The organism is Dickeya oryzae, from assembly GCF_020406815.2.
Lineage (GTDB): Bacteria > Pseudomonadota > Gammaproteobacteria > Enterobacterales > Enterobacteriaceae > Dickeya > Dickeya oryzae.
The window spans coordinates 346,029-576,714 of sequence record NZ_CP162670.1; the positions used below are offsets into that span (position 1 = coordinate 346,029).

Here is a 230,686-nt window from a genome sequence, read left to right on the forward strand (position 1 = left end):
CTGCCAGTGGGGGGGATAAATAAGGTCGATATTGCCAAGCGAGACATTGCTGATCTGGCTTTGTGTGGTGTCGCTGAATAAGCCCATGCATTGTGGTGTGCCGTGCAGACAATGCACTTCGCGCAGCTCTTTTTGCGACGGAGGTCGAAACAACTGCCAGCATCCCCAGGCAGCCATCAGGCAGGCGGCACCGGCCAGCCAGGGCAACATCGTCAGCGGGCTGGTCAGGCTAAACACCAGCAGCAGAAACGCCAGACTCAGTACTCCGGTTTCACGCAGGCCGCGTGAACGGTGTACGGCATGTTCTTCCGGCGTTTCCTTGCGGATAGCGACCAGTTCGGTGTGTTCATGGCTTTCCGGGCGAATGTATGCCTGTTCGCCAGGGATGTCTGAACCGGCGAACGAATCCATTTCGGTAACCACTTCCGTCAATGAATGGCCATTCAACGAAATCACCAGAGGGATCGAACGGGTTTTGATCAGTTCGATTTCATTGTTCTGAGTAATGTACTGCTCCCAGCGTGCGGGCAGGTGGATTTCCTGAGTATCGATGTAATAGCGCCATTTATTGGGCGCGTCAGTACTCAGCCCATAGCGGGTAATGCTATGGGTTATGGGATACACCCGATTGCCCGGTAGCAGACGGGTCAAGGTGGCCGGAACAGACGCAGAAACCGGACTGTCTATATGGGCCATAGCCAGATAGCGTTCGATAGCATTGCGTTCCGACGCTGTCAGCTGGCGATGTCCCGATGGTGTAACCGGCAAACGTTTGGCGAATAGAAGACGACGATACATGAGATAGCCAATGATCCCCCCCACGACAATTAGACAGGCAAACAATACAGCCAATATGATGAGTATTGTGCGCATATTATCTCCAGCCAACAGCGTAAGGTTCCCCCTGTTATTCCCGGATAGTAACAAAACTACACGAACAATGTTAACCCACGTCGTACAGTTAATAACTGAATTAACCGACTATTACTTGTTTAACGGTGCATGGTAGCAAGCGATCACAAGCGCGAAAATGAGGAAAATCTGAATTTTTTCTGGTGGGATTAGGGTGGAGAGACATCTTCATACGGTCGTTTTTTGTATAAAAAAAACTAATGTGTGAATGTTGTTGCGAATATGTAAATTCACCATGATAGAGTTGCAGCGACTGTTAATGTTAACGCACAATATGACTTACTGAATATTCTGCAGGAAATCGCGGCTCTACCAGTTTGTGTTCCGTGCCGACACTGGCCTGAACGGGGAAAGCCGGTTGCGGTTTCCTCATCGAGGCCACGATGGATAATAACCTGCAAAAACCTAAAATCCTCAAGGTTGAGACCGTAGCACGTTCACATTTGTTCAATGTGGAGGCCGTTGATCTGGAGTTTAGCAACGGTGAGCGCCGCATCTATGAACGTATGCGTCCGTCAGGCCGTGAAGCAGTGATGATAGTACCGGTCATCGGCGATGAACTGTTGCTGATTCGTGAATATGCGGTGGGGATTGAGCAGTATGAATTGGGGTTCCCCAAAGGGCTGATTGATCCGGGTGAGACCGTGTTTGAAGCGGCTAACCGTGAACTGATGGAAGAGGTCGGGTTTGGCGCGGAGCGGTTTGAGTTGTTATCTACCCTGACGATGGCACCGTCGTATTTTTCCAGCAGCATGAATATCGTGGTGGCTAGCGGTCTCTATCCGAAACGCTTACAAGGCGACGAGCCAGAACCATTGCAGTTGGTGCGCTGGCCGCTGGCAAACATGATGTCGCTACTGAAAGAGCCGGATTTTCGCGAGGCGCGTAACGTGAGTGCGTTGTTCTTAGCGCAACAGTTTTTAGCGCAGCAGGGCTAATTATCAAAACACGACTTGTCAAAACAATCGCTTTATCACAGCCCAGATAAAGCAGTCGATCCAGATAAAGAAAAAGGCGCGAATATCGCGCCTTTTTGCTGCGTTGTTATCGCAGTCGCGGTGCAACCCCAATCAGCGCTGCACCGCGTATTCGCATCAGAATAACTCTTCTGCCTGACCGCTACTGGTGTTGTACAGCGTGGTACCGGCGTCATGTACTGCCCGCTCGGTGGGTTGCGTACCGTCGATGAAATACTCCTGACGACTATTCCCGCCGCCATCCGACAGTTTGCCGGTGCTGCGATCGATAGTAACCGTCACGACGCCCTGCGGCGGCGTCTTCGGTTGTTCTGGTACGCCTGCCAGCGCCACCTTCATATAGTCATCCCAGGCAGGTTCAGCACTTTTCGCTCCGCCTTCATAACCGGAAATCTGGTCGCGAATGACACCGGATGCCGACGTACGGCCAAGATCACGGCGGTGATCGTCAAAACCAATCCACACCGAAGCAACAATATTCGCGCCATAACCGGAGAACCAGGCATCTTTCGAGTTGTTGGTAGTACCGGTTTTGCCACCAATATCATGGCGTTGCAGTACTTTACCCGCACGCCAGCCGGTACCCATCCAGCCCGGTTCGCCAAACACGTTACTGTTGAGCGCGTCTTTGATCAGGAAGGCCAATGGTGTGCTGATAACATGCGGGGCGTACGGTTGAGCGGCGGCCTGTTTAGCGACTTCCGACGGTGTAATCGGATCAACCTGCGGGGCAGCCTGCACCGGATTTTCCTGCGACGTCGCCACGTTTTCCATGCTGTCATCCGACAAGACGGCGGAACGTTGAGTATCGCCGTAAATGACCGGCAGATTGCAGGTATCGCACACGATTTTCGGTGTAGCACTGAAAACGGTGTGACCGGCGGCATTGTCGATTTTGGTGATGAAGTAAGGATCGACCAGATAGCCGCCGTTAGCCATTACCGAGTAACCACGCACCACCTGCAACGGCGTAAACGATGCTGCACCCAATGCCAGCGATTCGGTATGTACGATGTTCTGTTCCGGGAAGCCGAAGCGTTCCAGATAATTAGCGGCGTAATCCACACCCATCGCACGCATTGCCCGCACCATCACCACGTTTTTCGACTGCCCCAGACCCTGACGTAAACGGATTGGGCCGTCGTACACCGGCGGTGAGTTTTTCGGGCTCCAGTCGGAACCCGCACCGGGATCCCAGCGTGTAATCGGGGCGTCGTTGAGGATAGTCGCTAGCGTCAGACCTTTATCCATCGCGGCGGTGTACAGGAATGGCTTGATATTTGACCCTACCTGCCGCAGCGCCTGCGTAGCACGGTTGAACTTGCTCTGATTGAAATCGAACCCGCCAACCAGCGCCAGTATCGCGCCGTCTTGCGGATTGAGGGATACCAGCGCCGAGTTGACGTCAGGGACCTGAGCCAGCCACCAGTCGTTGTCGACTTTGCGTACCCAAATTTGTTGACCGGCAGCCAGTACATCGGTGACGCGTTTTGGCGTGGGGCCTTGCTGGTCATCTGAACGATAGGCGCGCGCCCAGCGTACACCCAGCATTGGCAGTTCTATCTTATCGCCGTTAGCCATCACGGCATGGGCTTTATCGGCGCTGGCATCGGTAACAACCGCCGGGAACAACGGCCCGTAAACCGGTAGTTTTTTCAGTGCCTCGACAATCTTGTCCTGCGTCAACGCTGGGGTGCCGACTTTCCACAACACCTGGTCCGGGCCGCGGTAGCCGTGGCGCATATCATAGGCGATGACGTTGTTGTGTACCGCGTCTTCCGCTGCCAACTGCAGTTTGCGGGTGATAGTGGTGTAGACCTGATAACCATCGCTATACGCATCTTCACCATAGCGTTTCACCATTTCCTGGCGAACCATTTCAGCCATATAAGGGGCGGAGAAGGCGATTTCCGGTGCGTGATAGTCCGCCACCAGCTTTTCGTTACGGGCCTGATCGTACTGCGCCTGCGTGATGTAGTTCTCGTCCAGCATGCGCGACAGCACCACGTTACGACGTGCCACGGCGCGATCGTAAGAGTAAAGCGGGTTAAAGGTGGACGGCGCTTTCGGCAGGCCAGCAATCATTGCCATTTGCGCCAGCGTCAACTGGTCGACCGGTTGTCCGAAATAGACCTGAGCGGCGGCACCCACGCCGTAAGCACGGTACCCCAGGTAGATCTTGTTCAGATACAGTTCCAGGATTTCGTCTTTGGTCAGCGTTTGTTCGATGCGGATAGCCAGAAACACTTCCTTAATCTTACGCAACAGCGTGCGCTCAGGACTCAGGAAGAAATTACGCGCCAGCTGCTGGGTGATGGTACTGGCCCCTTGCGATGCATGACCCGATGTCAGGGCAATGACCGCCGCGCGGACGATCCCCTGCGGGTCAACACCGTGGTGTTCAAAGAAGCGGCTGTCTTCCGTGGCGATAAACGCGTTAACCAGCATCGGCGGGATCTGGTCCAGCTTCAGCGGGATACGACGCTTCTCGCCAAACTGGGCGATCAATTCGCCGTCAGCACTGTAAACCTGCATCGGAGTTTGCAGGCGGACGTCTTTCAGCGTAGCGACATCGGGTAACTGTGGCTCGATATAGCGATAGAGGCCATAGAGCGAAGCGACTCCCAGCAGAATGCAACTCACTGCAAGGATGAATAGATACTTTACGAACTTCACCGGAGATTTTCCATTCAGTAGCAATTGAATAGTTTATAAACAGACGGGCGCTAGTATAAAGGGAAGCCAGCAAGGTGGATATACCCGTCGTCTTTCAGGTTACAGGCGCATGGCGACCCGCTGTACCCGGCTTTTTTATGGTCCTCTTCCCTTGCGGGGCGCTGTAAACCGGGTATGACTCTATGACCGCCTTACCTGCACCGCGATGTCCATCGGGTATCTGTTCTGTATGAAACGATAAGGAGATCGAACATTCATGGCTTATCCCATCTGGCAGGTTGGGTTGGACATTCAGAACGGCGTGATGCGCGCTCTGGCCGTACAACGTCGCCGACATAGCTGGCAATTACGCCATTGGTGGCAATTGCCGTTACCAGACGACATATTACGCGGCGGTAGTCTACATCATCCCGCTGCACTTTGTACGGTTCTTCGTCAATGGCGGCATGAATTGCCACGATTTGTTTCGCTACGGTTGGGGTTCCCCGCCCCGCGCGTACTGCAACAACGGCTGTCGATGCCAGACTATCGTCTGCGTGAACCGCAACGTGGCGAATATATTCGTAAAATGGCGGCCAAAGTGCTGCCAGTGAGTGGCGACGATTTGGCGCTGGATTATCGTCCTGATCCGCAGACCCCCAATAAGTTGCTGGTTACCGCGGCGCGTCAGACGGAACTGGATGTCTGGCTGCATTGCCTGCGTGATGCTGGCCTGCAACCCGATGTGGTGGATATTACCCCTTGCGCATTGCGGTGTATGGCGGCACGGGCCGGGTTGGCTGGCGATCGTCTGCTGTTGCATCGGTTTGATGATCACTGGCTGTGGGTGTCACCGCTGGACGCGCCTTTGGCATTCGGTACGTTTCATCCGGATGAGATAGCAGACGACCTGACGGGTACAGGAGCCGAGCACGAACTATTAAAGTACGTGAGCACTTGCTATCAAAAAGAGATCCCTCCTGCTGCCTATCTCAGTGCATCTGTTCCTGTGACGTTGCAGCAAACGTCTGCCGGGCTGATTTCCTGGTCGCCTCTGACAGCATTTGCTCAACAACAACCGCCATTACCGGGGTTTCCGGCCGCTTTTGCTATTGCGGGTGGGCTGGCGATCCGTCCGGAGGATTCACCATGCTGACGGTGAATCTTCTGGCATGGCGACCTCGTCTGTTGCACCGGCGTATACGGTTAAGCCTGTTGCTGACCAGTATCGTCATGGTGGTTGTCGGTTATGCGGCAGTCATCACCTGCGTGAACTACCGTCAACAACGGGTGTGGTGGCAGTTGCAGGTTGGACTGGCACAGTCGCAACAGGCGAGCTATGCGCAGCGCTACCATCAGACGTTCGCTGCCTGGCAGCGACGTGAAACCCAATTGGCACAACTGGCGGCACAAGAGCAGAGCCAGCGACAGAACCAGCGTTATCAGACCTTACTGGCACAACTACCGACCCTGATGCCCGACGCACTCTGGCTGACAGAAATTGGCGACAACGGTGTGCGTTTATCACTGTCCGGAGTGAGTAATCACTATTCGGCTATCGTCACGTTGGCGAAGGCGATGTCGGCGTTACCACAAATAGCCCACGCCAGCGTGCAACAGGCCGATCGCGATCCTAAGAATAGCGCCCGGCTGAGTTTTTCGTTACGTCTGCACTGGCAGGCTGTAGACGGCGTGGGAGCGAAAGGATGATGCACTGGTTTTATCCCCGGGTCGCACATTGGCTGACCGCGCCGCTATGGTTGTGGCTGCTGGCACCGCCAATGCTGGTCATGTTGGTGGCGGTTGTCATCGGCGGAATATGGATGCAGGCGCAGCAACGGCAATTAGCGCAGCTCGAACAGCAAGTCCGTGACAGTGAACAGGTCATCAGACAATGGCGAGAGAAAATTACCGCGCTACCGGCGTTACACGTCTTACAACGCTGGCTTGCTGAGCAGCCTTCTCTGGCAGAAGACAGGTCGGTAAATCGCATCGCGTCGTTACTGGATGAGCCATTACGTGACAGTGGTGTTCAACTTGAAAGCTGGCATCCATTGCCGGCGGAGGACGCGAATGGTGAGCCGTCTGCCTGGTTACTGGTTTTTAATGCGCAGTACGGTGCGACCCTGAATTTCCTGTCGCGTTTTCAATCGCTGCCAGTGGTGCTGCGCATCGACCATATTACTATCCGAAAGGCGTCTGCCGGGCTGCGTACCGAACTGCGACTCTCGCTGCCGCAAGCACCATCAGTGAAGGTGGGGCAATGAATTACTGGCAAGGCTGTGCACTGTGTGTCGGGGGGCTTCTTGGCCTGGTGAGTACAGCGGCACGATGTGATTCAGTAATACGCGATCCAGTAATACGTGACTCAGTCATACGCGAGTCCGTTATGCGCGACCCGTTCCAGCCCCTGTCGGAGATGTCGTGTAATAGCGGGCAGGATCAGCAGAAATGGCAACTCAAGGGAATGGTGGGGTCATCGTCGCGGTGGATTGCCTGGCTGGTGCAGCCGCAAATCGGCTGGCTACGTGTTCGTGATGGCGATGTTATTCCACCCGGTGACTGGCAGATTACCCAGCTTGACCGTGGCGGCGCAACGTTGCGTCAAACGGGTGGGAAAGTGAGCTGTGGAGTGGCGGAAATACGTCTTGGGCCGCCTTTTCATCACAACAAGGAATGAAGGATGAAGACAGGATGTTTTCCCGGTAGACGGTTTTACCGGTACGGCTGGTTGATGATGTTATGTGGCAGCATGCTGGCCAAAGCAGGTAGCGGCGAGCCGGTTTCACTGGTCTTTGACGATGTGCCCGTGCAGCGAGTTTTGCAGGCGCTGGCAGACCACCAGCAACTTAATCTGGTGGTGGCACCGGGGGTAGCCGGTAACATTAGCCTGAATTTACAGCAGGTTCCCTGGCAGCAGGCGCTGGATATTATTCTGCGAATGGGGCAATTGACGGTTGAACAGCAAAATAGCGTCATGATGGTTTACCCCGATACCTATGTGAAAGACCGCCAGCAGAAACAGGAAGAACAAGCGGCTAAGCAGCGTTTGCAACTGCCGTTGCAAAATCTGTCCGTCACCTTGCAGTACGCGGAAGCGACTGAGGTGGTGGCGAATCTGCAAAGCCAGCGCGGTACGTTGCTGACAGAACGCGGTAACGTCACCGTCGATAAACGCACCAACACGCTGCTGATTCGGGATGTCGCTTCCGCGCTGGAACAAATTCGGCCTTGGATTGACGCGTTGGATAAGCCATTGTCTCAGGTGCAACTGGCAGCGCACATCGTCACCATCAGCAGCGAGCATTTGAAAGCGTTGGGCGTCAACTGGGGGCTGGGGGACGCTTCTATTGCAGGGCAGGCGATGCAGATGAATAACTTCACGGTTAGCCTCCCGGTTGAATCGCCCGCTGTTAACGCTGGGTTTCATCTGGCAAAGCTCAATGGACGATTGCTTGACCTGGAACTGATGGCGCTGGAGCAGGAAAACGAGGTGGAGATTATCGCCAGTCCGCGCCTGTTTACTGCGCATCAACAAACAGCCAGCATCAAGCAAGGCACGGAAATCCCGTATCAGGTCTCCAGCGGTGCCAGTGGTTCGACATCGATCGAGTTCAAGGAAGCGGTGTTGGGCATGGAAGTCACCCCCAGGATTCTGCATGGCGGACAGATTACGCTCAACCTGCTGATTAGCCAGAATATGCCGGGGCGGGCTATCAAGCAGGGGGAAGGGGGCGAAATCCTGGCGATCGATAAACAGGAGATCCAGACTCAGGTCACCGTGCAGGATGGCGAAACCATTGTGCTGGGTGGGATTTTCCAACAACAAAAAAATCAAGGGGAGCGTCAGGTGCCGGGCTTGGGGTCGTTACCGGGCATTGGTCAGTGGTTTCGCGCCACAAGTCAGCAGCATACGCGCCGCGAGCTGGTCATCTTTATCACGCCTACGCTGATTCAGGCGGCCAAACGCGCACCAGCAGCCTGATTATCTTAAAACAGTGGGCAGTGCGATGCGTCTGCCCGCTTTATACACTCGCTTTGTGAAATAGTGCCCTTCATTGTTTGACGATACCGTCGTTTTAGCATACAAGGATAGCGGCTTGAGCACGGAAGTGGTGTTACATCAGCAGTGTAGATAAAACGCACGGTTTATGACGACCTGGTTTGTGTGGCGTTTTATTCGGTTGCCAAACCACCCTGAGTATTGAGATAATTTTTTGTCTGATTCTCGCACTATCGCTCATGAGGTTTCAGTTTAGGTTCCGCCGCAGGTTACATGGCGGGGCGGGTTATCATTAACGAATTTCTTAGTAATACCAAAAAAATGGCAGAGAAACGCAATATCTTTCTGGTTGGGCCTATGGGTGCCGGCAAAAGCACTATTGGCCGTCAGTTAGCTCAGCAGCTCAATATGGAATTCTTCGACTCCGATCAAGAAATTGAGCGTCGTACCGGGGCTGATGTGGGCTGGGTATTTGATGTGGAAGGCGAGGAAGGCTTCCGCGAGCGCGAAGAGAAAGTCATTAATGAATTGACGGAAAAGCAGGGCATTGTGCTGGCAACCGGTGGTGGTTCGGTAAAATCACGCGAAACTCGCAATCGCCTGTCAGCACGTGGCGTGGTGGTGTATCTGGAAACCACGATTGAAAAACAGTTGGCCCGTACTCAACGAGATAAAAAACGTCCGTTGCTTCAGGTTGAAGCCCCACCACGCGAAGTGCTGGAGGCATTGGCGAGAGAACGTAATCCGCTGTATGAAGAGATCGCCGATGTTACGATTCGCACCGATGAACAAAGCGCCAAAGTCGTTGCTAACCAGATTATCAGCATGCTGGAAAACAACTGATTTTGTGTAATCTCCTGTATACCGCAGGTCTCTGACAGATCAATGGAACGAGCATGGAAAGAGTCACCGTAACTCTCGGGGAACGCAGTTACCCCATTACGATCGCCGCCGGTCTTTTCAACGACGCGGCTTCTTTTATGCCGCTGAAGGCTGGCGATCAGGCCATGCTGGTGACCAATGAAACGTTGGCTCCGCTGTATCTGGACAGGGTACGTAGCCTGCTGGAGAACAGCGGTGTACGGGTGGATCAGGTTATTTTGCCTGATGGCGAGCAGTTCAAGTCGTTAGCGGTGCTGGAGCAGGTCTTTTCCGCATTACTGGCTAAACCGCATGGTCGTGATACCACGCTGGTAGCGTTGGGCGGCGGCGTCATCGGTGATTTGACCGGCTTTGCTGCCGCCTGTTATCAACGCGGTGTTCGCTTCATTCAGGTTCCCACCACGCTGTTGTCACAGGTTGACTCCTCTGTCGGTGGTAAAACGGCAGTCAATCATCCGCTTGGCAAAAACATGATTGGCGCGTTTTATCAGCCCGCCTCGGTGGTTGTCGATTTGGATTGCCTACAAACATTGCCTGCACGCGAGCTCTCCTCCGGGCTTGCCGAAGTGATCAAGTATGGCATTATCCTCGATCGCGTCTTTTTTGAATGGCTGGAAGCGCATATCGACGAGATTCGTCGACTGGAGGGTGCGCCGCTGGCCTACTGTATCCGTCGTTGTTGTGAGCTTAAGGCAGAGGTAGTGGCCGCGGATGAACGTGAGTCCGGGCTGCGCGCCTTGCTGAATTTAGGCCACACTTATGGACATGCCATTGAGGCGGAAATGGGATACGGCAACTGGCTGCATGGCGAAGCCGTAGCGGCTGGAATGGTGATGGCGGCTCATGCGGCTCGTCGTCTCGGGCAGTTGAGCGCTGACGATGTTGAGCGTATCAAGGCGCTGTTGCTGCGGGCTGGTTTGCCTGTTACCGGACCGCGCGAAATGGTCCCGCAAGCGTATTTACCGCACATGATGAGGGATAAGAAGGTTCTGGCCGGAGAGTTGCGTCTGGTTCTGCCTACGGCAATTGGTCAGTCTGAAGTCCGGTCGGGTGTATCGCACGAACTGGTGCTGGCATCCATCGCCGACTGCCTTCCCTAAACCCTTCACTGAGCTGGCTGAATAGCCAGCAGGTGGAATCGCGGTGGTTTACGTTTAAAATACAATGCCTTATGATTTAGACTTTCGCAGCGTCGGATGTGTGCGAAAGCTAGCCTTTCAGTGGGAGGGTAAAATGGATGAGTTCAACCCGGAAGAAGAGTTGAAACCGGATACCAGTGATCGACGCCCCGTGCGTCAGCAGAGAAGAGGCAAAAGTTTATCTGCTCCGAGTGTTTCGCTATCCAGACAACACACCATGATTGGTATCGGTATTGTGGTATTGGTGCTGCTGATCATTGGTATCGGCTCTGCCTTGCAGTCACCCAGCCAGAATACGCCTTCAGCGTCGTCACCCGCAGCAGGTTCTGGTAAGAATATCGATCTGTCATCGTCGATGTCTTCCAGCCAGACCCAGAGTGCATCACCGGCGGTATCTCAGCCTTCTTCCCCTGTACCGGTAAGCAATAACCCGAATGCAGGCAGTAGTGCTCCGCAGGCGTTAAGCGGCCAGCCGGTTTCCGGTACCCCTACGCAGGCAGCCTTGCCCGCACAGAATAACAACCAGCAGCGCATTGAGCTGCCGGGCAATATCACCGATGCCTTGTCTCAGCCTCAGCAGCAAGACAGGGTAAATGCCTTGTCGGCGGGATTGCCGACCGAACCGGCTACTGTATTCTCGCCGGCGGCCAAAGGTGGGCGCACGCAGCCTGTGGAGAAGGCGCCTTCGCGTGTGCAGGCTGAAAAGCAGCCTTCTACTGTGCCATTCCATGAAACTACGCCATCCCATAAAACGGTCGCAGAAGCTAAAGAAGCGGCGAAACCTGCTACGAATACACATCGTGCCCCTACGACCGCTGTGATGCCCGCACCATCGAGCAGACCAGTTGCAGTAGGTAAACCTGCGGCGTCAGCCGCAAGCCAGAGCAGTACAGCTATCCAGAGTGCGCCTGCCAGCCACTTTACCTTGCAGCTCAGCAGTGCGTCCCGCGAAGATTCTCTCAAGGCTTATGCTCGGGAACAGCGACTGGCGAACTACTGGGTGTATGAAACGAAACGTGACGGGCGGCCCTGGTATGTGCTGGTGAATGGTGTTTACGCCACACCGGAAGATGCCAAGCGTGCTATTGCGTCCCTGCCTGCTGATGTTCAGGCGAAAAAACCATGGGTCAGGCCGATCCGTCAGGTGAAGCAGGACTTGACCAAGTAAGACCAAATTGGCCCTGATGTGCTGTCTTAACAGAGTACAATCCGTGGCTCTGAACTGTGTGAGTAACTAACGACGGCATGAAGAAAAACCGCGCGTTCTTAAAATGGGCCGGTGGGAAATATCCGCTGGTGGAGGAGATTCGCCGATATCTGCCAGCGGGAGAGCGATTAATCGAGCCTTTCGTGGGTGCGGGTTCCGTGTTTCTCAATACCGACTACGACAGCTATATTCTGGCGGATATTAACAGCGATCTCATTAATCTTTATAAAATTGTCAAAACTGAAACCGATACGTTCATTAGCGATGCCCGCGAGTTGTTTGTTGATGAGGTGAATACCTCGGATGTTTTTTATCAGTTGAGAACGGAATTTAACCTCTGCACCGATGACTATCGCCGTGCGTTGCTGTTTCTGTATCTGAACCGGCATTGTTATAACGGTTTGTGCCGCTATAACATGCGAGGTGAATTCAATGTGCCGTTCGGGCGTTATAAAAAGCCCTATTTTCCGGAAGAAGAACTTTACTGGTTTGCGGAAAAGGCGCGAAACGCCACGTTCGTTTGCGAGCATTATCAGCAGACGTTGACCAATGCGACCTCAGGCTCGGTGGTGTATTGCGATCCGCCTTATGCGCCGCTGTCGGCTACGGCCAATTTCACGGCGTACCACACCAACAACTTTAACCATCAGGATCAGCAAAATCTGGCGCAGTTGGCGCAGCAGTTGTCATCGCAAAACCAGATCCCGGTGCTGATTTCCAACCATGATACGGTACTGACTCGCGAGTGGTATCGTGATGCGTCATCGTTGTATGTGGTCAAGGCGCGTCGCACCATCAGCCGCAATATTTCGGGCCGCAGTAAGGTCAATGAACTGCTGGCGTTGTACTGCCGGGCGTCTTGAGTGTGACGAGAGGCGATGGGCAGGGGGAATAACGGTGAGAAAAGCCTCACCCTTGTTCCCCTAACAGAGTGGCTGCGAAGGTGTGTCATCAGTGGGCGTACCCGGCAGCGGAATGCAGACTTGATGGTTTGGAGAAACGCATGAAACCGTTTTTAATCGCCCCGTCTATTTTGTCGGCTGATTTTGCCCGTCTTGGCGAGGATACCGCGCGCGCTCTGGCTGCCGGAGCCGATGTCGTCCACTTTGACGTGATGGATAACCACTATGTCCCCAATTTGACGATTGGCCCGCTGGTGTTGAAATCCTTGCGCAACTACGGCATTACCGCACCGGTCGATGTGCATCTGATGGTAAAACCGGTGGACAGACTGATACCTGATTTTGCCGAGGCGGGTGCCAGCTTCATTACGTTTCATCCCGAGGCATCCGAACATGTCGACCGGACGCTGCAACTGATCAAGAGTCATGGTTGTAAGGCGGGTCTGGTGTTTAACCCTGCCACCTCACTGAGTTATCTTGATTATGTGATGGATAAGCTGGATATCATTTTGCTGATGTCCGTGAATCCAGGTTTCGGCGGTCAGTCATTCATTCCTTCTACGCTGGATAAATTACGCCAGGTGCGTCAGCGGATTGATGAAAGCGGCTATGATATCCGTCTTGAGGTCGATGGTGGCGTCAAAGTCGATAACATCGCGCAGATTGCGGCAGCCGGTGCGGATATGTTTGTCGCCGGTTCGGCGATTTTTGGCCAGCCGGATTACCGTGCGGTGATTGATAAGATGCGCCAGGAGTTGGAGACAGTACGTCATGACTGATTTTGCTGCGATTCGCGGGCTGGCGTTTGATCTGGATGGTACGCTGGTTAACAGCGCGCCAGGGTTGGCCGAAGCGGTGGATATGGCATTAGGTGCATTGTCGCTGCCGCGTGCGGGTGAAGAGCGAGTATCCACCTGGATTGGTAACGGTGCCGATGTATTGATGGAGCGGGCGTTACGCTGGGCGGGGGTAGAGCCAACGAGCCGGCAGATTCAGGATACCCGTTCGCTGTTTGATAAGTACTATGCCCGCACGGTAGATAGCGGCAGCCTGCTGTTTCCCGAGGTGAAAGAGACGCTGGCTGCGCTTGCCGCACGTGGCTTTCGTATGGCTGTTGTCACCAATAAACCGACACCTTTCGTCGCGCCGCTGCTGGATGTGCTGGGGATAGGACACTATTTCTCGCTGATTTTAGGCGGCGATGACGTTACCGAGAAAAAGCCACATCCGGCACCGTTGTACATGGTGTTGGGTAAACTGGGGTTACGGGTAAACGAATTGCTGTTTGTCGGCGATTCTCGTAATGATATTCAGGCTGCCCGAGCCGCCGGATGTCCGTGCGTCGGCATGACGTATGGTTATAACTATGGCGAGGCGATCGCGTTAAGTCACCCTGACGTGGTGCTGGATCGCTTTGCGGATTTAGTGACCCTTGCCGGGTTACCCCTTTTACACGATCAGGAAGCATGACATGAGTAAGCCCATTGTATTTAGCGGCGCACAGCCGTCAGGCGAGTTGACCATTGGTAACTACATGGGTGCGTTACGTCAGTGGGTCAACATGCAGGATGATTTTGACTGCATTTATTGCATCGTGGATCAACATGCGATCACCGTGCGTCAGGATCCGCAGCAACTGCGCAAGGCGACGCTGGATACGCTGGCGCTCTATCTGGCCTGCGGTATCGACCCGCAAAAAAGCACGATTTTTGTCCAGTCACACGTGCCGGAACACGCACAACTGGGTTGGTTGCTGAACTGCTATACCTATTTCGGCGAACTGAGCCGCATGACCCAGTTCAAAGACAAATCTGCCCGCTATGAAGAAAACATCAATGCCGGATTGTTTGACTACCCGGTGTTAATGGCGGCTGACATTCTGCTCTACCAGACCAACCAGGTACCGGTAGGCGAAGACCAGAAACAGCATTTGGAACTGAGCCGGGATATCGCCCAGCGCTTCAACGCGATTTACGGTGAGGTGTTCCGTGTTCCTGAGCCGTTTATTCCGAAATCCGGCGCGCGGGTGATGTCTTTGCTGGAGCCGACCAAGAAGATGTCTAAGTCGGATGACAACCGCAATAACGTCATTGGCCTGTTGGAAGACCCGAAATCGGTGGTGAAGAAGATCAAACGCGCAGTCACTGACTCCGACGAGCCACCAGTGGTGCGTTACGATCTGCAAAACAAGGCCGGGGTGTCCAATTTGCTGGATATCCTCTCCGGGGTGACGGGGAAAACCATCCCTGATCTGGAGAAAGAGTTTGAAGGGCAGATGTATGGTCACCTGAAAGGCGCAGTGGCCGATGCCGTTTCCGGCATGTTGAGCGAACTGCAGGCGCGTTATCACCGTTTCCGTGATGACGAAGCCTTCTTGCAGCAGGTGATGCGTGATGGGGCACAAAAAGCCAGCGCCCGTGCGCAGGAAACACTGCGCAAAGCCTATGACGTGGTGGGGTTTGTCGCTCGCCCGTAATCTGATCTTTCGTTATCTGGTCGTGGTTATTTTTATTCAGACAGCGCTGCTTCTTATCGGAAGCGGCGTTTTTTATTGATGTTAGTCTGAGCGATGGATAAGGAAAATAAAGATAATAAAAATGGAGATTGTAAATAGGGCAATTGCATAATCATCGGGCGGATAATTTTCACAAATGTTATAAATTGCCTAATGACCTCGCGGTAAACTTCCTCAATAATCGATATAAATAAAACGCAATTTTATTAAATCAGCACTGTGTTTTTATTTTCACCAATTCATAAAAACCGATGCTGGCGGGCGCTTCACCTTCAGGCAGGTAATCAACGTGAAAATTGAATCCATTGACGTCACCGTCTTCACTTATCCCACTCGCCGCGTTTCTGACAGCGCAGGACATTCCCACCCAGGCGATGAGCATCAGGCTAGCATGGCGCTGCTGACCATCAGTACAGAGGATGGGCACAAAGGGTATGCGTTTGCACCGCCGGAAGTCATTCGGCCCTATGTGGTGAACAGTTTTTTCCGCAAGGTACTGATTGGGCAGGATCCGTTTGATCGTGAGCGTTTATGGCAGGATCTGGTGCACTGGCAGCGCGGTAGTGCTAACCAGTTAACTGACCGGGCGCTGGCTATCGTCGAGCAAGCCTTGTGGGACTTGGCTGGGCGGGCACTGAACACGCCGGTCTATAAACTGCTGGGCGGTTACCGTGACAAAGTACTGGCATACGGTAGCACCATGTGTGGCGATGAACTCAAAGGTGGCCTGTCGACGCCGGATGAGTACGGTCAGTTCGCCGAAAAGCTGGTCGCGCGCGGTTACAAGGCCATTAAACTGCATACCTGGATGCCGCCGGTATCATTCGCACCCAGCCCGCAAATGGATGTGAAAGCCTGTGCGGCGGTGCGTGAAGCGGTCGGGCCGGATATCAACCTGATGCTGGATGGCTACCATTGGTACAGCCGTAGCGAGGCACTGTATATCGGTCGTGAGCTGCAAAAACTGAACTTCACCTGGTTCGAAGAGCCGATGGAGGAGCAGAGCATGGCATCCTACAGTTGGCTGAACAAAAATCTGGATATCGATGTCATCGGGCCGGAAAGTCTGGGCGGGAAATATTTCAGCCGTGCCGACTGGGTGAAGGAGGGGGCCTGTGACATCCTGCGTGCCGGGGTGCAGGGTGTAGGTGGTATTTCACCGTGCCTCAAAGTGGCACATCTGGCGGAAGCCTTCGGCATGGATTGCGAAATTCATGGCAACGGCGCACCCAATCTGGCTGTCGTGGGAGCGATTAAAAACTGTCGCTGGTATGAACGTGGTCTGCTGCATCCATTCATGAACTACGACGAACCCGCCGCTTACCTCAATTCGCTGGTGGACCCGATGGACGAAGACGGTTTCGTTCACCTGCCGCAACGTCCTGGCCTGGGTGAAGATATCAACTTTGACTGGATCGAGGCGCACACGCTGAGCCAGCATTAATCGCCAGGTAGCACATCATTCTTTTGACCCTTTCTCTCCCCCGGTTATGATGTTTCGACTCCGGGGGAGCGGTGGCGGCTGTCATGATGTTGAGTCGGCGGGTGGGAGAGCAAATAGTGCTCTTTTTTTCGCCAATGGGTGGCCGTGATCGCGTAAAAAAAGGTAAATGGGTGGCGCAGAAAGGTACGGCTATTTAAAATCGGTACGCTTTCTGTCGTTGATCCTCAAAAGGAATGCTTCATGTCAAAACGTATACTGGCAGCGGTAGTGACTGTATTTGCTCTGACCGCCTTTTCACCGGCTTTTGCCGCTACCACGTCCACTCACGTGTTGCTGACAACCACCGCAGGTAACATTGAACTGGCGCTGGATGATCAAAAAGCGCCGATTTCCGTGAAAAACTTTGTCGATTATGTCAACAGCGGTTTTTACAATGGCACTATTTTTCACCGGGTTATCCCAGGGTTCATGGTTCAGGCTGGCGGTTTTAGCAGTGATATGAAACAGAAAGCCACCAATCCGCCTATCAAGAATGAAGCGGATAATGGTCTGCGTAATCTGCGCGGCACTATCGCTATGGCGCGCACCAGTGAGAAAGATAGCGCCACCAGTCAGTTCTTTATCAATGTGGCGGACAACGCTTTTCTGGATCACGGCCAGCGTGATTTTGGTTATGCGGTGTTTGGTAAAGTGGTCAAGGGCATGGAGGTCGCGGACAAGATTTCTCAAGTCCAGACAGATAATGTCGGGCCATACCAGAATGTACCGACGAAGCCTATTATCATTCAGTCAGCAAAAGTGATTAAGAAGTAATCGCCTGTTGGTTTGACATGTCTTCTGCATTATTTCCCCATTCCCGCAGCAGGATGCTGTGGTGTGGGGAAACAGCCTCATTTATTTTTTAGACAGCGCCAGCTGTTTGTCATCAATCAGCATGTGCTGGGTGATCACTTCGTACACCACATAGTGAAACAGTTCCGACATGCCTATCTGTTGCTGCTCAAACCGCTGTAGTAGCTCGCTTGCCCGATAGAGCAGGTGGCTGTGTAGGCGGGCATGATAACCGGCATCCGGGTGCTGCTTTTCGCGCAGCATTTGCTCTTCATGCTGCATGTGTTCGTGCAGTAAATCGATAAGCTGGCTGACCTGCTGTGAGAACTCTTCCCGTGTTCCGCTACGCAGTATTATCTGTAACAGCGCATTAGCCTGACGAAACAGGTGCTGGTGCTCTCGGTCGACATCCGGATGACCGGTGGCGTAGCTGTAGTGCCAGGTCAGATGAACCAGATTGGTATCCGGTAACACCATCAGCGAATTATCGACAATCAGTGCTTCTGTCTCGATACGGTTACGGCCCGCCGCTTTAGCGCGATAGAGCGCGGAGTCGGCCCGGCTTAGCCAGCTTTCCCAATGATCGCTGGACTGACAAACAGCGATGCCAATGCTGGTTGTCACCTGCAGGCCGTTGGAAAAACGTTGTGATTCGAGTGCCTGCCTGATGCGTTCTGCGGTCAGTATCGCACCGCCGATGCCGGTAGACGGCAGGATCGCGACAAACTCTTCGCCTCCCCACCGCCCGAGTACGTCGGTGGAGCGCAACGTGGTGCGGGCAATGTGGGCGAATGCTTTGAGCACTTCATCTCCCGTTGCGTGGCCGTAATCGTCGTTTACTTTCTTAAAATGATCCAGGTCGAACATCAGCAACGACACGGGATAGCCATATCGCTCCAGCCGGTCCATTTCCTGACGAGCTATTTCTTGTACCCGGATGCGGTTCCAGCAACCTGTCAGGTTGTCCTGACGCAACATCAGGTTGTTGAGATGGTCTGAACGATCTTTCGCCATCATGATCAGTCCGTTAGCAATGAAAAGCAGTGTGGCGAGACTTGCCACATTGATAATCGTCAGTGCCGGGGAGCTGGAGAGTAATGAAGTAGGATAATTGCCGCTGGATAGTAACAAGAAGAGTCGATGGATAAGGCTGAGGATATTCACGCTTAACCCTAACACCATCAGATTACGCCCCCGAACGGGCTGATCGGTTGCCTGTGTCAACAAATACCCAATCACCACACTGGCTTGCAGCATACACAGAATGCTGCTGACCAGCGTACGGGCTTTCTGGTTATCCAGCATGATGCTAAAGAACACGGCGGCAAATACCGCTGGCATCCACAGCAACCAGTGCGGGACACGCCGTTGCTGGAACGTGGTGACGGAAAGAAGCAGTAATGAGTAGGCCAGAGCAATCAGGATGTTCGAAGGGACGATGGAGAGTGTGTCAGGAATTTTGCCGCGTAATGCATACAATGTGTAGGCGATTCCGTGAAAGAGTAATGCCCAGGTACAAATAATCAGTTCTCGATCCCGGTGGCTATGCGCCGCCCAGCGCACACACAGGGCCAGGGCAAAACTTGAGACGATGATCATCATAAACATTGTGGGGACATCGACTCGCATGTATCACCTCAAAATAAAAAAAGCAAAAAGTGTGACTGTCACTGGCATTCGTTGTTATTCGTGCGTGCTCAGCGGAATAGCAGTTGGGTTTTATTCTCTTTCCTTGCGTCACTGCCATCGATTTTATTGATGCTGACACAGTAGCCAATACAAATATATTGAATTTGCCGTACAAGAGCATGACAAGGCAGGCACACGATATAAAAAGCGTGTCTGAAAGTCTGTACTCGTTGCAGGCTTGTTTATTGCCGTCCGATGGCAGGATACCGCGTAGCGTGGCGGAATAATGCCTGACCAGGGTGAGAATCAGGAGGGCCGAATAGGTGTCGTTCGGCAACACAATGGCATTGTCATCCTGATGATGACCTGTCCGGCCTATTTTGCTGTGTGTCTGTTTTCGCGATGTCGGTCTTTTTCGCTGTTTTGATAGTATTGATATACGGTTTAGCGATGGTTGTTGTCAATATACTCGTCATACTGCCAGAAAAAAGGGAACCTATAATCGGTTCCCTGCTATTTTTTAACGCGTTGGTGATGAATCTTGGGGGGATTATTCCAGGTCTTTCGCCATCTGTTGCAGCCAGCTGTCAACACCGCTGGATGGCACCGTCAATGTACGTTTGGTCGCGCTCGCGGTGGGATAACCGCCCACTTCACTCTGGCTGTTGACGAAGGTACCGCTACGTTTCTGGAAATCGCTAACGATGCGTTTATCCACCGCGTCGCGGTCTTTCGGACGGGCACCGGCGTGCTGCGTCACCTGATTGGCTACCGATGAGGAACTGAGCGCTGTCAACCCGGTGGGCCAGACGGGGGCGGATTTTAGCAAGTTAATGCCGGTACCGGAGGTCTGCGCGACGGCTTTGCCGGTTTTATCGAAGGCCAGGTTATCGCTCATCCAGACATCGCCGCCAGTGGTATTGCTGCCGACCAGTGCGAGATCGGACTTGGTGTTGGCACCGTAATACATCACGTTACCGGCGATCGCGACTTTAGCGTTAACCGGCAAAGTGCGGCCTTCCCACTCACTTTGTATCGCCCCGATACGGATACCCCAAATCCCCGGGTTGTAGATCAGGTTATTGACCACAACGCCGGTGGTTGCACCTTTAAACCATGGGTTGCGTTCATTGTTATGGGCATACAGGTTGCCGATGATCGCCGCGTTGGTCACGTTATCGTGCACCAGCGTTCCCATCGAGTGGATGCCTTTGGAGTGGCTGGAGTCGTACAGACCTTCCGCAATAATGTTATTTGAGAAGGTAACGTTATGGGCGGTGCCGGACTGGCCGTCGTAACGTGGGCCTGAAACCGACAGGTTTTCATCGGTGCCCCAGGCAAAGCTACAGTGATCCACGACGACGTTGTAGGCGTTCGGTCCATACAACGATACGTCTTTCTCAAAACCACTCTTCTTGGCGTGGCCGTTATCGCCAATGCGAAAGCGGATATGCTGCATCAGGACATCATGAGTGGTGATCATCATGCCGCCCTTGACGAGGGTAATACCTGGTGATGGCGCGGTTTGCCCGGCAATGGTCACGTAAGGCTCAGCGAGCCGAATGTCCTGCTCGTTGAGGTCAATAATACCGCCCACTTCGAACACGATAACTCGCGGGCCTTTGGTAGCAAGTGCTTCGCGTAGCGAACCGGCGCCGCTGGAAGCCAGCGTGGTGACGCGGATAACTTTGCCGCCGCTGCCGGCTACCGTCTCGGTGCCGAAGCCTTTCAGGTCCGGGGCGGCCGTGCTGGCGGCCTGAGCGGTCAGGACGCAGGTACTGAATAGCAATGTAAATAACAGGGTGTGTCTCATGATGGCTTGATCCCTATGCCGGGGCGTGTTCTGCCTGATAGTGAGGCGTTTCAAACGAAAGGCGGGTGAGTAATGATGCCCTCCCGCCCAGAATCAATCCGGCATCCTCCGCCCGGTTTTGTCGGACGGAGGATGCTCCTGACATCAGTCAGGCTGTCGGGAACGTATTACTTACAGGCTGCACTGGTCAGTGTTGCCAGGTTTTTGCCTACCCCGGCGTAGTTAGCCAGTTTGTCTTTCACGCACTGGGCGCTAACCGGGCTGTAGCTGTAAGGCACCGTCGGGTAGGTACCGGTGGATGTCCAACTGTCGGCGTTAACGTAAGCCTTGGTGTCGGCTGTCCAGGTAATGTTGTAAGTCGCAAAATCGGCCGGTTTGGTGATGTTGTTATTCTTCAGTACCCAGGTACCGAAATTGCTGCCGTCATAGCGTGACGTTACCGGGCTTACCGCATTTTCGAACCAGTTGTTTTCGATCAGCGCCTTACCATTCTGACGGACGTTCAGGCCAGAGCTGGTGATATTGGTGTACAGGTTGTTGTATGCATGAACATTCCCCCCGCGTTGCAACGGCAGACGGGCGTTGACATCGTTGTAAATGTTGTGGTGGTAAGTGATGTTGCGTTCAGCGCTGTCAGAAGAACTGAAGCCCGCCAGACCGACCTTCTTCACTCCGTGGATGTAGTTGTAGGAGATGGTGACGTAAGTAGCGCCTTTTTTGATATCGAAGGCGGATTCAAAGGTGGTGTCGCCGTCTTTGGTACCGTCACATTCGTGGTTCGCAGCGAACAGTTCGTTATGATCCAGCCAGACATTTGGTGAGTTGTCGATACGGAACATGTCGCCATCCTGAGCACCGCCCGGCAGGTAGCCGATACGCATGTTGCGTACCACGACGTCGGAGGAATTGACTATCCAGATACCGAAGTTCGCGGAAGAACCATTGGCACCAATGATAGTGATACCTTTGGTGAAATCTTTAATTTCCACGCCACGGGCATCTTTGCTCCACTGACCGCAAATGTTGGCGGCTGCCGCGTTGATCAGACTGTCTTCGTTACCGGTATAGGTGATGATCAGCGGGTAGGCACCGCCTTTCACTTTCTTACCGTTGGAGTCGAGTTTGGCGGCATCGATGATATTCACAATGTCCTGCATGGACGTCGCCGTTTTGCTGACCGCACCCGTGACGTTACCACCGTCCGTTTTGGTATAACCGCCGGTATCTGCGGCCAGGCTGGATTGACTGAATGCCAGCAGCAGACCGGCGGCAATGGGAGTAATGAATGATTTCATGAGTCGTGTTCCTGTTTTTAAAAAATGTGAAATGGGCATTTATCGTTCCACATGCCCTTATTGGTGGTTGATGCAGCCGCGATATTCCCGTCATGCTTCATGTTGCAAGGGCATTAACTGCCGTTCAGTCACACAACTCATGCAGGGTACACATAAGTAAAACCGAATCGCATGAATCAACCTGTGCTCAGTTTTAGCTCAAAAAGACGACATTTCAATAGGTGAAACGGCAGTTCATTATTAGTAACGGTTATGTTTTTTCAAATTTTGACAGGCATCACTCTTTGTGGACGGAGTTCTGACCTGCTGGTTATAACCTTTAATAATTAAAAACCTGCCGATTATTAAATTCATTCGCCAGATGAGTGGCAGGCTGATCCATACCGGTAATCGAGCAGGCGATTGCCTGCTCGATTACCGCGTTATTGATTGCCGGGTTACTGACAGGCTGCGCTGGTCAGCGTGGCCAGGTTTTTACCTACACCGGCGTAATTAGCCAGTTTGTCCTTCACACACTGCGCGCTAACCGGGCTGTAGCTATAGCTCACCGCCGGGAAGGTACCGGTGGAGGTCCAGCTATCCGCATTCACGTAAGGTTTGGTGTCTGCCGTCCAGGTGATGCCGTAGGTCGAGAAGTCTGCCGGTTTGGCGATATTGTTGTTTTTCAGCACCCAGGTGCCGAAATTCTTGCCGTCATAACGGGATGTCACCGGATTCACCGCGTTTTCGAACCAGTTGTTTTCGATCAAGGCCTGGCCGTTCTGACGCACGTTGAGACCGGAACTGGTGACATTGGTGTACAGGTTGTTGTAAGCATGCACCAGACCACCGCGTTGTAACGGCAGGCGGGCGTTCACGTCGTTATAGCGGTTATGGTGATAGGTGATGTTGCGACCGGTGTCGCTGCTGCTGGAACCGTCCAGCCCCACTTTTTTCACACCGTGGATGTAGTTGTAGGAAACGGTGACGTAATCTGACGCCCCTTTGATATCTACCGCGGATTCAAAGGTGGTGTCGCCGTCTGGCGTACCGTCGCACTCATGGTTGGCGGCGAACAATTCGTTATGGTCAACCCAGACGTTCGGCGAATCATCTACGCGGATCATGTCGCCATCTTTAGCCCCGCCCGGCAAATAACCGATACGCATGTTTTGTACCACCACGTCAGAGGATTTCTTAATCCAGATACCGAAGTTAGCGGAAGAGCCGTTAGCACCGATGATGGTGATCCCTTTGGTGAACTCCTTGATTTCCACGCCGCGGGGGTCTTTGCTCCACTGGCCACAGATATTGGCGGCAGCGGCGTTGATCAGCGAGTCTTCATTACCGGTATAGGTGATGACCAGTGGGTACGCGCCACCCTTCACCTTTTTGCCGTTAGCATCCAGACGGGCCGCCGCGATGATATCGACGATATCTTGCATCGATGCAGCCGTCTTGCTGACTGCACCTGTCACGTTGCCCCCGGCAGTTGCGGCGTAACCGCCGGTATTGGTGGCAGCCAGCACGGGTTGGCTGAGTGCCAGTAACAGTCCAGCGGTAATCGGGGTAATGAGTGATTTCATAGCCTGTATTCCTTTTCTCTAAACCATCAATAAGTTTGTGGGCATGAGTTTTTCCCTGCGCCCGTAGTGGACGTTGGCCGGTATGCCGGTAGATGAAAGCTGTCCATGCATGCCGGTCACCAGACTCAGTTTTAGTGTAAAAATCGAACACTTCAACAATCGAAATGCCATTTCACTATCTGGATCGAATAGATTTTTTAATAGTTTTGAGCAGGGTCACGCTAACGGGTTTCGGTTACAGGGTTGGCAACAACTATTCAGTAAATCTTCATAGTTTTGGTTTGGAATGAATTGTGAAGTCGTTCACAGGCACGGTGGCCGATCCGTTCGCTGACCCGGTTGTGCCACCCGATGGCTTCTCTCCCGCGTTTCGCCGTATTTCCACGTTGAACAGCCGCGCTCGTGAAGCGGGCGATTTCTTACTCTGCTCTTATCGCTGACATGAGCAAAGGGTGGGGGATATGCAACCAATTGATGAACTGACGATTTTGGCCGATGGGCTACATGATGTGGTACGAAGGCGAATTTTGCGCACTGGTGCTTTTGTGCCGGTTACGGAGGTGTGATTATGCGAACGCTATGGGTATGCATTGCAGCGGGGTGTCTGTTTTGGGGGGGGACGGTGTGGGCGGCGGAGGTAGATAATGCGCCGGATACCCAACCAGTCGATGTGAGCGTGAGTATTTTTATCAATAAAATTTACGGCGTAAACACCCTCGACCAAACCTACAAGGTGGATGGTGATCTGGTCGCGCAATGGACCGACAAACCACGCAAAACACCCGGTGACAAGCCATTGATTGTTGAGAATAGCCAGGTCGAGTGGTGGATTAAGAATGGCTTGTGGGTACCGGCGCTGGAATTTATCAACGTGGTGGGCAGCCCGGATACCGGTAATAAATGCCTGATACTATTTCCCGATGGGCGGGTTATCTATAACGCCCGCTTTTTGGGGGCGTTCAGTAATGACATGGATTTCCGCCAGTTCCCGTTTGATCACCAACAGTTCGTGCTGGAACTGGAACCTTTTTCCTATAACAATCAGCAATTACGCTTCAGCAGCATCAAGGTTTATACCGAACACATCGATGACGAAGAGATAGATGAGTGGGAGATTAGGGGAAAAGTCGCCACCTATATCAGCGATATTCGTTATAACCATTTGAGCAGTGTACAGCCCAATCAGAACGATTTTTCCCGTATTACAGTACAGATAGATGCGGTTCGCAACCCGTCCCACTATCTGTGGAGTTTTATCCTGCCGCTGGGGTTGATTATCGCCGCTTCCTGGAGCGTGTTCTGGCTCGAATCGTTTTCCGAGCGTTTGCAGACCTCGTTCACGCTGATGCTGACCGTGGTGGCCTATGCGTTTTACACCAGCAATATTCTGCCGCATCTGCCTTACACCACAATCATCGATCAGATGATCATCGCCGGGTATGGCAGCATTTTCGCGGCGATTCTGCTGATCATCTTCGCCCATCATCGTCAGGTGAACGGCGTGGAAGATGAGCGATTGATACGCCGCTGTCGTCTGGTTTTTCCGCTCAGCTTTCTGGCGATAGGCGGGATGCTGGTTATTCGGGGGATCACGCTATGAACGTTTCACCTGCACGGGCTGCTCTGGTTGAAGCGTTGTTCGCCAGCCTGATTTTTATCGGCTTGTTGTTGAACGTGCGATCGGCTGCATCCACCCTGTCTGGCGATGAACACCAGTGCATCACCGCGCGTACCGAGCGTGATGAGCCGCTTTACCAGCAACTTGCGATGCAACTGGAGCGTATTCGTCAGGCGGTCGCAGGATGTGCGTTACATCTATACCATGATCCTGGATTAGGACAAGGTGCGCTTTGTCTGCCGTCATGCCCGCGCTATTCTGGTTTCCGCGCTGGTGGTCGGCTGCGCGTTCCTCTGTTATCTGGTGTGGGAATTGGTTGAGCACCAAACGCCGTTTCAATAAATACCGCTTCTTGATGCCTGGTCTCGTCGCAGGCACAGGAATACTGCCGTTTTGCTTCGTTGCCCCGGTTGATGACCGGGGCGCAGGCTCATGATGTCCTGATTTCCTCCGATTTTGCTGCATGTTCCCCTGCTTTTTACCGAGATTTCCCCAAGAGAGGGAGGCGTCTTCCTCTGCAAACTGACTGCGTCAAGCCATTGAGGAGGAAACCGAATGACTCTTGAAATTAGTCAGGAAAAGTTAAAAAAGGTAATGACGGCCGCGGGTGCTGACGATCTCGCGCAATTCCAGCCGGCGTTACAGCAGGAATGCAACGCGGCGCAGATCGACACCCCTTTGCGTTTTGCGCATTTTATTGCCCAGATTGCGCATGAGAGCAATGAATTGCGCGCCCGGGTGGAGAACCTGAATTACAGCGCGAAAGGGCTGCGCTCGGTGTTCGGGCGTTATTTCACCACGGATGAGATGGCCGCACAGTGTGAACGCAACCCCGAAGCTATCGCCAATATTGTTTATGCCAACCGACTGGGTAATGGCGCGACGCAAACCGGTGATGGCTGGAAGTATCGCGGCCGTGGGCTGATTCAATTGACGGGACGGGATAACTATCGTGCCTGTGGCAGTGCCATTGGACAGGATTTGGTGACCAATCCTGACTTGATTAGCCAGAATCCGGATGTTTCGGTGGCGGCGGCAATTTGGTTTTGGAAAAAGAACGGTCTCAACGAGTTGGCCGATCAGGATGATATCAACGGGATCACCCGTAGGATTAATGGCGGCTTGAATGGCCTGGTTGATCGTAAAAACTATCTGGCGAAGGCTAAACGCGTTTTTAACTGATAAACGTGTTTTTAACTGATAAACGTATTTTTAACTGATAAATAGCATGGCATGCGGATAATACCGGTGCCAGAGGCCAGGTCGGCAATGAAATGTGGCGCCGGTTTATCTGGAACCGATATTCTCCGTAACGATGTTAACGCCGCGTCTTTTTAAAACGGGGTGTGTTGTTCAATAAGATTTCAGTATTTTATTGGACGATTATGGGTAACCTATTGAGTTACCTTAAGCTGATAAAACTGATACTAAAGTGATACCAAAATATTCTTTAAGTAAGGCTAGTATGAATTTATTCGTTCAGGATAAATAAATGACACATCGCAGGTTGTTTAAATCATCAGTGACGATGATATTTATTGCGATAGTCTAGTGCGATAGTCGTGTTTGCTGTGTGAAAGTACTGCGCCAGTTTCAGAGTGAAAGAAAATATAACCGGACAGCATGGTTATCATTCATGTGATAGTCGTGGTTGTTATTCTCTTACGACTAAACATGGTCTGAAAACACCGGGGATTTTACATCCACATTCAGGAAAGAGAATGATGATGCACTCGTCTAACACTCGTGATGTATTCGTTGATAATCCGTTGTCGGGATTGCAGCAATTAGGGATAAATGGAGAGGGAGTGAAAATCGGTATTATTGATGGTGCCATTGATAGCCATCACCCGATATTAAACCATTTAACCATTGAACACCTGGCTGCACAGCAAAATAAAACGACCTCACACGGAACGGCAGTCAGCAGTATTATTGGCGGAAAAGGTGTAGGTATTGCTCCGGCCGTCACTATTTTGAGTATCCCTGTATTTCATGAGGATGAACGGGGGAATATTCATGGCTGTTCTGAACGCACCCTGGCAAAAGCGATTCGTGATGCCCGTTTACATGGCTGTCATATTATTAACGTGAGTGGTGCATCATTATCGATAAATGGCCAGGGAACGGATGAATTACGTAAAGCCATTGACGATTGTGAAAAAGAAGGCGTGTTGATTGTTGCCGCTGTCGGTAATGAAGGCCGTAATAGTGAATCCTTGCCGGCATCAATGGATTTTGTTCTGGCTGTTGGTGCCTGTGATAAAGAAGGGTTGCCCGCTCCATTTAATAACTATGGGTTGAAACTGAGAAAGAAAATGTTGCTGGCATCTGGTGTATCCATTCCTGTTGCTACGCCGAATTATGATCTGTCTGTTGTATCTGGCAGCAGTTTTTCTGCCCCGGTGGTGTCGGCAATATCGGCGTTAATCATGAGGGCAATAAATGTGGCGGGGCATTGCCGTGCGCCACAAATTATTCGGGAGCTGTTGTTTACTACAGCGACCCCACTGGTGTTGTCAACGGCAGCTAATCGGGAGTCAGTGATATACCGATTAAATATTCAGAAAGTATTCCGGCAAATAGCACAGGAATTCTCTCACCAACCACCCAAAAGGATCATGACCATGTCAACTGAAGAAAAAAATATTGAGCCTGCCGCTGTGGAGCTGCTGGTTCCCTCGATTATCGACACCCATCAGGAGAGTCAGGATGTGGCGTTGGGCGATGATGCTGTACTGGCGCCTTCCAGCCTGAGTGCCGACGTGAGTGCGCCATCGCGTGACGCTGGCCTGGCGTTACCCAAAATCAGCGACCCGGCGGCCAACCATTATGTGCATGCGCCCGCCCGGCGGATTATGCCGCAGTCTTCTGCGCTGGATGCGCGCACAGTGCGTGATCAGGAAAAGATTTTTGTTATCGGCCAGGTTGGCTATGACTTCGGTACCGAAGCACGGTTGGATTACTTCACCCAGGTTATGGGCAATAAAAGCGGCTATCCGTTTGATCCGGTGCAAATGGCCGAACATTTGAATACCGGCGATAACGCGGAGCAATCCAACGCGTTGATCTGGACATTAAAAATCGACGGTATTCCGGTGTACGCCATTAAACCGGATGCACAGTTCGCGGTGCTGGAATACGCCCGTCTGGTGGAGTTCCTGTACGAGCAGGAAACCAAAGGCGTAGAACGTGTTTCCATCGCCGGGATTATCAGCGGTGAAACGCGGCTGTTCAACGGCCAGGTGATTCCGACCATCAGCCCGGTATTACGCGGCATGTTCAACTGGGAATCCCAGGATATTTCGAAAATGCTGATGGGCGAAAGCGCCGTCGGTACGCCGAAATCCAAAGAGCTGATTAACTTCATCAACCGTATTTACTACGAGCTGCGTAACCGTGGTTACGAGTCGAATGAGCGCGCGATTAACTATGCGGCCACCAACGCGTATCAGATGAAAGAAATCTTCGATGACGCCTTCGCTGAAGGGTTATTCCTGAACAAAATCAGCGCAGAGCGCAGCCCGGTCAGCCGCCCGGAATCCGATTGCTGGGACGTGGTACTGGAGTTCTTCAACCCGAAAGAACGCCTTACTGCCGCCCGCAAACTGTATCGCTACACCATTGACGTCAGCGATGTCATGCCGGTCACCATCGGCACGCTGCGTAGCTGGCATGCCTATTAATACCGGCTTGCCGTTTGTTCTCGGTTTTAAGATTTGCCGCCAGTTGGGGGCATTAACCTGGGGATATCCCCAAAATACGATGTAAATACACTCAAGGAGAAATACCATGAAACTTCCAACCCAAGCACAGAATGTGAACCGCGCTAACCGTGTTGCTGAAGCCAAAGCCTCTGGCGTTAACCCGGCTTTCTGGGGTGAAGCACTGAATCTGCTGAAAAAAGCAGGCCAGGGCGCGCTGAGCGGCGTACTGAGCTAATCGACAATGGTGCATGGCCATATGGCCATGCACCATTTCTTCATAATAAGAAAAAATACAGTGATGTAATACGGTAATAATTATATTGTCAAAATCAGGGGATATGACGTTCGGTGAATGTACATCATAACGAATTAATAGGTTCGATTGTGGCTCTGCATGATTCATGTGCATGAATATCAACCCACAGTAAATGAGGGTTGATGTTTAAAGTGTGTGATGAAAATAGTGCCATAAAAAGAGCGTATTAATTTTTATTGCAGAGGGGAATGTATGTCTAACAATGGATTTTTCTTGAACACCGCAGTGATCAAAGACCTGAGGCTAAAAAAAAATTAAGTCAGGAGGAATTGTCGGAGCAGAGTCTTGAGTCGAAGTGTTATATCTCTATCTCTACAGTAAAAAGAGCCGAGTTGGGCAAGCCTATTTCCAGGCAAACGTTGTGTAAATTTGCGAAATTCTTTGATGTCACGGTAGACAATCTCATTTTACCCCCACATGAGCGGGTTTCTCGTGACGTGACTCACGATGAGTGTAAATGTATCGCGTTTATTTTTGCCGGGATATATAACATGTTGGTTATGAATGAGGCGAATAAGACCTGATTGTAGACATAGAAAATAATATTTTAATGAAGGCCATATTAACCCTCGAATGATTGTTGTGAGGGTGGGTGATTATCGATAAGCTCAGGCATGAACTGTAGCGGTCACATCACCAATGTTGGCGTTGTGAATTGAATTTGAGTGCCAGCAGGGAAAGCATTTTATTTCTATCCCATGTTTGCGGTGATAATGAATAAAAACAGTAAAGGGATTTACTTTATTTTGCCAGGGTGTAGTCAGGACGGTTTTTTTACAGGGTATATCGCTATCACATTTCAGGTTGCCGGTGTGTGTATTGATGGGTTTTCCCCAGCCATTCACCTGCGTCAGCACCTGGGTTATTGCTGCATTGCTGTTTTTGGGTAATCCGAATTATTGGGATAGGGATAGGTGTTTTTATGGTTGGAGTAGCGGTTGAAATAAGACGGTAGAGTTGTATAAGCCATACCCGTTCTTATGAAGGAGTACATTGTTGTGAAATGTACGCTGGCAGGAGTTGAATAAAGGATTTTCCCGTGAAAACAGAAAATATACTACCTGGTAAATTAAGAAATATTCCTGCTGAAAAGATCCCTCTGGCGGGTTATTCGGTAGGAAGGCATATTCCTGAATTCATCTTTTTACCCTCTGCGCTGCGTGGGCAAATCGATCGGTTATTGCTGTCCGGCAGGCCGATTCTGCTGTATGGCGAACCGGGTGCCGATCTGTCTGATATCACCAGCTATATTCGTGCCAGACTGCTGGCATCACAAGGGCGTTATGTCGAGCTCAGCGGCGAGGGTGACCCAACGAAACAGGTGAGGGATATGTTGGCCTCACTGCCTGACGGTCATCGGTTGACGCTGTGCATACCGGGCTTTGACGCCCTGACCGAGCAACAACAACAGACGTTGCTGACACAATTGCAGGATGAGCATACCGGTCGCAATGCGCTGCGGCTGGTATTCGGATTGATAGCCACGCCGACAGAGCGCGGTGCGTTGCCGACACAACCCGGCGCACAACTGATGTCGACATTTGGGTGCCAGCTATTGTCTGTGTCGGCCCTGAAAGGCAAAACGCCGGAGATAGTCGAATTGGTGCACGCGGCCTGGCAGGCGTACCGTCAATCGGTCCGGCAGACGCTGCATCCTGACGTACTGTTTTATCTGCACCATTACGAATGGCCCGGCAATGTCAGGCAGTTGTGGCACAGCGTCGCCCGGCTATTAATGCTCAGTGAGGATGCTGAGATTAGCCTGGCTCAGGCCAGCCGTATTCTGCCGCATATTATCCCCCCAACGGAGCTGGCGCAGAGAGGGGAAGGACGGCGGATTAACCGCTCATTGTGTGACGCGGTACTCAGCCGTGATCAGGACGCGTTGCAGCAGTTTCACCCCTCGGTGATCAAAGCGCTGTTGTATCTGGGTGAGCATTTTCAACGTGAAGTGACGCTGATTGAACTGGCGGAGAATTCGCATATCAGTCCGTCGCATCTTTCTTATCTGCTCAAGCACAGTCTTGGCTTATCGTTTAAACAGATTCTGAACCAGACCCGCATTTTCTATGCCTGCCAGCGGCTGGAGTGCCACCCCATGAGTCGCATTACCAACCTCTATCTGGATTGCGGCTATGGCGACCTGAGCCATTTTGAAAAGATGTTTAAGCGCTACACCGGTGCCACTCCTATCGAGTTTCGCAAACAGTTCAATCCGATGCTGCTGCGTAATGAAACCGGGTGAGAGCCAGGTTGTCACGAAACGCCCCGGTCGTGACTGGCCGGGGTTTTCCCGTGAGGTCGTCAGGTTTTTATCCCCGCTTTCTGCACCACATTTACGTTCTGTACCGATTGTTTCCACCTCGTATCTGGACATCCGCCTCTCAACTCTTCAGACTCGGCACATTCATTCGACATCATGCGCGGTCAGCATGATATCGACGACGCATCTGGCGTCATTTATCTGCTGATCAATAAAGATATGCTGCTACTTATCGATAACTACGACTCCTTTACCTACAACCTGTACCAGTATTTTTGCGAACTGGGCTCAGCGGTGCTGGTCAGGCGTAATGATGCGCTGACGCTGGCAGACATCGAGCGGTTATCGCCGCAACGACTGGTGATTTCTCCCGGCCCCTGTACACCGGATGACGCAGGGATCTCGCTGGCAGCGATTCGCCATTTTGCCGGTCAACTGCCGATTCTGGGGGTATGTCTGGGGCATCAGGCGTTGGGACAGGTCTTCGGCGCGCAGGTGGTGCGCGCCCGTCAGGTGATGCATGGCAAAACCTCGCCAGTGCGGCATACCGGGCGTGGTGTGTTCGCCGGGCTGGCAAATCCGCTCACTGTCACGCGTTACCATTCGCTGGTGCTGGAAAAAAATACGCTGCCTGACTGTTTTGAGGTCACAGCCTGGACTGAGCTTGACGGTGATATCGACGAGATCATGGGAATACGTCATCGTTCGTTGCCGCTGGAAGGTGTGCAGTTTCATCCAGAAAGCATCCTCAGCCAGCAAGGGCACCAGTTATTGAAAAATTTCCTTGATTTATAGTCGGATAGCGCAGGTCAGGCCGGGCGTATCGGATTAGTGATTGCCTATTTTTGATTTTTTATGCATATTTATTGATTATATTTTCACTTAAGATCTTCACTCCACACTACGGGATATGACAACGGGGCAGCAAATGGCGACAGAGAAAGCAGCAGTAACACGGGATACTTACGATAAGGTAATTCTTCCGGTTTATGCACCCGCGCAGTTTGTGCCGGTAAAAGGCAAAGGGAGCCGTGTCTGGGATCAGCAGGGCAAAGAATATATCGATTTTTCTGGTGGCATCGCGGTAACCGCACTGGGACATTGCCATCCTGCGTTGGTGGCGGCGTTGAAAGAGCAGGGTGAAACCCTGTGGCACACCAGCAACGTATTCACCAACGAACCAGCACTGCGTCTGGCGACCAAACTGATCAACGCCACGTTTGCCGATCGTGTGTTTTTCGCCAACTCCGGTGCAGAAGCCAATGAAGCGGCGTTTAAACTGGCACGGCATTACGCCATTACCCGTCATAGCCCGTACAAAACCAAGATAATCTCGTTTTACCAGTCGTTTCATGGCCGTACCTTGTTTACCGTGTCGGTCGGTGGTCAGCCGAAATATGCCGATGGCTTTGGCCCGAAACCGGCGGATATCGTGCATGTGCCGTTCAACGATTTGGACGCGGTCAAAGCCGTGATGGATGACCACACCTGTGCCGTGGTGCTGGAGCCGATTCAGGGCGAAGGCGGCATTACCCCAGCAACACCGGCGTTCCTCAAGGGGGTGCGTGAGCTGTGCGATCAGTATCAGGCGCTGCTGGTGTTTGATGAAGTGCAGTGTGGTATGGGCCGCAGCGGTAAACTGTTCTCTTATATGCACTACGGTATCACGCCGGATATTCTGACCACCGCGAAAGCGCTGGGCGGTGGTTTCCCGATCAGCGCCATGCTGACCACGGAAGAGATTGCGTCGGTGATGGCGGTCGGGACGCACGGCACCACCTATGGCGGCAACCCGCTGGCGTGCGCGGTGGCGGAAGCGGCGCTGGATGTGATCAATACACCGGAAGTGCTGTCCGGCGTGGTCGATCGCCATGCACGTTTTGTGTCTGCGCTCGAGCGCATCAACGCCCAGTACGGCATTTTTGATGAAATTCGTGGCATGGGTTTACTGCTGGGCGCACAACTGAAACCGGCCTGGCATGGTCGCGCCCGTGATTTTCTGGCGGCATCGGCAGATCTGGGGTTGATGATTTTGGTGGCGGGGCCGGATGTGATCCGTTTTGTGCCGTCGCTGGTGATCACCCCGGAAGAGATAGACCAGGGGATGGCGCTGTTTGAAAAAGCCGTGGCACAGGTGGTGAAGGGCGCGTAAGCCGCGCTTTTACGCATCACGGCAACACGTTTCTGCGAAGAGCGTAAAGTACATGAAAAGCAAGAGGGTGACCAATGGTCACCCTCTTTGTTGTCTATAGAAAACCCCCAGCTAGGCTGGGGGTTCCGTAAAGCTTCCAGCTTTGGGGCGGATATAAAAACCCCTTTTGATTTGTTAAAACACCTTGCGGTCTGGCAACTGCAATGGTCAAACAAGAAATCAAAAGGGGGTCCCAATGGGGGACGAAAAGAGCTTAGCGCACACTCGCTGGAACTGTAAATATCACATAGTTTTCGCACCCAAATACCGAAGACAGGTCTTCTACGGTGAGAAACGGCGTGTAGTAGGGAGTATCTTAAGAAAGCTGTGTGAATGGAAAAATGTGCAGATTCTGGAAGCAGAGTGCTGTGCTGATCACATACATATGCTTGTGGAGATCCCGCCGAAGATGAGTGTATCGAGCTTCATGGGGTATCTGAAAGGCAAAAGTAGCCTGATGCTCTATGAACAATTTGGTGATCTGAAATTCAAATATAGGAACAGGGAGTTTTGGTGCCGAGGGTATTATGTAGATACGGTGGGTAAAAATACATCGAAGATCCGGGACTACATAAAGCACCAACTGGAGCAGGATAAACTGGGCGAGCAGTTATCAATCCCGTATCCAGGTAGCCCGTTTACGGGCCGTAAGTAACGGATTTGGATGCAAATGTCAGATTGCGATGCGCCTGTTAGGGCGCGGCTGGTAACAGAGCCTTATAGGCGCATATGAAAAACCTCCGGCTATGCCGGAGGATATTTATTTTCGTGCTATCCCATGTCCCAGACTACCCGCACGGGAGTGATGTATCAGTAAATCCTTGCATGGTGTGAAGGGCCGGTCACACCAACATGACGCTGACCCCTTTGTCTTGCAGTTGGGCGATCACCTGTTGGTCGGCGTCTTTGCCTGTGATCAGAATATCGATCCGATCCGCTGCGCAGAACAACATACCGGCACGCTGTCCCACTTTGCTGCTGTCGGCCAGCACCACCAGTTTGCCGATGTGGTTAAGCATTTTTTGCTCGGCCATGGCCGTTAGCATATCCATTTTGTAGAGGCCGTCTGCGGTAATCCCCTTACCACTGGTGAACATCCAGTGCCCGGCATAAAGCGAGGAGATTTCGTCCTGTGGGGCCAACGTAATGGATTGCGATTTATTGTACTGCCCGCCAATGATCACCACGCCGTCATGGTCATGTTCAATCAGGTAATTCGCCAGCGGGAAATAATTGGTGATGACCTGAACATCCTGCCCACAGATTTCCTGACCCAGCACAAAGGCGGTTGAGCCGCAGTTGATCACGGCGCTTTCACCCGGTTTTATCAAGGCTGCCGCCGCTTGCGCGATACGCATTTTCTCACTGTGATGAGAGAATTCGCCACGACTGACAGGTTCATGACTGTTGAGCGGCGACCAGTGGGTTTTGGTTTGCGTGAGTGCTTCTGCACCGTTGCGCACCTTACGCAGCTTACCGGAGTCGTTGAGTTTGTTGATGTCGCGTCGGGCGGTGGCGGGAGAAATATCAAAGGCCTGCATGATACCCGTAACCGACAGATGGCGTTTTTGATTGAGCAATTCCAGGATGGCGCTGTGGCGCTGGGCTTCCGTCATATCGTGCCTGATAGTGATTGAATCTGATTTTTTTATGATTATATCCCGCATGCGCGTGAATGACAGCCGTTCCTCGGATTCTTTTGACGACATCGGTTTAGGCCAGTGCCAAACCGGCCTGACGGCCTATTTCGGCCAGACGTGCGCGGGCCAGTTTCAGGTTAGCCGCCCATTGTTCGTCTTTGGCCCACATCTCCAGTACCAGCGGGCCGTTGTAACCCATTTCGGCCAGGGTGCGGAAGATGGCGGCAAAATCCACCTCACCTTCACCAATCACCAGATCGCGGAATTGCCCCTGACTGTGCGCGGAAACCTTGCGTGTGTCTTTGAGGTGGATTTGTACGATGTGATCGCAACTGAGCTTTAGCTCGGTGCAGGTATCGTAGTTCCAGCCGGTGATGTTGCCCACATCCGGGTACGCCATAAAGTAAGGGGAAGGGATGGCTTTTTTCAGCACCTCAAATTTGCTCAGCGAATTGAGGTACGGCGTATCCATGATTTCGACCCCCAGCATGACACCGGCCCGTTCAGCCATCCGGGTAGCGGCTTTCATGCCCTCAATAAACCGCTGGTGAGTTTCGGCCGAGGGTGACTCGTAGTAGACGTCGTAGCCCGCCAACTGAATACAACGAATGCCCAGCTTGTAAGCCAGGTTAATCGCTTTTTCCATGATCTCATGGGCTTTTTCCCGGATAGCCGGGTCATGTGAGCCGAAGGGAAAGCGGCGGTGTGCGCTCAGGCACATGGACTGTAACGGGAAGTTGTTTTTCTCGCACAGATGCCGCAACTGGTAGGTTTCGCTGTCGCTCCACTCAAGTCGTTGCAATTTTTCGTCCGATTCATCGACGGATATCTCAATGAAATCAAACCCCAGCTCTTTAGCGACCAGAATCTTCTCTTCCCACGTGAACGCAGCGGGTAGCGCCTTTTCGTAAAGCCCAAGGCGAAAGGGCTTGTCAAAGTTGTGCATGTTGCTCCCTCTGTTGCGGTTCTGCCTTGCTGTGCGTGGTCAAGGCCATGAATGCCCGCAGGACGGTTCATGGCCCGCGCCTGTGCGTTACAGGAAGGATTTGTAAGGCAACTCCGGTTCGTCAATGAAGATGTCGTCAAAGCCGCGTGGATGCTGGTAATGCAGCGTGTTTTTATCGGTTGGGAAGGTGTATTTCCCGCCCACCTGCCAGAAGAACGGGCGGAAGCGGTAACCAAGCCGGTCTTTCTTCATGTTCCACAGCACTTCAATTTCACGTGGGTCACTCTGGAAGTTGGCCCAGATATCGTGATGGAACGGGATAACCACCTGAGCGTTGAGCGACTCGCCAGCGCGCAGAATGTCTGACGAGGTCATTTTGTCGGTGACACCGCGCGGGTTCTCGCCATAGGAGAGCAGGGCGACGTCAATCTGGTAGTCGTTGCCGTGTTTGGCGTAGTAGTTGGAGTAGTGCGAGTCACCCGAGTGGTAGAGGTTGCCGCCCGATGTCTTGACCAGATAGTTGACGGCCCGGTCGTCCATGCTATCCAGAATGCTCTTGTCTTTTGACGATACCCCGGCAGGCAGCGTCACCAGCGCGGTGCGGTCAAACGCATCCAGCACCTGGATAACGATGTCGCCGACCGGAATTTCATCGCCGACACGGGCGATGATGCAACGATCTTCCGGCACTCCCCAGCGCAGCCAAAGATCCACACAGGCTTTGGGGCCGATGAATTTCACGTGGTCACCGACGTTTTTCAGTACTGCCGCCGCTACATTCACATCGATGTGATCGGCATGGTCGTGAGTCGCCAGTACCGCGTCGATCTGTTTGATGCCGAAGGGATCAAGCACGAACGGCGAGGTTCTCAGGTTGGGTTGTAGCTTGCGAACCCCGCCCATACGCATCATCTGGTGCTGCTTGTTCATATAAGGGTTGGCGTGGGTTTTCTTGCCGGTACCGCACCAGAAATCGATAGAGATATTGGTATTGCCCGCTGATTTCAACCAGATGCCGGTGCACCCCAACCACCACATGGCAAAGGTATCCGGTTTCACGTTTTCCTGCTCAATCTCTTCGTTTAACCACGTGCCCCATTCAGGGAAGGTGCTCAGTATCCAGGATTCACGGGTGATCTCATCAATCTTGCTCATCGGACGTACCTTTCTGGTTTGGATGCCGCACTGCAATAGCGAACCCGGCAGCGGGTCATCGGACAATGACATGACGCACATGGCTGCGCGTCTATGATTGGTTGTGATTTTTCGTGACTATAACAATGGTTTTTTTGATTATCAATGATTGTGATGATTATTTTGTGATATGGACGAATCTTTTATGATCGGCCCCATGCGCGCATGAGCTTATTTATCTGTTTTTTATTTTATTTTTATGTTTTCCCACTGCGTAACCCATGACGGAGTCGCTGGATGACAGGAAAAATCATTCGCAAATGCTACCTGATATCGCTGACATTTCGGATTTAATGAGATTTTATCGGCAAGACATTCATCACAAAAAATCATTTCATGATGAAATATGATTGTTTGTGAGTTTACCAGGGCGACGGCCTATGCTGTCCTCCGCCCACAGAATGTAAGCAACCCATACCTGGACGGGTGGTGATCGAGTCCACTACTCCAATAGCAATCCAATAGCAGTGTCAGTGTCCTTATGTCGGACGGAGCAACGTTATGGAAACCCTCTACAGCATTTTTTATATTTTTTATAGCCAGGTGATGACCAAGGCCCCGTTGTTGTTGGGGCTGGTAACCTGTATCGGTTATCTGCTGCTTAGACGTGACGGCACCACCGTGGTGAAAGGCACGGTGAAAACCATTGTTGGTTTCATGCTGGTGCAGGTCGGATCAACGACTCTGGTGTCTGGCTTTAAGCCGGTGATAGACAAAATCTCTGAGTACCACCACCTGACCGGTTCGGTCATCGACCCTTACACCACCATGATGGCGACCATGGAAACCATGGGGAGCCGTTACTCCTGGGTAGGGTATGCGGTGTTGCTGGCGCTCGGTCTGAATATCCTGCTGGTGGTGTTCCGCCGTGTGACCGGCATTCGCACTATCATGCTCACCGGCCACATCATGTTTCAGCAGGTCGGGCTGGTGGCGGTGTTCTATGTGGTGATGGGGGCTTCCATGTGGGAAACCATCCTGTATACCGCGGTGATCATGGCGCTCTATTGGGGGATTTCCTCCAACATTATGTTTAAGCCGACCCAGGCCGTAACCGGTGGGGCGGGGTTTTCTATCGGCCATCAGCAGCAGGTCGCTTCCTGGATAGCCACCCGGCTGGCGCCTAAACTGGGCGACAAGGAAGACAGCGTTGATCAGCTCAAGCTGCCGAAATGGCTGCATATTTTCCACGACAGTATTACCGCTACCGCCATCGTAATGACGGTCTTCTTCGGCATTATCCTGCTGTCGTTCGGCCTGGATAACCTGCAAAAAATGGCCGGGTCGACCCACTGGACCATTTATATTCTGGAAACTGGCCTTCGCTTCGCGGTGGCGATTCAGGTGATTGTGGCTGGTGTGCGTATGTTCGTGGCTGAACTGTCCGAAGCGTTTAAAGGGATTTCCGAGCGCGTTATCCCCAATGCCGTGCTGGCGATTGATTGCGCCGCTATCTATGCCTATTCCCCTAATGCGATGGTGTTTGGTTTTATCTGGGGAACGCTGGGGCAGTTCCTGGCGGTGCTCGGTCTGCTGTTGCTCAACTCCTCTATCATGATCATCCCCGGTTTTATCCCGATGTTCTTCTCTAACGCCACTATCGGGGTGTTTGCCAACCACTTTGGCGGTTGGCGCGCGGTGATGAAAATCTGCTTCGTCATGGGGATCATCGAGGTACTGGGGTCGGCCTGGGCGATTCACCTGTTTGCCCATAACGGTACCAGCTTCAACGGCTGGATGGGGATGGCGGACTGGGCGCTGGTGTTCCCGCCTATTATGCAAGCGCTGTCGTTCTCATCCCTGTTCTTCTTTGTGCTGCTGGCGGGGGCTGGTGTCTACATGTATTTCGCGTCACGTACCCTGCGTCAGGAAGAAGACAGTGCGCAGTCGGTCACCGACCAGACCGACATCGACCCTGTCGAGCCGCAAGCAGCGATGCCGACTGAGGGACGTGCAGTGCGTATTCTGGCGGTGTGCGGCAACGGGCAGGGTTCTTCCATGATGATGAAGATGAAGATCGGCAAGTTTCTTGAACAACGGGGAGTGCCGCACATCATGGACTCCTGCGCCGTGGCAGATTACAAGTCCAAACTCCCGACAACCGACATTATTGTCTCGTCCAAGCATCTGGCTGGGGAAATGAGTCCCGGTGACGGCAAATTTGTGTTGGGAGTGCAAAACATGCTTAACCCACACTCTTTCGGTGACGAGTTGCTGGGGCTTATCAGGAAAAACTTTGCCGGTTAATCAATCACGCCTTCCCCTCTGCGAGGGGACGGGCAAGGAGACGCAGATGAAATTCAAACAATCGTTAATCGACAATGACTCCGTGCTGCTTCACGCCAGTGCGGCGGACTGGCGCGAGGCTATCAAACTCGGTACCGATATGTTGATTGCCTCCGGTGCTGTCGAGCCTCGCTACCATGAGGCGATTATCAGCAGTATTGAAAAGATGGGGCCTTACATCGTGATTGCGCCGCAGTTTGCTATGCCCCATGCCCGCCCGGAGAACGGTGTGAATCGCACCGCGTTTGCGCTGGTGACGCTCACCACACCGGTCAAATTTGAGGGAGAAGACGAACCGGTGGATGTGCTAATCACCCTGGCAGGGAGTACCTCCGACGAGCATATGGAAGGGTTGATGGAGGTGACCCAGATACTGGAAGACGAGCACAGCGACACCGGAATCAACCTCGACAAACTGCGGGTTTGCACCAGCTGTGAAGATGTGTTCCGTGTGATTGATAAGGCACTGGCGCAAACCGCCTGAGCGGCAACAAGGCGCTCCGGCAGGAGCGCAGGAGAAACAACGATGTATCAGCAATTGAAGGCTATCGTACTGGAAGCCAACCTGTTGCTCCCCCGTCATGGTTTAGTGACGCTGACTTGGGGTAATGTCTCCCAGATTGATCGCGAGCAGGGTGTTATCGCGATTAAACCCTCCGGGGTCTCTTATGAGCAGATGACTATCGACGATATCGTCGTCGTCGACATGGAAGGGCGGGTGGTCGAAGGGCGACTTAATCCTTCCAGTGATACCGAGACCCACGTGGTGCTGTACCGTGCCTTCGAGCACATCGGCGGTATTGTGCATACCCATTCACGCCACGGCACGGTCTGGGCGCAGGCCGGTCAGGATATTCCCGCGCTCGGCACCACCCATGCCGACTATTTCTATGGTGACATTCCCTGTACCCGCTCGTTGCGCGAAGACGAAATCACTCAGGATTATGAAAAAAATACCGGTCTGGTGATTGTGGAGGAGTTTCATCGCCGCCATCTCGACCCACTCGCGGTGCCGGGGGCGGTGATTACCGGTCATGCTCCCTTCTGCTGGGGAAAAAATGCACTGGATGCGGTGCATAATGCGCTGGTGCTTGAAGAGGTGGCCGCCATGGCGTTCTCGACCCGATTGCTTAATCCAGACATTCATATCGCGCAGGCGCTGTCTGATAAACACTATTTCAGAAAACACGGTGCGAATGCCTATTACGGCCAGCGTTGAACGGCCGCACACGTAACACGATGACAAGGTCATAATGGCTTGAAATAAACAGTGGCAATAGGCCACGGGCTGCGCTCGCCCTCAAGTCAGAGATCCCGATATTTTAACGATTGGAAAGGAAATCGCATGATGACTAAACCTATACTGCAAATTGCCCTTGATTCGACTGATCTGGCCACGGCTGTGGAGGTGGCTGACCGGGTCAGCGGCTTTGTTGACGTGATTGAGGTGGGAACCATTCTGGCCTTTGCCGAAGGGATGGCGGCGGTACGCACACTACGTGAACGCCACCCGAACCATATTATCGTTTGTGATATGAAAACCACGGATGGCGGTGCGATTCTGGCGCGAATGGCGTTTTCCGCTGGTGCTAACTGGATTACGGTGTCTGCCGCCGCGCATGTGGCGACGATCGAGGCTTGTAAGAAAGTGGCTGATGAGTTTGGCGGCGAAATCCAGATTGAGCTGTACGGTAACTGGAACCTGGATGATGCCAGAGCGTGGCGTGATAGGGGGATTACTCAGGCTATCTATCACCGTTCCCGCGATGCGGAACTGGCTGGGGTTAACTGGACTGCTGCTGATCTCGGCAAAATGCGGGCGCTGTCTGAACTGGGGCTTGAGCTGTCTATCACCGGCGGTATCGTGCCGGAGGATATCCACCTGTTCGACGGCATTCGCGCGAAAGTGTTTATCGCCGGTCGTGCCCTGGCGTCAGAGAGCGGTCGCGCGACAGCAGAAGCCCTGCGCACTGAGATCGACAAGTACTGGTAATACAGATTGCCGTCAGGCACCAGTGTTTGAGCCGGGTGACGGTGTGAGACCATGTGAGATTATGTGAGACAAAAAGGGCGGCCAGATGGCCGCCCTGTCCGATAGCGGGGTCGCTGATGGGGATCAGCGAGTACCGTATACCACGATGGTTTTACCGTGGGCGGAGATCAGGTTCTGATCTTCCAGCATCTTCAGAATACGACCGACAGTTTCGCGGGAACAGCCGACGATCTGGCCGATTTCCTGACGGGTGATCTTAATCTGCATCCCATCCGGGTGGGTCATGGCGTCCGGCTGTTTCGCCAGGTTAAGCAAGGTCTGCGCGATGCGGCCCGTCACGTCGAGGAACGCCAGGTTGCCGACCTTTTGCGAGGTAACCTGCAGGCGTCGCGCCATCTGTGAGGACAAGCGCATCAGAATATCCGGGTTGACCTGGATGAGCTGGCGGAATTTTTTATAGGAGATTTCAGCAACTTCACAAGCTGTTTTCGCCCGCACCCACGCACTGCGTTCTTGCCCGTCTTCAAACAAGCCAAGTTCGCCAATAAAATCGCCCTGATTCAGGTAAGACAGAATCATTTCCTTGCCTTCTTCATCCTTGATCAGCACGGCAACCGAGCCTTTCACGATGTAGTAAAGCGTTTCTGCTTTTTCACCCTGGTGGATTAGGGTGCTCTTCGATGGGTACTTGTGAATGTGGCAATGAGAAAGGAACCATTCGAGAGTCGGGTCTGTTTGCGGTTTGCCGAGAACCATTCGCTGTTATCCTCTGTTGTTAATTCACTGCGCAAATCACAGGGCTCAGAGTTCCCTGTACGGCGTGATAACATAGTTATAATTCAATTCCGTCCTGGCGGAATGACGTCAGGGAATATACTGAGGCTGTCTATCAGATGACGCCAGTAAGCCGGAGGTGGGTCAGGCATCGACGCAACAACACATGCCGGTTTACGCTTTTGTTTGTAACACAGGTTGAGTGTAGTGTCTTGTGTTGTCTCGCTTCAGCATGATTAAGCTCTGATTATCAGGCTTTTTTGTACATAAGCGATGTAAAATTTCAAAAATAATTGATTGAGGACAAAATTATGCAGGCGCGGGTGAAATGGGTTGAAGGGTTAACATTTCTTGGTGAATCCGCTTCCGGACATCAACTGTTGATGGACGGCAACGCAGGCGATAAAGCGCCCAGCCCGATGGAAATGGTACTGATGGCCGCAGGCGGATGCAGCGCCATCGATGTGGTGTCTATCCTGCAAAAAGGCCGTCATGACGTGGTGGATTGTGAAGTCCGCCTGACGTCTGAACGCCGCGAGGAAGCACCGCGTCTGTTCACCGCCATCAACCTGCATTTTATCGTCACCGGCAAGGGCTTGGGCGATAAAGCCGTGGAGCGTGCGGTGTCGCTGTCAGCCGAAAAATACTGCTCTGTGGCGTTGATGCTCGGAAAAGCCGTGAACATCACCCATAGCCATGAAGTGATAGCACTGGATTAAGCGCCTGCTCGCGGCGGCGTGCTGTCGTGGCCGCCGCGTCGTTAAGCGCCGGTTCACCGGCGCTTATCATTGGTGCTTATCATCGGTTTTATCGCCGATGTCAGTCGATTTTATTGCCTTCCATCAACCGCTGTACCAGCGGCATCATGATCAACTCCATCGCCAGCCCCATTTTGCCACCCGGCACCACCAGCGTATTGATGTGGGAAATGAATGACCCCTGCAACATGGCCAGCAGATAGGGGTAATCGATGCGGTCCAGCCCCTGAAAGTGGATCACCACGAAACTTTCGTCCATTGAGGGAATGGCTTTGGCGGCGAACGGGTTAGAGGTATCGACCGTCGGTACGCGCTGAAAGTTGATGTGGGTGCGGGAAAACTGCGGCGTGATATGGGTGATGTAGTCTTCCATCGAGCGCACGACAGAATCCATCACCGCTTCGCGGGAGTGGCCGCGTTCGTTGACATCACGCACCAGCTTCTGAATCCATTCCAGGTTGACTATCGGCACCACGCCGACCAACAGGTCGACATGCCGGGCAACATCATGCTGCTCGGTGACCACGCCGCCGTGTAATCCCTCATAGAACAGCAGGTCGGTCGGCTCTGGCATCGGCTCCCAGGGCGTGAAAGTCCCCGGCACCTGATTGTAGGGGATGGCCTCATCATAGGTGTGCAGGTATTTGCGGGTCTGCCCGGTACCGCTACGGCCGTATTCGATAAAGGTGTTTTCCAGTTGGCAGAAGTCATTGGCTTCCGGTCCGAAATAGCTGATGTGACGCCCCAGGTCCCGAGCCTTGCGGATCGCCATATCCATTTCCGGTCGGGTATAGCGGTGATAACTGTCGCCATCCACCAGTGCGGCGCGCAGATTCAGTTGCTGGAAGATCTTGCGAAACGCCAGGCTAGTGGTCGTGGTCCCCGCGCCGCTGGAGCCGGTGACCGCGATAATCGGGTGCTGGTGCGACATGGTGTGTAACCTCCGATGTGTAGGGCAATCTTCGGTGAAGTCATCATTCGATGCGTAAGGGCAATGCCATGCAGAGCCATCAGGCCATGGTGTATCTGAGCCATGTAATATCTGATCATTGTTAGCATGTTTATCGCACACTGACACGGCAATTTACGTTTTTAAGCGATTGATTCAGGGCTAATACCGTTCATTATTGCTGAGCTGGCGGCGGGGCATGATATTGACGGTTTCGTGTAATTCCGACCACACCAGGACGACCTCGCCATTTGCCAGTTGCTGACGTATCTCCGCCACTTTTTCTTCCAGTGTGCGCTCCTGCTCGCCGTAGTCGGTGCCTTCACGCAGGACGAATGATTCAATCAGATTTTGCAGTGTTTCCGGTGCCAATTCTTGCCAGGGAATGATCATGCGTGCTGCTCCAGATAAGGGGTAAACCACTCGGGAATACGGTGCTCCAGCCACAATTCAGGCCGTCGCCAGGATCCGCCAACAAAACCGACATGACCGCCATGCTCCGTCAACTGATAGTCGATATTGGCAGGGAGTTGCGAGACATCAGCGATAACCTCCGGCGTCATAAACGGGTCGTCTTTGGCGTGGATGACCAGCAATGGCTGGCGGATACGCGGCAGTAACGGCAGAGCGCTGCTGCGCCGGTAATAATCGGTTGCGTCGGTGAAACCGTGCAGAGGCGATGTGACCAGCTCGTCAAACTCCCGCAGGTGATGCACCCGACGTAACCGACTGGCGGACACCGGCAGGCAATCGGGGTACATCGCCAACTTGTGCAAGGCGTTGCGACGCAGTGAATTCAGCAGATAGAACTGGTAAATGCGTGAAAAACCCTGCTCCAGACGAGTGCTACACGGCTCGAGCATCAACGGTGCGGAAACCACCGCCGCGGCATCCAACGGGCAGGCGGCACCTTGTTGCGCCAGCAGGCAAGCCAGCATATTCCCGCCCAGAGAAAACCCCGCCGCGACGGTAGGGGCCTCACCCAGCGTCTGACGCAGCCAGTGCAGGAAGTAGCGCGCATCTTCGGTTTCGCTGGCGTGATACGCCCGTGGCAGGCGGTTCGGTTGTCCGCTGCAACCACGAAAGTGCATCACCACCGCCAGCCAGCCGCGCTGTTGGCAGGCCGCCATCAGTCCGTGAGCGTAAGGGCTGTGAAAACTGCCTTCCAGCCCATGAAACAGTACCACACGGGGTTTATGTGCCGCCTGATGTGGCGCTTCGCTCCAGGCCAGGTCGATAAAATCACCGTCTGGCAAGGTCAGACGTTGCCAGATGGGTTTCAGGGTTGCACGACGGCGAAGCAGGCGCGGCAACAGTGTCTGAATATGCGGGTTGCGCCCACCCGGCAGGGGCTGAAAGCACGCACTACGGTAAGAAGAATTATTCATAAAAAGAGAGCCATGATGAAAAGAGGCATGGGAGCCCGTCGCGGCATGGCGAAGCACTTGTCTGCATCCTGCTGCGCTGCTAGGTTTAACGTCCCTTATGTTAAAGGATCGTCGTTTCATGGAGCACGTCAGCCTGTTTCTTTCAATGCTCGGTTTCTTGTGGGTCGCTGCCATTACACCAGGGCCCAATAATATGCTACTTACTGCCTCCGCAGCCAACTTTGGCGTATTACGTTCCATGTCGTTGATGCTGGGTATCATGATCGGTATGCAAAGCATACTGCTGTTGGTGGCACTGGGGTTGGGTAGTCTTATCCTGATTTATCCCTCGCTGCATCTGGCGCTGAAGGTGCTGGGCAGTGCCTATCTGCTGTGGTTATCGTGGAAGATTGCCACAGCGGCTTACGAAAAGCTGGATACCGAAACGGCACCACCGCGGCCGATTCCGTTGTATCAGGGTGGATTGTTGCAGTTCCTCAACCCCAAAGCCTGGCTGATGTCGCTGGGCGCGGTCGCAGGGTTTAGCCTGTCTGGTGACGGCTATGTCGGGTCGGTGGTGGCCATCAGCGTGGCGATGGTGTGCGTTAATTTCGTGGCCGGGGTTATCTGGCTGGGATTTGGTGCGATGATCGGCCGCCTGCTGCAAAGTCCGCGTGCCTGGAAGGTGTTCAACCTTGCGATGGGGTTACTGACGGCGACCTGCGTGCTGATGATTTGGCATTAATCATCGTCAAGAGAGTCTGAACGGCGGGCCACCGTATTGCGCCCACCGTTCACTCAGGATGGTGCTTAACTGTATTAGCTTAACCCTGCGTCTCTGCGTCGCGCAGCAACTGTTCGAGTTGTTCCTGCGCATCCAGCCAGGCCATTTCGGTGTTCTCCAGTTCGGCCTTCGTCGCGCTTTGTTTTTGCAAGCAGTCGGTCAATTCGCTTTTGCGGCTGACGTCATATAACCCGCTGTCGGCAAGGCGCTCTTCTACCGCACTCAGCGTTGCCTGCAACTTCTCCATCTGTTGTTCCAGTTGGGTTATCTGCTTACGCAGCGGTTGAGTCAGTGTGCGCAGTTCGGCGTCACGCCGTTTTTGATCCTTCCTCGACTGCGCGCTGTTGGCGGCGTTGTCTTTGGGGGCGGATTCCGTCGCGTTATCCTGCTTCTGGGCATCCAATAGCCACTGCTGGTAATCTTCCAGATCGCCGTCAAACGGCTCGACCTTACCGTCGTGCACCAGATAGAGATCGTCGGTGGTGGATCGGATCAGGTGACGATCGTGCGATACCACCACCAGCGCGCCGTCGAAGTCGATCAACGCTTCGGTTAGCGCCTGACGCATGTCGAGATCCAAATGGTTGGTCGGTTCATCGAGCAGCAACAGGTTCGGGCGCTGCCAGACAATCAGCGCCAGCACCAGTCGTGCCTTTTCGCCGCCGGAAAAACGCTCGGTGCATTCGGTGACCTTGTCGCCCCGAAAGCCGAAACCGCCGAGATAATCACGCAGTTGCTGCTCTGTCTCGCGCTCTGCCAGTCGGGTCAGGTGCTGTAACGGTGACTCGTCGGGGCGCAGAAACTCCAACTGGTGCTGAGCGAAATACCCCAGCCGTATGCCTTTGGCCAGGCCGATATCGCCACTAAACGGCTGCAGTTCGCCTGCCAGCAGTTTGATGAGCGTCGATTTACCGGCACCATTGTGGCCCAGTAACCCGATGCGTGAGCCGGGCACCAGATTGAGTTTGATAGAATCAAGGATCAACCGGTCGCCGTAGCCCGCGCTGACTTTTTCCATCCGCAACAGCGGGTTGGGCAGCGCTTGCGGTTCACGAAAGCTGAAGCGGAACGGGTTGTCGACATGCGCCGGGGCGATAAGCTCCATGCGTTCGAGCATCTTGATACGGCTTTGGGCCTGTTTGGCTTTACTGGCTTTGGCGCGAAAACGGTCGATATAGTGCTGCAGATGCGCGACCCGCTCCTGCTGGTGCTGGTACATCGCCTGTTGCTGGGCCAGACGGGTGGCGCGTTGTTGCTCGAACGAGGTGTAGTTGCCGGTGTACTCGAACAGGGTTTCCTGCTCGATGTGCAGGATGCGGTTGGCGATCGGGTCAAGAAAGTCCCGGTCGTGGGAGATGAGCACCAGCGTACCCGGGTAATTTTTCAGCCATTTCTCCAGCCAGATCACCGCATCCAGATCCAGGTGGTTGGTCGGTTCATCAAGCAGCAGTAAATCGGAGCGGCAAATCAGCGCTTGCGCCAGATTCAGACGCATACGCCAGCCACCGGAGAAATCACTGACAGAGTGTTGCAACTGGTCTTGTTGAAAACCCAGCCCGTTGAGCAGGCTGGCGGCGCGGGCTTGGATCGACCAGGCCTGAATCGCGTCCAGTTTGCCGTGCAGAGTGGCGATAGCGTTGCCGTCGTTACGGGCGTTGGCTGCGTCGAGGTCGGCTTCCAACTGGCGATACTCACGGTCGCCGTCTATCACATAATCAAGCGCCGAGCGTGCCAGCGCCGGGGTTTCCTGATTCACCCATGCCAGTGCCCAGTTTTGCGGAAAGGTGACGCTGCCGCCGTCGGCGCTGATTTCCCCTTTCAGTAATGACAACAGGGTTGATTTGCCACAGCCGTTTTTACCCACCAGACCGACTTTCTGACCTGGGTTGATGGTGGCGGTGGCGTTGTCCAGCAGTACCCGTGTACCGCGTCGAATTTGCAAAGAGGAGAAAACAATCATAACGCGCCAAATGTTCAAATATGTTAAATTACCGATCGGGTATCAGGACTGCCGTGTCCTGTTGTATTGCACTACGCATGGTAGCCGAAAATACCTGCAATGACGACGCCCTGGAGGGGAATGATGTCGCAGCCACCAAAGATTTTGCTGCTGTTTGCCCATCCGGAATCTCAGGATTCGGTCGCGAATAAGCTGCTACTGCACTATACCCAGCAACTTGGGCATGTCACGGTGCACGACCTGTATGCACACTATCCTGATTTTTTTATCGACATTCATCATGAGCAGCAGTTGCTGCGTGATCACCAACTGATTGTGTTCCAGCACCCGCTTTATACCTACAGTTGTCCGGCATTGCTGAAAGAGTGGCTGGACAGGGTACTGACGCGTGGCTTTGCCAACGGGGTCGGCGGTAATGCGCTGGCCGGAAAATATTGGCGCTCGGTGGTCACGACCGGTGAGCCGCAAGACGCCTACCGTGCGTCGGGCGTGAACCGCTACTCGATGGATGACGTCTTGCGGCCGTTTGAGATGACGGCGGCCATGTGCCACATGAATTGGCTATCGCCGCTGGTGATTTACTGGGCCCGGCGTTTGCCGCCTGATGTATTACGGGAACACGCTAAAGCCTACAGCGATTGGCTGGCGTCACCGTTTCCCCATGGGGATTACTAAACATGGAAACGTCTTCGTTATTGAACGCCGGGGTGTTGTTCCTGTTTGTCGCCGTGTTGATGGTGCCGATTGCCGCACGGCTGGGGATTGGCGCGGTGCTGGGCTACTTGCTGGCCGGTATCGCCATTGGCCCGTGGGGGCTGGGATTCATCCGTGATGTGGAAGCCATCCTGCATTTTTCCGAGCTGGGTGTGGTCTTCCTGATGTTTATCATTGGTCTGGAACTGGATCCGGCCAAATTGTGGCGGCTGCGGCGATCTATCTTCGGCACCGGTGCGGCGCAGGTCTTGCTGAGCGCGACGCTATTGGGTGGCGCGTTGTATCTGAGTCAGTTTTCCTGGCAGTCGGCGATGATCGGCGGCATTGGGTTGGCGATGTCTTCTACGGCTATCGCGTTACAACTGATGCGGGAAAAAAGCATGCACCGTAACGAGGCCGGTCAGCTCGGCTTTTCCGTGCTGCTGTTTCAGGATCTGGCGGTTATCCCGGCGTTAGCGCTGATCCCGGTACTGGCGGGGGTACAAGGCGAACTGGATGACTGGCGACAGGTGGTGCTGAAGGTAGTGGCATTTGGTGGCATGCTGATTGGCGGCCGCTATCTGGTGCGTCCGCTATTTCGGTTTATCGCTGCCTCCGGCGTGCGGGAGGTGTTCACCGCTGCTGCGCTGTTGCTGGTGCTGGGTTCGGCGCTGTTTATGGATGCGCTCGGCCTGTCGATGGCGCTCGGCACGTTTATCGCTGGTGTGCTGCTGGCGGAGAGCGAATACCGCCATGAACTGGAAATCGCCATCGAGCCGTTCAAAGGGTTGCTGTTGGGGCTGTTTTTCATCTCGGTCGGCATGTCGCTCAACCTCGGGATACTGTACGCCAATATCCTGATGGTGTTGACGGGTGTGGCGATTCTGGTGGTGGTGAAAGGGATTATTTTGTACCTGCTGGCATGGATGTACGGGCTGCGTTCCTCTGAACGACTGCAGTTTGCTGGTGTGCTCAGTCAGGGCGGTGAATTTGCTTTCGTGCTGTTTTCTTCTGCGGCGACCTACCGGGTACTGAAAGGGTCGCAACTGCCGTTGTTACTGGTGACGGTCACCCTGTCGATGATGCTGACGCCGCTGCTGATGACGTTGATCGACAAACTGTTATCGCGCCGCTTCAACCATCAGGAAGAGGTAGATGAAAAGCATTATGTGGAGAATGACCGGCCTCAGGTGATCGTGGTGGGGTTCGGGCGTTTTGGGCAGGTTGTCGCGCGTTTATTAATGGCCAACAAAATGCGCATCACGGTATTGGATCGTGATATCAGCGCGGTGCGACTGATGCGCTCCTATGGCTATAAAGTGTATTACGGTGACGCGACTCAGCTCGAATTACTGCGTGCCGCCGGGGCGGATCAGGCGCAATCTATCGTGATTACCTGTGTGAACCCTGAGCACGCCATGACAATTGTGCACTTGTGTCAGCAGCATTTCCCCCATCTGGAGATTCTGGCGCGTGCCCGCGGGCGTGTGGAAGCGCATGAGCTGCTGCAGGCCGGTGTCACTCTGTTCACCCGTGAAACGTTTTCGAGTGCGCTGGAATTGGGGCGCAAAACGCTGATTACACTCGGCATGCATCCCCATCAGGCGTACCGGGCACAACAGCATTTTCGTCGGCTGGATATGCGTATGCTGCGTGAACTGATGCCGCAGCATAAAAGCGATGTGGCGCAGATTTCCCGCGTCAAAGAGGCCCGCCGCGAGCTTGAGGAGATCTTTGAGCGAGAAATGCAGCGTGAACGGCGTCGGCCGGATGACTGGGATGAGCACGACGACCATTAAGCAGGGACACGGTGTACAAGTTGTCTGTCGTAAGTGAATGCAGACCTGATTAACCAGGAGCTGGAGAACAACTATGCGTAAACGCTTTATTGCCGGAGCGGTGTGTCCAAAGTGTCATTCACAGGATACGCTGGCGGTAGGACGTGAAGGCGATGACGAGGTCGTGGTGTGTGTGCACTGCGGGTATCAGCAAAGCCAGTCGGAAGTGCCACCCAAGGCGGCCACGCCGCCCGCCGGTGAAATCATCGGCCTGTTTCGACCGGAATAGCCAGGCTGAAAGCCGCTGTAATGGCGGTGGGCGATGCACGGTACGCCGGTGGAACAGGTCTTCCAGACAGTTTTTTATCCCAGGCAATACATGGGGATGTTTTTCCGCTACAATTTGCGCAAATTGATTTCCAACGCTAGGAGATATCATGAAAGTAGCAAAAGACCTGGTGGTCAGCCTGGCTTATCAGGTTCGTACAGAAGATGGTGTATTAGTTGATGAGTCTCCGGTGAGCGCACCGCTGGACTATCTGCATGGTCACGGTTCGCTGATTTCCGGTTTGGAAAAAGCGCTGGAAGGCCGCGATGTGGGCGAGCGTTTTGACGTTAGCGTCGGTGCTAACGATGCCTACGGCGAATACGACGACAATCTGGTTCAGCGCGTACCGAAAGACGTATTTGTCGGTGTGGATGAGCTGCAGGTTGGTATGCGCTTTCTGGCTGATACCGATCAGGGTCCGGTACCGGTAGAAATCACCGAGGTGCAGGATGACCACGTTGTGGTTGACGGTAACCACATGCTGGCAGGCCAGAACCTGAAATTCAATGTGGAAGTGGTTGCTATCCGTGAAGCTACGGAAGAAGAACTGGCCCACGGCCATGTGCACGGCGCGCACGACCATGATCACGAAGGCTGCTGCGGTGGTCACGACCATGATCACGACGGTTGCTGCGGTGGCCACGGCCATGATCACGATCATGACCATGAAAAGGGTAAAGGCGGTTGCGGCGGCCATGGCGGTTGCGGTTGCCAGCACTGATATTTCGCTGTTTCAGAGAAAGCCGCGTGTGAACGCGGCTTTTTTTTGCTATTTCCCCTCCTCCCACGAGGGGGATTTTTCCCTGCCGCCGTCTGGCGGTTGTGGTGGCGCTGTCGAATGCGTTAGCGTTTGGTGCCCGTCTTTGTTGCCGGGTAGTCCGGAACAATCGGTGTTTTGCTTTTTTGTAATGACTGCATGAAGGCGTTGTTCAGGTGCAGATGCTGTTCCACCAGAGCCGGTGGTGTCAGTGCCAGCCATTGATTGAGCGAGATATCCGCATAGTGGTCGCTCTTAAACAACTCCAGAAAACGCAGTGGCGTCGTGCCGGTATTTTCCACGTAATGCCCCATCGCGAAGGGGACGTAGCCGACATCACCTGCACGAAAATCGAAGGTGCGCGCCTGCCCGGATGAGGCAAACACTCCCATCCGCCCTTCTCCTTCAAGATAGTATTGCCACTCGTCATTATTCGGATGCCAGTGCAGTTCCCGCATGGCACCGGGCTCCAGTTCTACCAGTGCTGCCGCGATAGTTTTGGATACCTTGAACACCGATGAGTCGGTAATACGCACGGTACCGCCCTTGGTCTTGATGGGGGTCTGCGCCAGCATACGGTGGCTGAATGGGTTGACTACCTGACCTGCGCCGCCAAACGCGCCCTTGTCGATGTTACCCGGTACCGGCGCGGCAAAAATGTACTCGTCAGATGGGCTGGGCAGGTGGCTGAAGGTCTCCACCGGTACGCCGAAATTCTTCGCCAGTACCTCCGGCGGTATATGTTTAAACCAGTCACTCAGCAAAAAGGTACTGTCTTCATCGAAGTTACCGCTGTCAAAGGCTAACAGGAACTCACAGCCATCAGGCCCCAGGCCCTGAATCGAGTGTGGTACACCAGGTGGAAAATACCACAGATCGCCGACACCCAGATCATCAACAAACCAACGGCCTTCAGCGTCGATGGCGGTAATTCGGGCGTTACCGTACAGCATGTAGGCCCATTCACCTTCTTTATGCCAGTGCAGCTCACGGATACTACCTGCGTTGAGGCGCATATCCACGCCAGCGATGGTGGTGGAGATACCCAGCTCGCGTTGCGTCACCTGACGTGTCCAGCCGCCACTGCCTTTGCGTATATGGGCGTCGCTAAAAGAAAAGCGCAGATTGGGTAAGGTCCCGTTATCGGTTAATGGTGGGTTGACCAGATCGGGGTTCTGCATTTGCCGCTGTCGGTTTTGCGGGCCGGGGTCGTTCCCTCCCAGGCCGTTCCCAGTCCATGGAATGGCGTTATCTTGTGCGTGCAGTTTCCCGGCGGCCAGTGCCACGGTTCCGCCAACAGTAAACGCCATAAAGTTTCGACGTGTTAATGCATTCATGAGCGACTCCTTGCTAAGTTAAATGTGATGTCATCATGACGGCGAATACCATTCGCAATGGCCTGCTCGTGATGCAGGCTGATGCTGTGCTATCTCGTCGCAGTCAGACATCCTGTATTTTTATAACAGCAGCTCACTTTCTCTGCGGGTGACTTGTAAGGAGTTATTGGTAATAAATATAAATATTATTTATGTATTACCGGTGGGAAAGGGTGAGGAAATGGCCATGTTTGCTATTTGTTTCGACAATGTTTCGTTTTTGTTTCGCTTAATGCGTGTTTTGGCAAAAAAATAGCGAGGGTAGGGAAGCGGTATGGCTGTGCCGGACGGCGGATATGCTGTAATGCTTGTTTACAGGTTGAGTTGTTGTCACCTCACCGTTCAACGCCTCCCGAGGGAGGCGTTGAATAATATAGTGTTGAATAATATGGTGTTGAATCATTCCGGTGAGAAAGACAGATTACTCCTTCCCTACCAGCATGGCGTCTTGAGGGGCATTGTCTCGCTGGGCGCGGGTCATCAGGAAATAGCTGTAACCCATCAGCATCAGCACAATAAACAGGCCGCCAATGACCGGGTTGAACCACAGCATCGCTAGCAGGCACACCACCGACAGTACTAGTGCGATAGCTGGGATTATCGGATAACCCGGTGCCAGGAACGTACGATGCAGCTCCGGTTCGCTACGGCGTAAACGAAACAGGCTCAGCATACTCATCATGTACATCACGTTGGCCCCGAACACCGCCATCGTGATCATCGCGGCGGTCAACGTCATTCCCTGCAGGTTGATCCAGCTATCGCTAAAGATGGTGGCGATGCCAATTACGCCGCCAGTCAGAATAGCGCGGTGCGGTGTCTGGAACCGGGATAGCTTCGCCAGTCCGGCGGGTAAATAACCGGCCCGGGCCAGCGCGAAGAATTGACGTGAATAACCGAGGATAATGCCGTGGAAGCTGGCGATTAACCCGAACAGACCGATCCACACCAGCATGTGCATCCAGCCTGAGTTTGAGCCCACCACGGCTTTCATCGCCTGCGGCAGCGGGTCGTTGATGTTAGACAGCGTACGCCAGTCACCCACACCGCCCGCCATCACCATGACGCCGAGCGCCAGCACCACCAGCGTGATAATGCCGCTGATGTAGGCTTTAGGAATGGTGCGTTGTGGGTCTTTGGCTTCTTCGGCAGCCATCGCGGCACCTTCAATCGCCAGAAAGAACCAGATAGCAAAGGGAATGGCGGCGAAGATGCCCGAAATGGCCGTGCTACCGAAATCAGTACTACCGGCCCAGCCGTTGGCGACGAAGTGGCTGATGCTAAAACCGGGCGCGACCACCCCCATGAACACCAGCAATTCGATGACCGCCAACACGGTGACGAACAGTTCAAACATCGCCGCCAGTTTCACGCCCAAAATATTCAGTGTCATAAAGACAAGGTAAGCGCCGGTGGCGGCGTAGCGCGGATCCAACGACGGGTACTGCACATTGAGATAAGCGCCGATAGCCATCGCGATCGACGGTGGCGCGAACACAAATTCGATCAGGGTCGCCATACCGGCAATCAGGCCGCCGGTTTCGCCAAAGGCGCGGCGGCTATAGGCGAAGGGGCCACCAGCATGAGGAATGGCGGTGGTCAGTTCGGTGAAGCTAAAAATAAAGCAGGTGTACATGGCGGCGATAATCAGGGTGGTGACGAGAAAGCCTAGCGTTCCCGCCACACCCCAGCCGTAACTCCAGCCAAAGTACTCGCCGGAAATCACCAGGCCGACGGCAATCCCCCACAGATGAAGCGTACCCAGGGTGGGTTTTAACTGCGTGGGTTTTAGCTGCATTGTCATGACGGTCTCCCCTACAAGTCGTGGGATGAAAATAGCGGCTTTTCATCACCTCTGTGTATAAAAATCATGTGTTTATAAAAATGACCGCGTCAGAAAACGGTACGGTTGCGTGCTGTGCCAGGTCTGTCCGACAGGGTGGTACGCTTTCGATAATGCCGCCTGGGGTTCGTCGGCGACTTGACATCTGCCCGTAGATTTTTGCGCTCTACGGTCAAACCGGGAGGATTCGCTGGGGCGGTGTCGTGCAAGGTCAATTTGCGGCACTGTGACGTCAAGCATCATCGCGGGAGTGATCTCATTCTGATAGTCAGGCGGTGCCCTGTCCGCTGGACACCACCCGGTTTGGCCCTCTTTGGATGAGATAACACCTATGGCAGAGCAGGATATGGCAGAACAGTACGATACCCTTGATAACACCACGCTGGACCAGTTGGCCGCACTGGCTATGCAACGTTACCCATCGGCGCAGCAGGGGCAACTCAGCCTGTTGTGTCGTTCGGAAAATGCCACCTATCGGTTGATCGCCGGTGGTAAACGCTACGCGATGCGTATTCACCGTCCCGGCTATCATCAGCGTGAGGATATCGCCGGTGAACTGGCCTGGCTGGACGCGTTGCGCGAAGAAGGTATTACCGTGCCGCAGGCCCTGAACGGGTTGGATGGCGAAGCCGTGCAAACCGTGACGATGCGTGATGGCACGGTACGCAATGTGGTGCTGTTCCACTGGATTGACGGTGAGATGCCGACCACCGAGGTCGACGCCGCTGCTTTTGAACAACTGGGGATGATTACTGCCCGTTTGCATCAACACAGCCGTCGTTGGGAGCGCCCCAACGGTTTTCGTCGGCTGGTCTGGGATCATGACACCATGGTCGGGCCGCAAGGGCATTGGGGGCGTTGGCAGGATGCACCCAACCTGAAGGCAACGGATCACAGCGTCATCGAAGAAACGCTGACACAGGTGCATCAGGCGCTGACCCATTACGGCAAGGATCGCCAGCGTTATGGGTTGATCCACGCGGATTTACGGCTGACCAACCTGTTGCTGCAAAACGGCGAAACCCGGGTGATCGACTTTGATGATTGCGGCTTTAGCTGGTATTTGCACGATCTGGCGGCAGCCATCAGCTTTGTGGAGCATCACCCCAGCGCGCCGTCATGGGTGGAGGGCTGGTTAGACGGTTACCAGAAAATTTGCCCACTGGACGAGGAGGACCGGGCGGTGATCCCCTCATTGCTGATCCAGCGGCGCATTCAGTTAATGGCCTGGGCGGGATCCCATAGCCAGACTGAGCAGGCCATCAGCCTGGGAACCGACTGGAGCGATCACACCGTGCGGTTATGTCGACGTTATCTGGAGAACGCCGCACTGCCGGTGGGTGCCTGACTCTGCCGTAGCGAACCGTGCACCATGATAGCGCACCACGGGATCGTCGTGGTGCCACTTTGCCTTTCGACGCGATAGAAATCAGTGACTTGTGAATGGTATGGAATTTGCAGGTTTACGATATTGAATCGGTTGTGTGAGGCAGGAATCATGGAAACCACGTCTTTTCGGTTACCGCCGGTGGCCGAGCTATCCGGGCATCGGGGGGTTCTGGCGGCGGCGGCATCAGGTCTGACCGATTTTATCGGTGAAAAAGGCGGCGATGCGGATCGCATTCTCGGTATCAGTGGTATCAACCCGGAAATGCTGGCCTGCCCGACGCTTAGCGTCGGACTGGTCAATTATTGCCGGGTACTGGAGGAGGCGGCCCGCTATTCGGACTGTGATAATTTCGGGCTGCATTACGGCCGACAGTTCAAACCGCAGGCGTTGGGGTTGATAGGCTATGTTGGGTTATGCAGTGCCACTCTGGAGCAGGCATTGCATAACGTAGTCAATGCCTTCCCGTTCCATCAACACGACACCTTGATTCGTCTGGTCGATAAAGGCGACTGCTGGCGCTTTGACTATCAGGTGCGTCACGGCGCTATCCTGCATTGTCGGCAGGATGCCGAGCTGACATTGGGGATGATATTAAACCTGATTCGTCATGCGGCAGGCAAAAACTGGGCACCGCGGGAGGTCCATTTTGAACATCCTCGTCCCGAGCAGTGGCATGAGCATTGTAAAGTGTTTGACGCGCCAGTGTATTTCGACCAGCCGTTCAACTCGTTGTTGATCCCCAAACGTGACGTGACGCGGTCTATGCCGGACAATGACCCGCTGTTGCTGCTGGTGGTACAGGACGCGTTGCGTCGGCTTAACAACGATGCTCCCCAGCAGAGCGTAGTGGAGCTGGCGCGCGCCCGGCTACGTCAGGTGTTGTCGCAGGGGGAACCATCGCTGGACGAGGTAGCGGAGAGCATCGGGTTATCGAGCTGGTCGCTACAACGTCGGCTGAAAGACGAAGGTATCACCTTCACCCAACTGGTGGAAAAGGTGCGCTGCGAGATGGCCACCCACTATTTACAGCAACGCCAGCTGTCGATTTCCGAGATGGCATTCCTGCTGGGGTACTCCGAGGTGAGCGCGTTTTCCCGCGCCTTCCGCCGCTGGTTTGGCATCAGCCCACGGCAGTGGCGCAAGGCATAACACGCTGGTGGTTATCGGGCTTGCCGGTATTTAATAATGCGGCGGCGGTGTTTCTTCTGACTGCGAGGCAATCATGGAAGGGGACGTCGCCCGCAGTTTGTCGGTCAGCAGCCGTAATTGTTCGCGCAACCGGGCCATTTCCAGTTCATGGTGCACGACGGTCTGGTTCAATTCCTCAATCGTTACCTCCTGAAAAGCCAGTCGGCTTTCCAGCAATTCGAGCCGTTGTTCCAGTGGTGACAGTGACATCATTTTTCCTCCCGTGCAGTGAGTGCAAAGTGTGTCAGAAAGCGGAAAGTTCTGGTAGTAAAACCCTACGCCATCGGGCGTAAATCCTGGTATTCAGAATTTTTCGCTATCTGGTGCGGCGTGTCGTTGTATTGTCTTTGCACGCAACGTTATAGTAGCTGGCGAAATGTTAATGTTGCCGGGGCATGGTGCTCCGAATGTTGGAGAGATGGATGAAATCACTGTTTAAAGTCACACTGCTGACGGCGGCCATGGGACTGGCGCTGAGTACGGGTGTTATGGCAGCGGATGCGGCCAAGACCACTGATGCAGCAGCTACCGCTCCTGCGGCAGCGGACGCAGCGAAAGCAGCGGCAGGTCAATTTAAGAGCGATGAAGAAGCCGCCGCGTATGCGCTGGGCGCCTCTTTGGGTCGCTACATGGACAACTCCCTGAAAGAGCAGGAAAAACTGGGTATCAAACTGGATAAACAACAGTTGATCCAGGGGGTTCAGGATGCGTTTGCTGACAAGAGCAAATTGTCTGACGAAGAAATCGAGAAAACCCTGCAGTCGTTTGAAGGCCGCGTGAAAGAAGCGGCTCAGGCAAAAATGCAGCAGGACGCTAAAGACAATGCGGATAAAGGCACCAAATTCCGTGATGCCTTCGCCAAAGAAAAAGGCGTGAAGAAAACTGAATCCGGCCTGCTTTATCAGGTAGAGAAGGAAGGGACCGGTGCGGCACCTAAAGACAGCGATACCGTAGTGGTGAACTACAAGGGTACGCTGGTTGATGGCACCGAGTTCGATAACTCCTACAAACGCGGTGAGCCGCTGTCTTTCCGTCTGGATGGCGTTATCCCGGGCTGGACTGAAGGCCTCAAGCACGTGAAGAAAGGCGGTAAGATCAAGCTGGTTATCCCACCGGCATTGGCTTACGGCGAAGCGGGTGTTCCGGGGATCCCGGCTAACTCTACGCTGGTGTTCGACGTCGAACTGCTGGATATCAAGTCGGATGCTGACGCGAAAGGCGCTGCTGCACCGAAAGCAGAAAAACCGGCTGACGACAAAGCGAAGAAAGCCGCTCAGTAATGCCTTGGCCTTGTACGCCGCCAGTTCGGGGCGTGTAAACCGGTCTCGATACCGCCCGTGCGTTTGCACAGGCGGTATTTTTTTGCGCCAGACCACACCTGTGGTATCACCGCCTCCGCGTTATCGAGTATCCGTTATCGAGAATCTGCGGCCCCCTGCACGGCTGCAATCAGTACACCGCGATACTGGAGTCGGCACGCGGCTCTGTCCCGCCGCACAGCACGCCGCTGGTGGGATGACGCACGATAATCTGCCCACGGCCGTAGTCGACAGAATCACAGTCGATTTGTACCTGATGACCGGCTTGCAGCAGACCCAACGCCAGAGCGTGCGGGGCGCTTTGCTCAATGCCGACTTTCATGCCACCCAGCCATTGCCAGCGTGGCGCATCCAGCGCTGCCTGTGGATTCAGATTGAAATCAATCAGGTTCATCGCCATTTGTACATGCCCTTGTGGTTGCATGTAACCCCCCATCACGCCGAATGGCCCCACCGCCTGACCATCCTTACTGATAAAGCCGGGAATGATGGTATGGAAGGTCTTCTTACCGGGCTGGAGGCAGTTGACATGATGAGGGTCGAGGCTGAATTCGGAGCCGCGATTTTGCAGTCCAATGCCGCTATCGGGCAGCACCACGCCAGAGCCGAAACCGTGGTAGGCGCTCTGGATGAACGACACCATGTTGCCGTCGGCATCGGCGGTCGCAAGGTAGACGGTGCCGCTGGCGTGTGGGTCACCGTGGCGTGGTGGTTGCGCCTGCTCGGTGATTTCCACCCGACGCTGTGCCGCGTAACGTGGCGACAATAACGCGGCGGTGCTGGTTCGCATCTGTTCCGGGTCGGTGATGTAGTGCAGGCCATCGGCGTACGCCATTTTTAATGCTTCTAACTGACGGTGCCAGGTCTGGTGGCTGTCGCGCTGATCGAAGCTGAAGCCTTGTAGAATATTGAGCGTCATCAGCGCAATCAGCCCCTGGCCGCTGGGCGGAATTTCCCAAATATCATAGCCACGGTAGTTGAGGCGAATCGGGTCTACCCAGCCTGGTTGATAGCGGTTCAAATCCGCCAGCGTCAGGTAACCGCCGGTGGACTGGGCGAAGTCTGTCAGCCGTTGCGCCAGAGCGCCCCGGTAGAAACTCTCGCACTGGGTTTCGGCCAGTTCCTGTAACGTCTTCGCCTGTGCGGGATTACGAAACAGTTCGCCGGCAACCGGGGCCTGACCGTAATTAAGGTAGGTGTCGAACCAGGCATCAAAAATCGGCAGGCGGTGGCGTTGATAAAGCCGGTGTGCTTCCTGCCATTGATAGGCCACCATCGGCGATACCGGAAAGCCATCCCGGGCGAGCTGAATGGCCGGTTGCAGCAAATCGGCAAACGGCAGTGTGCCAAACCGGCGTGACAGTTCCGCCCAGGCTGCCGGGCAACCGGGAACCGTCACCGGCTCCCAGCCGTACAACGGCATGGCGGTGTGGCCGCGTGAGGTGACCGCGTCAATACTGAGTGCGGCAGGGGCGTAGCCGCTGGCGTCCAGCCCGTGTAGGGTGCCTTTCACCCACACCAGCGCGAAAGCATCGCCGCCGATGGCGCAGCCGGTGGGTTCCACCACGGTCAGCGCCGCGGCGGTGGCGATGGCGGCATCGATGGCATTGCCGCCCCGACGAATCATCTCGATACCGGCCTCGGCCGCCAGTGGCTGCGAGGTGGCGACCATTCCCCGTTTCGCAAAGACGCACTGGCGCTGTGACGCGTAAGGGTAGTGGTGGGTGGAAAAGTTCAGCATAGGATTTCCTTAACGAGATTTCCTTAATGAGATTTTCTTAATGAGATTGTCTTAACAACAGCGTCAGCGTACCCGGCTGAGAAATTCACCGGTACGCGGATGTAAGGGATGACTGAACACCTGCTCTGGTGAGCCCTGTTCGATAAGCTCACCCTGATGGAGCACGACCACCTGGTCCGCCACTTCACGGGCAAATCCCATTTCATGCGTGACGATAACCATGGTCATGCCGTCCTGAGCCAGCTCTTTCATGACGGCCAGCACTTCGCCCACCATTTCCGGGTCGAGTGCGCTGGTGGGTTCGTCAAACAACATCGCCTGTGGTTTCATCGCCAGCGAGCGCGCGATAGCGACCCGTTGCTGTTGCCCGCCCGATAACTGGGAGGGGTAGAAATCCACTTTTTCCTGCAAACCGACGCGTGCCAGCAGGTTGTAGGCGTCGGCTACCGCCGTTTCGCGCGACACGCCCAGTACTTGCGTCGGTGCTTCAATGATGTTTTCCAGCACGGTCATGTGTGGGAAGAGGTTGAAGCGCTGAAACACCATGCCGACATCGCGACGGCGGCGGGCAATATTGGTTTCCGTATCGCGTGTCAGGCTACCGTCCGGGCGCTGTCGAAAGCCTATCAGCTCACCATTGATGCGAATGGTGCCTGACTGAATATCTTCAAGGCAGTTGATGCAGCGAATGAAGGTGGTTTTGCCAGAGCCTGAAGAGCCAATCAGCACGACCACTTCCCCCCGGTGGACATCCAGCGACACGCCTTTGAGGATCGGTTGGTCGCCAAAAGACTTGTGGATGTCCCGGGCGGAAATAACGATATCTTTTTCGTGATAGGACATATCAGCGCCCCCTCAACGTTTTCATCGCCTGACGACCAAACAGGCTCATCGTTTGACGGCCAAACAGTCGGCTTGATGCGCTGACACGCACGTGAGGCTGATTGAAGCGTTTTTCCAGCCAGTACTGAAACAGTCCCCACAGTGACGTAAGCACCAGAAAATAGATGGCTACTACGGTGTACAGCTCAAATACCCGAAACGTAGCAGAGGTAATCATCTGGGTGCTTAACAGCAATTCCTGTACACCGATAACGCTCACCAGCGTGGTGTTTTTCAGCATCACATTAAATTCATTGCCAATGGACGGGATGATGACCCGGAACGCCTGCGGCAGAATAATGCGGCGCATCAGCCTGGGAAATGTCATACCGAGGGATTTGGCCGCCTCATACTGGCCTTTATCCACCGCCCCCAACCCTGAGCGGATGATTTCGGCCATATAAGCGCCTTCGTTCAGCCCGAGCGCTACAACAGCCGCCTGAATATTACCCGGGATCACCAGCGAACCGAGGGTGATATCCTGAAAGTGGAACAGGCCACCCGCCGCCAGTGCGGTATACAAAAACACGATCTGCACCAGTAATGGCGTGCCGCGCATCAGCCAGATATAGAACCCCACCGGGTAGCGCAACAGTGGGCTGGCGGACAGCCGCAGTAACGCGGCCATCAGCCCCAACATGCTGCCAAGCAGCATGGCGGAAACGGCAATAATGCAGGTCAGCCATAGCCCATAGAGATAGACATCGCTAGGCTTGAGCAGATACTGCCAGAACACCTCCCAACTGAAATTCATGATGATTGGCCGGCATCCAGCCGGTCACCCGCGATGTGCCATTTTTCCAGCAGCTTAAGGTAACTGCCATCCGCCTGCATATCCTTGATAATCTGTTCCACCGCGCCGCTGAAGGCGTTGTCGCCTTTACGAAAACCGAACCCGGTGAGGATGCGGGCAAACGCGAGTACGCCGGTTTCAAACAGATTGGGGGCGAGAGATTGGTAATAACCGGCAGTTTCCACCGTGGTACCGTAGGCATCGCTTTGCTGGATGCGCAACGACTGAAACGCATCGGTATCGGTGTTGAATACCACAATAGTCATCGGTGCTTTTCCCGCAGCCACCAGGTTTTTATTCTGGTCTTCCAGCAGGGAGCGGATGGTTGAGCCGTTTAACACCGCGACTTTCTTACCTGACAGGTCATCCAGCGTATGAATCCCTTTCGGGTTACCCTTCGCTACTACCACCGACTGGCTGGAATACATGTAGTCGACCATGTCGATCACTTCCCGACGAGCCGGTTTATCAAAGAGCTGGTCGGCCAGCATATCGCACTGACTGGCTACCAGTGCCGGAATCAGCCCGGAAAACGGGATGACTTTCCACTCCACTTTCTTGCCGCCCAAACGTTTGGCGATTTCATTACCAAAATCCACGACTACGCCTTGTAGCTTTTGGTTACTGTCATAAAAGCCGATGGGGGGGAATCCATGCCGCCGCACAGGGTGATTTTATCCACGGACTTCAGGCGAGCGGGGATCTCCGTAGCGGCATGAGCCAGGCCGACGGAGAGAGCCAGCGCCGAAGCACAGAGAAGAGCACCAGGTTTTAACATTGTTCACCTCGTTAAGTGGGGGAGCGATTGTCAGTGGAGCGATGTGCCGGGATGGCACTATTGGTTTTCTGTTCTATTGGTTATCTGTTCTATCGGTTAATTGGCACTATCGGGTATTACGGCAACATGTTGGTCAGCAACGGAATGGTGCCTTCCACATGGTGGCGAATCATCTGTTCCGCCAGTGTGGGATCACCGGTGCGTAGTGCATCGATTATCTGCCGGTGATCTTCCCGGTCGTTTTGCGGTTGATTGACCCGCTGACGCCACAGGTGCATGTACGGGGAGATCGACGAATTCAACAGGCTTATCTGGCGCAGCAGGCGTGGCCGTTCGCTCAGGCTGCACAGGTACTCATGAAAGACACGGTGATGGAGCACCCATTCGTAGGGTTCATTGTGGGTGTCATCCATGCTATCCAGCAGTCTCGTCAGATGGATGAGGTGTTTCTCTGTCAGTTTCGATACCGCGATGCGGATAGCAAGCCCTTCCAGTACGCTTCGCATTTCAAACACTTCGCACATCTGCTCGCGATTCAAGCCACTGACTACCGCACCACGGTTCGGCCGCAACGTCAGCAGGCTTTCTGCTGCGAGTCGTTTGAACGCGCCGCGTACTGGCATCCGGCTCATTTGCAGTTCGGCCGCAACCTCTTCTGCCACCAGATGGGTGCCCTGTGGGTGGCGTCCACGGCAAATACTGTCCAGCAGGTACTGGTAAGCCTGATCTTCCGCTGTACCGTTATGGTCGTTGCCGTCACCGCTGGCGGCGTACACCACGTTTTCGCCGTTGGTAAAAAGTCGCATGTCGTAAACCCTTCACTTTGGATCCAAAGATACAAAGTGACTAAAGCAATAAGTGGGCCAGTGTGTGAAGGGCTGATGCAACCTAGGCCAGGCGTGAGTGAATGAAAAGAAGGGGGAAAATAAAGCGAAAAACCGCACCAGTTCAGTGCGGTTTGGTCATTTTTGTCGCAGAAGAACAAATTATGACATCATCGGGTCAGTGCGATGTGGCGAGCAGCCTGAATACGATTAGTGGATATCGCTTTCATAGCAGATGATACCGTTGCTGTTTCGCTTGAACACCACACGAGCCTGGGTACCCGTGCGATCGCGCCGGTTTTCCAGAAAGAATTCACCGTGATGTAACTGCACGATGCGGGTGACGATACTCAGGCCAAGGCCGATGCCGCCATAGCGGGTATCCATTCGCACAAACGCTTTGGTGAGTTCTCCTACCTGAGATTCATTAATCCCCGGCCCCTCGTCAGACACGCTCAGTTCGTAACCACCGTCGGGATGATCGGCCAGTCTGATACGAATCATGCTGTGTTCAGGGCTATAACGGTAGGCGTTTTCCACCAGATTACGCAGCAATAACTGCAACAGTGTCGCGTTTCCCGGCACGATGGCATTTTGCGTTTCTAACTGCCAGTCGAGCTGTTGATGCCGTGCTGTCACCATTTCTTCAAGTTCTTGCTGGTTCGGCGTGATGACATCATCCGCTAACGACACCGATTTATAGTGGCCGGTCGCCAGCTCATTACTGGTACGTGCGAGTAACAGCAACTGTTCGATGGTTTTGGTCAGGTGGTCGACGCGCTTAATTAATGGCTGGCAATCGATATGGTGGAGTTGTTCATGCAATTCCAGGCTTAACCGGATACCGGCCAGTGGGGTGCGTAACTCATGCGCGACATTCGAGGCGAAAAGCCTGTCGCGGTATAACGACTCACTAAAACGCGCCAGCAATTGATTCATGCTGGTGATGACGGCCGCAATTTCGGTGACATCACTGCGTTGTTGTAGTGGGTCGAGATTTTCCGCCGTACGGTTGTGCAATTCTTCTTGCAGTGTTAGTAGTGGGCGAGTGATACGGTTGATAGCATGAGAGCACATTACCAGAGAGGCAATGATCATCACCAGACTGGGCAGGCTCAATGAGGCTATGGCCTCATTAATCTCGAATTGGATGTCACTGCTGAGCGATTTGGCTGTCAGCGTTTGTTCTACCAATAGTTCTATATGCTCTCTGCTCTCATGCCACAGCCAGACAACGCTTATCAATTGGCATGCCAGCAAAATACACCCCAGTGTCAGAATCAACCGGGTTCTGATGCTGGCAGTCTTCTCCAGCGGCGAGGGGTGAGGGAGCAGTTTCATGGCTGATCATCCTTGGTCAGTAGATAGCCGAAACCACGTAGCGTCTTGATGCGATTTTTGCCGATCTTTTGCCGCAGATTATGAATGTGGACTTCCAGCGAATTCGACGAGGGGTCGTCGTCCCAACTGTACAAGTCCTGATGCAGTACTTCGCGGTGTACCTGCGAACCAGCCTTGAGGATCAGTCGGGAGAGAATGGCGAATTCCTTCGGCGTCAGCACGATAGGTTTTTCATCCAGCATAACCTGTTGATTGTTGAGATCGAGCGTGATGTTGTCTACCCGAATCCAGCTGTCGCTGGATCCCTGATGGCGACGAATTAGCGCGCGAACCCGTGCCTGAAACTCACTCAATGCAAAGGGCTTTATCATGTAATCGTCTGCACCGACATCCAGCCCGGTGACGCGGTCATCCACGGTATCCCGGGCGGTGAGAATAAGCACCGGTTGCTGGTAATTTTTCCGGCGCCAGCGGCCTAGCAGGGTGAGGCCGTCTTCGTCTGGTAAGCCCAGATCCAGCACCACCAGACTGTAGTGGGCGCTATCGATGAGGGCATCCGCTTCTTTGGCCGTGGAAGCACAATCGCAGACATACCCTTCATTGCGCATCGCCTGCAATAACCCTTCCTGTAACAACGTATCATCTTCAACAATCAAGAGTTTCATGAAGTGCCCCGACACGGTTGAAGAATATCAAGCGGTGCCTGATATTCTTTTGTCGCAATGTTAAACATGCCCAGAACGGTGTGGAAAAGATTGTCCTGAGAAAAACGCTGTTGGTCGGCTTGCTTGCGCATACAACTGTCGTTGATGGCAAACTGCTGCTGGTAGCCGCCGGAAAACCACATCAACATCGGGATATGGGTTTGCTGTGTGGGCGCAACGGCATACGGCATGCTGTGCAGGTACATTCCGTCTTCGCCCAATGACTCGCCGTGGTCGGAAAGATAAACCAAAGCGGTATTAAATTTATCCTGATGCCCTTTCAAGACATTAATTGCCTTATCAACAATATAGTCTACGTAGAGAATCGTATTATCGTAAGTATTGATTAATGATTCTCGCGAGCACGTCTGAATTTGATTGGTATCACAGGTTGGCGTGAATTGTCTAAATGATTCAGGGTAACGCTGATAATAGGCTGGCCCGTGGCTACCCATGGTATGTAGCACGATAATACCGTCATTATTCAACTGATTAATGTAGTCGTCCACGCCATGGAACAGGGCTTCATCGTGACATTCGCCGTCAATACATTGTCCGGGAAGATTCAACTCGGTGATGTCACGCGTCGGCACGCGATCACAGGCACCTTTGCAACCACCGTCGTTTTCTTGCCAGAGAACACTGACCCCCGCGTGCTGCAGAATATCGAGTAACCCTTCCTGATGGGAGGCTAACTGCTCGTCGTAGCCAGTACGCGGCATGCCGGAAAACATGCAGGGAACGGACACCCCGGTAGAGGTTCCGCAGGAAGCGGTCTGTCCAAAATAAACCACATTATCGTTGGCCAGCCGGGGATTGGTGAGTTTTCCGTAGCCGCCAAGTGAAAAGTTCTCGGCACGTGAGGTTTCTCCCACCACCAGAATCACCAGATTCTTTTTGACATCCCCCGCAGGCGGCGGGTTTTTGTGTGCATCCAGTCCGATTTGCACCAACGGTAAATTGGCTTGTGCGTGATGACGGTAATAGGAAATATTCGCGAGAATAATATTGCTGGGGGTTAATGATTTCACCAGCTCTTTATTATTACGCATCAGCGAGGCGTAATCTTTATAGAAAAACGTGGCCACCAACAGAATGGCGACAATCGACACCATGATGCTGAAAATACGCGAACCAATGGCTATCCAGCTTAATGGTGTGGGCCGAATCTTCACCCACAATGCACCGAGCGCCGGAACAATACCGGACAAGGTCAACCACAGTACATATTGAGGCGTCACCAGCGCCATCGATTCCGCCATGTTGGTTTCGAACACGTTCTGCATCATGGTCCGGTCAATGATGATGCCGTAATTAATCATGAAATACTGTACCGCCGCGCCGCCGATCAAGAGCAACGCGACGATACCCTGACGCAACCAGGGGATAACCAGTAACGTGAACAGGATATTGAGTACCGCAAAGATAACGATAGGCATGGTGGCGATAAACACGCCATCCAGCCAGGAGTTGACCGTGACCAGGTGTGAGACCTGACGGTAGTAGGCGATATTCTGTATCAGGGTGATAAATGCCGCGAAGACAGAATTATAAGTAAAACTGCTCCATACCGGGCGAGAAATGCGTGAAATTCTGAACATTGCAGATAGGCCATCCATGCAGGAAAATATGATGTGTCGCACTCTAAAGCGCATAAATTAACTCAACCTTAAGAAGGAAAACGCACGACCGCTCTCGAAATACAAAGGACGACGCAAGGGTTATTTGGTAAACTCACTATTCTGTCAATACGATGATAAATGACGTTGAGGGTGGTGCCTGTCATGTCTACTTCGCTTGTTACTGGCGAATCCAGCGACCTTGATTTGCTTGACCAGCGTCCGTTCACGCAGACGGATTATGAAATCCTGAAATCGTATGAGGCTGTGGTTGACGGCCTGGCGATGCTGATCGGCGATCATTGCGAGATAGTCTTGCACTCGCTGGACGACCTGAAGTGCTCGGCGGTTCGTATCGCGAATGGCGAGCACACCGGACGTAAAATCGGCTCGCCCATTACTGATCTGGCGCTGCGTATGTTACATGACATGGCGGGCGAAGACAGCAGTGTTTCAAGAGCGTATTTTACCCGCGCCAAAAGTGGCGTATTGATGAAGTCGGTCACCATCGCCATCCGTAATCGCGAACAGCGTGTCATCGGGCTGTTGTGCATCAACATGAACCTCGACGTTCCTTTCTCGCAGATCATGCAAACCTTCCTGCCACCGGAGATCAAGGAAGTGGCGTCTTCCGTCAACTTTGCCTCTTCGGTGGATGAACTGGTGGCGCAGACGTTGGAGTTCACGATTGAAGAAGTGAATGCCGATCGTAACGTTTCCAACAATGCCAAGAACCGCCAGATTGTGTTGAACCTTTATGAGAAAGGTATTTTCGATATCAAGGATGCTATCAATCAGGTCGCTGATCGGCTGAACATTTCCAAGCACACCGTCTATCTGTACATCCGCCAATTCAAAAGCGGCGATTTCAGCGGGCACGATCGGTAATGTTGAGCTATTGCCTGCTGGTGACCGGGCCTGCTTATGGCACGCAGCAAGCCAGTAGCGCGTTTCAGTTCGCACAGGCTTTACTGGCGCAAGGGCACCGGTTACAAAGCGTTTTCTTCTACCGCGAAGGGGTGCTGAACGCCAACCAGTTCACGGCACCCGCGAATGATGAGTTTGATTTAGTTCGTGCCTGGCAGCAACTGGCGTCGTCTCATGAGGTGGAACTGAACGTTTGTGTCGCGGCGGCGCTGCGGCGCGGTGTGACCGATGCAACGCAGTCGGCGCAGTTGCAACTGTCAGGCGCTAATCTTCAGCCAGGGTTTACCCTGAGCGGTTTAGGCGAACTGTCGCAGTCGGTTCTGCGTTGCGATCGTGTCGTCCAGTTTTAGTCCGTGGGAAAAGAAGATGAAGCGCGTTGCCTTTGTATTTACCCAGCCGCCTCATGGTTCGGCCTCTGGCCGGGAAGGGTTGGATGCATTGCTGGCAATGTCGGCATTGACCGAAGATATCGGGGTTTTCTTTATCGCTGACGGCGTATTCCAGCTTCTCCCCAACCAACAACCAGAGCGGATTCTGATGCGCAATTATATTGCGACTTTCGGTGTGCTGCCGTTGTATGACATAGAGCGTTGTTACGTCTGCGAGGCATCGATTCTTCAGCGAGGCTTGTCTGTGGACACCCGCTGGGTGTTAGAAGTCGAGCCGCTGGCGGCAGATGTGCTACGTAACATGCTCAATACTTACGATACTGTACTGACCTTTTGAGCGGTGAACCCATGCTGCATACTCTGGCGCATTCTCCCTACCATACCGATCTGGATGCGTTGCTGCGTAACGTTGGCGCGGATGATGCTATTTTGCTGCTGCAAGATGGTGTGATTGCGGCGTTAAGCGGCGTGCCCTTTAGCAAACGTCTGCAGTCCTCTGGCGCTACGGTGTATGCCTTGCAAGACGATGTGGCAGCGCGTGGGCTTTCTGCGCAAATTTCCACCACAATTGTACTGATTGACTATACTCAATTCGTGCAATTAACAGTCCTGCACTCCCGGCAACTGGCTTGGTAGTTTCGCCTTTTTGTATATTTCTTGACTCCTTACCCAGCCAGCCCTAAAATTCTGCGTCCTCATACTTTGCCTCTGCTCTGTATGGGGTGATTTATTACGTGTTTACGAAGCAAAAACCAGGAGCTTTTTGAATGGCAACAATTAACCAGCTGGTACGCAAACCGCGCTCCCTGAAGGTTGCTAAGAGCAACGTTCCGGCGCTGGAAGCCTGCCCGCAGAAACGTGGCGTATGTACCCGTGTATATACCACCACCCCGAAAAAACCGAACTCAGCACTGCGTAAAGTTTGCCGTGTTCGCTTAACCAACGGTTTTGAAGTTACCTCCTATATCGGCGGTGAAGGTCATAACCTGCAGGAACACTCCGTGATCCTGATCCGTGGCGGTCGTGTTAAAGACCTGCCAGGTGTGCGTTACCACACCGTTCGTGGCGCGCTGGACTGCTCTGGTGTTAAAGACCGTAAGCAATCCCGCTCCAAATACGGCGTGAAGAAGCCCAAGGCTTAATGGTTCTCCGTTAAGTAAGGCCAAACGTTTTAACTTTAATGTCAAACTAAACTCGTAGAGTTTTGGACAATCCTGAATTAACAACGGAGTATTTCCATGCCACGTCGTCGCGTCATTGGTCAGCGTAAAATTCTGCCGGATCCGAAGTTCGGATCAGAACTGCTGGCTAAATTTGTCAATATCCTGATGGTAGATGGTAAAAAATCTACTGCAGAAGCAATCGTCTATACCGCGCTGGAGACCCTGGCTCAGCGTTCTGGTAAAAGCGAACTGGAAGCTTTCGAAGTCGCTCTGGACAACGTTCGTCCGACTGTCGAAGTTAAGTCCCGCCGCGTAGGTGGTTCAACTTATCAGGTTCCGGTTGAAGTCCGTCCGGTTCGTCGCAATGCTCTGGCTATGCGTTGGATCGTTGAAGCTGCTCGTAAACGCGGTGATAAATCCATGGCTTTGCGCCTGGCGAACGAACTTTCTGATGCAGCAGACAACAAAGGTACTGCTGTTAAGAAACGTGAAGACGTTCACCGTATGGCTGAAGCCAACAAGGCGTTCGCTCACTACCGCTGGTAATCCCTGCGTAGACGTTAATACCCTGGCGGGCGCTCAACGGCTGACCCGCCCGGGTTTACTACTTTGAACGCCCTAGGAATAGAGGAAACAAATGGCTCGTACAACACCCATTGCGCGCTATCGTAATATCGGTATCAGCGCACACATCGACGCCGGTAAGACCACCACTACTGAACGTATTCTGTTCTACACCGGTGTGAACCACAAAATCGGTGAAGTTCATGATGGCGCCGCCACTATGGACTGGATGGAGCAGGAACAAGAGCGTGGTATCACCATTACCTCCGCTGCGACCACTGCCTTCTGGTCTGGTATGGCTAAGCAGTATGAACCGCACCGTATCAACATCATCGACACCCCGGGGCACGTTGACTTCACTATCGAAGTAGAACGTTCTATGCGTGTTCTGGATGGCGCAGTCATGGTTTACTGTGCGGTAGGTGGTGTTCAGCCGCAGTCTGAAACCGTATGGCGCCAGGCGAACAAATATAAAGTTCCGCGTATCGCGTTCGTTAACAAAATGGACCGTATGGGCGCGAACTTCCTGAAAGTTGTTGACCAGATTAAAGTGCGTCTGGGTGCGAACCCGGTTCCGTTGCAGCTGGCCATCGGCGCAGAAGAACACTTCACCGGTGTTGTTGACCTGGTGAAAATGAAAGCCATCAACTGGAATGAAGCAGACCAGGGCGTTACCTTCACTTATGAAGATATCCCGGCTGACATGCAGGATCTGGCCGATGAATGGCACCAGAATCTGATCGAGTCTGCGGCAGAAGCCTCTGAAGAGCTGATGGAAAAATACCTGGGCGGCGAAGAGCTGACCGAGGAAGAAATCAAAAAAGCACTGCGTCAGCGCGTACTGAACAACGAAATCATTCTGGTTACCTGTGGTTCTGCGTTCAAGAACAAGGGTGTGCAGGCAATGCTGGACGCCGTTGTCGACTATCTGCCGGCACCGACTGACGTTCCTGCGATCAACGGTATTCTGGATGACGGTAAAGATACGCCGGCTGAGCGTCACGCTAGCGATGATGAGCCGTTCTCTGCACTGGCGTTCAAAATCGCAACCGACCCGTTCGTGGGTAACCTGACGTTCTTCCGCGTGTACTCCGGTGTGGTTAACTCCGGTGACACCGTACTGAACTCAGTGAAATCCGAACGTGAACGTTTTGGCCGTATCGTTCAGATGCACGCCAACAAACGTGAAGAGATTAAAGAAGTTCGTGCAGGCGACATCGCCGCTGCGATCGGTCTGAAAGACGTTATCACCGGTGATACTCTGTGTGACCCGGAAAACCCGATCATTCTGGAGCGTATGGAATTCCCGGAACCGGTTATCTCCATCGCTGTAGAACCGAAAACCAAAGCTGACCAGGAAAAAATGGGTCTGGCTCTGGGCCGTCTGGCGAAAGAAGACCCGTCTTTCCGTGTATGGACTGACGAAGAATCTAACCAGACTATCATCGCTGGTATGGGTGAGTTGCACCTGGATATCATCGTTGACCGTATGAAGCGTGAATTCAACGTGGAAGCAAACGTGGGTAAACCGCAGGTTGCTTACCGTGAAGCGATTCGCGCTAAAGTTACTGATGTTGAAGGTAAACACGCTAAGCAGTCTGGTGGTCGTGGTCAGTATGGTCATGTTGTTATCGACATGTACCCGCTGGAGCCGGGCTCAAATCCGAAAGGTTACGAGTTCATCAACGACATTAAAGGTGGTGTGATTCCTGGCGAATACATCCCGGCCGTTGATAAAGGCATCCAGGAACAGCTGAAAGCGGGTCCGCTGGCAGGCTTCCCGGTAGTTGATCTCGGCGTGCGTTTGCACTTCGGTTCTTACCATGACGTTGACTCCTCCGAGCTGGCGTTTAAACTGGCCGCTTCTATCGCCTTTAAAGCTGCGTTCAGTAAAGCGAAACCTGTTCTGCTTGAGCCGATCATGAAGGTTGAAGTAGAAACGCCGGAAGAGAACACTGGTGATGTCATCGGTGACCTGAGCCGCCGTCGTGGTATGCTGCGTGGTCAAGAATCCAACGTGACTGGCGTTGTGATTCACGCTGAAGTTCCGTTGTCTGAAATGTTCGGATATGCAACTCAGCTGCGTTCTCTGACCAAAGGTCGTGCTTCTTACTCCATGGAGTTCCTGAAGTACGATGATGCGCCGAACAACGTTGCCCAGGCCGTTATCGAAGCCCGTGGTAAGTAATTCGGGTTTAACAACACATTGATCCCGTGCTCTCTCCATAAGGGGAGAGCATTTGAGTAAGGAATATAGCCGTGTCTAAAGAAAAATTTGAACGTACAAAACCGCACGTTAACGTCGGTACTATCGGCCACGTTGACCATGGTAAAACAACGCTGACCGCTGCCATCACTACCGTTCTGGCAAAAACCTACGGTGGCCAGGCTCGTGCATTCGACCAGATCGACAACGCGCCGGAAGAAAAAGCGCGTGGTATCACCATCAACACCTCTCACGTTGAATACGATACCCCGACTCGTCACTACGCGCACGTTGACTGCCCGGGACACGCCGACTACGTGAAAAACATGATCACCGGTGCTGCCCAGATGGACGGCGCGATCCTGGTAGTTGCTGCGACTGACGGCCCGATGCCGCAGACTCGTGAGCACATCCTGCTGGGTCGTCAGGTAGGCGTTCCGTACATCATCGTGTTCCTGAACAAATGTGACATGGTTGATGACGAAGAGCTGCTGGAACTGGTTGAGATGGAAGTGCGTGAGCTGCTGTCTCAGTACGACTTCCCGGGCGACGACACGCCGGTAATCCGCGGTTCTGCGCTGAAAGCGCTGGAAGGCGATGCCGAGTGGGAAGCGAAAATCATCGAACTGGCTGAAGCGCTGGACAGCTACATTCCGGAACCTGAGCGTGCGATTGACAAGCCGTTCCTGCTGCCGATCGAAGACGTATTCTCTATCTCCGGCCGTGGTACTGTAGTGACCGGTCGTGTAGAGCGCGGCATCATCAAAGTGGGTGAAGAAGTGGAAATCGTGGGTATCAAAGACACCACGAAAACCACCTGTACCGGCGTTGAAATGTTCCGTAAACTGCTGGACGAAGGCCGTGCGGGCGAGAACGTAGGTGTTCTGCTGCGTGGTACCAAACGTGATGAAGTTGAGCGTGGTCAGGTACTGGCTAAACCGGGCTCAATCAAGCCGCACACTCAGTTCGAATCTGAAGTGTACATCCTGAGCAAAGACGAAGGTGGCCGTCACACGCCGTTCTTCAAAGGCTACCGTCCGCAGTTCTACTTCCGTACCACTGACGTGACTGGCACCATCGAACTGCCGGAAGGCGTGGAAATGGTTATGCCTGGCGACAACATCAAGATGGTCGTAAACCTGATTGCTCCGATCGCGATGGACGACGGTCTGCGTTTCGCTATCCGTGAAGGTGGCCGTACTGTAGGCGCCGGCGTGGTTGCCAAAGTTATCGCTTAATATCGATAACTGACATGAAAAGTGAAAAGGGTACTTCGGTACCCTTTTTTTATTCTCCCAATCATGAATTGAAATAAAAACCATTCTTATTTACAATGCGGTTAGTTGATTAAAAAATGAGTTACCCGCGTATGTATGTCTGCCTATGCAATGCTGTCTCCGATAAAGTCATCCGGCAAGTTGTTCGCCAGCACCAACCGCAGTCGCTGAAACAGCTGAAGCAATTTGTGCCGATCGGAACGTCATGCGGCAAATGTATCCGCCAGGCCAGGCTGATTCTGGAAGAAGAAACAGCAAAAGATGCGCAATTGCATAAAGTCGCCTGAGTCGTAAGGGCATTTTTTTGACTCTGCGTAGACCGCTTCTACACTTTTTAATACTGAAGCGGAGGAGCTAAGTCATGAAAGGCGATAAAAATGTCATTACACATCTGAATAAACTGTTGGGCAATGAGCTGGTGGCTATCAACCAGTACTTCCTACACGCCCGCATGTTTAAGAACTGGGGACTTAAGCGTCTTAACGACCATGAGTATCATGAGTCGATTGACGAAATGAAACATGCAGATCGGTATATTGAACGCATACTGTTTCTGGAAGGGGTCCCTAATCTACAGGATCTCGGCAAACTGAATATCGGTGAAGATGTTGAAGAGATGCTACGCTCTGATCTCGCGCTAGAGCTTGAGGGCGCGAAGAACTTACGTGAGGCCATCGCCTATGCTGATTCCGTGAGAGATTATGTCAGCCGTGATTTGATGATTGAGGTGCTCACTGATGAAGAAGAGCACATCGATTGGCTGGAAACCGAACTGGAACTGATCGCGCGTCTGGGTATGCAGAACTACCTGCAAACGCAGTTGAAAGAAGAGTGATTTTCTCCCCTCTGCTATATGCGTCAGTATGACCACGACGTAACCCTAATCAGGTTAATAAAGCATCATTTCTAACTTTCGATTGCTTCCTGAGCGAATTTACGTATAATGCGCGGGCTTACCTGAAATGGTAGGCCCGATTCGTATGAATCTGAAGGCAGGTACCCGATACCCGCCGAACAATACTCCCGATATGGGGGTTATGTACCGAACGATTACACTCTCCCATCAATCGTAATGGGTGCGAGTAGTAATTATTTTCGTTTATAAAATAATTGGAGCTCTGGTCTCATGCAGAACCAAAGAATCCGTATCCGCCTGAAAGCGTTTGATCATCGTCTGATCGATCAATCAACCGCGGAAATCGTCGAGACTGCCAAGCGCACTGGTGCGCAGGTCCGTGGTCCGATCCCGCTGCCGACCCGCAAAGAGCGCTTTACCGTTCTGATCTCCCCGCACGTCAACAAAGATGCGCGTGATCAGTACGAGATTCGCACTCACAAGCGTCTGGTTGACATCGTTGAGCCAACCGAGAAAACCGTTGATGCTCTGATGCGTCTGGATCTGGCTGCCGGTGTAGACGTGCAGATCAGCCTGGGTTAATCAGGTCATTGAGCGATTGAGAGGTTGAAACAATGATTGGTTTAGTCGGTAAAAAAGTGGGTATGACCCGCATCTTCACTGAAGAAGGCGTTTCTATCCCCGTAACCGTAATCGAAATTGAAGCAAACCGCGTGACTCAGGTTAAAACCCTGGAGAACGACGGATACCGTGCTGTCCAGGTCACTACCGGCGCTAAAAAAGCTAACCGTGTAACCAAGCCTGAAGCAGGTCATTTTGCCAAGGCTGGCGTTGAGGCTGGTCGTACTCTGCGTGAATTCCGTCTGGCTGACAGCGAAGAATTCGCTGTAGGACAGGACATTAGCGTTGAAGTTTTCGCTGACGTTAAGAAAGTAGACGTTACCGGTACTTCTAAAGGTAAAGGCTTTGCCGGTACCGTTAAGCGCTGGAACTTCCGCACTCAGGACGCTACCCACGGTAACTCCTTGTCTCACCGTGTTCCGGGTTCTATCGGTCAGAACCAGACTCCGGGCAAAGTGTTCAAAGGCAAGAAAATGGCAGGCCAGCTGGGTAACGAACGTGTAACCGTTCAGAGCCTGGACGTAGTACGTGTTGACGCTGAGCGCAACCTGCTGCTGGTTAAAGGTGCAGTCCCGGGCGCAACCGGTAGCGACCTGATCGTTAAACCGGCTGTGAAGGCGTGAGGAGATAGCAATGGAATTAGTATTGAAAGACGCGCAAAGCGCGCTGACTGTTTCCGAAACTACCTTCGGTCGTGATTTCAACGAAGCGCTGGTTCACCAGGTTGTTGTTGCTTATGCAGCAGGTGCCCGTCAAGGTACTCGCGCTCAGAAGACCCGTGCTGAAGTAACTGGTTCCGGTAAAAAACCGTGGCGTCAGAAAGGCACCGGCCGTGCGCGTTCTGGTTCTATCAAGAGCCCGATCTGGCGTTCTGGTGGCGTGACTTTCGCAGCCAAGCCGCAGGATCACAGCCAGAAAGTAAACAAAAAGATGTACCGCGGCGCGCTGAAAAGCATCCTGTCCGAACTGGTACGTCAGGACCGTCTGATCGTTGTCGAGAAGTTCTCTGTTGAAGCACCGAAAACCAAGCTGCTGGCTCAGAAACTGAAAGAACTGGCGCTGGATGACGTGCTGATCATCACTGGTGAACTGGATGAGAACCTGTTCCTGGCCGCTCGCAACCTGTACAAGGTTGACGTACGCGACGTAGCAGGCATCGATCCGGTAAGCCTGATCGCCTTCGACAAAGTGGTTATGACTGCTGATGCTGTTAAGCAAGTTGAGGAGATGCTGGCATGATTCGTGAAGAACGTCTGCTGAAAGTATTGCGCGCGCCGCACGTTTCTGAAAAAGCGTCTACTGCGATGGAAAAAAACAACACCATCGTACTCAAAGTTGCTAAAGACGCGACTAAAGCAGAAATCAAAGCTGCTGTACAGAAACTGTTTGAAGTCGAAGTCAATGACGTCCGCACCCTGGTTGTTAAAGGGAAAGTAAAACGTCACGGACAGCGTATCGGTCGTCGTAGCGACTGGAAAAAAGCTTACGTCACCCTGAAAGAAGGCCAGAATCTGGACTTCATCGGCGGCGCAGAGTAAGTCGGAGGAGTAAGAACAATGGCAGTTGTTAAGTGTAAACCGACATCTCCGGGTCGTCGCCACGTTGTTAAAGTGGTTAACCCTGAGCTGCACAAGGGCAAACCGTATGCCCCGTTGCTGGAAAAAAACAGCAAAAGCGGTGGCCGTAACAACAATGGTCGCATCACCACTCGTCACATCGGTGGTGGTCACAAACAGCAGTACCGTATTGTTGACTTCAAACGCAACAAAGATGGTATCCCGGCTGTAGTTGAGCGTCTGGAGTACGATCCGAACCGTTCCGCGAACATCGCGCTGGTTCTGTACAAAGACGGCGAACGCCGTTACATCCTGGCGCCGAAAGGCCTGAAAGCAGGTGACCAGATTCAGTCTGGTGTTGATGCTGCAATCAAAGCTGGTAACACCCTGCCGATGCGTAACATCCCGGTCGGTTCAACGGTTCACAACGTAGAAATGAAACCAGGTAAAGGCGGCCAGCTGGCTCGCTCTGCTGGTGCTTACGTTCAGATCGTTGCTCGTGAAGGTGCTTACGTTACCCTGCGTCTGCGTTCTGGCGAAATGCGTAAAGTCGAATCCGACTGCCGCGCAACGCTGGGCGAAGTTGGCAATGCTGAGCATATGCTGCGCGTTCTGGGTAAAGCAGGTGCTGCACGCTGGCGTGGTGTTCGTCCGACCGTTCGCGGTACGGCAATGAACCCGGTTGACCACCCGCACGGTGGTGGTGAAGGTCGTAACTTTGGTAAGCACCCGGTTACTCCGTGGGGCGTTCAGACCAAAGGTAAGAAGACCCGCAGCAACAAGCGTACTGATAAATTCATCGTACGTCGCCGTACTAAATAATTTTAGAGGATAAACCATGCCACGTTCTCTCAAGAAAGGTCCATTTATTGACCTGCACTTGCTGAAGAAGGTAGAGAAAGCGGTGGAAAGCGGTGACAAGAAGCCCCTGCGCACCTGGTCCCGTCGCTCAACGATCTTTCCAAACATGATCGGTTTGACCATCGCTGTCCATAATGGTCGTCAGCACGTTCCGGTATTCATCTCTGATGAGATGGTCGGACACAAGCTGGGTGAATTCGCGCCGACTCGTACTTATCGCGGCCACGCGGCTGATAAAAAAGCCAAGAAGAAATAAGGTAGGAGGAAGAGATGGAAACTATCGCTAAACATCGCCATGCTCGTTCTTCTGCCCAGAAGGTTCGCCTGGTGGCTGACCTGATTCGCGGTAAGAAAGTGTCGCAAGCTCTGGATATTTTGACCTATACCAACAAGAAAGCTGCTGGTCTGGTTAAGAAAGTACTGGAGTCTGCCATTGCTAACGCAGAACACAACGATGGCGCTGACATTGACGATCTGAAAGTTGCGAAAATCTTCGTAGACGAAGGCCCGAGCATGAAACGCATTATGCCGCGTGCTAAAGGTCGTGCGGATCGCATCCTGAAGCGTACCAGCCACATCACTGTGGTTGTGTCCGATCGCTGAGACTCTGGAGACTAGCAATGGGTCAGAAAGTACATCCTAATGGTATTCGCCTGGGTATTGTCAAAACTTGGAACTCTACCTGGTATGCGAATACCAAAGAATTCGCTGACAACCTGGACAGCGATTTTAAAGTTCGTCAGTACCTGAACAAGGAACTGGAGAAAGCCTCCGTTTCTCGCATCGTTATCGAGCGTCCGGCTAAAAGCATTCGTGTGACCATTCACACTGCTCGCCCGGGTATCGTTATCGGCAAGAAAGGTGAAGACGTTGAAAAACTGCGTAAGGGCGTAGCGGATATCGCTGGCGTACCGGCGCAGATCAACATCGCTGAAGTTCGTAAGCCTGAACTGGACGCAAAACTGGTTGCTGACAGCATCACTTCTCAGCTGGAACGTCGTGTTATGTTCCGTCGCGCGATGAAACGTGCTGTTCAGAACGCCATGCGTCTGGGCGCTAAAGGTATCAAAGTTGAAGTTAGCGGTCGTCTGGGCGGCGCCGAAATCGCACGTACCGAATGGTACCGCGAAGGTCGTGTTCCGTTGCACACACTGCGTGCTGACATCGACTACAACACCTCCGAAGCGCACACCACTTACGGTGTCATCGGTGTGAAAGTGTGGATCTTCAAAGGTGAGATCCTGGGTGGTATGGCTGCCGTTGAACAACCGGAAAAACCGGCTGCTCAACCGAAAAAGCAGCAGCGTAAAGGCCGCAAGTAAGGAGAGTCGCTGAATGTTACAACCAAAGCGTACAAAATTCCGTAAAGTGCACAAAGGCCGCAACCGTGGTCTGGCTGCAGGTACGGATGTTAGCTTCGGCACTTTCGGTCTGAAAGCTGTTGGCCGCGGTCGCCTGACTGCTCGTCAAATCGAAGCTGCTCGTCGTGCTATGACCCGTGCTGTTAAGCGTCAGGGTAAGATCTGGATCCGTGTATTCCCGGACAAACCGATCACTGAGAAACCGCTTGAAGTGCGTATGGGTAAAGGTAAAGGTAACGTGGAGTATTGGGTTGCCTTGATTCAGCCAGGTAAAGTCCTGTACGAAATGGACGGGGTGCCGGAAGAGTTAGCCCGTGAGGCATTCGAACTGGCAGCAGCGAAACTGCCGATCAAAACCACCTTTGTAACTAAGACGGTGATGTAATGAAAGCAAAAGAGCTGCGTGAAAAGAGCGTTGAAGAGCTGAATACCGAACTGCTCGGACTGCTGCGTGAACAGTTCAATCTGCGCATGCAGGCTGCCAGCGGTCAGCTGCAACAAACTCACCTGTTGAAGCAAGTGCGTCGTAATGTCGCACGCGTTAAGACTTTACTGACTGAGAAGGCGGGTGCGTAATGACCGATAAAATCCGTACTCTGCAAGGTCGTGTCGTTAGTGACAAAATGCAGAAATCTGCTGTTGTTGCTATTGAGCGTTTCGTGAAACACCCGATCTACGGTAAATTCATCAAACGCACGACCAAGCTGCACGTGCATGACGAGAACAACGAATGTGGAATTGGCGACGTGGTTGAAATCCGCGAATGCCGTCCGCTGTCCAAGACCAAATCCTGGACCTTGGTTCGCGTTGTAGAGAAAGCGATTCTGTAATACAGTATTGCACTTCTCTTGATAATAAACGGCTCTGTAAAGGGCCGTTTATTTTTTCTACCCACAGTCGATAAGTGGTGTTATAATGCTGCGCCCTCGATTCTGGGGTATTAATGACCCGCAAGGGTTCGAAAAGTAGTAGTTGACATTAGCGGAGCACTAAACATGATCCAAGAACAGACTATGCTGAATGTGGCCGATAACTCCGGTGCACGTCGCGTAATGTGTATCAAGGTTCTGGGTGGCTCGCACCGTCGCTACGCAGGCGTCGGCGACATCATCAAAATTACCATTAAGGAAGCAATTCCCCGCGGTAAGGTGAAAAAAGGCGATGTACTGAAGGCGGTAGTGGTGCGCACCAAGAAGGGTGTTCGTCGCCCTGACGGTTCTGTCGTTCGCTTCGATGGTAATGCATGCGTTATTCTGAACAATAACAGCGAGCAACCTATCGGTACGCGTATTTTTGGGCCGGTAACTCGTGAACTGCGTACTGAAAAGTTCATGAAAATTATCTCTCTGGCACCAGAAGTACTCTAAGGAGCGAATCATGGCAGCGAAAATCCGTCGTGATGACGAAGTTATCGTGCTGACCGGCAAAGATAAAGGTAAGCGCGGTAAAGTTAAGAACGTCCTGACTTCTGGTAAGGTCGTTGTTGAAGGTATCAACCTGGTTAAAAAACATCAGAAGCCGGTTCCGGCGCTGAATCAACCAGGCGGCATCGTTGAAAAAGAAGCTGCTATCCAGGTTTCTAACGTTGCAATCTTCAATGCGGCCACCGGCAAGGCGGATCGTGTAGGCTTTAGATTCGAAGACGGCAAAAAAGTCCGTTTCTTCAAGTCTAACAGCGAAACTATCAAGTAATTTGGAGTAGTACGATGGCGAAACTGCATGATTACTACAAAGACGAAGTGGTTAGCAAACTGATGACTCAGTTCAGCTACAATTCTGTCATGCAAGTCCCTCGGGTCGAGAAGATCACCCTGAACATGGGTGTTGGTGAAGCGATCGCTGACAAAAAGCTGCTGGATAACGCCGCAGCTGATCTGGCAGCTATCTCCGGTCAAAAACCGTTGATCACCAAAGCACGCAAATCTGTTGCAGGCTTCAAAATCCGCCAGGGCTATCCGATCGGCTGTAAAGTAACTCTGCGTGGCGAACGCATGTGGGAGTTCTTTGAGCGTCTGATTACCATTGCTGTACCGCGTATCCGCGACTTCCGCGGTCTGTCTTCGAAATCATTCGATGGACGTGGTAACTACAGCATGGGCGTGCGTGAGCAGATCATCTTCCCGGAAATCGACTATGACAAGGTCGATCGCGTTCGTGGTTTGGACATTACCATTACCACCACTGCGAAATCCGATGATGAAGGCCGTGCGCTGTTGGCCGCCTTTAACTTCCCGTTCCGCAAGTAAGGTAGGGTTACTAATGGCTAAGCAATCCATGAAAGCACGCGAAGTTAAACGCGTGAAATTAGCTGATAAATTCTTCGCCAAGCGCGTTGAGCTGAAAGCTATCATCTCCAATGTGAACTCATCCGACGAAGATCGTTGGGATGCTGTTCTCAAGCTGCAGACTCTGCCGCGTGATTCCAGCCCGTCCCGTCAGCGTAACCGCTGCCGCCAGACAGGTCGTCCGCACGCTTTCCTGCGGAAGTTCGGGTTGAGCCGTATCAAGGTCCGTGAAGCCGCCATGCGCGGTGAAATTCCGGGTCTGAAAAAGGCTAGCTGGTAATTGTCACCAATTGAATCACGGGAGTAAAGACAGATGAGCATGCAAGATCCGATCGCGGATATGCTGACCCGTATCCGTAACGGTCAGGCCGCGAACAAAGTTGCGGTCACCATGCCTTCCTCCAAGCTGAAAGTGGCAATTGCCAACGTGCTGAAGGAAGAAGGTTTTATTGAAGATTTTAAAGTTGAAGGCGACACCAAGCCTGAACTGGAACTGACTCTTAAGTATTTCCAGGGCAAGGCTGTTGTAGAAAGCATTCAGCGTATCAGCCGTCCTGGTCTGCGCATCTATAAACGCAAAGATGAGCTGCCGAAAGTTATGGCCGGTTTAGGTATCGCAGTTGTTTCTACCTCTAAAGGTGTGATGACTGATCGTGCAGCTCGCCAGGCTGGTCTTGGTGGCGAGATTATCTGCTACGTAGCGTAATCGGGAGGGAAGAATGTCTCGTGTTGCAAAAGCACCCGTCGTCATTCCTGCCGGCGTAGAGGTAAAACTCAACGGTCAGGATGTTTCGATCAAGGGTAAAAACGGCGAGTTGGTTCGTGAGATCAATGCCGCTGTCGAAGTTAAACAAGCTGATAACGTGCTGACTTTCGCCCCGCGCGAAGGTTTTGCCGATGGCTGGGCTCAGGCCGGTACTACCCGCGCTCTGTTGAACAGCATGGTTATCGGTGTTACCGAAGGCTTCACCAAAAAGCTGCAATTGGTAGGTGTAGGTTATCGTGCAGCCGTGAAAGGTAATGTGGTGAATTTGGCCCTGGGCTTCTCTCACCCGATCGATCACGAACTGCCTGCAGGCATTACTGCTGAATGTCCGTCTCAGACTGAAATCGTACTGAAAGGTGCGGATAAACAGCTGATCGGCCAGGTAGCTGCTGACCTGCGTGCTTACCGTCGTCCTGAGCCTTACAAAGGCAAAGGTGTCCGTTACGCCGATGAAGTCGTGCGTACCAAAGAGGCTAAGAAGAAGTAAGGTAACACTATGGATAAGAAATCAGCTCGTATCCGTCGTGCAACCCGCGCACGTCGCAAAATCCGTGAATTGGGTGCGACTCGTCTGGTGGTACATCGTACCCCCCGCCATATTTATGCGCAGGTTATCGCACCGAACGGTTCTGAAGTCCTGGTAGCCGCTTCTACTGTAGAAAAAGCTATCGCTGAGCAACTGAAGTATACCGGTAACAAAGACGCTGCTGCAGCTGTCGGTAAAGCAGTTGCTGAACGCGCTCTGGAAAAAGGCATCAAGGGTGTGGCCTTTGACCGTTCCGGGTTCCAATATCATGGTCGAGTCCAGGCACTGGCAGATGCTGCCCGTGAAGCTGGCCTTCAGTTCTAAGGTAGAGGTGTAAGATGGCTCACATCGAAAAACAAGCTGGCGAACTGCAGGAAAAGCTGATCGCGGTAAATCGCGTATCTAAAACCGTTAAGGGTGGTCGTATTTTCTCCTTCACAGCACTGACTGTGGTAGGTGATGGTAACGGTCGCGTCGGTTTTGGTTACGGTAAAGCTCGCGAAGTTCCGGCAGCGATCCAGAAAGCGATGGAAAAAGCCCGTCGCAATATGATGAATGTCGCGCTGAACAACGGCACTCTGCAGCACCCGGTTAAAGGTGCACACACAGGTTCTCGTGTGTTCATGCAGCCAGCTTCCGAAGGTACCGGTATCATCGCCGGTGGTGCAATGCGCGCCGTTCTGGAAGTTGCAGGGGTTCACAACGTATTGGCTAAAGCCTATGGTTCCACAAACCCGATTAACGTGGTTCGTGCAACTATCGATGGCTTGGCTAACATGAAGTCCCCGGAAATGGTCGCTGCCAAGCGTGGTAAATCCGTTGAAGACATTCTGGGGTAATTGACCATGGCAAAGACTATTAAAATTACTCAAACCCGTAGTGCAATCGGTCGTCTGCCTAAACACAAGGCAACGCTGCTTGGCCTGGGTCTGCGTCGTATTGGTCACACCGTTGAGCGCGAGGATACTCCTGCTGTTCGCGGTATGGTCAACGCGGTTTCCTACATGGTTAAAGTGGAGGAGTAACAGATGCGTTTGAATACTCTGTCTCCGGCCGAAGGCTCTAAACACGCGCCGAAGCGCTTAGGTCGCGGTATTGGTTCCGGCCTCGGTAAGACTGGTGGTCGCGGCGTCAAAGGTCAGAACTCTCGTTCTGGCGGTGGTGTACGCCGTGGTTTCGAAGGCGGTCAGATGCCTTTGTATCGTCGTCTGCCGAAGTTCGGCTTCACTTCTCGCAAGGCTATGATTACAGCGGAAATCCGTCTGTCTGATCTGGCTCGTGTAGAAGGCGATGTTGTTGATCTGAATACGCTGAAAGCTGCTAACGTCATCGGCGTTCAGATTGAATTCGCGAAAGTGATTCTGTCTGGCGAAGTTGCACGTCCGGTAACGATTCGTGGTCTGCGCGTCACCAAAGGCGCTCGTGCTGCTATCGAAGCTGCTGGCGGCAAAATTGAGGAATAAGTAGCAGATGGCTAAACAACCAGGATTAGATTTTCAAAGTGCTAAAGGCGGAGTTGGCGAACTGAAACGCAGACTTTTGTTTGTTATCGGTGCGTTGATTGTTTTCCGTATTGGCTCTTTTATTCCCATTCCTGGTATTGATGCCACTGTGCTTGCCAAATTGCTCGAACAACAGCGTGGCACCATCATTGAAATGTTTAACATGTTCTCTGGTGGTGCTTTAAGCCGCGCTTCAATTTTCGCACTGGGAATTATGCCGTATATCTCGGCATCCATCATCATTCAGTTGTTGACGGTGGTTCATCCCGCACTGGCGGAAATTAAGAAGGAAGGGGAAGCTGGCCGACGTAAAATCAGCCAGTATACTCGCTACGGCACTCTGGTGTTGGCAATATTTCAGTCAATCGGTATTGCTACCGGTTTGCCGAATATGCCTGGAATGCAAGGTCTGGTAATTAATCCAGGCTTTGCGTTTTATTTCACCGCTGTTGTCAGTCTGGTCACTGGGACTATGTTCCTGATGTGGCTGGGCGAGCAGATTACTGAACGCGGTATCGGTAACGGTATCTCAATCATAATCTTTGCAGGTATTGTTGCGGGTCTACCGCCGGCTATTGGCCATACCATCGAGCAAGCGCGGCAAGGCGATCTGCACTTCCTCCTGTTGCTGTTGGTTGCAGTGCTGGTATTCGCAGTAACGTTCTTTGTAGTGTTTATTGAGCGCGGTCAACGTCGTATCGTTGTTAACTACGCCAAACGCCAGCAAGGACGTCGCGTATATGCAGCACAGAGTACGCATTTACCACTGAAGGTGAATATGGCCGGTGTTATTCCAGCTATCTTTGCTTCCAGTATTATTCTGTTCCCGGCGACGATAGCATCGTGGTTTGGGGGCGGTACCGGTTGGAACTGGCTGACGACTATTTCGCTGTATCTGCAGCCTGGGCAACCGCTTTATGTGTTACTCTATGCATCTGCAATCATCTTCTTCTGTTTCTTCTATACCGCGTTGGTGTTTAACCCGCGGGAAACAGCAGATAACCTGAAGAAGTCCGGTGCATTCGTGCCAGGAATTCGTCCGGGAGAGCAAACGGCGAAGTATATTGATAAAGTAATGACCCGCCTGACATTAGTTGGTGCGATGTATATTACCTTTATCTGCCTCATCCCGGAGTTCATGCGTGACGCAATGAAAGTGCCGTTCTATTTCGGTGGGACGTCATTATTGATCGTTGTTGTCGTGATCATGGATTTTATGGCTCAAGTGCAAACGCTGCTGATGTCAAGTCAGTATGAGTCTGCATTGAAGAAGGCAAACCTGAAAGGCTATAGCCGCTGATTAGGTTGGCTTGAGAAGTTACGGAGAGTAAAAATGAAAGTTCGTGCTTCCGTCAAGAAATTATGTCGTAACTGTAAGATTGTTAAGCGTAACGGCATCGTTCGCGTTATCTGCAGTGCCGAGCCGAAGCATAAACAGCGCCAAGGCTGATTATCTCGCATATTTTTCTTGCAAAGTTGGATTGAGCTGGCTAGATTAGCCAGCCAATCTTTTGTATGTAACTGCAATGTCATTTGAGTATCCTGAAAACGGGCTTTTCAGAATGGTATTGCTTTATAAAATTGTAGGAGTGCATAGTGGCCCGTATAGCAGGCATTAACATTCCTGATCATAAACATACCGTAATTGCATTAACTGCTATTTACGGCATTGGTAAAACCCGTTCCAAATCTATCTGTGCTGCAACGGGTATTGCTGAAGATGTTAAGATCAGTGAGCTGTCTGAAGAGCAAATCGATAAGCTGCGTGACGAAGTTGCCAAGTTTGTTGTAGAAGGCGATCTGCGTCGTGAAATCACCCTGAGCATCAAGCGCCTTATGGACCTTGGTACTTATCGTGGTTTGCGTCACCGTCGTGGTCTGCCGGTTCGCGGTCAGCGTACCAAGACTAACGCCCGTACCCGTAAGGGTCCGCGCAAACCGATCAAGAAATAATCGGGGTGATTGAATAATGGCAAAGGCACCTATTCGTGCACGTAAGCGTGTAAGAAAGCAAGTCTCTGACGGTGTGGCTCATATCCATGCTTCTTTCAACAACACCATCGTTACCATTACCGATCGTCAGGGTAATGCGTTGGGTTGGGCAACTGCCGGTGGTTCCGGTTTCCGTGGTTCTCGTAAATCCACTCCGTTCGCCGCTCAGGTAGCAGCAGAGCGCTGCGCTGAAGCTGTGAAAGAGTACGGTATCAAGAATCTGGAAGTTATGGTTAAAGGACCTGGTCCGGGCCGTGAGTCTACTATCCGCGCTCTGAACGCGGCTGGTTTCCGCATCACTAATATTACTGATGTGACTCCGATCCCTCATAACGGTTGTCGTCCGCCGAAAAAGCGTCGCGTGTAACGCCGCTTTTAGGATTGCTGGAGAAAGAAAATGGCAAGATATTTGGGTCCTAAGCTCAAGCTGAGCCGTCGTGAAGGCACCGACCTGTTTCTAAAGTCTGGTGTTCGTGCGATCGATTCCAAGTGTAAAATTGAACAAGCTCCTGGCCAGCACGGCGCACGTAAACCGCGTCTGTCTGACTATGGTGTACAGTTGCGTGAGAAGCAGAAAGTTCGCCGTATCTACGGTGTTCTGGAGCGTCAATTCCGTAACTACTACAAAGAAGCCGCTCGCCTGAAAGGCAATACAGGTGCCAACCTGTTGCAGTTGCTGGAAGGTCGTCTGGACAACGTTGTTTACCGTATGGGATTCGGCGCTACCCGCGCAGAAGCTCGTCAGCTGGTAAGTCACAAAGCTGTTATGGTAAATGGTCGCGTTGTTAACATCGCTTCTTATCAGGTATCTCCGAATGACGTAGTCAGCATCCGCGAGAAGGCGAAAAAGCAGTCTCGTGTTAAGGCCGCTCTGGAGCTGGCTGAACAGCGTGAAAAGCCAACTTGGCTGGAAGTTGATGCTGCCAAGATGGAAGGTGTGTTCAAACGTATTCCTGAACGTACCGATCTGTCTGCGGACATTAATGAACACCTGATCGTCGAGCTTTACTCCAAGTAAAGCTTAGTACCAAAGAGAGGACACAATGCAGGGTTCTGTGACAGAGTTTCTAAAACCGCGCCTGGTAGATATCGAGCAAGTTAGTTCGACGCACGCCAAGGTGACCCTTGAGCCGTTAGAGCGGGGCTTCGGCCATACTCTTGGTAACGCACTGCGCCGTATTCTGCTTTCATCCATGCCTGGTTGCGCGGTGACCGAGGTTGAGATTGATGGTGTACTGCACGAGTACAGCACCAAAGAAGGCGTACAGGAAGATATCCTGGAAATCCTGCTCAACCTGAAAGGGCTGGCGGTGAGAGTTCAAGGCAAAGATGAAGTTATTCTTACCCTGAATAAATCTGGCATTGGCCCTGTGACTGCAGCCGACATCACCCATGATGGTGATGTCGAAATCGTCAAGCCACAGCATGTGATCTGCCATCTGACCGATGAGAATGCATCTATCAATATGCGTATCAAAGTTCAGCGTGGTCGTGGTTATGTGCCGGCGTCTGCCCGTATTCATACGGAAGAAGATGAGCGCCCGATCGGTCGTCTGTTAGTCGACGCTTGCTACAGCCCTGTTGAGCGTATCGCTTACAATGTTGAAGCAGCGCGTGTTGAACAGCGTACTGACCTGGACAAGCTGGTTATCGAAATGGAAACCAATGGTACGATCGATCCTGAAGAGGCGATCCGCCGTGCGGCAACCATTCTGGCTGAACAATTGGAAGCTTTCGTTGACTTACGTGATGTACGTCAGCCGGAAGTGAAAGAAGAGAAACCAGAATTCGATCCGATCCTGCTGCGCCCTGTTGACGATCTTGAATTGACTGTCCGCTCTGCTAACTGCCTTAAGGCAGAAGCTATCCACTACATCGGTGATCTGGTACAGCGTACCGAGGTTGAATTGCTTAAAACGCCTAACCTGGGTAAAAAATCTCTTACTGAGATCAAAGACGTGCTGGCTTCTCGTGGTCTGTCACTGGGCATGCGCCTGGAAAACTGGCCACCGGCAAGCATTGCTGATGAGTAACCGGATCACAGGTTAAGGTTTTACTGAGAAGGATAAGGTCATGCGCCATCGTAAGAGTGGTCGTCAACTGAACCGTAACAGCAGCCATCGCCAGGCTATGTTCCGTAACATGGCTGGTTCTTTGGTTCGTCATGAGATTATCAAGACGACCCTGCCGAAAGCGAAAGAGCTGCGTCGTGTTGTTGAACCGCTGATTACTCTTGCCAAGACCGACAGCGTTGCTAATCGTCGTCTGGCATTTGCCCGTACTCGTGATAACGAGATCGTGGCTAAACTGTTTAACGAACTGGGCCCGCGTTTCGCGAGCCGTGCTGGTGGTTACACTCGTATTCTGAAGTGTGGCTTCCGTGCTGGTGACAATGCGCCGATGGCATACATCGAGCTCGTTGATCGCGCAGTTTCTCAGACAGAAGAAGTTGCTGCTGCAGAGTAATTTGCACTAGCGTGAAAAAGCCGGGGAAACCCGGTTTTTTTACGTCCTTATTTTAGTCCTCCCCGCCGCTGTTCGAGTGCTTTTCAATCCACTATCATATGAACAAAATCTCGCGTGTGGGGTTATGTTATGTTTCCTATTGATGAATGGGCTGAGCGTCATATACTCGAAGCACAAAAGCGCGGAGAATTGGAGAACTTATCGGGAAGCGGTAAGCCGCTGCAATTGGATGATAATAGTGCTGTCCCTGCTGAGCTGCGCAGCGCATACCACTTGATGAAGAATTCGGGTTTTTTACCACCTGAGTTATCAGCTCGTAAGGACGCGTTGACGCTGGCAGATTTACTGCTCGTTACTGACCCTGCATCAAAGGAGTATGTTGAGTTATCCCGGCAGCTCAGAGCGCTTGAATTGCGTTTACAGCTTTCAGGCGTCAATACGGATTTTTTAAAAATGCCTTATCGGCATCAGTTGATGAGCCGGTTTGAGAAGAGGTTGCACTCTGATAAAGACGACTGACCTGTCGTTATATACGGTGTTCTTGCCAATGTTATGTCATATCAAATGAGGTAATTTATGTCTAACTATCGTCATACTAAAGGTCGAATAACTGATAATGCACTTGAAGCATTGCTGCATGATCCCTTGTTTCGCCAGCGTGTCGAGCAAAATGCCAAAGGTAAAGGAAGCTATCGACGCAAAGAGAAACACCAGAAAGCACAGAGTAAAAATTGGGAGGCCAGTGGTAAGAGAAATAACACTTTTACCACTGGCCTTCTGATTTGCTGTTTCAGTTATTAAGGTCAGTTATGAATTTTTAGACTGGCTATCGATCTGCTGTTTGAGTAGATCTCTTATTTCTGTCAGGAGTTTTTCTTCTGCGGTAACTTTCGGCGGGGTATTCGGTTGTTCCTGCTGAGTACGGCGTAATTTGTTCATCAGTTTAATGGCCATAAAAATGGCGAAGGCCACGATAACAAAATCAAAAATATTCTGAATGAATGTGCCGTAGTTGATGCTGACGGCAGCAAGGTTGCCCTGCGCTTCTCGTAACACCCAATGGAACTGCTTGAAATCAACACCACCTATCAGTAACCCCAATGGCGGCATAATAATGTCCGACACCAGCGACGATACGATTTTCCCGAATGCAGCACCAATAATGACCCCTACAGCCAGGTCAACAACATTGCCGCGCATGGCGAATTCACGAAACTCTTTTATCAGGCTCATTGCATTATCTCCTGTTAAACCTTTTTTAATTCTAACAAGCGATAAAGAAATTACCAAAATGGTATATGAGATAGGGCGTGGGTTAACACGCCCTGAGGAACAGTTATCAGAGGAAGAATGGGCTAGGTTGGAATAAACGCTCAACGTCAGAGATATATTTCTTATCAGTCAGAAACATGATGACGTGGTCACCCTGCTCAATCTGCAAATTATTATTAGCAATGATCACATCGTCGCCACGGACAATGGCGCCAATAATTGTTCCTGGTGGCAATTTGATATCAGCAATCATGCGACCGACGACTTTCGATGTGCCCTCATCGCCATGTGCAATGGCCTCAATGGCTTCTGCCACTCCACGTCGTAGAGATGAAACACTGACGATATCCGCTTTACGGACATGTCCCAACAGAGCTGAAATCGTTGCCTGCTGCGGTGAGATCGCCACATCAATGACACTTCCCTGAACCAGGTCGACATAGGCCCGGCGTTGGATCAAGACCATTGCTTTCTTCGCACCCATTCGCTTAGCTAACATCGCTGACATGATATTGGCTTCATCATCGTTGGTGATGGCGATAAATACATCGATTTGCTCGATATGTTCCTGGGCCAGTAATTCCTGGTCAGAGGCGTCACCATGGAAAACAATGGTATTTTGTAAACGTTCAGCCAATTCCGAAGCTCTAAGCGCATCGCGTTCTATCAGTTTAACGCTGTAGTCTTTCTCGAGTTTACGGGCAAGGCCGGCCCCTACATTTCCTCCACCAACAATCATGATGCGTTTATAGGGCTTCTCAAGACGCTGCATTTCACTCATTACTGCCCGGATATGTTGTGAAGCAGCAATAAAGAATACTTCATCTCCCGCTTCAATAACGGTTGAGCCTTGTGGACGAATAGGGCGGTCATGGCGAAAAATTGCAGCAACTCGGGTTTCAATATGCGGCATATGATCACGCATTGTGGCGATGGCATTCCCTACCAGAGGTCCACCATAGTATGCGTTTACCGCAGCAATACTGACTTTACCCTCGGCGAAATTGACGACCTGTAATGCTCCCGGATATTCGATCAATTTGTAGATATTATCGATGACCAGCTGTTCCGGTGAAATGAGATGGTCGATGGGTACCGCTTCAGACTGGAATAACTGCTCTGACTCGCGGATATACTCTGATGCACGGATTCGGGCAATGCGGTTAGGGGTATTAAACAGCGAATAAGCGACCTGACAAGCGATCATGTTGGTTTCATCGGAATTGGTTACGGCTATCAACATATCCGCGTCTTCCGCTCCAGCTTCGCGCAACACGCGTGGATGAGAGGCATAGCCTGTAACCACGCGCAGATCGAATTTGTCCTGAAGCTGGCGTAGCCGAGTGGTGTTGGTGTCTACAACCGTAATATCGTTGTTTTCACCTGACAAATTTTCTGCCAGCGTTCCGCCAACCTGACCTGCACCAAGAATAATTATCTTCATCGTCATTTCTGCCGTGTCTGTTCCCGTTGGGGGACCTGTGGACTATTGCCCGCTTTTTATCAGCTTCGCATAAAAGAAACCATCGCCATCTTCCGCCGCAGGCAACATTTGTATCCCTGGCGAGGTCGGTGTTCCGGTATCGACCAACATAGCGTCAGCGTGTCGTTGCAGAAAATCCGCTATTTGTTGGCAATTCTCTTCCGGTAATACCGAACAAGTGGCATAAACCAGCGTGCCACCGTTTTTCAGTCGTGGCCAGACGGCATCCAGAATCGTTTTTTGTAGCGATGCCAGTTCGGCGATATCGCTATCCCGACGTAGCCATTTGATATCTGGGTGGCGACGAATGACACCGGTAGCAGAGCAGGGTGCGTCGAGTAAAATGCGGTCAAAACACTTATCACCGCACCACTGTGCAGGTGTTCTGCCATCACCACATTTGACTTCGGCATGCAGATTAAGCCGCTGCAAATTTTCTCTGACTCGTTTCAAACGTTGTTCATCAACATCAACGGCCAGTACGTTGGCATGAGGTGCAGCTTCAAGTATATGTGTTGTTTTGCCGCCGGGTGCGGCACAGAGGTCAAGAATATCCTCGTGGTCTTGTGGTGATAGCCAGTGGATACAGCCCTGTGCTGAAGCATCTTGTACGGTCACAAACCCTTGTTCAAAGCCCGGCAATAAACTGACAGCACAAGGCGTGCTCAGCCTGATGGCATCTGGATAGTGTGCGTGAGGATGAGCCTCAATCCCTTTTTCCTGTAATAACGCCAGATAAGCTTCACGGGTATGATGACGGCGATTGACCCTTAACCACATCGGAGGATGTTGATTGTTGGCGTCGATAATCCGTTCCCACTGACTGGGGTAGGCTTTTTTCAGTCGTTGTAGCAGCCAGTCGGGGTGTGAATAACGTGCTGGGTTGTTCTGTAACCGCTGCTGCAGCGCCTCCTGCTCGCGCTGGAATTGGCGTAATACGCCATTAATCAGTCCTTTTAATTGCGGGCGTTTCAGGGCTACTGCGCCATTCACCGTTTCTGCCAGAGCGGCATGAGGGGGAATGCGGGTATGGATGAGCTGGTAAAGGCCAACCATTAGCAGATAATGCAGAACTTTCTGTTTGCCGGTAAGCGGCTTTGCCATCAGTTGACGAAGATACCAGTCCAACTGCGGTAATACGCGCAATACACCAAAGCAGATCTCTTGCAGCAGGCCGCGATCTCTTTCACTGATGTCACGTTGGAGCGCAGGCAGTAATTGACTAAGTGATTGCCCTTGTTCTACAACCTGTACAAGGGTGGTGGCGGCAATACTGCGAAGATTGTATGTGCTTTTCATCGGCTCAGAAGAATAGGGGAATAATGATGGTACCGACAAGTCTGTCGGCACCGTAGTACCAGGCTAATAGCATCAGCTTAAGGCATCAGGCTAATGTGTTGCCTGGGATGAACCATTCACGACGCGAGTTCAGCAAGTCCTGTGCCGACATGGCTTTTTTGCCTGATGGCTGAAGAATTTGAATATTTAATATGCCGTTAGCGGTGGCGACTCTGATGCCTTCTTTATCGGCTGCAAGCACAGTTCCTGGCTGTTGTTGGTGCTGAGTATCTAGCGCCTGTGCTTTCCAGACTTTCACTGGTTGTTCCTCAACCAGAAAATAGCTGACGGGCCAGGGGTTGAAAGCACGAATACAACGTTCCAGTTGCTCTGCAGACAATTGCCAGTCTAATCGCGCCTCTTCTTTGCTTAGCTTTTCTGCGTAGGTTGCCAGACTGTCATCCTGCACTTGTGCTGTAGCCTGAGATGAAGACAACTGTGCCAGAGTTTCCATCAGCCCTTGTGGGCCAAGCTTCGCCAGTTTGTCGTAGAGTGTGGCGCTGGTGTCATCCGGCAAAATAGGACATTCGATTTTATGAAGCATGGCTCCAGTATCTAATCCGGCATCCATTTGCATAATCGTGACGCCAGTCAGGTCGTCACCAGCCCAAAGCGCACGTTGTATCGGTGCGGCTCCGCGCCAGCGTGGCAATAGTGACCCATGAACGTTGATGCATCCCAAACGAGGCATATCCAGAACGGCTTGTGGCAGGATAAGACCATAGGCAACCACGATCATCACGTCAGCGTTGAGTCCTGCCACGATTTGCTGGTTTTCGCCAGGGCGTAATGACTTGGGTTGAAATACCGGGATACCATGCTGCTCGGCCAACAACTTGACCGGACTGGGGGTCAGTTTATTACCGCGCCCTGCCGGGCGGTCAGGCTGGGTAAAGACGCCGACAATCTCATGCTCCGAGGATAACAACACCGCAAGGTGCTGCGCGGCGAAATCGGGCGTTCCTGCGAAAATAATGCGTAATGACACGTAGTTTCCTGTCTGGATATAGGGTTACGATACTGTTTTATGCCTTGCTGTTTTGCCGGGCTAATTTCTCCAGCTTTTGGCGAATGCGCTGGCGCTTCAGCGGCGACAAATAGTCGACAAACAGCTTACCAACCAAATGATCCATTTCATGTTGGATACAAATTGCCAGCAATCCATCAGCATCAAGTTCAAAAGGTTTTCCTTCACGGTCTAGCGCCCGCACTTTGACGTGCTCAGCCCGAGGAACCAGTGCACGGGTTTCTGGAATCGACAAACAACCCTCTTCTATTCCGGTGTCACCGGATTTTTCCAGCAGTTCCGGGTTGATCAGCACAAGTCGTTGATCCCGTTCTTCGGAGACATCGATAACAATGATGCGCTGATGGATATCAACTTGTGTTGCGGCAAGACCAATACCTTCTTCCTCGTACATGGTGTCGAACATATCGTCCACGATACGCTGAATTTCTGCATTAACTTCTTTTACCGGCTTTGCCTGAGTGCGAAGCCGCTCATCGGGAAAATGTAATACTTGCAAGACTGACATATAGGTTTAGATCTGTATTCAGGTGGTTAGAATGCTCCAGTCTTTATTGTAGACATTTCCGAGGGTGATTGACAGCATCACGGCCACAGTAGAGCAGGGTGTGGAGTGGGGTATGACGGATATGGAAATCTGGTTGCGTCTGGCGTCGGTTAAGGGGCTTGGCGCCAAACGCTGCGCGCTAGTGTTCAGCCAATTGCAGGCCGAGAATTCGTATTCGGCCGAACATCTGAAAGCGTTAGGTTTGACGCAAAATCAGACTGAGCAATTTTTCGGCCTGAGTGATTTGGATATACAGAATTCCATAAGCTGGTTGGAAACATCGGCCCATCATCTGGTGACATTCGGCAGCGACGATTATCCTGCACTGCTCAGTAACATTGCGTCTCCCCCGGCATGTCTGTATGTCATTGGAGAGCCAACCCTCCTGTCATCTCCGCAAATCGCGGTGGTGGGTAGCCGTAACAATAGTGCTTATGGCGAACAGTGGGGACATTTCTTTAGCGAACAACTCAGCCAGAATCGTTTGACAGTAACCAGTGGGCTGGCCGTCGGTATTGATGGAATTGCCCATCGTGCCGCGTTACAGGCAGAAGGGAAAACCCTTGCCGTCTTAGGAAGTGGATTACGTCGACTTTACCCCCGCCGACATTTGGCGTTAGCGGATGCCATCGTGGCGCAGGGCGGTGCTCTGGTGTCGGAATTCCCTCTAAATACACCGCCGCTGCCGGTAAATTTTCCTCGCCGTAATCGCATCATTAGTGGATTAAGTTTGGGGGTTCTGGTCGTAGAGGCGTCACTGCGTAGTGGATCGCTGGTGACGGCGCGTTATGCATTGGAACAGAATCGTGAGGTTTTTGCCTTGCCCGGTCCGATTGGCAATCCGATGACGGAGGGTAACCACTGGCTGATACAACAAGGCGCAAGCCTGGTTACTCAGCCTCAGGACATTTTTGAACAACTCCATAATGGGCTGCGTTGGTTTGCCGATATTCCCAATGAGGGCGTTCCGGAAATTATTTGTGCGACGGAAGGTGAACTGGAATTGCCATTTGCTGATGTGTTGGCTACCGTAGGAGATGAGGTTACACCTGTTGACGTTGTCGCTGAACGTGCCGGCCAACCTGTGCCAGAGGTGGTGACTAAGTTACTGGATCTGGAGTTAGCAGGGTGGATCGCAGCTGTACCCGGCGGCTATGTCCGTATAAGGAGGGCAGGCCATGTTCGACGTACTCATGTACTTGTTTGAAACTTACATCCACAATGAAACTGAAATGCGTGTCGATCAGGATACGTTGACTGATGACCTCACCCGCGCGGGATTTGATCGTGATGATATCTACAGCGCGTTGGACTGGCTGGAAAAACTGGCTGATCTGCAGGAAGGGCAAACTCCGCCTTTAGCATTGGCCAGTGATCCCCTGGCGTTACGCATCTACACGGCTGAAGAAGAGCAGCGTCTGGATGCAGATTGCCGTGGTTTTCTGCTGTTTCTTGAGCAGATTAAAGTCCTTAATCTGGAAACCCGAGAAATGGTTATTGATCGGGTCATGGCACTTGAGACACAGGATTTTGACCTTGAGGATTTGAAATGGGTCATTTTGATGGTGCTGTTCAATGTGCCTGGCTGTGAAAATGCTTATCAGCAAATGGAAGATTTACTCTTTGAGGCTAATGAAGGGTATTTGCAGTAGTCGGGAATCAGAGTAAATCATGAACAAAGCCGTTATTGCTGACAAGCATCAACAGGTATGTCCTGAATGCGGGGCTGTGCTGATTATCCGTTCCGGGCAGCACGGCCCGTTTCTTGGCTGTTCAAATTATCCTGAGTGTCGTTATATCCGGCCGCTTAAAGCCAATGCCGATGGGCATGTGGTGAAAGTGCTGGATGGTCAATCTTGCCCTCGCTGCCAGTCGACACTGGTGTTACGTCAAGGGCGCTATGGTATGTTCATTGGCTGTAGCAACTATCCTGAATGCGATCATACAGAAGCGATTGATCGCCCGGATGAAACTGCCTTGATATGCCCCCAATGCCATGAAGGTCGATTGCTTCAGCGGAAATCTCGCTACGGCAAGACGTTTTACGCGTGTGAGCGTTACCCCTCTTGTCAATTTTCGCTGAATCATAAGCCGCTCGCAGGGGAGTGTGAGTATTGTCATTATCCATTATTACTCGAGAAGAAAACCGCGCACGGAGTAAGACGCTTTTGCGCCAGTAAATTATGTGGAAAGCCGGTAGAAGAATGTCATAGTGATGAGTAACGTAAATTCTGAAGATTTAGCACTGTTGTTACAGCAATTGCGGGAAGAGCGAGTGATCGCCTACCCAACGGAGGCTGTATTTGGACTCGGATGTGATCCTGACAGTAAGGTGGCGGTAGAGCGCTTGTTGGCACTAAAACAACGCCCGCGTGAAAAGGGTCTGATTCTGATTGCAGCGAATTTTCAGCAACTGGAATCTTATATTGAGTTCTCTGTCTTGTCTGATGCGCAACGTCAGACGATTTTCGCTACCTGGCCTGGTCCGGTGACCTGGGTGATTCCAGCCAGAGCGGAAACACCGGACTGGTTGACTGGACGTTTTAGTTCGCTGGCGGTGCGAGTGAGTGATCACCCGTTGGTGAAGCAATTGTGTCTGGCATTTGGCAAGCCGCTGGTTTCAACCAGCGCTAACTTGAGCGGTCAGCCGCCTTGTCGTACCGCCAGAGAAGTTACTGCGCAGTTTGGCGAGCGTTTTCCTGTCCTCAATGGGGAAGTTGGCGGTCGTCTGAATCCGTCTGAAATTCGTGATGCTTTGACGGGTGAAATGCTGCGTCAAGGGTAGTAACTACTGGAGAATAAGGTGTCCGCGAGTCAATCTTTTGCTGTTTTTGGCCATCCTATTGCGCATAGCAAATCGCCGCGTATTCATGCGTTGTTTGCAGAGCAAACCGGGATTTCGCTGACATATGAGCGTATTCTCGCCCCATTGGATGGTTTTGAAGATAGCCTGAAGGCATTTTTTCAGAATGGTGCATGCGGCGCGAATGTGACTGCCCCATTCAAGGAACGTGCATGTGCTGCGGTGGATGAGTTGAGTGAGCGAGCCCGTTCTGCTGGTGCCGTTAACACGGTTCAAAAGAAAGGTGATGGTTCGCTGTATGGTGATAATACGGATGGTATAGGCCTGTTGAGTGATTTGCAGCAGCATGAGTTTATCCAGCCGCGTAATCGTGTGTTGCTCGTGGGAGCAGGGGGCGCAGCGCGTGGCGTTATTCAGCCTTTGCTTGCATACGGATGCGAGGTAATCATCGTTAACCGTACATTTGCCAGAGCGGCAGCACTGGCTGAGCATTTCAACTGCTATGGTCAGGTAAGTGCACTACCGCTAGAAACACTAGATAGTCAGCGTGTTGATGTAATTATTAATGCCACCTCATCAGGTATAGCGGGTGAGGTGCCTGATTTACCTGCGGCTCTGATATCTCCCGATGTGTGCTGTTATGACATGTTTTATCAGTCGGAACCGACGCCTTTTTTGAAATGGTGCATCCAGCAAGGGGCGCAACGGTATGTTGACGGTATAGGTATGCTGGTCTGGCAGGCGGCACATGCGTTCAATTTGTGGCACGGTGTCATGCCTGACGTTGTGCCGGTGATCCGTAAAATGAAGCAGGAACTGGGGGCATGAATCAGGCGATCCAATTCCCCGACCGGGAGCGGTGGAGTGATCTTGATGAGGCGATCATTTTTCCGGTACTGGTCGGTGGGTTCCAGCGTGAGTGCATCATTGGACGAGATGTTTTGCTTGCCCGCTACGGTGAAGCACAGCCGGAACAGTGGCTGTCACTGTTTCGTGAACATCGTTGGGATTGGGAAGATGAGTTTGAGCGTTTGATCCGTAATGATGAGTATGATGAAAAGGGCGCTTTCTGTTTGGGGAATGAATCCATTAATTAATGAAAAGCGCCCATGCTTTATTTACTGGGATGGCTGGTTTAGGTATTCGTCTTTCCAACGCACATAATTGTTGGCTGAATAGTGTAAACCTTCCCGTTCTTGCTCAGTGAGTGGGCGGATCTTTTTAGCTGGACTACCCAGATAAAGGTAGCCTGTCTCCAGTGTCTTCCCAGGTGAAACCAGACTACCTGCTCCGATGATGACGTCATTCTCAACTGTGACGCCATCAAGAATGATTGATCCCATTCCTACCAGCACACGATTGCCGATGGTGCAGCCATGCAGCATGACCTTGTGCCCGACAGTGACATCTTCACCGATGATGAGTGGATTTCCATGTTCGTTCTTTTCTGAACGATGGGTGACATGTAAAACACAACCATCCTGAATGTTGGTTCGAGCGCCAATCTGGATAAAGTTAACATCCCCCCGGATGACGACGAGTGGCCAGATGCTCACATCATCTGCCAGTGTGACTTCCCCGATAACAACACTGGAAGGATCCACCATGACATTTTTACCGATAACAGGGCGCGTTCCTTTAAACGGGCGTAATGTCTCGGACATATGCCGTATTCTCCTAACGTTAGTGTAATGGATCCCAGATCTGCGATTGATCCGGCGTTATTGCTCAGAAAATAGCGTTGCCTGCACAATAACTCAACGTAAGGGTGGAAAAATGCGCGAACGGAAAAAAAGATTGAAAAAGTGGTTGTGTAACCCGTTCGGATCCCTATAATGCGCTTCCACTGACACGGCAACGGCGAAACGCCAGCGCAGTTTCAGTAAGAAATCAGGCGCATATCGCTTGACTTCTTGTCGGGAAAGCATAATATATGCGACCCGCGGCCACGGTAAGTGGCGCTGCTCTTTAACAATCAATCAGACAATCTGTGTGGGCACTCGCAGGACACTTCACTAAAAAATTAGTGAAAGTCTTGAAGAGTGACAACAGTTAATTCATTACGAATAAACAGTAAATTCTTTGAGCACCGTTTTCTTCGGAAAACACATCAAACTTTAAATTGAAGAGTTTGATCATGGCTCAGATTGAACGCTGGCGGCAGGCCTAACACATGCAAGTCGGGCGGTAGCACAAAGGAGCTTGCTCCTTGGGTGACGAGCGGCGGACGGGTGAGTAATGTCTGGGAAACTGCCTGATGGAGGGGGATAACTACTGGAAACGGTAGCTAATACCGCATAACGTCGCAAGACCAAAGAGGGGGACCTTAGGGCCTCTTGCCATCGGATGTGCCCAGATGGGATTAGCTAGTAGGTGAGGTAAAGGCTCACCTAGGCGACGATCCCTAGCTGGTCTGAGAGGATGACCAGCCACACTGGAACTGAGACACGGTCCAGACTCCTACGGGAGGCAGCAGTGGGGAATATTGCACAATGGGCGCAAGCCTGATGCAGCCATGCCGCGTGTGTGAAGAAGGCCTTCGGGTTGTAAAGCACTTTCAGCGGGGAGGAAGGGAGCAGACTTAATACGTCTGTTCATTGACGTTACCCGCAGAAGAAGCACCGGCTAACTCCGTGCCAGCAGCCGCGGTAATACGGAGGGTGCAAGCGTTAATCGGAATGACTGGGCGTAAAGCGCACGCAGGCGGTCTGTTAAGTTGGATGTGAAATCCCCGGGCTTAACCTGGGAACTGCATTCAAAACTGACAGGCTAGAGTCTCGTAGAGGGGGGTAGAATTCCAGGTGTAGCGGTGAAATGCGTAGAGATCTGGAGGAATACCGGTGGCGAAGGCGGCCCCCTGGACGAAGACTGACGCTCAGGTGCGAAAGCGTGGGGAGCAAACAGGATTAGATACCCTGGTAGTCCACGCTGTAAACGATGTCGATTTGGAGGTTGTGGTCTTGAACCGTGGCTTCCGGAGCTAACGCGTTAAATCGACCGCCTGGGGAGTACGGCCGCAAGGTTAAAACTCAAATGAATTGACGGGGGCCCGCACAAGCGGTGGAGCATGTGGTTTAATTCGATGCAACGCGAAGAACCTTACCTACTCTTGACATCCAGCGAACCTTGTAGAGATACGAGGGTGCCTTCGGGAGCGCTGAGACAGGTGCTGCATGGCTGTCGTCAGCTCGTGTTGTGAAATGTTGGGTTAAGTCCCGCAACGAGCGCAACCCTTATCCTTTGTTGCCAGCACTTCGGGTGGGAACTCAAGGGAGACTGCCGGTGATAAACCGGAGGAAGGTGGGGATGACGTCAAGTCATCATGGCCCTTACGAGTAGGGCTACACACGTGCTACAATGGCGTATACAAAGAGAAGCGACCTCGCGAGAGCAAGCGGACCTCATAAAGTACGTCGTAGTCCGGATTGGAGTCTGCAACTCGACTCCATGAAGTCGGAATCGCTAGTAATCGTAGATCAGAATGCTACGGTGAATACGTTCCCGGGCCTTGTACACACCGCCCGTCACACCATGGGAGTGGGTTGCAAAAGAAGTAGGTAGCTTAACCTTCGGGAGGGCGCTTACCACTTTGTGATTCATGACTGGGGTGAAGTCGTAACAAGGTAACCGTAGGGGAACCTGCGGTTGGATCACCTCCTTACCGAGTAGAAGTGCCTGCGTGGTGTCCACACAGATTGTCTGATGATAAGAAAGAGTCAAAAGCGTCTTGCGAAGCTGACAAGTGATGTCCCCTTCGTCTAGAGGCCCAGGACACCGCCCTTTCACGGCGGTAACAGGGGTTCGAATCCCCTAGGGGACGCCAGTATGACTGACAGTGGGTGAAAGGCACGGTCAACGCTAACCTAAAACTGATTAGAGATAGTCAGGTTTATGTTATCTGCTCTTTAACAATCCGGAACAAGCTGAAAAATTGAAACGACAGCATGTGAGTGAGAATTCATGTGTTGTTCGAGTCTCTCAAAATACTCATATCCCGAGACACTTTCGGGTTGTGAGGTTAAGCGACTAAGCGTACACGGTGGATGCCTAGGCAGTCAGAGGCGATGAAGGGCGTGCTAATCTGCGAAAAGCGTCGGCAAGGTGATATGAACCGTTATACCCGACGATACCCGAATGGGGAAACCCAGTGTGACTCGTCACACTATCATTAACTGAATCCATAGGTTAATGAGGCGAACCGGGGGAACTGAAACATCTCAGTACCCCGAGGAAAAGAAATCAACCGAGATTCCCCCAGTAGCGGCGAGCGAACGGGGAGGAGCCCAGAACCTGAATCGGCTTGTGTGTCAGTGGAAGCGTCTGGAAAGGCGCACGATACAGGGTGACAGTCCCGTACACGAAGATGCACAGGTTGTGAGTTCGATGAGTAGGGCGGGACACGTGGTATCCTGTCTGAACATGGGGGGACCATCCTCCAAGGCTAAATACTCCTGACTGACCGATAGTGAACCAGTACCGTGAGGGAAAGGCGAAAAGAACCCCGGCGAGGGGAGTGAAATAGAACCTGAAACCGTGTACGTACAAGCAGTGGGAGCACCTTTAGGGTGTGACTGCGTACCTTTTGTATAATGGGTCAGCGACTTATATTCTGTAGCAAGGTTAACCGAATAGGGGAGCCGCAGGGAAACCGAGTCTTAACTGGGCGTCTAGTTGCAGGGTATAGACCCGAAACCCGGTGATCTAGCCATGGGCAGGTTGAAGGTTGGGTAACACTAACTGGAGGACCGAACCGACTAATGTTGAAAAATTAGCGGATGACTTGTGGCTGGGGGTGAAAGGCCAATCAAACCGGGAGATAGCTGGTTCTCCCCGAAAGCTATTTAGGTAGCGCCTCGTGAATTCATCTTCGGGGGTAGAGCACTGTTTCGGCTAGGGGGCCATCCCGGCTTACCAACCCGATGCAAACTGCGAATACCGAAGAATGTTATCACGGGAGACACACGGCGGGTGCTAACGTCCGTCGTGAAGAGGGAAACAACCCAGACCGCCAGCTAAGGTCCCAAAGTCATGGTTAAGTGGGAAACGATGTGGGAAGGCCCAGACAGCCAGGATGTTGGCTTAGAAGCAGCCATCATTTAAAGAAAGCGTAATAGCTCACTGGTCGAGTCGGCCTGCGCGGAAGATGTAACGGGGCTAAAACCATGCACCGAAGCTGCGGCAGCGACACTTAGGTGTTGTTGGGTAGGGGAGCGTTCTGTAAGCCTGTGAAGGTGGCCTGTGAGGGCTGCTGGAGGTATCAGAAGTGCGAATGCTGACATAAGTAACGATAATGCGGGTGAAAAACCCGCACGCCGGAAGACCAAGGGTTCCTGTCCAACGTTAATCGGGGCAGGGTGAGTCGACCCCTAAGGCGAGGCTGAAAAGCGTAGTCGATGGGAAACAGGTTAATATTCCTGTACTTGGTGTTACTGCGAAGGGGGGACGGAGAAGGCTATGTCATCCGGGCGACGGTTGTCCCGGTTTAAGCGTGCAGGTGGGTGGACCAGGTAAATCCGGTCTGCTGTTAACACTGAGGCGTGATGACGAGGCACTACGGTGCTGAAGTGACAGATGCCCGGCTTCCAGGAAAAGCCTCTAAGCATCAGGTAACATTGAATCGTACCCCAAACCGACACAGGTGGTCAGGTAGAGAATACTCAGGCGCTTGAGAGAACTCGGGTGAAGGAACTAGGCAAAATGGTGCCGTAACTTCGGGAGAAGGCACGCTCCTGTTGGTGAAGTCCCTTGCGGATGGAGCTGAGGGGAGTCGCAGATACCAGCTGGCTGCAACTGTTTAATAAAAACACAGCACTGTGCAAACACGAAAGTGGACGTATACGGTGTGACGCCTGCCCGGTGCCGGAAGGTTAATTGATGGGGTTATCCGTAAGGAGAAGCTCTTGATCGAAGCCCCGGTAAACGGCGGCCGTAACTATAACGGTCCTAAGGTAGCGAAATTCCTTGTCGGGTAAGTTCCGACCTGCACGAATGGCGTAATGATGGCCAGGCTGTCTCCACCCGAGACTCAGTGAAATTGAACTCGCTGTGAAGATGCAGTGTACCCGCGGCAAGACGGAAAGACCCCGTGAACCTTTACTATAGCTTGACACTGAACCTTGAGCCTTGATGTGTAGGATAGGTGGGAGGCTTTGAAGTGTGGACGCCAGTCTGCATGGAGCCAACCTTGAAATACCACCCTTTAATGTTTGATGTTCTAACCTGGGCCCGTAATCCGGGCTGGGGACAGTGTCTGGTGGGTAGTTTGACTGGGGCGGTCTCCTCCCAAAGAGTAACGGAGGAGCACGAAGGTTAGCTAATCCTGGTCGGACATCAGGAGGTTAGTGCAAAGGCATAAGCTAGCTTGACTGCGAGAGTGACGGCTCGAGCAGGTGCGAAAGCAGGTCTTAGTGATCCGGTGGTTCTGAATGGAAGGGCCATCGCTCAACGGATAAAAGGTACTCCGGGGATAACAGGCTGATACCGCCCAAGAGTTCATATCGACGGCGGTGTTTGGCACCTCGATGTCGGCTCATCACATCCTGGGGCTGAAGTAGGTCCCAAGGGTATGGCTGTTCGCCATTTAAAGTGGTACGCGAGCTGGGTTTAGAACGTCGTGAGACAGTTCGGTCCCTATCTGCCGTGGGCGTTGGAAGATTGAGGGGGGTTGCTCCTAGTACGAGAGGACCGGAGTGAACGCACCGCTGGTGTTCGGGTTGTCATGCCAATGGCACTGCCCGGTAGCTACGTGCGGAAGAGATAACCGCTGAAAGCATCTAAGCGGGAAACTTGCCCCGAGATGAGTCTTCCCTGGGAACTAGATTCCCCTGAAGGGACGTTCGAGACGAGGACGTTGATAGGCTGGGTGTGTAAGCGTAGCGATACGTTGAGCTAACCAGTACTAATGACCCGAGAGGCTTAACCTTACAACACCGAAGGTGTTTTGGTGAGAGAGACAGAGACGAGATTTTAGCTTGTTCGAGGATTGGATGGCGTGGTGTAGCGATACACGGCGACATGAAGAATCAGGACGTTGAACAGACGTCGAAAGAATTTGCCTGGCGGCGAGAGCGCGGTGGTCCCACCTGACCCCATGCCGAACTCAGAAGTGAAACGCCGTAGCGCCGATGGTAGTGTGGGGTCTCCCCATGCGAGAGTAGGGAACTGCCAGGCATCAAACAAAGCGAAGGGCCCGGTCGAAAGACCGGGCCTTTTGTTTTTTTGGTTTGCGGGTGAATGACCGGGCGGGTAATGACCGGTTGAGCCGGGTCAATGCGCCCAGCGCGCACTGGTTAGCACCGGGGTTTTACTGGATATCGTCCGGGCGGCAGCCTGAGACAGCGGGTCAGTCACTTCTGATAGGGTGCCTTGATTGCGCTGATTTATATGTATTAGCTCAGACCTGATCTGACAGTTACCGGTTATTTATACAGGTGTCTGTCAGATTACATCTGGCTTAAATTTTTATCAGCCCAGATGCGTTTTCCATCAAGTAATGTTTCCATTGGCGTCCGCCCACAGCACATTTTTCCCTGATGGGTTCGCTCATTATTATAGTGAGTCAGCCATTCATCAAGGTCCGCTTGTAATGTGTCGAGATCGCCATATAACTTTTTACGGAACGTCACCTGATAAAACTCGTTTAGTATCGTTTTATGGAACCGCTCACAGATACCGTTGGTTTGTGGCGACATCGCTTTGGTTTTCGTGTGGTCGATGTCATTTATCGCCAGATACAGCTGGTAATCATGTTGCTCCACTTTGCCACAGTACTCTGTGCCTCTGTCGGTCAGTATCCTCAGCATCGGCAGGCCATGAGACTCATAAAACGGCAGTACACGATCATTCAGTAAATCAGCTGCTGTAATCGGCGTTTTAGTCACGTAGAGCTTGCAGTGAGCTACTTTCGAATACGTATCGACGAACGTCTGCTGGTAAATCCGCCCGACGCCTTTCAGATTGCCCACATAGAACGTGTCCTGCGAGCCCAGATAGCCCGGATGAGCGGTTTCGATTTCGCCACAGGCTTCGTTATCACTGGCTTTACGTTCCAGCGCGGCAATTTGGGTATCAGTAAGTTCGATACCTTCACGAGACACTTTTTCTTCCAGCGCTTTCAGACGTTTTTTGAAGTTCTCAAGGTCGTGACGCAGCCAGACTGAACGAACGCCGCTTCCGGAGATAAAAACACCTTGTTTACGCAGCTCGTTGCTGGTCCGGTGCTGGCCGTGAGCCGGGAATGCGACAGCATAATCAACAACAGCCTGCTCAGTGGCATCATCGGTACGATTTTTAAGGTTAGGAGCGCGACGACTACGGTTTATCAGTGCATCCACGCCGCCTTCATCAGCCAGTTCGCGATAACGATAAAACGTATCCCGTGAAACGCCCATGATTTTGCAGGCTTTGGATACGTTGCTGAGCTCTTCAGCGAGGTTGAGCAAACCAGCTTTGTGTTTGATAACGGGATTGGTAGTATGAAACATGAGAGTTACCTTGTGTTTTGTATAAGGCTTCGACACCCCTATCAAAACCGGTAACTCTCAACCTTTCAAGGCCATGTGTCAGATCAAGTCGCGACTAATACAATTTATACGCTGAAGCCGCTTTGATACCGCTTCATTAGGGCATCGGCTCCACCATCGGACTCATCTCTCATCTCTCATCTCTCATCCGTTCTCCTCTATATCCTTGTTGTTTTTCCCCATTCCCGAGGCTTCACTCAACTCCACTCTGCCTTGCTCTTCGCTCTTATGCTAAATATGGATATACAAATCGAATTTCTTATGAAAGATTTTCAACCAGAGGGTTATGCGCTCGACATTGCCGCTGAAAATCGCTATCTTTAGCTGCCTAGAAGTCTAAACGTATAAACGTATAAACGTGTGCAGTGAGGTGTAGGCTATGCCAATCCGGGTTCCTGATGAGTTGCCAGCAGTCAGCTTTTTGCGTAATGAAAACGTCTTTGTGATGGCGTCTTCCCGAGCAAAGACACAGGAAATTCGTCCTTTGAAGGTGTTGGTGCTTAACCTGATGCCAAAAAAGATCGAAACGGAAAATCAGTTTCTGAGGTTGCTGTCGAACTCACCACTGCAGATAGACATTCAATTGTTGCGTATCGATAGCCGAGAGTCGAAGAATACGCCGGTAGAGCACCTCAACAATTTCTACTGCGATTTTGAAGATATCGAGCACGAGAACTTTGACGGCCTGATTGTGACCGGCGCACCGTTGGGATTGGTCGATTTTTGTGATGTGGTGTATTGGCCGCAGATCGAGCGGATTGTTAAGTGGGCTAAGGAACATGTTACTTCCACCCTGTTTGTGTGCTGGGCGGTTCAGGCAGCACTGAATGTCCTGTACGGGATTCCCAAACTGACCCGCGAGGTGAAGTTATCTGGTGTATATTCGCATCTTACGCTGCAGCCTCATGCCTTACTGACGCGTGGCTTTGATGAAACTTTTCTGGCTCCGCACTCCCGTTATGCCGATTTTCCTTCCAGTGTTATCCGCGAGCATACCGATTTGGATATTCTGGTGGAGTCTGATGAAGCAGGAGCCTATTTGTTTGCCAGCAAGGACAAGCGGCTGGCGTTTGTTACCGGCCATCCTGAGTATGATGCGTTGACCCTGTCGGGTGAGTATTTCCGTGACTGTGAAGCCGGTCTGGAGCCGGTGATCCCGGTAAATTACTTTCCAGACGATAATCCTGAGAAAACCCCAAGGGCGACCTGGCGTAGCCACGGGCATCTGCTGTTTTCCAATTGGCTGAATTACTACGTTTACCAGATCACGCCGTTCGACTTGCGTCATATGAACCCTACACTGGACTGATTCTCCTTACCTCCATTTTTCCTGTCAGGCGCCTAACGGCGCCTTTTCTTTTTCCTGTTGGTATACGACAGGCTTCTCCTTGTACCTGTTTTTATGATGTATGAAATAGGTTTCTCTATTGCATAAAAATTTAACTTTTTATTAATCAAATAGTTGTTTGTCATTTATTTATAAAATGGAAATAGTTTTTGATTTTTAATTTTATTGGATTAGGCTTAGTTCTGTTGGCTGAAAAACGTTCGAGTTAAGTTCGCAGATTGAGCAGCCAATAAGGCGAAGATGGCGGAGCAAAAAGGAACGACGACATGACACAACAGACGATAAGCAGGGAACTGGTATTCACCGCAGCGTTAGGTGACGCGGAACGGCAGATTCTGACGACGGAGGCGGTTGATTTTCTCACTGCGCTGGTAAGCCGGTTTACATCGCAGCGCAATCACCTGCTGGCCGAACGTCAGGTAATACAGGCGCGGATTGATAGTGGTGAATTACCGGGTTTTATTTCGGAAATGGATTCCATAAAAAATTCTGACTGGAAAATTCGTGGTATTCCGAATGACTTGTTGGATCGCCGGGTAGAGATTACTGGTCCGGTGGAACGCAAAATGGTGATTAACGCCCTGAACGCCAATGTGAAAGTTTTCATGGCAGACTTTGAAGACTCACTGGCACCCAGTTGGTCAAAAGTGATCGAGGGGCAAATCAACCTGCGTGACGCTGTGCGTGGCTCCATCGCCTACACCAACGAGGCGGGAAAGATTTATCAGCTCAAGCCCAATCCCGCGGTGTTGATTTGTCGGGTTCGTGGGTTACACCTGCCGGAAAAACATGTGTTGTGGAATGATGAGCCTATCCCCGGCAGCCTGTTTGATTTCGCGCTCTATTTTTTCCACAACTACCGCCAACTGTTGGCAAAAGGCAGCGGCCCGTATTTCTATTTGCCGAAAACTCAATCCTGGCAGGAAGCAGCCTGGTGGAGTGAGGTGTTCAGTTATACCGAAGACCAGTTCGGTTTAGCGCGCGGCACTATTAAAGCGACGGTATTGATTGAAACCTTGCCTGCTGTGTTCCAGATGGACGAGATCCTGTATCACCTGCGTGACCATATCGTCGGGCTGAACTGCGGTCGTTGGGACTATATCTTCAGTTACATCAAAACGTTGAAGAATCACCCGGACCGCGTATTACCAGACCGTCAGTCGGTGACGATGGACAAACCGTTCCTGAGCGCTTACTCGCGTTTGCTGATCAAAACCTGTCACCGGCGCGGTGCATTTGCTATGGGGGGGATGGCTGCGTTCATACCCAGCAAAGAGGCGGAGCGTAACGCGTGGGTGCAAGAGAAGGTCAGGCAGGACAAAGAGCTGGAAGCGCGCAATGGTCATGACGGCACCTGGATTGCCCACCCCGGTTTGGCTGACACCGTGATGCCGGTGTTTGACCGCTTGCTGGGGGATCGCCCCAATCAGTTGGATGTGCTGCGTGAAGATGATACCCCGGTAACCGCTGATGAACTGCTGGCCCCTTGCCCAGGCGAGCGTACCGAAGCGGGTATGCGTGCCAATATCCGCGTAGCCGTGCAATACATCGAAGCCTGGATTTCCGGCAACGGTTGCGTACCGATTTACGGTCTGATGGAGGACGCGGCTACCGCAGAGATCTCCCGCACCTCCATCTGGCAGTGGATTCATCATGGCAAAACCCTCAGTGATGGCCGCGTGGTGACTAAAGCCTTGTTCCGCCAGATGCTGGCTGAAGAGATGCAGGTTATCCGTAGTGAGCTGGGTGACACCCGCTTCGATAGCGGCCGTTTCGAGGAAGCAGGCCGACTGATGGAGCGTATCACCACGCAAGACGCGCTAATCGATTTTCTTACCTTACCCGGTTACGACTTACTTGATTAATCCTGTTTAAAAAAGGAATCGCTATGAGCACCTCTCGTACCCAACAAATCGAGCAACTGGAAAAAGAGTGGAATACCCCGCGCTGGGAAGGCATCACCCGCCCGTATCGCGCTGAGGACGTGGTGAATTTGCGTGGTTCAGTGAACCCTGCCTGCACACTGGCGCAACTGGGGGCGGAAAAACTGTGGAAGTTATTGAACGGTAAGTCACGTAAAGGCTACGTCAACTGCCTTGGCGCGCTCACCGGCGGGCAGGCATTGCAGCAGGCGAAAGCCGGGCTGGAAGCGGTGTATCTGTCCGGCTGGCAGGTGGCGGCAGATGCCAACCTGGCCGCCAGTATGTACCCGGATCAGTCGTTGTATCCGTCTAACTCGGTGCCTGCAGTAGTGCAGCGCATTAACAATACCTTCCGCCGTGCGGATCAAATCCAGTGGGCTAACGGTATCGGGCAGGATGACCCGCGTTACACCGATTACTTCTTACCGATCGTAGCTGATGCGGAGGCCGGTTTTGGTGGGGTGTTGAATGCGTTTGAGTTAATGAAATCGATGATTGAAGCCGGTGCGGCCGCCGTGCATTTTGAAGACCAACTGGCGTCGGTGAAGAAATGCGGTCATATGGGTGGCAAAGTGCTGGTACCGACGCAGGAAGCGGTACAGAAGCTGGTTGCGGCTCGTCTGGCGGCCGATGTGTTGGGCGTGCCGACATTGCTGGTAGCGCGAACTGATGCGGATGCGGCTGATCTGCTGACTTCGGATTGTGATGACTACGACCGGGACTTTATCACCGGTGAACGTACGGTGGAGGGTTTTTACCGCACCCGCGCCGGTGTAGAGCAGGCCATCAGTCGCGGACTGGCTTATGCCCCTTACGCCGATTTGGTGTGGTGTGAAACCTCTAAGCCGGATCTGGAACAGGCGCGGCGTTTTGCCGAGGCGATTCATGCCCGTTTCCCCGGTAAGCTGCTGGCGTATAACTGCTCGCCGTCATTCAACTGGAAGAAGAATCTGGACGATCGCACCATCGCTCATTTTCAGGATGAGTTGTCGGCGATGGGCTACAAATACCAGTTCATTACGCTGGCGGGTATTCACAGCATGTGGTTCAACATGTTCGATCTGGCGCATGCCTATGCGCAAGGCGAAGGGATGAAACACTATGTGGAGAAAGTACAGCAGCCGGAATTTGCGGCCATTCAACAAGGTTACACCTTCTCTTCTCACCAGCAGGAGGTGGGGACCGGTTACTTTGACAAAGTGACCACGCTGATTCAGGGAGGTGTGTCGTCGGTGACGGCGCTGACCGGATCGACAGAAGAACAACAGTTCTGACGCGGGTTATCCGCCCTATCGCGGCCAGCCTGATGCTGGCCGCGTGTCGTTATGTCGATGGCCAAAGAGGAGAGTTGGATGAGTCGGGGACGGGAAAAACTGGTGGCACAGACCATTCTGCAAGGATTCGATGCGCAGTATGGTCGGTTTCTGGAAATCACCGCCGGGGCGCAGCAGCGCTTCGAACAAGCAGACTGGCATGCGGTACAGCAGGCGATGAAGCAGCGTATCCAGCTCTACGATCACCATGTTGGGCTGGTCGTCGAACAACTGGGTTGTATCACTGACCGGCAATGTTATGACGCCACCTTCGTCGCCCGGGTTAAACAGATTTACACCGCCTTGCTGCCGGATTATCCCCGCTTCGAAATTGCCGAGAGCTTCTTCAACTCCGTGTATTGTCGGTTGTTTCATCACCGGGAGCTGACGCCGGACAAGCTGTTTGTGTTCAGCTCGCAGCCCGCGAGACGCTTTCAGGAGATTCCACGACCACTGGCCCGAACTTATACGCCTGACAATGGGTGGGCGGCCATGCTGGAAGCGGTGTTGACGGCACTGCCATTGCGGTTGCCGTGGGAAGACCTGGCACGGGATATCGGCTATGTGGAGCGATCGCTGCGGGAGGCATTTCCGACGGCATCGCTGGCTAAAGCCTCGCTGCAGGTAGCCAACGAGCTTTTCTATCGTAATAAAGCAGCCTGGCTGGTGGGGAAACTGCGTTTACCGGGGGGCGTATTTCCCTTTTTACTGCCGATTCACCATAACGAACGCGGTGCGTTGTTTCTGGATACCTGCCTGACTCGTCACTCGGACGCCAGTATTGTATTTGGTTTCGCCCGTTCCTACTTCATGATCTACGCGCCGTTGCCGTCGGCACTGGTGGCCTGGCTGCGGGACATTTTACCGGGTAAAACAACGGCCGAATTGTATCTGGCTATTGGGTGTCAGAAGCACAGCAAGACCGAGTACTACCGGGAGTACCTCGATTTTATCGCCAGCACTCAGGAGCCGTTTATTATCGCGCCGGGCGTGAAAGGGATGGTGATGCTGGTGTTTACACTGCCGACGTTCGATCGGGTGTTCAAGGTGATTAAAGACAAGTTTGCGCCGCAAAAAGAGGTCAGCGAGACACGGGTACGCGAGTGCTATCGGCTGGTGAAGGAGCATGACCGCGTCGGACGCATGGCCGATACGCAGGAGTATGAAAACTTCGTGCTGGAGAAAGCGCGCATCAGCCCTGAACTGCTGGCGGAGCTGTGGAGGGAAGTGCCAGACAAGCTGGAAGACCTGGGCGACCGGCTGGTCATCCGCCATCTGTATATGGAGCGGCGAATGACACCGCTGAATCTTTATCTGGAGCAGGCTAGCGGGCAGGCGCTGCGCGATGTGATTGAGGAGTACGGCAATGCCATCCGGCAACTGGCGGCCGCCAATATTTTTCCCGGCGATATGCTGTTCAAGAACTTCGGCGTGACCCGTCACGGCAGGGTAGTGTTTTATGACTACGATGAAATCTGTTACATGACCGAAGTGAATTTCCGCGATATACCTCCACCGCGCGATCCGGCGGACGAACTGGCAGCAGAGCCCTGGTATAGCGTTGGGCCGAATGATGTCTTTCCCGAGGAGTTCCGCCAGTTTTTGTGTAGCGACCGCCGTTTGCTGCCGCTGTTCGAAGAACTGCACGCCGACCTGTTTCGGGCTGAGTACTGGCGGGCGTTACAGCAGCGGATCCGCAGCGGTCATATCGAGGATGTCTACGCCTATCGGCGCAGAAAGCGCTTTAGCTTGCGCTATGCCGACCCGGTGACGTCAGACAGCGCGCTGACGTCATGATGTGCTGATGTCGTGATGCAGTTTAACGCGCGCCGCCGTATTGGTAGCTAATCTCTTTTGCCGCCTTAATCACCAGCGCACCCAGTTCGGTAATGCGGTTGTCGGTGATGCGGGACACTGGCCCGGAGATAGAGATAGCGGCAAAGGCTTCGTGGTGTTCATCGAGAATGCAGGCGGCAACACACCGTAAGCCTAACGCATGTTCTTCATCGTCCAGCGAGTAACCCTGGCGGCGAATCGCCGTCAGATTCTCTTTCAACGTCTGGGCGCTTAGGGTGTGTGGGGTATAGCTGTGTAACCCTTTGCGGTGCAGTAACTGGGTGACTTTGTCATCCGGCAACATAGCGAGAAACGCTTTTCCGGCACCGGAGGCGTGCATCGGCAGCTTGCCACCGATCGGTGCTGACATACGCATCAGCGCGGTACACTGCACCTGATCGATGATGATTGCCTGATAATCGGTTTGGTCCAGCACAGCCAGATTCACCGTTTCACCGGAGCTTTCCATCAACTGACGCAGCATCGGGTGCACCAGGCTGAGCAGATTTCTGCTTTGCAGAAAGCTACTGCCGACGATAAACGCATGGGTACCGATGGTCCATAATCCTAAATCACCGACCTGGCGAACAAAGCCTTGCTGTTGCATGGTGGTCAGCAATCGGTGTGTGGTGGAGTTGGGCAGGCCTGCTTGTTGGGCCAGATCGGTCAGCGCGATGCTGCCGTTGGCCTTGGCGATATATTCCAGCAGTGTCAGGCCACGGGTCAGCGATTGTACCTGACCGGCGGGCTGCGCTGTGCTGGCCGTGGTAGCGCGGGGTTTTTTACCGCGTTTGGCGGGTTCGGGTGGCGTCATCATCGGTTTCCTTTTTCATATCATGGAATCGATTTTCGTTTTTTTAGCGCAGAATGCAACCGTCTTATCAGATGGGGTTATCAACGGTGCGCAGCGCTGGCACGACGCACTCTTGTGCTAGGATAAGTATTCGCACAGACGAGGGTAATAACGAGAATAAGATGATGGCAAATCGGTTACAGGCATTACAGCAGCAACTGGCGCAGCGCATTATGATTCTGGATGGCGGCATGGGCACCATGATCCAGAGTTACCGCCTGCAGGAGGAAGATTATCGCGGTGAACGTTTTGCCGACTGGCACTGCGACCTGAAAGGGAATAACGACCTGCTGGTGCTGAGTAAGCCGGAAGTCATCACCGCCATTCATCATGATTATCTGGCCGCGGGCGCGGATATTCTGGAAACCAACACCTTCAACGCCACCCGTATCGCCATGGCCGACTACCAGATGGAAGCGCTATCGGCGGAAATCAACACGGTCGCCGCCCGGCTGGCGCGAGCCTGCGCCGATGAGTGGACGGCTCGTACGCCAGAGCGTCCACGCTATGTGGCCGGGGTATTGGGGCCGACTAACCGCACCGCGTCAATCTCACCGGATGTAAACGACCCGGCGTATCGTAATGTCAGTTTTGACCAACTGGTGGCTGCCTACCGGGAATCGACCCGCGCGCTGATTGACGGTGGCGTTGATATCATCCTGATTGAAACGATTTTTGACACGCTGAACGCGAAGGCCGCTATTTTTGCGGTAGAAACCGAATTCGAGGCGCTGGGTGTCACGCTGCCAGTGATGATTTCCGGCACCATTACCGACGCTTCCGGCCGTACCCTGTCCGGGCAGACCACCGAAGCGTTTTATAACTCGCTGCGCCATGCCCGGCCGCTGTCGTTTGGTTTGAACTGCGCACTGGGGCCGGATGAGCTGCGCCAGTATGTGGCGGAGTTATCGCGCATTGCTGAATGTTATGTCACCGCGCACCCCAACGCTGGGCTGCCGAACGCCTTTGGTGAATACGATCTGGATGCGGATGAAATGGCGCGCCAGATTGGCGAATGGGCGCAGTCTGGTTTCCTGAATATCATCGGCGGGTGCTGCGGTACTACGCCAGAACACATTGCTGCAATGGTGAAAGCCGTTGAGGGTGTCGCGCCGCGCGCGCTGCCGACGCTGCCAGTTGCCTGCCGCCTGTCCGGGCTGGAGCCACTGAATATTGGTGATGACACGCTGTTCGTTAACGTTGGCGAGCGTACCAACGTTACCGGCTCTGCCAAATTCAAGCGGCTGATCAAAGAAGAGAAGTACAACGAGGCGCTGGATGTGGCGCGCCAACAGGTGGAAAGCGGCGCGCAAATCATCGACATCAACATGGACGAAGGGATGCTTAACGCCGAAGCGGCGATGGTGCGTTTCCTGAATCTTATCGCTGGTGAACCGGATATCGCCCGTGTGCCTATCATGATCGACTCCTCCAAGTGGGACGTGGTAGAGGCGGGGCTGAAGTGCATTCAGGGTAAAGGCATCGTCAACTCGATTTCGATGAAAGAAGGCGTGGAAGCCTTTGTTCATCACGCCCGGCTGGTGCGCCGTTACGGTGCTGCCGTGGTGGTGATGGCGTTTGATGAAGTGGGGCAGGCGGATACCCGCGCGCGCAAAATTGAAATTTGTCGCCGTGCTTACCAGATCCTGACTGAAGAGGTCGGTTTCCCGCCAGAAGACATCATTTTCGACCCGAACATTTTTGCTGTTGCCACCGGTATTGAAGAGCACAACAACTATGCGGTGGATTTCATTGAGGCTTGCGCCGATATCAAAGCCCAGTTGCCGCACGCGCTGATTTCCGGCGGTGTGTCTAACGTGTCGTTCTCGTTTCGTGGTAACGAGCCGGTACGTGAGGCGATTCACGCTGTGTTCCTGTATTACGCCATCCGTAATGGCATGGACATGGGGATCGTCAACGCCGGTCAGTTGGCTATTTACGACGATCTGCCCGCCGAACTGCGTGACGCTGTCGAAGACGTCATTCTCAACCGGCGCGACGACGGCACCGAGCGGCTGCTGGAGATTGCTGAGAAATACCGGGGCAGCAAATCCGATGACGATAGCAACAAAGGCGAAGCGGAATGGCGCGGCTGGCCGGTGAAAAAACGGCTGGAATACGCGCTGGTTAAAGGTATCACCGAGTTTATCGAGCAGGATACCGAAGAGGCGCGAGCGGAGTCGGCACGTCCCATCGAAGTGATCGAAGGGCCGTTGATGGACGGCATGAATGTGGTCGGCGACCTGTTCGGTGCCGGTAAGATGTTCCTGCCGCAGGTGGTGAAGTCGGCGCGGGTCATGAAACAGGCGGTGGCGTACCTGGAGCCGTTTATCCAGGCGAGCAAAGAGCAAGGGTCCAGCGCGGGTAAAATTCTGTTGGCGACGGTGAAAGGCGACGTACACGACATCGGCAAAAACATCGTTGGCGTGGTATTGCAGTGCAACAACTACGAAATCATCGATTTGGGCGTGATGGTGCCGACCGATAAAATTCTCAAGACGGCGCGTGAAGAGAATGTCGATATCATCGGCCTGTCAGGGTTGATTACCCCCTCGCTGGATGAAATGGTCAACGTCGCCAAAGAGATGGAACGCCAGGGCTTTACGTTGCCGTTGTTGATTGGCGGCGCGACCACCTCCAAAGCGCATACTGCGGTGAAGATCGAGCAGAATTACAGCGGCCCGACGGTATACGTGCAGAATGCGTCGCGCTCGGTGGGCGTGGTGTCGGCGCTGCTCTCAGATACGCAGCGCGATGACTTTGTGGCGCGTATCCGCAAAGAATACGAAACGGTGCGCATCCAGCACGGCCGTAAAAAACCGCGCACACCGCCGGTGTCGCTGGCGGTGGCGCGCGATAACGCGATGCCGATCGACTGGGAAAGTTATACACCACCAGTAGCACATCGCCTTGGGGTACAACCGGTTACCGCCAGTATCGAGACCTTGCGCAACTATATCGACTGGACGCCGTTCTTTATGACCTGGTCGCTGGCGGGCAAATACCCCAACATTCTGGAAGACGAGGTGGTGGGGGAGGAAGCCAAGCGGCTGTTTGCGGACGCGAATGCCATGCTGGATACCCTGTCCGCCAACGGTACGCTGAATCCGCGTGGCGTAGTGGGGCTGTTTCCGGCTAACCGGGTAGGTGATGACGTTGAAATCTATACCGATGAGCGCCGCACTGAGGTGCTGACCGTCAGCCATCACCTGCGTCAGCAAACCGAAAAGACGGATTTCCCGAACTACTGCCTGGCGGATGTGGTGGCACCGAAAACCAGTGGAAAGCCGGATTACCTTGGTGCGTTCGCGGTGACCGGCGGTCTGGAAGAAGACGCGCTGGCGGCACAATGGGAAGCACAGCATGACGACTATAACAAGATCATGCTCAAGGCGCTGGCAGACCGGCTGGCGGAAGCATTCGCCGAGTACCTGCACGAGCGGGTGCGCAAGGTCTACTGGGGCTATGCGCCGAACGAGAACCTCGGTAACGACGAGTTGATCCGCGAAAATTATCAGGGCATTCGCCCGGCACCGGGGTACCCGGCTTGCCCGGATCACACCGAGAAAGCCGTCATCTGGCAATTGCTGGACGTGGACAACACCGTTGGCATGAAACTTACCGAGTCTTACGCCATGTGGCCGGGCGCGTCGGTGTCTGGCTGGTACTTCAGTCATCCGGACAGCAAGTATTTCGCCGTGGCGCAAATCCAGCGTGACCAGGTGGAAGACTATGCGGTTCGCAAGCAGATGCCGATAGAGGACATTGAGCGTTGGCTGGCACCGAATCTGGGGTATGACGCAGACTGATTAACCAACAGCGTCGATAAGAAAAAACAGGCCGGGGTAACCCGGCCTGTGCTTTTTGTCTATAGAAAACCCCCAGCTAGGCTGGGGGTTCCGTAAAGCTTCCAGCTTTGGGGCGGATATAAAAACCCCTTTTGATTTGTTAAAACACCTTGCGGTCTGGCAACTGCAATGGTCAAACAAGAAATCAAAAGGGGGTCCCAATGGGGGACGAAAAGAGCTTAGCGCACACTCGCTGGAACTGTAAATATCACATAGTTTTCGCACCCAAATACCGAAGACAGGTCTTCTACGGTGAGAAACGGCGTGTAGTAGGGAGTATCTTAAGAAAGCTGTGTGAATGGAAAAATGTGCAGATTCTGGAAGCAGAGTGCTGTGCTGATCACATACATATGCTTGTGGAGATCCCGCCGAAGATGAGTGTATCGAGCTTCATGGGGTATCTGAAAGGCAAAAGTAGCCTGATGCTCTATGAACAATTTGGTGATCTGAAATTCAAATATAGGAACAGGGAGTTTTGGTGCCGAGGGTATTATGTAGATACGGTGGGTAAAAATACATCGAAGATCCGGGACTACATAAAGCACCAACTGGAGCAGGATAAACTGGGCGAGCAGTTATCAATCCCGTATCCAGGTAGCCCGTTTACGGGCCGTAAGTAACGGATTTGGATGCAAATGTCAGATTGCGATGCGCCTGTTAGGGCGCGGCTGGTAACAGAGCCTTATAGGCGCATATGAAAAACCTCCGGCTATGCCGGAGGATATTTATTTTGATGTCTGACAGGCTTAGTAAAGGCCGATGGTTTTCCACCATAACAGGCCAACAGTCATGAATATCGCCTGATTAATCAGGCTGATGATAAAGCCGGTACGCCACCAGACGGCGGTGGGAACGTAACCTGCGCCGAACAGAATCGGGCCACGGGCGTGGGTGTATTGGGTCAGCGAACAGTACAGGCTGCTGGTGAACGCCAGCATCAGGGCCATCGGTGCCGCCGGGATGTGCAGATTAATGCCGACGCCGAGAAACACCGCGTACAGTGCCGCAATTTGCGCGTTGCCGCTGGCGAAAAAGTAGTGGGTGTAGAAATAGGCGGCATTGAGCAACAACAGCACTAGCACCCAACTGGTGCCCTGCATCAGGTGACCAATATTATTGCCGATCAGGTCGCCAAACCAGGTGGTGAAGCCCAGCTTCTTCAACTGGTTGGCCATCATCAGCAACGCGGCGAACCAAATCAGCGTATCCCACGCGCCTTTTTCGCTCTTGATGTCTTCCCAATTGAGTACGCCGGTCAGCAGTAAGAAAGACAGGCCGACAAAGGAGGCAGTGGTGGCGTCCACTCCCAGCATGTCACCGAAAATCCACAAGACCAGCAGGATCACCACGGTAACGGCCATCAGCCATTCACCGCGCGACATGCGCCCCATTTTTTCCAGTTCGGTAATTGCCAGTTTCGGTGCATCCGGTGTGTGGCGGATTTCCGGCTTCGCCAGCACATACACACACAGTGGCACCAGCAACAGCGAAATCACACAAGGTACTACCGCAGCGACAAACCAACTGCCCCAGGTGATGGTGACACCGGCGTTGGCTGCCAGTTTCACCGCCAGCAGGTTGCCGGTGTACCCGGTCATAAACAAGGCGGCGGTGACATCATTCACGTTGCCGATACAGGTAATCAGGAAGGTGCCGATCTTACTGCGGGAGGCGTCTTCCGGTTTGGAGTCGAAGCTGCGAGCTAACGAGTCGGCGATAGGGTAAATGACCCCGCCACAGCGTGCGGTGTTACTGGGCATCGCGGGGGACAGCACCAGGTCGGCGAAGGCTAATCCATAAGCCAGCCCGAGCGTGCGTTTTCCCAACAGGCGGATCATTTGCAAAGCGATACGGCGACCCAGGCCGGTTTTGATAAAACCGCGGGCGATCATGAATGCCACCACGATCAACCAGATAAGCGAACTGTTGAGATCGCTCAATGCGGTTTGAATCGAGGCGCTGGCATTGGTGTCGCCAGCGGCATAGGTCAGGGCGAACAAGGTAATGCTGATGAGGCCAATAGCGCCAATAGGCAAGACATTCGCCACAATGCTGATGATAGTAGCGACAAACAATACGGCGGAGTGCCAGGCGGCGGGTTTCAGTCCGGTAGGTGGCGTCAGTTGCCAGAAGAAGGCGCTCACAATCACAATAATGAGCAATGCCAGCCAGTTCAGGCCATATGCGGTTTTAGTCTTCATCCATATTTCCTTTGCTCAAGGCTGAAACGTTACCGTCGCCGGTATTGACTGCAACGGCTGATGAAAAAAGCATAACGCCAGAAATAGGCGGCGTGGGGGAAAAACACCTTGTTTTTGATTTAGACCGTGTTTTTAAAAAATTACGTGTATTTACCCCCGTTGGCTCACGTAAGAATAGATAAGATATCAGTAAGATGGCAGTCTCAAGAACGGATACAGGCAGGAGGCGCCTGGTTTAGGGAGGGATACCTGTGTTAATCACCACGGTTTTAACTGAAGGAGGCCGGGCTCTGTGCTGACGTTGTTGAACTTGTTGTCTGCCATCGCGTTGTTGGTATGGGGGACGCATATTGTTCGTACCGGAATTATGCGGGTATACGGCGCACGTTTGCGTCGCACCATCAGCGATAGCGTGAGCCGTAAGCCGCTGGCGTTTCTCGCAGGGATAGGCGTGACGGCATTGGTACAGAGCAGTAACGCGACCGCGCTGCTGACCATTTCTTTTGTCTCGCAGGGGTTGATCGCGCTGGCTCCGGCGCTGGTCATCATTCTGGGGGCCGATGTCGGTACCGCCTTGATGGTTCGTGTGCTGACGTTTGATCTCTCCTGGCTGTCACCCTTGTTGATATTCCTTGGCGTGGTGTTCTTTCTCGGCCGGAAACAGACCCGGGCCGGTCAACTGGGGCGTGTTGCTATCGGGCTGGGGTTGATTCTGCTGGCGCTGGAATTGATTGTGCAGTCGGCGACACCGATTACCCAAACCACGGGTGTTCAGGTGCTGTTTTCGTCCCTGACCGGGGATGTGATGCTGGATGCGCTGGTCGGCGCGGTGTTTGCTGTGGTGAGTTATTCCAGTCTGGCGGCGGTATTGCTGACGGCGACATTGACCGCCAGCCATGTGATTTCCCTTGATGCGGCGCTGTGTCTGGTCATCGGTGCTAATCTGGGCAGCGGCATTGTGGCGCTGGCGAATGCCAGTGCACAGGGGGCGTTGGCACGGCAGGTGGCATTGGGCAGTATGTTCTTCAAACTGATCGGTTGCCTGCCAGCGTTGCCTGCTATCGGCTATCTGGCTGGCCTGATGGAGGCGTTGCCATTACCGGATGCGGAGCGGGTGATTTACTTCCATCTGTTGTACAACCTGGTGCGCTGCCTGCTGTTGTTGCCGTTTGCCGGACGTATGGCGGAGTTGTGCAGTAATCTGGTGCGGATTGAGCCCGATCTCGACCCACGACTGCGCCCCCGTCATCTCGATGTCAGCGCGCTGGATACCCCGACGCTGGCGCTGGCTAACGCCGCGCGGGAAACGCTGCGTATTGGCGATGTGATTGAACAGATGTTGAAGATGTTTCAGGACGCACTGCAGGGCAATCGCCCGCCGGTGCGCGAGATCCGTAAGCTGGATGATGATGTGGACGTGCTCTATAACGCCATCAAGCTCTATCTGGCGCAGATTGAAAAAGCCGGCCTGCATAAGCGTGATTCCCAACGCTGGGCGGAAGTGATTGAAATGGCGCTCAGTCTGGAACAGGCTGGCGATATCATCGAACGGGTGGTTTGCGATTTAGACGCCCACACGCCTGACGGGTTGCGCGGGTTCTCAACGGCAGGTCAGGATGAGCTGAACACGCTGTATGAGCAGTTGATGAACAACCTGCGTCTGGGGATGTCGGTATTCCTGTCGTCGGATATGACCAGCGCCAGACGCCTGCGCCGGGCCAAACACCGTTTCCGTATTCTGAACCGGCGTTATTCCCATGCGCATGTTGACAGGCTGCATCAGCAAAATGTGCAAAGTCTGGAAACCAGTTCGCTGCATCTTGGGTTACTGGGCGATATGAACCGGCTGAATTCACTGTTCTGCGCGGTGGCCTATAACGTGTTGATGATGACGGAAGACGAGGATGACGGGCGGGAAGAGTCCTCTGCGTCGGCGTAACCCCAGTAATATCAGTGACAGTAAAAAAAACCGAAACCCTATGGATTTCGGTTTTTTTGTTGCGGCAGTACGGAAGGCTTATTCGAACAGGTTGTGGTGCAGAGTCTGTACCACCTGCTCGGCATCGCTGGAGGGCACCAGGAAGCACAGGTTATGGCTGCTGGCACCATAGCAGATAAGGCGAATATTGAACGGCTCCAGTACACCGAACACTTCTTTGCCGACACCGCAGGCTTGCGACAGCTTGTTACCGATCAGCGCTACCAGCGACATGTTCTCTTCCACTTCCACCCGACACAGCGAGGAGAGTTCAGTCAAAAGCGCACTGGACAGCAGGCTGTCGCCGGTGGAGGTTGAGCCAGTTGTATCCAGCGTCAGCGCGACATTGACCTCAGACGTGGTGATCAAATCTACCGAGATGTTGTGGCGAGCCAGAATGCTGAACACCTCGGCCAGAAAGCCGCGCGCGTGCAGCATGTTGAGGCTATGCAGGGTCAGTAGCGTCTGTTTACGGCGCAATGCCAGCGCACGGAACAACGGTGGGTTTTCGGTGTTGTTGCACACCAGCGTGCCGCCCGCCGCCGGGTCTTTGCTGGAGCCGACAAATACTGGAATATCGCTGCGCACGGCGGGTAACAGCGTCGCCGGGTGCAGCACTTTGGCACCGAAGGTCGCCATTTCGGCGGCTTCTTCAAAGGTAATCTGGTCGATGCGGTGAGCTGATGGCACTACGCGCGGGTCGGTCGTATAGATACCGGGTACGTCAGTCCAGATATCGATGCGGCTAACGTTTAACGCTTCACCCAGCAAGGCGGCGGTGTAATCGCTGCCGCCGCGGCCCAGTGTGGTGGTGCGGCCTTTGGCTTCGCTGCCGATAAAGCCCTGGGTAATGATCAGACCTTGTGCCAGACGCGGTGCCAACTGGCTACGGGTTAACTCGCCGAGCGTGTCGCAGTCTGGTTCGGCGCGGCCGAAGCGGTCATTGGTGCGCATGATTTTACGCACGTCGAACCATTCTGCGGCGACATTACGCTCACGCAGGATTTCCACAAACAGCAGGGTGGACATCAGTTCGCCGTGGCTGACCAGCTCGTCGGTCAGGGCATTGGAGGTAGCCAGCGACGCCGCTTCCGACAGGCGGGCTACGTTTTCCAGCATGCGTTCAATTTCTTCGCGGATAACGGCAGGCTGGTTGAGACGGTTGATAATGGCGTATTGAATCTGGCGTAGTTTTTCCAGCTGCGCCGCCCGTTCCTCCGGCGGCAAACCTTCAGCCAGCGCAACCAGCAGGTTGGTGACGCCAGCAGAGGCAGACAGCACCACCACGCGTACCTGAGCGTCAGACAGCACGATATCGGCGCTGCGGTTCATGGCGTCGAAATCGGCGACGCTGGTGCCGCCGAATTTGGCAATAATCAGTGAGTTATTCGTATTAACAGACATTCAAAAAACCTCGTGTCAGGGGCGTCATCGTCGTTATCGACAACAGCATTCCATCGTTAAACCTTGGCACAAGGGAAGAGCGGTAAGCAGGGGGCAGGCGTAGGAACTGGCTACGGCACACCCAGAAGCGCTCCACCTTGCTGATCGTTTCGCGTTGCGAAGCGATGCGGGTGACAACCCAGGGGATTCAGCCCCTGCAGTCGACAGCGTAAACACCGTAGGTTACGTCCGTCTCGGCGCTGCTCCCCCTCTGGTATCGTCATCGGATACGGTTCCTCCGATACCTTGCCTGGGCGGCGCTCCTCTTCTGGCTTGCGCAACACGTGCGCAAGTAGTCTTTTACAAATAGCGGGTAACGCGTCGGCTGTCAATCAACATTGGATGGGGGCGGGGCATTTCGCAAGAAAAGGGCTTCCCAGCACGGCGTTAAGGGATACAATCGGGGTAAATGCGGGTGGGGTTTCCCGCCTGTCGACCGATTTATTATTAAACCGACTTGTTCTCAAACCGAAGAGTAGTGTGATGAAAAATATCAACCCGACGCAGACTGCCGCCTGGCAGGCATTGCAGCAGCATTTTGCCGCGATGGAAGAGGTTCAGATTAGCGATCTTTTTGCCCAGGATCCTGATCGTTTCTCGCATTTTTCCGCCACATTCGGCGATTTGATGCTGGTGGATTATTCCAAAAACCGCATCACCGCTGAAACGCTGGAAAAACTGCAGGCGCTGGCGCGAGAAACCGAACTGTCCACGGCCATTAAATCCATGTTCTCCGGCGAGAAGATCAACCGTACTGAAGATCGCGCCGTGCTGCATGTCGCGTTGCGCAACCGCAGCAATACGCCGATCGTGGTTGATGGTAAGGATGTGATGCCGGAAGTGAACGCCGTGCTGCAAAAGATGAAGCAGTTCAGCGAGCGCGTCATTGGCGGGGAATGGAAAGGGTATACCGGTAAGGCGATTACCGATGTGGTGAACATCGGTATCGGTGGGTCCGACCTGGGGCCGTTCATGGTGACAGAGGCGCTGCGCCCTTACAAAAATCACCTGACCATGCATTTTGTTTCCAACGTTGACGGCACCCACATTGCTGAAGTGCTCAAAGGCGTCAACCCGGAAACCACCCTGTTCCTGGTAGCCTCCAAGACCTTTACCACCCAGGAAACAATGACCAACGCCCACAGTGCGCGTGACTGGTTCCTCAAGGCTGCCGGTGATGAAAAACATGTCGCTAAGCACTTTGCCGCGCTGTCTACCAACGCGAAAGCGGTTGGCGAATTCGGCATTGATACCGACAACATGTTTGAGTTCTGGGACTGGGTCGGTGGTCGCTACTCACTGTGGTCCGCTATTGGTCTGTCGATTGTTCTTTCCGTCGGCTTCGATAACTTCGAGCAATTGCTGAGTGGCGCACATGCCATGGACCAGCATTTCGCCACCACCCCGGCTGAGAAAAACCTGCCGGTACTGCTGGCGTTGATCGGCATCTGGTACAACAACTTTTTTGGCGCGGAAACTGAAGCGATTCTGCCGTACGATCAGTACATGCATCGTTTCGCGGCTTACTTCCAACAGGGCAACATGGAATCCAACGGTAAGTACGTTGACCGCAACGGCAATGCCGTAGATTACCAGACTGGTCCTATCATTTGGGGTGAGCCGGGTACCAATGGTCAGCATGCGTTCTACCAGTTGATTCATCAGGGGACCAAGTTGGTGCCGTGTGATTTCATTGCGCCTGCGACGACCCACAACCCGTTGAGCGACCATCACAGCAAGTTGCTGTCGAACTTCTTCGCGCAGACTGAGGCGCTGGCGTTCGGTAAATCCCGCGAGGTGGTGGAGGCTGAGTTTGCTGCAGCGGGCAAATCCGCTGCTGATGTGGCGCACGTGGCACCGTTCAAGGTGTTTGAAGGCAACCGCCCGACCAACTCCATCCTGTTGCGGGAAATCACGCCGTACAGCCTGGGGGCGTTGATCGCGCTTTACGAGCACAAGATCTTCACGCAGGGCGCTATCCTGAACATCTTCACCTTCGATCAGTGGGGTGTTGAGTTGGGCAAACAGCTGGCTAACCGTATCCTGCCTGAACTGCAGGATGACGCGGTGGTCAGCAGTCATGACAGCTCCACCAACGGGCTTATCAACCGCTTCAAACAGTGGCGTGCGTAATGACCGCGGCGCAGCGGCGTCTTGAGCGCTGCGCCATCGCTGTCACGTCATGACGATAAGTCATAAAACAGGCCCCGATTTCGGGGCCTGTGAGTTTGTAGGGGACGTGATCGCCGTCATGGTGACAGAAATAGTTGCTCCATGAACAATGACTGCCATGCTGATGGTGGTAACATGGGATTGTTTCGGCATAAGTTTTCGGTTGTCGGGTCGGGTTAGCCCGGCTTCGGCCAGTGTATCGATCATCACGGAGAGAAGCATGCGGACTCGAATACTGATGGGATTGGCTGCCATCACGCTGTTGGCAGGGTGCAGTACGAATAACGATCTCAGTGCTGCCGGTCAGGCGGTGCGTTTTACTGACACCAAACCGGCAGCGCAATGCCAGTTATTGGGTAGCGTTACTGGCACACAGTCTAACTGGTTGTCGGGCAGTGGTAATGAAGGCAGCTCCATGCGTGGTGCGGCGAACGATCTGCGCAATAAGGCGGCGGCCATGGGCGGTAACGTGATTTATGGCGTGAGCACGCCGAGTCAGACGTTCCTGTCCAGCTTCGCGCCGCTGGACAGCAAAATGCAAGGCCAGGTTTATAAGTGCCCTTGATATTCAAGACCGTCAGCGCCATGGGCAAATACCCGTGGCGCTGACAGCGTTTCAGCCCTGATTTTCCTGGCGCATACCAATATCCAGCAGTGTTTTGCTGGCCTCACCGCCGATTTCCCGCGTCAGGTTCGGCACCAAATAGCCCGAAACCTGCGTCATCAGCCCCCGAACCAACGTACGAGCTTCATCATCCGGTACCAGAAAGTGCGCGGCACCTTGAACCTTATCCAGCACATGCAGGTAGTAGGGCAGAATACCGGCGTCAAATAAGGCATTGCTGAGTGCCACCAACGCGTCAACACGATCGTTAATGCCACGTAGCAAGACACTCTGGTTGAGCAATGTCACCCCGGCACGACGCAGACGCGCCATGCTGTCGGTGAGCTCTGCGTCGATTTCATTGGCGTGGTTGATGTGGGTGACCAGCACCACCTGCAGCGGGGATTGCGCCAACCGCTGGCAAAGCTCCGCCGTGATACGTGCGGGGATCACCACCGGCAGGCGGGTATGGATGCGTAAGCGCTTGAGATGCGGAATCTGTTCCAGTTCGGTTAGCAGCCAGTCAAGTTCGTGATCCTTGGCCATCAACGGGTCGCCGCCGGAGAAGATGATTTCGTCCAACTGCGGGTGTTGGCGGATATAATCCAGCGCCTGACGCCAGTTAGCTTTGTTGCCCTGATTATCCTGATAAGGGAAATGGCGGCGGAAACAGTATCGACAGTTGACCGCGCATCCACCTTTCACCAGCAGCAGGGCACGGTTGTGGTATTTATGCAGTAACCCTGGAACGACACTCTGCTGTTCGTCCAGTGGGTCCTGGCTAAAGCCCGGTGCGACAATAAACTCGTCCTGGGCGGTCAGTACCTGTAGCAACAGCGGGTCGTGGGCGTCGCCGGGTCGCATGCGAGCAGCAAAGGCACGCGGTACCCGCAACGGAAATAGCGTGCGAGCTTCGCGTCCGGCGGCCAGTTGCGGATGCTTATCCAGTGCCAGAAGTCTCAGCAATTCATCGGGATCGGTAATAACGTCGGCGAGTTGCTGCAACCAATCTTCTCGGGAGGGTATATTTAGGGTTACAATGTGTGCCATTTTTTTGGCTAAGTACCAGTATCAATGTAGAGGGCCATTATGGCGACTTATTTTAGCAACGATTTCCGTTCCGGTCTTAAAATCATGTTCGAGGGCGAGCCGTATGCTATCGAATCCAGTGAGTTTGTGAAGCCGGGTAAAGGCCAGGCTTTTGCTCGTGTCAAAATGCGTCGTCTGTTGACGGGCTCCCGCGTTGAGAAAACCTTCAAGTCTACTGACTCGGCAGAAGGCGCTGACGTAATGGATACCAATATGAACTACCTGTATAACGACGGGGAGTTCTTCCATTTCATGCACCCTGAAACCTTTGAACAGCATCAGGTTGAAGCGAAAACCGTGGGTGATTCTGCCAAGTGGTTGCAGGACAACGCTGAATGTATCGTTACCCTGTGGGATGGTCGTCCGATCGCCGTTCAGCCGCCGAACTTTATCGAAGCTGAAATCACCGATACCGATCCGGGCCTGAAAGGGGATACCGCAGGTACAGGTGGCAAACCGGCAACGCTGTCTACCGGCGCTGTGGTGAAAGTACCGTTGTTCGTACAGATCGGCGAAGTTATCAAGGTTGACACCCGTTCTGGCGAATACGTTTCCCGCGTGAAGTAAGCCTTCCTGGCGCGTAAACTGTCCATCGGGCGGTTTACGCGTTGTCATTCCTCTGATTCCCGTCTGAAAAACTCTTTCACACAACCAGAATGTTCCCTGATGGTATTTTATTCCGGCTAACGTAATAATGCCGCGTCTTGGTTAAGGAGAGAGCAGAGCTATGTCCCCACTTATTATCACAGTATTCATGCTGACCCTCAGCAATGTGTTTATGACTTTTGCCTGGTACGGGCACCTTCGCTATTTCAGTGGACGTACCTGGATGGTGGCCGCGCTGGTCAGTTGGGGGATTGCACTGTTTGAATATTTGTTGCAGGTGCCTGCGAACCGTATTGGCTATCAGGTCGCCTCCGCTGGGCAACTGAAAATCTTGCAGGAAGTGATCAGTCTGTCGGTGTTTATTCCTTTCTCGATAGTGATTCTCAAAGAACCCTTCCGTACCGACTATATTTGGGCCGGGCTGTGCCTGTTAGGTGCGGTATTCTTTATGTTCCGCGACAAAATTATGGGCTGATCGGCCGTCACGTTATTCGATAAAACAGCCGGTATAACAACCGGCTGAAAATACGGCGATGAGCGGCGTTATCATGGTGTGAAATAATAATATCAAAACGATGTTTTATTTATTTTCTCTTTCTGTTGGTTCCCGCTGTTTATTTCCCCGTACTGGCTTTTGTGTTTACCCAAATTAATTTATCCGTCTGAAAGCCATTACGCTGCGCGCTTGCCAGCAGTGCTTGCTTTACAAGTGGGGAAATCTCAGGGGTACGGGAGAGAATCCACAGATACTCGCGGTTTGGCCCGCAAACCAGTGCATAACGGTAGTCGCTGTCCAGTGCTATCACATTGTAGCCGCCATAGAATGGCCCGAAGAAAGACACTTTCAGCGCAGCGCGTTGTGGTGAGCCGGTGAAGTACCCCTTGCCGATGCTTTCGCGCCAGACGCGTTTCACCGGGTCGAAACCACGGTTAACCACGGTGATACCGCCATCGTCCCGTGGGCTGTAGGTCGCGGTAACCTGCTCCAGACCACGCTCGAAACGGTTATCCAACCGGGCGATTTCATACCAGGTTCCCATATAACGGGCAGGTTCGAAATTATCCACGACCTGAACACCTTGGGGTGGTGTGGTGCTGCAGGCTGTCGTGAATAAGGTGATCAATGAGGTCAGCAATACGCGCCAACTTTTCATTTGCGGCTTCCTGTGTTGGTTTATCTCGGGGTTAAAGGTAGGAAGTGGAATGCAAAGATGCAATAAAAAAGGCCCGCGTAGTGCGGGCCATGACGTATAACCATGAGGCGCTGTTACAGCGTTGCGACACCAATGATGGTGACGACGGAGAGGATGGCTGCCAGGCCGTAGAACACCCATTTACCGGCCGGAACATGAATCTTCAGGTCATGCATGGCGTGATGGATACGGTGCAGACCACACCACAGCGGCAGTACAATCATCAGCAGCAGAAATGCACGGCCAATCAGGCTGTGGCTGAACGCGGCGATACGATCGTAGGTCAGCGCCTGTGGGAACAGGCCAAGCGGCAACAAAATCCCGATAAGCAGGATGATAACCGGCGCGAACATTGCGCTCCACATGCCGCCTGCGCCGAACAGGCCCCAGAACGGTGGTTCGTCGGAACGTTTGGGTTGTTGATTACTCACGAGATTCCTCCTGTTCAGAACAGCAAGGCGATGGCCAGCACCGCCAGCGTGATGACCACAGTGGCCGCCCACAGTCCTTTAACGACCGGCTCCGGCCCCATTTTTTCATCTTTCACGATGATGATGGAGGCCTTCGGTGCCAGATCAAACCAGGTCTTGGTGTGCAATACCGCCGCCAGCAGGGCGACAATGTTGAGTAGCAGCACCAGCGGGTTTTGCAGGAAGCCGATAAACTGGTTCCAGCCTTCCGGACCGGCTTTGAGCGAAAACACGCCATGTAGCAGGACGATGCTGAACCAGACCGCAGGCACCGCAGTACCTTCGCGCAGCATATAGAAACGGTAGAAACCGAGCTTCTGCCACCAGGTGGGCGTCATGCCACGGACATACGCTTTACGTTTGGTGATCATTTGTTGCCTCCCTTATTGTGGTCTCAGCATGGCGATCATGAAGTCTTTGGCGCTTTCCACTTTGCTTTGCTGGATAGCTGCCGCCGGATCGACGTGCTTCGGACACACTTCAGAGCAGTAACCGACGAAGGTACAAGACCAGACGCCGTTGTCGCTGTTCAGTTGCGGCATACGCTCTTTCTTACCGTGGTCGCGATTGTCCAGATTGTAACGGTGTGCCAGCGTAATCGCGGCAGGACCGATGAACTCCGGATTCAGGCCGAACTGCGGGCAGGCGGCGTAGCACAGCCCACAGTTGATGCAACCGGAGAACTGATGGTATTTCGCCATCTGTGCCGGTGTCTGTGTGTTCGGGCCCTGATCCGGCGTGCGGTTGTTGCCGATGATATAAGGCTTGATAGCTTCCAGACTTTCGATGAAGTGGGTCATATCCACCACCAGATCGCGTTCAATCGGGAAGTTGCCCAGCGCTTCAACCTTCATGCCGCTGCTGGCATAGTCACGCAGGAAGGTTTTACAGGCCAGCTTCGGCACGTTATTGACCATCATGCCGCAAGAGCCGCAAATCGCCATACGGCAGGACCAGCGGTAAGACAGGTCCGGTGCCAGGTTGTCCTTGATGTAGCCGAGCGCATCCAGCAGCGAGGTTTCGCGGGTATATGGCACGTCGTAGGTATCGAAGTGCGGGGCGTTATCCTGCTCTGGGTTATAGCGCATGACTTCCATTTTCAGGGTTTTCATATCAGCCATTCGCTTGCTCCTTCTTGTTTTTCTCCTGAGCTTCTGCTTCGGCACCGTAAACGCGTTTTGCCGGCGGCAGCTTGGTGATTTTCACATCGCTGTATTCCAGACGTGGTGCGCCTTCCGGGTTGTAGAACGCCAGCGTATGCTTCAGGAAATTGACGTCATCACGCTCGGTGCAGCCTTCATCCAGACGCTGGTGTGCACCACGTGATTCTTTACGGTTGATGGCGGAATGCGCCATACACTCGGCGACGTCCAGGCTGTGGCCCAGTTCGATGGTGTAGAGCAGATCGGTATTGAACACGCTGGAACGGTCGGTGATTTTCACGCGTTTGAAGCGTTCTTTCAGCTCGGCCATCTTGTCGACGGTTTTCTGCATCAGCTCGGTGGTACGGTAAATACCGCAGCCTTCTTCCATCGACATACCCATTTCGTCGCGGATTTTAGACCAGCTTTCGGTACCTTCCTGCTTGAGCAACGCGTGCAGGCGCTGTTCCACGTCTTTCGCCTGAGCATCCAGTGCACTGGCGTTAGCCGGTGCTGCTGACTGCGAACGTTCTACGGCTTTTTCACCGGCTACGCGGCCGAACACCACCAGTTCTGCCAGTGAGTTGGAGCCAAGGCGGTTGGCACCGTGCAGACCAACGGATGAACACTCGCCAACGGCGAACAAGCCCTGAATGCGGGTTTCACACTGCTGGTCGGTTTCGATACCGCCCATGGTGTAGTGCGCAGTCGGACGAATTGGAATCGGCTCTTTGACCGGATCGACACCGACGTAGGCTTTTGCCAGTTCGCAAATAAACGGCAGACGCTCTTTCAGTTTTTTCTCGCCCAGATGACGCAGGTCGAGGTAGACCACATCGCCCAGCGGGGTCGATACGGTGCGTCCGGCGCGCCATTCGTGCCAGAAGGCTTGCGATACTTTATCGCGCGGCCCCAGTTCCATGTATTTGTTTTTCGGCTCGCCCAGCGGCGTTTCCGGCCCGAGGCCGTAGTCTTGCAGATAGCGGTAGCCGTCTTTGTTGACCATGATACCGCCTTCGCCACGGCAGCCTTCGGTCATCAGAATACCGGAACCCGGCAGGCCAGTAGGGTGGTACTGAACGAACTCCATGTCACGCAACGGTACGCCGTGACGGAACGCCATACCCATACCGTCACCGGTGACGATGCCACCGTTGGTATTGTAGCGATAGACGCGACCCGCACCGCCTGTTGCCATCACGATGGCGTTGGCTCGAATCTGAATCAGCGACCCTTCCATCATGTTGATGGCAACGACCCCACGGGCATGTCCGTCATCCACCAGGATGTCCAGCACGAAATGCTCGTCGAAACGCTGAATCTGTGGGTATTTCAGAGAGGTCTGGAACAAGGTGTGCAGCATGTGGAAACCGGTTTTATCCGCAGCAAACCAGGTCCGTTCGATCTTCATCCCGCCGAAACGACGTACGTTAACCGAACCATCCGGTTTACGGCTCCACGGGCAACCCCACTGCTCAAGCTGGGTCATTTCATGCGGGCAATTCTGCACGAAGTGGTCCACCACGTCCTGTTCACATAACCAGTCTCCCCCTGCCACAGTGTCGTGGAAATGGAAGTCGAAGCTATCATGATCCTGTGTGACCGCCGCCGAACCACCTTCTGCCGCCACAGTGTGGCTACGCATTGGGTAGACTTTGGAAATCAGCGCAATCTTGAGTTGGGGATTTGCTTGCGCCGCAGCAATCGCGGCCCGTAAACCTGCTCCCCCGGCCCCGATAATGGCCAAATCGGCATTAAAGGTTTGCACTGCATGCCTCCAGTTACTTAAGTTAAATAAATTAAATTAAGAAAATAATATGCAATCCAACGTCGTCACTTATTTTCCGTTTTAATTTCAAGACCGTAAATCGAGTGAAAAAATATCTGATCTACCTATAAAGAGAGATTCAATCACTCTTTTTTTGTATGGAAGTGATTATAGCGATTTGAAGATGTCTGAAATTTGATGTGATCCAGTATTTTGCTGTTTTTTAATATCCGCACGGACATATTCTGGAAAACGTGACGGGAAATGTGATTTATTCATAAATATCACTTTTATTTCTTTAATAATCTCGACAAATCAAATTGAAGAAAGCCTTCCGCTGGATAAATTTGTCTGGTTGGGGGGATACGGGTAGACTGCATCTCCAGTTTGAGTGTGGAGTGGAAATCATGAGCGAAACGGCCAGTTGGCAACCTAGTGCCCCTGTCGCCAATCTGTTGAAGCGGGCGTCGATAATGAAAGAAATCCGGCGTTTCTTCTCAGACCGGGGAGTGCTGGAAGTGGAGACGCCGGCCATGAGTCAGGCGACGGTGACGGATGTGCATCTGTTCCCGTTTCAGACCCACTTTGTCGGCCCCGGTGCGGCTGATGGTATGGCGTTATATCTGATGACCAGTCCGGAATACCACATGAAGCGCTTGCTGGCGGCGGGGAGTGGACCGATTTACCAATTGTGTCGCAGCTTTCGCAACGAAGAGTCCGGCCGCTACCACAATCCTGAATTCACCATGCTGGAGTGGTATCGCCCCCACTACGATATGTATCGCCTGATGAATGAAATGGATGACCTGCTGCAACAGGTGCTGGAATGCGACAGCGCCGAAATGCTGTCTTACCAGCAGGCGTTCCAGCGTCATCTTGAAGTAGACCCGTTGTCGGCCGATAAAGCACAGCTGCGTGAAGTGGCGGAGAAAATCGGTGTCGGTGATGTGGCGAACCGGGAAGAAGATCGCGATACCCTGTTGCAGTTGCTGTTCGCATTTGGCGTCGAGCCGCAGATTGGCCGTGATAAACCGGCGTTCGTCTACCATTTCCCGGCCACGCAGGCTGCGCTGGCGGAAATCAGCACCGAGGATCACCGCGTGGCGGAGCGGTTTGAGGTGTATTACAAAGGTATCGAGCTGGCCAACGGTTTTTGCGAGCTAACGGACAGTAAAGAGCAGCGTCAACGCTTCGAGCAGGACAACCGCAAGCGCGCCGCGCGTGGTTTGCCGGTACAACCGATTGACGAAAACCTGCTGGCGGCCTTGGCCGCGGGTATCCCGCCGTGTTCCGGCGTGGCGCTGGGCGTCGATCGCCTGGTGATGCTGGCGCTGAACGCCGAGTCTATCGGCGAGGTGATGGCATTTACGGTGGATCGCGCCTGATACCGTTTTCTCTTCTTAAGAATCGAGTTTGACAGAAACCACGGAAGCTATTGCTTACCGTGGTTTTCTTTATTCAGCGAAATAACAGCATTCAGTGAAATGACCACGTAAGCGCCATTACAACCCCCCCGTAGTACGGGTGGCGGTCGTGGCGTTGCGCCCGGCGATTTGTACTGAGTTCATCTGCACCTGGAACGGTGGGAACGGCATCACCAGATTGTGCTCGCGGTAGCTTTCCAGAATCAGCTGGTGCAGTTCGTGGCGCAACGGCATACGGTGACCCATCTCGGCGGCGAAAATACGCAGTTCAAAAATTTGGATGCCCTGACGCAGGTCGACCAAAAACACTTCCGGTGGGGGATTATCCAGCACCAGCGAACAGCGTTTCACCGCATCCAGCAGTAGTGTGGTCACTTCCTGCGTGCTGGCATCGGCGGGGGCGGGAATAGTCAGTACCACACGGGTGACCGAGTCAGACAGCGACCAGTTGATGAACTGTTCGGTGATAAAGGCTTTGTTGGGCACGATGATCTCTTTGCGATCCCAGTCGGAGATCGTGGTGGCGCGGGTATTAATGCGCATCACACTGCCAGTCAGATCGCGAATGGTCACGGTATCGCCAATACGGATCGGCTTTTCGAACAAAATGATCAACCCGGAAATAAAGTTGGCGAAGATCTCCTGTAAACCAAAACCCAGCCCTACACCGAGTGCGGCTACCAGCCACTGCAATTTCGACCACTCGATACCGATCAGTGAGAATCCCGTCAGCCCGCCAACCAGCATCATCAGGTACTTGCTGATGGTAATAATGGCGTAGCCGGTACCGGGCGACAGTTCAATATGCTGCAATACCGCCAGTTCCAGCAACGCAGGCAGATTTCGTACCAATTGCGCCGTGATAATAAATACCAGCAGTGCTATCAGTACCGAGCCCAGCGTAATCGGTTGTACGCTCTCTACACCTTTCACCGTGCTGGTGACGTCCCACAGGCTGATATTTTCCATAAACGCAAAAGCGGAATGGATTTCCGACCACAGCGCGATGACCGATACCAGGGCGACCAATGTCAGGATAGACCGCACCAGTTTCAGTGAGCGGGCGCTGATGGCATCCAGATCCACCACCGGTTCTTCCACCACATCCCCGCTGGCCTCGTGCGACGACAGCGTCGTATTGTCGTCTTCACCCCGGGCGCGTTGCGCCAGCATGTCCGCCCGGCGTTGTCTGGCGCGGTCAAACGCGATGCGGCGGCGTTGAATCAGCATCCAACGGCGGATGATGTGATAAATCACCAGCAGGAAGAACCAGATGGCGACGGAGGTTTCCAGTCGTGCCAGCAGCGCCTGCGACGTGGTGAGATAGCCCAGACAGGATGCCAGTGCGGCAATCAGCGGAATGCAGATCATCAGATTCCACATCGCACGGTTTACCGGGTTTTCGCCGGATCCTTCTTTATCCAGATACAACGGGATCCCAGCGCGTTTCAGGCTGGTAGTTACCAGACTGAGCGCCATGCACAGCAGGATAAAGCACAACCGTCCCAGCGTACTGGAAAACTCCCGATCGTTGAGGTTATCGAAGGTGATCAATGCCATCACTAGTGGAACGATAAAGGCGATAGAAAGACGGTAGTAACGCATGGCGCGCGCCACCTGCTTCGGCGACCAGCCGAAATGCACGATGAACAACCCCTGACGGTGAGAAAACGCGGCACCAATCATCACCACCCACATCAGCGGCACGGTAGCGGTCACACTGTCGCCGATGGCAACGGCGACCGGGTAAGGCCAGGCGTTTTGCAACCCGTAGCCGAGCGCCGCCCACAGCACCGGCAACGGCATCGCTACCATCACCGACCAGAATACCGTGCGTAGCGTCAGCATGAAGTAATCGAGCGTCACCTTGCCAACCCGGCTACTGGCACGGTCCAGAAAGGCGTGGTAATGGCGGCGTGAGCTGATGCTAAGGCCGACCAGCAGTAATGCGCCCAGCAGCGGCAACAGGGTTCCCTGACTGGTGACCATCATCAGCATGGCGCCACTGAGTTGGGTGAGGGTATCGAGCGATAACAGGCGAGATAGATCGCGTAACAGGTTCAGCGGGTAGGCAAAACCAATCGGGTCGACATCCGCCACCCAGAACAGGTAGCGGTGTGCCGCGTCGCGGATCTCGATCAGGGCATCTTCCAGTTGGTTACTGGCGACCTTTAACTTGGTCAGCTCCAGAATCTGCGTGTCGCAACCGGAAATCAACGACGTGAGCAGATCGCGCTGGGTGCGTTGCTGATCGTTGACGATCTTTTGCTGAGCGGCAGTCAGAGGGGTACCGTTATCCTGCCGGGTCGGTTCGCCGCTTGCCGACAGCTTGTTGAGTTGGTCTTCATAATGCAGGCGCTGGGCGCGCAGTTGCGCCATGTCGCCATCCAGTTGCTGGGGTTTGGGCATTTCCGGCAGCCTGGCGACCTGAGCACGCAACGTTTCTCCCAGCGCGGGTGAGGAACCGAGCCATTGCGCCTGTTCGCGCAGTGTACTCAGTGCCTGACGCACCTGTAGCGTTTGGGCGGCGGTCTGGCGCTGGCGTGCTGCTATTTGATCCATGCGCTGCGCCTGCTGGTTCAACGCCATGGAAAGCTCACGGTTGGCTTGCAGCAGACTGGCGACGGCGGTAGGTAACTGGCCTTCCTGCTCTGCCAGTTGCTCCGTTCTTTCCAATGCCTGCTCCGCCTCACGCTGGCGCAAAGTATTCAGCGTGCTGCGCAATAATTGGAGCTGATTATCCAGCCGGTCACGCCGCTTTTTGTAGACCTCAGCTTGCAGACGCGAGAGCTCCTGACGGTTACTGGCGGAAAGCTGCGCCAGTTCCAGCTCTTCCAGACGACTTTTACGCAACGCGGCTTCAGCCTGTAACGCGGCCAGTTGCGCCTGACCGAGAGGTGTCGTGGGAGTACCCAGCGCCTGTACGCGCCGTTCGACGTCGCTCAGTGCGCGGTTGGCTTCGGTTTGCTGTTGTGGCAACTGGGCCAGCGAGTCGCTGATTTCACGCTGGTGGTCCTGCTCTTGTTGTAACTGGCGGGTTTGCTCCAGCAACTGGCTGCTGATCTGGACAATTTGTTGTTCCAGGTCGTTAACCGATGTGGTTTTGGGTGGTGCTGCTGGTTTAGCGTCTTCCGCGTCAGACTGCTGGCGCAGTTCACGGGTCAGTTTGGGGAAGTCATCAATTGCACGCTGGTACTGGTCGGCCCGTTGGCGGGTCTCCCGGCGCTCATCCAGCAGCCGCAACGCCGATTGCAGCTCTTTGACGATGTCGGCTTGCGCCGGGGCGTTCTTGTTGGTTTCGGCTTGCTGGAGATCCTGTTTCAGTTGCGTTTCGTCAGGCAACTGGGCGGCCAGCGACGTGGTTGATAACAGGCATCCCATCAGGAAAATCAGAATCAGACGCACGGCTGGCCTCCTCAGGTTATTGATGGGGTCAGGGGGTGGTGTCGGTCGTGTCGCTGTCGTTGGCCGCACTCATGCGTGCCCGTACACTCTCATCCAACGCTTCGGCCATGGCTTCACCCATACGGGTGACACTCTGGCTGGCCAGTCCAGGCATTAACTCTATACGACCTTTCGCAAACAGGTTAATGACCGTAGAGCCGAGTTTGAAACGACCCATTTCGTCGCCTTTTTCCAGAATGACTGCGTCTTCGCCTTCCAGCGGATAAGCCCAGCGTTTGATGATGCCTTCACGCGGCGGCGTAACCACACCCGCCCACACCGTTTCGATACTGCCGACGATGGTCGCGCCTACCAGTATCTGCACCATGGGGCCGAATGGCGTATCGAACAGGCAGATCACTCGCTCGTTGCGGGCAAACAGGTTCGGCACGTTGGCAGCGGTCAGTGGGTTAACGGAAAACAGGTCGCCCGGCACGTAGATCATGTCGCGCAAAATACCGTCACACGGCATATGCACGCGGTGGTAATCGCGCGGCGAGAGATAAGTCGTGACGAATACACCGTCGCGAAACAGGTCAGCGAGAATGACGTTACCGGCCAACAGCGCTTCCAGTGAATAGTTGTGCTGTTTGGCTTGTAAGACCTGAAGATCGTCAATGGTGCCCAACTGAGAGATAGCGCCATCGGCAGGGAACACTAACCGGTTCGCCAGTGGATCAACCGGACGGATCCCCGGTTTTAGCGGGCGCACAAAAAAGTCGTTGAACGTACGGTAGGATGCGGCGTTGGGTTGCTGCGCTTCCTGCATATTGACCTTGTAGATGCGCGCAAACAGTTCAATCACCAGTCTGGTAAGCAGGCCAGCCTGGCGGTTGGCTCCCCAACCGGCCAGCTGCGTCAGCCAGACCTTCGGGAGCAGATGTTGTAGAGCAATCTTGATTCTGTCCAGCACAGTGAGCCTCGTCGTTTTCTAAGGGTACGCCGTAAAAAGGGGCGCATTGTAGCGGTGGATACGATAAATGTCAGTTATCCGAAGCAGAAAAGGATTTACGCGTTTTTACCTGCGCCATGCTCTCCAGTATGCGGTGGTAGTTATCAAAACGCTCAGCGGCTATCTCACCTCGCTCCAGCGCGGCGCGGATGGCGCAGCCTGGGTCGGTATCGTGTTTGCAGTCACGGAATTTACAACTGCCCAGATAGTCGCGAAACTCGATAAAACCCCGTGTGACCTGCTCAGGCTCCAGATGCCACAGGCCGAATTCGCGTACGCCCGGTGAATCGATAACGTCGCCGCCGTGGGGGAAGTGGTACAACCGTGCGGCGGTGGTGGTGTGCTGGCCAAGCCCAGAAGCATCGGACACGTCGTTGACCAGAATTTTGGCGTCATCAGGGTAGAGCAACGCATTGAGCAGGCTCGACTTGCCGACGCCGGACTGCCCGGCAAAGATACTGACACGGCCGGTCAATGCGGCTTCCAGTTCGGCGATGCCTTGTTGGGTGTGGCTGGACAGCATCAGTACCCGGTAGTGCAGGTTGCGATAGATATCCATCACGTCTTCTACGAACTCACGGCCTTCGTCATCCAGCAAGTCGGTTTTGTTGAGCACGATCAACGGCTCGATTTCCAGCGTTTCACAGGCCACCAGATAACGGTCGATAATATTGAGCGACAGCTCCGGCAATATGGCGGAGACAATCACAATCTGGTCGATGTTAGCGGCGATCGGTTTGATACCGTCATAGTAATCCGGCCGGGTCAACACCGACTGACGTGGGTGTACCGCTTCGACGATACCGCTGATGCCGGCCTGCGTTTCATTACCGGCACGCCAGACGACCCGGTCACCGGTGACCAGCGAGGGGATAGTACGGCGAAGATTACAGCGGTGCAGTTCGCCATCCGGCGCTTCCACATCGGCATGCATGCCGAAGCGGCTGATAATGATGCCTTCCTGCGGTTCGCCCAATTGGTTGTCATCCCACTCGACTTTGCTGTCGGCATGCTTCAGGCGGCGCTGATGGTTGGCGCTAACCCGCCGTTGCTGACCTTTTGACAGTTTCTTTTTACTCACGCAGTCTCTCTTGGTTCGGCGCTTATCGCCGGTGGCGATGGAAGCGACTATAATACACGCTATTTTATTTTAATTAACCGCCGCCGGGCCTGTCAGCCTGCTGGCGGCGAAACTTTCAATAGCAAGGGCGACACGGGAACGCGACGATGGTAAATGAAAACAACCTGATCTGGATCGATTTGGAAATGACGGGGCTGGATCCTGAACGGGATCGGATCATCGAGATCGCAACACTGGTGACCGACGCTAACCTGAATGTGCTGGCAGAAGGCCCGACGCTGGCGGTGCATCAGCCTGACAGCCAGCTGGCGCTGATGGATGACTGGAACGTGCGTACCCATACCGCCAGCGGGTTGGTAGAGAGAGTGAAAGCCAGTCGCGTTGACGAAGACGCGGCGCAGCGGGAAACTATTACCTTCCTGCAACAGTGGGTACCAGCGGGCAAATCGCCGATTTGCGGCAACAGCATCGGGCAGGATCGTCGTTTCCTGTTCCGCTACATGCCGGAACTGGAAGCCTACTTCCATTACCGCTATCTGGACGTCAGTACGCTCAAGGAACTGGCGCGCCGCTGGAAACCCGAGATTCTGGCGGGCTTTAAAAAGCACAATACTCACCAGGCGCTGGACGATATCCGCGAATCGGTCGCAGAGCTGGCGTACTACCGCGAGCACTTTATTCAGTTGTAACGGTTGGCTATTGCGGGAATTTTCGGCGTATTGTTGATTTTGTCGGCACTTGAACACAATTTTTTGTCAAGGGGGTTGCGGGGGAGAAAGTTTCTCGTATAATGCGCTCCCCGTAACGACAGTAAATTACGTTACGTCACACCCCTGCGGGAATAGCTCAGTTGGTAGAGCACGACCTTGCCAAGGTCGGGGTCGCGAGTTCGAGTCTCGTTTCCCGCTCCAAATTATACTCTACAGAGTTCTATCGAAGTCTGTAGATACTTGAAAATAGGACCTTAGGGTCCTTTTTTCGTTCCAGCGAAGTCCACAGAAATCCAGCTACATCCGGGGCTTTTTAGTCCATTTTTTAGTCCATAAAGACGGGTGTATGAGATTTCGCATTGTTGCTGGGTCGGGGCGAGCCACGAGACGAGGATCTAGTCCTAACTTTTCATGTTAGGGGTTGGAACTATGGCACTATCAGAGATGGCCGTTCGCCAAGGCAAAGCCTATACACTTGGCGACATTGATGGCCTCTCTCTCGCAGTCGCTGGTCAGGGCGGTCGCTCCTGGCACTTTCGCTACTATCCTGTCCAGTACCCGAACGACGCGTTGTGCCGGGATATTCAGGTCGATTTCTATCGCCAGTACTTCACGATTAAAATCATCCACCACGTTGAACGTACGAAAACGCCTGCCGCAGACCAGCGCGTCATGCATAAAATCCACTGACCAGCTCTGATTCAGGTGTTCTGGCGTCACCAGCGGTGTGGGATTACGCACCGGCAGGCGCTGTTTTCCCTTACGGCGAAAATTCAATTTTAACAGGCGATAAATTCGATGAACGCGTTTATGGTTCCATGTATGTCCCTGCCTGCGTAGCATCTGAAACAGCTTCTTAAAACCATATCGTGGGTAGCGCTCCGCCATCCCGGTCAACGCCTGAATCACCGGCTCATCACGTTGGATGTCGGGTTGGTAAAAATAGACCGTCCTGCTCAGCGATGACATCTTTGAGTGCCCGGCACTCCAGACTGAGGTCGGCAAACATCTGTTTCAGACGCCGGTTTTCGTCCTCCAGATCTTTCATCTTTTTGATATCAGAGGCTTCCATACCGCCAAACTTCGCTTTCCAGTTGTAATAGCGGGCTTCAGAACGGCAATGATCTGGTGTTCGGTGAATCGGGCTTTACGCATGGCGATCTCCGCAAGGGACATAATCAGTATGTCGGAAGATCTCTAAAAGTGAATGGTTCGGTTTACCGGGATACTTACATCTCCTCCTTGTGTCGACGTGTTTTTTCCCATATAAGAGTATGAGCTGATGCTAACAGCAGGCCGATTGTTTAAAGGAACTTGCGGGGAGCTGTTAATGGCATCCATGCATCGATTCACGGATTTGAATTATCAGACTCCAGTTTGCGAAAGGTTGATTTCGATATACCTGATAACCTGGAATGCTCATTAAGCGCAATATTTCTTGTTATACCTGTCATACCTTCAGGTTACAGGTGTGTTGGTTGTACTTGCTCACTCAGTCACTTATTTTATTTCTTCTGAATTTAATAAATGTTATTTATTATTTTAATAAGTATTCTTATTTTTTATCGTGACCTTGGGAAGCGTTCATCAGCAAACTGAATTAGTTACCATAACAAGGTGACCTGTTTGGCTGAACCAGACTGATCCAGATGGAAAGGCGGCGGTTTTGTTTTAGGGAGCAGACTATACCCAAAATAATTCGAGTTGCAGGACAACACGCTCGCGTGTTGAACAACGCAACGCGTTGGCCCGTTAGGGCAAGGCTCATTGAGCCTTGTAACGCGGCAATCGAGCGAATCCCCAGGAGCTTACACAAGTAAGTGACTGGGGTGAGTGAGGGCAGCCAACACACCTGCAGCTTGAAGCATGACGGGTATATATTGGATTGCTGATCTCGGAACAACACCAGACCACAGGTTATTAGTTTAGTAAAGGGAATACCAAAATGATTCATGGAAGTGAATATATAAAGATTACATTATACATCGCGTTATTTCTGATCATACCAGGGCCAACCAATACATTGCTTCTTTGCTCTGGTTATACCCAAGGTTTTGTTAAAAGTATAAAACTGACTTTATCAGAATGGCTCGGGTATCTCTTGGCTGTCACTGCATGGGGGCTACTATTTAACTATTTAGCACAACATGGAAACCCGGTGCTGAGCGTTATTAAATTTTTGTCGGCATTTTACGTCGTCTATTTGGCAATAAAAGTGTGGAAGTTTTCGCTGCATCAAACTAGCGGTAAGATCACTTTCAGTACTGTCTTTATCACGACCTTACTCAACCCAAAGGCCTTTGTGTTCGCTGATTCCATCATTCCTCCGTCAGCTTTCATATATCAACACAGCTATATCCAGGCGATGCTCTGTTTGTTGTTGGTATTGCTGCCAATGTCTTTTATATGGATTTACTTCGGTACGTTGATGAATATCAGCGGCGCCTCAAGCCAGCACAGACTAAAACCGAAGTTGTTTTATCGCGGCGCTTCGCTCGTCATCTCGCTTTTTGCTGCTTCAATGTTCTATAAATCGGTGTCAATTATGTTTTAGTGAAAAGATTGCTTGTGGCCGTAAGCTTGAGATTGCGGTTTCCAGAAAACTGTCGACCTATGGCGCCTAATTTAAGCATGCTCAGGCCGTTTCTGGTTGTTTTAAGCCCCTTCTGGGTGAGGGGGCGCTGTATTCACTTAGTTGCCGAATAGGTTGGAGATATTTTGTCTGACTTCCTGCTGAAAAAAGGTCTTCTCATGCATGATGACTTCCTGTGCTGTGTACTCGGGTAATCTGGCCCGAAGATGTTGAGTCAGGTGATCTTTTAACGTGATAAGTGACGTTCGTGGCTTTTTGACCAGATCCCTGGCTCTGGACAAGGCTGCTTGTGCAACGTGTTCCCTTGGGTAAACCGGGAAGGGGATTCCTCGTTGTTTCAGCTCCTCACCCCGATAGTTATTACCCAGCATCAACATCTCTTGTCCCAGAGCCAGCCCCAGTTTTTCGGGTACAATAAGTGTTCCCCCCATACCGGGAGTGAAGCCGTATTTCATGAAATTGGCTGTATAAATGCTTTCCTGACTCATAATGACAAAGTCGGCAAATAGCCCCATTACCAGACCACCTCCGATGGCGTGTCCCTGCATGGCCGAAATGACCGGAATTGGGCACTCCAGAGGTAAGCTGTAAATGTTGGTATCGGTGAATTTTCCTTTTCCTTCCTGTAAGGCAAAGAGATCTTCCTGAGTGCCTCCTGTAGCAAAATAGCTGTCGTAACCTGTTAGAATGACTGCCTTATATTGCTCTGATGTTTCGATGTGTTTGAATACCTGGATCAACTCGTAGATCAATGCACGGGAGAACGTGTTTTTGTGGGCTCTGTCCTGCATTTTTATGTGAACAATTCCCGGCTCTATTTCCTGAAAATCAACGACATTTGTGGACATTCTCTTTACGCCTCCCAAGGGTATTTTCCCGTTTGGATGTAACGGGATATTTTGCTGAGGTTTTCCTGATCGGAAAAAATTTCTACGTTCAGAGCCAGGGCGGCAGATTTCTGGTCACGGGGGAGAGTATCCAGCTCACTCATGTATGATTTGTAGCGAGCAATGGCGCGTTTTGATAAGCAGTTGAGCCGTTGTATGTGCTTTTTGAGGATCAAGTCACTGTTGCCGCCGTAGTCGTCGACTAAACCCCAGTGGTGAGCCTGTTCTGCTGACACGGGTTTTGTCATTAACGTCATATAGTGCGCTTTTTGTTTTCCTATCTTGTGTACCAGAAAGGGAAGTACGCAGGCAGGCAACAAACCGAACAACATTTCAGACAGGCTGAACATGGCTCCAGTGTCTGCAATGACGATATCACTGGCAGCAACGAAACCGATTCCTCCCGCGTTGGCTTTGCCTCTTACATGAGCGATGCTAATGTAAGGTCCGCTCATCATATCTTGCCAGACTTCATAAAGGATCTCTGGATCCTGCGGACGACCACCACTGCCGTTGCCGGCAATGTTGCCTTGCTCTATCGCCTGCAGATCGGCACCAAAGCAAAAGACCTCCGGTAATCCTTCAACAACTAATATACTGATTTTATCCCGGTATTGTCGGATAACCTCCCGGCACTCTATCGCAAAGTTTTCATTGATGGTGTTATTGGCTTCAGGTCGGTATATCTGCAAGTACAACACCGCGCCTTCCTGCCGTAACCGGATGGTTTGATAAGATGGCATTGTCAGACCCACTCATATTCACGGTGAAATTCGTTGATTCGGCTCAGTACGAGATGATGAGCTTCCCGGGTAGTGGAATGGATCTGGGGGAAATGACTCAGGTCCAGAGTGGCATTTTTGGTACCGAAGCGGACCCCATGGTTATCGTAAAGCAGAGCATCATATTCACGCATTGTGAGTTCGCGGCGCCTGTCAAGATGAGCTCCGATTTCCATCTGCCTGACACGTTGGCAACCTTCAGGGGTAACGACACCACTGAAAAACTCGGAACAGCATCCAGAACCGTAAGAAAAGCACCCAATCCGCTGCGGTGACTGAATATCCGCATTTGACAAGGTGCTGAGCAGGGAAAGTGCTAATGTTGCCCCCATGATATTACCGACACGCTGACAATAATTCAGCCCAGGAGCCACGCGACGATTAAAGTCGGCTTCTGTATCTTGGGGGGTGGCGCGAACCAGTTTACGCATCATGTTACGGTGGGCACCTTTGACCATGCCACCAAAAGGCGTATGGAATGCCAGATAACCAAAAGTGTTGACATAATCAATGCCAGCAACACGTTTTTCGTACTCCAGGTAGGCCTTTTCACAACATTCCAGATAAGCCAGCAATGACAGATCCGAATCACCGGTTTCTCTATCCGGGACAGGCCTGCATGTATCCATGACTTCATAGCCGTAATAGCCGTTTGCCCCCACATCGATCTGAAAAACGTGTGGGGTGTCGCTGACCAGCATGGCAACAGCGCCAGAGCCACCGCTTGGCTCGGCAAAAGACCAGTCCTGGCTAGTATGATCGCCGTTGTCTTCTTCCAGAATAAAGCGAGTCATGTCTGTGGCAATAACTAACGCTTTGCTGCCGGGAGATGTCTGGGAAAGGATTGTATTGACAGCCATTTGCAAACCGGCAACACCGGAATAACAGGCAGTTTTCAGTTCGAACAAGCGACAGTTTCGCTTTAACCCCAGATAGTGGTGAACATAGGTACTGACTGATTTGCCAAAGTCGATTCCCGATTCTGTACAGGTGATCAACAGTTCAATGCTGTTTTTTTCTTGCTCACTTAACGCATCCAGAATCGGCTTGGCTGCGTTGACGGCAAAGCTGACAGGATCTTCACAAGGCAGACTCACCGTTTTCTGTTTCATTAAGAGATTGTCAAAACGAGATATATCTAGCTGACGGTGCTGCGCCAACTCTCTGACATTAATGTAGCTGGTGCCACAAAAGGCGTTTATCGCTTCAATTCCAACAGAAATCATAAGGTCCCTCTTATGCTAAATTAGGTGAATGCTAGTGGCTGACATGCTCCAACACCACACAGGTATTAATGCCGCCGAAGCCGAAGGCGTTATTCAAAGCGACGTTGATTTCCTGATGTTGAGCGTATTGTCCGACAAAACGGCATTCATTGTTGATAGGCGTTTTCAGGTTCAAGTTTGGATGAAGAAAGCGTTCTTTCATTTGTATCAATGTGGCTACCGTTTCTACGGCAGCGGCGGCATACAGGCAGTGCCCCGTGAGGCTTTTGGTTGAATTGAGCCAAATCTGTTGATGGTAAGGGCCAAAAACACGCTTGATGGCAGCGATTTCAGTTTCATCCCCCATTAGTGAACTGGTGCCATGCGTATTGATGTAGTTGACCGAGTCATAGGGACAACGGGCAGTCAACAGCGCCTGTTGCATCACCTGAGACTCGCCTTCACAACTTGGATTACTGCCTCGATTGGCATCCAGACAGATACTACCACCAAGAATTCGTCCCCAAATCGGTGCACGGCGTTCACGGGCGCTTTGCTCGTTTTCCAGCAACAGACAGGCACACCCTTGGCCATAAACAAACCCTTTTCGATCTTGATCAAAGGGGCGACAAAGCTGCGTGGGATCACTCGTGTCGCTTTGGGTCAGCAGGGCACCGCTGTTTTTGAACGCCTGTATCTCTGGCGGTGATAAATCTGCCATTGCTCCGACGACCAAACAAGATTGGGTGATTCCTGATGCGACTTGCCGGTATGCCTGGATAATGCCGGCGTTTCCGCTGGCTGAAGCGCCGCCAACAGAACAGCCTTCTCCACGGATAGTTAAAAGCTCGCTGAGCAGACCTAACTGATTTGTGTCCATAAAGTACAACGCATAACTGGCGGGAACAAATTCGGGTTGGTCGATGAAGGATTGTCGGATCTGATATTGATATTGTTGCTCGACGTTATGTCCGGCAATGATGATTCCTCTTTTTTCTGGAGGGTAAGGACATCCGTCGGCAAAGGCATCATGCCAGGCTTCAAGTGCTGTGGCGAGTGATACCCTGCTACTCAACGGCACTCTGGCCCCCAATCGCAAAGCATTTTTTAGCTCTTCCTGCGCGAGAGATAAAGACTCTAGTGCGGCTTTATAGTTGTAATCAGCCAGGCTGGCTTTGATTTCTGGAAATTCGTTGATATGCCTGTTGATTCCACTGACACCTGTTTTCAGTGATTGGGTAAACGCGGGTATTCCGATTCCATTTGCAGCGGTTACGCCTAAGCCGGTCACAACGACATTGTTCTTCATACGCATCCTGCTTTGGTTCACTGAAAGGCCAGATTCGCCAGAAAATCAGCATAGTGTGGATGGCTACTGTGCTTTAGCGTACAGAAAATCCACTAATTCTCCGATATTTTTGAGGTCTCCGGCTTCATGGAGAGGGAATATGATATCGAGGGTTTCCATGCTGGCGAGCAGAACATCAGCCCGGTCAATTGAATTGGCCCCTACGTCTTTCATGCTCTGTTCCGGCGTAATGGTACTGGTATCCAGATAGGGGAGGATTTCCAGTAAGTTATGCACGATAATATTGAAAATATCTTCCTTGCTCTTGCTGCTCATACAATGCTCCTTACTTGTGCATGACTGACTTAAAAAATGTTTACAGGCAGAGAAAATTATCTAGATATAAAATAAAACTACAAAACTCATTATCGACTGAAAATGAAACACAAGAATCTAACCAGTCATCTAACCAGTTTTAGGATTCGCTGCATTGCTGTATTTCTTCAATTTGAATTTTTTTTGATGTAAATGTTTCTCTTGGGATAAATGAAGGTGATTTTATCTCTTTAACGTATGGTTAACTTATAGACGACTCTATATCAGCGAAGAAAGACGTGTCAATCAATGTTCTTATCAATAAAAGCTGAACACCCGCCTTTTATAATTTTTATCCTTAACCGGTCCTACTCCTATGCTCTTTCCGGGAAACGTGCTGAGGGTTGTCATAAAGTGCTGAACCTTATTCAGCCATCCAGGTTTATCGTTACAAGTCACTGTGGATCCGCCCGGCAACACCGCTGACGCAGTTGTTCCGAGCAGTATTAACACCGCTATGAGCCAGCATACGCGGTTCCTGTCGCGTGTTTTATCGTGATGGGCTAAATAGCTCAACGTAGTCTGTTCTCCCTCAATGGATGCCACTATGTAGAGCAGTCATTTAACTGTTTTTATTGTAGAAAAATGATCATCCATAATAATTGAAATAATTTGCAATAATTTTTTCATTGAGGGAAATACATATCTATAACAGGCTGGTAATACGTGTAGGTTCTCAATGAATTAGGTATGCGGCTCGTTGCATACCTGGATTTTTCTTTCTATACCCGGAGTTTACTTTTGGTTTCCAATATTTACCTCAAGCGATATGTTGGGGTTTGAGATTTTGTTTAAATTTTTATTATTTTTTTGATGTTATCAATACCGACACCTTCAAGGACGAAGGTTTCGGTATTTAAACAAAATTTTTTAAACATATTGGTGACAAGGAGGTCGTGATGTCAGAATATATACTAAATGATAGCAGTGTTATTATTTCCGGGCACATAGTATCGAATGAACCAATCTTGCCGGCAATGGGATATATTCATTTTGTCGCGGCCTCCCTCCTGGATAAAAAGCAGCGTGACCATCAGACTTCCCTCTACCCTTTTGAGGTAAAAGATGCCGTGTGGTTTGCGCCACTTGCTATTACGGAGGGCGCTTGCCGGGTCAATATTCATCTGGATACTGATGGGGATGACACTACCTATTGGATTACATCCAAGGTGCCGGGAAAAGCGATAAAACGTCATGCGACGGGGGTTGTTTTCTCGGGTTTAAACAATCCGTCTGGTTTGAATAAAAAATCGTCTACGAACAAGGCTGAAGCACCTGCCTTTCCGCTTCCTGATACTGCATCCCACACGTTTACTCACCGACTGAACCGCGATGAAATTTACCGCTTGTTTCTGGCTGGCGGAATCGACTACCGGGAACAGTTTCAGTGTCTGGACGAGCTTCACTGCAGTCAGGATCTTTTTTGGGGGCGGATCGTGGCTGATGAAGCGAGTCTGACCAGCCTTCCTTCCCCTTACATACTCGATGCCGCAATTCAAACGGTTTTACTTGGTGCCAGAGAAACACGGGGGCGTGATTATCAACATCAGGTTTATGTCCCCTTCTCGTTGGAAAACATCGTGATTCACACACCGTTGACGCCAACGTGTGATGTGTTTGTCGTACCCAGACAGGCCGTTGCAGACACGCCCGAAAAGGGCATTTTTGATGTGTTTTTAGCTAATAAGTCGGGAGAGATACTGGTGGAAATGAAAGGATTGCATATTCGCTCATATCAAAGAGCCGAACAACGTGAGCAGGCGACGGAAAGAGAACCCCTGACAGACACCTCATTAGGGCTTGGTCAGCAAAATCAAGCAGGGAGTGTTGCTGGTCAATCATGGGCGATTGCGGCGACTTTCACCGCAGAGCCGATCGCTGAACCGTTGCAAGTATGGTTCTCCCGCCTGAACTGGAACGATCAAATTACATTTGCGCCATACAACCAGGTCTATCAGGAACTTCTGGATCAACAACGTTTACTGGCTACGAATACCGAAGGGGTAAACACGATTATCTGTCGGTTAGAAGATCTGGTTGCCAATGGCCCAGGCATGACGTCCTCAATGAGCATGTCCCCGATAACGACGACCTCAGGAAAAAGTGGGGTACCTCAGGTTTCTTCGGCGCAAATTGATCATCATTTGACGGATTGTGAACGCGTTGTGCTGCCGAACGGTATGGAAGTGGCACATCTGAAATCCTATGAAACCAGCTATCTCTATGAAGAGATTTTCGTAGAGAAAACATACGTGAAACACGGCATTTCTTTTCAGCCTGGCGACGTGATAGTTGATATTGGCGGCAACATCGGCATGTTCTCTCTGTTTGCTACAACCCAATGTCCTGATTTACGTATTTTTTCTTGCGAACCTTCACCGATTTCTTACGCCATTCTTCGAAAAAACCTCGCATTGTATGCGCCTCAGGCGAAAGCGTTGCAAGTGGGTATTGCCGACAAGGACGGGGAAGCCGAATTTGTTTTTTACCCGAATTCATCGGTCTGGTCAGGGTTTCATACCGATGAAACGGAAGATGCCGAAGCGCTGAAAAAATCAATGGAAAATGAAATGACCAAGCGTTTCGCTGAAACGGATAGTGAAGCTATTCGGGAACACTTGGATACCATGATCAGTGAACGTCTGCAAAAACAAACCTATCAGGTTCAGATGCGTTCGTTAGCCAGTATTATGCAAGAGCATCATATTGAGGCTATCGATCTGCTGAAAGTGGATGCTGAAAAATGTGAATGGGACATTTTAAGTAGTATTGCTGATGAAATATGGCCGAATATTCGTCAAGTTGTCGTTGAGGTTCATGATAAAGAAGGTACAACCGCGGACAACATAGCCCAGTTACTGCGAGATAAAGGCTTTGAACTGGCGATAGTTGAAGAAGAGATGTTGAAGTCTTCAGGTTTATCCAATTTTTATGCCAGACGTCCTGTTGCTCAGGCTGACAATCAACATCGCCTCACTCCATTTGAGCAGGGGATCCACGATAACTTTAAGGAACTGCTGACTCTGGTCAGGGAGACACAAGGTAGCCGTCGGGGGCCGACGCTCTTTGTGCTTTGTCCACCATCGCCAGAAATGCGGGAACGATTTTCTACCGATCTGCTTGAGAACATGCCCCAGATGATGCAACAGATTCTGGGGGATAAGACGGAGATTATCAGCCTTGATCTGAACCGTGAGTTGGCGGCTTATGGTATCACCGACTATCACGATGCCGTTCGTGATGAGATGGGACATATTCCTTATACACCCGAGTTTTTTGAGGCCATCGCATCGGTTCTTGTGCGTCATATCCATGCCTTCCGGCGTCCCCCTTATAAAGTGATCGCCCTTGATTGCGATAACACACTATGGTCTGGCGTGGTGGGTGAACAAGGCGCTGAAGGCATCAAAATCGATTCGAATTATCGTGCGTTGCAACAGTTCATGTTACGCCAAAAAGAGCAAGGCATGCTGTTATGTCTGGTGAGCAAGAATAGTCATGAGGATGTTAAGCGGGTATTCGACACTCGTGACGACATGATTTTGCAATGGCATGATTTTGTTGACACAAAAATCAACTGGAATGCCAAGTCCGATAATCTCCAACGTCTGGCCAAAACCCTAAATCTGGGCCTGGATAGCTTTATTTTTCTGGATGATAGTCCGATTGAATGCGCCGAAGTTTCGGCTAGCTGCCCACAGGTATTAAGTTTGCGTTTGCCCGAGCAGAGTGACGATATTCCAGGATTTCTTACTCATGTATGGGCCTTTGATCAGGTGCGTCACCAAACGAATGAAGACGCAAAACGTACCCATCTGTATCAGGAGCAGGTTCAGCGTGAAGCGTTCCGCCAGAGTGCATTTAGCATGGAAGCGTTCATTCGAGGACTGGATCTTGACATTACCATTCAGCCTGCGACGCAAGACCAGGCTGAGAGGTTGTCTCAACTGACACATCGCACCAATCAGTTTAATTTTGTCAAAGCGCCATACTCCGTTGCCGATATTCTTGCCAGAATTCAAAGCCCAGAGCAGGGTTGTCTGAGCATCAGCGTCGCTGATCGATTCGGTGATTATGGTATTTGCGGTGTGTGCTTTTTCTCCGAGCGGGAAAATGTGTTATCCGTCGATGGGGGATTGCTCAGTTGTCGCGTGCTGGGGCGTGGTGTTGAATATCAGATGCTGAATGCTCTAGGTCGGAAAGCGCTGGAACGGAAGAAAGAGGGCGTTGAAATCCGATTTGTGACCAGTGATAAAAACAAACCGGCGGAAAATTTCCTGCGTAGTATCGACGCCATCCAGTCTGTACCAGAATCTTCCGGCGTGTGGACTTACACGATACCCGCCACGGTGTTGGCCGAACTGGTTTTCACTCCCTCATCACAGACGATCGCGTCGAGTAATGAAAGCGCACAATCTGAGTCTGTAACCGCTTCGCAGCAAAGGTTGCCGTCGACAGATACACTCCTGATGCAACAGATCGGTGATCAGCGTAGTCGATTACCCACTCTCCGGTCGGAATCGACATACGAACAGGCTGAGTGTCAACAGACAGAACAAGAGACAGTGCCGCAATCCGGCGACTTCGATGAAGACGCCATCCTGAACTATATCAACGCAACGATCGTGAAGAACGTGCTTGCGTGTCTGAAGAAAACGGTTGATATCGACGAGGCGAAAGCCTTTTCCGAGTATGGCGTTGATTCCTTTGCGGCAATTAATCTGGTGGTAAAACTAAACGGTGCCTTTGCGATAAAACTCCCCAGTACGGTGCTCTTCGATTATGGCTGTGTGAATGATTTACGCCGCTATCTGATGGAAAACTATCAGAATGCTATTGTCGCGCGTATGCAGTTGGAGCAGCAGCACAGCGATACTCAGGATGAGGTGACACCACGCAGCGAGGCCTGCCAGACAACACAAAGCCTGCAAAAAGCGGATGATACCCGCAAGGCGTCCCGGCCTGTCCATGATGATGATATCGCCGTGATTGGTATGTCCGCACGCTTCCCCGGCGTGGCGAATGTGGATGCATTCTGGTCCTTGCTACTGGAAGGTGGCAACTGTATTTCTGACGTTCCGGCAGAACGCTGGGATATTGCTGCCTATTTTGATGAAGACCGTACCAAGCCAAATAAAACGTATGGCCGATGGGGCGGGTTTATTGAAGATATTGATAAGTTTGATGCTTCTTTTTTTGGTATTTCCGGCAAAGAAGCCAAACAAATGGACCCTCAGCAGCGCTTGTTTTTACAGGAAAGTTGGCACGCGCTGGAAGATGCTGGATATGCCAACCGTGAAATAAAAGACAAAAAATGGGCGGTTTATGCCGGTGCCGATGCCGGAGACTATCAGGTTAACTTGCGCCAGCATGATATTCCACTCGATGCCTCTTCATTTATGGGGAACGATGCATCGATTCTGGCTGCCCGGATTGCCTATTTTATGGATATGAAAGGCCCGGCGATGGCGATCGATACCGCTTCTTCATCGTCGCTGGCTGCGGTTCACCTGGCGTGTGAAAGTCTGAAAAACGGCGCTGTCGATATGGCAATCGCCGGTGGTGTTTCCATCCATACCACTGCCAACTTCCACATTTTGTGTGCCAAAGCAGGGATGTTGTCGGCTGATGGGCGTTGTAAGCCTTTTGATCACCGGGCTGATGGTTTTGTGCCGGGCGAAGCGGTGGGGGTCGTGATCCTTAAGCGCTTGCAGGATGCGATCGACGATAAAGACCACATTTATAGTGTGATCAAAGGCTCGGCCATGAACCAGGATGGCAAGACGAACGGGATTACCGCACCAAGTAGCCGCTCGCAGACCGAGTTGATTTGCCAGGTATACGATGCGCTGAACCTCAGTGCCGACGATGTGACCTATATTGAAGCCCACGGCACCGGAACGAAGCTAGGTGATCCTATCGAGATCACCGCCCTGACGGATGCCTTCCACAGGCAGACCCAGCGTACCGGTTTTTGTGCAATTGGATCGGTAAAAAGTAACATCGGCCATTGTGTCCATGCTTCTGGGGTCAGTGCGCTGATCAAACTGCTGCTGTCTTTCAAGCATCGTAAGTTGGTTCCCAGCGTGAACTATGAAAAGCCGAATCCACTGATTCCCTTTGAGGACACGCCTTTTGTCGTCAATACCCAGGTTCAGGATTGGCAACCGAATTCTCAGGGGAAACGGATCGCCGCCGTGAGTTCTTTCGGTTTTAGCGGGACGAATGTTCATATGGTGCTTGAGGAATTCCGACCGTCGGACGTATCGGCAGTAAGCCGGTTCCCAGAATCGGATCCTGAGCCTGCGCTATTACTGCTTTCTGCCAGAAGTGAAGCGCAATTGCATGTCCTGGCACGGCAACTAAAAGCGTATATTCAGCAGCATCCGCATCTGACAGCCAATCGGTTGAAAGATATTGCTTATACGTTACAACTGGGACGTGAATCTTTAGGCCATCGTCTGGCTATTGCTGGGAAAAGTAATGCTGAGATCCTCACCGGGCTGGAAGATTATCTAAACCGGAATACATTTTCTCAAAGCTATCTTACCGGCATGGTTGCGCAGGGAGAGAAAAACAAGGGTAACAGCAGGCAGCAACAGGCAGACATCGATACATCTATTCAGCGGCGTGATTTACGTGGGTTGGCCGGACAATGGCTCGAAGGCCGACAAATCGACTGGGCTGCATGGTATCAGACCCCGTGCCAACGTGTGGCAGGCTTGCCGCTTTATCCTTTTGAGCAACAACGGTATTGGTTGCCAGAGGACGATCACGACTCGACACCGAATACCCTGAATAGCCAGGCAGCACGATCCTCCGCGGTCATGTCGGCAGACACTGAGCTGTCTGTATTGGCTGTGGCTGACCATCAAAACGCCGGTGAACGCGCGCAAGGCAAGCGGGTGCTGACTTCTTTGCAAACATTTCAGGTGGCCGCGCCATTTCAGGTTTCGAACCTAAACGCTGAAAACTCTCTGTTTCGTTTGACGGATGAAGGCCAGGGGATATTTTGCCTTCGGCTTCATGACGCGGATGGTCGCTCGCCAGGTGCGGGTTCTCCAGGAATGTCCCTGCTCAGAGATCTCCAGCGTCTATTCAATGAAATAAAAAATCGGACGGACATCAGCGTTCTGCTGATAAGCGGCGATGAACACCGCTTTCTCCCTGCTCTCGAAGAGGATGCCGACCTGTTTTTGCAAGAGGCGTTGTATCGGAGCGTTCTGGCGTTGCCGTTCCCCGTCATTGCTTCTGTTCCGGGCGATTGCCAGGGGTATGCGTGGCTGCTTGTCTGCCTGTGCGATTTTGCTGTTTTGAGTACCACAGGCCGTTATCAGTATCTCAGCCGGAAACAGCAGGTATCGCAGCAGTTGTATCATCTTCTTAGCGAGCGTTTTACACCCTCTGCGGCTCAGGTATTGCTGACCGATGGGCGGGGAATTGACGGGCTTTATCTGAAAGAACTGGGCTTGCTGATGCCGGTTTTCCCTTCGGCGGAGGTTGCCGCAGAAAGTCTGAAGCTGGCGCAGGAACTGGCGAGCGCGCCCAGAGAGGCACTCATTCAACTGAAGCAGCATTTGGCCGCCAATCTTATCCGTCAGTCTGTTGCATTGACAGAGAAGCCGGTCGCTTTTGACGCCGAGCGCGCGATCTCTGAATCTCATGAATCCGCTTTACTGACGAAAAACGAGTTACAGGCATTTGAGGCGGGTCAACTGGGATTACCTCCGGGTAAGCCGCGCAAGGTGGTGCTCAATTCGCCGGTTATCGAAGCAGAAGTCTATGACAATGGTGTTCTGCTGGTCCGGTTGTGTGAGCGGGAAAGCCGCAATAAATTCTCGAAAGCCTTTGTTGCCGGCTTTGAAGAAATCTTTGCGCATATTCACCAGAATCAGGCCTATAAAGTGGTGGTGCTTACCGGGTATGACCACTATTTTGCCAGCGGCGGTACGATGGAAACGTTGCAGGCGATCCAGAAGGGAAACGCGAAGTTTACCGATGAGAAGATCTTTGCCTTACCGCTGGAGTGCGATATCCCGGTCATTGCAGCCATGCAAGGGCATGGTATTGGTCCTGGCTGGGCGGTGGGCATGTTCTGTGACGAGGCGATTTTCAGTCAGGAAAGCGTCTATTATAGTCCTTATATGCGCTACGGATTCACGCCGGGAGCCGGGTCAACCCTCATCCTGCCCTGCCGTCTGGGTCTGGATCTTGCCAGAGAAATTCTGTTCACCGCCAGAGAGTATAAAGGTTTTGAACTTCGGACCCGTGGGCTCAAAAATCCGGTACTTGAACGTGCTCACGTGCTGCCATTTGCGCTGGCGGCTGCCAATGCTCTGGCACGAATGTCCCGAGATGAGCTGGTTGCCTGGAAGACACAGCGTTCGCGGCGCATCAGAAACCAAGTCGAAGCAAATTATGCGCTGGAACTTCGGATGCATGAGCAGACTTTTGTCGGCAATCAGGAAGTGCTGACTCGCATCCAACAGCATTTTAACCAAGGGCTGTTCAGCCAGCAGACGCCCCCCCGTGACCAGGCGCAGGCCAGTCATCAACGCGTTTTGGACGTTGAGGGGGTGAAAACGCCGGATTCAACGCGTGTCGTGCAGAAAGTACAAGACAGTAACGCTGTGTTTGAACAGGTTTATACCCTGTTACGCCGGATGCTGGCGGAAGAGTTGCAAATCAGAACCGAACATATTGAAAGTGAACAACCCTTTGTTGATCTCGGTCTGGACTCGATTACCGGCGTCACCTGGATTAGAAAAATCAACGCGGAATATGGGCTGACTCTCAATGCTGCCGAGGTGTACAGCTATCCCAATCTGAAGGTATTCACCGGGCTGGTGATCAAAGAAGCGGGGCTAAATACAGCAACGGGTGAACACCGGGAAACACACTGGGAAAGAGAGGCAAAGACGACTCCCGGCTCGGTACCGGCAGGGTTATCCGACGTCACCGTTGGCAGCGGCAAGGGTCGGGAAAACGCGGTTGATTCCCAAACACGCGCGAATACGCCCCCGGCAAGCATGCTGGCGTTTTTAAGCCAAACGCTGTCTCAAGAGCTACAAATCAACCCTCAGGCGATCGACCCCCATGTTGCGTTTATCGATTTGGGTCTGGATTCGATTACCGGTGTTACCTGGATCAGAAAGATCAACCAGCACTACGGGCTGAACCTGAATGCGGCTGACGTATACAGCTATCCAACATTACAAGAGTTCGCCGTGCTGGTTCAGCGTTGTTCCGGGTCTGGTCAATCTTCGTTGTCTGATGCTGACGTTTTTAGTGAAACAACCGTGCCCCTGCCGACAGCTTGCGATACCGCGGCTGAGTTTACGGCAGGTCGGTATCAGTCCTCGATACCGAGTGTCACAACGATGCGGCTGGCGACAGAACGTGCTGAGCCGCAGGGGGGAGCGACTCCCTGCGCTGAATACACTGAATCGGCTACAAGCCCAGCTCCTGCAGGGCACCCGGTGATCGCTATCATAGGTATGTCTGGTCAGTTCCCGAAAGCGAAGAATGTGCAACAGTTCTGGGAGAATTTGAGCAAAGGGGAAGATTGTATTTCAGAAATTCCGGCGGATCGCTGGGCGATTGACGACTTTTTCGATCGTAATCGCCAGACACCCGGCAAAACCTATTCCAAATGGATGGGCGTGCTGGAAGATGCAGATAAGTTTGATCCGCTGTTTTTTAATATTTCTCCCCGGGAAGCCGAGATGATGGATCCGCAGCAGCGGGTATTTCTTGAGGCATGCTGGGGGTGTATTGAAGATGCCGGGTACAATCCTGCTGATTTATCTGGTCGTCGGTGCGGTGTCTTCGTCGGTTGCGGGGAGGGGGACTACGACGCGCGCTTTGGAATGGAACTCAATGCACAAACCTTTATGGGCAATGCGATTTCCATTTTAGCGGCAAGAATTGCCTACCATCTGGATTTACAGGGGCCGAGTCTGGCTATTGATACGGCATGTTCGTCATCGCTGGTGGCGATTGCCTCTGCCTGTGACAGCCTGGTGCTGGGAAATAGCGATCTGGCCTTGGCCGGAGGGGTCTCGGTGTTGGCTGGCCCAAGTATGCACATTATGACCAGCAAGGCCGGAATGCTGTCGGAAGATGGCCGCTGCTTTACTTTTGATCAGCGAGCCAATGGTTTCGTCCCCGGAGAAGGTGTTGGTGTCGTGCTGTTAAAACGCCTGGAAGACGCGATTGCAGATCAGGATGTTATTCATGGCGTGATCAAGGGCTGGGGGGTGAATCAGGATGGTAAGAGTAATGGCATTACGGCCCCGAACGGCAATGCTCAGTCCCGTCTGGAACAGGCGGTATACACCGGCTTTGGTATCGATCCTGAGCAAATCCAGTATGTAGAGACGCACGGAACAGGAACCAAACTGGGGGATCCTGTGGAAGTCGTCGGTCTGAAACAGACTTTCGCTCAATTTACCCGCAAAGAGCACTACTGCGCACTGGGGTCGGTGAAGAGCAACATCGGCCACACGCTGAGAGCCGCCGGGGTCGCTTCGGTACTCAAGGTGTTGCTGGCAATGAAGAACCAACAGATTCCTCCAACGCTGCATCATCAGGAACTCAATGAGCACATTACGTTGGATGGCACACCGTTCTATGTCAACCGGGAACTCAGAGACTGGACAGTGGAGTCCGGTCAGCGGCGTCAGGCTGCTGTGAGTTCTTTCGGATTTAGCGGAACCAATGCCCATTTAGTCATTGAGCAATTCCCGACTGAGGGACTATCTGCGATAGAACCGTCTGCCAGAGAAATTTCAGCAGGAGAATATGTATCCCGCGATCCAGCGCTGATTCTGTTGTCGGCGAAAAATGATACGCAACTCAAACAGATGGCCGCCAATCTGCTGGCTCATGTGAGCGAATATGCTGATCGGATAGCGGAGAAAGGGGATAGCGCAGGGCATACAAACAGTGCAGAGCAGGCGCAAGCCTATCGCCACTCACTGGCTTATACCCTGCAAACCGGACGTGAAGCGATGAATGAGCGTTTGGGATTGGTTGCCCACACCCTTGATGAGTTGCAACGTAAGCTTGCAGCCGTTCTTGCCGGTGAGCAGCAGACGGTCGATTTACTCTATCAGGGAAAAAGTAAATCGCATCGTGATGCCTTGTCCGTCTTCGATGTTGATGAAGATATGCATGATCTGATTCAGGCATGGGCCAGTAAGGGGAAATTTGCCAAACTGCTGGAGATATGGGTGAAAGGCATGAATATCGACTGGGAGATCCTCTATTCCCGTGTGACGCCATCACACAGACCCAGACGGGTTTCTCTGCCAACGTATCCTTTTGCTCGTGAACGTTATTGGGTCGACATGCCGACCATGACGACAGAACGCTCTCGGAAAGCCTCAGAGGAGGCGGCTTTGTCTTCGGATGCAACGCTCGCGCCTGGCTCAACGGTTTCCGCTTCCGTTGTCAGTCATCCCGCATTTTCGCACAGCTCGGCCATAGTGGCCGAAGAGACGGCCAGCGTGTTTCAACAGGCTGGGCCGGTTCCGGCGTTACTTAACATTCCGGGGGATTTTTCTGCCTATGGGGACATGATGGCCGCCGGCGTGATTGCCGCTCAGACCCAGCTTCCCGGGCTACTTTTACTGGAGTTGGTGCGAAGTGCCTGGGAGCTTTCAACCCAGGGAAATACTGCAAGTCAGGAAAATACTGCAAGTCAGGAAAATATTGCCGAACTGAATTACATCCTGTGGGGGCCGCCAGCCCGTATGCAGGATGCCCTCAATGGTCATATTCAGACTTATATTTCCCGGGAGGATGATGGTTTCTATTTCCAGTGTGTGACTGAGCGTACGGGTGAATCCGTAACGCATAGTTTTGGGCAAATTGCCCTGAATGCTGCAGTTGGCGGCAGGGGCGACGCGTTGGATATCCGGGCGCTGGAAACGCAGTTGGACGCGCCCCATAACCATCAGATAACCCATCAAATCAGACAGATATTCGATGAAGACGGTCTGAAGAATCAGGCTTTGATTGAGAAAGTCGGTTTTGATGGCAAGCAGTTGCTGGTGACATTCAATTCCCTTGCGGAACTGCCTCGGCAGTTGAATGTGCCGACGTTCCGGCCAGTCTTGTTGACGACCTGCTGGCAGTTACTCTGCGCATTAAACCACTATTGTCATCCCCAGACGACATGGCGTACCCCATGGTATCCGTTCTCTCTGGATTCGATCGTCGCCTTTAAGCCGATAACAGAACGAGTGACGGTTTATCTCTCTCCTACGCCTGTAGGGCAAGAGTCTTTAATTATTACCGGCGATCTTCCCGGGTACGACCTGAGGTTATACGACGAGTCAGGTGTGCTGTGTCTGTGGCTCAGGAATTTAAAAATGGTGAAAGAAGAGGCATTGCTCACGCTCGAGCCGTCTGAGGTGTGATCGAAAAGGTGTTACTGACGAACAAACAGTACGGATAGCCAGCACGTTAAAAGGATCTCATGAATGAATAGACAAGGAAAACGAGTATGTATTATCGGTGGTGGCCCTTACGGTGTCAGTCTCGGTAAGGAGCTGAACCAGGCCGGTATCGATTACGATCTGTATGAAGCTGAGTCGGACTTTGGCGGAGTATGGAATGCTGGCAGCCGCTGTGGCCGTACCTATCCGTCACTGCATCTGATCTCGCCGAAGGTTAATACCCAGTATCCCGATTTTCCCATGCCGGAGGACTATCCTCATTATCCCAGCCATAAACTGATGCATCAGTATGTCTGTGATTATGCGAAAACGTTTGGGGTGTATGAGAAGGCGCATTTCAATGTTGCGGTGACCCGTATCGAGCCGCAGGAGGATGGCTGGCAGGTTGAATTATCGACGGGAGAGCGAAAGTTCTATTCTTTTGTGCTGGTCAGTAACGGTATGCAGCGGGAAGCCCGTTACCCTGAACCGGCCTATCCCGGTCACTTCTCCGGTGACATCATGCATTCTATCGATTACCGGACACCGGAGCGCATCAAGGGCAAGCGGGTCTTGATTATCGGTGCCGGTAATTCCGGCTGCGATATTGCCGTTGATGCGGTTCATCATTGCTCGGCGGTTTATCACAGTACACGCCGTGGTTATTACTATCAGCCGAAATTCATCAATGGCATGCCGACGCCGAGATGGATGGAAGGGCTGGGCAATAAATTTAACACCCGCGAAGAAACGCTGGCTTATATACAGCAGGTTTTTAAACTTGCCGGTTATGACGGTACCGATTACGGCTTGAAAAAGCCGGATTATCCGTTGGATGCTTCCCATCCCATTATGAACTCGCAACTTTTGTATTTTATTGGTCACGGCGATATCCAACCCAAAGGGGATGTGAGCGCTTTTCAGGGCCGTACGGTGACCTTTGACGACGGTTCACAAATTGAAGTCGATACCCTGATTTATGCGACAGGATATAACCGCCATTTTCCGTTTCTGGATAATAAATATCTGGAAATGAAGCAGGGTATTCCCGATTGCTTCTTACATATTGTCCCCAAAAACTTCGACAACCTGTTATTTATCGGCTACATCAACTCCGCCACCGGACTCGGTGTTTCCGCCCGCTCTCATGGTCTGTTTGTTGTGGACTATCTCAAGGCTTATTTCTCACAAGCCAAAGGGCTGCACGATTTCAGCCGGATGAAAAAAGAACAGGATCCTGACTTGGGGCAGAACTATTACATCGGATCTTTCCGACATCAGTGGGAAGTTGATCTGTGGAAGTTCCTTAAGTTATTGGCGCAGTACCGTGAAGTACTCAATGGAAGGTAGATAACGATGACAGGCAAAGAGAACAGAACCCGAGACTTACACGAGTCAGCCTGGAAAATTCTGGAGGCTGAGCTGATGCAGTCTGCCATGGAACATTCACGGGTGGTTTCCGATGCTGCCGGAGCCGTCCTGGATAGTCCGCTTTCTGAGGTTAAAGGTAGAGATTACCGCGAGAGATTGCTGCAAGACATACTGGGTATTTTTTCTGTGATATTAAAGTTGCCGACGGCAAAAATTGACAGAGAAGAAAAAATGTCAACCTATGGTGTTGATTCGATTGTCATCACAGAAATCATGGGACGTATTGCAGACTCGCTGGGTGTGTCTCTTTCTGCCGCTATTTTCTTTGAGGCCAGAAACATTGGCGAACTGACAGATATCATCATCAAGCGCTTCGGTCTGGAGGTCGCGCAACGTTATGATGGCCAGCCCATCAACGATGATCATCAGCCTGCCAGGTATGTACCCCGCAAAGACGTTCGGCAGACGGCAGTTGTCGGAGCGTCCGCGTCGTCTTTACCGTCGGGTGCAACATCAGCCAGACAGATTCGGGAGCTTATGGCCAGAAGCTACCGGCTCAATCAAAAACGCGAACAGTTCCATTCGACGAACGATAAATGCCAGCAGCCCAATAAAACCGAGGCAAATCAGTTCGGCGGCAATTATGAACCTATTGCGATTATCGGGATGGATGGCATGTTTGCCCAGTCATCCACGGTTGAAGAGTTGCAACGCCATCTTTATCAGGGACAGGACTGTATCAGTGAAATTCCCCGGGAACGCTGGGACTGGAGGGCAATCCACGGTAATCCTAAAGACGGTGAGTTTACCAACGTTAAGTATGCCGGTTTTATTCAGGATGTGGATAAGTTCGATCCTGCCTTTTTTGGCATTTCTCCCCGTGAAGCTCAGACCATGGATCCCCAGCACCGACTGTTTCTGGAGTCGAGCTGGCGGCTCATCGAGTCATCCGGCTACGCTCCCTCATCATTAGCCGGTAAAAAGGTTGGGGTATTTGCCGGTATCAATTTACAGGATTATGCGGAGACCGTACTGAACGTCCAACCCCGCGATATTGTGGAGCTAACGGCAATTCCTCATATGTTTTGTCCGAACCGCCTCTCTTATCTGCTAGATGTTCATGGCCCCAGTGAAATTATCGATACCGCGTGTTCAAGCTCTTTAGTCGCGATTCATCGCGCGGTGATGAGCATTCAGCACGGCGATTGTGATATGGCGATTGCCGGTGGTGCCAACCTGATCCTGAGTCCGAAAATGCATATTCTGTACAGTAAGGCAGAGATGATTTGCGAGGATGGACGGTGTAAGACGTTCTCTGAAGATGCCAATGGTTACGCCCGCGGGGAAGGGGTCGGCGTTGTACTGCTGAAGAGACTGAAAGAGGCACAGGCTGATAAAGACCATATTCTCGGCGTGATTATCGGCTCGGCGGAAAATCACGGTGGGGCGGCAACGTCGCTGATGGCTCCCAACCCGAATGCTCAGGCTCAGCTTGTCCGCGATGCGCATATGAAGTCCGGGGTTGATCCTCGCAGTATTACCTATATTGAGTGCCACGGAACCGGGACGCCGCTAGGCGATCCTATTGAAATCAATGGACTGAAGATCGCGTTTAACGATCTTTATCAGAAGCATGGACTGAATGCTGCGGTCAATCCAGGGAAAGCGGTCGTTAAACACTGTGCTTTAGGCTCGGTGAAATCGAACATTGGGCATACGGAAACCGCCGCCGGAGTGGCCGGTGTCATAAAAGTTCTGCTGGCGATGCGGGATGAATATTTGCCCAAATCGCTGCACTGCCAGACGCTGAACCCGTTACTTGAACTGGAGGATAGCCCGTTTTATGTGCTCCAGGAGGGGCAGACATGGCAACGTCCGACGATCGGACATGCTGAACAGCCTTTACGTGCTGGCGTGAGTTCTTTCGGTGCTGGCGGATCGAATGTTCATCTGGTCATTGAAGAATACCGCCAGGAACCTGACGAGGTTGTGTCGCTTGAGCATGAGCCGGAGATTATCGTGCTATCGGCAAAAAACAGTGAAAGGTTGCGGGTCTATGCGCAGCATCTGATGCAGTACGTCACTGAAAATTCAGCTCATGTCGCAAGCCACTTCAAACAATTTGCCTACACGTTGCAAACCGGGCGGGATGCGATGGATGCCAGAGTCGCCTTCGTTGCCGAAGATGTGGCATCGCTTTTGCGCCAACTGTCCGTGATTTCCAGGGATCCGCAGGCCGCAGCCAGTGAGGGGACTATTTTTGTCAATTGTGATGAATCAGGTCGTTTACCTGGCATCGATATGCTGGATATTGAGCGCTGGTGGCAGACCCGACAGTGGACGAAAATTGCCCAGGTATGGGTTGAGACGAGATCGGTTGACTGGTTGCAATTATACGCAGGTCAGCGTCACTCACGTTTGGTGCTGCCAACCTATCCGTTTGACCGCAAGCGTTACTGGGTTACAGAGACCCAGCATAAACCGGCGCTGAAAGTGGTTGCGGAATCGACAGGGGGTGTTGCGTCGCCAACGCCCGATTCTGCCCCTGTTAATCATTCTGGAAAGGTGATGTTGCAGCCGCTGGAGCAGAAGAAGGGGGCCAGCCCCTCTGCTGTGCACAGTGGGGAGCCGGTATCAGCGGTGGGACGGTTGAACGGTAAGGCGGTTGATATTCACCGCGATCATGGCATAAATGGCAGCGTGGTGGATACCCAGTACACCAGTAGCGCCAGAGGAATAAACGGCGTCAAGGCAACAAACGGGAATGGTGCCCTTCACCCGGAACAACAGCATGGCGGCGTTTCTCTGGCGAGTGTTATTGACAAATTACGGGTGAGCCTGGCCAGGGCGTTGTGTTCTCCAGAATCGGATATTCACGTTGATCGCTCGTTCGCCGAGATGGGGCTGGACTCGATTGTCGGCGCTGAGTGGGTTCATGAAATCAACCGGGAACTGGGAAGCGCGTTGTCTGCCACGCGTTTATACGATTATTCCAGTATTCGCCAGTTGGCGCAGTTTATTGTTCTTAATGGCGGGCCACGCGGCGCGACGGATGAGCACGCACCGCAAGCACACCCTGCTGGGGCGGTGTATCCGCATGAAGATAAGACGATAGCTGCTGAACAGAACCGCGCTACTGTCCATTTGTCAGAGGTTAGCCATTCGCCACAGGCCATCCATTCGTCAAAAGCTATCCATACTTCACCAGCTACCCACAGAGCAGCAGACCAGAATGAGCAGGTAGCAGAGATAATCCAGCTACTGAAAACCAGCCTGGCCGATGCATTGTACATTACGCCAGAAGCAATCCGACACAATCAAACATTCGCAGAGTTGGGGCTGGATTCAATTATTGGCGCTGAGTGGATCAATGAGATTAACAAGCGACTGGGCACCCGCCTTTCTGCCACCCGTTTGTACGATTATCCGAATGTTCAGGTTTTGGCTGACTATATTGCGACCCAGCCTCATGGAGTAACGCTGTCCCCAAAGCCGGTCGCGGCCACTTCAACGCGTGTTCCGGATCATGAGGATTTATCTCGGGATACGCTAAAGTCGGCCGCCCCGGTATCTGCGGCGATACCAGACGATGACCGCGTTATGAGTCGGCAGGCTGAGAAAATTGCCATCATCGGCATGTCGGGACGCTATCCCGACGCGGAAAACCTGGAGCAATACTGGGACAACTTAGTTGATGGTCGTAACGCGGTTCGTGAAGTCCCTAAGTCACGTTGGGACGTTGACCAATATTTCGATGCTGACCGTAGCAAAGAGGGCAAGATATATTGCAAGTGGCTGGGGGCATTAAGCGATATCGATAGTTTTGACCCGCTATTTTTCTCGATTTCTCCCGCGGAGGCCGAGGGGATGGATCCTCAGCATCGTCTATTCCTGCAGGAAGGGTATAAAGCGTTTGAAGATGCCGGTTATAGCCCTGAAGAACTGAGTCATAAGAAATGCGGCGTCTATATGGGGATTATGAGTTATGAATATGCTCATATGATGCTCAATTCCGCCAGTCCCCTGTCCGGTACCGGTAACAGTTTTGCGATTGGTGCGGCGCGAATTCCATATTTTCTGAACCTTAAAGGGCCTGCCATTCCCGTCGATACGGCGTGTTCATCGTCTCTGGTTACGACCCATCTGGCTGTTCAGGCACTACAAAGTGGTGAAATCGATCTGGCTTTGGTCGGCGGTGTTAGCCTGTATCTCATGCCGGAGACGTATATCGGAATGTGCTCTGCCGGTATGTTGTCTCCCGAAGGTCAGTGTAAAGCGTTTGATAACACGGCTGATGGATTTGTACCCGGCGAAGGGGTTGGGTGTCTGGTATTGAAACGCCTGTCTCAGGCTGAAATTGATGGCGACCCTATTTACGGCGTCATCATTGGTTCGGGCATTAATCAAGATGGCAAAACCAATGGTATCACGGCACCGAGCGTGAACAGTCAGAGAGAACTGGAAAGAGAGGTTTACCGGAAACATCAGATTAACCCGGATTCGATAAGTTACATTGAAACGCACGGAACCGGGACCAAACTGGGCGATCCTATTGAGCTTGAGGCCCTGGAGTCTGTGTTCAGAGAATGGACTCCTCGCAAAAATTTTTGTGGCCTGGGATCGGTGAAAAGCAATATTGGCCATACGTCGGCAGCATCTGGAATGGCGAGTGTACAGAAAGTGTTGTTGTCAATGAAACACCGGCAACTCGTGCCCTCTCTGCACTTTCGCAACCCTAATCAACACTTTGGTTTCGATGACTCGCCTTTCTATGTCAATACCCAGCTTAAGCCGTGGCAACATGATGAAAGACAACCGCGAAGAGCGGCGGTGAGCTCCTTCGGTTACAGCGGCACCAATGCCCATTTGGTGATTGAGGAGTATCTGCCGCCAGCGGTCGAAACGGCCCCCGTTGCCAAACCGGTTTTGATCGTCTTGTCGGCAATGCGGGCCGATCGTTTGCCGCTTATGGCGGAAAATCTGCTGGCCTGGCTACAGCGGGAACAGGCCGAGGGACGCACTGTTGATTTAAGGCGACTGGCTTATACCTTACAGCGGGGACGCCGGGCCATGGAGGAGCGTCTCGCTTTTGTTGCGGGCTCAGTCAGTGAGCTGCAAGAAAAGCTCACCCAATTCATTGTCGGTGATATCTCAGCTCCGCTGCTATTTAGAGGTAGGGTGAATGACAATGCGCCATCTTATAAGGCGTTTGTCGACACACCTGAATTCAGTACTGTGATCGAACAATGGACCCGTCAGCAAAACCTGAGTCAGCTTGCAGGGCTATGGGTGACAGGTCTGGATATCCCATGGGATTTACTCTATTCCGCGCCTGAGCAGGCGGGGCAATCCACAGCGCATCGTTCCCCCAGCAGAATAAACTTACCTACTTATCCGTTTTTCCGACAATCCTGCTGGTTTGCAGAAAAAGCACCGCCAACATCGGTTACAACCGTGGATGTCCGGTCTGTTTTATCAGGAGACGCTGGAACAGTCAGGACATCAGAAGCCACTGAAACCGGCACCCATGCACAACCGATAGTAAGGGAAACCCAGTGGATCCGAGCGACAGAAACGTGGATTGAAGTGAAGGCAAGTGAAGACAGCCAATGGGTTGAACGCATTAAGGCCAGTAGCGATCGGCAAATTCTGGTGCTCAGTCATACGGCTTCGGATTACCGTGACATTGAGCAGGTTTGCCAGCAGGTTCAACAGATAGCCGATATGCCACAACCGATTTGGGATGTGCGGCATATTACGTTACCGGTCGGTGCGCTACAGGATCAGACAGGTATCAATGCCCTGAAAGTCGGACTAGCGGCGGCGATCCCCGATTCAGAAAAACCGCTGGCGGTTTTTCTGATCTTACCTCATGGAACCGAGGTGCAAACCGAGCTTGCCTATCGTTGTGTTCAGGCCGTACAGACGGTTGCCCGCCTGAACCCGGTACAATTCTATTGTTGTCACCGGGCGGATTATGAACAAGGCCTGACCGTTACCGATGTACACCATGAAGCGCTCAGCGGGCTGTTCCGTTCTGCGATTCTGGAAACCGTAGGCCACCGCTATCGGAGCCTCATCGTTGACCCCCGTTCGACGGGTCAGGAGGTGGCTCTGCAATTGATGCAAACCTGGCTGTGCGATGACATGCCAGCACATGAACCGGGGAAAAATGCTCAGGCAGTCAGGACCCCGACGATCCGTTTCAGTGGTGGTCGCCGATACGAGTTACGTGTTAGCGAAACGGATGGGCATGAGGTGCCGGGGGCACTGTTTCGTACCGGGGCGACCTATTTAATGGTCGGTGCCCTGGGAGAGACAGGGGAACAGGTTTGTCAGGTTTTAGGTCATCACTATCAGGCGCAGTTGGTTATTTTCTCTCGCCGCCCAGAACATCAAGTCGCCCCGATTTTGGCGCGCATCAGGGCGTCCGGGGCCCAGGTGATTTACCGTGCCGTCGATATCCTCGATCTTGAGCGTGTTAATCAGGCCGTGCAGTCCCTGAAATCCGAAGGAATCACCCTTAATGGAGTCTTACATATGGCCCGGCAGGTGAGTGATGGTTCTATTCTGAATAAGTCCTGGGATGCGTTCCGGCACATGATGGCGGCGAAAGTCTCAGGAACCCTGAATATTGATGCGGTAACTGCCGATGAACCACTGGAATTTTTCCTGATGTTTTCTTCCGTCGCCGCTTTTGGCATTCAGGGGTCGCCTGATTATGCCTATTCCGCCGCGTTCCAGAATGCTTTTGCTCGATATCGGCAACGGCTGGTCTCTCTCAAACAAAGACAGGGGCTGGTTTCCTCCGTTTGTTGGGGGCAATGGGAGGTTGACGGTGCCGTTGACCACACACGGCTGGCTGGCCGGTTAACGTCGTTAGCGCAACAAGGCATGGGAAGTATTCATGCAGTGGCGGCGGTGCAGCAGATGCAAACGGGGGTTACCGACGGTGTCACAGCGTTGGTTGCTGTCACGGATAAACATAAAGCCAGAATGCTATTGGGGCTTGGTGATAATCAGATGGCGTCAGCGGCTGCCCGCACCGAGCATCACATCGTAGACGCGGTTCGCCAAAAAATTAGCCATTTCAGGCAAGGGCAGTTATCGCCGACAGAATTTGCCGATTACCTCTCTTCCCTGTCATTGGCGGATCTACCCGCCTATCTGCAACAAGAGGTCGGAACCGTGATTACGGCGATCCAGTCTGTTCCTCCGACTCAGACCCCGAATGCCCCGCAGTCTGGCCTCCAAACAGGCAGACCAGAAACGTCAGGAGATATCGATGAGATAAAACTGGCTGACGACGACAGCGAGCTACGTAGCAGCCTGGCTTTCGGGATCGAAAAAGTCATGAAACTAGGCAGCAGTCTTGACTGGGACAAACCCCTGCAGGACTACGGGATGGACTCGATTATTGCTATGCAACTGAGTACCACGCTGGAAAGGCAGTTGAAATTTCCAGTACAGCCGAATTGGCTGATCGAACACCCAACCCCCAATCTACTGATGAAAAAATTGCGTAAACAGGTTGGAACAGGAGGGATCCGGCTATGACGACGGTAAATCAAAGACTGGACGCTTTTTTTTCTGGAGGTCGCACCCTGGATGCTGAGGTTAAGACGGGTAAGCCTGGGGCGGATGTTTCTTTTAGTTATCTGTTTTTTTCGGATGTCCGTAAAGATGTCTCAGACCGGGATAAATATCGTTTTGCCCGTGAGCTGGTCGAGTTTGCTGATCAGGCTGGTTTTGAATCGGTTTGCTTTCCTGAACGCCATTTTTATGAATTTGGCTCTATTTACGCCAATAACAGCATTGCTGCGGCTTACTTTGCACCGCTAACCAAAAACGTGCGCCTGCGTTCTGCCGCCGTGACCAACACGCTGCACCATCCGGTCGAAATCGTCGAAAACTGGGCGATGGTGGATATCCTCTCCGATGGTCGGGTTGACCTGGGGGTCGGAAGTGGCTGGAACAAAGCGGACTTTATCCTGTCACCCGATACCTATGAGGATCGTGCAAAGATACGCGATCAGCGTATTCCGGTGATACAAAAACTATGGCGGGGGGAAACGGTGGATTTTCCCGGCCCGGGTGGGGAGATGTTCCCGACGGTGGTTTATCCGCGCCCGATTCAGAAAGAAATAAACATCTGGTATTTCAGCATTTCTGAACAGGGCTTTCGACATGCGGGCCTGCATGGTTATAACGTCTTCGGCATGCTGCATGGGATCGATCTTCACGAATTCAGAAAATACGTGGACGTCTACCGCGCAGCCCGCGCTGAGGCAGGGCTGGAACCTCAGAGCGGTCGGGTCACACTGATGATGCACACCTTCGTTCACCCAGATATGGCGTGGGTACAGCAGGTGGTTCGCGAGCCGTTTAAGGCCTATATCCGCAGTAGCATTATTCCGCAGATGAAAGCCAGAGATCATCATTTCGATAATAGTCAGATTGATCAAATTCTCGATTATGCCTATGCCCGTTATTTCAAAACCGGAGGAATATTTGGCCCGCCAGAGGAATGTCAGCGACAGATTGATTTGGCCGTCGCGTCTGGGGTCAATGAAATTGCATTCCTTCAGGATTTTGGCATGGACTACGCCGCAGTCAGCAATGCGTTTGGTTATTTACAGCAATTAGTTGAATTCAATCTCAAGGGGGAGAAGGTTGCTTATGAATAATCAATCAGCACCGCTGTCTTTCATTGAGCAGTGGATTCAAAACCATAAAACCACGACGTCATCAGATTCAGTCTTGAATATGTCGGCGACGCACGGAAAGACCGAACCGCTGGCGATTACGGGGCTGGCCGGATATTTCCCTCAGTGTATGAGTGTTGCCGAATTATGGCGGCATCTGGATGCTGACGATGCCTTAATCACCGAGCTACCGCAGCAACGCAAAATGTGGTACCAGCAGGGGAAGACAGGCGGAGAAGCGTCGTGGGCGGTACTTTCAGGGGGATTCATTCCCGATATTGCCTCTTTTGACCCGGCGAAGTTCGGTATTTTACCGATAGAGGCTGAAGAGATGGATCCCAGACAGCGTCTATTGCTGATGTCAACCTACCACATGCTGGAAGATGCTGGTATCTCCCCTGAATCGCTGCGAAAAACGCATACAGGCGTCTTCATCGGCTGTGAGTCCAACGAGTACGCGGCCCTGATGACCCGCCACGGTTATCGGCCTGAATTCGGTCTGGCACAGGCCGACAGCATGATTGCGAACCGAATTTCGTACCAGTTTGATTTGGCGGGACCCAGTGAGTTAATCAATGCGACGTGCGCCGGTTTTGCTGTGGCGCTGCACAGAGCGACCCTGGCATTGAGAGCCGGTGTGATTGACCGGGCAATCATCGGTGCCGCGAATGTGATTCTGGTACCGGACGTGACCAACCGATTGAACGATTCGAAGCAATTGACTCACGGCAAAACGGTACATTCTTTCGGTAAACATGGTGATGGATTCATTCGTTCAGAAGGGGTTGGTACCATTCTTCTGGAGCGCCAGGCTGATGCTGAGCAGGCTGGACGCCGGGTCTACGCCATCATCAAACACACCCAGGTTAACTTCAATGGTCAGGGTGGTGTCTCAATGGCTTCTCCGAATACGGATGCGCATTGTGAACTGATCAAAGACTGTTATCGCGAAGCGGGGATCGATCCGCGTCGGGTTTCTTATATTGAGGCTCAGGGAATGGGGCTGCCCGTTGCGGATATTGCTGAATGGACGGCAATGAATCGGGCGCTGAGCCAGTTATGTGAGGAACAAGGGGTGGCGTTCGAGGCGGGTTACTGCCGGGTGAGTAGCCTAAAACCGCTGTTAGGACACATGCACTCTGCGTCTTCTCTGGGGGCGTTATTAAAAGTCATCCGCAGTCTTCAGACCGATAAAATTCATAAAATTCTGGGCTTTGAACACGCCAACGACTATTGCGATACGCAAGGTACGCCTTGCTGTTTTGCGACAGAAACGCAGGCGTGGCCGACCGGCGAACATCCCAGGCTGGCGGCGATTCACAGCTATGGTTCAGGCGGCAATAACGCCCATATATTGGTTGAAGAATATCAGGGTGTTAACGTTGCAGGGGCCGATTTTCCGTCGGCGTCAGCCCGCTATGCCTTCGCCCGTGAGTATTACTGGTTTCAGTTTTCCCCTTCTCAAAAACAGCCTGATGATGAGCCGCTCGTTCATGACAAAAGAGAGGCCACACATTCGGTTGCTGCTGAACAGGATGTACTGGCGACGATAGGCCGTCTGCTGGGGCTGAACGGCTCGGATAACGAAATATATCATCAGGCATTTACCGAGCTTGGCCTGGACTCTGTCTCGGTGTCGGCTTTCGTCAGTCGGCTGGAGGCGGCATATCCGGTTAAATTACGGCGGTCGGATTTATTCAGTTACACCACGCCGATGGCGTTAGCCCGCATGATAGCCGAACGCATGCAGGCCAGCGGTTCGGGAGCCGAACGCCGTCACGGCGAGGCTTCGCCGCAACCGGCACGACGCGGTAATGATGATAATCGCACTGACGATATTGCCATTATTGGTATCGATATTAACGTTGCCGGTGCCGATAACCCGGCAGAATTCTGGCAACTGCTGCGGGAAGGCCGGTGTAGTATCGGCCCGGTTCCTGACAGCCGGCGGCTACGGGATGATCTGCAGATGAAAACCCTCCGGGGGGGGTTTATGACGCATATCGACCACTTTGATCCCCTGTTTTTTAAGATTTCTCCCCGGGAAGCACGCAACATGGATCCCCATCATCGCTTGTTATTGCAGTCTGCATGGCGGGCGATTGAAGATGCTGGCTATGACCCGTATGGGTGGTACGGGCAAAAGCACGGCATTTTTGTCGGCATGGAAGAATCGGATTATCCACTGACCGAAAATTCAGCGATTACCTCCGTACATACCGGAACAGCACCGGCCCGCATTGGCTATTTTCTTGATACCAAAGGCCCGTTGCTGGCTATAGGAACCGCCTGTTCCTCATCGTTGGTTGCCGTACACTACGCATGTCAGAGTATTTTAAACGGAGAAAGCGAATTAGCGCTTGCGGGCGGTTGTAATCTGATTTGCCAGCCTGAGCGGATGCTACATGCCTTGTCCCGGATGGGCGATATGCTCTCGCCAGACGGCACCTGCTACGCCTTTGATTATCGGGCTAACGGTATGGTTGTCGGTGAAGGCTGTGCGACGGTTGTGTTAAAGCGCCACGCTGACGCACTGCGCGATGGCGATGATATTTATGCCATCATCAAGGGCAGCGGAATTAACTATGATGGTAAAACCAATGGCCTGACCGCTCCCAATGGTGCCCGGCAAAGCGAGCTTTACGCGCAGGTTTACCGGCAAAGCGGTGTTTCTCCCGAACAGATAGGTTATGTCGTCAGCCACGGTACCGGCACCATGTTAGGGGATCCCATTGAATGTAATGCATTGATTGATGCGTTTCATGACGCTGGTGCAGATAAAAAGCAGTACTGTGCCTTGACCTCGCCGAAGACCAATATTGGTCATACTCAAGCCGCGTCCGGCATCGTGAATGTCATTACGGCGGCGCTGGCGCTGAAACATCAGGAAATCCCGCCATCGCTCAATTATGCCCAGCCGAATGAAGATATCGATTTTGCTGATAGCCCTTTCTATGTGAATACCACGCTCAAACACTGGGAACAGGCGTCACGTTTTGCGGCCGTCAGCGCTTTCGGACATTCGGGAACCAATGTGCATCTGGTGTTGCAGAACGCGGAGGCTAAAGCGCGATGTCAGGGAGCGTCAGGTGAGGATGATTCGTACCTGATCGTGCTATCCGCCAAAAGTGAACCGCAGTTAAAGCAGATAGCCACAAATCTGATCGCCGGTCATGCGCCGGAAAGCATGCGGGATCTTGCTTATACTCTGCAATTCGGACGCACGGCGATGCCTCATCGTCTGGCGTTGATTGCCGACGGCTGGCACACCTTGCAGGAGAAAGTGCGCCGGTACCTGACTGCTGAAGAGGGGGCGAGTTCAGATCTCGGTCTGTATTATGCCGATGTGTCGGGAACGGCCCGTTCCCGTGCCACCGAGGCATTACTTTGCGCAGAGGGAAGCGCAGATTCTGCACCCGGCGTCCGGGATGACGACATCTCGCCTCTTGTTTCCAAACAGTTGGCATGTTGGCTGCGGGGCGAACCCGCAGATTGGGGGGCGTTATACCACGGGCCGACACCGCGCAGGATGCACCTGCCGACGTATCCGTTTGAACAGGAAAGCTATTGGATTGCTACGGTGGATAGCCCGGCAATGGCCTGCTCTGTTGCAACGCCATCCGCACCGACTCCGCAGAGCCAGAAGGCTGAACCCGGCTTACGGCATGTTCTGATTGAACCTGATGAAGCCATGACATCAGAGCAGGATGACGCTGTTCTGGTTTATCGTGAGCGATGGCAAGAGCAATCGCTGCCTGACGTGCCGGGCCCCGCCGAGCGCCAGATACAGCGCTTGCTTTGCGTCACCCCGGCAGCAGCTCAGACGGCGATTCGCCTCGGTATCAATCACATTGCCACGAATGTATCGACGGAATTTTTCGCGCCTGATGACCTGGCGGCCACAGAAGCAAGTACCTATCACCGCTATTTTTCTGCGTTAAAGCGCGCTGCCCAAACGGAAACGGTAGCGGCTTTGCTGTGTGTTGTTGAACCTGAATCGGCGATGAATCAATTGGTGCCGCTGTTTCAGGGGCTGTTGTCCAGCGGACTGGATGTTGGTCGTATTGTCGTGGCCAGTGCGTTTACCAGCGTACTGGAGCGTTGTTACGCCGATGCATTGGTGGCGTTTGGCGCATCTTTACGCGTTGTTTTACCGAAAACACGCGTCACGTTTGCCGGGTTTGAACTGACCGACGCTGCCGATACGGATCAATGGCAGTCGCTCGCGGAGCATATTCCCGACATCTGGGCTGAATTGCAGACCGAACCTGCGCAAAGCGTGCTGTATATCCAGGGTAAGCGTCATGTGTTGACCTTCGAACCGACGCGGCTGGAAAACGCTGACAGCGCTTTAAAAACAGACAGTTATTTAAAAATCGGTGGATGTTACCTGATTACCGGGGGGCTTGGGGGATTAGGGACGGTATTTGCACGTTACCTGTGCGAGAACGTGATGGCGAAAGTTCTTCTGGTTGGCCGCTCTCCCCTTGATGTGGAAAAACAGGCGGATTTACGGGCAATTGAACAACATGGCGGTCAGGTCACTTATCTGCAGGCAGATGTGAGTGAACTGTCTCAGATGCAGTCTCTGTTCGCTGATTGCCAGCGTAAAGGCATTAAAATCAACGGTATATTACATACCGCTGGCGTTCAAACGACACAGATGCTGGCAGAAAAAGATCTTGCTGGCGTTCGTCAGGTACTGGCACCGAAAATTCAGGGGACGCTGGTGCTTGATACAGCCTGGCAAACCGTGTTCGGTGCTGAAGACCCACTCGATTTTATCGTTTATTTCTCGTCCAGTGCCGCAGTATTGGGTGATTTCGGTGCCGGTGATTATGCCGTCGCAAACCGTTTTCAACTGGCCTATGCCAACAACCGCAATCAGCCGACTGCTCCCGAAGGAAAGACGCCATCTCTGATAGGAAAGACTATCGCAATCAGTTGGCCTGTCTGGCAGGACGGGGGAATGACACAACGCTCGGTTGAGCGAGCGCAGGCCACGTCCCTTTATTTGAAAACCAGCGGACAACGTGCATTGCGCAGCGAAGAAGGATTGAGGGTGTTTGAACAGTTGCTGGCCGGTGAAGCGGGTTCGTCGCTGGTGATGGTCGGACAGCCTGACAAGATTCAACGCGTGTTAGGGGATCGGTTACAGCATGAGTCCGGCACTCGTCAGGAGCGACTGCCACGCCAGCCAGTGACGACGACTATCGCCCGTCGCCCGGAAATGAAGGGGCTGACGGTTGAGCAATGTGTACTGTGGGAATTGCAGCAGGCGGTGAGCGATATTTTAAGTATTGAACGGCACCGTTTGCATCATGACGTGAATCTGGCCGATTTTGGTTTTGATTCGATAAGCCTTGCTGAGTTTGCCACCTGCCTCAGCCGGAAGTGGAGCATCGTGGTTTCGCCAGCCCTGTTTTTCGGGAATGCTACCCTGTCGCAGCTCTGTCAGTATTTTATGCTGACACACGGTGCGTTGATGCAGACGTATTACGGTGGGTCGGCAGGGCATAGCGAGGTCTCTGATCACCGTGTCGAATCGGTACATTCAGGTGCCCCTCTTAACATTCCACCCGTGAATAGGTCGGCTATCGGTGAAGAGCATCGCCACGATGTTTCTCCTTTTGACGCAGAAGAGCCGATCGCCATTATCGGTATGAGCGGTCGTTTTCCCGGTGCCCGTGATATTGATGAAATGTGGCGGTATCTGGCAGAGGGAAAATCGGCGGTGAGCCGCGTGAGTGCGGAATACCTGCATAGTCGGGACGAGTCTTACCGTGATAGCCGTATTGCGGCGTCAGACGCGGACTTGTGGTGTGGGGTCGTTCCCGGTGCCGCTGAATTTGACCCGCTGTTTTTTGAAATCTCTCCCCGGGAAGCGCAGAACATGGATCCAGGCCAGCGCCTGCTTTTACAGGAAGCATGGAGCTCGCTGGAACATGCCGGTTATGGCGCACAACGGTTGCGGCAGCATAACATCGGTACGTTTGTCGGTGTGGAAGAGGGCGCGTACGGACGTTTCTCAAGTACGGAACACATTGAGATTACTGCCAATCACAATGGTATTTTGGCCTCGCGGCTGGCCTATTTTCTCGACCTGCATGGACCGGTGCTGGCGATCAATACGGCCTGCTCATCCGGTTTAGTGGCTGCGCATCTGGCATGCACGAGTCTGCGTAACCGGGAATGCGATACCGCACTGGCAGCAGGCGTGAGTCTGCAACTCTCGACGGAAGGCTTCGATATCATGAAGCGTTCCGGCATGATTTCGGCAGATGGGATCTGCTACACCTTTGATCAGCGCGCTAATGGCATGGTGCCAGGTGAAGCGGTCGTGGTGCTGGTGCTCAAACGCCTGTCGCAGGCTGAAGCCGATGGTGATCTGATCCATGGTCTGATTCGGGCCAGCGGCATCAATTATGACGGTAAAACCAACGGGATCACCGCACCGAACGGCGTGGCGCAGGCCGACTTGCTCAAAACCGTGTATCAGCGCGCTCACATTGATCCCGCGCAGATCGACTATATCGTGACGCACGGAACGGGTACCCGGCTTGGCGACCCGGTCGAGATTAATGCGCTGAATGAGGCGTTCAAAGCGTACACCGATAAACAGGCGTTTTGCGCCCTGACGTCGACGAAAACGAATTTCGGTCATACCTTTGCCGCTTCCGGGCTCCTGAGTGCCGTGAGCCTGCTTCAGTCGATGAATCAGCAAACCATTCCTGCAAGCCTGCACTGTCAACAGGAGAATGACTACATCACCTGGGCAGAGAGTCCTTTTTATGTGAATAAAACGACCAGGGCCTGGCCGGTACAGCAGGGAAGGCTGAGAATGGGGGCGGTGAGTGCTTTCGGCATGAGCGGAACCAACGCCCATCTGGTGATGCAGGAATACCCTCAGCCGGTTTCGTCCCCAGAGCCACAGCGCAGCCACTATCTTCTCTGTTTGTCGGCCAAGACCGAGGAGGCGTTATACCGTAAGGTCGAGGATCTGATTTTGCATTTGCAAAAGCCGCAAACCAGCACTCAGGGACTGGCAGCGATCGGCTATACCTTGCTGCAGGGGCGGAGTCATTTCCAATACCGTCTGGCGGTGGTGGCCGAAGATCGAGACGGCGTCATCATCAGTCTGCGGCAAGCAGAGCATGCGCAACGACCCAATCTGTTTCGCGGTAAAGTCCCGCTGGGCTTTGTCGGGCAAAAGATCATTCGCCAGCAGGTCGACGTTTTATTACAGCAGTCGCAACAGTGTGAGGGGCAGGAATATCAGGAAATCCTGTCCGCCCTGGCGGACTATTATTGCCAGGGATACGAACTGGACGGGGCGGTGCTGTCGCCGGAGGTGTCCCGATGCGTTGTCTTACCGACTTATCCCTTTGCCAGAGAGCATCACTGGCTGGAGACCCGCGCGTTATCGCCATCGTCAGACTACATCGCCGGGGCCAGACAGTCATTACATCCACTGTTGACGGAGAATGCTTCAACGCTGGCTGAGCTGCGCTTTCGCGCTGAGTTCAGCGGCGAGGAGTTTTTTCTCGTGGATCACCAGATTCATGGTCAGAAAGTGCTGCCGGGCGTCAGCTATCTGGAAATGGCCCGGGCGGCTTATACCTATGCCGCCGCTTCCGTTATTCCAGCATCACAACGGCTGCCTTTCAGCGTGAAGCAGGTACTCTGGCTTCAGCCAATCGTCGCCACGCAACCGACAACCACCATCTATCTGGGTCTCTACGCACAGGAAAGCGGTCTTATTGACTACCAGATTTACTCAGAAAACGACATCCAACAGCGCACGATTCATGGTCAGGGGATCATTGATCCCCATCTGAATGACACTACCTCGGGGAATAACGCCTTAGAAAGGAACACGCTGGATCTGCACCAACTGAAGAAACAGATGACTGGCCCTGAATACCCGGCGGCGCACTGTTATCAGCGCTTTCGTGAGATGGGGCTGAATTATGGCGAGACATTTCAGGGCATTGAACGGCTACTGACCGCAGAGCGTCAGGTGTTGGCTCAGATTGTGTTGCCGGATGCGGCTACATCCTCCGCGTTCGGTCTGCATCCGAGCCTGATGGATGCGGCCTTGCAAACCAGTCTGGGGTTACATCACTCGGACCTGCCGTCTGACGCTGCTTACGTTCCTTTTGCGCTGGAGCAACTGGATGTATTCGGCGAAATGGACACTCGTCTGTGGGTCTGGCTACGGCTGGTCTCAACAGAGAACCCGGCGAACGAGCAGGTACAGAAAATGGATATCGACCTCTGCAATGATCAAGGTCGTATCTGTGTAAGTATGCGTGGGTTCTCGACCCGGATTTTGCCGGTATCGCATAGTGCTGAGGAACCTGTTTTTCCAGGAATAGTGACATCTGTAGAGACGGCGGCTAGCGCCGGAGTGACCGTTAACATCAAGCACAAAGCGTTAAGTGGCACAGAATATTTTTTGCAGGATCACGGTGGTTTGCTGCCCGGCATGCTGTCTCTGGAATGGATGAGAGAATTGGCCGTATCGCACGTTCCAGCGGGGGATTCCGAGGTCGTCGTGGGACTTAGGGATGTTGTCTGGCACAAGCCTTTAATGGTAGGGGAGCAGGGTACCGACATCGATCTGGCCCTGAATCGGGACGAACAAGGCTATCACTGTGTTATCAGCAGGCAGGGACAGGTTCACGCGCAAGGGCGTGTGATGACCGGGCTTGTCGGCAACGCGGAACACCCGCCTCTGCCGCTTGCAGACATCGAACATCGATGCCGACAGCATCGAACCCATCATGCCTGCGCTGAATTTTTCGGCGCAGGTATCGGGCCCCGATTACTGGGGATCACCCAGTATGCGCAGGGGAATAATGAAGCGCTGGTGACGCTGGACATTCATCAGGACCTTGTTGGTGCGGCAGAGGAGCCGGTGTTGCATCCGGCCCTGATGAATGGGGCGGTTTTGGCTAGCATTATTCTGGCCGTCGGCGGTGAACGGCAAGGCGCTGCTCCACTAATGCCCTTTAGCCTGGATGCATTACGGATCTACCAGCCGTTGCCAGCACGCGTTCTGGCTTATATTCGCCAAACGCGGTCTGACGCGGGTTCAGAACATCGTATCGTGAGTTGTGATATCTGGTTTACCGATCATCACGGTCATATTTTGGTTGAGATTAACGGTCTGAGCATGATCAGTGCTCAGGCTTCGCCTGCAGGGTCGCTGGTTGTTGCCCGGCCTCAGTGGGTTGTACAGGATATCGTACCTGCTCAGGTAGCTGGCGATGCGCCCGATGCGCTGCCGCCCTGTTTTATTCTGGCGGATGAGAATGCGGCGTTGCAAACCGCGTTACAAAATACCTGGCCCGACTGCCAGGTTGTGAACCTGTCTGTGGGTCACGACTCCCACCCGCAACAATTTACCTCTTGCCTGCAACAGTTATTCGCCCAGATAAAAACAAGGACGCTGGCTTGCCGGGAGCTGGCTCAGCGGCAGACGGTATTTATACTGGCATCAGAACCGGCGAATGAGTTGTGGTTATCCGCCAGCGCAGGGCTACTCAAAACGGCCCGGCAAGAGCAATCCGGCTTTAATGGCAACGTGATCCGATACCCTGCGTCACCGGCAGCTATCCCCCTGCTGCTCACTCAGTTACAGTCTGAACTGCATGGTGCCAAGGGTGCCACAGAGATTCGTTACGATGAAACCGGAAGCCGGAGGGTGAAGGCGTGGCAGCGGATTGCTCAGGCCGACATGACGGATGCCCTGCCGGTTTCTTCTGGTTGTGTCATCTGGATAACCGGCGGTTTGGGGGGGATTGGCTATCAGATTGCCCGTGAACTGGGGACTCAATATCAGGCACGGTTGGTACTCAGTGGTCGTTCTGCCCTGAATGAACGTAGCGAGCAACGCCTTTTGGATTTGCAGCGTCAAGGGATTCAGGCGACTTACCTGCAAGGGGATGTGACTGACTCGGCACAAACCCGGCATCTGGTACAGCAGATTCTGCAAGATGAAGGTCAACTGAACGGCATCATCCATAGTGCCGGTATCATTCGTGATGCTTTCATCGCCAATAAAACGCAAGCGGAACTGCTCGACGTTCTGGCACCGAAAGTTGCAGGAACCCTGGCGCTGGACCACGCGACCCAGGATTGCAACCTGGATTTTATGGTGCTGTTCTCTTCATTGAGCAGTGCGTTTGGTAATGCTGGTCAGGCTGATTATGCCTGTGCCAATGGGTTTATGGATGGATTTGCCCTCTGGCGTAACCAGCAGGTTGCCAATGGCCTGCGCCGGGGAAAAACCCTGGCGGTCAACTGGCCGCTATGGCGTGATGGTGGTATGGGGATTTCCGCCCCTGATGCTGAACTGCTCAGACAGCAGACCGGTTTGATTCCGATGCCCACCGAGGTGGGTATTCAGGCATTGATGCTGGGGCTACAAAGTCAGGAATCTCAGCTTGCCGTCATCTATGGCGAGGCAGAAAAAATTCAGGCCAGACTCGCTGAGGATGGGCAAACGCCACCCCAGCCGTCGTCCGTGCATCAATCGGGTATAAACGATGCGGCAGGTTTGGCCAAAGAGGTAACCAGCCCGGTTCGGGTCGGGCAGGTGTGTGCCTTGCTGGTCAGTATGGTCGCGCAACTGCAAAAGCTTGATGAGAAGAAGATAGAGCTGGATATGGAACTGTCCAGGTATGGCTTCAATTCTATCGATTTCACCGAGTTTGCCAGCCGTCTTAATAAAGCCTACGGATTAGCACTGATGCCGACGGTTTTCTTTGAGCACTCGACCCTGAGGAGGATGGGGAACTATCTGGCTGACGCGTACCCCGAGGCTTTTGCTGATAAAACGGCGGTGGCATCTGGCGGCGCTGGACCTCGCGCAGGAATGGCGACAACCAGCCGCCAGCTGCAGAGTCTGGTCACCAGAACCGCAAACACCGGGGAAGGAAGAAAAGCATTTTCCTGGCGAGCTTCACCGCCAATCCTGTCACAGCCAACACCAGCGGTTGCGCCATTAGAGGCCGCCGTTTGCGCTATTTCAAACGCAACTGTGGCGGAGGAGGGCATGCCGTTAACCCCCAACACACCACAAGTACCAGAAGCGATAGCGATTATCGGGATGAGTGGCCGATTTCCGCAGTCCCGCAACCTGGATGCGTTCTGGCAACAGTTGGAAGCGAATCGTGATTTGATTGATCAGGTTCCGGCAGATCGCTGGAACTGGCAGGAATATTATGGCGATCCACATGAAACCCCTGGGAAAACTAAAGTGACTTGTGGGGGATTCATGCAGGACGTCGATTGTTTCGACCCACTGTTTTTCGGGATCTCTCCCCGTGAAGCTCAATCGCTAGACCCGCAATTCAGGGTTTTTCTGGAAACGGTCTGGGCCACGATTGAAGATGCCGGTTATTGCGCCAGTGATTTATCAGGTAGCAATACCGGGGTTTTTGTCGGGGTGTCGACCTCAGAGTATAAAGACGCCTGGCTCAAGTATTCCCACGATAAATTCGGTATTGGCGATCCCCCCTGGCTTTCTCATTTTGCGTTGGCAAACCGCGTTTCTTATATATTGAATCTGCATGGCCCCAGCGAGCCTATCGATACCGCCTGTTCTAGTTCACTTGTTGCTATTCACCGGGCGATAGAGGCGATTCGCTCCGGTAGTTGTGACGTGGCGATTGTCGGTGGCGTCAACGTTATCGTCAATCCGGGGATCACTATTACCGCCGGGGAAGCCGGTATTCTTAGTGAAGACGGTCGTTGCAAAACATTTGATATCAGTGCTGATGGTTATGGTCGTGGTGAAGGTGTTGGCGCCATTATGCTCAAACCCCTCAGCCAGGCGAAAGCCGATGGCGATCGCATTCACGGCTTGATCCGTGGCAGTGCCGAGAATCATGGCGGTAAAGCCACCTCTCCGACAGCGCCGAATCCGGTGGCGCAGCAAGAACTGCTGGTTCAGGCCTATCGCCGTAGTGGCATTGATCCCGAGACGGTGGGCTATATCGAAACCCACGGTACAGGAACTAAACTGGGAGACCCAATTGAAATCAATGGGTTGAATAAGGCGTTTGCCACCCTGTACCGGGAACAGAATAAAGCGATGACCCGAAAGGCTTATTGTGGATTAGGGTCGGTGAAAACCAATATCGGACATCTGGAAGCCGCCGCCGGTATTTCCGGTGTGCTGAAAATTTTGCTGATGTTCCGTCACCGGAAAATTCCGGGCAACGTGCATCTTAAGACGGCGAACCCTTATCTGGATTTAGCCGATAGCCCGTTCTATCTGGCCCGGGAGACACAAGCGTGGCCGGCAATGGAAGATGCCGACGGTCAGCCAATGCCGAGAAGGGCCGGTGTCAGTAGCTTCGGTATCGGTGGGGCTAATGCGCATATTGTGCTTGAAGAGTATGCGTCGGCAGCACAAACCGCGGAGGCTTCATCTTCTTCTGCCGAGCCGGTGGCCATAGTACTGTCGGCCAAAAAGGCCGAGCGCTTAGGGGCCGTGGTGCAAGGCCTGGCGGCATTTCTGGATTCTGCCGAGTGTGCCGCCCAGCAGCCCAGCCTGACTGAGATCGCCTATACCCTGCAAGTGGGACGTGAAGCGATGGACGAACGCCTGGCTTTTGTAACCCATTCCGTGCAGGCACTGAAACAGACATTGGCTGCGTACCTCTCTGAGGCAGAAACACCTGAAGGCGTTTACCGCGGTAATGTTAAAGCCGGTAAAGCATCGTTGTCGATGCTGGCGGATGACGACGCGTGGCAAACGATGGTCGGAACATGGCTGCAAACGGGCAACTACAACAAACTGCTCGACGTCTGGGTGAAGGGCGGTCAGGTTGACTGGCAGCAACGGTACCCGGCGGCAGTAAAGCCTCGTCGAATCGGTTTGCCGACCTATCCGTTCGCACGGGATCGTTTCTGGTTGAAGGTGACGGGATCAGCGAGTGAAAGCCATGGGTCAGAGGCGACGGAGTCCCCTGTAAAAATACGTCCGTATCGTTTGCACCCTCTGGTGCACCGCAATACCTCTGATATTACCGCGCTCAGTTTTACCTCCTGGTTTGATGGCCGCGAGTTTTTCCTCGCTGACCATCGGGTGATGGAACAAAAGCTGTTACCTGGCGTGGCCTATCTGGAAATGGCCCGCGCCGCGGCTGAGCAGGTTGTTGGTGCTGGACGCCATTTGCAATTGACGCAGATTGTGTGGGTTCGCCCCTTCGTTGCTGAGCACTCGCAAGCTTCCGCACCCTCTGCCGGGATCCACCCGCTAACGGTAAAACTGCTGCCGCAGTCGGCTCAGGTGATTCGGTTCGACATCGGTTCTGTGCTGCCGGACGGTCAAATGCAGACGCATTGTCAGGGCAACGTGCTCGTCGTGGACCCCTGTACAGATGGTAGAGACAGACTCGATCTGTCTGTCGCTATGGCCGAACATCAGGACGGAACCATTGATAAGGCCGCGTGTTACCAGGCTTTTCGTCAGCTTGGGATCGTCTACGGCCCCGGACATCAGGGAGTTGAGACGCTGTATCTGGCGAAGGGACGTGTACTGGCACGGTTGAGTTTGCCTGAAACACTCCGTGAAACGCTCAATGATTATGTCTTACATCCCAGCCTGATGGATTCGGCATTACAGGCGACGCTGGGGTTGTCCCGAGAGCATCGGCTGGGTTTACCTTTTGATATGGCATCGATGGATATTCTGCATCGATGCACAGCTACGATGTGGGCTTGTGTTACCTACGACCACGGAACCGAGCCCCATCCTCAGGCAAAGGTCCAGAAACTGACCATCAAGTTATATGACGACGCGGGGCAGCTTTGCGTTGCTCTGCATGGCTTTAGCGCCCGCACGCCCGAGTCGGCCACAACGCAGCGAAACGGTACGCTGCTGCTTGTGCCGCAGTGGCAACGTAAAAATGCGCCGGTCAATACCGCCGCGCCGCCGACATACACGAGTCGGCAGGTCTTATTTTGTGTAGACCGTTCTATCGGCAACGATATTGGCCTGACGGACGACGTCGTTTTACCGGTGCAGGACACGGGCGATATCGCGCTGAACTTTCATCAGCATGCGCTGGCACTGTTTGCACAGGTGCAAGCGATGTTAGCCAGCAAGCCCAAACAGCCGGTGTTACTGCAATTGGTGGTGGTCGGCGATTTCCCGACCCGGCTATTAACCGCTCTGAATGGCTTGTTAAAAACGGCACGTTTAGAGAACGCCAACGTTATCGGTCAACTGATTGAGTTGGATGTGGCGGCCAGTGCCGAGGATGTGGATGAGAAACTGCGGAAAAGTAGCCTGATGCCGGAAGATATCCACATTCGCTATGGCCGGGAAGGACGTCAGGTGCTGTCCTGGCGGGAAGTGTGCGCGATGACTGGCGGGCGGGCTGTTTCCCCTTCATCAGCGTTGCCTCCGTTCACCCGCATGCCGTGGAAGGAACAGGGCGTTTATCTCATTACGGGCGGAGCCGGTGGCCTGGGGCTGATTTTCGCAACAGAAATCGCCCGTCAGACCCGCAAAGCCAGGTTGATTTTAACCGGGCGCTCTGCCATGACCCCTCGGATTCAGACCTCGGTCAGCCAGTTGGAGGCGCTGGGAGCACAGGTCGATTATCGAACGCTTGACGTTTGCGATAGGCCAGGTGTTGAGGCGCTGATCACTGCCGTGACGGCACAGTACGGAACGATCAACGGTGTTCTGCACTGTGCCGGTGTACTGCGTGACAGCTACATTCTGAAAAAGTCTGCGGCGGACTTTCAGGCGGTGCTGGCCCCCAAAGTTCAGGGGGTAGTGAATCTGGATCAGGCTTTAGCACAGCATCCACTGGATTTCTTTATTCTGTTTTCTTCAACCGCGGCGGGCTTAGGGAATCCGGGACAGGCCGATTATGTTACCGCCAATAGTTTCATGGATGCCTACGCCCACTATCGCCAGCAACAGGTGGCTACTCAGTCGCGGATGGGAAGAACCCTGGCGATCAATTGGCCGCTCTGGAAAGAAGGCGGGATGAAAGTCGATGATGCCTTCGAGACCATGATGTACCAAAGCACCGGCATGATTGCGATGTCGACGCAGGCCGGTCTTCAGGCTTTCTATCAGGCGATTGCACGGGACGAAAACCAGGTGTTGGTGATTGCGGGCGACATTGAAATGTTGCGCCAGACGCTCAGCGCACGTTCATCGATAACGGTACTTCAGCCGGAAAAAGCAGATGAAACGCGCCGCGAGGATCCGGTATTAGCCCATCAGGCTCAAGGGGCTGGTCATCTGGCAGCAATACGGATTGATCGGCCCGGTCTGGAGAGCGCGGTTCAGCAACTGTTGATCCGCGAGATATCCGCATTACTTGATGTGGACAAGGCAGAGATCGATGTGGATCTTGAACTGACCGAGCTGGGCTTTGATTCAATTCTGACCACGGGGTTTGCCAACAAGCTGAATCGCCAGTACGAGCTTGATCTGCTCCCGACCGTCTTTTTTGAGTATCCGACCATTTCGGCGTTGAGCGGCTATCTGACGGAAACCTATCAGGCGGTATTTGCAGCAAAATTTACAGATTTTTCGCATAAAGAGGGCACCCATGACACGTTTGCCCGTCATGAAACGGTCAGTCCGTCTCTGGCGGAACATTCAGATCAGGCTGCCGCTGATTTCTGGCAACCTGCACCAGCCGGGGAACAGACTGTCTCCCGTCATACCGCATTGGATATTCAGGCATTGCGTGAGGCGATTCAGTCGCTTCTGTTGCAGGAAGTCTCGACGCTGTTACAAGTAAACGTTGCAGACATTGATACCGATATTGAGCTGAATGAGCTGGGTTTTGACTCCATTCTGACGACCGGTTTTGCGAATAAGCTGAACCGGCAATATACGTTGGATCTGCTCCCGACCGTGTTTTTTGAATATCCGACTATCGCCGGATTAACCGCGTATCTGGCCGAGAATTATCAGGAGAGCTTCAGCCATCTCTTTGCGGCCAAAGTGATGGTGCAGCCGTCAGCGCAGGGCCGCATTCAGCCAGCGAATGCGGCGGATGACGTACACCCGGTAGGGACGCCATCATCACCAGCGTCAGTCAGCAAGCGTGATGAACAGGAAGCGATTGCGATTGTGGGAATGAGCGGTAGCTTCCCGATGGCCCCAGATCTGGACGCCTATTGGGACAATCTGCTTCAGGGCAAAGACTGTATCAGTGAGGTTCCGCCCATCCGTTGGAATTGGCGGGATTACTTGCAAGAGGTGGAGGGCGCTGAAAACAAGGACAGCATTCGCTGGGGCGGGTTTATCCAGGATATGGCGGAATTCGATCCGCTGTTTTTCGGCATCTCTCCCCGTGAAGCTGAATTAATGGACCCGCAACAACGTTTGTTGATGACCCATGTCTGGAAAGTGATTGAAGATGCCGGTTATTCGGCCAGTTCTCTGTCCGGCAGCGCGCTGGGCATCTATGTGGGAACGGGGAACACCGGTTATTCCGGCCTGATTGTTGATGCGAAGCTGCCGGCCGAGGGCTTCACCGCAACGGGAATTGTTCCTTCTATCGGGCCGAATCGGATGAGTTATTTTCTCAATGTTCACGGTCCGAGCGAGCCGATTGAAACGGCGTGTTCATCCTCTTTGATTGCTATCCATCGTGGCGTATCGGCCTTGCGCCATGAAGGCTGCGATATGGTGATTGTCGGCGGGATCAATACGCTGGTGACGCCGGATACGTTTGTCAGCTTCTGCAAAGCCGGCATGCTGGCCTCCGACGGTCGTTGTAAAACCTTTTCCAGCAAGGCTGACGGTTATGTTCGGGGAGAAGGCGTTGGGATGTTACTGCTCAAACGCTTATCGGCCGCAGAAGCGGACGGTGATCATATTTATGGCGTGATCCGCGGCAGTGCGCAGAATCACGGCGGGCGGGCCAGCTCTCTGACGGCACCGAATCCAAAGGCTCAGGTTGCATTGCTGGAAAGTGCCTACCGGAATGCCGGTATTGATCCCAGGAGTATCAGCTACATCGAGGCCCATGGTACGGGGACGAAACTGGGCGATCCGATTGAAATCAACAGCCTGAAAACAGCCTTTAACACCATGAAGGCCGATTATTCTGGTGAGGAATATAGCGATACCGCGTGCGGCATCGGGTCGGTGAAAACCAATATCGGGCATCTGGAGATGGCGGCAGGGATTGCTGGCGTCATCAAAGTGCTGCTGCAAATGAAGCATCAAACTCTGGTGAAGAGCCTGCATTATGAAGAACCGAATCCCTATATCGATTTCACGGGAACACCTTTTTATATCGTTAGCGAGACTCGTCCCTGGCATGCGTTGAAAAACGCCCGTGGAGAAACCTTGCCGCGGCGGGCTGGCGTCAGCTCTTTTGGTTTTGGCGGGGCCAATGCGCATGTGGTGATAGAGGAATATCGGGATACCCGCCCGGCACGCCAGGCCGTACAGGACCGTTATGTGGTGCTGTTGTCTGCCAAAGACGATGTGCGTTTACGGCGGGTCGCTCAGAATCTCAGGCAGTATCTGGCGCAGCATCGTGAAGACCCTGATCTGACGTTGGGTCATCTGGCCTATACGCTGCAAGTCGGGCGTGATGCGATGGAGGCACGGCTGGGATGGATCGTGACGTCATTCGATGAACTGTTGGCAAAAATGGACGGTTTTCTGAACGATACCGGGAACCCCGACGACACATACCGGGGCCACCGCGGCAGTCATAAAGGTCTGCTGGCTCAGTTTTCTGCTGATGAAGAGTTGAGTGAAGCCATTGCAAAATGGGCTGAGCGTGGGAAATACGCCAGGTTGCTGAACCTGTGGTGCCAGGGACTGGAGTTTGACTGGTCTGGTCTGTACCAAGGGCAGCGTCCGCGTCGTCTCAGCCTGCCGACCTACCCATTCGACTGTCAGCGGTTCTGGCTTCCGGAAGGTCAGGGGCAACGCCGTGTCGTTGCGCGTTTATCTGATGACAATGGCGCTCACCTGGTACCGGAACAATCAGCCCGCGTACCGTCGTCGTTATCGGAGGATGTTGCGCCAGAGGGCGTCAATCCTCCCTTTAATCTGGATACCTATCTGATACAGCTGATCAGTCGGCAACTCAAAGTCTCCGAAGAGGTCATGAGCCCGGATCGTGCTCTGGAAGAGCTGGGGATGGATTCGGTGGTGTCCGTCGACCTGTTAAACAAGCTCAGGAAAACATTCCCTGATGTGTCTCGCTCGCTGTTTATGGAGTACCGCACCATCGGGGAAATTCAGCACTACCTGCGCAGTCATTTTGGCGAGCAGTTGGCAACGCTTGGTAGCCAGGCCTTGCCTACAGAACCGTGGGATGCGCAAAAGCAAGCGGACCCTCAAAAGCGCGTAGATGAAAAGATAGCGGTAACCGGAGAAGGGCCGGTGCAGAATATCAGTATTATCGGTATGGCAGGCATTTTCCCTCAGGCGGAGAATATCTCTGAATTCTGGGAAAACCTGAGTGCGAGCCGTACAACGCTTTCTGTTTTAAGCGACAAGCGCAGATACCTGATGGCGCTGGATGAGCAGGATAGCGGTAGCCGTCGTATCGGCGGTTATCTCGACGGCGTCGAGTATTTCGATCGCAAACTGTTCAAAGTCCCCCACAAGGAAGCCCAAAAGCTCGATCCCCAGATGCGGAAATTGCTCGAAGTTATCTGGCAAGCCGTGGCGGATGCTGGATATACCCTGAGTCAGTTCCGTGAAAAACGAACCGGACTCTTCGTGGCGACGCGTGGTCATTCCGGCTATCAGGATATTCCTGCCAGGCAGGATCCGGCACAGATGGCACAGTGGCGTTTTCAGGCGGAACAGATATCAGCGTATGCCAATCGTATCTCAAATATTCTGAACCTATCCGGGTTGAGTGAAATTGTTGAAACCGGGTGTGCCAGCTTTCTGGTGGCGATTAGGCATGCCATGAGCGCTATTAAGGAAGGGCGTTGCGAGCAGGCGATTGTTGCCACGGCGGAGCTGGGGCTTTCTCCCTTCATTCAAAACCGCACTGACGATCAGGCTCTGTATAGCTCTCATCCCGTGACGAAAAGCTTTGCCCATGACTCTGATGGCTATGTGAAAAGTGAAGTCGTCGGAGCCATTATCCTGAAGGCAGAGGCGGAAGCGTTGGTGCAGGGGGATGCTATCTATGCCAATGTAAAAGGCGTCGGCATCAGTCATGGTGGCAAAGCCCCTCTGAAGTGGTATAGCCCGAATATTGAAGGGCAAAAATCAGCCATCGTCGCCGCTTTCAGCGAGGCTGGTATTGACCCGGCGACCGTCTCTTATATTGAACCGGAAGCCAACGGTTCCCAGTTGGGGGATGCTTCTGAATTGGTTGCGATTCAGGCGGTATATGGCCCTTATCTGCAGGAGAGCAACGCACAGAAGAACCCTATCCAGGCCAGCAATATCCCAGCAGAAAGTCGTGCGTCTTCCATTGCCATTGGTTCTCTCAAGCCGTTGACTGGTCATGCTGAAACGGCATCGACTTTTCCGGTATTGGTGAAAATGGTGTTGTCGATGTACCACCGTCGTCTGGCAAAAATCGAGGGGCTGGGCGAACTGAACGAAGGGATCACCCTGACCGATGGCTTTGAGCTACTCAGAGAAGAGCGGGCCTGGGAGAAACATGACCATGTACCCCGGCGCGGTGCTATCCACTCCATGAGTATTGGGGGGGTAAATGCACACCTGCTGCTTGAGGAATATGAAGCAGAGCAACGAGTCGAGTTATTCAAGCCTTCCAGCAGGCAGACACCCCAGCCTTTTATTTTCCTGTTTTCTGAAGCGGATGAAGCCAGATTAAACACGTTGGTGAGTGATTACCTGGATTTTTTGCCGCGTGCTCAGGCAGATATCGCTGAGGGCAAGTTTATTTCGGGGGCACCGACGGCGGAAAAGCAGCCTGCTACGGAGTCGGTCTATCTGGAGCAACTCGCATATACCCTGCAACAGGGCAGGGAACATCGGGCCGTACGGTTGGCTGTCAGCGCGGCAAGTATTGCGCAGTTGCAAGAACGTTTGCAGCGCTGGCGATCCCGTGCGGGTAATCAAACTGACATTTATGACAGCCGTCACATGTCAGCGGATATCGCGGCGGGCCTGTCCCATTTCAGCGATGACATGCGGCACGTGGTGATGGATTGGCTGGCGGGCCACGCTGTGGATTGGACGCCGTTACGCCAGGCGCAAGGGCAGGGGGAAGGGATACAAAAACTCCATCTCCCGGTCAATCCGTTGCAGAAGGTCTTTTGCTGGCACGACGGTTTCGACGATATCCCGGCAAATAATGAAAATGGTTCAGTTTCGACAGGCGCGGAACCGCGTTCTGTTGTGGAGTAAACACGGAGTTAGTGTTGTGATTTCTGGATGAAATAGAGGTGAATAATGGGTGAGTTAGACGAAGCGTTGTCAGGTTATCTTGTTGCACTTGCAGCAAAAATACTGAAATGTGAACAAGCGAGTATCGAGTGGGAAAGCGACATTGATGAATATGGATTTGAGTCGATGGAGGTTAATCAATATTGCGCGGATCTGAACAAATTTTTCTCTATCAAGCTGACTCCGGTTGTTTTTCTGGAAGTCAACTCGCTTCAGGGGTTGAGTGAGTATTTGAAAAAGCATCATTTCAATAACCTTGAAACTGCTCTTCTCTGAGCCTGAACCCAAAGGGAATATATTTATGGAAAAATATGATATTCAAAGCGAAACGCAGCGGAAAGTATTTGAAATGATGCCTTCTTTCTTTCTGGATCAGGAAGAACAGGCCAATTTTCACTTTATGATGCATATGCGACTGGTGCTGAAATCTCCCGATTTTATGGAAACGTTTGAACGTGATTTATTTGAGAAAAAATTAGCAGATTTGCAAGCTGCGTATCCTGATTTCTACGCGACGGACTGTGCTGACACCTTCATTAAAATGAAGTCCTACGACTTTTCAGATATGGATCGGACGACGTTTCAGAAGATGATCAATGACGCCAGCAACCCGCCGATCATTGCCAAAGGTTTTCTTAATGACACGAAGGCCGTTCAGGAATGGACCCACGATTATCTGATTGAGCACTATAAAGATACAGAGATTATCGCCGTCGGCTATGATGAGAAGGGAAACAGTTTGAAGAAACTCAAACTGGAAACAATACTCCGTTCTCAATTAGATAAAGATTCCAAGGTGAGTTACTACATTAATAACTCTGCGGAAATTTTTAATGACTACCCTGATTTGATCGATGAAGTCGGTGCCGGGAAAATTCTCGATCTTTTCCATGGCCATTCAGCAAATAGTTTCAGCCAGCTATTTGTCGGTAATCTTCGTACCTGGGGAACGAACTGGCATCAAGGGAATGATATTTCCTGCGCGTTGATGATCAGCGGGGTAAAACGTTGGTACTTTGTCGATCCCCGCTTGGGATATATTTTGCGCCCATTCCTTGATGGGGCAAATGGGATGTCAGCGAAGATGGATGCTCGTTTGGATATCAATTTCCATAAAATTCACAATCCACTTTACGCTTATGCACCCAAGTTCTATGTCGATTTGGAACCGGGCGATGTCCTCTTTTTCACCAAATACTGGCCTCACGCTGTCATCAATACTACGCCATTGCAGATCATGGCTAATATGCGAATGACGGAAGTGGATCTGGAGACCATGACAAAAGGAAAAGATGTCCCGACACTGATGCCGGTATATGACAATATCCTGAATTCAGACCCATCTTTTATCAAATTCAAATTCGATATTTTCAACAGTTTAGGTAAGAAATCCAAAGCTATCGGAGATGAGAATTATTTTTCTGCCTACAACACCACCGGCGATGTCCTGAGTAAGGGAGATAAATGATGAAGGAATATCTGGTAAATTCCGGCCTGTTCAACATGATTATTCGTCCGACGGATAAAGCGTATTACATTCTGAATGATGATCAGGCATCAGCAGATACGCTCCAGGAGTTTCTGGCGGGCGATAACGTGCAATATAGTCGGCTTAAGCCTCTTTGGTTTCGGTATCGGGCCGATGAATCATGGCAGGATTTCGATAAAAAAGATTATCGTCTGGGCAAAGAGCTTTCTGAGGCGGAATTGATCGACCGTTTTGTATTGAAGAAGTTTAACTTCGGCAGTCTGGTGGCGGTCAGGGACACCCAGACCGGTACCGTCAAGGTATTTAAGCGGGACAAGTTACAACTGTCAGCGAGTGAGTAAGCCATTCGTCTAAAGAAAAAAAGGAATGCACGCCCTCTTTTAATTTCCGGTTGCTGCACTAAGCACAAACGTGCGCGTGCGGCAACCGGATAACGGTGGCAGATAAGGCAATGGGAGGCTTTAAGGTGACGAAGCAACATAACGACAATAAAGATGCCACGGTATTAACGGATATACAGGGCGATGTAGGTAGCAACATTTCCTGGCCTGATTGTCTTTCTTCGATGCATAAAAAAGAGGCCGTCGCCATTATCGGCGTGGGGGGCTTTTTCCCGGGGTCGGATTCTATCGAAGATTTTTGCCAGAAACTTGATCAACAGGAGTCTTTGTTTTCTCTCGTGCCGGGGAATCATTTTCCCGGGCCGGAGATGCAAAACAGGTATGGGGCATTTCTGAATGATATCGCCGGATTCGATGCTGATCTGTTCAATATAGGTCCGATGGAAGCCGAGTATATGGACCCCAGAACCCGCCTGCTTTTGATGTCCGCCTGGCACACGCTGGAGGATGCGTGTTATCTGCCTCAGCAGTTACGAGAGGCGAAAGTCGATGTGTATATTGCCTCGGAAGGTGCGGCTTATACGCCTTTTCTCGCCAAAGCTGCGCTGACGAGTTATTCCATATTGGGCATGATGTCCTGGTCTTTGCCAAATTACCTCTCCCATGCTTTTCGCTTCAACGGTAAAAGCCTCTATATCGATACCGCCTGTTCCGGTGCCAGCGTTGCGTTGCATCAGGCGAAAGAAGCGCTGTTGCGTGGAGAGGCCGATTATGCGCTGGTTGGTGCCGCCAATCTTTTATTCGGCGATGCTCTGGCCGGATCGTATCTGGGGCAGGAGTCGTTAGGCATTCTCGGAGGCGCAACGGTCTGTTCCCCTTTTCAGGCCGATGCTAAAGGTTTCTTGCCTGCGGAGGCGACGGTAACGGTGTTGCTCAAGCGTCTATCGCAGGCTATTGCCGATCGGGACAACATTCATGGCGTGATTTTAGGCTCGGATGTAAACCATACCGGGGGCTATGGCAGCCTGACGATGCCTTCGGCGGAATCACAGGCGAGTGTAATTGTTAATGCCTACCGCCAGGCTGGCATTGATGCAGACACTGTTACCTATGTGGAAGCTCACGGCGCGTCATCGCTTCTGGCCGATGCCGAAGAAATTAAAGGGTTCAAACGTGCCGATGCGCAGCTAAACGCGGGTGTGGCAGCGTCAACGGGCAGCCCGTGTAAAATCAGTACGCTCAAGCCTAACATGGGCCATGCCAATTCGGCCTCCGGGATGGTTTCGCTGGTTCGCGTGTTGCATGCGTTTAAAACGCGGAAAAAGCCAGGAATCAAAGATTTTTCAGCCTGTAGCGGCAAAATCAGCCTCGAAGGTTCACGCTTTTATATCAATGACATGACAGAAGCGTGGCCGCCTCTGCTGGATGATAGCGGCAGAGAAATTCCCCGCAGGGCCGCGATGAATAACTTTGGCGCCGGTGGTGTTAACGCCCATCTGCTGCTGGAAGAATATCCTGGTCCCGCCGATCTCCCAGCGCACAGCGACGTTGTCAGTGATGAGACGCCGTCGCAGGGTGATGTGTATTTTCTGGCGCTGTCAACGATGCATGAAGGGCAGTGGCTTCACTATGCGGAATCTATTCTGGCCTTTTTGCAGCAATCCCATGAAATTCATCCTGGAGCATTGGAATATTTCTATCTGACGGCAAGAAACAAGTTTGATCAGCGGGTGGTCTTCCGTTACACCAGTATCGACAATTTACAGGAGAAGCTAACCCAGTTTATTGCCGCCAATGGGCAGAAATCTTACTACCTGAAAACCGGACAACACGATGAAAATAAGGCGCTTGATATATTTACCCGCCATGACCGGTTGTCTGACTTGCTGAAAACGTTGGACTGGGAGAATGACAAACGTTTTCTGATGGAGCTTTGGGTCAGAGGCGTTGATTTCCCACTGACCCAGATCTTCGGTACCTCTGGTTTTAGTAAGACCTCTTTGCCTCGGTATCCTTTCCATCTTGAACACTACTGGAGTCAGGCCGAGACCGCCGCGATATCGCCCCCGGACTCTCGTGGATATCGGATGCTGCGAGAAATACACCCTCTTGTGCAGCAAAATACGTCAGATTTCTCTACCCAGCGTTACAGCAGTTTTTTTACCGGGCACGAATTTTTTCTGGCTGATCATGTTGTTAAAGGACAGAAGGTTCTGCCAGGGGTTGCTTATCTGGAATTAGCAAGAGCTGCAATCACTGATGCCGCAGGCCATGCCAGCCAGATAATGCTGAAAAATATCAGTTGGGTGAGGCCGATGAGCGTTCAGGCGGCGGGCTTGAACGTGTCTATCGAGCTGTATCCTGAAGATAACGACCACATCAGTTTTGAGATCTACAGCGAGGATTCTGCTGTTGTCGGGGCCGGCAGAACCACACATTGTCGGGGGCAGGCCTACGTGACATCGTTGCCCGATGACGGGGAGCCGCTTCCTACTCCGGTAACGCCATCACCGGTCGACATCCGCGCTTTGCAGGCCCAGTGTACCGCCCGAACGCTGGACAGTACGGCATGTTATCGCGCCTACACGGCGATGGGCATCCTTCACGGCCCGGCTTATCAGGGCGTGGTATCGATTGAAGAAGGCGATATTCAAGCCATTGCCAGAATTGAATTACCCGCGAGTGTGGCGGATACCCGCAGTCAGTATTTTCTGCACCCGAGCCTGTTGGATTCGGCATTACAGATAGCGGCCGGTTTGCTGGTGGACGTTGATCATCCTGAATTTGCCTTGCCGTTTGCGTTGGAAAGCCTGGAAATGTTCCCCCGTGATACCGCCGCTGCGTTACCTGCGATCCTTTGGGTCTGGGCGCGGTTTAAGGCTGGGTCATCTAAAGCCGACAGAGTCAGAAAAATGAATTATGACTTGTGTGATGAGGCAGGCAATGTCTGGGTCAGACTCAGTGGTTTTTCGTCCAGAGTGGTGGACGATGCGTCTGCTGGAGCCATGAAGTCGGCTGTTTCAGTCAGACCGATGGCTGAAACCGAGGGGGAAACGGAGGGGAAAACTATGCTAGCTGCCCCCGAAACGCATGAACCTGCCGCCAACACTGATAACCCAATGGCGACGTCGGTTCCGACGGCAAGTACAGCAAAAGAGAGACTGCGGGAAAAGCTGATCCCTCTGATGCAAAAATCACTGGCAAGGTTACGCAAGCTGGGGCCAGGGCAGATCGATCTGAATACTGAACTGTCTCAGTTTGGCTTGGATTCTATTCTGCTGACTGAGTTTAGCAACCAGTTAAATCGCCAATACCACTTGTCACTGACGCCGACGGTGTTTTTTGAATATCCAACGCTCGGCGAGTTTGTTGATTATCTGGCAGAAACACATTCGGCAGCGTTCTCAGACTCGTTTCCTGAGCAGGAATCATCCGTGCCGTCGGCGTTACCCGAGTCTGCGGAGTCAGCCGTGGCCGGAGAGCCGCAAACACAAGCAGCGATAAGCGACGTCCCCTTAAGCGATGCACCGCCCCAGCACCACACGCTCCGATCAGCGGGGCGTTTGAATCAGGCCGTTTCCCGGCAACCCTCTGATAAAAAACCCCTGGCGATAGAGTCAACGCCTCATGAGAGTGAGCCGATTGCGATCGTGGGAATGAGCGGCCGCTTCCCGATGGCCCGGGATCTGGACGCCTTTTGGGACAATCTGGTCAGCGGAAAAGATTGTATTCAGGAGATCCCGAAACAACGCTGGGACTGGCAGGCGCTGTATGGCGATCCGGTTCGTGAAGTGAATAAATCCAATGTGAAATGGGGAGGGTTCATTGAAGGTATTGATGAATTTGATCCCCTGTTTTTTGGTATTTCGCCGAAAGAAGCGGAGTTGATGGACCCCCAGCAACGATTATTGATGACTTACATCTGGAGCGCCATTGAAGATGCGGGTTACAGCGCCGGTGAGATAGCCGGTACTGACACGGCGATTTTCGTGGGAACTGGCATGAGTGGCTACGGTAGCCTTATCTCAGAAGCCCGGCGTCCGATAGAAGGGTATTCGCTGACAGGGATCGTTCCCTCGGTTGGGCCGAACCGGATGAGCTTTTTCCTGAATATTCACGGCCCCAGTGAACCGGTAGAAACGGCCTGCTCTTCATCACTGATTGCGATTCATCGTGCCGTGCAGTCTATCGGCGCGGGTGAATGTGAACAAGCCATTGTCGGCGGCGTGAGCACGCTGGTGACCCCCGATGGCTATATCAGCTTCAGTAAAGCGGGAATGCTGTGTCAGGATGGCCGTTGCAAGACGTTCTCCAGTGCGGCCAACGGTTATGTGCGGGGAGAAGGGGTCGGTATGCTCTTTCTGCGTAAGCTCAGTGTTGCTGAAGCGGCGGGAGATCATATTTATGGTGTGATTCGGGCCAGCGCTGAAAATCACGGTGGCCGGGCCAACTCATTAACGGCACCGAATCCGAAAGCGCAAACGGCATTGCTAAAGCGCGCTTACACCAAAGCAGGGATCGACCCGCGCAGTGTCGGGTACATTGAGGCTCACGGTACGGGGACGCCGCTTGGTGACCCGATAGAAATTGATGGGCTGAAAAGCGCCTTTCAGGCGCTCTATCGCCAGACGCCAGCCACAACCGATCTGGGAAACAAGTCACAACACTGCGGTCTGGGTTCGGTGAAGACGAATATCGGTCACCTGGAAATGTCTGCCGGTGTTGCCGGCGTGATCAAGGTGTTATTGCAATTTCAGCATAAAACCTTGGTGAAAAGTTTACACGCTGAACAGCTTAATCCTTATATCAAGCTGGACGATTCTCCTTTTTATGTGGTGCAGGAGAACAGGCCCTGGGTGGCACCGGTGGATGTGCAGGGACAGGTGTTGCCTCGCCGGGCTGGGGTCAGTTCTTTCGGTTTTGGTGGGGTCAACGCGCATATCGTGCTGGAAGAGTATACCGGGGGGAATGCGCGGTCCGATGCCGGTCTGAGGACAGGCAAGCCGGAACCCGCCATGGTCATACTCTCGGCAAAAAGCACCGAGCGCCTCACGGCGGCAGCGCGGAATCTTCTCACCCGGATTACGGCAGAAAACAAACCACAGCCGGAACTGGGCGAGCTGGCCTATACCCTACAAGTTGGGCGGGACGCGATGGAACAGCGCTTGGGGATCCTTGCCTCTTCTATTGATGAACTGGCTGAAAAACTGAGAGCGTTCGTGGCCGGAGAAGATGCCATTGACGATGTGTATCTCGGCAATGTCAGGCAGAATAAAGAGATGCTGGCCATGTTCGCCACAGATGAAGACATGGTGGCCACGTTTGAGCTTTGGTTCCAGAAGCGTAAGTACGCCAGGCTCCTGGAGCTATGGGTCAGGGGGATGCCGGTCGACTGGTACCGGTTATATCCACAGCAGCGCCCTAAACGGATAAGCTTACCGACGTATCCATTCGCCACTGACCGATACTGGATCGACAACGTTCGTCATGCGGCGATGGCGTGTCATGTGGCAATGGGTGTGCCGCCGCATCCCTCTGCCTTGCCGACAGATGCAACGCGCACCCCGCCGATACACTCGGCGGAGCGACATCTCCCGGCAGTTAGGGAGAAAACCAGGCCAGATGATTATTTCAGCTATGCCGCGCTATGGGAGCCTGATGAAAATCCTCCTGCCAGCCGCAGTGCAACGCGAATGGCGGATACGGTTCTGGTTGTTGGGAGCTTGCAGGAAACGGAATTGGAAAAGGCGTTAGTCGGTAAACTGACCGCTCAGGTCAACCGTCTGCTGCGTTTTTCACTGGGAAGCGATGCCGGGCGGAAAACGCACTCGATCGGGCCGAATCACTGGGCGTGTGATATTCAGGATGAAAACGCGATCGGCTACTGTCTGAATGAGATCGGTGCCATACAGCAGGTGTTTTTTATTGCGGGTAGCGATGCCACCCAGGAGCTGGTCGATGCAGAGGCGATCACGGCCAGTCTGAAACAAAACGAACTGCAACTGCTGCGTCTGGTGAAATCGCTACAACAAGGAGTAGCGAAAGATGCAACGATCGATCTGACCGTGATCACGCAGGATAACCACCCATTGTCTGCACGGGAGATTCGTTATCACGGTGCGGGGGTAAGTGGCCTGGCTTATTCCATTGCCCAAGGGGATCACCGTTTCAGGGTCAGAAATCTGGATGTATCCCGACGCGATCTGCACACGCCAGCGCGGCGGGAAAAACTGTTGCAGCAGATCGTCAACGAAGTGGTCCGCGAACGGGGCGAACAGATTCGGCTGCTTTCTGGACGCCGCTACCGACAAACCTTCTTCCGTGTGGATCCCCGCAGTTTCAGTGATGAGAGTGGCATCAAGCATGGGGGTGTCTACCTGATTTTGGGAGGCAGCGGAACGGTGGGGAGTGTGGTAACCCGGCAGTTGCTGCAACATTATCAGGCAAACGTGATTTGGCTGGGACGCCAGCCTGAGTCCAGTCCCGCGGTTCAGAACCAACTGGACGCGATGGAAGCCATCGGTATCCGGCCTGATTATCTTCAGGCGGATGCGACGGATCTGGCCTCTCTGCAGGCGGCGGTAGTCCAGATCAAGCAGAAGTATTCCCGCATCAATGGCGCGATATTCGCCGGTCTGGTCTTTGATACCGAGAACACCATTAGCCAGACCACGGAAGAGATATTCTGGCAGATACTTCAGGTCAAAGCATCAGGAAGTCTCAATTTCTACCAGGCACTCCGGCACGAAGCGCTGGATTTTCTGGTCTATTTCTCTTCCTGCCAGGCTTTCTCTTTCTCCGGTGCGGCGACGCTGTCAGCTTATGCCGCCGGGATTACGTTCTCCGACACCTTGGTGCGTGCTTTACAGCATCGTGCCGATTTTCCCGTCGGGATTATCAACTGGGGATTCTGGCAGGCATCTCTTGCCGGGTTACCCGCCAGCCAGAGTATTTTTGCCCTGAGCGATGCGGATGGTTTTGCCTGTTTTGAACGTTTTGCCACGCTGTTGCAGCAGGGACGCCTGGCGCAGTTGGTGTGCCTGAATGCGTCTGTTCCGGTACAGCAATTGATGAACCTGCATCCGCATGAGTCCGTTCTGTTGAGTCATCAACGTCAACTGTCACCCACTCACTCTTCATCTGATAAACACAGCAGGAGGCTGATCAATGAATAATATCGCTGACAATCAATGGGATGAAGAGGCTGACGCGTTGCTGCAATCCCATCACCCTCATGCAATTAATCAATGGTTAATTCAACTGCTGTATGTCCAGCTTGACGGGCTTGGTGTTTTTTCATCGCCGTCGAATCCTCTCGATTTTTCTACGCTTGCCGCCCGTTTGGGGCTTGATCCTCAGTTCCAGCCCTGGTGGCAGGAGTCGATGACGCTGTTACTTGAGGCTGGATGGGTAACCCAGCAGGGAGACTCGCTGGTTCGTCGGCAGCCGTTAGCGCAGCCGCCGGAAGCAATATGGCAGGCATGGGATGATTATCGTGATGGTTATCGCCATGATCATGCCCGCATGACCCAGATGAATCTTGTCGATACCTGCTTGCGCGATCTGCCCCACATTCTGACCGGACAGGTGCAGGCGACGGAAGTGTTGTTCCCCAATGCGTCGATGGAGAAAGTGGAAGGGATTTATAAAAACAATCCGGTCTCTGATTTCTTTAATCGGGTATTGACGAAAACCGTGGGCGACTACGTGAATGAGGTGCTGCGGTTTGATCACGACGCGCAGTTGCGTCTGGTGGAAATCGGTGCCGGTACCGGTGGCACAACGGCCATGGTTTTGCCCGCGTTGATGCAATACCGCCACAATATTCAGGCATACCTGTATACGGATCTCTCTCAGGTATTTTTGATGCATGCCCGCAGGCACTATGGGCCGGATTGCCCGTTTCTCGACTATGCATTGTGGGATATTGAACAACCTCTGGCGACACAGCCTATTTCTCTGGGCTGTTTTGACGTGGCGATTGCGACCAATGTATTGCACGCCACCAAGGATATCCGGGCCACGCTGCGGCATTGCAAAGCTGCCTTGCGCCGCGGGGGAATGGTGGTGATTAATGAGCTTAGCGATAAGTCTGTGTTTACCCATTTGACGTTCGGGTTGCTCAAAGGGTGGTGGTTACATCAGGATACGGCGTTGCGCATTGCGGGCAGCCCGGCAATCGCGCCTGAAACGTGGCAGGAGATACTGGAAGAAGAAGGGTTCTTTGCGGTTGAGTTTCCGGCTCAAAGAGCCCATGCGCTAGGACAAACCATTATTGTCGCCCTTAGTGACGGGATGATTCGCCAGCAACGGCAACCTGCGGATCAATCGCTGATGGCTGATAAGTCGCAATATTCTCCGGCAGAAGTAAAACAACAGGCCATCTCCGACTCCGCCAAACGTTCATCAGGTACGGCGGCCACACCCGAAGTGCCGTTAGACGTGCCGATAACAGAAGCGCAGATTGCCGAGCGGGTTCACGATGCCGTTGTGTCTGCGTTGGCACAAGCGGTTAATCTTTCAACCGCGCAGATCGATGCGGACATCGCTTTTTCCGAATACGGGATTGATTCTATTTTAAGTGTTAATTTTATAAATAAAATCAATGAATTGATTGGTATTCGCTTGAATCCCGCAGTGCTTTATGACTACAGCACCGTCGCCTCGCTGAGCGGCCATATTGTTCGGACCGCAGGACATCATGTTCTGGCTGAGCGCGCGCCGGATTCGCTTTCTTCCGGTACGAAAACCCCCTCTGGACGCGGCGAAATAACGCAGGAATATATAACAACCTGTGTGATCAATGGGCTAGCCAGGACGGTCAATATGCTGCCTGAGCAAATCGATGAACAGGTGGCGTTTTCTCATTTTGGTATTGATTCGATTCTCAGTGTTAACTTCGTCAATCAGGTCAATCAAGCGCTGGGGATCAATGTCAATCCAGCGTTGCTCTATGATTATACGACGGTCGAAACGCTGAGTGCGCATATTGCCCTGACTTGCGCCGATCAGATCGGTATTCCTCAGGCTCCATCCTCATCACCACAGCCCTCTCAACCGCGGCCCTCTCAACGACTGTCGCAATCGCCACCGCGGTTGGAAGCCGCACCGCAGCCAGCGGCGGTGTCGTCGTCTGCCGCACTGTCGGCGTCCATCACTGATCCGGGAACGACACCCGAAGAGAGGCAAACCGAACCGGCTGCCATTGCGGTGATCGGGATGGCAGGGCAATTTCCTGATGCTGAGGATACCCAGCATTTTTGGGAGAACCTCGTTGCACATCGTTCAGGGATTGAAGAATTACCCAGGCATTATCTGGATCAAGCCAGATATTTTGTCGATACAAATAGCGTTGATACGGACAAGGAAGAAACCACGCCGAGCGGAAAGACCTATTGCAAATGGGGGGGGATCGTTAAAAACAGAGACTGCTTCGATGCGAAATTTTTCCGGATTACCGATCAGGATGCGTTGTCGATGAGTCCGCATCAGCGGCTGGTATTGCAAGAAAGCTGGAAAGCGCTGGAAGATGCAGGTTATAACCCCAAGGCTCTGGCTGGTAGCAATACCGGGGTGTTTATTGGTGCAGAGCCGTCGAATTACCATCAGGGCTCTTTTGTTGGCTCATCTGAAGCGATTATTGCATCACGCGTGTCTTATTTTCTGGATATGAAAGGCCCGGCGCTGGTGGTGAATACTGGCTGTTCATCTTCTGCGGTGGCGATACATCTGGCCTGTGAAAGTCTGCGCCGCCGGGAGACAGATCTGGCGCTGGCCGGTGGTGTCTTCGCGGCTTTGGATGCCGGTGCGTTGGCAAGTCTGTCTGGTATCGGCATGTTGTCCCACGGCGCTGAGTGCCCCATTTTTGAGCAGTCGGCTGACGGCATGCTGTTATCTGAAGGGATTGGGATCGTTGCACTGAAACGTCTTGATCAGGCTATCGCCGATGGCGATCCCATCTACGGGGTGATTCGTGCCTCTGGAATTAATCAGGATGGCGCGAGCAACGGTATTACGGCACCGAGTGGAACGGCTCAGCAACAATTACTGGAACAGGTCTACCAGAGCTACCACATCAATCCTGAAGAGATGAGTTACATTGAGGCTCATGCCACCGGCGGTAAATTGGGGGATACCATTGAGGTCAATGCCCTGGCGCGAACATTTAAGGCATTAACCGATAAGCAGCATTATTGTGCTCTGGGCAGTGTGAAGTCTCATATCGGCCATACTTCGGCCGCTTCCGGGGTGATTGGGCTTATCAAAATCTTGTTGTCGATGCGTCATCGTCAGCTACCGGGTTTAAGGCATTATCAGCAGATAAATCCGTTATTTGAGTTGCAAGATTCCGCTTTTTATATTCAAAACACCACGTCCGTGTGGAAAACCGACGCGGGCAGGCCGCGACTGGCCGCCCTGAACTCTTTCGGTCACAGCGGGACCAACGCACATTTGGTCATTGAAGAGTATTTGCCGGGTCGGGTACACGCCGCTGAACCGGCTACCGCGGGCTGGATTATTCCGTTATCGGCAAAAACGACATCAAGTCTGCAAGCACAGATTCAGGCACTGTGCGCCTATCTTGAAGATACGGATGGGCAACAGCGTGAGTCAGGCGATGATGCTTTGTCCTTTATGCAATCAATGGCCTATACGTTGCAGGTTGGACGGGAAGCGATGCCGGAACGTTTCTTCCTGATTGTGAAAGATCGCCACGACTGTCTGCAACAGTTACAGTCATGCTGCCGTCAGACGATAGCGACGGATCATTTTTTCGGGCATGCCTCGATGGTGGGAAGAAAACAACACGCTCTGGCCGCCGATGCCTATCAACACCGCTGTCTACACCAGTTGTCCCGTTCCGAACTGGAGGCGATTGGGCAAGCCTGGCTACAAGGGAAACCGGTTGACTGGAACAGTTTCTATCGGCAACCGCCAGTGCGTATGCATTTACCCGGCTATGTGTTTGCGAAAGACGTCTTTCGTGCTCCGGTGCCGACCTCGAAAGTCGGCATGGTTGAAAAAGGCGTTGGCGACGGTGATCGGATTGGCGAAGGCCATTATCCCATCGGCCGTGCGGGGTTATTCACGGAAAATCACCCATGGAGTCAACCTTTTAACCACCATCATCGCATTTTGCATAACCATCAGGCGTTTGGACAATCGCTGCTGCCCGGGCTGGCATACATCGATCTGCTCTTTCAGTTTTTCCATCGACAAGGTATGGATTACCGACAACTGGAAATGCGCAACCTAACGATTCATTACCCCTTTACTATCGGTGATGACTATGGGGTGGATGCACAAATCAGTTGTCAAAAGCAGGCGCAAGGGTACTGGCGTCTGAAAGTGGAAGGCAGTGAAGTGTCGGATGATCACTCACGGTCGGGACTGAAGCTGTATATGAGTGCGGAAATGCACCCGGTTGCGGCGTCGATATTTAATGAAACACTGGATGTGGAGGCGTTGAAAAAGACCGCCACCAGTCAGATGAGGTTACAGGACGCGTATGCGGAATTTGGTGGGGACGATATCCGTCACCGCGGACCGATGGTCGGCGACGGCGTGATTTATCACCTGCCTTCGGCAAATCTGATTGATATTGCCGTTCCCGATGAGCCACTCGCCGGCGCAGAACACTATCTGTTTCACCCGGTGCTGATTGACGGTAGCGCTATCGGGTCTGGGGATCTGTTTCTGGAGCAAAACCAACAGCAAGACATCTTTTTACCGCTTTATTATGAGTCCTTCCGCGCTTCAGAACCGTTGTCAGGGCGCTGTATTACCCGTGTCAGTCGTGCCTCGCTGAAACAAACCGAGCAACTCTCTTACCTGACGATGGAGTTTTTTAAGCCTGACGGTGAAAAGATTGGTGAATTGAAAAATTTCACCTGTAAGCGTGTACGTGATCCTGCGGCGATCAACGCATCAAGAACCCCGGCAGCGGTGCCGATCCTGGCTGATGAGGCCGTCACGCCGCCAGTCAAACCGGTGGTGTCGATGGAAAAGGCACCTCAGTCTGTGGCGTCAGCGGCTTCGACCAGCCTGACGGGTGAGAATGCGTCGGCATTGGACCGTGTTGAACATGCGGTGAAAAAGATACTGGCCGCTACGTTGGCGAAAAGCACCGCAGAGATTGAGAGCGATGTCGGTTATTACGAATTGGGGTTGGATTCGGCGGGGCTGCTGCAAATGGTGCAGTCACTGGAGCAGTCGCTCAAGGTAAAGCTGAATCCGACGTTGCTGTTTGAATATGCCACTGTTGGTACACTGGCCGAGTATCTGCTGGAACGGTACCCGGAGTCGTTCCGCCCATTTGCCGATATGGCACCTGATGTCGCGACTGTCACCGAGCGGGACAACGCGCCTCAGGCATCGGGTACGTTGCCGGATTTGGGCAATTTAGCCGGTATCAATCGGGCCGATGCTGAGCCGATAAACGCCGGGCAGGCCGCTTCCCATTCATCATCAACCATACAGGCATCATCAACCAGACCGACATCATCAATCCCACCGAATGCCTCGGAAAGCGAAGATATCGCGGTGATCGGGATGGCTGGGCGCTATCCCGGAGCGAAACAGATGACGGAGTTTTGGGAGAACCTCAAAGCCGGTAAGGACTGTGTAACCGAAATTCCTGAATCGAGATGGCAGAAACGCGTGTTGGATGGCATTACGTCGCCTTCTGGCCGACCGATTCCTCAATGGGGGGGATTTATCGAGGATGTCGACTGCTTTGACGCACAGTTTTTCCGGGTTTCGCCCAGAGAAGCGCAGTGGCTAGATCCTCAGGAACGATTATTTCTGGAAACATGCTGGGCGGCAATCGAAGATGCGGGCTACACCCCAGAGACATTGGTTGCAGAACAGGGGCCGAACAAGCGCCGTGATGTCGGTGTTTTTGTTGGGGTCATGCACAACGATTACGCCTTGATCGCCGCTGAGATAGTCAATCGTGGTCAGGTCGTGCCGCTATCGATGAATTATGCCCCGATTGCTAACCGGGTCTCTTATTTCTGCGGTTTCCACGGCCCTTCTTTTGCCGTCGATACGGTGTGCTCTTCCTCTCTGACCGCGCTACATCTGGCTTTGGAAAGTGTGCGCCGGGGAGAAAGTAAAGTCGCATTAGCCGGCGGGGTGAACCTGTCGTTGCATCCTTATAAGTATATGACTTATGGGTTGGCCGACATGTATTCCACCGATGGCCGCTGCCGCACGTTCGGTGACGGCGGCAATGGCTTTGTCTCTGGCGAAGGTGTGGGGGCCGTGTTGCTCAAACCGCTGTCGCAGGCGATTAAGGATCGGGACAATATTTATGCGGTGATCAAGGGCAGCACCATCAACCACGTCGGGCAAGTGAGCGGAATTACGGTTCCCAGCCCGGTTGCACAGGCTGATTTGATGCTGCGTTGTTATGAAAAAACCGGGATTGATCCCCGCACCATCAGTTATATCGAAGCGCACGGGACAGGCACGGCGCTGGGCGATCCGATCGAGGTTCAGGGGTTGGTGAAAGCCTTCCGGCAGTACACGAAAGACAAACAGTTTTGCGCGATCGGTTCGGTGAAATCGAACATCGGTCATGCGGAGTCGGCGGCCGGCATCAGTGGCTTAAGTAAAGTTATCCTCCAGTTGCACCATAAGACACGGGTACCGTCACTGTTGCATTCAGAGCAGGTTAACCCTTATCTGGAACTGGATAATTCACCTTTCTATATTCAGCGTGAAACCCAGCACTGGGAGCAACCGACGGTGGGAGAAGACGGCGAAAAGGTCAATGTCCCACGGCGGGCGGGGATCAGTTCGTTTGGCGCTACCGGATCGAACGCACATGTGATCGTTGAAGAATATCTGCCGCCAGACGTCAGGACATTGGGGAATCGCCAGCAACAGGAGATGCCACTGATTGTTCCGTTATCGGCGAAAACGCAAGAGCGGCTTCAGGTGATGGCCCGAAATCTGGCCGAGTTCCTGGCGACTCACCCGGATATCGATAGCGTTCATCCTGCGGATCTGGCCTTCACGCTGCAAGTCGGACGGCGGGTTCTGGAAGAGCGGGTGGTTTTTGTCGTACAGGATCTCCAGGAGTTACAGAAAAAACTGGTCGCCTTTGCCGAGGATGACGCCTTACCTGAGCGTTGTTGGCGAGGGGTCGGTATCGGTGCGAAGGACAGTGGCCGGGATACCGGGTTTATGTCGGCTGAGGACAGCCGCGTACTGCTTCAGCGCTGGGTAGAACAAAACGCCGTTCACAAGATTGCCCGGTTCTGGGCGGAAGGCTTTCATGTGGACTGGTATCAGCTCTATTTGATAGTAACGCCTCGTCGTATCAGTCTGCCGGGGTATCCGTTCGCCCGGGAGCGGCATTGGATCGAGGCACCGGATGATTTGGGCCGGATCGGCCAGGGTGCATCATCAGGCGAGGCACCGCCCCGAGCGGTATCGACGCAGGAAGAGCATGATGCGCTGATGCTGTTTACCGAGTCCTGGCAGAAGGTGCCTCATCTGGCGGCGTCCCAGCAAGACCCTAGGTTTGAGACCGTGATCTGCTTTTTGTCGGAACCGGAAAGCCAGCGTTTACTGCAATCCCAGATGACGGTGCTGGCACCACAGACAGCGGTTGTGTTTGTATCCCGCCACCCGTTGGAAGAGGGGATAAACGGTTTTCATCTGCCGCAAAAAAATACCACGCGGGACAATGTCGAAAGTTATCAGCACTGCTTTGCACAACTGAGGTCGGCTCAGATACAACCCGAACACAGTGCGATTTTATATCTATGGCCGCTGGAGGAACGTGGTCAGATACAAGACTTCGCCGCGCTGCATGATCTGTTGTCTTCTATGGTTGCCGCAGGCATGGCACCAGCACGCTTACTGCTGGCCGGTGCCAGCCACCATTCGCTGGAGCGCGCTTATCTGGAGTCATGGATTGGTATTGAACGTTCTCTGACATCCGTCTTACCTAACACCCAGTGCGCGGTGGCCGTTAGTGTTGCCGCGGGGGCCGGTCTGGTTGGAGACATACCGGTCTTTACTCAACCGTATATATCCATGCTTTATCAGACATTGACGGGGCAAAATTTTGAAAGCGTCTGCTATGAAGGCGCAGAGCGATACGTCCTGAATGTTCAGCCCAGTCCGGTTGTGCTGAGCGGCACTGCGGTGGCAGAGGCGGGGATTAAACAAGGTGGAACCTACCTGATCACCGGGGGATTCGGTGGGCTGGGATTCATTTTTGCCCGATATCTGGCACAGCACTATTCCGCCAGACTGATACTGACCGGGCGTTCAGCCATGAATGCAGACCGTAAAGCGATGGCCGATGAGCTGACCCAATTGGGGGGACAGGTACACTATATCCAGGCCGATGTTTGTGATGTCGGCACCATGCGTTTCAATCTGGTACAGGCCAGACAGTTGATGGGGCCGATCCTCGGGGTTATCCACGCCGCCGGGTTGGAGGCCAGTGAGCCTGTATTTGAGAAGTCCCGTCAGGCGTTCAACGATATTCTTCGGCCAAAAGTGGAAGGGACACAATTATTAGACGAACTGCTGGCGCAGGATCCGTTGGATTTTGTCTGTTATTTTTCCTCCAGCGCCGCGTTCTTAGGCGATTTTGGCTCTTGTGATTACGCTATGGGGAACCGTTTCCAGATGGGGTATGGCAAACACCGGATGGCGCAGGTTCAACAGGGCAAACTTCGCGGTAAGACGCTGATTATTAACTGGCCTTTCTGGAAAGAAGGGAAAATGGGGGCCAAGGACAGGGAGAGCGCCGAATTTTATCTCCGCTCCAGTGGTCAACGCGCCCTTGAAAGCGAAGAAGGGGTGCGGGTCTTTGAGCAACTGCTGCGGCAAAGCGAAGGCCAGCATTTGGTGATGGTCGGAAAACCCAGTCGTGTTGCTCGGTTTCTGAGGCTGAAAGAACAACCGGTAGCTGGATGGAGCGAACATCATCCAGTCAGTGGCCACGGTGATGCCAGCAATCAAGAAACGACCCGTGGTGCGGCACAAACACACCGTCACGTGACGGCGTTGCGTGCCGGAGGCGATATGGCGCGGTTGTCCGGGGATGTGACAGACATGCGCACTACGGTGAGTGATGTGCTGAAAACGCAGATTAGCCGGTTGCTGGGTACGCCGATTGACCGAATCGGGTTGAACAGCAGTTTTGCTGATTTTGGTTTTGACTCGATCACGCTGGCATCCTTTTCCCGCGAGTTGAGTCAGTATTTTGATGTTGACATCACGCCCGCTGTGCTCTTCGGTCACTCATCGGTTAAACGGTTGACGGAATATTTTTGTCGTGAGCATGCTCAGGCTTTACAGGCCCTATTTTCGCGTCAGGCGTCGCCGGAAACGGACGCCGTCAACATGTCTCCGCTAGCTGATAGCGTTCATCTGACCGTCGAGCGGGAAGACGTAAATCCAACGTCGGGCCACGAACCCCAGCAGATGAAGACAACCACGGAGAATCATCAGTCGGCTCTTGCTGCGGCAACCAACACGACGGCTTCTGACGTCATGGATGAGTCGATTGCCGTGATTGGGATGAGCGGGCGTTTTCCGCAGGCGGATACTATTGATGCGTTCTGGGAAAAGCTGATCCAGGGAGAGAGTTGTATTGGTGAGATGTCAGGGCCGCGCTGGGACTGGCAGTCTGTCGCCAATAACCTGCCATCTGGATCGTCAGAAGGTCGGGATAAGCATGAAGCGCTTCCGCAATGGGGCGCTTTCATGACGGATATCATGCAGTTTGACGCCGCCTTTTTTGATATTGCGCCAAAAGAAGCGATGGATATGGACCCCAGGCAGCGGATCTTCCTGCAGGAAGCCTGGCACACCTTTGAGGATGCCGGTTATATGGGGCAACGCATCCGGGGAATGTCCTGTGGTGTATATGTCGGCGCGGAAGAGAGCGATTATGGGGCTATTGTCGGCGATCAGGGGTCGATAAACGGTAATCAAAATGCAACCCTGGCTGCGCGTATTTCTTATGCGCTGGATCTGAAAGGCCCGAATATGGCGCTCACAGCCGCTTGTGCATCAGGGTTGGTGGCTGTTCATCAGGCGTGCCTGGCGCTGCGGCAGGGGGACTGCGAGATGGCACTGGCCGGGGGCATCAATCTGTTGATGACGCCGTGGGTGTATCAGAGTATGAGCCGGACGGGAATGCTTTCCCCCGACGGCAATGCCAGCGTGTTTGATCAACGGGCAAACGGGCTGGTTCCAGGGGAAGCCGTCGCTGTAGTCTTACTCAAACCGTTGTCAAAAGCCAAAGCCGATGGCGATCGAATCTATGGCTGCATTAAAGCCAGCGGGGTGAACTACGACGGAAAGACCAACGGTATCACAGCACCGAACCCTGTTCGTCAGGCGGAACTGCTGAAAAACGTCTATGACCGATACCGAATTAACCCGGGAGATATTCAATATGTGATCTCTCACAGCACCGGCTCTCAGTTGGGTGACCCGATTGAGGTTCAGGCGCTCACCGATGCCTTTGCCGGGCGATGCAGCGATGCGCATCGCTGTGTGTTAGGCTCGATTAAACCCGTAATCGGGCATACGTTTGCCGCTTCCGGCGTCGTGAGTCTTGTGGCCATGCTCAAGGCGATGGCTCAACAGACGATTCCGGCGACTCATGGATTTGATACCTGTAACCGCTACATTAAATTAGAGCAGACTCCCTTTACGATTCACCAGCAGAATCACCCTTGGTTGCGGCGAGGCACGCAGCCCAGGCTTGGTGCAGTCAGCGCGACGGGGATCAGCGGCACCAACGCTCATGTGGTGATTGAAGAATATATTGCCGACGACTCCGACGCGTTGAAGGGCGCAGATATTCATGCGCTACAAGGGCGCGTTTTGCGTCCGTCGGGCATCGCCACCCGCCCGGCGATCGTTCCTATTTCGGCGAAAACTACCGCCGCGCTGCAAGCCTATGCTCAGGCCTTTGTGCAGTTCCTGCAACGTCACCCGGCAACGCGGCTTGATCAACTGGCCTATAGCCTGCAAACCGGGCGAGACGCGATGACAAAACGCGTCGCTTTTGTGGTGTCTGATATTACGGAATTGCGTGAACAATTAGCGTGGTTTGTTCGCGGCGAGATTGCGCCCGGCGCTTATTATCATCATGGCGGACAACACCATGATGAGGGTACCGGGTGGGCAACAGAGCATGAATGGGATGATGGGAACTCTCCGGCACAGCTTGCCCAGATTCAGGGATGGATAGCTACAGGACAATGGCAGGAACTGGCGGATGCATGGGTTAATGGCGTCAATGTGGAGTGGTTTGATTTATACCGTGAGATATTCTCGCTGCAACAGACAGTACCGCAACGGATAAGTTTGCCGGTCTACCCGTTTCAGGGCAAACGCTACTGGGCCCATCTTCCCCCTGCCGAGGTCACCACGCAGACCCAGTCTACGGGTAGCGGTGAGAAACAGGTGATGATACCGGGCGATGCCGCGATGAATACAGGCGGCACATCGCCGCTTGATGCTATCACCCGTCAGGTTCGCGCTTTACTGGTGCAAACGCTCTATTTTGAAGAGAGCGAAATCGAGAACCATCAACTGTTTACCGAGTTGGGGCTCAATTCAATCAATGCGGTTGGCTTTATTGAAGCGGTGAACCAGGCGTTTGCGGCTGGGTTGACGATCAAAGCCATTTTTGACTACCCAAGCATTGATGCGCTGTCTTTATATCTTGGCAACCTGATGCCGCCCCCGCCGCACGACCAGCAGGCAAACGCAGTGGCGGTGATCGCCCACGACGCGGTCGAGAAACAAGGGGCTGATTGTCCGCAGAAGACGTCCGATAAAAAAACAGCCGGACTAAGTGCGTGGTTGAGACGGTATCCAGAGTGTATTCCTCTTAGCAAATCGCTACGGGACAGGCACATCAACGAGGTGTCCGCGCCCGAATGTTCACGGTTCTGGATTCATCCGCTCACCGGCTCGACGGGGGTGTATCTGAAGATTGCCGAAAATCTGGCAGACGACTACGCCATCTGGGGCATTCAGTCGCGCGGATTTCTTACCCGGTTCCCGCCGCTCGACAGCATCGAAAGCATGGCGCGTTACTATATTGACATCATGCGAGCCAGTAATGCGACCGGGCCATACGAACTGGCGGGGTATTCAATGGGTGGCATCATCGCCTATGAAATGGCCCGGCAGTTGCAACTGGCAGGGCTCAGGGTGTCGAGTCTGATTCTGCTGGAACCGCCGTTTCCGCAGCCGGATAACCATCACGTGTCATCACCGTTTTATTATCGAGATGCATTACTGATGAGTGCGAACTTCTTTTTGCACTACAGCATGAGTGACGTGCTGGCATCAGGTCAGATAGCGTTTGAAACGATCGCCTACACCGAACAGGAATTAAGGCGCGTTGATGCAGATAAACAGGTGACATGGCTGGCTGAAGGGTGCCTGAAAAAAGGCGTGAAGCAGCCGTTGTCGGTTGTGAAGGAAAAAATTGAGAATATGGCTCAAATCCTTAAACACAACCGCGACGCGATGGCGGCCTATTCGGTGAAGGCGTTACCGAATGCCCTGGATATTGATCTGCACTACATGACGATTACACCGTCATACGGTGACCGGCCAGAGAACCACAATACGTTGTCGGCGCTGGCTGAAAATAATCGCCATGTGCTGGGTGAAGAGTTGACGCACGATGAAAGCCATTGTCAGCGATGGCTACACTATTTACCGGGGGTTCAGGTACTTCGCACCCACGCCAGGGATCATTTTTATCTCTTATCGGAACGCGAGAGTGTTGACATGATTTCGGCACGCTGTCGGGCGGTGTATCGGGGCCGATCCGTTGGGAAAACCACACCGAATGAAAGCGGAAAACGGGCCGTGAAGCCGTGTGGGGAAGGCCGGGGTCCTATCGCGATTATCGGCATGTCCGGGCAGTTTCCCGGGGCGAAAAATCCCGATGACTTCTGGCATCTGCTCGAACAAGGTCAATCGGCGTTTACGCCGCCGCCGGATAGCCGCGGCTGGTCGATTAGCCCGGAAAGTGAGGGTGAGTATGCCGGCTATGGCGGTTTTCTCTCGGATGTCGAACACTTCGACCCGCTGTTTTTTCAGATATCGCCGCACGAAGCATCAATGTTAGATCCCTGTGAGCGTCTGTTTTTACAGGAAAGCTGGAAAGCCATTGAAGATGCAGGGATGATTCCAGAGACGTTGTCCGGCAAACGTTGGGGGGTTTTCTGTGGGAGCGGGGGAGACTATTCGCTGCGTTTTGCTCAGGGAGAACATTTTGCGCCGAATATTACCTTGTCTCAGGTACCCGGGCGAGTCTCCTACAGCCTGAACCTGAAAGGACCTTGTCTGACGGTAGAGGCGGGGTGTGCTTCTTCGCTGTTGGCCGTCGCTCAGGCTTGTGATCACCTGGTGTTGGGTCAGTGTGAGGTGGCGATTGCCGGTGGTGCCCTGATTTATTCCACGCCGAATATGTTGCTCAGTTCTTCCCGTCTTGGGCTGTTGTCTTCAGCTGACCGTGGTTGTGCATTTTCAGCACAGGCTACGGGCATGATGCCCGGAGAATCTGTTGGCGTTGTGATTCTCAAACCGTTGCAGCAGGCACTGGAAGATGGCGACAGAATTCATGGGGTGATTGAAGCCTGGGGCAGCAATCACAACGGGAAAACCAATGGGATTATGGCACCGAGCACCAGTGCGCAGGAAGCGCTATTATCTGATATATATCAACGGTTTGATGTTGATCCGGCGCGTATCACTCTGGTTGAGGCTCATGCGGCCGGGATGCCTGCGGCAGACGCCGCAGAAATTGGCGCGTTGACCAACGTCTTTCGGCAGCATGGCGGGGAGGTTCCATCTGACGGGCAGTCATACTGTGCACTGGGGAGTGTTGAGAACAACATCGGCCATGCTTTCCACAGCGCGGGGATGAATCATCTCTTCAAAGTGCTGTTAGCGCTCAGGCATCGGGCCATTCCCGGAACGCCGAATACGCAAGACCGGGACGCTTTGCTACCGCTGGAACACAGTCCATTTTATATCAATGCGGAAACGGTGCCCTGGACGGTGGACCCCGGACAGGTGCGGCGTGCTGCGATTAGCTCGTTAGGGGCGACGGGGATCAATGTTCACCTTGTTGTCGCTGAACCTCACCCAAACGGGGAAGGGCGGGAATGGTCGCCAGACAATCTCTCTGCGAGCCCATTATCGCTACAAGGAGCATCACCGGCGCACGGCGGTAAACAGCCGGTGTGTATTGTGCTGTCTGGAAAGAGTGACAACGCTTTGCTGCAACGCTGCCGGGATCTGCAAGATGTTGTGCGGGCTCAGCAAGGGGTGGATCTGAAACAACTGTCAGCAAACCTATTGTTGCGCCGTAGTCATTTCTCATATCGGTGTGCCTGCGTGGTTTCTGACGTCAGGGCATTGTACGATTTTCTGGATCGGGTAATAACCGGGGCGGCATTGACTCCGGCGGACAACGGCTATCGGGGCAAAGTCAGTTCAGGCCATCAGTCATTAGCCGGGAATGAAGCATCGTCTGCGGTTGCCCACGTGCGTCAGGCGGTTCACGCGCCGACAGACCGTGACAATCTGTTGGCTCTGGCCCGGTTATATGTCAATGGTGTCGACTTCCTCTCTCCTGACTTCAACGCGGAAATCCGTATGGAGCAGGCTTATTCTGCGGCGGAAAAATTCCCGTTATCGCTGCCGGGATATCCTTTTGACAAACGTTTGTGCTGGGCCGGAGCTATCCGGGAGGAACCTGTCGGGGCGTTACGCCGAGAGGCAACCGACCTTCAAACGACGCAACAGACAGAATCACAACAGACAGCACCACAACACATCGCGCAACAACTGACCGGTATGCTGGCGGAACTGGCCGGTTTGTCTGTCGCTGAAATTGATCTGGATGAACCGGTAACCCGCTACGGTATCGACTCATTGTTGGGACTCCGTCTGTTAAACCGGATCAATGCCACTTTTGCGACTGAGTTTGATGCCTATTTGTTGACGAAGGCATCGCTTCGGTTGATTGCCGGGGAAATTGCCCATCGTCCACGCAATTCCGCTCACGATCCCTCGCGCTCTACGTATTATCCGTCTGCCTCCGCGTCGGCGCGCGTTTCCCTCAAGGATAGGTCGGATAATTGCCCGACATTTATTCAGTCGGTCTCACTGGCCTTATCTTTGGCGGCAGAGCCTGTAGCCGATATGACGTTGGGCCGTACTGAATTAAGCCTGCTGTTAGCGCAGGGAATCGGTGTCTGGAAAGACGCGACAGGTCTTCGTTTTGAGTTCTACCGAAACGCTCCGCGTGCCGGGGATAGGCTTGATCGTGTGAACCGTCCTGATTGCTTATGGTCGTGTTTAGAGACCGGGGTTCGCTACTATCCGGTCAGCCACATTCAGGCATTTATTCTGCATGAGAGTGAGGTGAAAAAGCGCTCTACCTTTAATATCGGTCAGGGTTTTTGGATAGATATGCCGGTTGACCTGTCATTGCTGAATCAGGCGTTGAACGATATGGTCCGCCATCACGCCATTCTAAGAACCGGTGCTGAACGTGTGGGGCAACAATGGGCACAGGTTGTTCACGATGCCTTAACGCTGGAATGCAGGGAAGTCTGTTGGCCTTATATTTCTGATAGAGAAACGTTTGAACAGACATTCGCCGGCTTCCAGAAATCGGTCAATACGACGTTGTTCCAGGCGGATCGGATGCCGATGTTTGAGCTGTATCTTGCCCATAATGGTGCCGATCTGGGCGCGGTTTACTTTGTTACGCACCATTTCCATGCTGATGGTTTTACCTTGTTCATGTTCCTGCAAGAGCTCTGTCATCGCTATGATGCACTGCGCAGCGGCATCGATTTTTATTGCCCCAAACCGTTGGCTGAATATGCACATTTTGCGTTGAGTCAGTTCGGGGAACATAAGGAGACCGCGACCCGGTATTGGTTGAGCAAGTTACATGGCAAACGGGCGTCTTTTACGCTGCAGGATAAACACATCGCACGGAGCAGCAGCCCGGATGAACATCACGGGAAGCCGGAAAAAGCGGGTACCTATTCTCTGGATATCTCCGATGAGAGGCTTGAACGGTTGCAGTCATCAAATCGTCGCCAAAATACCACGCTCACACAACTCGTCACCTGTGCTCTGGCGACGTTAATGTATCGGATCACCGGAGAAAATATGCCGATCCAGATGGCGTATAACCTCAGGGATCGATATGAATTTGAATCGGTTTACGGTGACTTCTCTTCGTCGGTTCCGCTGGTGTTAACGCTGCAACCTCATTTCAGCCTGCGGCACGTGTGGCGTGTGTATGACGAAGCACTGTTGCAAGTGCAGCAATATAAGCACTTTGATTTTGTTGCACTGCATCAACAACTCGCCCCTGAAGGGGGGGATGCCCACGACCACACCCTGTTGGGCAGCCTTGCTGTTGATAGCAATGACCGGGATACCTTTGTCGACGTGACGACTTTTGCTCAAAGATTGCTGCCTATGTCTCTGGACGAAAGGGAACCCGTCGCACCACTGTGGGTAGGTTTGCTGAAAACCCACGGAAAGCTGAGCTTGCCGTTTATCTATGACCGTCGTCATTTTTCACCGGATCTGATCTCACGGCTTGTCGACCACGTGCTGGTCTTACTGGATATGATGGTGGAACAGCCAGAGTTGAAAGTGGAGGATATTCCTGTCCCGATAATGCTGGCGGAACGGTTGTTGCCAGAAGATATATCGGCCTTGACGGTCTTATACCCAAAATAATTCGAGTTGCAGGAAGGCGGCAATCGAGCGAATCCCCAGGAGCTTACACAAGTAAGTGACTGGGGGGAGTGAGGGCAGCCAACGCACCTGCAACTCGAAGTATGAAGGGTATAGAGGTTTAACGTTCGAGAGTCTTGAGGAACTAAAAGACTATTTATAACTAATCAGCTAGTTATGACTTAAAAGCAAAAAGGAGCTTACCTATGATGTTACATACATTTAAACGCAAGACCGCTGCCATCGTTGTTTTCTCTCTGGCGCTGATGGCATCCAATACATATGCCGCCGACTTTTTACCTAAGCCGATGGGGTTTAAGCAGGTACTGGTTTTTATGGGAACCGGTGCTCTCGATATTACGAAGACTGAGCCATTTCCCGGCGTATCGGGATGCCAGGGAACGTTATGCACCAGTGATTATTTCTACACCCATATTATGGGGCTGAGTGACAGCGAAGTTGCGCAAAAAAGAGAAGAGGCGATTCGCTATTTTAATCGCGAATTCGGCATCGATGTTAACGCGTTGATCGCACAGAACCGGATTGAGTTGAAGCCTTATACCGGTAACCCGGATGGCCATTACCGGCTGTATTCGCTGGCCGGGATGGTTCTGCCCTCCGAAGGGTGGGTGGTCCGTGATGGGGGGTTCTACATTACGGTTCTCGATAGTAGTGGCATCCCACTGGCCGGTAACCATCGTGGCGAAACGGCGACACCGCTGAACCAGATGTACTACGGGAGCTACAACATTCTGGCAACCAGTGATTCCCAGAAAACGAGAGAAATCATTGTCAACTATGAGTCGAACGCGCTGGCGGCGATCTCGCCAGACCGCTTGCGGACGACGTTTAATACCAGAACTTACAGTAAACTCTGGGGCGAAGGACAAAGTTACGTCAGTTATGAGTTCGAACTGAGTGGCGGTCAGACAGTGTTGACCAATGGTCGGGAGGTGATGACGTTTAGTAAATATCCTTCGACAAGGGATTTCCCTGCCTATCCCTCCTTTGATACGAAAGGCGATGCTGCTTTCTAGTGGCGAGGCTTTCCGGTCTGACTGAATGGAGGCGAGGGAGAGGATGACACATTTTGAACAAACGGTACTGGCTGAACGTGGTGTAAGTCTCCCCCGTCAAGGGGGCGACAGCCAGCAAGGGCGGCGTGTTCAGGCCGAACAGTTGGGAAGCACCGCGTTTCGTCAGGATTATGGGATTAAATACGCCTATGTCAGCGGAGCCATGTATCAGGGGATTGCGTCCCGTAAGCTGGTTGTGGCGATGGCGCGGGCCGGAATGATGAGCTTTTTTGGCTCAGGAGGCTTGAGTCTTCGTGTTCTGGAAGACGCGATTCTAGGGATTCAATCTGATCTGAGCGGTGAGTCTTTCGGCATGAATCTGCTGGCAGATTATGATTTCCCTGAAAAGGAAATGCAGCGGGTCGAGCTGTTTCTGACCCACGGCATTCGTTTTATTGAAGCGGCCGCCTATATTGCGCTGACTCCGGCGTTGGTTCGTTACCGGTTATGTGGCGTTCATCAGGGGGAAGATCAGCAGATTGTGATCCCCAATACGCTGATGGCGAAAGTGTCACGCCCCGAAGTCGCTGAAATTTTTGCCCACCCCGCACCGCCTGAGCTGGTTGCCCGGTTATGTCAGCAAGGGTTGATTACCGAGCAGGAGGCTGAGTTGGCTCCGTTGGTGCCGATGGCTCAGGATATCTGTGTCGAATCGGATTCGGCAGGCCATACCGATCAGGGGAATGCTTATGTATTGTTCCCGGCTATTTCCCGGCTTTGCCGGGATATTTCGGCTCGGCAGCGATACCAAAAGCCGATCAGGATCGGTGCCGCAGGGGGGATAGGTACGCCGGAAGCGGTGATGGCTGCTTTTATGCTTGGTGCTGATTTTATTGTCACCGGTTCCGTGAATCAGTGTTCGGTAGAAGCGGCGACCAGCGATGAAGTGAAGGATTTACTGCAAAGCATCAACATTCAGGATACCGACTATGCACCGGCCGGAGATATGTTTGAACAGGGTGCCAAAGTTCAGGTGCTCCGGCGCGGTGTGTTTTTCCCATCACGGGCTAACAAACTTTATCAGCTCTATCAGCAATATGACTCGCTGGAAGCCATACCGCAGGTCATTACCAGGCAGCTCGAAGACAAGTACTTCAAACGTCCGCTATCCGATGTCTGGCAAGACGTTAGGCAATACTATCAGGCGAGCCGTCCCCAGATGTTGGCGAAAATAGAAGAACATCCCAAACGTAAAATGGCCGCGGTATTCCGCTGGTATTTTGCCTATAGCTCACGCCTGGCGCTGGCTGGCGATCGGGAAAATAAAGTCGATTATCAGGTGCATTGTGGGCCGGCTCTGGGCGCGTTCAATCAGTGGGTGAAAGGCTCTGCCTATGAAAGCTGGCGTGCTCGCCATGTCGATGAAATCGGGGAAATGTTGATGCAGGAAGCCGCATCGATGTTGTCACGGCAAATCGGTTTGATGGCAAGCCATTCTTTATCTTCTTAGTGACACTCTGAGTAGACGTATCCGCTCGTGCAGCGTGCAGATGGCGGACAACGGTGATCTGCTGACAGAACGATGGTCTGGCCGAGATGGCCTGATGGCAGCGATGACAGAATAGTAAAGCGGGGAAATTTATGAAGACAGTCTATACCTTTCCTGGGCAGGGCTCGCAATATCGTACAATGGGTTATGACCTATTCGAACACTACCCAGAGCTGGTTGCTCAGGCCAATCAGGTTCTCGGGTATGACATTGTCAACCTTTGCGTGAAAGATCCTCAGCGAGTTCTCAACCAGACTCAGTATACCCAACCGGCATTGTATACCGTGAATGCGCTGACCTATCTAGAGCACAAGGCCCGTGGAGCGGTACCGCCGGATTTTCTGGCCGGACACAGTCTGGGTGAGTACAACGCGTTGTTTGCTGCCGGCGCTTTTGACTTTATTACCGGGCTTCAGCTGGTACAAAAACGCGGTCAACTGATGAGTCAGGCTCCGAAGGGGGCAATGGCTGCATTGCTGGAAATTAATCTGGATGAGGTTGAACGTATTTTGGCCGACAGCGGCTTTCAGCATGTGGATATAGCCAATATCAACTCCCGCCAGCAGTGCATTATCTCGGGGGATTATGACGAAGTGCTGGCACCGGAGCTGGAACAGCGTTTTCTCGATGCCGGCGCACGCTTTGTCCAATTGAATGTCAGCGCAGCGTTCCATTCCCGCTGCATGATGGACATTGAGCGGGAATTTGCCGATTTCCTGACTGAGTTTACTTTTCATCCCTTGTCTGTTCCCGTGATGTCTAATGTCACGGCCAGGGCTTATCCCTCCACGGGGTACCAGACACTGTTGACCCGGCAAATTTCCAGCCCGGTTCGTTGGTATGAATCGATCTCCTGGCTGCTGGCTCAAGGCTATGATGATTTCATGGAAATCGGCCCCGGCGATGTGCTAACGAAACTCCACCAACGTATTGCCGCCGATCCGATGCCGAGTGGTGAAGCGCATTCTGCAATGTTATTTTCTCCTGAGTCCACAATGGGTCAGGAGGTCAGGCCGATGCAGAATCAGTCAACTGGACCGATCGCGGCAACGCCACACCCGTGTGTGTTCATGTATGCCGGTCAGGGGAGTCAGTACTATCAGATGGGACGGGTTTTTTACCATAGTGATGGGCATTTCCGACAGACGATGGACAGCCTTTGTCACAAAGTCCATATGCTCAGTGGCGTGAATCTGCTGGAAAAACTCTATGGTGAAAACGATTCTGGGGATAAGTTTGATGATATTCGCTATACCCATCCGGCGCTATTTTGTTTGGGATACAGCCTGACGCAGATGTTGATTGCCCGTGGCATCCAGCCTGCTGCTGTTGTCGGCCACAGTTTGGGTGAGTACATTGCTGCCGCTGTTGCCGGTATGCTCCGGCTGGACGATGCGCTTCGATTGGTCGTTGAGCAGGCGCGTTTGCTGGTTCAGTCTGCCCCTGAAGGTGGTTTGGTCGTGGTGCTGGCCTCACCGGAAATTTTCTATCGCTACGCGGATGTTTTTTCCCGTTGCACGCTAGCTGGAGTGAATTTCGACAATAATTTCTTCATTTCCGGTGAGCATGCCGCCATAACGGACGTTAAACAGAGGCTGGCTGATAAAGGCATTCTGTCGGTCGCAATGCCGGTTCGCTACGGCTTTCATTCACAGGCGATCGAAGCGATAAAGCCCGCCTATCAGAAATTGCTGCACCACACACCGGTCTTTACTCCAGCCATTCCGATATATTCGTCTGCATTGGGGCGGCCTGTCGGTTCATTACAACCAGCCGATGCTCATGCGTATTTATGGCAGGTTGTCAGAGACAAAGTTGACTTTTCTGCCCTTGCCCACTCGACGTTTACGGCAATGAAGGACCACTTTTTTATTGATGTATCGGCGACAGGCAGTTTGTCTAACTTTCTGAAGTATTCGAAAGGGATTGATTGCCAGCATGGCTATATATTGAACCAGTTCGGTGACGGGATGAGATCGCTTGAATACCTGTTGTCACAGTTGAAAGCGTGAGAGCGTTCTGTTGAACAGGCGGTTAAGCAGAACAGCCTAATAGACCAAATTCAAAGGAGTGAGCAGTCATGTCAATTCACGTTTATATGTTTCCAGGACAAGGCTCCCAGCAACGCGGAATGGGAGAGGGGTTGTTTGAGCAGTTTGCTGATTTGATCCGTATCGCCGATGAGATTCTGGGTTACTCAATTGAGAAACTCTGTCTTGAGGATCCAGACGGAAATCTTAACCGGACACAATATACCCAACCTGCAATTTATGTCGTCAATGCGCTGTCTTATTTCAGGAAATTGAAAGAAACCGGTACCCGTCCGGATTTTGTTTTAGGCCATAGTCTAGGGGAATTTAACGCTTTGCTGGCCGCAGAATGTTTTGATTTTGCCACCGGTCTCAAGCTGGTGAAAAAACGCGGTGAATTGATGGGGCAGGCCGACGGCGGTGGCATGGCGGCGGTACTGGGAGCGAGCGAAGCCCAGGTGCGGGAATTATTGAAAACCCAAGGGCTGGATCATATTGATTTAGCTAACTTTAATACGCCATCACAAATTGTGATTTCGGGGCCTCACAGCGATATCATAAATGCCTCCGATGCCTTCGAACAGTGCAACATCAGATGTGTCCTTTTAAATACCAGCGGTGCTTTTCACTCCAGACTAATGCGCGGCTCAATGGAGGAGTTTGGAAAATACCTGCAAGGCTTTCAGTTCTCGGCGTTGAAAATTCCGGTGATTGCCAATACCACGGCCCAGCCATACCAGGATGAAACGCTGCTTGCCTGTCTGGCTCAACAAATTGCCAGCCCGGTTCGCTGGGCCGAAAGTATTCAGTATCTAATGAGTTTGGGAACGGTTGAATTTACGGAATTGGGTCATGGTCAAGTCGTGCGTGGTCTGGTCGAGAAAATAAGGGCGGAGACGACAGAAGCCGAACTACAGGCCATGCGATTACTGCATGACGCCGATGGAGCGAATACGGCGGAGTCTACCGACCTGTCGATGCATAACAGAACGCTAGCGGCAGCCCAGAAGGTTGCCCAATGGAACAGCCAGTTCCCGATCGGGCAAAAGGTTCGTTCCAGCATTTTGAATGCTGAAGTAGAAACCCGCACCGAAGCTGTTTTGTTGTTTCAGCATCGTGCGGCGATCTATCTGAAAGGTTATAACGGCTATTTCGAACTGGATGAGCTAAAACCGGTATAAGGCGAATAGGTTGTGTGATGAGGCCGGGACAGCGGCCAAAAGGGGTTGAACGATGTTTTTTCAGGAGAATCAGTCCGTTGATTGGTTTGAGACTGACTTCGAACTTTATTATTGTATTTTTGCAAGAGAACACTATCACGATAGCTTGTTCCAGTTGTATCAGATAGATAGCGCCGGGTATTTGAATCGCGCGGTGGTCAAAAGGCGTGCTGAGTATTTAGCTGGCCGTTTCTGTGCCGCGCAGGCATTAAAAAAATGGGGGATTCATGGTCAGCATATCGGTCGGGGCGAACATGGTGAGCCGCTCTGGCCGGAGGGGATGATCGGCTCAATCAGCCATTGTCACAACCGGGCGGTGGCATTGGTTGGCTATGCTACGGGGAAAATCGGTGTCGGCATTGATGTTGAAGACGAAATCAGTCATGAGGTGATTAGCAGTGTACTGACACAAACGCTTGATGAGCATGAAATTGCGTTGATTTCGGCTGACTCTGCGCGGTTTCAGGCATGTTTTACCTTATGCTTTTCCCTCAAGGAAAGCTTTTTCAAAGCGGCTTACGGCAATGTTGGTCGCTATTTTGGTTTTGAAGCGATCTCAATATTCAGGATTGATTTTGTTAACCAGAGTATGGATTTTGTCTTAAAAGAGACACTGAGTCCGCAGCTTGTCAAAGGTAAAACCGTACGTGGCTATTTTAGAGTATTGCCGGAGCGGCAGTATGTCACCATTGTGGATTTAACGGCTTGCTCCGCTACCTTTACAGAATGATCGGGCGTTCCGCTCATCGAATATGAGCAATGATTTACTTATTCAGCGAAATGGAGTTCGCATAATATTACCGTAGAAAGGCATCAAATTTGGCGGACGGAACGATAAGGGCTACGCTGACAGGTGGCTGAGGTCGGCGTTTTCGCCGCTGTTGATCCTCACAATACATTCATCACCGGGTTCTTACCTCTGAGCGTCTTTCCATTTCTGCTGATTGACTATACTTGCCTAAATAACTATGGCTAATCGGTGAAAATTCAGGGGCTTGTTCTTGATGCCTTCCGAATGTTGCAGATATCTTTGCGAAACCAAGGCAGATTAGTGTGAATAATTTCAATCATTCCTTTTTCCGTCATGCTCTGGAGCTGATGGCGGTTTGTGCTCTGGCTTATCATGTGCAGGCGCAGGCTGACGACCCATTATTGATTAATCCGGCTCATCCTACTCAGGTAACAGCATCGTCAGATAATCAGGCGCGCGGGATGCTGGTGGCGGTGGATCAGGCGACCATTTCCAGTGACCTGGCCGGGCGCATTGTGGAAATGCCGTTCAGGGAAGGGGAGTCGTTTAAAAAAGGCGACCTGCTGGCGCGTTTTGATTGTGCTATCTATCAGGCGCAATTATCGGCATCGCAGGCGGCGATGCGGGCGGCGGAAGCCGAACTGAGTCAGAATCAGCAACTGGCGGAACTCAAATCGGTGGGCCGGCATGCGGTATCTTTATCTGCCGCACGTCTGGCGCAGGCGCAGGCAGAAAGCCAGGTCTACCAGATTCAGGTCAACCGTTGCCGCATTCTGGCACCGTTCGACGGCCAGGTAGTCAGACGTCGTGCGCAGGCGTATGAAAGCGTGGCACCGGGGGCACCGGTGCTGGATATCGTCAACAATCGCCATCTGGAAATTAACCTGCTGGTGCCATCTCGTTGGTTGCCCATACTTAAGTCCGGTCTGGTCTTCACGTTTACGCCGGATGAAACCGGCACACCGTTACAAGCACGTGTTGCCCGACTAGGCGCACGCATTGATGAAAGTAGCCAGACACTCAGCCTGACGGGGGTGATTGAAACCAAAGACGCCGCGCTGATGGCTGGGATGAGCGGCACGGCACATTTCCCGGAGAAACCGTGAGTACTACACCCCCCGTTTCCGGCGAACGTATCTTCGCCCGTTTCCTCGATATCGAATGTCAGGCGCGTTCGGCTGACACAGCTGAAGCACTGGCGTACTGCATCGTCAATGACAGCCAGGCGCTGTTCGGTTTTCGTCATGCCGCGTTGGTGATCAACGGTACGGTGCGGGCGGTGACTGGCGTGACCCAGCCTGCGCCCCATGCGCCTTTTGTGGCGTTTGTTGAGCGTGCCTGCGTGCAACTGCAGCGAGATCCGCAATACGTGCAGTGTGCGGTGGTAGAAGCAGCATCGCTGGATGATCAAAGCCGCAGCGACTGGCTGGCGTTATCGGCACCCGAAGTGCTGTGGACACCGCTGAAAGACAGGCAAGGACGTTTGTTTGGTGGCATCTGGTATGCCCGTGAACAGCCCTGGCAGCAAGCCGAGCAATTGCTGGTGGAACAACTGGCCCATGCGTTCAGCCATGCCTGGCTGGCGCTGGAGCCGCAACCAGTCTGGCGACGCACGCGCTGGCGCTGGAAACTGGCTATCCCGATTCTGGTTGTGGTGGGGTGCTTGTTTATTCCGGTGCGCCAGTCGGTACTGGCACCGGCCGAAGTGATTCCGCTTAACGGGCGTGTGGTCGCCGCGCCACTGGATGGGGTGATTCAGGCATTTGCCGTTCAGCCGAATCAGAGTGTGCGAAAAGGCGATGTGCTGGTGCGTATCGACGATACCACACTGAAAGCGCAGGCGGATGTGGCTGAAAGGTCGTTGAACGTGGCGGAAGCGGAGTTCCGTGCCAGCTCGCAACGTGCTTTTCAGGATGCTGATTCCAAGGCCCGGCTGGATTTTCTTGCCGCGCAGGTGGCGCAGAAGCGTGCTGAGCGCGATTATGCCAACGCCTTGCTGAGCCGTACCGAGATTCGGGCAGAGCGGGACGGTATTGCGGTATTTGCCGATGCCGAACGTTGGACCGGAAAACCGGTCCGCACCGGCGAGCGGCTGATGGATTTGGCCGACCCGGCTTCCGTCTCACTGCGTATTGAGCTGGATGTCGGCGATGCGATTCGGCTGGAGCCGGATGCACCGATCACCTTGTTTCTCGATAGCGATCCGCTAACGCCGCATGGCGCGCTGCTGGATCGTATCGCTTATGAATCGGAACAGACCCCGTCGGGTAATCTGGCCTACCGACTGGATGCCCGTTTTACCAGTGCCCCCCCCCGCATTGGGCTGCGTGGTACGGCGAAAATCTCTGGTGAATACGTGCCGCTGGCGGTGTATCTGTTCCGACGACCACTTGCCGTGTTACGTCAGTCGGTTGGATTATGACCCGTGGCGGAACGGGGCACTTTTTGCCCGCACTGAGAACGGATCTGCAACTGGTGGAGTCGGCGACCGGTCTCGATGGTGCACCACAATGGGTACTGGCCGACCCGGTCACCGGACGTTATTTCACGCTGACACCCTCGGCAATACGCCTGTTGCGGCACTGGTCGCTGCGTCATCCGCAATGGGTGCTGGAGGCGGCTAACCGTGAGCCGGGTCTGCCGTTGCAGGGCCGTGAACTGGAGCAGTTGGTACGGTTTCTGCGTAACTACGATTTGATCGCCGCCAGCGACCCGGCGCAACGACAAGGGTATGCCATCAAGGCAGCGGCATTGCGTGTCAGTCTGTGGAAAACCCTGTTGCACCAGTATCTGTTTTTTCGCATTCCGCTATGGCGCCCGGATCCATTGCTCAACCGTTGCTGGCCCTGGCTGCAACGCTACGGTCTGCTGTTACTGCGGGTTGCGTTACCGTTAATACTGTTGCTGGGTGGCTTTCTGGTCAGCCGGGACTGGGTGCGTTATACCCATTCGTTTCCTCACCTGTTCAGCCTGCAAGGCATGGCGGCTTTCGGCATCGCGTTGGTCTTCGCCAAATTTATCCACGAGCTGGGACATGCGTTTATGGCCAAACGCGCCGGTTGCCGGGTGCAGACCATGGGTGTTGCGTTTATCGTGCTGTTCCCGTTGTTTTATACCGATGTCAGTGATGCCTGGAAACTGAAGGATCAGCGTTCCCGGTTATTGATCAGCGCTGGCGGTATTCTGGCGGAACTGATGCTGGCTTGTGTGGCACTGCTGGCCTGGACGCTGTTACCGGATGGCCCATTGCGTACTGCCGCCTTCATGCTCTCCAGCGCTACCTGGATAACAACGCTGGTGGTTAACCTCAACCCGCTGATGCGTTTTGACGGGTACTTTTTGCTGAGCGATTTCTGGCGGGTGGAAAACCTGCAGGAGCGCGCCTATGCCCTGTGCCGGTGGCGGCTGCGCGAGGCGTTGTTTGGTTATGGTCATCCGGCACCGCATACCTGGTCGCCGTCGATGCAGCGCAAACTGTTGATATGGGGTTATGCCTCGTGGGTATGGCGCTTTTTCCTGTTTTTCGGCATCGCGCTGATGGTGTACCACTTTTTCATTAAGGTGGTTGGTATTGTGTTGATGTCGGTAGAAATTGGCTGGTTTATCGCGCTTCCGGTGGTGAAGGAGGCCCGTATTTGGTGGTCCATGCGTAAGAATGCTCATCCCGTTAACCTGTTGCGTTCAGGGTTGATTGTGGCGGCGGTATTGGTACTGCTGCTGTTTCCCTGGCGCGGCAGCATCCGTATTCCCGCTGTGCTGGAAGCAGAAAACGTCAGCGCGTTGTATGCCCCTATCCCTGCGCAGGTCAAAGCGCTGTACGTCACTGACGGCCAGCAGGTAAAAGCCGGTGAGAAACTGCTGGATCTCACCTCGTCCGATTTGGACTACCGCATCAATATCGAACGCCAGCAAATTGCCATTTTGCAACAGCAGCGGCAGCGGGGGGCCGGGCGTCAGGAAACCGCCAGTGAAACCCAGGTGCTTGACCGCCAACTGGCGGAATCATTGGCCCGCTATCGGGGGCTGGATGCGCAACGCCAGCGTTTGTCTCTCACCGCGCCGCAGGCAGGCCAGGTGAGGGATGTGGCGCGAGATATGACGGAAGGCCGTTGGCTGACTTCCGATATGCCATTGCTGCGCGTGGTCGGGCAGGGTGCCGGAAAAGTGCAAGGGTATTTACCCGACGATACGCTAAAACGCGCAAAAGTAGGCATGACGGGCTATTTTATCGCCGATGACCCGGCTTATCCCCGTCTTGCCGTACAACTGACAGACATTGCACCTACCGGAACCGCCTGGTTACAGCAGGAAATGTTGGCGTCCGATCGTCACGGCCCGATCGCCGTGCGTCGCGACAGGGATCATAACCCTCAGCCTGTGCAGGCGCAGTACCGTGTGCGTTTCGCGGTGCAGGAGGGGCCGTTCTCACTACCGCAACAGCCGTTACGGGGCAGCGTGATGCTGGAAGGGGAAACGGAATCCATGCTTGGCGCGGTATGGCGTCGGGTTGCTGCGTTGGGTATCCGGGAAAGTGGATTTTGATGTGGCTAAAGTGGTTTTTTGATGACGATAAAACGCATCATATAGTTAATTTTACTGAACTGTTTTTTTTTGTGATGGTTCGGGAAATAAATTTATTTGCTAGCGGACAATCTCTCCCTCTTCAGCTATGTTTTTATTGTGATTGATAAAATACATTTTGTTTCAATTTGAAACTATTTTTTATTCTATGTATTTCTCCAGCATTTTTGGGGTCATACCAACAATCATCCAATAAATCACATAGATAAGTACTTTTACGATGGCGAGGAGAGATATCCATGATGCATGCTAAGAAGGTTTTTACCCAAGCAGCAATAACTGTAGCCATGGTTGGCGGTATTGTGTGGCCTCAGATTGCTTCAGCCTGTGGTTCGGAAGAATACATTGGTTCTGTCTGTTATACCGCGGCGCAATTCTGTCCTGCCGGTTTTGTGCCAGCGGACGGGCGTTCACTGAATATTCAGCAGAATGCCGCACTTTATTCCTTAGTCAGCACCGTCTACGGTGGCGATGGCAAAACAACGTTTAATGTACCTGATTTACGTGGCCGTGTGACTGTAGGACAGGGGTCTACGACGGAGCCAGATTTCAGCAGGATTGGGACAAAAGCAGGCAATACCCGAGTGATGCTGACATCCTCTCAGATAACACCGCATACCCACCAGGCAACCTTTATACCCAGTACGACGCCAACAACCGATGTGACTGTTCCGGCACAGACGGGAAATCTAGGGGTGACGGCGTTGCTGCCACTCGTGACGACAGCGAGTGGCAGTGCAACGGCGACTCCCGCACCGACGGGGACGAACAATTTTCTCGGTGCTTTAACCGGTAAGGCAATTAATGGTTTATCGAGTTATAACGTCAACTTTACCGGGGTGTTCTCACAAACGAGACCCAGCCCGGTGACGGCTTCCGCGCCGGTTGATACCACTGTGACAGGTACGGCCTCAACGCCCTCATTCACCTTCAAGGTGCCAACCGGCGGAACGGTGGCGGTTGCGGCGAATATTCCGGTAGGAACACAAGCCCCTGTTGATGTTCGGCAGCCTTCGCTGACGTTGTTGCCGTGTATTGCGGTCGATGGTTTGTATCCACCAAGAGATTGAGTCTTATGTCTCTGGCAAGGTTGCCTGGCTTCCTTGCCAGATTACTAGAACCGGTAAAGGTAATCACGTGTGAACCGGTTAATCCGGTTGAATGTATCTGTCGTTAATTACCGATAAACATCGGAGTTTTTTATGCTGTGGCGTCAATTTTTTAAAAAGCAGGCTAGCCAACCAACCGCTATCTCTGAAACGGCTGTACAACCTTTTGTCTGCGGTTATGTGCTGGAAGCCCGTATGCTGTTTGATGGCGCAATTGCAGCCACAGTCGAGCAGACGACAGATACACACACTACCGAGACCCAAACGGCCAGCACGACTGCGCACACGACGTCGGCTGAGACGGCATCTCAGTCTGATAGCAGTAGTCATGCGGGCCAGGATTCCGGCAATCAGAGTGCAGCCACCAAGAGTACCTCAACTAACAGTACCTCAGCTGACAGTAATTCGACTGACAGTCACTCAACGACGAGTACCGCTACAGATAGCAGTGATGTTGCGGCAGTCGCGGGGGCAACCGTACACAAAGAAGTGGTGTTTATCGATACCTCGGTGTCTGGTTATCAGACGCTGGTTGCCAACGTTCCAGCCGGGATGGAAGTCGTATTGCTGGACGGCAGCAAAGATGGTTTGACACAGATGGCTGTATGGGCGCAAACGCACAGCGGCTACGATGCCATTCATGTACTCAGCCATGGTAGTGAGGGAACAGCACAACTCGGTACCCTGACACTGAACAGTGAGGTCGCTCTTGCCCGGGCCAATGATCTGGCGACGCTCGGTGCGGCATTGAATGACGATGGCGATCTCCTGCTGTATGGCTGTGATGTGGCGCAGGCATCCGGGCAACAGTTTGCTTCTCTGCTGGCGCAGTTGACCTCGGCAGATGTGGCGGCGTCAACCAACCCAACAGGGGCATCGGTGCTCGGTGGTGATTGGGTCACAGAATTTCATACCGGAGAGATTGGCGTACAGGATTTGGTTATCAGCAGTTATACCAATCTGTTGTCGGTGAATAGCACCTCGGTCACAGTGACCGCGTCCAATGATCCGAGTACGGAGTACTATGCCTTGACGTCGGTAGGTAGCGGTGTTGAATTTGATAACAATGGCAATCCTATTGATATCGACCCGACGAATAACACGATTACGATTACTTACAGCAGTGGTGCATCGCTGGATACCGGGTTTGACCTGGTGTTTCAGGGCGGCAGTCTCGACCATTTTACCGGTATTAGCAAGACCTCCAGTTCCGGGCAAAACCCCAACGATGTGACCGCCACCGTTTCCGGCAAAACCATCCATATTGATGTAGGGAACGGCGGGTTTACTAATGGGACGATAGTCTTCACGTTTACATCGGTCAATGTATCGACGGATACCGCGCCCACGGTTACCGGTAGCGCGACCAATCCTACCTACACGGAAAATGGCTCTGGCGTTAGCCTGTTTTCTGGCGTGACGGCCTCCACCAATGACAGCGGGCAGACGTTTAGCGGTGCGGTGTTTACCATCAGCAATGTGGCCGACAGTACGGAATACCTGACCATTAACGGGGTGGATGTTGCACTCACCAACGGTAATAGCCTTTCTCTGGGCAGTGGTTACGGTACCGCCAGCGTCAGCAAGAGTGGCAACACGGCAACGGTGACCTTATCTGGCGCGATCATGAGTGGCGCCAGTATGAGCACGTTATTATCGAGTATGACTTACCGCAATAGCAGTGAAAACCCTTCCGTCACATCGCGCACGGTGACGCTCAGCCAGCTAACCGATAGCGGTAGCACCAATAATACGGCTTCGCCCAGTCTCAGTAGTCAAGTGACCGTTCATGCCGTCAATGATGCTCCAACGGATATCTCGCTCACGTCAAATAGCATAGGGCAGTCATTGGGCAGCAATGGCACGGTCGGCACGCTCAGTGCAACGGATGTCGATTCCAATTCCTTTACCTATACGCTGGTATCGGGTACCGGCAGTACCGACAACAGCTTGTTTTCGATTACCGGCAGCACGCTGAAAGTGAACAACGCTGCCACGATGACACCCGGAACCTATTCTGTGCGGATACAGGTGAGTGACGGTACCGACACCTATCAAAAAGTCTTTTCAGTTACGGTAAGCGATGATGTCAGGCCGACATTTGACGTTGCGCCTGCGGCGACCAACATCAGCGCGAGCGGTTTTGACCTGTCGGCCAGCCTGGATGAGGCGGGAACGATTTATTACGTGATTGTTGCTGACGGTGCTTCAGCCCCCAGCGTGAGTCAGATTATCGCCGGTCAGAATGCCTCGGGGGCGACAGCAATCGGTTCCGGTAGCCATGTCGTTAGTAGCGCGCCGTATACCTATTCCTTTGGCATCACGGGATTAAATGGCGCAAGTAGCTACGACGTCTATGTAGTGGCAAAAGATAGCGCGAACAACCAGATACTCAGTGCAACCAAGGTCGATGTCACCACATCGTCCAACACTGCGCCGGTATTCAGCAACCTCAACGGCGGAGCCACCTATACCGAAAATGGCAGCGCGGTAGTGATAGACAACGATGTCACGGTCTCCGATACCGAGCTGAATGCGCTTAACAGTGGACAGGGAAACTATAACGGTGCATCGCTCACGATCGCTCGCAATGGTGGGGCCAGCAGTAACGATCTCTTCGGCAATAGCGGGTTGTTAGGCGCGCTGACGCAAGGACAAAACTTCACCTACAACGGTACGACGGTGGGCAGTGTCACAACCAATTCCGCTGGCACGCTGACGCTGACGTTCAATAGCAGTGCGACCTCAGCGATGGTAGACGCCGTGCTGCAATCCCTGACCTATGCCAACAGCTCTGACGACCCACCGGCTAGTGTGACGCTCAACTGGACCTTTAATGACGGTTCGCTCAATAGCACGGGTACTAATCAGGCTGTGCTGAGTATCACGCCGGTCAACGACGCGCCAGTCATCAGTAACACGTCGGTCAGCAAAACTTTCAATGAAGATAGCGCCCAGAGCTTTAGCGCCGCCGATTTTGGTTTCAGTGATGTGGACAGCAGCGACACGCTGCAATCCATTACCATCGTCACGGCACCGACCGCCGGTGAGTTGTTTATTGATGCCAACAGTGACGGTGTTCGCGATAGCGGTGATACGTTACTTGGCGATGGTGCGGTGGTCAGTGCGGCCAACATTGGCAAACTGACCTTCCGTCCGACAGCGAATGCCAACGGTGCGGGTTATG

The 230,686-nt window shown here is 52.9% G+C and carries 168 protein-coding genes, 2 tRNA genes, 3 rRNA genes, 2 pseudogenes and 1 riboswitch (2 of these 176 only partly in view); of the genes and pseudogenes, 125 read left to right on the forward strand and 50 right to left on the reverse strand.

Annotation, left to right across the window (positions count from 1 at the left end; all coding sequences use genetic code 11):
- Positions 1–873, reverse strand: the start of a protein-coding gene (locus LF929_RS01560; RefSeq protein ID WP_038909194.1) for an intracellular growth attenuator family protein. It extends 1,263 nt beyond the left edge of the window; 873 of the gene's 2,136 nt are visible here — the first part of the coding sequence; the start codon lies at positions 871–873; the stop codon falls past the left edge of the window.
- 422 nt (positions 874–1,295) lie between these two features.
- On the opposite strand from LF929_RS01560, the gene nudE reads away from it, so the two are divergent.
- The gene (gene nudE, locus LF929_RS01565) at positions 1,296–1,850 is read left to right on the forward strand and encodes an ADP compounds hydrolase NudE (RefSeq protein ID WP_012886412.1); all 555 of its coding nucleotides are present in this window, start codon (positions 1,296–1,298) and stop codon (positions 1,848–1,850) included.
- Between the two features lie 156 nt (positions 1,851–2,006).
- Here the strand turns inward: nudE and mrcA are convergent, their stop codons facing one another.
- Positions 2,007–4,565 (reverse strand): peptidoglycan glycosyltransferase/peptidoglycan DD-transpeptidase MrcA, encoded by a 2,559-nt coding sequence (gene mrcA, locus LF929_RS01570; protein ID WP_038909193.1) that lies wholly within the window; start codon positions 4,563–4,565, stop codon positions 2,007–2,009.
- Between the two features lie 256 nt (positions 4,566–4,821).
- On the opposite strand from mrcA, the gene pilM reads away from it, so the two are divergent.
- The 14 genes from pilM (at position 4,822) to ppiA (ending at position 17,449) form a co-directional block, all read left to right on the forward strand.
- The gene (gene pilM, locus LF929_RS01575; protein WP_038909192.1) at positions 4,822–5,700 is read left to right on the forward strand and encodes a type IV pilus biogenesis protein PilM; all 879 of its coding nucleotides are present in this window, start codon (positions 4,822–4,824) and stop codon (positions 5,698–5,700) included.
- Positions 5,694–6,254 (forward strand): PilN domain-containing protein, encoded by a 561-nt coding sequence (locus LF929_RS01580; RefSeq protein ID WP_038909191.1) that lies wholly within the window; start codon positions 5,694–5,696, stop codon positions 6,252–6,254. Before pilM ends, LF929_RS01580 begins: the two co-directional genes overlap by 7 nt.
- Positions 6,251–6,811, forward strand: coding sequence for a hypothetical protein (locus LF929_RS01585; protein ID WP_226092804.1), 561 nt, complete (start codon positions 6,251–6,253; stop codon positions 6,809–6,811). The genes LF929_RS01580 and LF929_RS01585 overlap by 4 nt, the downstream gene beginning before the upstream one ends.
- Positions 6,812–6,933: 122 nt before the next feature.
- Positions 6,934–7,224: a HofP DNA utilization family protein gene (locus tag LF929_RS01590; protein ID WP_023640909.1), complete on the forward strand. Its 291-nt coding sequence runs from the start codon at positions 6,934–6,936 to the stop codon at positions 7,222–7,224.
- 3 nt (positions 7,225–7,227) lie between these two features.
- Complete coding sequence (hofQ, locus tag LF929_RS01595) at positions 7,228–8,529, forward strand: DNA uptake porin HofQ (RefSeq protein ID WP_016942954.1); 1,302 nt, start codon at positions 7,228–7,230, stop codon at positions 8,527–8,529.
- A gap of 339 nt (positions 8,530–8,868) precedes the next feature.
- Positions 8,869–9,390, forward strand: a complete 522-nt coding sequence (aroK, locus tag LF929_RS01600; protein ID WP_029456528.1) for a shikimate kinase AroK — start codon at positions 8,869–8,871, stop codon at positions 9,388–9,390.
- Positions 9,391–9,443: 53 nt separating this feature from the next.
- Positions 9,444–10,529 (forward strand): 3-dehydroquinate synthase, encoded by a 1,086-nt coding sequence (gene aroB / locus LF929_RS01605; RefSeq protein ID WP_038909188.1) that lies wholly within the window; start codon positions 9,444–9,446, stop codon positions 10,527–10,529.
- Between the two features lie 133 nt (positions 10,530–10,662).
- On the forward strand, positions 10,663–11,736 hold the full coding sequence (locus LF929_RS01610; protein WP_210175165.1) for an SPOR domain-containing protein: 1,074 nt from the start codon (positions 10,663–10,665) through the stop codon (positions 11,734–11,736).
- Positions 11,737–11,813: 77 nt separating this feature from the next.
- Positions 11,814–12,638: an adenine-specific DNA-methyltransferase gene (gene dam / locus LF929_RS01615; protein ID WP_019845157.1), complete on the forward strand. Its 825-nt coding sequence runs from the start codon at positions 11,814–11,816 to the stop codon at positions 12,636–12,638.
- A gap of 140 nt (positions 12,639–12,778) precedes the next feature.
- A complete protein-coding gene (gene rpe, locus LF929_RS01620) occupies positions 12,779–13,456 on the forward strand; it encodes a ribulose-phosphate 3-epimerase (protein ID WP_038909186.1) in 678 nt (225 codons plus the stop codon).
- Positions 13,449–14,147 carry a phosphoglycolate phosphatase gene (locus LF929_RS01625; RefSeq protein WP_038909185.1) on the forward strand — a complete coding sequence of 233 codons (699 nt, stop codon included), beginning with the start codon at positions 13,449–13,451 and terminating at the stop codon, positions 14,145–14,147. Before rpe ends, LF929_RS01625 begins: the two co-directional genes overlap by 8 nt.
- 1 nt (position 14,148) lies before the next feature.
- Positions 14,149–15,153, forward strand: a complete 1,005-nt coding sequence (gene trpS, locus LF929_RS01630) for a tryptophan--tRNA ligase (protein WP_038905859.1) — start codon at positions 14,149–14,151, stop codon at positions 15,151–15,153.
- Positions 15,154–15,481: 328 nt separating this feature from the next.
- Positions 15,482–16,636, forward strand: coding sequence for a mandelate racemase family protein (locus tag LF929_RS01635; protein ID WP_168366596.1), 1,155 nt, complete (start codon positions 15,482–15,484; stop codon positions 16,634–16,636).
- Positions 16,637–16,876: 240 nt separating this feature from the next.
- Positions 16,877–17,449: a peptidylprolyl isomerase A gene (ppiA, locus tag LF929_RS01640; RefSeq protein WP_038905857.1), complete on the forward strand. Its 573-nt coding sequence runs from the start codon at positions 16,877–16,879 to the stop codon at positions 17,447–17,449.
- Between the two features lie 81 nt (positions 17,450–17,530).
- Here ppiA and LF929_RS01645 read toward each other — a convergent pair whose 3' ends face one another.
- From LF929_RS01645 to pelC, 4 genes are all read right to left on the reverse strand, one after another.
- Positions 17,531–19,096 (reverse strand): diguanylate cyclase, encoded by a 1,566-nt coding sequence (locus LF929_RS01645; RefSeq protein WP_226092803.1) that lies wholly within the window; start codon positions 19,094–19,096, stop codon positions 17,531–17,533.
- A 550-nt stretch (positions 19,097–19,646) separates the two neighbouring features.
- Complete coding sequence (pelZ, locus tag LF929_RS01650) at positions 19,647–20,909, reverse strand: pectate lyase PelZ (protein WP_210175164.1); 1,263 nt, start codon at positions 20,907–20,909, stop codon at positions 19,647–19,649.
- A 167-nt stretch (positions 20,910–21,076) separates the two neighbouring features.
- On the reverse strand, positions 21,077–22,204 hold the full coding sequence (gene pelB, locus LF929_RS01655) for a pectate lyase PelB (protein WP_210175163.1): 1,128 nt from the start codon (positions 22,202–22,204) through the stop codon (positions 21,077–21,079).
- Positions 22,205–22,641: 437 nt separating this feature from the next.
- Entirely contained in the window at positions 22,642–23,769 is a 1,128-nt protein-coding gene (pelC, locus tag LF929_RS01660) for a pectate lyase PelC (protein ID WP_210175162.1), read from the reverse strand.
- Between the two features lie 293 nt (positions 23,770–24,062).
- On the opposite strand from pelC, the gene LF929_RS01665 reads away from it, so the two are divergent.
- The 11 genes from LF929_RS01665 to tnpA (LF929_RS01715) all read left to right on the forward strand — a co-directional run bounded on the left by LF929_RS01665 (position 24,063) and on the right by tnpA (LF929_RS01715) (position 34,519).
- Positions 24,063–24,209 (forward strand): hypothetical protein, encoded by a 147-nt coding sequence (locus LF929_RS01665; RefSeq protein WP_210175161.1) that lies wholly within the window; start codon positions 24,063–24,065, stop codon positions 24,207–24,209.
- 128 nt (positions 24,210–24,337) lie between these two features.
- Entirely contained in the window at positions 24,338–25,369 is a 1,032-nt protein-coding gene (locus LF929_RS01670) for a gamma-aminobutyric-acid receptor subunit beta (RefSeq protein WP_210175160.1), read from the forward strand.
- Complete coding sequence (locus LF929_RS01675; protein ID WP_226092802.1) at positions 25,366–25,707, forward strand: hypothetical protein; 342 nt, start codon at positions 25,366–25,368, stop codon at positions 25,705–25,707. The genes LF929_RS01670 and LF929_RS01675 overlap by 4 nt, the downstream gene beginning before the upstream one ends.
- 235 nt (positions 25,708–25,942) lie before the next feature.
- The gene (locus LF929_RS01680; RefSeq protein WP_016942967.1) at positions 25,943–26,569 is read left to right on the forward strand and encodes a glycoside hydrolase family 19 protein; all 627 of its coding nucleotides are present in this window, start codon (positions 25,943–25,945) and stop codon (positions 26,567–26,569) included.
- Positions 26,570–27,108: 539 nt separating this feature from the next.
- On the forward strand, positions 27,109–29,073 hold the full coding sequence (locus LF929_RS01685) for a PatA/PatG family cyanobactin maturation protease (RefSeq protein WP_210175159.1): 1,965 nt from the start codon (positions 27,109–27,111) through the stop codon (positions 29,071–29,073).
- Between the two features lie 106 nt (positions 29,074–29,179).
- A complete protein-coding gene (locus LF929_RS01690; RefSeq protein WP_012886384.1) occupies positions 29,180–29,329 on the forward strand; it encodes a hypothetical protein in 150 nt (49 codons plus the stop codon).
- Between the two features lie 350 nt (positions 29,330–29,679).
- Positions 29,680–29,934, forward strand: a complete 255-nt coding sequence (locus LF929_RS01695) for a helix-turn-helix transcriptional regulator (RefSeq protein WP_038909172.1) — start codon at positions 29,680–29,682, stop codon at positions 29,932–29,934.
- Between the two features lie 515 nt (positions 29,935–30,449).
- A complete protein-coding gene (locus tag LF929_RS01700) occupies positions 30,450–31,655 on the forward strand; it encodes an AraC family transcriptional regulator (protein WP_038905843.1) in 1,206 nt (401 codons plus the stop codon).
- A gap of 237 nt (positions 31,656–31,892) precedes the next feature.
- A complete protein-coding gene (locus LF929_RS01705) occupies positions 31,893–32,468 on the forward strand; it encodes an aminodeoxychorismate synthase component II (protein ID WP_210175206.1) in 576 nt (191 codons plus the stop codon).
- Between the two features lie 133 nt (positions 32,469–32,601).
- Positions 32,602–33,825, forward strand: a complete 1,224-nt coding sequence (locus tag LF929_RS01710; RefSeq protein ID WP_016942972.1) for an aspartate aminotransferase family protein — start codon at positions 32,602–32,604, stop codon at positions 33,823–33,825.
- A gap of 235 nt (positions 33,826–34,060) precedes the next feature.
- Positions 34,061–34,519, forward strand: coding sequence for an IS200/IS605-like element IS1541D family transposase (tnpA, locus tag LF929_RS01715; protein WP_033570971.1), 459 nt, complete (start codon positions 34,061–34,063; stop codon positions 34,517–34,519).
- Positions 34,520–34,706: 187 nt separating this feature from the next.
- On the opposite strand, the gene ulaR is transcribed toward tnpA (LF929_RS01715), so the two are convergent.
- The 3 genes from ulaR to ulaG all read right to left on the reverse strand — a co-directional run bounded on the left by ulaR (position 34,707) and on the right by ulaG (position 37,605).
- Positions 34,707–35,480, reverse strand: coding sequence for an HTH-type transcriptional regulator UlaR (gene ulaR / locus LF929_RS01720; protein ID WP_038909159.1), 774 nt, complete (start codon positions 35,478–35,480; stop codon positions 34,707–34,709).
- Between the two features lie 97 nt (positions 35,481–35,577).
- Positions 35,578–36,450 carry an L-ribulose-5-phosphate 3-epimerase gene (locus LF929_RS01725; protein ID WP_038905841.1) on the reverse strand — a complete coding sequence of 291 codons (873 nt, stop codon included), beginning with the start codon at positions 36,448–36,450 and terminating at the stop codon, positions 35,578–35,580.
- Between the two features lie 87 nt (positions 36,451–36,537).
- The gene (gene ulaG / locus LF929_RS01730) at positions 36,538–37,605 is read right to left on the reverse strand and encodes an L-ascorbate 6-phosphate lactonase (RefSeq protein WP_226093617.1); all 1,068 of its coding nucleotides are present in this window, start codon (positions 37,603–37,605) and stop codon (positions 36,538–36,540) included.
- 540 nt (positions 37,606–38,145) lie between these two features.
- Here ulaG and LF929_RS01735 point away from each other — a divergent pair.
- The 4 genes from LF929_RS01735 to LF929_RS01750 all read left to right on the forward strand — a co-directional run bounded on the left by LF929_RS01735 (position 38,146) and on the right by LF929_RS01750 (position 41,923).
- On the forward strand, positions 38,146–39,891 hold the full coding sequence (locus LF929_RS01735) for a PTS ascorbate-specific subunit IIBC (protein WP_210175739.1): 1,746 nt from the start codon (positions 38,146–38,148) through the stop codon (positions 39,889–39,891).
- Between the two features lie 46 nt (positions 39,892–39,937).
- On the forward strand, positions 39,938–40,414 hold the full coding sequence (locus LF929_RS01740) for a PTS sugar transporter subunit IIA (protein WP_038905838.1): 477 nt from the start codon (positions 39,938–39,940) through the stop codon (positions 40,412–40,414).
- 42 nt (positions 40,415–40,456) lie between these two features.
- Entirely contained in the window at positions 40,457–41,149 is a 693-nt protein-coding gene (locus LF929_RS01745) for an L-ribulose-5-phosphate 4-epimerase (protein WP_038905837.1), read from the forward strand.
- A gap of 129 nt (positions 41,150–41,278) precedes the next feature.
- Positions 41,279–41,923, forward strand: coding sequence for a 3-keto-L-gulonate-6-phosphate decarboxylase UlaD (locus LF929_RS01750; protein ID WP_226093618.1), 645 nt, complete (start codon positions 41,279–41,281; stop codon positions 41,921–41,923).
- A gap of 123 nt (positions 41,924–42,046) precedes the next feature.
- Here the strand turns inward: LF929_RS01750 and crp are convergent, their stop codons facing one another.
- Positions 42,047–42,679 (reverse strand): cAMP-activated global transcriptional regulator CRP, encoded by a 633-nt coding sequence (crp, locus tag LF929_RS01755; protein ID WP_012768072.1) that lies wholly within the window; start codon positions 42,677–42,679, stop codon positions 42,047–42,049.
- A gap of 329 nt (positions 42,680–43,008) precedes the next feature.
- Here crp and LF929_RS01760 point away from each other — a divergent pair, with 329 nt between their 5' ends.
- Positions 43,009–43,416: an OsmC family protein gene (locus LF929_RS01760; RefSeq protein ID WP_012886369.1), complete on the forward strand. Its 408-nt coding sequence runs from the start codon at positions 43,009–43,011 to the stop codon at positions 43,414–43,416.
- A 100-nt stretch (positions 43,417–43,516) separates the two neighbouring features.
- On the opposite strand, the gene LF929_RS01765 is transcribed toward LF929_RS01760, so the two are convergent.
- The 3 genes from LF929_RS01765 to LF929_RS01775 form a co-directional block, all read right to left on the reverse strand.
- Positions 43,517–44,386 carry a phosphoribulokinase gene (locus tag LF929_RS01765; RefSeq protein ID WP_016942980.1) on the reverse strand — a complete coding sequence of 290 codons (870 nt, stop codon included), beginning with the start codon at positions 44,384–44,386 and terminating at the stop codon, positions 43,517–43,519.
- A 180-nt stretch (positions 44,387–44,566) separates the two neighbouring features.
- A complete protein-coding gene (locus tag LF929_RS01770) occupies positions 44,567–44,797 on the reverse strand; it encodes a YheU family protein (protein ID WP_226093616.1) in 231 nt (76 codons plus the stop codon).
- Positions 44,794–45,792, reverse strand: a complete 999-nt coding sequence (locus tag LF929_RS01775; protein ID WP_226093615.1) for a hydrolase — start codon at positions 45,790–45,792, stop codon at positions 44,794–44,796. Before LF929_RS01775 ends, LF929_RS01770 begins: the two co-directional genes overlap by 4 nt.
- 118 nt (positions 45,793–45,910) lie before the next feature.
- Between LF929_RS01775 and LF929_RS01780 the strand changes: the two genes are divergently transcribed.
- Positions 45,911–46,516: a LysE family translocator gene (locus tag LF929_RS01780; RefSeq protein WP_038905833.1), complete on the forward strand. Its 606-nt coding sequence runs from the start codon at positions 45,911–45,913 to the stop codon at positions 46,514–46,516.
- A gap of 79 nt (positions 46,517–46,595) precedes the next feature.
- Here the strand turns inward: LF929_RS01780 and LF929_RS01785 are convergent, their stop codons facing one another.
- Positions 46,596–48,515, reverse strand: a complete 1,920-nt coding sequence (locus tag LF929_RS01785; RefSeq protein WP_038905832.1) for an ABC transporter ATP-binding protein — start codon at positions 48,513–48,515, stop codon at positions 46,596–46,598.
- Between the two features lie 123 nt (positions 48,516–48,638).
- On the opposite strand from LF929_RS01785, the gene kefG reads away from it, so the two are divergent.
- The 4 genes from kefG to slyD all read left to right on the forward strand — a co-directional run bounded on the left by kefG (position 48,639) and on the right by slyD (position 52,035).
- A complete protein-coding gene (kefG, locus tag LF929_RS01790; RefSeq protein WP_210175735.1) occupies positions 48,639–49,190 on the forward strand; it encodes a glutathione-regulated potassium-efflux system ancillary protein KefG in 552 nt (183 codons plus the stop codon).
- Between the two features lie 2 nt (positions 49,191–49,192).
- Positions 49,193–51,007 (forward strand): glutathione-regulated potassium-efflux system protein KefB, encoded by a 1,815-nt coding sequence (kefB, locus tag LF929_RS01795; RefSeq protein WP_038909149.1) that lies wholly within the window; start codon positions 49,193–49,195, stop codon positions 51,005–51,007.
- Between the two features lie 73 nt (positions 51,008–51,080).
- Complete coding sequence (locus LF929_RS01800; RefSeq protein ID WP_210175734.1) at positions 51,081–51,275, forward strand: YheV family putative zinc ribbon protein; 195 nt, start codon at positions 51,081–51,083, stop codon at positions 51,273–51,275.
- A gap of 148 nt (positions 51,276–51,423) precedes the next feature.
- A complete protein-coding gene (gene slyD / locus LF929_RS01805; protein WP_019845185.1) occupies positions 51,424–52,035 on the forward strand; it encodes a peptidylprolyl isomerase in 612 nt (203 codons plus the stop codon).
- A 122-nt stretch (positions 52,036–52,157) separates the two neighbouring features.
- On the opposite strand, the gene LF929_RS01810 is transcribed toward slyD, so the two are convergent.
- Positions 52,158–53,408 (reverse strand): oxalate decarboxylase family bicupin, encoded by a 1,251-nt coding sequence (locus LF929_RS01810; RefSeq protein ID WP_016942989.1) that lies wholly within the window; start codon positions 53,406–53,408, stop codon positions 52,158–52,160.
- 460 nt (positions 53,409–53,868) lie between these two features.
- Positions 53,869–55,251, reverse strand: coding sequence for an ethanolamine permease (gene eat / locus LF929_RS01815; RefSeq protein ID WP_210175732.1), 1,383 nt, complete (start codon positions 55,249–55,251; stop codon positions 53,869–53,871).
- Positions 55,252–55,621: 370 nt separating this feature from the next.
- Here eat and LF929_RS01820 point away from each other — a divergent pair, with 370 nt between their 5' ends.
- Positions 55,622–56,638, forward strand: a complete 1,017-nt coding sequence (locus tag LF929_RS01820) for a phosphotransferase enzyme family protein (protein ID WP_210175731.1) — start codon at positions 55,622–55,624, stop codon at positions 56,636–56,638.
- 150 nt (positions 56,639–56,788) lie between these two features.
- Entirely contained in the window at positions 56,789–57,829 is a 1,041-nt protein-coding gene (locus LF929_RS01825; protein ID WP_016942992.1) for an AraC family transcriptional regulator, read from the forward strand.
- Between the two features lie 30 nt (positions 57,830–57,859).
- Here LF929_RS01825 and LF929_RS01830 read toward each other — a convergent pair whose 3' ends face one another.
- Positions 57,860–58,078, reverse strand: a complete 219-nt coding sequence (locus LF929_RS01830; RefSeq protein WP_038905825.1) for a protein SlyX — start codon at positions 58,076–58,078, stop codon at positions 57,860–57,862.
- A gap of 212 nt (positions 58,079–58,290) precedes the next feature.
- Between LF929_RS01830 and fkpA the strand changes: the two genes are divergently transcribed.
- Positions 58,291–59,148: an FKBP-type peptidyl-prolyl cis-trans isomerase gene (gene fkpA / locus LF929_RS01835; RefSeq protein WP_016942994.1), complete on the forward strand. Its 858-nt coding sequence runs from the start codon at positions 58,291–58,293 to the stop codon at positions 59,146–59,148.
- A 169-nt stretch (positions 59,149–59,317) separates the two neighbouring features.
- Here the strand turns inward: fkpA and LF929_RS01840 are convergent, their stop codons facing one another.
- The 8 genes from LF929_RS01840 to eptA form a co-directional block, all read right to left on the reverse strand.
- Entirely contained in the window at positions 59,318–60,928 is a 1,611-nt protein-coding gene (locus LF929_RS01840) for a gamma-glutamyltransferase family protein (RefSeq protein WP_226093614.1), read from the reverse strand.
- 63 nt (positions 60,929–60,991) lie between these two features.
- Positions 60,992–61,771: an amino acid ABC transporter ATP-binding protein gene (locus LF929_RS01845; protein WP_210177283.1), complete on the reverse strand. Its 780-nt coding sequence runs from the start codon at positions 61,769–61,771 to the stop codon at positions 60,992–60,994.
- A 1-nt stretch (position 61,772) separates the two neighbouring features.
- Positions 61,773–62,564 carry an amino acid ABC transporter permease gene (locus LF929_RS01850; RefSeq protein ID WP_210175728.1) on the reverse strand — a complete coding sequence of 264 codons (792 nt, stop codon included), beginning with the start codon at positions 62,562–62,564 and terminating at the stop codon, positions 61,773–61,775.
- A complete protein-coding gene (locus LF929_RS01855; RefSeq protein ID WP_318841915.1) occupies positions 62,561–63,202 on the reverse strand; it encodes an ABC transporter substrate-binding protein in 642 nt (213 codons plus the stop codon). Before LF929_RS01855 ends, LF929_RS01850 begins: the two co-directional genes overlap by 4 nt.
- A 295-nt stretch (positions 63,203–63,497) precedes the next feature.
- The gene (locus LF929_RS01860; protein ID WP_210175727.1) at positions 63,498–64,187 is read right to left on the reverse strand and encodes a GntR family transcriptional regulator; all 690 of its coding nucleotides are present in this window, start codon (positions 64,185–64,187) and stop codon (positions 63,498–63,500) included.
- A gap of 228 nt (positions 64,188–64,415) precedes the next feature.
- On the reverse strand, positions 64,416–65,546 hold the full coding sequence (gene pmrB / locus LF929_RS01865; protein WP_226093612.1) for a two-component system sensor histidine kinase PmrB: 1,131 nt from the start codon (positions 65,544–65,546) through the stop codon (positions 64,416–64,418).
- Positions 65,543–66,211, reverse strand: a complete 669-nt coding sequence (pmrA, locus tag LF929_RS01870) for a two-component system response regulator PmrA (RefSeq protein WP_038905819.1) — start codon at positions 66,209–66,211, stop codon at positions 65,543–65,545. The genes pmrB and pmrA overlap by 4 nt, the downstream gene beginning before the upstream one ends.
- Complete coding sequence (gene eptA, locus LF929_RS01875) at positions 66,208–67,851, reverse strand: phosphoethanolamine transferase EptA (protein ID WP_226093611.1); 1,644 nt, start codon at positions 67,849–67,851, stop codon at positions 66,208–66,210. The genes pmrA and eptA overlap by 4 nt, the downstream gene beginning before the upstream one ends.
- Positions 67,852–68,034: 183 nt before the next feature.
- On the opposite strand from eptA, the gene LF929_RS01880 reads away from it, so the two are divergent.
- The 40 genes from LF929_RS01880 to LF929_RS02075 all read left to right on the forward strand — a co-directional run bounded on the left by LF929_RS01880 (position 68,035) and on the right by LF929_RS02075 (position 89,988).
- Complete coding sequence (locus LF929_RS01880; protein WP_012886351.1) at positions 68,035–68,757, forward strand: transcriptional regulator; 723 nt, start codon at positions 68,035–68,037, stop codon at positions 68,755–68,757.
- On the forward strand, positions 68,757–69,146 hold the full coding sequence (gene tusD / locus LF929_RS01885) for a sulfurtransferase complex subunit TusD (protein WP_019845199.1): 390 nt from the start codon (positions 68,757–68,759) through the stop codon (positions 69,144–69,146). The genes LF929_RS01880 and tusD overlap by 1 nt, the downstream gene beginning before the upstream one ends.
- Positions 69,147–69,162: 16 nt before the next feature.
- Positions 69,163–69,522, forward strand: coding sequence for a sulfurtransferase complex subunit TusC (gene tusC / locus LF929_RS01890; RefSeq protein ID WP_038909139.1), 360 nt, complete (start codon positions 69,163–69,165; stop codon positions 69,520–69,522).
- Positions 69,523–69,533: 11 nt separating this feature from the next.
- Complete coding sequence (gene tusB, locus LF929_RS01895; RefSeq protein ID WP_038905816.1) at positions 69,534–69,821, forward strand: sulfurtransferase complex subunit TusB; 288 nt, start codon at positions 69,534–69,536, stop codon at positions 69,819–69,821.
- Between the two features lie 131 nt (positions 69,822–69,952).
- Positions 69,953–70,327: a 30S ribosomal protein S12 gene (rpsL, locus tag LF929_RS01900; RefSeq protein WP_012768095.1), complete on the forward strand. Its 375-nt coding sequence runs from the start codon at positions 69,953–69,955 to the stop codon at positions 70,325–70,327.
- A 96-nt stretch (positions 70,328–70,423) separates the two neighbouring features.
- Positions 70,424–70,894: a 30S ribosomal protein S7 gene (rpsG, locus tag LF929_RS01905; RefSeq protein ID WP_012768096.1), complete on the forward strand. Its 471-nt coding sequence runs from the start codon at positions 70,424–70,426 to the stop codon at positions 70,892–70,894.
- 91 nt (positions 70,895–70,985) lie between these two features.
- Positions 70,986–73,100 (forward strand): elongation factor G, encoded by a 2,115-nt coding sequence (gene fusA / locus LF929_RS01910; RefSeq protein ID WP_012886347.1) that lies wholly within the window; start codon positions 70,986–70,988, stop codon positions 73,098–73,100.
- A gap of 71 nt (positions 73,101–73,171) precedes the next feature.
- Entirely contained in the window at positions 73,172–74,356 is a 1,185-nt protein-coding gene (gene tuf / locus LF929_RS01915) for an elongation factor Tu (protein WP_012882957.1), read from the forward strand.
- A gap of 131 nt (positions 74,357–74,487) precedes the next feature.
- Entirely contained in the window at positions 74,488–74,682 is a 195-nt protein-coding gene (bfd, locus tag LF929_RS01920) for a bacterioferritin-associated ferredoxin (protein WP_038909138.1), read from the forward strand.
- A gap of 74 nt (positions 74,683–74,756) precedes the next feature.
- Positions 74,757–75,230 carry a bacterioferritin gene (gene bfr, locus LF929_RS01925; protein WP_012886345.1) on the forward strand — a complete coding sequence of 158 codons (474 nt, stop codon included), beginning with the start codon at positions 74,757–74,759 and terminating at the stop codon, positions 75,228–75,230.
- Between the two features lie 291 nt (positions 75,231–75,521).
- Positions 75,522–75,833 (forward strand): 30S ribosomal protein S10, encoded by a 312-nt coding sequence (gene rpsJ / locus LF929_RS01930; RefSeq protein ID WP_001181005.1) that lies wholly within the window; start codon positions 75,522–75,524, stop codon positions 75,831–75,833.
- Positions 75,834–75,865: 32 nt separating this feature from the next.
- Positions 75,866–76,495: a 50S ribosomal protein L3 gene (gene rplC, locus LF929_RS01935; protein ID WP_016943915.1), complete on the forward strand. Its 630-nt coding sequence runs from the start codon at positions 75,866–75,868 to the stop codon at positions 76,493–76,495.
- 10 nt (positions 76,496–76,505) lie between these two features.
- On the forward strand, positions 76,506–77,111 hold the full coding sequence (rplD, locus tag LF929_RS01940) for a 50S ribosomal protein L4 (RefSeq protein ID WP_012764041.1): 606 nt from the start codon (positions 76,506–76,508) through the stop codon (positions 77,109–77,111).
- Positions 77,108–77,410, forward strand: coding sequence for a 50S ribosomal protein L23 (gene rplW, locus LF929_RS01945; RefSeq protein WP_009111205.1), 303 nt, complete (start codon positions 77,108–77,110; stop codon positions 77,408–77,410). The genes rplD and rplW overlap by 4 nt, the downstream gene beginning before the upstream one ends.
- Before the next feature lie 18 nt (positions 77,411–77,428).
- The gene (rplB, locus tag LF929_RS01950; protein WP_016943914.1) at positions 77,429–78,250 is read left to right on the forward strand and encodes a 50S ribosomal protein L2; all 822 of its coding nucleotides are present in this window, start codon (positions 77,429–77,431) and stop codon (positions 78,248–78,250) included.
- 16 nt (positions 78,251–78,266) lie between these two features.
- Positions 78,267–78,545 (forward strand): 30S ribosomal protein S19, encoded by a 279-nt coding sequence (gene rpsS, locus LF929_RS01955; protein ID WP_012764044.1) that lies wholly within the window; start codon positions 78,267–78,269, stop codon positions 78,543–78,545.
- Between the two features lie 14 nt (positions 78,546–78,559).
- The gene (gene rplV, locus LF929_RS01960) at positions 78,560–78,892 is read left to right on the forward strand and encodes a 50S ribosomal protein L22 (RefSeq protein ID WP_012764045.1); all 333 of its coding nucleotides are present in this window, start codon (positions 78,560–78,562) and stop codon (positions 78,890–78,892) included.
- Positions 78,893–78,909: 17 nt separating this feature from the next.
- Entirely contained in the window at positions 78,910–79,611 is a 702-nt protein-coding gene (gene rpsC / locus LF929_RS01965; protein WP_012768105.1) for a 30S ribosomal protein S3, read from the forward strand.
- Between the two features lie 13 nt (positions 79,612–79,624).
- Positions 79,625–80,035: a 50S ribosomal protein L16 gene (rplP, locus tag LF929_RS01970; RefSeq protein ID WP_012768106.1), complete on the forward strand. Its 411-nt coding sequence runs from the start codon at positions 79,625–79,627 to the stop codon at positions 80,033–80,035.
- The gene (gene rpmC, locus LF929_RS01975; RefSeq protein WP_012764048.1) at positions 80,035–80,226 is read left to right on the forward strand and encodes a 50S ribosomal protein L29; all 192 of its coding nucleotides are present in this window, start codon (positions 80,035–80,037) and stop codon (positions 80,224–80,226) included. The genes rplP and rpmC overlap by 1 nt, the downstream gene beginning before the upstream one ends.
- Positions 80,226–80,480 carry a 30S ribosomal protein S17 gene (gene rpsQ / locus LF929_RS01980; protein ID WP_012768107.1) on the forward strand — a complete coding sequence of 85 codons (255 nt, stop codon included), beginning with the start codon at positions 80,226–80,228 and terminating at the stop codon, positions 80,478–80,480. Before rpmC ends, rpsQ begins: the two co-directional genes overlap by 1 nt.
- A 165-nt stretch (positions 80,481–80,645) precedes the next feature.
- Positions 80,646–81,017, forward strand: coding sequence for a 50S ribosomal protein L14 (gene rplN, locus LF929_RS01985; protein ID WP_012768108.1), 372 nt, complete (start codon positions 80,646–80,648; stop codon positions 81,015–81,017).
- 10 nt (positions 81,018–81,027) lie between these two features.
- Positions 81,028–81,342, forward strand: a complete 315-nt coding sequence (gene rplX, locus LF929_RS01990; protein WP_012768109.1) for a 50S ribosomal protein L24 — start codon at positions 81,028–81,030, stop codon at positions 81,340–81,342.
- Positions 81,343–81,356: 14 nt separating this feature from the next.
- Positions 81,357–81,896: a 50S ribosomal protein L5 gene (rplE, locus tag LF929_RS01995; RefSeq protein WP_016943913.1), complete on the forward strand. Its 540-nt coding sequence runs from the start codon at positions 81,357–81,359 to the stop codon at positions 81,894–81,896.
- Positions 81,897–81,909: 13 nt separating this feature from the next.
- Entirely contained in the window at positions 81,910–82,215 is a 306-nt protein-coding gene (gene rpsN / locus LF929_RS02000) for a 30S ribosomal protein S14 (protein ID WP_012768111.1), read from the forward strand.
- Positions 82,216–82,248: 33 nt separating this feature from the next.
- Entirely contained in the window at positions 82,249–82,641 is a 393-nt protein-coding gene (gene rpsH, locus LF929_RS02005) for a 30S ribosomal protein S8 (protein ID WP_012768112.1), read from the forward strand.
- Between the two features lie 13 nt (positions 82,642–82,654).
- A complete protein-coding gene (gene rplF, locus LF929_RS02010) occupies positions 82,655–83,188 on the forward strand; it encodes a 50S ribosomal protein L6 (protein ID WP_013319697.1) in 534 nt (177 codons plus the stop codon).
- A 9-nt stretch (positions 83,189–83,197) separates the two neighbouring features.
- On the forward strand, positions 83,198–83,551 hold the full coding sequence (gene rplR, locus LF929_RS02015; protein WP_012768114.1) for a 50S ribosomal protein L18: 354 nt from the start codon (positions 83,198–83,200) through the stop codon (positions 83,549–83,551).
- A 14-nt stretch (positions 83,552–83,565) separates the two neighbouring features.
- Positions 83,566–84,066 (forward strand): 30S ribosomal protein S5, encoded by a 501-nt coding sequence (rpsE, locus tag LF929_RS02020; RefSeq protein ID WP_012768115.1) that lies wholly within the window; start codon positions 83,566–83,568, stop codon positions 84,064–84,066.
- Between the two features lie 6 nt (positions 84,067–84,072).
- Positions 84,073–84,252: a 50S ribosomal protein L30 gene (rpmD, locus tag LF929_RS02025; RefSeq protein ID WP_004846568.1), complete on the forward strand. Its 180-nt coding sequence runs from the start codon at positions 84,073–84,075 to the stop codon at positions 84,250–84,252.
- 3 nt (positions 84,253–84,255) lie between these two features.
- The gene (rplO, locus tag LF929_RS02030; RefSeq protein ID WP_012886341.1) at positions 84,256–84,690 is read left to right on the forward strand and encodes a 50S ribosomal protein L15; all 435 of its coding nucleotides are present in this window, start codon (positions 84,256–84,258) and stop codon (positions 84,688–84,690) included.
- A 7-nt stretch (positions 84,691–84,697) separates the two neighbouring features.
- Positions 84,698–86,029, forward strand: coding sequence for a preprotein translocase subunit SecY (secY, locus tag LF929_RS02035; RefSeq protein ID WP_013319693.1), 1,332 nt, complete (start codon positions 84,698–84,700; stop codon positions 86,027–86,029).
- A 33-nt stretch (positions 86,030–86,062) separates the two neighbouring features.
- On the forward strand, positions 86,063–86,179 hold the full coding sequence (gene rpmJ, locus LF929_RS02040) for a 50S ribosomal protein L36 (protein WP_012768118.1): 117 nt from the start codon (positions 86,063–86,065) through the stop codon (positions 86,177–86,179).
- Positions 86,180–86,325: 146 nt separating this feature from the next.
- On the forward strand, positions 86,326–86,682 hold the full coding sequence (gene rpsM, locus LF929_RS02045; RefSeq protein ID WP_012768119.1) for a 30S ribosomal protein S13: 357 nt from the start codon (positions 86,326–86,328) through the stop codon (positions 86,680–86,682).
- A 16-nt stretch (positions 86,683–86,698) separates the two neighbouring features.
- Positions 86,699–87,088: a 30S ribosomal protein S11 gene (rpsK, locus tag LF929_RS02050; protein ID WP_002919257.1), complete on the forward strand. Its 390-nt coding sequence runs from the start codon at positions 86,699–86,701 to the stop codon at positions 87,086–87,088.
- Between the two features lie 30 nt (positions 87,089–87,118).
- Positions 87,119–87,739: a 30S ribosomal protein S4 gene (gene rpsD, locus LF929_RS02055; RefSeq protein WP_012768120.1), complete on the forward strand. Its 621-nt coding sequence runs from the start codon at positions 87,119–87,121 to the stop codon at positions 87,737–87,739.
- Positions 87,740–87,764: 25 nt separating this feature from the next.
- Positions 87,765–88,754 (forward strand): DNA-directed RNA polymerase subunit alpha, encoded by a 990-nt coding sequence (gene rpoA, locus LF929_RS02060; protein ID WP_012768121.1) that lies wholly within the window; start codon positions 87,765–87,767, stop codon positions 88,752–88,754.
- 40 nt (positions 88,755–88,794) lie between these two features.
- Complete coding sequence (gene rplQ, locus LF929_RS02065; RefSeq protein WP_012768122.1) at positions 88,795–89,187, forward strand: 50S ribosomal protein L17; 393 nt, start codon at positions 88,795–88,797, stop codon at positions 89,185–89,187.
- A 129-nt stretch (positions 89,188–89,316) separates the two neighbouring features.
- A complete protein-coding gene (locus LF929_RS02070) occupies positions 89,317–89,706 on the forward strand; it encodes a DUF1992 domain-containing protein (RefSeq protein ID WP_210175838.1) in 390 nt (129 codons plus the stop codon).
- Between the two features lie 57 nt (positions 89,707–89,763).
- Entirely contained in the window at positions 89,764–89,988 is a 225-nt protein-coding gene (locus LF929_RS02075) for an alternative ribosome-rescue factor A (RefSeq protein WP_029456669.1), read from the forward strand.
- A gap of 6 nt (positions 89,989–89,994) precedes the next feature.
- Here LF929_RS02075 and mscL read toward each other — a convergent pair whose 3' ends face one another.
- The 5 genes from mscL to def form a co-directional block, all read right to left on the reverse strand.
- Positions 89,995–90,420 carry a large-conductance mechanosensitive channel protein MscL gene (gene mscL, locus LF929_RS02080; protein WP_016943910.1) on the reverse strand — a complete coding sequence of 142 codons (426 nt, stop codon included), beginning with the start codon at positions 90,418–90,420 and terminating at the stop codon, positions 89,995–89,997.
- 106 nt (positions 90,421–90,526) lie between these two features.
- Entirely contained in the window at positions 90,527–91,903 is a 1,377-nt protein-coding gene (gene trkA, locus LF929_RS02085; protein ID WP_038905811.1) for a Trk system potassium transporter TrkA, read from the reverse strand.
- Between the two features lie 42 nt (positions 91,904–91,945).
- Positions 91,946–93,241 (reverse strand): 16S rRNA (cytosine(967)-C(5))-methyltransferase RsmB, encoded by a 1,296-nt coding sequence (rsmB, locus tag LF929_RS02090; RefSeq protein ID WP_226093155.1) that lies wholly within the window; start codon positions 93,239–93,241, stop codon positions 91,946–91,948.
- Positions 93,242–93,326: 85 nt separating this feature from the next.
- A complete protein-coding gene (gene fmt, locus LF929_RS02095) occupies positions 93,327–94,268 on the reverse strand; it encodes a methionyl-tRNA formyltransferase (RefSeq protein WP_038909134.1) in 942 nt (313 codons plus the stop codon).
- Positions 94,269–94,305: 37 nt separating this feature from the next.
- Complete coding sequence (def, locus tag LF929_RS02100; RefSeq protein WP_012886331.1) at positions 94,306–94,815, reverse strand: peptide deformylase; 510 nt, start codon at positions 94,813–94,815, stop codon at positions 94,306–94,308.
- A 112-nt stretch (positions 94,816–94,927) separates the two neighbouring features.
- On the opposite strand from def, the gene dprA reads away from it, so the two are divergent.
- The 6 genes from dprA to LF929_RS02130 are packed head-to-tail and all read left to right on the forward strand — an operon-like array spanning position 94,928 to position 98,754.
- The gene (gene dprA, locus LF929_RS02105; RefSeq protein WP_038909133.1) at positions 94,928–96,061 is read left to right on the forward strand and encodes a DNA-protecting protein DprA; all 1,134 of its coding nucleotides are present in this window, start codon (positions 94,928–94,930) and stop codon (positions 96,059–96,061) included.
- Positions 96,033–96,506, forward strand: coding sequence for a DUF494 family protein (locus LF929_RS02110; RefSeq protein ID WP_012886329.1), 474 nt, complete (start codon positions 96,033–96,035; stop codon positions 96,504–96,506). Before dprA ends, LF929_RS02110 begins: the two co-directional genes overlap by 29 nt.
- A 19-nt stretch (positions 96,507–96,525) precedes the next feature.
- Positions 96,526–97,077 (forward strand): type I DNA topoisomerase, encoded by a 552-nt coding sequence (locus LF929_RS02115; RefSeq protein WP_071603314.1) that lies wholly within the window; start codon positions 96,526–96,528, stop codon positions 97,075–97,077.
- A complete protein-coding gene (tsaC, locus tag LF929_RS02120) occupies positions 97,070–97,639 on the forward strand; it encodes an L-threonylcarbamoyladenylate synthase type 1 TsaC (RefSeq protein WP_152490406.1) in 570 nt (189 codons plus the stop codon). Before LF929_RS02115 ends, tsaC begins: the two co-directional genes overlap by 8 nt.
- An 18-nt stretch (positions 97,640–97,657) precedes the next feature.
- Positions 97,658–98,485 (forward strand): shikimate dehydrogenase, encoded by an 828-nt coding sequence (gene aroE, locus LF929_RS02125; protein ID WP_210175841.1) that lies wholly within the window; start codon positions 97,658–97,660, stop codon positions 98,483–98,485.
- The gene (locus LF929_RS02130) at positions 98,482–98,754 is read left to right on the forward strand and encodes a DUF1488 domain-containing protein (protein ID WP_210175842.1); all 273 of its coding nucleotides are present in this window, start codon (positions 98,482–98,484) and stop codon (positions 98,752–98,754) included. Before aroE ends, LF929_RS02130 begins: the two co-directional genes overlap by 4 nt.
- Positions 98,755–98,775: 21 nt before the next feature.
- Here the strand turns inward: LF929_RS02130 and LF929_RS02135 are convergent, their stop codons facing one another.
- Positions 98,776–99,321 (reverse strand): gamma carbonic anhydrase family protein, encoded by a 546-nt coding sequence (locus LF929_RS02135; protein WP_210175843.1) that lies wholly within the window; start codon positions 99,319–99,321, stop codon positions 98,776–98,778.
- 455 nt (positions 99,322–99,776) lie between these two features.
- On the opposite strand from LF929_RS02135, the gene LF929_RS02140 reads away from it, so the two are divergent.
- From LF929_RS02140 to rrf, 4 genes are all read left to right on the forward strand, one after another.
- Positions 99,777–101,318 (forward strand): 16S ribosomal RNA (locus tag LF929_RS02140).
- An 86-nt stretch (positions 101,319–101,404) separates the two neighbouring features.
- A tRNA-Glu gene (locus LF929_RS02145) sits at positions 101,405–101,480 on the forward strand.
- A 193-nt stretch (positions 101,481–101,673) separates the two neighbouring features.
- Positions 101,674–104,580, forward strand: a 23S ribosomal RNA gene (locus LF929_RS02150).
- 131 nt (positions 104,581–104,711) lie between these two features.
- Positions 104,712–104,827, forward strand: a 5S ribosomal RNA gene (gene rrf / locus LF929_RS02155).
- The 16S, 23S and 5S rRNA genes sit together here with 1 tRNA gene alongside, the layout of an rRNA operon.
- A gap of 272 nt (positions 104,828–105,099) precedes the next feature.
- Here rrf and LF929_RS02160 read toward each other — a convergent pair.
- Entirely contained in the window at positions 105,100–106,140 is a 1,041-nt protein-coding gene (locus LF929_RS02160; protein WP_210175837.1) for an IS481 family transposase, read from the reverse strand.
- Between the two features lie 418 nt (positions 106,141–106,558).
- Here LF929_RS02160 and metA point away from each other — a divergent pair, with 418 nt between their 5' ends.
- The 4 genes from metA to aceK all read left to right on the forward strand — a co-directional run bounded on the left by metA (position 106,559) and on the right by aceK (position 112,559).
- Positions 106,559–107,488 carry a homoserine O-succinyltransferase gene (metA, locus tag LF929_RS02165; RefSeq protein ID WP_038909128.1) on the forward strand — a complete coding sequence of 310 codons (930 nt, stop codon included), beginning with the start codon at positions 106,559–106,561 and terminating at the stop codon, positions 107,486–107,488.
- 305 nt (positions 107,489–107,793) lie between these two features.
- Positions 107,794–109,392, forward strand: coding sequence for a malate synthase A (aceB, locus tag LF929_RS02170; protein WP_210174671.1), 1,599 nt, complete (start codon positions 107,794–107,796; stop codon positions 109,390–109,392).
- A gap of 23 nt (positions 109,393–109,415) precedes the next feature.
- Positions 109,416–110,723, forward strand: coding sequence for an isocitrate lyase (gene aceA / locus LF929_RS02175; protein ID WP_038905800.1), 1,308 nt, complete (start codon positions 109,416–109,418; stop codon positions 110,721–110,723).
- A gap of 78 nt (positions 110,724–110,801) precedes the next feature.
- A complete protein-coding gene (gene aceK, locus LF929_RS02180; RefSeq protein ID WP_226093674.1) occupies positions 110,802–112,559 on the forward strand; it encodes a bifunctional isocitrate dehydrogenase kinase/phosphatase in 1,758 nt (585 codons plus the stop codon).
- 22 nt (positions 112,560–112,581) lie between these two features.
- Here aceK and iclR read toward each other — a convergent pair whose 3' ends face one another.
- Positions 112,582–113,412, reverse strand: coding sequence for a glyoxylate bypass operon transcriptional repressor IclR (gene iclR / locus LF929_RS02185; RefSeq protein ID WP_210181568.1), 831 nt, complete (start codon positions 113,410–113,412; stop codon positions 112,582–112,584).
- Between the two features lie 164 nt (positions 113,413–113,576).
- Here iclR and metH point away from each other — a divergent pair, with 164 nt between their 5' ends.
- Together metH and tnpA (LF929_RS02195) are read left to right on the forward strand one after the other, a co-directional pair.
- A complete protein-coding gene (metH, locus tag LF929_RS02190; protein WP_210174682.1) occupies positions 113,577–117,260 on the forward strand; it encodes a methionine synthase in 3,684 nt (1,227 codons plus the stop codon).
- 200 nt (positions 117,261–117,460) lie between these two features.
- A complete protein-coding gene (tnpA, locus tag LF929_RS02195; RefSeq protein ID WP_033570971.1) occupies positions 117,461–117,919 on the forward strand; it encodes an IS200/IS605-like element IS1541D family transposase in 459 nt (152 codons plus the stop codon).
- Positions 117,920–118,045: 126 nt separating this feature from the next.
- On the opposite strand, the gene LF929_RS02200 is transcribed toward tnpA (LF929_RS02195), so the two are convergent.
- Positions 118,046–119,500 carry a DASS family sodium-coupled anion symporter gene (locus LF929_RS02200; RefSeq protein ID WP_038909125.1) on the reverse strand — a complete coding sequence of 485 codons (1,455 nt, stop codon included), beginning with the start codon at positions 119,498–119,500 and terminating at the stop codon, positions 118,046–118,048.
- 292 nt (positions 119,501–119,792) lie between these two features.
- Between LF929_RS02200 and LF929_RS02205 the strand changes: the two genes are divergently transcribed.
- The gene (locus LF929_RS02205; protein WP_226093234.1) at positions 119,793–121,439 is read left to right on the forward strand and encodes a Na/Pi cotransporter family protein; all 1,647 of its coding nucleotides are present in this window, start codon (positions 119,793–119,795) and stop codon (positions 121,437–121,439) included.
- A 78-nt stretch (positions 121,440–121,517) separates the two neighbouring features.
- Here LF929_RS02205 and lysC read toward each other — a convergent pair whose 3' ends face one another.
- Positions 121,518–122,882 (reverse strand): lysine-sensitive aspartokinase 3, encoded by a 1,365-nt coding sequence (gene lysC, locus LF929_RS02210; RefSeq protein WP_023640855.1) that lies wholly within the window; start codon positions 122,880–122,882, stop codon positions 121,518–121,520.
- A gap of 117 nt (positions 122,883–122,999) precedes the next feature.
- Positions 123,000–123,197: riboswitch (Lysine riboswitch) on the reverse strand.
- 207 nt (positions 123,198–123,404) lie between these two features.
- Here lysC and pgi point away from each other — a divergent pair.
- Positions 123,405–125,054, forward strand: a complete 1,650-nt coding sequence (gene pgi, locus LF929_RS02215) for a glucose-6-phosphate isomerase (RefSeq protein WP_226093235.1) — start codon at positions 123,405–123,407, stop codon at positions 125,052–125,054.
- A gap of 259 nt (positions 125,055–125,313) precedes the next feature.
- Complete coding sequence (locus tag LF929_RS02220; RefSeq protein ID WP_012886313.1) at positions 125,314–125,658, forward strand: DUF4156 domain-containing protein; 345 nt, start codon at positions 125,314–125,316, stop codon at positions 125,656–125,658.
- 51 nt (positions 125,659–125,709) lie between these two features.
- Here LF929_RS02220 and epmB read toward each other — a convergent pair whose 3' ends face one another.
- On the reverse strand, positions 125,710–126,747 hold the full coding sequence (gene epmB, locus LF929_RS02225) for an EF-P beta-lysylation protein EpmB (protein WP_226093236.1): 1,038 nt from the start codon (positions 126,745–126,747) through the stop codon (positions 125,710–125,712).
- A 39-nt stretch (positions 126,748–126,786) separates the two neighbouring features.
- Here epmB and efp point away from each other — a divergent pair, with 39 nt between their 5' ends.
- Complete coding sequence (gene efp, locus LF929_RS02230; RefSeq protein ID WP_016940766.1) at positions 126,787–127,353, forward strand: elongation factor P; 567 nt, start codon at positions 126,787–126,789, stop codon at positions 127,351–127,353.
- A 160-nt stretch (positions 127,354–127,513) separates the two neighbouring features.
- Complete coding sequence (locus LF929_RS02235) at positions 127,514–127,867, forward strand: DMT family protein (protein WP_012886310.1); 354 nt, start codon at positions 127,514–127,516, stop codon at positions 127,865–127,867.
- Between the two features lie 139 nt (positions 127,868–128,006).
- On the opposite strand, the gene blc is transcribed toward LF929_RS02235, so the two are convergent.
- From blc to frdA, 5 genes are all read right to left on the reverse strand, one after another.
- Entirely contained in the window at positions 128,007–128,546 is a 540-nt protein-coding gene (gene blc / locus LF929_RS02240) for an outer membrane lipoprotein Blc (protein ID WP_226093237.1), read from the reverse strand.
- 113 nt (positions 128,547–128,659) lie between these two features.
- Complete coding sequence (gene frdD / locus LF929_RS02245; protein WP_012886308.1) at positions 128,660–129,016, reverse strand: fumarate reductase subunit FrdD; 357 nt, start codon at positions 129,014–129,016, stop codon at positions 128,660–128,662.
- 14 nt (positions 129,017–129,030) lie between these two features.
- A complete protein-coding gene (gene frdC / locus LF929_RS02250; protein WP_038905786.1) occupies positions 129,031–129,426 on the reverse strand; it encodes a fumarate reductase subunit FrdC in 396 nt (131 codons plus the stop codon).
- A gap of 12 nt (positions 129,427–129,438) precedes the next feature.
- Positions 129,439–130,176: a succinate dehydrogenase/fumarate reductase iron-sulfur subunit gene (locus LF929_RS02255; RefSeq protein WP_012886306.1), complete on the reverse strand. Its 738-nt coding sequence runs from the start codon at positions 130,174–130,176 to the stop codon at positions 129,439–129,441.
- Positions 130,169–131,965 carry a fumarate reductase (quinol) flavoprotein subunit gene (frdA, locus tag LF929_RS02260; protein WP_038909118.1) on the reverse strand — a complete coding sequence of 599 codons (1,797 nt, stop codon included), beginning with the start codon at positions 131,963–131,965 and terminating at the stop codon, positions 130,169–130,171. The genes LF929_RS02255 and frdA overlap by 8 nt, the downstream gene beginning before the upstream one ends.
- A 407-nt stretch (positions 131,966–132,372) precedes the next feature.
- Here frdA and epmA point away from each other — a divergent pair, with 407 nt between their 5' ends.
- A complete protein-coding gene (gene epmA, locus LF929_RS02265; RefSeq protein ID WP_038905781.1) occupies positions 132,373–133,350 on the forward strand; it encodes an elongation factor P--(R)-beta-lysine ligase in 978 nt (325 codons plus the stop codon).
- 117 nt (positions 133,351–133,467) lie between these two features.
- Here epmA and mscM read toward each other — a convergent pair whose 3' ends face one another.
- The 3 genes from mscM to rsgA all read right to left on the reverse strand — a co-directional run bounded on the left by mscM (position 133,468) and on the right by rsgA (position 138,866).
- Entirely contained in the window at positions 133,468–136,794 is a 3,327-nt protein-coding gene (mscM, locus tag LF929_RS02270) for a miniconductance mechanosensitive channel MscM (RefSeq protein WP_226093238.1), read from the reverse strand.
- Positions 136,795–136,822: 28 nt separating this feature from the next.
- Complete coding sequence (gene asd, locus LF929_RS02275) at positions 136,823–137,746, reverse strand: archaetidylserine decarboxylase (protein ID WP_038909116.1); 924 nt, start codon at positions 137,744–137,746, stop codon at positions 136,823–136,825.
- 70 nt (positions 137,747–137,816) lie between these two features.
- Positions 137,817–138,866: a small ribosomal subunit biogenesis GTPase RsgA gene (gene rsgA, locus LF929_RS02280; protein WP_226093239.1), complete on the reverse strand. Its 1,050-nt coding sequence runs from the start codon at positions 138,864–138,866 to the stop codon at positions 137,817–137,819.
- Between the two features lie 146 nt (positions 138,867–139,012).
- Between rsgA and orn the strand changes: the two genes are divergently transcribed.
- From orn to LF929_RS02295, 3 genes and pseudogenes are all read left to right on the forward strand, one after another.
- A complete protein-coding gene (gene orn / locus LF929_RS02285) occupies positions 139,013–139,555 on the forward strand; it encodes an oligoribonuclease (RefSeq protein ID WP_226093240.1) in 543 nt (180 codons plus the stop codon).
- Between the two features lie 146 nt (positions 139,556–139,701).
- A tRNA-Gly gene (locus LF929_RS02290) sits at positions 139,702–139,777 on the forward strand.
- Between the two features lie 228 nt (positions 139,778–140,005).
- Positions 140,006–140,122: pseudogene (locus tag LF929_RS02295) on the forward strand (DUF4102 domain-containing protein); the annotation flags it as partial.
- Here LF929_RS02295 and LF929_RS02300 read toward each other — a convergent pair.
- Positions 140,114–140,731 (reverse strand): annotated as a pseudogene (locus LF929_RS02300) (transposase); the annotation flags it as partial. The pseudogenes LF929_RS02295 and LF929_RS02300 overlap by 9 nt on opposite strands.
- Positions 140,732–141,521: 790 nt before the next feature.
- On the opposite strand from LF929_RS02300, the gene LF929_RS02305 reads away from it, so the two are divergent.
- Positions 141,522–142,130 carry a LysE family translocator gene (locus LF929_RS02305; RefSeq protein WP_210174665.1) on the forward strand — a complete coding sequence of 203 codons (609 nt, stop codon included), beginning with the start codon at positions 141,522–141,524 and terminating at the stop codon, positions 142,128–142,130.
- Between the two features lie 137 nt (positions 142,131–142,267).
- Here the strand turns inward: LF929_RS02305 and LF929_RS02310 are convergent, their stop codons facing one another.
- The 5 genes from LF929_RS02310 to LF929_RS02330 all read right to left on the reverse strand — a co-directional run bounded on the left by LF929_RS02310 (position 142,268) and on the right by LF929_RS02330 (position 146,667).
- Positions 142,268–143,017: a polyketide synthase gene (locus LF929_RS02310; protein WP_016940752.1), complete on the reverse strand. Its 750-nt coding sequence runs from the start codon at positions 143,015–143,017 to the stop codon at positions 142,268–142,270.
- A gap of 5 nt (positions 143,018–143,022) precedes the next feature.
- The gene (locus tag LF929_RS02315; RefSeq protein WP_226093241.1) at positions 143,023–143,799 is read right to left on the reverse strand and encodes an enoyl-CoA hydratase/isomerase; all 777 of its coding nucleotides are present in this window, start codon (positions 143,797–143,799) and stop codon (positions 143,023–143,025) included.
- Positions 143,800–143,801: 2 nt separating this feature from the next.
- Positions 143,802–145,064, reverse strand: a complete 1,263-nt coding sequence (locus tag LF929_RS02320) for a hydroxymethylglutaryl-CoA synthase family protein (RefSeq protein ID WP_210174663.1) — start codon at positions 145,062–145,064, stop codon at positions 143,802–143,804.
- A gap of 31 nt (positions 145,065–145,095) precedes the next feature.
- The gene (locus LF929_RS02325; protein WP_226093242.1) at positions 145,096–146,352 is read right to left on the reverse strand and encodes a beta-ketoacyl synthase N-terminal-like domain-containing protein; all 1,257 of its coding nucleotides are present in this window, start codon (positions 146,350–146,352) and stop codon (positions 145,096–145,098) included.
- Between the two features lie 63 nt (positions 146,353–146,415).
- The gene (locus tag LF929_RS02330) at positions 146,416–146,667 is read right to left on the reverse strand and encodes an acyl carrier protein (protein ID WP_226093243.1); all 252 of its coding nucleotides are present in this window, start codon (positions 146,665–146,667) and stop codon (positions 146,416–146,418) included.
- A 1,016-nt stretch (positions 146,668–147,683) separates the two neighbouring features.
- Between LF929_RS02330 and LF929_RS02335 the strand changes: the two genes are divergently transcribed.
- The 20 genes from LF929_RS02335 to LF929_RS02430 all read left to right on the forward strand — a co-directional run.
- Positions 147,684–159,131, forward strand: coding sequence for an FkbM family methyltransferase (locus tag LF929_RS02335; RefSeq protein WP_368678969.1), 11,448 nt, complete (start codon positions 147,684–147,686; stop codon positions 159,129–159,131).
- Positions 159,132–159,194: 63 nt separating this feature from the next.
- Positions 159,195–160,499 (forward strand): NAD(P)/FAD-dependent oxidoreductase, encoded by a 1,305-nt coding sequence (locus LF929_RS02340; protein WP_210174661.1) that lies wholly within the window; start codon positions 159,195–159,197, stop codon positions 160,497–160,499.
- Between the two features lie 6 nt (positions 160,500–160,505).
- Positions 160,506–168,077, forward strand: a complete 7,572-nt coding sequence (locus tag LF929_RS02345; RefSeq protein ID WP_226093245.1) for a beta-ketoacyl synthase N-terminal-like domain-containing protein — start codon at positions 160,506–160,508, stop codon at positions 168,075–168,077.
- Positions 168,074–169,207 (forward strand): MupA/Atu3671 family FMN-dependent luciferase-like monooxygenase, encoded by a 1,134-nt coding sequence (locus LF929_RS02350; RefSeq protein WP_210174659.1) that lies wholly within the window; start codon positions 168,074–168,076, stop codon positions 169,205–169,207. Before LF929_RS02345 ends, LF929_RS02350 begins: the two co-directional genes overlap by 4 nt.
- The gene (locus tag LF929_RS02355; RefSeq protein ID WP_226093246.1) at positions 169,200–189,587 is read left to right on the forward strand and encodes an SDR family NAD(P)-dependent oxidoreductase; all 20,388 of its coding nucleotides are present in this window, start codon (positions 169,200–169,202) and stop codon (positions 189,585–189,587) included. The genes LF929_RS02350 and LF929_RS02355 overlap by 8 nt, the downstream gene beginning before the upstream one ends.
- Positions 189,588–189,632: 45 nt before the next feature.
- A complete protein-coding gene (locus tag LF929_RS02360) occupies positions 189,633–189,902 on the forward strand; it encodes an acyl carrier protein (protein ID WP_016940742.1) in 270 nt (89 codons plus the stop codon).
- A gap of 25 nt (positions 189,903–189,927) precedes the next feature.
- Entirely contained in the window at positions 189,928–191,094 is a 1,167-nt protein-coding gene (locus LF929_RS02365; protein ID WP_016940741.1) for a cupin-like domain-containing protein, read from the forward strand.
- Entirely contained in the window at positions 191,091–191,456 is a 366-nt protein-coding gene (locus tag LF929_RS02370; RefSeq protein WP_226093247.1) for a hypothetical protein, read from the forward strand. The genes LF929_RS02365 and LF929_RS02370 overlap by 4 nt, the downstream gene beginning before the upstream one ends.
- Positions 191,457–191,581: 125 nt before the next feature.
- A complete protein-coding gene (locus tag LF929_RS02375; protein ID WP_226093248.1) occupies positions 191,582–198,631 on the forward strand; it encodes an SDR family NAD(P)-dependent oxidoreductase in 7,050 nt (2,349 codons plus the stop codon).
- Positions 198,624–215,246, forward strand: coding sequence for an SDR family NAD(P)-dependent oxidoreductase (locus LF929_RS02380; protein ID WP_226093249.1), 16,623 nt, complete (start codon positions 198,624–198,626; stop codon positions 215,244–215,246). Before LF929_RS02375 ends, LF929_RS02380 begins: the two co-directional genes overlap by 8 nt.
- Positions 215,247–215,449: 203 nt before the next feature.
- Positions 215,450–216,280, forward strand: a complete 831-nt coding sequence (locus LF929_RS02385; protein WP_210174656.1) for a hypothetical protein — start codon at positions 215,450–215,452, stop codon at positions 216,278–216,280.
- A gap of 43 nt (positions 216,281–216,323) precedes the next feature.
- Positions 216,324–217,769 (forward strand): PfaD family polyunsaturated fatty acid/polyketide biosynthesis protein, encoded by a 1,446-nt coding sequence (locus LF929_RS02390; protein ID WP_210174655.1) that lies wholly within the window; start codon positions 216,324–216,326, stop codon positions 217,767–217,769.
- Positions 217,770–217,900: 131 nt separating this feature from the next.
- A complete protein-coding gene (gene fabD / locus LF929_RS02395) occupies positions 217,901–219,820 on the forward strand; it encodes an ACP S-malonyltransferase (RefSeq protein ID WP_226093250.1) in 1,920 nt (639 codons plus the stop codon).
- Positions 219,821–219,888: 68 nt separating this feature from the next.
- A complete protein-coding gene (gene fabD, locus LF929_RS02400) occupies positions 219,889–221,019 on the forward strand; it encodes an ACP S-malonyltransferase (protein ID WP_210174653.1) in 1,131 nt (376 codons plus the stop codon).
- A 52-nt stretch (positions 221,020–221,071) separates the two neighbouring features.
- Positions 221,072–221,788, forward strand: a complete 717-nt coding sequence (locus LF929_RS02405; protein ID WP_210174652.1) for a 4'-phosphopantetheinyl transferase — start codon at positions 221,072–221,074, stop codon at positions 221,786–221,788.
- A 323-nt stretch (positions 221,789–222,111) separates the two neighbouring features.
- Positions 222,112–222,915 carry an efflux RND transporter periplasmic adaptor subunit gene (locus tag LF929_RS02410; RefSeq protein ID WP_210174651.1) on the forward strand — a complete coding sequence of 268 codons (804 nt, stop codon included), beginning with the start codon at positions 222,112–222,114 and terminating at the stop codon, positions 222,913–222,915.
- The gene (locus LF929_RS02415; RefSeq protein ID WP_226093251.1) at positions 222,912–224,231 is read left to right on the forward strand and encodes an efflux RND transporter periplasmic adaptor subunit; all 1,320 of its coding nucleotides are present in this window, start codon (positions 222,912–222,914) and stop codon (positions 224,229–224,231) included. Before LF929_RS02410 ends, LF929_RS02415 begins: the two co-directional genes overlap by 4 nt.
- Entirely contained in the window at positions 224,228–226,351 is a 2,124-nt protein-coding gene (locus LF929_RS02420) for an HlyD family efflux transporter periplasmic adaptor subunit (protein ID WP_226093252.1), read from the forward strand. Before LF929_RS02415 ends, LF929_RS02420 begins: the two co-directional genes overlap by 4 nt.
- 278 nt (positions 226,352–226,629) lie before the next feature.
- Positions 226,630–227,460 carry a phage tail protein gene (locus LF929_RS02425; RefSeq protein ID WP_038909103.1) on the forward strand — a complete coding sequence of 277 codons (831 nt, stop codon included), beginning with the start codon at positions 226,630–226,632 and terminating at the stop codon, positions 227,458–227,460.
- A gap of 132 nt (positions 227,461–227,592) precedes the next feature.
- On the forward strand, positions 227,593–230,686 hold the 5' portion of the coding sequence (locus LF929_RS02430; RefSeq protein ID WP_226093253.1) for a putative Ig domain-containing protein. It continues 2,429 nt past the right edge of the window; 3,094 of the gene's 5,523 nt are visible here — the first part of the coding sequence; its start codon is at positions 227,593–227,595; the stop codon falls past the right edge of the window.

Excerpts from the sequence above, each read along its gene's own strand:
- LF929_RS02350 (WP_210174659.1), top strand. The coding sequence starts at position 168,074 with ATGACGACGGTAAATCAAAGACTGGACGCTTTTTTTTCTGGAGGTCGC.
- rplV (WP_012764045.1), top strand. The coding sequence starts at position 78,560 with ATGGAAACTATCGCTAAACATCGCCATGCTCGTTCTTCTGCCCAGAAG.
- rplC (WP_016943915.1), top strand. The coding sequence starts at position 75,866 with ATGATTGGTTTAGTCGGTAAAAAAGTGGGTATGACCCGCATCTTCACT.
- LF929_RS01770 (WP_226093616.1), bottom strand. The coding sequence starts at position 44,797 with ATGATCATTCCCTGGCAAGAATTGGCACCGGAAACACTGCAAAATCTG.
- LF929_RS01685 (WP_210175159.1), top strand. The coding sequence starts at position 27,109 with ATGATGATGCACTCGTCTAACACTCGTGATGTATTCGTTGATAATCCG.
- kefG (WP_210175735.1), top strand. The coding sequence starts at position 48,639 with ATGTCGCAGCCACCAAAGATTTTGCTGCTGTTTGCCCATCCGGAATCT.
- kefB (WP_038909149.1), top strand. The coding sequence starts at position 49,193 with ATGGAAACGTCTTCGTTATTGAACGCCGGGGTGTTGTTCCTGTTTGTC.
- rplD (WP_012764041.1), top strand. The coding sequence starts at position 76,506 with ATGGAATTAGTATTGAAAGACGCGCAAAGCGCGCTGACTGTTTCCGAA.
- aceA (WP_038905800.1), top strand. The coding sequence starts at position 109,416 with ATGAGCACCTCTCGTACCCAACAAATCGAGCAACTGGAAAAAGAGTGG.
- rpsG (WP_012768096.1), top strand. The coding sequence starts at position 70,424 with ATGCCACGTCGTCGCGTCATTGGTCAGCGTAAAATTCTGCCGGATCCG.
- aceK (WP_226093674.1), top strand. The coding sequence starts at position 110,802 with ATGAGTCGGGGACGGGAAAAACTGGTGGCACAGACCATTCTGCAAGGA.
- LF929_RS02330 (WP_226093243.1), bottom strand. The coding sequence starts at position 146,667 with ATGAGCAGCAAGAGCAAGGAAGATATTTTCAATATTATCGTGCATAAC.
- LF929_RS01800 (WP_210175734.1), top strand. The coding sequence starts at position 51,081 with ATGCGTAAACGCTTTATTGCCGGAGCGGTGTGTCCAAAGTGTCATTCA.
- aroB (WP_038909188.1), top strand. The coding sequence starts at position 9,444 with ATGGAAAGAGTCACCGTAACTCTCGGGGAACGCAGTTACCCCATTACG.
- LF929_RS01740 (WP_038905838.1), top strand. The coding sequence starts at position 39,938 with ATGAAATTCAAACAATCGTTAATCGACAATGACTCCGTGCTGCTTCAC.
- LF929_RS02315 (WP_226093241.1), bottom strand. The coding sequence starts at position 143,799 with ATGCCATCTTATCAAACCATCCGGTTACGGCAGGAAGGCGCGGTGTTG.
- rpmC (WP_012764048.1), top strand. The coding sequence starts at position 80,035 with ATGAAAGCAAAAGAGCTGCGTGAAAAGAGCGTTGAAGAGCTGAATACC.
- tusC (WP_038909139.1), top strand. The coding sequence starts at position 69,163 with ATGAAGCGCGTTGCCTTTGTATTTACCCAGCCGCCTCATGGTTCGGCC.
- ppiA (WP_038905857.1), top strand. The coding sequence starts at position 16,877 with ATGTCAAAACGTATACTGGCAGCGGTAGTGACTGTATTTGCTCTGACC.
- LF929_RS01745 (WP_038905837.1), top strand. The coding sequence starts at position 40,457 with ATGTATCAGCAATTGAAGGCTATCGTACTGGAAGCCAACCTGTTGCTC.
- LF929_RS01810 (WP_016942989.1), bottom strand. The coding sequence starts at position 53,408 with ATGAATGCATTAACACGTCGAAACTTTATGGCGTTTACTGTTGGCGGA.
- epmB (WP_226093236.1), bottom strand. The coding sequence starts at position 126,747 with ATGGCACACATTGTAACCCTAAATATACCCTCCCGAGAAGATTGGTTG.
- LF929_RS02115 (WP_071603314.1), top strand. The coding sequence starts at position 96,526 with ATGAACAAAGCCGTTATTGCTGACAAGCATCAACAGGTATGTCCTGAA.
- tusB (WP_038905816.1), top strand. The coding sequence starts at position 69,534 with ATGCTGCATACTCTGGCGCATTCTCCCTACCATACCGATCTGGATGCG.
- LF929_RS01845 (WP_210177283.1), bottom strand. The coding sequence starts at position 61,771 with ATGTCCTATCACGAAAAAGATATCGTTATTTCCGCCCGGGACATCCAC.
- LF929_RS02310 (WP_016940752.1), bottom strand. The coding sequence starts at position 143,017 with ATGTCCACAAATGTCGTTGATTTTCAGGAAATAGAGCCGGGAATTGTT.
- LF929_RS01735 (WP_210175739.1), top strand. The coding sequence starts at position 38,146 with ATGGAAACCCTCTACAGCATTTTTTATATTTTTTATAGCCAGGTGATG.
- LF929_RS02355 (WP_226093246.1), top strand. The coding sequence starts at position 169,200 with ATGAATAATCAATCAGCACCGCTGTCTTTCATTGAGCAGTGGATTCAA.
- rpsK (WP_002919257.1), top strand. The coding sequence starts at position 86,699 with ATGGCAAAGGCACCTATTCGTGCACGTAAGCGTGTAAGAAAGCAAGTC.
- LF929_RS02220 (WP_012886313.1), top strand. The coding sequence starts at position 125,314 with ATGCGGACTCGAATACTGATGGGATTGGCTGCCATCACGCTGTTGGCA.
- secY (WP_013319693.1), top strand. The coding sequence starts at position 84,698 with ATGGCTAAACAACCAGGATTAGATTTTCAAAGTGCTAAAGGCGGAGTT.
- fkpA (WP_016942994.1), top strand. The coding sequence starts at position 58,291 with ATGAAATCACTGTTTAAAGTCACACTGCTGACGGCGGCCATGGGACTG.
- LF929_RS02340 (WP_210174661.1), top strand. The coding sequence starts at position 159,195 with ATGAATAGACAAGGAAAACGAGTATGTATTATCGGTGGTGGCCCTTAC.
- trpS (WP_038905859.1), top strand. The coding sequence starts at position 14,149 with ATGAGTAAGCCCATTGTATTTAGCGGCGCACAGCCGTCAGGCGAGTTG.
- mscL (WP_016943910.1), bottom strand. The coding sequence starts at position 90,420 with ATGAGCCTGATAAAAGAGTTTCGTGAATTCGCCATGCGCGGCAATGTT.
- fusA (WP_012886347.1), top strand. The coding sequence starts at position 70,986 with ATGGCTCGTACAACACCCATTGCGCGCTATCGTAATATCGGTATCAGC.
- LF929_RS02420 (WP_226093252.1), top strand. The coding sequence starts at position 224,228 with ATGACCCGTGGCGGAACGGGGCACTTTTTGCCCGCACTGAGAACGGAT.
- LF929_RS02390 (WP_210174655.1), top strand. The coding sequence starts at position 216,324 with ATGACACATTTTGAACAAACGGTACTGGCTGAACGTGGTGTAAGTCTC.
- LF929_RS02255 (WP_012886306.1), bottom strand. The coding sequence starts at position 130,176 with ATGGCTGATATGAAAACCCTGAAAATGGAAGTCATGCGCTATAACCCA.
- crp (WP_012768072.1), bottom strand. The coding sequence starts at position 42,679 with ATGGTTCTCGGCAAACCGCAAACAGACCCGACTCTCGAATGGTTCCTT.
- pmrB (WP_226093612.1), bottom strand. The coding sequence starts at position 65,546 with ATGAAACTGCTCCCTCACCCCTCGCCGCTGGAGAAGACTGCCAGCATC.
- LF929_RS02305 (WP_210174665.1), top strand. The coding sequence starts at position 141,522 with ATGATTCATGGAAGTGAATATATAAAGATTACATTATACATCGCGTTA.
- metH (WP_210174682.1), top strand. The coding sequence starts at position 113,577 with ATGGCAAATCGGTTACAGGCATTACAGCAGCAACTGGCGCAGCGCATT.
- trkA (WP_038905811.1), bottom strand. The coding sequence starts at position 91,903 with ATGAAGATAATTATTCTTGGTGCAGGTCAGGTTGGCGGAACGCTGGCA.
- tsaC (WP_152490406.1), top strand. The coding sequence starts at position 97,070 with ATGAGTAACGTAAATTCTGAAGATTTAGCACTGTTGTTACAGCAATTG.
- LF929_RS01825 (WP_016942992.1), top strand. The coding sequence starts at position 56,789 with ATGGAAACCACGTCTTTTCGGTTACCGCCGGTGGCCGAGCTATCCGGG.
- rpsD (WP_012768120.1), top strand. The coding sequence starts at position 87,119 with ATGGCAAGATATTTGGGTCCTAAGCTCAAGCTGAGCCGTCGTGAAGGC.
- LF929_RS02160 (WP_210175837.1), bottom strand. The coding sequence starts at position 106,140 with ATGTTTCATACTACCAATCCCGTTATCAAACACAAAGCTGGTTTGCTC.
- LF929_RS01760 (WP_012886369.1), top strand. The coding sequence starts at position 43,009 with ATGCAGGCGCGGGTGAAATGGGTTGAAGGGTTAACATTTCTTGGTGAA.
- frdC (WP_038905786.1), bottom strand. The coding sequence starts at position 129,426 with ATGATCACCAAACGTAAAGCGTATGTCCGTGGCATGACGCCCACCTGG.
- LF929_RS02130 (WP_210175842.1), top strand. The coding sequence starts at position 98,482 with ATGAATCAGGCGATCCAATTCCCCGACCGGGAGCGGTGGAGTGATCTT.
- LF929_RS02320 (WP_210174663.1), bottom strand. The coding sequence starts at position 145,064 with ATGATTTCTGTTGGAATTGAAGCGATAAACGCCTTTTGTGGCACCAGC.
- LF929_RS02110 (WP_012886329.1), top strand. The coding sequence starts at position 96,033 with ATGTTCGACGTACTCATGTACTTGTTTGAAACTTACATCCACAATGAA.
- blc (WP_226093237.1), bottom strand. The coding sequence starts at position 128,546 with ATGAAAAGTTGGCGCGTATTGCTGACCTCATTGATCACCTTATTCACG.
- LF929_RS01585 (WP_226092804.1), top strand. The coding sequence starts at position 6,251 with ATGATGCACTGGTTTTATCCCCGGGTCGCACATTGGCTGACCGCGCCG.
- rplB (WP_016943914.1), top strand. The coding sequence starts at position 77,429 with ATGGCAGTTGTTAAGTGTAAACCGACATCTCCGGGTCGTCGCCACGTT.
- def (WP_012886331.1), bottom strand. The coding sequence starts at position 94,815 with ATGTCAGTCTTGCAAGTATTACATTTTCCCGATGAGCGGCTTCGCACT.
- ulaR (WP_038909159.1), bottom strand. The coding sequence starts at position 35,480 with ATGACGGAAGCCCAGCGCCACAGCGCCATCCTGGAATTGCTCAATCAA.
- LF929_RS01820 (WP_210175731.1), top strand. The coding sequence starts at position 55,622 with ATGGCAGAGCAGGATATGGCAGAACAGTACGATACCCTTGATAACACC.
- dam (WP_019845157.1), top strand. The coding sequence starts at position 11,814 with ATGAAGAAAAACCGCGCGTTCTTAAAATGGGCCGGTGGGAAATATCCG.
- LF929_RS01750 (WP_226093618.1), top strand. The coding sequence starts at position 41,279 with ATGACTAAACCTATACTGCAAATTGCCCTTGATTCGACTGATCTGGCC.
- LF929_RS01780 (WP_038905833.1), top strand. The coding sequence starts at position 45,911 with ATGGAGCACGTCAGCCTGTTTCTTTCAATGCTCGGTTTCTTGTGGGTC.
- rpsQ (WP_012768107.1), top strand. The coding sequence starts at position 80,226 with ATGACCGATAAAATCCGTACTCTGCAAGGTCGTGTCGTTAGTGACAAA.
- LF929_RS01675 (WP_226092802.1), top strand. The coding sequence starts at position 25,366 with ATGAACGTTTCACCTGCACGGGCTGCTCTGGTTGAAGCGTTGTTCGCC.
- LF929_RS01610 (WP_210175165.1), top strand. The coding sequence starts at position 10,663 with ATGGATGAGTTCAACCCGGAAGAAGAGTTGAAACCGGATACCAGTGAT.
- LF929_RS01785 (WP_038905832.1), bottom strand. The coding sequence starts at position 48,515 with ATGATTGTTTTCTCCTCTTTGCAAATTCGACGCGGTACACGGGTACTG.
- pelB (WP_210175163.1), bottom strand. The coding sequence starts at position 22,204 with ATGAAATCATTCATTACTCCCATTGCCGCCGGTCTGCTGCTGGCATTC.
- LF929_RS01710 (WP_016942972.1), top strand. The coding sequence starts at position 32,602 with ATGGCGACAGAGAAAGCAGCAGTAACACGGGATACTTACGATAAGGTA.
- LF929_RS01850 (WP_210175728.1), bottom strand. The coding sequence starts at position 62,564 with ATGAATTTCAGTTGGGAGGTGTTCTGGCAGTATCTGCTCAAGCCTAGC.
- pmrA (WP_038905819.1), bottom strand. The coding sequence starts at position 66,211 with ATGAAACTCTTGATTGTTGAAGATGATACGTTGTTACAGGAAGGGTTA.
- rpmJ (WP_012768118.1), top strand. The coding sequence starts at position 86,063 with ATGAAAGTTCGTGCTTCCGTCAAGAAATTATGTCGTAACTGTAAGATT.
- LF929_RS01680 (WP_016942967.1), top strand. The coding sequence starts at position 25,943 with ATGACTCTTGAAATTAGTCAGGAAAAGTTAAAAAAGGTAATGACGGCC.
- tusD (WP_019845199.1), top strand. The coding sequence starts at position 68,757 with ATGTTGAGCTATTGCCTGCTGGTGACCGGGCCTGCTTATGGCACGCAG.
- eat (WP_210175732.1), bottom strand. The coding sequence starts at position 55,251 with ATGACAATGCAGCTAAAACCCACGCAGTTAAAACCCACCCTGGGTACG.
- LF929_RS01690 (WP_012886384.1), top strand. The coding sequence starts at position 29,180 with ATGAAACTTCCAACCCAAGCACAGAATGTGAACCGCGCTAACCGTGTT.
- eptA (WP_226093611.1), bottom strand. The coding sequence starts at position 67,851 with ATGTTCAGAATTTCACGCATTTCTCGCCCGGTATGGAGCAGTTTTACT.
- pgi (WP_226093235.1), top strand. The coding sequence starts at position 123,405 with ATGAAAAATATCAACCCGACGCAGACTGCCGCCTGGCAGGCATTGCAG.
- LF929_RS02070 (WP_210175838.1), top strand. The coding sequence starts at position 89,317 with ATGTTTCCTATTGATGAATGGGCTGAGCGTCATATACTCGAAGCACAA.
- rplE (WP_016943913.1), top strand. The coding sequence starts at position 81,357 with ATGGCGAAACTGCATGATTACTACAAAGACGAAGTGGTTAGCAAACTG.
- LF929_RS02235 (WP_012886310.1), top strand. The coding sequence starts at position 127,514 with ATGTCCCCACTTATTATCACAGTATTCATGCTGACCCTCAGCAATGTG.
- efp (WP_016940766.1), top strand. The coding sequence starts at position 126,787 with ATGGCGACTTATTTTAGCAACGATTTCCGTTCCGGTCTTAAAATCATG.
- LF929_RS01625 (WP_038909185.1), top strand. The coding sequence starts at position 13,449 with ATGACTGATTTTGCTGCGATTCGCGGGCTGGCGTTTGATCTGGATGGT.
- rsmB (WP_226093155.1), bottom strand. The coding sequence starts at position 93,241 with ATGAAAAGCACATACAATCTTCGCAGTATTGCCGCCACCACCCTTGTA.
- LF929_RS01725 (WP_038905841.1), bottom strand. The coding sequence starts at position 36,450 with ATGCACAACTTTGACAAGCCCTTTCGCCTTGGGCTTTACGAAAAGGCG.
- LF929_RS01645 (WP_226092803.1), bottom strand. The coding sequence starts at position 19,096 with ATGCGAGTCGATGTCCCCACAATGTTTATGATGATCATCGTCTCAAGT.
- tnpA (WP_033570971.1), top strand. The coding sequence starts at position 34,061 with ATGGGGGACGAAAAGAGCTTAGCGCACACTCGCTGGAACTGTAAATAT.
- rplF (WP_013319697.1), top strand. The coding sequence starts at position 82,655 with ATGTCTCGTGTTGCAAAAGCACCCGTCGTCATTCCTGCCGGCGTAGAG.
- rplW (WP_009111205.1), top strand. The coding sequence starts at position 77,108 with ATGATTCGTGAAGAACGTCTGCTGAAAGTATTGCGCGCGCCGCACGTT.
- aceB (WP_210174671.1), top strand. The coding sequence starts at position 107,794 with ATGACACAACAGACGATAAGCAGGGAACTGGTATTCACCGCAGCGTTA.
- LF929_RS01880 (WP_012886351.1), top strand. The coding sequence starts at position 68,035 with ATGTCTACTTCGCTTGTTACTGGCGAATCCAGCGACCTTGATTTGCTT.
- rpoA (WP_012768121.1), top strand. The coding sequence starts at position 87,765 with ATGCAGGGTTCTGTGACAGAGTTTCTAAAACCGCGCCTGGTAGATATC.
- LF929_RS02200 (WP_038909125.1), bottom strand. The coding sequence starts at position 119,500 with ATGAAGACTAAAACCGCATATGGCCTGAACTGGCTGGCATTGCTCATT.
- LF929_RS01860 (WP_210175727.1), bottom strand. The coding sequence starts at position 64,187 with ATGCGACTTTTTACCAACGGCGAAAACGTGGTGTACGCCGCCAGCGGT.
- rplQ (WP_012768122.1), top strand. The coding sequence starts at position 88,795 with ATGCGCCATCGTAAGAGTGGTCGTCAACTGAACCGTAACAGCAGCCAT.
- LF929_RS02360 (WP_016940742.1), top strand. The coding sequence starts at position 189,633 with ATGGGTGAGTTAGACGAAGCGTTGTCAGGTTATCTTGTTGCACTTGCA.
- metA (WP_038909128.1), top strand. The coding sequence starts at position 106,559 with ATGCCAATCCGGGTTCCTGATGAGTTGCCAGCAGTCAGCTTTTTGCGT.
- LF929_RS02385 (WP_210174656.1), top strand. The coding sequence starts at position 215,450 with ATGATGTTACATACATTTAAACGCAAGACCGCTGCCATCGTTGTTTTC.
- LF929_RS02345 (WP_226093245.1), top strand. The coding sequence starts at position 160,506 with ATGACAGGCAAAGAGAACAGAACCCGAGACTTACACGAGTCAGCCTGG.
- rpsS (WP_012764044.1), top strand. The coding sequence starts at position 78,267 with ATGCCACGTTCTCTCAAGAAAGGTCCATTTATTGACCTGCACTTGCTG.
- LF929_RS01580 (WP_038909191.1), top strand. The coding sequence starts at position 5,694 with ATGCTGACGGTGAATCTTCTGGCATGGCGACCTCGTCTGTTGCACCGG.
- LF929_RS01765 (WP_016942980.1), bottom strand. The coding sequence starts at position 44,386 with ATGTCGCACCAGCACCCGATTATCGCGGTCACCGGCTCCAGCGGCGCG.
- rpe (WP_038909186.1), top strand. The coding sequence starts at position 12,779 with ATGAAACCGTTTTTAATCGCCCCGTCTATTTTGTCGGCTGATTTTGCC.
- LF929_RS02135 (WP_210175843.1), bottom strand. The coding sequence starts at position 99,321 with ATGTCCGAGACATTACGCCCGTTTAAAGGAACGCGCCCTGTTATCGGT.
- rpsL (WP_012768095.1), top strand. The coding sequence starts at position 69,953 with ATGGCAACAATTAACCAGCTGGTACGCAAACCGCGCTCCCTGAAGGTT.
- fabD (WP_210174653.1), top strand. The coding sequence starts at position 219,889 with ATGTCAATTCACGTTTATATGTTTCCAGGACAAGGCTCCCAGCAACGC.
- rplP (WP_012768106.1), top strand. The coding sequence starts at position 79,625 with ATGTTACAACCAAAGCGTACAAAATTCCGTAAAGTGCACAAAGGCCGC.
- LF929_RS01590 (WP_023640909.1), top strand. The coding sequence starts at position 6,934 with ATGCGCGACCCGTTCCAGCCCCTGTCGGAGATGTCGTGTAATAGCGGG.
- rpsE (WP_012768115.1), top strand. The coding sequence starts at position 83,566 with ATGGCTCACATCGAAAAACAAGCTGGCGAACTGCAGGAAAAGCTGATC.
- nudE (WP_012886412.1), top strand. The coding sequence starts at position 1,296 with ATGGATAATAACCTGCAAAAACCTAAAATCCTCAAGGTTGAGACCGTA.
- orn (WP_226093240.1), top strand. The coding sequence starts at position 139,013 with ATGGTAAATGAAAACAACCTGATCTGGATCGATTTGGAAATGACGGGG.
- LF929_RS02425 (WP_038909103.1), top strand. The coding sequence starts at position 226,630 with ATGATGCATGCTAAGAAGGTTTTTACCCAAGCAGCAATAACTGTAGCC.
- LF929_RS02380 (WP_226093249.1), top strand. The coding sequence starts at position 198,624 with ATGAATAATATCGCTGACAATCAATGGGATGAAGAGGCTGACGCGTTG.
- LF929_RS01705 (WP_210175206.1), top strand. The coding sequence starts at position 31,893 with ATGCTGCTACTTATCGATAACTACGACTCCTTTACCTACAACCTGTAC.
- tnpA (WP_033570971.1), top strand. The coding sequence starts at position 117,461 with ATGGGGGACGAAAAGAGCTTAGCGCACACTCGCTGGAACTGTAAATAT.
- LF929_RS02075 (WP_029456669.1), top strand. The coding sequence starts at position 89,764 with ATGTCTAACTATCGTCATACTAAAGGTCGAATAACTGATAATGCACTT.
- rpsN (WP_012768111.1), top strand. The coding sequence starts at position 81,910 with ATGGCTAAGCAATCCATGAAAGCACGCGAAGTTAAACGCGTGAAATTA.
- hofQ (WP_016942954.1), top strand. The coding sequence starts at position 7,228 with ATGAAGACAGGATGTTTTCCCGGTAGACGGTTTTACCGGTACGGCTGG.
- LF929_RS01775 (WP_226093615.1), bottom strand. The coding sequence starts at position 45,792 with ATGAATAATTCTTCTTACCGTAGTGCGTGCTTTCAGCCCCTGCCGGGT.
- slyD (WP_019845185.1), top strand. The coding sequence starts at position 51,424 with ATGAAAGTAGCAAAAGACCTGGTGGTCAGCCTGGCTTATCAGGTTCGT.
- lysC (WP_023640855.1), bottom strand. The coding sequence starts at position 122,882 with ATGTCTGTTAATACGAATAACTCACTGATTATTGCCAAATTCGGCGGC.
- rplN (WP_012768108.1), top strand. The coding sequence starts at position 80,646 with ATGATCCAAGAACAGACTATGCTGAATGTGGCCGATAACTCCGGTGCA.
- dprA (WP_038909133.1), top strand. The coding sequence starts at position 94,928 with ATGACGGATATGGAAATCTGGTTGCGTCTGGCGTCGGTTAAGGGGCTT.
- LF929_RS01670 (WP_210175160.1), top strand. The coding sequence starts at position 24,338 with ATGCGAACGCTATGGGTATGCATTGCAGCGGGGTGTCTGTTTTGGGGG.
- rpsH (WP_012768112.1), top strand. The coding sequence starts at position 82,249 with ATGAGCATGCAAGATCCGATCGCGGATATGCTGACCCGTATCCGTAAC.
- aroK (WP_029456528.1), top strand. The coding sequence starts at position 8,869 with ATGGCAGAGAAACGCAATATCTTTCTGGTTGGGCCTATGGGTGCCGGC.
- LF929_RS02365 (WP_016940741.1), top strand. The coding sequence starts at position 189,928 with ATGGAAAAATATGATATTCAAAGCGAAACGCAGCGGAAAGTATTTGAA.
- LF929_RS01840 (WP_226093614.1), bottom strand. The coding sequence starts at position 60,928 with ATGCTGAACTTTTCCACCCACCACTACCCTTACGCGTCACAGCGCCAG.
- rpmD (WP_004846568.1), top strand. The coding sequence starts at position 84,073 with ATGGCAAAGACTATTAAAATTACTCAAACCCGTAGTGCAATCGGTCGT.
- rpsJ (WP_001181005.1), top strand. The coding sequence starts at position 75,522 with ATGCAGAACCAAAGAATCCGTATCCGCCTGAAAGCGTTTGATCATCGT.
- rplO (WP_012886341.1), top strand. The coding sequence starts at position 84,256 with ATGCGTTTGAATACTCTGTCTCCGGCCGAAGGCTCTAAACACGCGCCG.
- rpsC (WP_012768105.1), top strand. The coding sequence starts at position 78,910 with ATGGGTCAGAAAGTACATCCTAATGGTATTCGCCTGGGTATTGTCAAA.
- LF929_RS01830 (WP_038905825.1), bottom strand. The coding sequence starts at position 58,078 with ATGTCACTGTCACCACTGGAACAACGGCTCGAATTGCTGGAAAGCCGA.
- iclR (WP_210181568.1), bottom strand. The coding sequence starts at position 113,412 with ATGACGCCACCCGAACCCGCCAAACGCGGTAAAAAACCCCGCGCTACC.
- bfr (WP_012886345.1), top strand. The coding sequence starts at position 74,757 with ATGAAAGGCGATAAAAATGTCATTACACATCTGAATAAACTGTTGGGC.
- ulaG (WP_226093617.1), bottom strand. The coding sequence starts at position 37,605 with ATGAGCAAGATTGATGAGATCACCCGTGAATCCTGGATACTGAGCACC.
- pelC (WP_210175162.1), bottom strand. The coding sequence starts at position 23,769 with ATGAAATCACTCATTACCCCGATTACCGCTGGACTGTTACTGGCACTC.
- rplR (WP_012768114.1), top strand. The coding sequence starts at position 83,198 with ATGGATAAGAAATCAGCTCGTATCCGTCGTGCAACCCGCGCACGTCGC.
- LF929_RS02325 (WP_226093242.1), bottom strand. The coding sequence starts at position 146,352 with ATGAAGAACAATGTCGTTGTGACCGGCTTAGGCGTAACCGCTGCAAAT.
- bfd (WP_038909138.1), top strand. The coding sequence starts at position 74,488 with ATGTATGTCTGCCTATGCAATGCTGTCTCCGATAAAGTCATCCGGCAA.
- epmA (WP_038905781.1), top strand. The coding sequence starts at position 132,373 with ATGAGCGAAACGGCCAGTTGGCAACCTAGTGCCCCTGTCGCCAATCTG.
- pilM (WP_038909192.1), top strand. The coding sequence starts at position 4,822 with ATGGCTTATCCCATCTGGCAGGTTGGGTTGGACATTCAGAACGGCGTG.
- LF929_RS02335 (WP_368678969.1), top strand. The coding sequence starts at position 147,684 with ATGGGATATATTCATTTTGTCGCGGCCTCCCTCCTGGATAAAAAGCAG.
- LF929_RS02370 (WP_226093247.1), top strand. The coding sequence starts at position 191,091 with ATGATGAAGGAATATCTGGTAAATTCCGGCCTGTTCAACATGATTATT.
- LF929_RS02405 (WP_210174652.1), top strand. The coding sequence starts at position 221,072 with ATGTTTTTTCAGGAGAATCAGTCCGTTGATTGGTTTGAGACTGACTTC.
- fabD (WP_226093250.1), top strand. The coding sequence starts at position 217,901 with ATGAAGACAGTCTATACCTTTCCTGGGCAGGGCTCGCAATATCGTACA.
- rplX (WP_012768109.1), top strand. The coding sequence starts at position 81,028 with ATGGCAGCGAAAATCCGTCGTGATGACGAAGTTATCGTGCTGACCGGC.
- pelZ (WP_210175164.1), bottom strand. The coding sequence starts at position 20,909 with ATGAGACACACCCTGTTATTTACATTGCTATTCAGTACCTGCGTCCTG.